Below are 224269 nucleotides of genomic sequence, written 5' to 3' on the forward strand. Positions count from 1 at the left end.
GAAACCATGGCCGAGCCCCCGCATCCAAGCGAAGAAGACGCCCATCTCGTCCAGCGGCTCGACGCGCTGCTTCAGTCCGAAACGCTCTATCTCGATCCCGCACTCACACTTGCGCGGCTCGCCCGACGGCTCCACGTGCCGGTCAAGCAGCTCTCTTCGGCCATCAATCTGGTGAGTGGAGAGAACGTCTCGCGCTACATCAACGCGCACCGCATTCATCATGCCTGCCGCGCGCTGGAGGATGGCGCGAATGTCACCGACGCCATGCTCTCAAGCGGCTTCAACACCAAGTCCAATTTCAATCGTGAATTCCGGCGCATCACCGGCACGACGCCAAGCGAATGGAAGCCCGGCACCGCCGGTCAGAGATAGGCGAGCGCCACCGACCCGATTGCGAAAGCGGCGAACGCCAGAAGGATCACGCCGGAGATGCGCGACACCCAGCGCGACAGGCTGTCCGGCAGCCGCGTGCGCGCCAGCGCCACCCCGCCGCTCAGAATGCACCACCAGAGCAACGAGCCGAGGAAGACGCCCACAACCACCACCAGCGCATCGGCGGGATGCGGAGAATCCGCCAGCCCGAGCCCGGCAAACATCGCCGCAAAGGCCAGAATGGTCATCGGATTGGTGATCGTCAGGAAAAAGGTCGCGGCAGCCGTACCGGCGAGATCGCTCGCCCGCGCCTCCGCTGCGGCCCGAACAGGCGCAGGCGACAGGCTCTTCCAGCCCAGCCAGGCGAGAAACGCCCCGCCGACAAGCTTGAGCGGCACATCCACGACCGCCAGCGCGGCCGCGAAGGCCGCAAACCCGATGGCCGCCAGCGCGGCATAGACGGCATCGGCCAGCGCCGTGCCCAGCCCGCCGGCAACACCGGCCCACAGGCCATGCTCCAGCGTCCTGTTCACGCACAGGGCGCCAATCGGTCCAAGGGGCGCTGCCACGGCCAGCCCGAGCAGCAGGCTTTTGCCGAACAGCAGCGTGTCCATTTCAGGGCTTCTCGACCGGTGCGAAGGAGCCGGGCTCCACGGTCGACAGTGCGACGACAGACTCGCTGCGCGCCAGATAGCCATGCTTCTTCATGTCGTCCAGCACGCTCTCCACATCGGCCAGCTCCGGCACCCGCGCCTTGATGAGATAGGACCACGGCCCCGTCACATGGTGGCATTCCTCCACCGCCTTGTGCGCGGAGGCAAAGATCCGGAAGGCCTCTTCATTGACGTTCTGAACCAGCGACACCCAGATGAAGACCAGAACCGGGCAGCCAAGCGCGTCAGGATCGGCGTCCACCGTGAATCGCCGGATCACGCCGCTCGCGGTCAGCCGGCGGATGCGCTCATTGACCGCCGATGCGGAAAGCCCCACCACGCCGCCAATATCGGCAAGCGAGCGCCGGGCGTCTTCGGCGAGAAGAGTCACGATTTTACGGTCGATCTGATCCATGTCAGGCCCTGATCCTGAGAAACAAACTCAATACCGTATATTTTATCGCAAAATAAATTGCAATATGCAAAATATGCAGCTTTCAGAGTTTATGCCGCATAATTTGCGGTTCTGCGTCACTTCTCACGAACAGGCCGTCATGCTTGCCTTTGGCAAAACGGCAGCGCGTTTCTTTTTGCCACAGCCAAAGGCGCGGGTCGAGCGCCACCGCGTGCAGCGTCCATGCCCGGCTTCAGGGCAGGAGAACCATTTCTGCGACCAGCGGTCTACCGCTCCCGACCGTGCCAGAACGCATCGCTGATCCGGTTCATGCCGATGCGCTCGTAGAAGCCCACCGCATCCGGCACGGAAGCCAGCATCAGGCTCACCTCCGGGCCGAGTTCGCGGCGGGTCGCATCGATCAGCCCCTGGCCGATGCCAAGCCCCTGCGCCTTCGAAGAAACCGCGAGGTCGGAAAGATAGGCGCACCACGAAAAGTCCGTCACCGAGCGAGCCACGCCCACCAGCGGCTTTCCTTCCACATTGCGCCGCGCCGTCATCACCAGACCAGCGCCCGCAATCATGCGCTGAAGCCGCGCCTCGTCATCCACCGGGCGGATCGCATCCAGACCGGACTCGCGCAGCACCTGGGCAAACTCGGACACCGGTAAATCCGGCTCGCAGGCGTAAAGAACAGCGGGTTTCTCCATCATGACGCGCAGCAATGCCGTTTTGCCCCGACAATGCAACCCGTTTCAGTGGCAAAAGCGCCCCGCAACCCGCGCCACGCTTGATTTGCATGCCGCCTGCCGGTACGTCCCCAGCATCCTTTCCCAAAGCCGGAGCCGCCTCGCATGTCCGTTGCAGCAAAGAACATTCCCGCACCCGATCTCGTTCCCGTCCGCCGTGCGCTCCTGTCCGTTTCCGACAAGAGCGGCATCGTCGATTTCGCCCGCGCGCTTTCGGGCCGCAATGTCGAGATCGTCTCCACCGGCGGCACATCCAAAACACTCGCCGGCGAAGGCATCGCCGTGCGCGACGTTTCGGAGCTGACCGGCTTTCCCGAGATCATGGACGGGCGCGTGAAGACGCTGCATCCGGGCGTTCATGGCGGCCTGCTCGGCATTCGCGACGATGCGGACCATGCGAGCGCGATGAAAGAGCACGACATCGCGCCCATCGACCTTCTGGTCATCAATCTCTATCCGTTCGAAGAGGTGCGTTTCGGCGGTGGCGATTATGCAACCACGGTCGAGAACATCGACATCGGCGGCCCGGCCATGCTGCGCGCGGCAGCCAAGAACCACGCCTATGTGGCCGTGGTCACGGAGCCGGCAGACTATGCCCGCATCCTTGAGGCCCTGGCCGAAAACGATGGCGCACTGCCCTACCGCCTGCGTCAGGAACTGGCCGCCAAGGCCTTTGCCCGCACCGCAGCCTATGATGCGGCCATCTCCGGCTGGTTTGCTGAAACGCTCGAGGTCGACGCACCGGATTTCCGCGCTGTCGGCGGCAGGCTCAAGGAAGTGATGCGCTACGGCGAGAATCCGCACCAGAAGGCAGGCTTCTACGTCACCGGCGAAAGCCGCCCCGGCGTCGCCACCGCGACCCAGCTTCAGGGCAAGCAGCTTTCCTACAACAACATCAACGACACGGACGCCGCCTTCGAACTCGTCTCCGAGTTCTCGCCGGAGCGCTCCGCCGCCGTCGCCATCATCAAGCATGCCAATCCGTGTGGCGTGGCCGAGGGCGCGACGCTGCGCGAAGCCTATGAGAAGGCGCTCGCCTGCGACCCCGTCTCCGCATTCGGCGGCATCGTGGCGCTCAACCGCCCGCTCGACGCGGAAGCGGCCACCGAGATCGTCAAGATCTTCACCGAAGTCATCATCGCGCCCGACGCGACAGAAGAGGCGCGCGCCATCGTCGCCGCCAAGAAGAACCTGCGCCTGCTCGTCACCGGCGGCCTTGCCGACCCGCGCGCACCCGGCCTTTCCGTCAAGACCGTGGCCGGCGGCGTTCTGGTCCAGTCGCGCGACAATGGCGTGGTCGATGATCTCGACCTCAAGGTCGTGACCAAGCGCGCGCCGAGCGAGAAGGAAATGGCCGACCTCATCGTCGCCTTCCGCATCGCCAAGCACGTCAAGTCGAACGCCATCGTCTATGTCCGCGACGGCGCGACCGTGGGTGTTGGCGCCGGCCAGATGAGCCGTGTCGATTCCGCCCGCATCGCCGCCCGCAAGGCGGAAGATGCAGCCGAAGCTGCCGGCAATGCAGAGCCGCTGACCAAGGGATCGGTCGTCGCTTCAGACGCCTTCTTCCCCTTCGCCGACGGACTTCTGTCGGCCGTTGAGGCCGGCGCCACCGCCGTCATCCAGCCGGGCGGCTCCATGCGCGACGACGAAGTGATCGCCGCCGCCGACGAGCATGGCATTGCCATGGTCATGACCGGCATGCGCCACTTCCGCCACTAGAGCAATTCCAGGAAAAGTGGGAACCGGTTTTCCGTCCGGAATTGCGCAAATGCAATAAGCTAGAGCGTTTTCGCAATTCCAGGAAAAGCGGGAACGCTACGCCTGAACAGACAGATCAGGAGGCATCCGCCTCCTGATGCCTGCTCTTCACGAAGGGCACCAGCACAAGGCCGATGAGGAACAGCGCCAGGATCGGCGTCACGCCGAGACGCTGTGCATCCTCATTCGAAAAGCCGAAACTCTCCGAAGCGAAATAGCCCGTCGCAATGGCGATGGCGAACGGCCCGATAAAGGCCGTGGCCTTGCCCGAAAGGGCATAGAGCCCGAAGGCTTCCGTCACCCGCTCGCGCGGCACCTGGTCCACCAGAAGCGTGCGCGACGCCGCCTGTATCGAACCGCCCGCAGCCCCGATGAACGCACCCGCCACGAAGAAGGCGATGTCCGGCAGGCTGCTTGCCCCGCCGCCGCTGATCGGCATGAACAGGAGCTCGTCGCGCGTGGTGGAGATCACCAGAAGCGCGCACAGCGTCAGCACCACGATGGAGATGCTCACCACGAGTTTCGGCCCGAAACGCCGGTCCATCCGCCCGCCGAGCCACGCGCCCAGCGCGCCCGTCACATTGGCGAGAATGCCGAACAGGCCGATCTGCGTGATCGACCAGGACAGCACGCCCGCCGCATAGATGCCGCCAAAGGCATAGAGCGCGTTGAGCGCATCGCGGTAGAACATGGATGACAGGAGGAAGCTGAAATAGCTGCGCTGTCCCGGCAGCCGCTTCAGCGTGCCGCCCAGCCGCTTCATCCCCTCGCGGATCGCTCCCGTCGCTGCCCTGCGGCGCGGCGCGTCCGGCGTGAACAGGAACATCGGCAGCACGAACAGCGCATACCACAGGGCCGTCAGCGGCCCCGCCGCGCGGTCGCCCTCATGCGTCGCCGCATCAAGGCCGAAGATCGGCTCAAAGCCGAGCAGCGTGCGGCCCGTGTCCGGCTGCGCCGCCATGAAGCCAAGCACCAGCACCAGCGACAGAAGCCCGCCAATATAGCCAAGCCCCCAGGCCGAGCCCGAAAGCCGGCCAAGCTCGGAGCGCGGCACAAGGTCCGGCATCATCGCATTGTTGAAGACGGCGGCGAATTCCATGCCGAACACGGCCAGCGCGACACCCATGAGAATGAGCGTGACATGCCCGCCGCCCGGCGTGGCGAACCACAGCGAGGCGCAGGCGATAATGCCGATCAGCGAGAACACGAAGATCCACGGCTTGCGCGGCCCCGTCGCATCGGCAATCGCGCCAAGAATGGGCGAGGAAAGCGCAATCGTGAGACCGCCGATCCCCGTCGCCAGCCCCCACAGCTCCTGTCCGCGCGCCGCATCCGGCGCCACGGAGGCGGCGAAATAGGGCGCAAAGACGAAGGTGATGATGAGGGTATGAAAGGGCTGCTGCGCCCAGTCGAACAGCATCCAGCCCCAGATGCCACGGCGGGGCACAGCCCTGTGCTCCGCCTCTGGCCGGTTCATAACCGCGTCGTCCGGCGCCCCGGCTGCATCAGACACTCAGGTCACTCATCAGACCGGACGCGACGGTGAGACGTGACACGGTCAGGTCACCGCCCTCCACCAGCGAGTGCAGACGTTCGCGCACGCGCACGACATGCTCGCCGCCGGCCTCGACCCATTTCGCAGCCGGATCATCGTCCTTCGCGTAATCGGTGAGTGCTGCAATGCTCATGCCACGACGGGCCGCGCTGATCATGTCGGTGGCGCGGAACAGCGCCAGCCCGTCATAATAGTCCGACGGCACGATGGCGTGCGCGGCATCCTCGATCCGGCCGATGCGGAAGGCCTCGGTGACACCGAAGAACGCCCTTGCGGCCTTCTCCAGCGGCGCACCGGATTTCTCCGCCACCAGTTCGATGTCCGGCACCATCTGCGCAACCGAGAGGAAGGCGAGACGCCTGGCCAGTTCCTCCGGCGCACCCGACGCCACAAGCTGCGCCTGACGATTGTCCAGACGCTCGCGCATGAAGGCGGGCAGCATCGGCAGAAGCTTCGGCTCCAGCGCTTTGCGCGCGGCCAGCAGGCGCTCGATGCGCTGCCCGACGGTTTCCTTGCCGCTCACATTCTTGAGCTGCCAGGAGGTCGCCGCGTAAATCAGACGCCAGACGAGCTGGTAGAGCTCGAGCTGCGCCATGCCGTCGATCCGGTTGTCCAGCGCGTCGATGGCCCTGTAGACGTCACGCAGTTCAAAGCCCTCGCGCACCACGGCAAAGGCGGCGACAATATCGGCAGCCGGCTGCCCCGTCAGATCCTGCAGGCGCGTCACGAAGCTCGGCCCGCCACGGTTGATCACATCGTTTGCCAGTTCGGTGGCGATGATCTCGCGCTTCAGACGGTGCGCACGGATTTCCGTTTCGTACTTCTTCGCCATGCGGTCGGGGAAGTAGGCGAACAGATCCTCTTCCAGATGCGGCGCATCCGGCACCGGGCTCGCAACGATCTCATCGAACAGCACGATCTTGGCATAGGCCAGAAGCACGCCGATCTCCGCACGCGTCAGCGGCTCGCCGCGGCTTTCGCGGTCGGCCAGCTCCTGCGGCCCGGGCAGGAACTCGACCGCCCGGTCGAGAAGCCCGCGCTGCTCGAGCAGCGTCATCATGCGCGCCTGGTGCGGCATTTCCGGCATGCCCCGCTTGACCACCTGCGAGATGGCCAGCGTCTGCTGGTAGTTGTTGGCCAGCACAAGCCCGGCAACCTCGTCGGTCATCTCGGCCAGAAGCTTGTCGCGCGCAGGCCGTTCGAGCCCGCCGCCACGCATCGCCGCCGCCAGCGCGATCTTGATGTTGACCTCCACGTCCGACGAGTTCACGCCGGCCGAGTTGTCGATGGCGTCGGAGTTGCAGCGGCCGCCCTTCATGCCAAACTCGATGCGGGCAAGCTGGGTCATGCCCAGATTAGCCCCTTCGCCGACCACCTTCGCGCCCACTTCACGCGCAGCCACGCGGATCGCGTCATTGGCGCGGTCACCCACATCCTGATCGCTTTCGCCAGCGCCGCGCACATAGGTGCCGATGCCGCCGAACCACAGAAGGTCCACCGGAGCGCGCAGGATCGCCATCATGATCTCGGTGGGAGACGCCGTCACCTTGTCGAGCCCGATCGCGTCAGCCGCCGCCTTGGGCAGCGTGATCGACTTCTGCGAACGCGAGACGATGACACCGCCCTTGGAGAGCTTGTCCTTGTCGTAGTCCTGCCAGCTTGAACGCCCCATGTCGAAGAGGCGCTTGCGCTCGGCATAGGAAACCGCCGTATCCGGATCGGGGTCGATGAAGATGTCGCGGTGATCGAATGCCGCCACCACCTTCGTGCAGGTGGAAAGCAGCATGCCGTTGCCGAACACGTCGCCCGACATGTCGCCCACGCCCACGGCGGTGAAGGGCTCCGTCTGGATGTCGCGGTTCATCTCGCGGAAATGCCGCTTCACGGCCTCCCACGCACCGCGCGCGGTGATGCCCATCTTCTTGTGGTCGTAGCCGGCCGAACCGCCCGATGCGAACGCATCGTCGAGCCAGAAATCATGCGCCTGGCTGATGCCGTTTGCCGTGTCGGAGAACGTTGCCGTTCCCTTGTCGGCGGCCACCACGAAATACGGATCGTTGCCGTCATGGCGGACCACGCCTTCCGGCGGCAGAACCCTGTCGCCGTCCAGATTGTCGGTCAGCGACAGCAGGCTGGAGATGAAGTTGATATAGGCTGCACGGCCCGCCTCGAAGACTTCCTGGCGGTTGCCGCCAACGGGCAGACGACGCGGGTAGAAGCCGCCTTTCGCGCCCACCGGCACGATCACGGCATTCTTCACCTGCTGCGCCTTCACCAGTCCCAGCACTTCGGTGCGGTAGTCCTGCGCACGGTCGGACCAGCGCAGGCCACCACGCGCCACCGGGCCGTAGCGCAGATGCACGCCCTCCACTTCCGGACCGTAGACGAAGATTTCGCGCCACGGGCGCGGCTGCGGCAGGCCGGTGATGGCGCGGGAATCGAATTTCAGCGCCAGCGACCGCACCGCCTCGTCCTCCTTCGGACGATAATGGTTCGTGCGCAGCGTGGATTCAATGAGGTTCAGGAAGCGACGGATGATCGTATCATCATCCAGGTTCGGCACCGCATCCAGATCGGTCTCGATGGCCTTGCACAGCGCTTCGGCCTCGTCCTTCGCACTGGCCTTCTCGGCCCGCGCCGGGTCGAAACGCACCACGAAGAACTCGAACAGCCTGCGCGCGATCTGCGGATAGCGGTTCAGCGTCGCCGCGATGAAGCCCTGGCTCTGCGGAATGTTGGCCTGCGCCAGGAAGCGGCTGTAGGCGCGCAGAATGGCGATCTCGTCCACCCGCAGGCGCGCCGTCTGCGCCAGCGCGTTAAGGCGGTCGTCATCATGCTCGCTGCGCCAGACCGAAAGGAACATCTCCTCGAACAGCGCGCCCTCGTCCGAAAGGTCGATGGCCCCGTCAAAGGCGTTCTCCAGCTCCATGTCATGCACGAAAATCTGGGCGCTGTCGGTGTCGTCAGCGTCGCCGACCTCGAAGGTCCGCTCGCTGATCACACGGAAACCCATGTTCTCCAGCAGCGGCACGCGCTCGGTCAGCGGCACCGGCGTATCGTAATGATAGATCTTCAGCGCGGCCTGCGCCTCGTCCTGATCTTCATGACGATGGAAATCGATGGCGATCGGGTTCTTTCTGGAAAGCCGGCTGATGCGCTCGGCATCGATCAGCGCCGTCTCCGCAGAGAAACCGTTGCGGTAGCTGTCGGGGAAGCCAGCCGCCACCTTGGCGAGCTTGATGTCGGCGCCGGTTTCTTCCACCGCCTCCTGCAGCGCGTCGTCCCAGGTGCGCACGATCTTGCGGATTTCGGCTTCCAGCGTCTCCGTCTCGATGCGCGGGGTCTTGCCGCCCGAACGCCCGATGATGAAGTGAACACGCGCCAGCGTGCCTTCCGGGAAGGCCGGATAATAGGCCGAGACGCGACCCTTGAAGACGTCCTTCAGGTAATTGCCGATCTCCACGCGCGCCTGCGAATCGTAGCGGTCGCGCGGCACGAAAACGATCACCGACACGAAGCGGTCGAACTGGTCGACGCGGTAGAGGGCGCGCACGCGCGGGCGCTCGCCCAGCGCAAGGATCGCCTCGGCATGCTTGCGCAGGATAGGCAGGCCGATCTGGAAAAGCTCGTCGCGCGGATAGGATTCCAGCACATTGGTGAGCGCCTTGCCCGAGTGATCGGTGGGCGCAAAGCCGGATTTGACGATCACGGCTTCCGCCTTGGAGCGCAGATACGGGATCTTCATCACCGAGCGCGTGTAGGCGGTGGAGGTGAACAGGCCCACGATGCGCAGCTCGCCGGTCAGCTTGCCCTCATCGTCGAATGTCTTGATGCCGATATAGTCGAGATAGGCGCGGCGGTGCACCACCGTCTTGGCGTTTGCCTTGGTCACGATGAACGGATCGGGACCATGCAGGAAGGCGCGGATTTCCGGCGTCGTCGAAACGGTCTCATTGCCGCGACGCAGAACCAGAACGTCGGGATCGGACAGGATGCCGAGGCCCTTCTTGTCGGCGCGCTCCAGCGTGCCGCTTTCCTCACCGCCGGTGTAGAGGAATTCGCGCATGCCGAGGAAGGTGAAATTGTCGTCGCGCAGCCATTCCAGGAAGGCAATGGCCTCGGCCACGGCGTCTTTTTCCAGCGGCACCGGCGCGTAGCGCAGCTCGGTGATCTGCTGGTCGAGCCGGGCCAGCATCGGCTTCCAGTCGGCGACGGCTGCACGCACCTGCGCCAGCGTCTTGTCGAGCTGCGCCTTCAGGCTCTCGCTCTGCTCGTCGGTCAGTTTCGGCAGGTGAACATGGATAAGGCTCACCTTGTCATCGTCGGGGCCGACCTTGGTGTTCGCCACGTCGCCGACGATCTCGTCCACGCCGTTCTTGCCATGCCGAACAACCAGAACCGGATGCAGCACCAGCGTCGCCTCGACGCCGAATTCGCTGAGTTCGCTCATCACCGAGTCGAACAGGAAGGGCATGTTGTCGTTCACGAGCGTCACCGTCGTGACGCCCCGGCCGCAACGCTCCACGCCGGTGCTGTTGTCCACGCGAACCACGCTGGTGCCGGGCTTGTGCGCCGAAATCGCCGACGCTGCGTCCTCGGCCGCCAGCAGCAGTGCGGCGTCCTCATACGCGCGAAGGTCCTCCGCTGGCGCGCGCGACAGAATGATCTGATGCACGCTCTCCACGCCTCCAGTCTTGCCCTTGGCTCCGCCCTTCTTGGCGGTCTTGGAGGTCTTTGCTTTGGCTACCATGCCGAAAAATCCCTGTTGGTTTACCAAACTGGCCCATCGTATTCAGACAAAAGCGGTTTGACGACCCGTCATTCCACCATGCAGGCTCCATACACCTCTATTCCTATCGAAAGGGTGTTCGCAAAATGACGCAACCGGTCACTGCATTGCATTTTCCGCCTCTTGAAGGCTTGAGCGAAGAGACGGAAGCCTATTTCGCAAAGTGCCGCGAAAAGCTGGGCCTCGTTCCCAACGTTCTGCTTGCCTACGCCTTCGATGAGAACAAGCTCAGGGCGTTTACCCAGATGTACAACGACCTGATGCTGAGCGATTCGGGGCTTTCCAAGCTCGAACGTGAAATGATCGCCGTTGCCGTCTCCAGCGTGAACCACTGCTTCTACTGCCTGACTGCCCATGGCGCGGCGGTGCGCGAGCTTTCGGGTGATCCCGTGCTTGGCGAACTGATGGTCATGAACTACCGCGCGGCCCGGCTCGATCCGCGACAGAAGGCGATGCTCGATTTCGCGGTGAAGATGACCGAAACCCCTGACAAGATCGAGGAAAAGGACCGGCAGGCGCTTCGCGAGAACGGTTTTTCCGAGCGCGATATCTGGGACATCGCCGCCGTCGCCAGCTTCTTCAACATGACCAACCGCATGGCCGCTGCCGTCGATATGCATCCCAACCCCGAATATCATGCCGTGGCGCGGGAGCCCGCAGAGAGGTAACCGGCCCAGGGTCCTGCCCCTAGCGGTGAACCCTGATTCGGGTGCGCGGGCCGATCAGCGGCAGAATGCGGGCCATGGCCTGCGGCGAAACCGCGATACAGCCTTCGGTCGGCGGAAAACCGGGCCTGGCGATGTGGAAAAAGATCGCGCTGCCGCGATTGCGCATTGCCGGGCGCATGTTCCAGTCGGAGACCATGCACACATCATAGAGCCGGTCTTCACGCTCCATCCGTTCATGGCTTGCCGGATAGGGCAGCCGGACGGGGCGGTTGTAATTGCGGTCGCCGGAAGCATCGCACCAGCCATCGCGCGGATCGATTCGCGTCATCGCAAGGCGGGATGCGGGCGGGCCGGAGCGGGCGCGGTCGCCGCGAAAATAACCGTAGAGCAGGCGCATCCGGGTGAGCGGCGTTGCGCCGTCGCCCTCGCGTTTCAGCATGGTCGTGCCGCCGCGCCCGAGCGCGCAGGGAAAAACGAGCGGCCCGACCGTCAACAGCGCCTGGGTCGGTTTTCCCGGCCTGCGCCGCACCTCGATCAGATCAACCTTTTTGCCGGCTTTGTACTGCATTCTGGGAAAAACCCGCGTCTTCGAATATGTTGCCCTGTGGAACAAATGTTCGCCATGGTCTTTTCGCACTGTCACGTTCCGCATAAAGCTGGAATGGTCAACACTGCAATTCCATTTGAACCAGCAAACGTTTTCCTGGATAGTGGATCGAATTATGACGTCACGCACCATCCTAATCGTTGATGATGATGAAGACCTGAGGACGACTCTCGTCGAGCAATTGTCGCTCTATGAAGAGTTCGACATTCTTCAGGAAGAAACGGCAACGAAGGGCATACAGGCTGCGCGCAGCGCAATTGTCGATCTGCTCATCATGGATGTCGGCCTGCCCGACATGGATGGCCGCGAGGCCGTCAAGCTTCTGCGCAAGGGCGGTTACCGGGCGCCGATCATCATGCTCACGGCGCAGGACACCGATTCGGACACCATTCTCGGGCTCGAGGCCGGCGCCAACGACTATGTGACCAAGCCGTTCCGCTTCGCGGTGCTTCTGGCCCGCATCCGCGCACAGCTTCGCCAGCACGAGCAGAGCGAGGACGCGACCTTCGCGGTTGGCCCCTACACGTTCAAGCCATCGCAGAAACTTCTCCTGGACGAGCGCGGCGGCAAGATCCGCCTGACGGAGAAGGAAGCCGCGATCATCAAATATCTCTACCGCGCCGAGCAGAAAGTGGTGACCCGCGACGTGCTCCTGGAAGAGGTATGGGGCTACAATTCGGGCGTGACGACGCACACGCTTGAGACACATGTTTATCGCCTTCGGCAAAAGATCGAGCGTGATCCTTCCAAAGCTGAAATTCTTGTGACAGAAAGCGGTGGTTATAAGCTCGTTCCGTGAGTCAGCGCGTAAGGCGTTTACAGATCGTCGGGAACGGGTCGGGGACGACGTAAATGGCGCTGGACGATGACATTCGCATTCTGTCCGGTGTGAGTCTTTTCGAAGGGTTCACGCGGGAGCAGTTGCGCCTCATGGCCTTCGGCGCCGAAAGCATGACGCTTTCCGCCGGACGGGATATCTATGGGGAAGGCGCTTTTGCCGACTGCGCCTTCATTGTCGCCTCGGGAAAAGTCGTCCTTTTCACCGAACATGACGACAGGCGGCAGATCATCGAAACGCTTGGGCCGGGCCAGATCATGGGCGAATTCGCGCTGATCGCGGAAGGCCGGCGCATGACCAGCGCGATGACCGAAAGCGAAACACGGCTGATCCGCGTCAGCCGCTCGACCTTTCACCGCATTCTCGAAGAATTTCCCGAAACGGCCATGCGCCTGCACCAGCGGATTTCGAAAAATCTGCAGGCGATGATCGCGCGCATGGAAGAGGCGGCGTCGCGCCTTATCCGGTGATTCGCACGGTTTGGAGTTTTTTCCGGAATTTGCTCTGAAACGGGCTCGTTTTACGCCGTTTCAGGAAAAAGCCGGAAAAATTCCGAAAAAAGAAATCAGCCGAAATCGAAGCCGGCAATCACCGGCACATGGTCCGACGGACGGTCCCAGCCACGCGCCTCGCGCAGCACCTCGATCCGGCTGAGCGCCGGCGAGAGGTTGGGCGACGACCAGATGTGATCGAGCCTGCGGCCGCGGTCGGAAAGCGCCCAGTCCTTCGCGCGGTAGCTCCACCAGGTGAAGATCTTCTCTTCCGGCGGGATCTTCTCGCGCATCAGGTCCACCCAGCCGCCTTCCCTGCGCAGCCGCTCCAGCCCTTCGGTCTCGACCGGGGTGTGGCTGACCACTTTCAGAAGCTGCTTGTGCGACCAGACATCGGTTTCCAGCGGTGCGATGTTCAGATCGCCGACAAGGATCGAACCGGAGTTGCCGTCCTCTTCCGCCCGCAGGGCATGCATTTCGGCGAGGAAGTCGAGCTTGTGGCGGAATTTCGGATTGATGTCCGGGTCGGGTTCGTCGCCGCCGGCGGGAACGTAGAAATTGTGCAGGAGCACGGAACGACCGGGCGCGGCCTCGACGGAAACGGAGATGTGGCGGGTGTCGCCCATGCCGCAGAATTCGCGCTTCTCGACCAGTTTCAACGGCCGGCGGGCAACGGTGGCGACGCCGTGATAGCCCTTCTGGCCATGGATCGCGATATGCTCATAGCCGGCCTTGCGGAAAGCGGCGGCGGGGAACTGGTCGTCAGCGCATTTGGTTTCCTGCAGGCACAGGACATCCGGACTGTAGCGCTCCAGAAACTGCTCGACGAGCGGCATGCGCAGCCGCACGGAGTTGATGTTCCAGGTGGCGATGGAGAAGGGCATGAAACGGGTCCGGGATTGATCGCTTGCGAGAAGCGTAAAATTGCCCGGAAGCCGCCGCGAAGACAAGCGCGGCATTCTGCCGAAAAGGAAAAGGCCGGGCTGTCCACAGCCCGGCCCCTCATAAAACGCGCAGAAACGCCCGGTCAGCGCTTGTTGCGGCTCATCTTGTCGACGCGGCGATAGTCGATCTCGAACACGCTCGGATCGAAGGTCACGCCCTGCTGGACGTTGAAGATCATGACCGTCGTGTCCTTGCCCTGCGCGTCGGTGATGGTCCACTGGCGCAAATCGTAGGAGGCGGAATCGAACATCATGGTGATGGTCGAGTTTCCGAAGACCGACTTGTCGGCCATCTTGATCGTCGTCAGGTCATCGTCCTCGCGAACGGTCTGAACCTTGTCGCCGGACAGGTCGATGCGCTCGTCGAGCAGCAGCTTCAACGGCGTCTTGGACAGCGGATAGAGATCCGCCGTGTTGAGCTTCTTGTTCATGATCACCACCGAGCTGCCGTCGGAGGTAACGCGGAAGCCGGAGGGGGCTTCATAGTCGAAGCGGATCTTGCCCGGACGCTCGATGTAGAACTTGCCGCCGGTCTGCTCGCCACGCGGCCCGAACTGCACGAACTCGCCCATCATGGTGCGGACGCTGGAAAAATGCGCCGCAATCTGATCGGCGCTCTGGGCGGCCTGCGCCACCATCGGCGCGACAAGAGATGCCGCCAGAGCCAGTGCTGCAATGGCTGCGCGTCGCGCCAGAAAGTCGGTTGCCCGAAAAATCATCGTGTTCGATCTCCACATTTGCCCCACCGGTAACCAACCAGTAGGGCCGAATTTTGGCTGCCCGATAACGACCTGACGGGCCCCGGGTTCCAGCGTTGCGGGCCGGTGTCAGACCTCGTCCTGCTCGGTGGGCACGAGGATTTCGCGCTTGCCGGCGTGATTTGCCGGGCCGACGACGCCCTCTTCCTCCATGCGCTCGATGATCGAGGCGGCGCGGTTGTAGCCAATGCCCAGACGACGCTGGATGTAGCTGGTGGACGCCTTGCCATCGCGCAGCACCACGGCCACGGCCTGATCGTAAGGGTCTTCGGAATTGCCGAGATTGCCGCCGCCACCGGAGCCTGAGCCGCCGGAACCGCCATCATCCTCGTCTTCATCCTCGGTCACGGCGTCGAGATAATCGGGAATGCCCTGCGTCTTGAGATGCGCGACGATGCTCTCCACCTCGCCATCGGACACGAAGGGACCGTGGACACGCTGTATACGGCCGCCACCGGCCATATAGAGCATGTCGCCCATGCCCAGAAGCTGCTCGGCGCCCTGCTCGCCCAGAATGGTGCGGCTGTCGATCTTCGACGTCACCTGGAAGGAGATACGGGTCGGGAAGTTGGCCTTGATCGTGCCGGTGATGACGTCGACCGACGGACGCTGCGTGGCCATGATCACGTGGATGCCGGCGGCGCGCGCCATCTGCGCCAGACGCTGCACCGCGCCCTCGATGTCCTTGCCGGCGACCATCATCAGGTCGGCCATCTCGTCGATGATGACGACGATGAACGGCATCGGCTCGAGATCCAGTTCCTCGCTCTCGTAGATCGCCTCGCCGGTCTCGCGGTCGAAGCCGGTCTGCACCGTGCGTTTGATCGTCTCGCCCTTCTTCTTAGCGGCGACGACGCGCTGGTTGAAGCCGTCGATGTTGCGCACACCGACCTTGGACATCTTGCGGTAGCGGTCTTCCATCTCCCGCACGGTCCACTTCAGCGCGACCACGGCCTTTTTCGGATCGGTCACGACCGGGGTGAGAAGATGCGGAATGCCGTCATAGATCGACAGTTCGAGCATTTTCGGATCGATCATGATCAGGCGGCACTGCTCGGGCGTCATGCGGTAGAGCAGCGACAGGATCATGGTGTTGATGGCCACCGACTTACCCGAACCGGTGGTGCCGGCAACGAGGAGGTGGGGCATCTTGGCGAGATCGGCGATGACCGATTCGCCATTGATGGTCTTGCCCAGCGTGAGCGCCAGCTTGGCCTTGCTCGATTCGAAATCGCGGCTGGCCAGAAGCTCGCGCAGGAACACGGTTTCGCGCGTCGAATTGGGCAGCTCGATGCCGATGGCGTTGCGGCCGGGAACAACGGCCACGCGGGCCGCTATGGCGCTCATGGAGCGGGCGATGTCGTCTGCCAGGCCAATGACGCGCGACGACTTGATGCCGGGGGCCGGCTCCAGCTCGTAGAGCGTGACGACCGGGCCGGGCCGCACGTGAATGATCTCGCCCTTGACGCCGAAATCTTCCAGAACGCCTTCGAGAAGACGGGCATTCTGCTCAAGCGCGTCGCGGGAAAGCGACGGATCCTTGGTCGACGTCTTGGGCTCGGCCAGAAGGTGCAGCTCCGGCAGCTCGAACGTGCCGCTATCGAGGAAGGAAGGCTGGGCCTCGCGGCGCACCCGCGCGCCCTCGGCAGGCCGGGGAGCCGGGTTTTCCACGCGCTGCGGCGCAGCCGGCGCGGCAGCAGGAGCCGCCTGAGAGACAACGCGTCTCGGCGCGGCGGGCTGCTCCACGACACGGCGCGGAGCGGGCTCATCGAATTCTGGCTCCACATGGACGCGGGGAGCGGCCACGGGCGCATCATTGAAGTCCGGCTCGACGCGCGCTTCATCTCCGAAATCGTCGCCGAAATCGTCATTGAAATCATCGAAGGGAACATCGTCCTCGATCGGCTCGACGGCACGCGTGCGACGCCGCTCGCTCCGCTCGCCGCGCACAAGGTTGCGGCGGAAGAAGGCGCAGAACGACAGCCACCAATGGGCCATGTAGCCAAGAATGACCGAACCGCCGCTTTCTTCATCTTCATCAAGCGTGTCGAAGGGCGCTTCGTCTTCCATCTCGTCGTCGAAGGTTTCGGCGTCGGGACGCGAGAGAATGCCGGCGCCAAAGGCAAGCAACCAGCCAGAAGGCAGCGCCAGAACGGCGGCGATGACAAAGCCGAAAATGCCGCGCGGATAAGCACCGGTGAACTTGGCCGGAAGGGACAGGATCGCATCGCCGAGAACGCCGCCAAGCCCGGTGGGCAGCGGCCAGGTGGCGGGCGGCGCGAAAGCGCCGACAATGCCGGCAGCCAGAACCGCGCCCAGGAACCATGCGCCGGCGCGCTTCAGGCCGCGGTCGATTTCACGGCCAAGCAGGAGCAGCGCGCCCCAGCAGACGGCCGGAACCAGACCGACCAGCGCGGCCAGGCCGTAGAACTGCATGGCGAGATCGGAGAACACCGCGCCGGGATAACCCATGGCGTTGGTGACCGGATTTGCCGTGGCGTGGCTGAAACTGGGGTCTGCGACATTCCACGTGGCCAGCGCGGCCACCGCGAAGGCCACAAACGCCAGAAGCGCCAAACCACCGATTCGCGCCGCCTGACGACGCAAAAATGCCTGCAGACCGTAGCTGTTTTCACTCATGGCCAGGAATGCCGAAGACCCGGAACTCATGCGCACAATTCTCCGCTCGCGCTTGGTTTCCGACGCGAACCGCGCCGTAATGACTCAAGGCCGACCCTAGCGGCCCGATGGTTAAGGCGGCATTAACCATGGAGGGGTGGGCGATGATTTCTCGCCGCCCGACAAAAAAGGGCCCGGGGAACCGGGCCCATCAGGAAGGCAACCGGCCCGAAGGCCGATTGTCAGGCAAGGCATGCGATGACTTAAATCATTGTGGGAGCATCGGATTTGCCCGAAAACCGGTTCCCACTTTTCGGTCCGATGCTTTTTCGGTCCGATGCTCATCTGCCATGCATGGGCATGAACTCGGGATAGGCTTCCACCCCGACTTCGGCAACGTCGAGACCGTTCATTTCGTCCTCGGCGCTGACGCGCAGGCCCATGGTCTGCTTGAGCACCATCCAGACCACATAGGAGACGACGAAGGTGAACGCGCCATAGGCGACGATGCCGACAATCTGCACGCTGAAGCTGGCGTCACTGTTGGTCAGCGGGACGGCGAGCGTGCCCCAGATGCCTGCAAGAAGGTGGACCGGGATGGCGCCGACCACATCATCGATGCGCAGCTTGTCGAGCAGCGGCACGGTGAGCACCACGATGATGCCGCCGACAGCGCCGATGACGATCGCCATGAACGGGCTGGGCGTGAGCGGCTCGGCGGTGATGGACACGAGGCCGGCCAGCGCGCCGTTCAGCACGAAGGTGATGTCGACCTTCTTGTAGAGCACCTGCGTGAGAAGCAGCGCCGCCACCACGCCGGCAGCCGCCGCGAGGTTGGTGTTGGCGAAGATGCGGCTGATATCGGAAGCATCGGCATTGGTGCCCATGGCGAGCTGCGATGCGCCGTTGAAGCCGAACCAGCCGAGCCAGAGAATGAAGGTGCCAAGCGTGGCGAGCGCCATGTTGGACCCCGGGATCGGCGAGACACGGCCATCAGAGGCATATTTGCCATTGCGCGCACCCAGAAGAAGTGCGCCGGCAAGGGCTGCCCAGCCGCCAACCGAGTGGACCAGCGTGGAACCGGCGAAATCCTGAAAGCCCATGGCGTCGAGCCAGCCGCCGCCCCACTTCCAAGACCCGGCGATGGGATAGATGAAGCCGGTGAGAACGACGACGAAGATCAGGAACGGCCACAGCTTGATTCGCTCGGCCAGCGTGCCCGACACGATGGATGCCGCCGTGGCGACGAAAACCATCTGGAAGAACCAGTCGGAGGCGACCGAATAATCACCCTCATTGGCCGTGCCAGCGGCCGGCCAGCTGTAGGGCGCGAAGGAGCCGATATAACCCGACACATCCACATACATCAGGCTGTAACCCACCACCCAGTACATGAGGCCGGCGATGGAATAGAGCGCGATGTTCTTGAGGAGCTGCATGGACACGTTCTTGGTGCGCACCATGCCGGCCTCGAGCATGGCGAAGCCGGCCGCCATCCACATGACCAGAAAGCCGCCCATCAGGAACAGCAGCGTGTTGAAAATGAAGGCCGTCTCGGCAGACGAGGCGAATTCGGGCGCTGTTTCCTGCGCCAGCGCCGGCAGGGGCATGGCTGCCAACATGGCCGCCAGTGCGAGCCCGCCCGGCGCCAGCGGACGTGCGGCGCTTTTCAGTGTTCGATACATCATCTGATTCTCCATCGGAATATGCCGCCTAAAGCGCTTCGATACCGGTTTCGCCGGTGCGGATGCGCACCGCGCGATCGAGCGCGTGGACGAAAATCTTGCCGTCGCCGATCTGGCCCGTGCGCGCGGCCTCGGCGATGGCCTCGACCGCCCGGTCGACCAGGTCGGAATCGACGGCCACCTCGACCTTGATCTTGGGCAGGAACGTCACGGCGTATTCTGCGCCGCGATAGATCTCCGTGTGTCCTTTCTGTCGTCCGTAGCCCTTCACCTCTGTCACGGTGAGGCCCTGAATGCCGAGGCCGGTGAGCGCTTCGCGCACCGCCTCCAGCTTGAAGGGCTTGACGATTGCCATCACGATTTTCATGGCAGTTCACCTTTGCTGTTGCGGGGTTCCCGCGGGTTGCCTGCATCGCGCGAACCGCCATGCGGGCCGCGTCAGCAAAGGAGAAACAAATGCCGTGCCAGTTTGACTGCGCGTCACTCAAGGCATTGAAAAAGTTATGAAAAAAGAAAACCGGCGCTGAGAAAGCTCAACGCCGGCAAATCATAAATGAACAGAAATTAGGCAGAATATACGATTTGCCTATTTTGTGCGCAGGCGCACCAGACCTTCCTGGGCCACGGAAGCGACCAGCGTGCCATCGAGCGCATACAGGCTGCCGCGCGAGAAGCCGCGCGCGCCCTGCGCGGACGGGCTGTCCTGCGTGTAGAGCAGCCAGTCGTCGAGCCTGTGCGGGCGATGGAACCACATGGCATGGTCGAGACTTGCCATCTGGATATCGGGATCGAAACCGTTTCGCCCATGGGCGAAGGTGGAGGTATCGAGCAGGGTCATGTCGGAGAGATAGGCAAGCACGGCGGCCTGAAGCGCGCGATCATCCGGCACAGGACCGGTGGTGCGGATCCAGACATCCTGGCGCGGCGGCAGCTTGTCGCGGCTGGTGTAGTGCTCGACGATGACGGGGCGTACCTCGATGGGACGCTCGCGCGCCCAGTAGCGGCGGATGTTTTCCGGCACGCTGTCGCCGAACTCCTGCAGGAATTCGCGCTGGGTGCGCAGGTTTTCCGGCGGGGTGACATCCTGCGGCATGGGGATCTGGTGATCGAGGCCGGGCTCTTCCTTCTGGAAGGAGGCCGAAAGCGAGAAGATCGCATGGCCATGCTGGATGGCGACGACGCGGCGCGTGGTGAAGCTGCCGCCATCGCGGATGCGGTCGACCTCGTAGATGATCGGCACGGCGGGATCGCCCGGCCGCATGAAATAGCAGTGGAGCGAATGGACATGGCGGGCGGCATTGACGGTGCGCTGCGCCGCGACAAGGGCCTGACCGATGACCTGACCGCCAAAAACACGTTGCCAGGCCGATTGAGGGCTGCGACCACGAAACAGATTGTGTTCCAATGTCTCAAGATCGAGTATGGCGAGTAGGTCTTGCATGGCCGACGACATTAACGGATCCCCTCCGGCAGCTTGAAACGATGGCTGACGGTTTCCAAGACGAAGGCGGGGGTCAAGTCAAGCCAAGCAGTGACACGCCCGGCGAATACGGGCACAGAACCGGTGACGAACGAGGTAACGGCATGGCCAAGAGCACGAAACAGACTTCCACGCGGGAGCTGGACATCCTGATTGCCGGGGCGGGCTATGTGGGCCTGGCGACCGCCGTCTCGATCTGCCGCGCGCAGCCGAACCTGAAAGTGGCGCTGGTGGATGCCGCGCCCGAAGGCGTGTGGCAGCGCGACGGACGCGCATCGGCCATCGCCGCAGCGGCCTGCCGGATGCTGAAGCGTCTCGACTGCTGGGACGAGATCGAGCCGGAAGCGCAGCCCATCACGGAGATGGAAATTACCGATTCGCGCACCGCCGACCCGGTGCGCCCCGTGCTCCTGACCTTTGGCGGCGAAGCCGAAGCGGGCGAGCCCTTCGCGCATATGGTGATGAACCGGCACACCAACGGGGCGCTGCGCGCCCGCGCCGCCGAATGCGGCATCGAGATCATCGAGGGCGTGGCGGTGGAAGGTTTCACCGATATGGGCGGCCATGTGGAGGCCAGCCTTGCCGACGGCTCCACCTGCCGGGCACGCCTGCTGATCGCCGCCGATGGCGTGCGCTCGCGGCTGCGCGACATGGCGGGCATCAAGACCGTGCACTGGGGCTATGGCCAGTCGGGCATTGTGTGCGTGGTGGCGCATGAGCGCCCGCATCACGGCCGCGCGGAAGAGCATTTCCTGCCGGCCGGCCCCTTCGCCACCCTGCCGCTGAAAGGCAACCGCTCGTGCATCGTGTGGACCGAACGCACCGAGGATGCGGAGCGGCTGGTCAATGAGGACGACCTGGTGTTCGAGCAGGAGCTGGAGCTGCGCTTCGGCCTGAAGCTCGGCGAGATCCGCGTCGAGGGTCCGCGCCGGGCATGGCCGCTGGGACTGACGCTGGCGCGCGACTTCGTGAAGCCGCGCTTTGCGCTGGCGGGCGATGCGGCGCATGGCATCCACCCCATCGCCGGACAGGGGCTCAATCTGGGCTTCAAGGACGCGGCGGCGCTGGCCGAGGTGATCGTCGAGGCCGAGCGGCTGGGCGAGGATATCGGCGCGCTCGACGTGCTGCAGCGCTACGAGCGCTGGCGGCGCTTCGACACGGTGCAGATGGGCGTGACGACCGACGTTCTGAACCGGCTGTTCTCCAACGACATCGCCCCGGTGCGGGCGCTGCGCGATTTCGGCCTCGGGCTGGTTGAACGAATGCCCTCCATGAAGCGTTACTTCATCCAGCAGGCCTCGGGCATCGCCCCCGGCACGCCGAGACTGCTGCGCGGAGAGGCAATCTAGGGCGATCTGGCCTTTCCGTCTCAACGCACTATTTCAACGAGGAGAAGACCATGGCTATGAAACGGCATGCGAACGTCACCTGGAAGGGATCGCTGGTTGAGGGCTCAGGCAGCCTCGACACGCAAAGCGGTGCGCTTTCGGGCCTCCCCCTCGGCTTCAAGGCCCGCTTCGAGGACGAAAGCGGCAAGACCGGCACCAATCCGGAAGAACTCATCGCGGGCGCGCATGCAGGCTGTTTCGCCATGCAGCTCTCGCACATGCTGGCCGGCAACGACACGCCGGCCGTCAAGCTGGACGTGCGCGCCGATGTCTCGCTGCAGCCGGCCGAGGGCGGCGGCTTCGAGATCACCAAAAGCGCGCTGACACTGGTGGGCAGCGTGCCCGGCCTCGATGAAGCGAAATTCATCGAGATCGCCAAGAAGGCAAAGGCCTCCTGCCCCGTCTCCAAGGCGCTTGGCGCCATCGAGATCACGCTGGACGCCAAATACGGCTGACGACACTTTCGCGATGAAAACCGTCGGCCGACGCAACGGAAGGTCGTTCGATGGACACACTTCGCAACCAAAAACCGGGTGATGCAGCTAGACTTTCCTTACGGAACAAGTCGTTCGGGAGGAATGGCATGCTGCAGACCCACACACCGCGGACCCTGAAAACCGCGGCGCAGAAATCGACACTCACAATCACCGACATCACGGCTAAGGCCGCGAAGCTGGACGCGTTCGACAATCACGAGGGCGTCTGGCACGGCCGCGATGAGGAACGCGGCCTGAACGCCATCGTGGCGATCCACAACACGGTGCTTGGCCCCGGGCTGGGCGGCACGCGCGTGTGGCCGCACGAAACCTTCGAGGCCGCCCTCACGGACGTTTTACGCCTCTCGCGCGGCATGACCTTCAAATCAGCCGTGGCGGGCATGGCGTTCGGCGGCGGCAAGGCGCTGATCATTGCCAATTCCAAGACCGACAAGACGCCGGCTCTTCTGGAAGCCTATGCCGAGATGCTGGCCGCACTGGAAGGCCAGTTCTTCACCGGCGAGGATGTGGGCTTCACGGTCGCCGATGCGGACTTCCTGCGCGCCCGCACCCCCAATGTGACGGGCACCACGGTGGGCGGCAGCGGCAACCCCTCGCCCGTGACGGCGCATGGCGTTTTCCTGGGCGTGAAAGCGGCGCTGAAGCATCGCGGCGTCGACACACTTGAGGGCGTGCATGTGGCCGTTCAGGGACTGGGCTCGGTCGGCTGGACGCTGTGCGAGAAACTGCATGCGGAAGGCGCGCGGCTTTCTGTGACCGACATCGACACAGCCCGCATGGAACAGGCGAAAGAGGCGTTCGGCGCAGAGCCTGTCGCGCTCAATGCGATCCTGCAGGTGGAGGCGGATGTGTTCGCCCCTTGCGCGCTGGGCGGCGTGCTTTCGGCAGAAACGATCCCCCTGCTTGGGGCGAAGATCGTTGCGGGCGCGGCCAACAACCCGCTCGTGAACCATGAAGACGCCCGGCTTCTTATGGAGCGCGGCGTACTCTATGCGCCCGACTATGTGATCAATGCCGGCGGGCTGATCAATGTGGCGGCGGAACTCGCACCCGGCGGCTATGACCGCGAGGCGACCATGGCGAAAGTGGCGAAGATCCCCGAAACGCTGACCGACATCTTCGAGCGCGCGGAAGCGCAGAAGCGGCCAACCAATGACGTTGCGGCGGAGATTGCCTTTGAACGCATCGACGCCGCGCGGAACGACGCTGCGGGATAAGGCTCTGATCCAAGCTTGGACGACGGGCGGGGAACAACCCGCCCGCCCTGCCGGATGAGAATTACTTTATGCCGGTGAAGGCGGCGTCGCCCCAGACCTGCTCAACGCGCGCATCGCGGCCACAGCCCTTGCGATACCCCTTATAGGCATCCTTCTTCTTCACCAGTCCGAAGCGGGAGAGAATGCGCTCGTCGCTCTGATAGTAGTTCTGGTGATAGTCTTCCGCCGGCCAGAAAGTGGCCGCGCCAAGAACCGGCGTGACGACCGCGCCGCCAAGCGCCGCATTGGCCTCTTCCTTTGCCTTTTCGGCAGCGGCCTTCTGTTTGTCGTTCAGCGCATAGACAGCGGTGGAATAGCTTTCGCCCCGGTCACAGAACTGGCCGCCGGCATCGGTGGGATCGACCGAGCGGAAGAAAATTTCCAGCAACCGGTCATAGCTGACCTTCGCATCGTCAAAATCGATCTTCACCACTTCACGGTGCCCGCCCGAAGCGTAATTGCGGTAGGTGGGGTTCTCGGTCCTGCCGCCGGCATAGCCGGACACCGTGTCGAGCACGCCCGGCACCTTGTCGAAATCCGCCTCGACACACCAGAAGCAGCCGCCGGCGAAAATGGCCGTCTGCTTTTCAGCCGATGCCGGCTGCGACACCGCCACCATGGCGGTGAAGGAAAAGGCAGCAGCCAAAAGGGAACGTCGCAACATGAAAGTCTCTCCTGTGTTCCCGCACAGAGCTACCGCGCCGGGCGACGAATTCAAATCAAGCCGCTACACGCTTGCGTGAGGTGACGCGGTGGCGGGCCACCTTCCCGCAACGGCATGCCGCCATGGACACACAGGCTGCCGGGAGGCAGTATCGCGACCCGACGAACGCGCAGGCAGGAAGACGATGCTCGGCATTCTCAGAAACCAGACATATAGCCGGCTTTTCACCGCGCAGGTGATCGCCCTTCTGGGAACCGGGCTGATGACCGTGGCACTGGGACTGCTTGCCTATGAACTGGCCGGAGCGGATGCGGGCGCGGTGCTGGGAACGGCGCTGGCCATCAAGATGATTGCCTATGTGGGCGTTGCGCCGGTGGCGCAGGCGCTGTCGGACAATCTGCCCCGGCGCGCGCTGCTCGTGTCGCTGGATGTGTTTCGCGCGGCGGTGGCGCTCTCGCTGCCCTTCATCACCGAGGTCTGGCAGATCTATGTTCTGATCTTCCTGTTGCAGGTGGCCTCGGCAAGTTTCACGCCGACCTTTCAGGCGGTCATTCCCGACATTCTGCCGGACGAGGAGGAATACACCCGCGCCCTTTCGCTTTCGCGGCTGGCCTATGATCTGGAAAACCTGATCTCGCCGATGCTCGCAGCCGCACTCCTGACCGTGATCAGCTTCCATTATCTGTTTGCAGGGACGGTGGCCGGCTTTCTGGTTTCGGCGGTTTTGATTCTCAGCATCACACTGCCCGCAGCCACGGCCAAAACGCGCCGCAGCTTTGCCGAACGCACGACACGGGGGATGCGGATCTATCTCGCCACACCCAGACTGCGCGGCCTGCTGGCGATCAGTCTTGCCGTAGCGTCGGCGGGCGCGATGGTGATCGTGAACACGGTGGTTATCGTGCAGGCGCGGTTCGGCCTGAGCGAGGTGGAAGTCGCCTGGGCTTTCGCAGCCTTTGGCAGCGGCTCAATGGTGGCCGCGCTGGTGCTGCCGCAATTGCTGGACCGGGTTGCAGACCGGCCCGTGATGATCGCGGGGGCGGTTATCCTGACCGTCGGCACCGCACTTGGAGCGGCGGTGAACAGCTATGCGGCCCTGCTGCCGCTCTGGCTGGTGATCGGCATCGGCTACAGCGCCGCGCAAACGCCCTCAGGCCGGCTGTTACGACGCTCGGCGCAGCCGGAAGACCGTCCGGCGATCTTTGCCGCACAGTTCGCGCTGTCGCATGCCTGCTGGCTTGTCTCATATCCGCTGGCGGGGCAGCTTGGCGCGCGCATCGGCCTTGAAGCCACCTTCCTGGTGATGGCCGCGATCGCGGCAGTCGCCATCGTGCTTGCCGTAAAATTCTGGCCGGCAGAGGAGGCAGCGGACATTCCGCATGAGCATCCGGAACTTGCGCCGGATCACCCGCATCTGCGCGAACACAGGACAGGCGGGAAGCACCGTCATGCCTATGTGATCGACGACCTGCACCCACGCTGGCCGAGCGCGGCCTGACAGGGGGCCGGGATTCCGAGAAGCGGAAACGAAAACGGGCCGGCAAAAGCCAGCCCGTCAATCTGATCTGAAAGCCTTTCACCCATACGGGCAAAGGCACCCCGGTTGGACGCGGAACACCGTTTCATGGAAACGCCGCTCCGCTCTCTCTGTTTGTCTTCGCAATTCCGGACGGAAAACCGGTTCCCGCTTTTCCTGGAATTGCGCTAGACGCGGCGCTCCACCATCATCTTCTTGATGTTGGCGATGGCCTTGGCCGGGTTCAGGCCCTTCGGGCAGGCCTGCGTACAGTTCATGATCGTGTGGCAACGATAGAGCCGGAAGGGATCTTCCAGATTGTCGAGGCGCTCGCCCGTCTTCTCGTCGCGCGAATCGATCAGCCAGCGATAGGCCTGAAGCAGCACGGCAGGGCCGAGATAGCGCTCGCCATTCCACCAGTAGCTCGGGCACGAGGTCTGGCAGCAGAAGCACAGGATGCACTCGTAAAGCCCGTCGAGCTTGGTACGGTCCTCATGGCTCTGCTTCCACTCGGTCGCGGGCTCGGGCGTGACCGTCTGCAGCCACGGCTCGATGGAGGAGAGCTGCGCGTAGGGCACGCTGAGATCCGGCACCAGATCCTTGACCACCGGCATGTGCGGCAGCGGGTAGATCTTGACCGCGTCCTGAGCAACCTCATCCATGCCCTTGGTGCAGGCCAGCGTGTTGGTGCCGTCAATGTTCATGGCGCAGGAGCCACAAATGCCCTCGCGGCAGGAACGGCGGAAGGTCAGCGTCGGATCGATCTTGTTCTTGATGTAGATCAGCCCGTCGAGGACCATCGGCCCGCAATCGTCCATGTCGACATAATAGGTGTCGACGCGGGGATTGGCTTCATCGTCCGGCGACCAGCGGTAGATCTTATACTCGCGCAGGTTGGTCGCGCCCTCGGGCTTCGGCCAGACCTTGCCCTCCTGGACACGGGAATTCTTGGGAAGGGTGATTTCGACCATGACTTCCTCGGCTCAGTAAACCCGCGCCTTGGGCGCGATTTTCTTGGGATCGATGCCGCCGTCTTCCGGCTTCAGCATCGGGTCGGTGTGGACGGGACGATAGTCCAGCGTCACCTTGCCGCTCTCATCGACCCAGGACAGGGTGTGCTTGCGCCAGTCCTCGTCGTTGCGACCGCCCATCGGACCATCCTTGTAGTCCTCGCGGGCGTGTGCGCCACGGCTTTCCTTGCGCGCCTCGGCGCCGAAGACGGTGGTGATGGCGTTGGCCATCAGGTTTTCCAGCTCCAGCGCTTCCATGAGATCGGAGTTCCAGATCATCGAGCGGTCGGTGACCTTGATGTCGGGAAGCTCTTTCCAGACTGCAGTGATGCGCTCGCAGCCCTGCTCCAGCGATTCCTGGGTGCGGAACACGGCGGCGTCTTCCTGCATGGCGCGCTGCATCTTCTCGCGCAGCTCTGCCGTCGGCTGGGAGCCGTTGGCGTTACGCAGGCGGTCGAAGCGCTCCATGATCCTGTCGCAGGCGGCCTCGTTGAGCGCCGGAACCGGCGCATCGCGGTCGACAACCTCACCGGCGCGGATGGCGGCGGCGCGGCCGAACACGACCAGATCGATCAGCGAGTTGGAGCCGAGACGGTTTGCACCGTGCACGGAGGCGCAGGCGGCCTCGCCGACGGCCATCAGGCCCGGCGCGATCGCATCCGGATCGTCCTTCGTCGGGTTCAGCACCTCACCCCAGTAGTTGGTCGGGATGCCGCCCATATTGTAGTGGACGGTCGGCAGGACCGGGATCGGCTCGCGGGTCACATCGACGCCAGCGAAGATGCGGGCCGATTCGGCGATGCCGGGCAGGCGCTCGTGAATGACCGCCGGGTCCAGGTGATCGAGATGCAGGTAGATGTGATCCTTGTTCTTGCCGACGCCGCGGCCTTCACGGATCTCGATGGTCATGCAGCGCGAAACCACGTCGCGGGAGGCAAGGTCTTTCGCCGACGGCGCATAACGCTCCATGAAGCGCTCGCCCTCGGAGTTGACCAGATAGCCGCCCTCGCCGCGCACACCCTCGGTGATGAGGCAGCCAGCGCCGTAAATGCCGGTCGGGTGGAACTGCACGAACTCCATGTCCTGCAGCGGCAGGCCGGCGCGGGCGACCATGCCGTTGCCGTCGCCCGTGCAGGTGTGGGCGGAGGTGCAGGAGAAGAAGGCGCGGCCATAACCGCCCGTCGCCAGAACCACCATCTTGGCGGAGAAGCGATGGATCGTGCCGTCTTCAAGGTTCCACGCCACGACGCCGGTGCAGACACCGTCGGTCATGATGAGATCGAGCGCGAAATACTCGATGAAGAACTCTGCGTGATTCTTGACGGACTGGCCGTAGAGCGTGTGCAGGATGGCGTGGCCGGTGCGGTCTGCCGCAGCACAGGTGCGCTGCACGGGCGGGCCGTCGCCGAAGTTCTGCATGTGGCCGCCGAACGGCCGCTGGTAGATCTTGCCTTCCTCGGTGCGCGAGAAGGGCACGCCGTAATGCTCGAGCTCGTAAACGGCGGCGGGCGCCTCACGGGCGAGATATTCCATGGCGTCGACATCGCCGAGCCAGTCGGAACCCTTCACCGTGTCATAGAGGTGCCACTGCCAGTGGTCGGGGCCCATGTTCTTGAGCGACGCGGCGATGCCGCCCTGGGCGGCGACCGTGTGCGAGCGGGTCGGGAAGACCTTGGTGATACAGGCCGTCTTCAGCCCCTGCTCGGCCATGCCGAGCGTGGCGCGCAGACCTGCGCCGCCAGCGCCGACGACGACAACGTCGAACTTGTGGTCGACATAGGTGTAGGCGTCTGCCGCCTTTTTATCTGTTGCCTTTGCCATAACCGGGTTCAGCCTCCGAAGGCGATCTTGAGAAGGGCGAAGAGGGAGACGACGCCCAGAATGAGGGTGAAGAAGATGTTGCCGATCATCAGGGCGACCTTGCAGCCCTCTGCGTGGATGTAATCCTCGATGATGACCTGCATGCCGAGCTTCATGTGGTAGAGCACCGACAGGAGCGCGAACGCCAGAAGCACGGTGATGACTGGGTTGGCGATGGTCGCGCGGACCTCTTCATAGGATGCGCCATTGATGGCGATGACGAAGCCGATGAAGAAGATGACGAGCGGGACGTTGGCCACGGAGGTGAGGCGCTGACGCCAGAAGTGATCCGTGCCTTCCTTGGCGGAGCCGAGGCCGCGAACGCGGTTAAGCGGTGTGCGCATGTCGCTCATGATCAAAATCCTCCACGAACGGCGTAGCCGATGACCCACACGAGAATGGTGAGCACGATGGAAGCGGCGATGGTGGCCTTGGCCATTTTCGTCGCGGTGGCCTTTTCGAGGCCGCGGCCCGTGTCCCACACGAGATGGCGCAGACCGCCGATCAGGTGATGGATCATGGCCCAGGTGAAGCCGAACAGGACGATGCGGCCGAACCAGGAGCCGTAAATGCCGTTGACCAGGTCGAAGGTTTCCTTCGAACCGGCGGCGGCGGCCAGCCAGATGACGAAGAGCACCATGCCGAAATAAAGCGCGCCGCCGGTGATGCGGTGCACGATCGACATGACCATCGTCGGAATCGGGCGATAGATTTGCAGGTGCGGTGAAAGCGGCCTGGCTTTGACAGTTGTGGATTTGCTCATGGCTTCCCCAATTCGATACCGGCGCGGCGGGGTGGCTGTTGCGAGAGCGATATCGTATCCCGAACTCGCGCCCTGCGGCTGTGGCTTTCTAATGCGGTTTTTGCAGTGCGTCAAAGCCGCAACAGCGTTCCCTTCAACGAATATATCGCAGGTGTAACGCGTGGCGAGCGGCATTGCGCGGCTTCAAACGATTGAAGAGGATTTTTCGCGCGGCGACCTCCAAATCAGCGACGGCAGGTGATCGGCACCTTGCCGCTGACCATCCAGAGCGCCTCGCCGCCCTCAATCACGACGGCATAAAGCGACTCACCAAAACGAACGTGCTGGCCGGGCGGCGACGCCGGCAGCTCCAGCTCCAGCCCGCGCGGGCTGACGACGGAAATGCTCGAGCCCTTCGGGGTGATGCTCATCTGCATGCCGTCATCGCAGGTGAGCGTGACGGGACCGGTGAAGGCCGGCTTCGCGGCATCCGGCTTTTCAGGCGTTGCGGCGACACAGCCGGCGAGAATGCCCGCACAGCAAATGGCCACAAGCCCTGAAAGGCCGCGCTGGCGCAGCCGCATGAAGGTCGTTCCTGTAGATTTCATAATGCCTCTATTGCGCGTCCGAGCCGGGGGACCGATCCGCACCCTGGTCGAAACGAATGACATGCGTGGTCCAGTCGGCGGGGGCGGCCAGCGCCTCGTAGAGCTTGCGCCCTTCATCCGGCTGACGCGGCGCATTGAGCGCCAGACGGGCCCAGCCACGCTCTTCGGCCTGGTCGGCGATCACATCGACCAGCGCCTTGCCGATGCCCTTGCGGCGGTGATCGTGGTGCACGAACAGATGATCGACGAGGCCGTGCCGCATGCCCGACACCGGGTCCGGCAGGTCGTAGAACAGCGCAAAGCCGACCAGCGCGCCATCAAGGCTTGCGCCAACGACTTCGACCGCGCGGTCCTGCAAAAGCGTCTCGGCGTAATATTCGTCGGGGCGGCGCGGCGCACCGCGCTTCAGCGACTGCGTGTAAGCCGCCAGAAGCGGCGCCAGAACATGCGCATCCTTGAGACGCAGCGGATTGATGTCGATCTGATGATTCTCGCCCATGGAGCACCCTTCCCCGAAATTAACCACGTCTGTCAATCGGCATGTTCGCGCTGCATGCTCGACGTGACAAAGGTTAAGAAAAGCTTAATGTATGAAGATCGAGGGGGCCACGAGGATTTAAGGAGCGATGGCGCATGCCTTTACGATCTTTATTCGTGGCCGCGGCCCTTGCGGCCGCAGCGACGACTGCGCCGGCGCTGGCCGGCAGTTTTGATGGCGCAGGCCAGGGCCGCGTCTATGCGGACGCCTATGGCAATCTGGTGATCGAGAGCCGCGCGGGTTTCAAGCGCATCATGGTCGGCAAGGGCTATATGGCCGGCGACTATCAGGCGCTCGACCTCGAAACACCGCGCGAGACAGCCTATCTGGAGCGCGACGGCGGCAAGCTCTATCTGCGCCGGGCAAACCCGTGCACCGAGGGCGTGCTGATCAAGGGCCGCAGCTACATGTATGGCCTGCCAGACGGCGTGTTGCCGGTTCTGGTCGCGCCCTGCCGCTGAACCATTAAAACCGGAACAGGCGAGCACGGGAGGCCCCATGAGCCGAGAGGCCGAAACCGCCCGCGCGCTGCGCGGCCATATCGACCAGATGCAGACCATGACCCGCTTCGTGCTGGCGACGCTGGCGCTGGCAAGCGGTGTCTACACCTATCTCGGCGTGCGCAGCCTGCTGGACGGCACCGCGACGCTCGTGTTTCTCGCCGCCGTCATCTATTCGGCGGCGGTTTCGGTCGGCATTTACGGGTTCTGGACCTATCTCATCCGCTTTCTGCCGGAAATGCGCGACGCGGGCTCGCGCATGGCGCTGTTCGGCGTGATGGGCGTGGGCTGCCTGATGATCGTGGCCATGTCCTCCTGGCTGAACGCGGCCGCGCTGGCCGGCTCGGCTGCGGTGGAGCAGCATCTGGCGGAAACGCTGGAAGACTATACGGGCGATCTCGATCAGGCTCATTCCAATGCGCTGGGCGCGTTATCCCTGCTGCCCGACATTCAGCGCGCGGCGGAACGCTTCTCGCGGCTTGCCGAAGAGGAGCGCAATTCCGGCGCGCTGACCGGCACGTCGGGCTCGGGCAGCGTGGTGCAGCTTTTGACCCAGATGTCTGCGCAAATGCGCGAGCTGGAAAGCACGATCCAGAATTCACGCGAGACGGTGAGCGAGCAGTTTCAGCGCGGGCAGGAACGGCTTGCGGAAATGCGCACGCTGGTTTCGGCCCCCGGCCCCATCCAGCCGCGCTCCGACCGTTTCGCGGAGGAAGCCGTGGCGCTGGCGGGCGTGATCGCCGCGCTGGAGCAGACCTCCATCGCGCCCTCCGTGGCGCGCGCGGCTGCGGATCTTTCCGCCGGCTTCATCGCGCCGGTTGCGGATGGCCGCTCGGGCGATCTGGCAGACCGTCAGGATGCGGTGATGGCGACGGTGCGCAGCTCGGTCGCCGCCCAGTCCAAGGCGTTGTCGGATGCGGCGGAGGAAATTCTCGCACAGCCGAAAGTGGCGGAGCGCCGCTATGTGCCGCTTTCCTCGGCTGAAGCCGTGCTGCGCTACGCAGGCAGCTTCCTGCCGAGCTGGGCAGGCGCGATCTCCATCGACCTTTTGCCGGCTGTTCTGGTGGGCGTGCTTGCAGTGGTGTTCGCCTCGATCCGCCGGGGCGAGGCCGAGCTGACCCCGGCAGACCGGATCACGGCGGCGGACATGATGCGCTCGCTCGAGCTGCATGACGCGATCGTGGCCCGCAAGGCTGCTGCGGAGACGCAAACACCGCCCGAACCGACAGAAGCGCAGCCTGTTCCGCCCGAGGCCGAGCCGCAGCCGGCGCGCAACATCACCCCGCTTTCCACACTCACCGACCGCAAACGGCAGGAACCATGAGCGACCATCTGGCTTCCCTCGACGAGAAACCGCAGCGCGGCCTTCTGATGCGCTATTTCAGCCGCTTCGATGACGGCAAGCTGATGCGCTGGGCCTTTGTGGGCGTTTTGATTGGCTCGGCTGCCGTGCTGGGCATGGATCTGCGCGAGATGGTGGACCGCAATGGCGGGCTCTGGCCGGCAGAGAGCGCCGACCCGATGAAGCGCAGCGTGACGGTTCTGCCGCCGGCGGTGGAAACGCATGGCGCGCGCGAACAGTCGGCCGATCCGCGCCGGTTCGTGCGGACGGATCGCGATGCGCTGCGTGACCCGATCAGCTTCACGCTGAAGGCGGGCGGCGTGCTGGCCGCCAATGGCGCAATCGACCAGGGGGCGGCGGCGCGCTTTGAGAGCGAGCTGGAGGCGCGCGGCGAATATGTGACGCATGTGGCGCTCAATTCGCCCGGCGGTTCGCTTGAGGACGCGATGGCGATTTCCCGCCTGGTGCGGGAACGCAATCTGGCGACCAGTGTTGCCGATGGCGCGATCTGCGCCTCGTCATGCCCGCTCATTCTGGCCGGCGGCGTGGAGCGGCAGGCCGGAGACAGGGCCGCCATTGGCGTGCACCAGTTCTATGCAGCGGAAGAAATGAACAACCCGGCGCAGGCGATGGCCGGTGCCCAGATCATCACGGCCCGGATCTCCCGCCATCTGGACGAGATGGGCGTTGACCCGGCGCTCTGGCTGCACGCGCTCGATACGCCACCGCGCGCCCTCTACTATCTGACGCCCGAGCAGATGAAGGATTATCGCCTCGTCACCGGCCCGCTGAAACTGGCGCGGAACTAGAGCAATATGAGGGCTTCCTTCTCCCCGCCGGCGGGAAGAAGGTCCCGGCAGGGGCCGGCAAGGGGGGATGAGGGGCTGGCGCGGCGCATGAGAACCTCGCCGTATTGCTGGTTCACAGAACCTGGCGCTCGCCCCTCATCCTCACCTTCTCCCCGCTCGCGGGGAGAAGGGGGCGTTGAAGGCGGCGCCTGGACAGAGCCCCCTTCAACAGAAACGGGCGTGAACCCGGAGTTCACGCCCGCTGCGCTGTCTAAAGCCTGTCTTCTCAGCCTTCCTCGGGTGCAGGCTGAAATTCGAGCAGGTCGCCAGGCTGACAGTCGAGCGCCTGACAGATTTTTTCCAGCGTCTCGAAGCGCACACCGCGCACCTTGCCGGACTTGAGCAGGGACACATTCTGCTCCGTAATGCCGATCATCTCGGCGAGTTCCTTGGAGCGCATCTTGCGGCGCGCCAGCATGACATCCAGATTGACGACTATCGGCATGGCGATCACACGAAGTCGCGCTGTTCGGCGCGGACATCGGCCGCAACAGCCATGAGCCGGCCCGTCATGTACATGATGCAGGCAATGAGAAGCGTCAGCAGCTCCGAACTGCCGAAACCGAGCGTCAGCATCTTTTCTCCCGGCGGATTGCCCATGGTGAGCGCCAGGATCATCAGCATGCGCAGGAGAATGCCGCCGGCGGCCAAGGCGACAAAGGCCGTGCTGGCGCGCCCCATCCAGTGCGCGGATTCGCCCGAAAGCGGCTCTTCGGCAGAAAACGCACCGAACATGCGCCAGACGCTATAGAGCGCGGCAAACAGAAGACCAAGCTGGATGGCAATCAGCGCTGCGGTGATGGCAACCGCAGACGAGGTGAACACAAGCGGGCCTGACAGGTCGAGCTTCTCCCGCACCTGTTCCTCAAAGAACACTGCGTCGTTCAGCGACGCGAAGAAGAACAAGGCCACCGCAAGGGCGATCAAAGCCCCGCACACCAGAACAATGCCCTGCATCAGCCGGCTGAGCCGCCGCAGGCGCGTCACGTCTTGCATACCAATCTCCGTTTGATTGAATTAATTAATGTATTACGATAATTAATTATCTCGATTCGTTTCTCATGAAAAGGGCCATACCGATGTTTTTTCGCAAACGCACCGTGACAAGCCTTGCCGGCGTCTTCTGCGCTGCCGCGCTTTCCGCCTGTGTTTCGGGCAATCCCCGCACGCTTTACGAACTGTCAAAGTTTGATCCGCTCAGCGCCGACCCGGCAGGCATCGCCGTGGCGGTCAAAACGGACAGGACGCTTCATCTGAGGCAGGGAGACGTGATGCTGCGCATGGCGCTCGCGAGCGAGGACAAGAACAGGGCTTTCGATGAACGCTTCGTGCTGACGGTGATCGAAGACAAGGAGCCTGCGGGCTTCGGTCAGGCGTTGAAGCCCAATGAGCATGTCCTCTCCGCCGCCATCGCGGCAGAAGACCGGCAGCGCTTCAGGGCTGCACAGGCCAGAGCCCGCGCGGCGCGGGCCGAAGATGCAACGGAAGGCAAGGGCTCGATCAGCGTCTCGATCAATGGCGGCTGCACAAGCGGCCCGCTGGACCTGAAGGAAACAACGGTGCGCAGCTATATGCGCACACAGGCCGGCGGGCGCTTCTTTCCGCTGACGGGGGAGATGAAAATCACAGAAGTTCTGGGAAATAAAAAATCGTCAGCGATTCGAATCCCCTCCTGCGAAATAAAATTATCGAAATAAAAAACAAAACAATCCTCTGAAGAATAAAATTACTCCCACAACCAAGGATTTAAAAAACGAAGTTTAAATCGATACAATTCACTGAATGAAAAAACATTACGTCGCGTTATGTTTTCTGGAGCAATAAATTGAAGTTGTTTGTCGAGCGGGCTCGTCCTAGGAGAGGAACATGCTGCCTTTCCCAGGCAGATTGATGTTCAACCCGCTGGCAGGACACCTTCCCATGACTGACATTCCCGGTCTGCCCAGCCGCAGAAGCTTTCTCAAAGGCTCTGCAGCTGGCGTGGCCCTTTCCGCGCTCGCGACCAGTGCAAGCGCCGAGAAGGCCGAAGCCCCGGTTTCCCTCGAAGACTACAAGCGTGAATTTCTGAACGACGCCGAATGGGCGTTCGTGATGGCCGCGACCGCGCGGCTCATCCCGTCCGAAGGCGACGGTCCCGGCGCGATCGAGGCGCGCGTTCCCGTGTTCATCGACCGCCAGCTCGCAGGCGACTATGGCAGCGCCGAAGACTGGTACATGGAAGGCCCGCACGATGCGTCCGCTTCGCCTCAACTGGGCTGGCAGACGCCGCTGACGCCTGCCGAAGTCTACCGTCAGGCCATTCCAGCCTTCGACGCCTGGTGCTCAAAAACCCATGGCGACGTCTTCGCCGGGCTTGAAGCCAGCCAGCAGGACGAGGCGCTGACTGCGCTGCAGAACGGCGATGTGGAACTGCAGCCGGAGGTGCGCGACTTCTTCTCCATTCTGCTTGCCAACACGAAGGAAGGCTATTTCGCCGACCCGATGTATGGCGGCAATCACGGCATGCAGTCGTGGGTCTATATCGGCTTTCCCGGCGCACGCGCCGCATTCCGCGAATGGCCCGAGCGCCACAACATCAGATATCCGCTCGGACCGGTTTCCATCAGCGGCGAGAGGGCTTGATCATGGCGCGTCAGGAAAAGAAGAAAGACGTCGTCATCGTCGGCCTGGGCTGGACCGGCGCCATCGCCGGCATCGAGCTGGCGCAGGACGGCCTTGAGATCGTCGCGCTGGAGCGCGGCCCGGACCAGTCGACCGTGCCGAACTTCAAGTATCCCAACCAGATTGATGAGCTGAAATACGGCGTGCGTCTGAAAATGATGCAGAAGCTGAGCCAGCAGACGGTGACGGTGCGTCGCAATGAAGACGAGACCGCCCGCCCCTACCGCAAGCTCGGCTCCTTCCTGCCGGGCAATGGCGTTGGCGGCGCAGGCACCCACTGGAACGGCCTCAACTGGCGTCCGATGCCGGAAGAGCTGAAGCTGAAATCCTACGTCATCGAAAACTGGGGCGAGGATATCATTGCCGAAGACATGACCATCGGCGATTACCCGGTGAGCTATGACGAACTCGAGCCGTATTTCACGCAGTTCGAGAAAGTGGCGGGCATTTCCGGCTATGCGGGCAATCTCAACGGCGAGATCCGCGAAGGCGGCAACCCGTTCGAGGGCTGGCGCTCCGAGGACTTCCCGATGCCGCCGCTGCCGCGCACATGGGACAGCCAGAAGTTCCACGATGCCTGTATCGCGTCGGGCTACCATCCCTTCCCTGCGCCGGCGGGCATCGCCTCCACCGCCTATGTGAACCCCTATGGCATGCAGATGGGGCCGTGCAATTTCTGCGGCTTCTGCGAGCGCTATGGCTGTTACCAGTATTCGAAATCTTCGCCGCAGACGACGATCCTCGATGCGCTGAAGCGCAAGCCGAACTTCTCCTACCGCACCCATTGCGAAGTGCTGCGGGTGGAAATGGCCGAAGACGGCAAGACGGCGACGGGCGTGACCTATTTCGATGAGGAAGCGCAGGAAGAGGTGTTCCAGCCGGCGGATCTGGTGATCCTGTCGAGCTATCAGCTGAACAATGTGCACCTGATGCTCGTCTCCGGCATCGGCGAACCCTATGACCCGGCCACGGGCAAGGGCGTTACCGGCAAGAACTATGCCTACCAGATGAATGGCGGCATCTCGATGTTCTTCGAGGACGACAATTTCAACCCGTTCGTCGGGCATGGCGCCAACGGCACCTGCATCGACGATTTCGCGATCAACCAGATCGATTTCGGCGAAGAAGGCTTCATTGGCGGCGCTTACTGGCGCTCGGGCACGTTCAACGGCCAGCCTATCCGCAACATGCCGCTGCCCAAGGGCACGCCCGCATGGGGCGCAGGCTGGAAAGAGGGCATCGGGCGCTGGTACGGCCACGCCATGTCGATCGGCTCGCACGGCTCGAACCTTGCCTATGCGAACAACTATCTCGACCTCGATCCGAACTATACGGACCGTCATGGCCGTCCGCTGATGCGCATGACCTTCGACTGGCACGACAATGATCTGCGCATGAACCAGTTCATGAAGAGCAAGATGGAGCCGCTCGCCAAATCCATGAACCCGGACATCATGCAGGTCGGCTTCAAGGGACCGGGCGCGCATTATGACGTGCGCCCCTACCAGACGACGCACAACACCGGCGGCCACATCATGTCGGAAACCCCGCAGGAAGGTGTCGTCAACCGCTACTGCCAGGCCTGGGACAAGCACAATGTCTTCGTCATGGGCGCAGGCAATTTCGTGCAGAACACGCAGTACAACCCGACGGGCCTGCTCGGCGGCCTGGCTTACTGGACGGTTCAGGCGATCCGCACCCAGTATCTGCCCAATCCGCGTCCGCTGGTCTGAGGAGCATACAGATGAAAACCTTTCTCAGAATCCTCGCCGGGCTCGTTGTGGTGGGCGTCATCGCCCTTCTGGCATTCGTGTTCGTTCCGGTGAAACGCTCCGCCCCCACCCAGAACCTGGCGGCCGACTGGCAGCCGGAAGAGGGCCAGGGCCAGTATGTGATGTATGCGGGCGACTGCGTGGCCTGCCACACGGCGGAAGGCGGCGAACCGCTGGCCGGCGGCCGCCCCATCGAAAGCCCCATGGGCACGATCTGGTCCACCAACATCACGCCCGATCCGAAGACCGGTATCGGCGGCTGGTCGCTTGACGATTTCCGCGCGGCCATGGTCGACGGCCTGATGCCGGACGGCACGCATCTCTATCCGGCCATGCCGTATGAGAACTTCCGCTTCATGAGCGAGGCGGACATCCGCGCGCTGTACGACTATCTCATGAACGGTGTGGAGCCGGTGGAGAACCGGGTGCAGGCGACGCAACTCGCCTTCCCGTTCAACCAGCGCTGGGGCCTGCGCGCCTGGAACTGGATGGCGCTCTCGCATGAGGCCGGGTTCAAGCCGCTGGGCGCATCGGAGATGCAGGATCGCGGGCAGTATCTGGTGGAGGGTGCGGGCCATTGCGCCGCCTGCCACAGCCCGCGCAACGAGCTGATGATGCAGGACGGTGTGACGGCGAGCCAGAAGACGTTCCTCGCCGGCGGCGTGATCGACGGCTGGGAAGCGCCGGCGCTTTATGGTCCCAATTCGACCATTGCGGGCTGGAGCGTTGAAGAGACGGCAAACTATCTGGCCACCGGCCGCAACGCGCATTCTGCCGCCAATGGCGAAATGGCGCTGGTGGTGGAGCATTCGCTCCAGCATCTGACCGACGCGGACAATCTCGCCATCGCCGCCTTCCTTAAGGGCAAGGATGCGGAGACCACCGAGGTGGCCGGCGTGATGAAGGCGATGCCGCAGCCAGAAGCGGATGCGGCAGGTGAAGAAACCGCAGCCATGCTGACGGAAGCCAGCCCGGACATGCCGCTCGGACCGCGCCTCTATCTCGACAATTGCTCGGGCTGTCACTTCGTGACCGGCAAAGGCGCGCCGGAGATCTTCCCGGAGCTCGAGAACAACCCGATGGTGGTGAGCGCCGAGGTTGGCCCGCTGATCTCCGTCATTCTGAATGGCGCAGAGGTTCCCTCGACCGAGAAGCGGCCGATGAAGCTCGTGATGCAGGGCTATGCAGAGCGTCTGGACGACGCGGAGGTTGCCGAACTCGTCAACTTCCTGCGCTCCTCCTGGGGCAATGACGCAGCCGCCATCTCGGCGGAGGACGTGGCCAAGGTTCGCGCGGCGCAGTCGACGCACTAGAGCAATTCCAGGAAAAGTGGGAACCGGTTTTCCGTCCGGAATTGCACGAAAACAATGAATTAGAGCGTTTTCAAGACTCAGCGAAAAGCGGAAACGCTCTAGAGCGGTTCATCGTTTCAAGACAGCAAAAGAAAAGGCCGGTCGCTGGGACCGGCCTTTTTTATTGGTGCGCGATGCGGTGCGCGGATCAGCCCTTCGGCCACTCGCGGATGTCGACGAAGTGACCGGCGATGGCGGCAGCGGCGGCCATGGACGGCGACACGAGATGCGTGCGGCCCTTGAAGCCCTGACGGCCCTCGAAGTTGCGGTTCGAGGTGGAAGCGCAGCGCTCGCCCGGCTTCAGGCGGTCGTCGTTCATGGCAAGGCACATGGAGCAGCCCGGCTCACGCCAGTCAAAGCCGGCAGCCTTGAAGATCTTGTCGAGACCTTCGGCCTCGGCCTGCGCCTTCACGAGGCCGGAGCCCGGCACGATCATGGCGTTGACGCTGTCCTTGACCTTCTGGCCCTCGGCGACCTTCGCGGCTTCGCGCAGATCCTCGATGCGGCCATTGGTGCAGGAGCCGATGAAGACGCGGTCGACGGCGATGTCGGTGATCTTCGTGCCCGGCGTCAGACCCATATACTCAAGCGCGCGCTTCTTGGAGATACGCTTGGTCTCCTCGGCGATGTCGTCCGGGTTCGGCACGACGCCGGTGACGGAGATGACATCCTCGGGCGAGGAACCCCAGGTGACGATGGGCGGCAGGTTGGCGGCATCGAGACGAACGATGCGGTCATACTCCGCGCCCTCATCGGTGCGCAGCGAATCCCAGTAGGCAAGCGCCTTCTCCCATGCATCGCCCTTCGGCGCGCGCGGGCGGTCCTTGATGTAGGCGTAGGTGGTCTCGTCCGGCGCGATGAGGCCGGCGCGTGCGCCGCCTTCGATCGACATGTTGCAGACGGTCATGCGGCCTTCCATGGAAAGCGCGCGGATTGCCTCACCGGCATATTCCATGACGTGGCCGGTGCCGCCGGCGGTGCCGATCTCGCCGATGATGGCAAGGATGATGTCCTTGGCGGTGACGCCGGCAGGCAGCGCGCCATCGACCTGGATCAGCATGTTCTTGGCGCGACGCTGGATGAGCGTCTGCGTGGCCAGAACGTGCTCGACCTCGGAGGTGCCGATGCCGTGCGCCAGAGCGCCGAACGCGCCATGGGTGGAGGTGTGGCTGTCGCCGCAAACGATGGTCATGCCCGGCAGAGTGAAGCCCTGCTCCGGCCCGACGATGTGGACGATGCCCTGACGCTCGTCATTGGCGTCGTAATATTCGATGCCGAAATCGGCGGCGTTCTTTGCCAGCGCATCAACCTGGATGCGGCTTTCCTCGTTCTTGATGCCGAACTTGCGGTCGGGCGAGGTGGGCACGTTGTGGTCGACGACGGCGAGCGTCTTTTCCGGATGGCGCACATCGCGGCTGGCCATGCGGAGGCCCTCGAAGGCCTGCGGGCTCGTCACCTCGTGCACGAGGTGGCGGTCGATGTAGAGCAGGCAGGTGCCGTCGTCCTGCTGATCAACCAGGTGGTCGTCGAAAATCTTGTCGTAGAGCGTGCGTGCTTTGGTCATTTTGTTCATCCCTAGCGGAGCGAAATGGAAGGCTGGCCGGCTAATCTCTTGTCTCGTTGCGTTCCCGCGACGCGTTGCGGACGGGAAGGCCGAGCCGGTTGGCGTGTCCGCCTAAGGCAGTCGGCTCAGAAGCGAGCCGGAAACCCGCGCAAAGAAGCGGCCCGGCAGGCGCTTGACGTCCTGCAGAACAAAGCCCTTGTAGGCCGGATTTCCAAAAAGTGCTTCCATGAGAGGGCTAATACCAGCCTTTCCCGGGCTCGGCAATCTATCCGTGCCGGGCGTCTTCGGCAGAAAGCAAATGCCTGCCGCAATGCGCGCATGACGGCAGGAATTGCGCTACCGGGGCATGGGCGCGACAGCCGGCCCCGGTTGCGGTGGTCTCCAGGGTCGTGACCCTAACGCTTTGCCTGGTTCTTGCGCAGGCGCTGTTCCAGCCCGCGCAGGGCCAGCGACAGGCCGATGGTCAGGATGAGATAGATATAGGCGACAATCGAGTAGGTTTCGAAGAAGCGAAACGAACCCGACGCATAGATCTTGCCCATCTGGGTAATGTCGGCGACGCCGAGCACGGAGACCAGCGAGGAGTCCTTGACCATCGCCACGAAATCATTGCCGAGCGGCGGCAGGATGGTGCGGATCGCCTGCGGAAGGACAATGAGGCGGAAGCGCTGGAAGCGCGACAGACCGAGCGCCTTGGCGGCTTCGATCTGGCCTTCGTCAACCGACTGGATGCCGGCGCGGAAAACCTCGGCGATGAAGGCCGAATAACCGATGGTGAGCGCGATGATGGCACGCCACAGAAGCGAAATGTCGCGCACCCGTAACTCGCCGAGAACGCCCGCCTCCTGCAAGGGCGCGGTGACCGCATTCCAGCCGGTCACGATGATCGGAACACCGGCAAAGGCGATCCAGAACAGGAGCACCAGAACGGGGACGCCGCGAATGATCTCCACGTAGAAACGGGCGATCTGGCGCAGCACCAGAGATCCGGACAGGCTCATCAGCGCCATGCCAAGACCGACGGCCGTGGCCAGCGCAAAGCCCACCACCGTGACGAAAACGGTGATGCCGATGCCCTTGGAAACGATGGAGAAGACCTGCGCGTAGAGTTCGCTGGTGGCAATGAGGATTGCGACGCCGACGGCGATGACCCCGGCGGCAACAAGCCACCAGGGGAAATCGCGTTTGGCGGCGGGTCTGGAACCGGACACCGCCATGGGCTCTAGAGTTTCCTCGACGGGCGGCCGGTCAGGCCGGCAGGACGCGGGGCAACCACGTCCTATTCACCCATCTTGTATTCAAGGAACCATTTCTTGTTGAGGGCGTCGAGCGTGCCGTCGGCCTTCATGGCAGCGATCGCTGCGTTGACGGGTTCGACCAGATCGGAACCCTTGGCGAAGATAAAGCCGAAATCCTCGGAGCCGAGGGCCTCGTTGAAGAGCTGAAGAGCGCCATCGGAAGCATCGACATAGCCCTGGCCGCCGGTGCTGTCGGTCAGCACCATGTCGACATCGCCGGAGCGAAGCGCCTGAACGGACGCGCCGAAGGTCTCGAAAAGCTTGATGCGCGGATTGGCTTCGTTGCCGTCGAGCACTTCGTAGACGGCAGTGTAGAAGGGCGAGGTGCCGGGCTGCGCGCCCACCAGACCGTCTTCATAGGCCGCGAAGCTTTCAGCGTCGGAGAAATTGTCTTCGTCGCTGCGCACCAGCATGAACATTTCGGAGCGCAGATAGGGGGCGGAGAAATCCACCTTTTCCTTGCGGTCGTCACGAATGGTGATGCCGGTCATGCCGATGTCGTACTGACCGTCGGCGACCGACTGGATCATCGCGTCCCAGCTCGTGTTCTGGTAGGTGAGCGAGAAGTTGAGACGCTTGGCGATCTCGTTCATCGCATCGTATTCCCAGCCGATCTGCTCGCCCGACTTGGGGTCGATGAACTGAAGCGGCGGGTAGGCATTTTCCGTGACCACCACGACTTCACGACCCTCAAGGTCGGGCAGCGTATCGGCAGCGACGGCAAAACCGGAAAACATGAAAGCGGCAGCCGCGAAGGACGCAGCCTGAAGGGACGTACGCAACGTCATGGACCAATCTCCCTGTGGCGGACCGATGCTCGGCCGGGTGATGGTCTTTTCCTTAAAGCAGAGTGTTTCCCAGTAAAAGAGCCAGAATGGCGGCAAGCGCCGTAAAGGAAACCAATCAAAACAAAAAAGGCGCACCGAAGTGCGCCTTTCTTAAAAACCCAATGCCGGAGAGACTACTCGGCGTTGTTCTCTGCAGCAGCAGCTTCCTGCGCCTTGGCGGCTTCTTCAGCTGCCTTCTCGGCGGCCAGAGCCTCGGCGGCAGCGCGCTTCTCAGCTTCGATGCGCGCCTTTTCTTCGGCAGCAGCCTGACGCACGGAGTCGTTGAGACGACGGGCGCGGACGCTGGTGTTCTCGGTGATGCGTGCGGACTTACCGCGACGGTCGCGCAGGTAGTAGAGCTTCGCGCGGCGAACCTTACCGCGGCGGACCACCTCTACGCCCTCGACGAGCGGGGAGTAGATCGGGAACACGCGCTCGACGCCTTCGCCGTAGGAAATCTTGCGAACGGTGAAGTTCTCGTGGATGCCGGCGCCGGAGCGGGCAATGCAGACACCTTCATAGGCCTGCACGCGGGTGCGGGTGCCTTCGGTGATGCGAACCAGAACGCGAACCGTGTCGCCGGGCTGGAATTCGGGAATCTTGCGCTGAGCTTCGATTTTCTCGGCCTGCTCGGCCTCAAGCTGACGGATAATGTCCATCTCACTGTCCTCTTGTTCTTCTCGAACCGTCAGAGCGCTCATCCCAATGGCAGTTGTGCACCGCCTGAAGAGTGCCCTCCCAAAGGAGGAACAGGAGCGAATTCACGTGTTCTTTGGTTAGATCCAAACCGGCCGGAGCCGTTACGTTGGGTGCGCATACACGACATTGCGGGGAGAATCAATATGGAACGACGGCTGCCGCGCCCGAAATCTCAGTCCGAACCGATCCGCCCCAGATGCGTATCACGAAACCCGCTCTCATGTTTCAGCCCGTAGCCAAGCGCGCGGTCTGCGCCGATATGGGCGGCGAGAATGAGCGCCAGATGCGTGGCGAGCGGCGCGTCCAGCACCAGTCCGACGAGATAGACGAAAACCGGAGCAGGCCAGGCATGGACGAGATTGTAGCACCATGCGCCGACGCGCGGGCCTGCGAGATAGCCCAGCATGGCGAGATCCGGCGCAAACAGAAGCATGGCGAACAGCCACCAGTTGCCGCCGGAAAGCTGATAGAGAATAAGGGCGAGAACCGCCAGAGATGCGCCCTCGAGCCGCAGAAGGCGTTTCACTTTCCGCCGTCCTTATAAGCCGCCCAGAGATCGGGACGGCGCTCGCGCGTCAGCCTTTCGGCCTCTTCGCGCCGCCAGGCGGCGATTTTCGCATGATTGCCCGACAACAGGATCTCCGGGATCGGACGATCCTCGAAGAGCTGCGGGCGCGTGTATTGCGGGTGCTCCAGAAGACCACCCTCGAAGCTCTCTTCTTCGCCGGACGCATCATTGCCCATGACGCCGGGCAGAAGCCGGATCACTGCATCGAGCAGAACCAGCGCTGCCGGCTCGCCGCCGGAGAGCACGTAATCGCCGATGGAAACCTCTTCGAGACCGCGCGCCTCGATCAGACGCTGGTCAACGCCCTCGAAACGGCCGCACAGAATGACCGCGCCCGGACCGGCCGCCAGCTCACGCACGCGCTGCTGGTCGAGCGGGCGGCCACGCGGGCTCATCAAAAGGCGGGGACGCGGATCATCGGCCGGCGCGGCGTCATCGATGGCGCGCGCCAAGACGTCGGCGCGCATGACCATGCCTGCGCCGCCGCCAGCCGGCGTGTCATCGACATTGCGGTGCTTGCTCGTGGCGTAATCGCGGATCTGGACCGTTTCCAGAGACCAGCGACCGGCCTCGCGCGCCTTTCCGGCAAGCGAGAGGTCAAGCGAACCGGGAAACATTTCGGGATAGAGAGTGAGGATCGTTGCGCGAAAACTCACGGCGCATCCCCATCGCCCGGCATGTCTGGATTGTCTGGCCCGCCCGCATCGTCAAGACCATCGGCATCGTCCAGATCGTCGGCATCCTCATCATCGACAAGGCCGGCAGCGACGCGGTCAATCTCAACGAGTCCCTCGGAGACGCGCACCTGAGGCACGGCAGCCTGCGTGAAGGGAACCATTGCCATTCCGCCCACGGCCAGCGCGACTTCCATGATGTCGCCGCCGCCGAAATCATGCAGCGCCTGAACCCTGCCAACGCGCTCGCCCTCGCCGTCGATGACGGAAAGGCCGATCAGGTCGGCATGATAAAACTCGTCTTCCTCAAGATCGGCGGGCAGTGCGGCCCGCTCGACAAAGAGAGCCGTGCCGTTCAACGCCTCGGCGGCGGTGCGGTCATCCACCTCGGCGAAGCGGGCCACCACCACATTCTTGGCCGGGCGCACATTCAGAACGGTCAGGGTGCGGCCATCCCCGGTGGAGAGCGGGCCGTAATCGCCAATGGCCAGGGGATCGCCGGTGAATGTCTTCACCCGCACTTCGCCGCGCAGGCCCTGCGGGGCGCCGATGACGGCGAGCTGGACGCGGGTATCGTTCTTGCTTGGTTTCTTCATGTGCCTGACTTGCCATTGCCCAAATCGGGGAAAACAGGCTTATGCGTCGTTTTACGGCTTGCCGGCAAGCTTGTCGGCGAGAGTTTCCATGCGTGTGGCAAGATCGCCCAGCATGCCGGTGACAGCGGAATCGTTCCGGTCAGCCTGGCTGACCGCCTCGTCGCGCGTCTTGCGGAGCGTGTTGATCTCGCCCTCCATGCCGCGCGTCTTCTTCTGCAGTTCCACCAGCTCGTCCATGACCATGATGCCGGCCATGACCGCAAGACGGTGGTCGCCGATCTCACCGAACGCGTCTTTCAGATGCGTGATGTAGCGGTCGAAACGCTGCGCGAGATTGACGAGATGATCTTCCTGCCCCTCATCGCAGGCCATGCGATAGGACTTGCCGTCAATGGTGACCGTAACCTGTGCCATCGCTTCGCCCTACCGATCCAGCACGGCACGGATCGTTTCCATGGCCGTGACCAAACGCCGCGAAACCTCGCGGTTCACCTCTTCGAGCCGCTGGGCCCGCGCTTCGGACTTGTCTATTTCCTGGGCCAGTCGCGCGCGATCGGCATTCATGCGCTGCACTTCGGCATCGGAATCGACAAATTCCCGATCCCGCTCCAGCCGGGCGTCAACCGCATCCTCAAGCGAGGACATGGCCTTGTCCAGCCGACCGATCACCTCCTTGAGCGTGTTGTCACCACTCATGGCCGCCAACCCCAGTCCTGCATTTCCGGAAGGCGCCCGCCGCATATGCGACGCCGGCACGGATTGTCCGAAAATGTTTTGACACAGGCAATCTTGCTTACTCTCTCTCGCCAAACTGCGCGATGCGCCCGCCTCCCCCGCGCAAACGCCACTGGCTGTCTGCCGGGACGGTGAACGCGAATCGCTGGCGTTACTATACAGTTACGCCCAAAAGATTAGGCGCCGGGTGAAGCCCCCGTCAACAAAACACGTCGGCTAATCCCCCAAATTGGTGTAACAAGGTTGATACATAACGCTCCTCCCCCAGCGGCAGACAATCTGGTGAAAACGGCCCCTTTGTTGACTTCAAGGCCGCAAATGCTATGTGTCGCCTGCTTTTTCCAAGGGGTCAGCGCTGCCCAGGCAGCGCCCCGATAACTGCCTTATGCGGACCAGCGAGCAATCATGATCTCACGCGACAAACACGACCGGATGGCCAATGCGATCCGCTTCCTTTCCATGGATGCGGTAGAGAAAGCCAAATCGGGCCATCCCGGACTGCCCATGGGCGCAGCCGATATCGCCACTGTGCTTTTCACCCGCTTCATGAAGCATGACCCGAAAAACCCGAACTGGGCCGACCGCGACCGGTTCGTTCTTTCGGCCGGTCATGGATCGATGCTGCTCTATTCGCTGCTCTACCTGCTGGGCTACGAAGACATCACGATCGATGAGATCAAGAATTTCCGCCAGCTCGGCTCGCGCACGGCCGGCCACCCGGAATTCGGCCACGCAGCCGGCATCGAGACGACGACCGGCCCGCTCGGCCAGGGTTTTGCAAACTCCGTCGGCATGGCGATTGCCGAGCGCGTTCTGAACGCCCGCTTCGGCAATGATCTGGTCGACCACTACACCTATGCGCTGGCCGGCGACGGCTGCCTGATGGAAGGCATCAGCCAGGAAGCGCTGACGCTGGCGGGCCACCTGAAGCTCAACAAGCTGATCGTGCTGTTCGACGACAACAACATCTCCATCGATGGCGAGATCTCGCTGACCGATTCCACCGACCAGTGCGCCCGTTTCGAGGCCTCCGGCTGGAACACGATCCGCTGCGACGGCCATGACCCGGAAGCGATTGCTGCCTCGATCGAAGCCGCAAAGGCTTCCGACAAGCCGACCCTGATCGCCTGCCGCACGACCATCGGTTTCGGCGCTCCGACCAAATCGGGCACCGCGAAGGTTCACGGCGCGCCGCTGGGTGCGGAAGAGATCGCCGGCGCGCGCAAGGCGCTTGGCTGGGACGCAGAGCCCTTCACGATCCCCTCCGACATTCTCGACGACTGGCGTCTGGCCGGCCTGCATTCGGCAAAGGACCGCAAGGCCTGGGAAGACCGCCTTGCTGCAGCCGACGCCGAGACGCGCGGCGAGTTCGAGCGCCGCATGCGTGGCGACCTGCCGGAGAACTTTGACGCGGCCATGGTCGAGTACAAGGAGAAGCTTGCAGCCGAGCCGCCGAAAGTGGCAAGCCGCAAGGCCTCCGAAATGGCGCTTGAAGCAATCAACGCCGTGCTGCCGGAAACCATTGGCGGCTCCGCCGACCTGACCGGCTCCAACAACACCAAGACGAGCCAGACCGGCCCGATCAGCGCCGAGGACTTCTCCGGCCGCTACGTGCATTACGGCATCCGCGAGCATGCGATGGCTGCGGCCATGAACGGCATGACGCTGCATGGCGGCATCATTCCCTATGGCGGCACGTTCATGACGTTCTCGGACTATGCCCGTCCGGCCATGCGTCTGGCCTCGCTGATGCAGATCCGCTCCATCTTCGTGATGACGCATGATTCCATCGGCCTTGGCGAAGACGGCCCGACCCACCAACCGGTGGAGCATCTGGCCGCGCTGCGCGCGATCCCGAACCATTTCGTGTTCCGTCCGGCCGATGCGGTGGAGACCGCCGAGTGCTGGCAGGTGGCCGTTGAAAGCCGCAAGACGCCTTCGACGCTCGCCCTGTCGCGCCAGAACCTGACGCCCGTGCGCACCAGCCACGAAGCAGACAATCTGAGCGCCCGCGGCGCATACGAGCTGGCCGGTTCGGAAGACGACGCCAAGGTGACGCTGTTCGCCACCGGCTCGGAAGTGGAAATCGCCATGGACGCCAAGGCGCTTCTGGATGCCGCCGGCCTCCCGGCCCGCGTCGTCTCGGTGCCGTGCTTCGAGCTGTTCGAGCAGCAGAGCGAAGACTACCGCAAGGCCGTGACCGGCAATGCGCCGGTGAAGATCGCCATCGAGGCCGGCATTCGCCAGGGCTGGGATGCGATCATCGGTTCCGACGGCGTGTTCATCGGCATGACCGGCTTTGGGGCAAGCGCGCCCGCACCGGAGCTATACAAGCACTTCGGCATCACCGCCGAGGCCGCTGCCAGCGCCGCGCAGAAGCGGCTCGCAGAGCTCGATTGAGGCCGATAGCGGCCTTATCAGGGTTCGGGGCGGGCGAATGCCTGCCCCGCCATCTGGATTCTTGCCTCTTGCGCCGCTATGAAGCGGCGTCTCTTTCCGTGCCAGCGCACGGCCACCCACCTGCCGGAGGAAGTTCATGACCGTCAAAGTAGCCATCAACGGATTTGGCCGCATCGGCCGCAATATCGTACGCGCGATCTACGAGTCGGGCCGCAAGGACATCGACATTGTCGCGATCAACGATCTCGGCCCCGTCGAGACCAACGCTCACCTGCTGCGCTATGACAGCGTGCATGGCCGCTTCCCTTCCGAGGTGAAGGTCGACGGCGACACGATCAGCATCGGCTCCGACTCCTTCAAAGTGTTCGCCGAGCGCGACCCGTCCAAGCTGCCGTGGGGCGAGCTGGGCGTTGACATCGTGATGGAGTGCACCGGCATCTTCACCTCCAAGGAGAAGGCTTCGCTGCACCTGCAGGCCGGCGCAAAGCGCGTTCTGGTTTCGGCTCCGGCCTCCGGCGCGGACCTGACGGTCGTTTACGGCGTCAACCATGACAAGCTCTCCAGCGAGCACCTGATCGTCTCCAACGCTTCCTGCACCACCAACTGCCTGGCTCCGGTGGCCAAGGTCCTGAACGACGCCTTCGGCATCGAGAAGGGCTTCATGACGACGATCCACGCCTATACGGGCGACCAGCCGACCCTCGACACAATGCACAAGGACCTCTACCGCGCCCGCGCGGCAGCCATGTCCATGATCCCGACCTCGACCGGCGCGGCCAAGGCCGTTGGCCTCGTCCTGCCGGAGCTCAATGGCAAGCTGGACGGCGTCTCCGTGCGCGTGCCGACCCCGAATGTCTCGGTCATCGACTTCAAGTTCGTACCGAGCAAGAAGGTCACCGTCGAAGAGATCAACAACGCGCTCGTGGCGGCTGCCGACGGCCAGCTGAAGGGCATTCTCGCCTACACCAACGAGCCGCTGGTCTCCATCGACCTGAACCACAACCCGGCCTCCTCTACCTTCGCGCTCGACCAGACGAAGGTGATCGACGGCGACCTGGTTCGCGTCATGTCCTGGTACGACAATGAATGGGGCTTCTCCAACCGCATGGCCGACACGGCGGTTGCGTTCGGAAAGACCATCTAACTCCATTCTCACGCCTTTTCAGAACGCCCGGCCATCGCGCCGGGCGTTTTTCTTTTGTCCATGCCCTTGCATCTCACTTCCGCCGCATCCTTTATGAAAAAGAACAGCAACTTGCGACGAAGTGGATGAAGAGAGGCGGATGGATCAGGGCATTTACGTCATAACGCTGGTGGGCACGGCGCTTGTGCTGTTTGCCGCGTTCTCGAGCCTGATCGCCTTTCGCTTCGGCGCACCGCTGCTTCTCATCTTTCTCGGTATTGGTCTGGCCGCCGGAACGGACGGGCTGGGCCTCGATTTCGACAATGCAGCCGTCGCCTATTTCATCGGCTCGCTGGCGCTGGCGGTGATCCTGTTCGATTCGGGCTTCGGCACATCGGTGGCCGCCTTCCGACAGGCTGCCGCCCCTGCGCTCGTGCTGGCGACAATCGGCGTCTTGATGACGGCCGGGCTGGTCGGCGTCGCCGCCTATTACGTGACCGGGTTTGGCTGGCTGGAATCCCTCCTGCTCGGCGCGACCGTGGCCTCGACAGACGCAGCGGCGGTGTTCTTTCTGCTGCGGGTGGGCAACATCTCCGTGCGCGAGCGGGTGCGCTCCACGCTGGAAGTGGAGTCGGGCTCGAACGACCCGATCGCCATCTTTCTCACGCTTTCGCTTGTCGGGCTGATCGCCAGCGGCGAGGCGATGCAGGCGGACACGCTGGCCGCCGATGTGGCCATCGGCTTTCTGCAACAGATGGGCATCGGCCTGATGGCCGGGCTTGTTGGCGGCTGGAGCATCGTGCGGCTGGTGGTGAAGCTCAAGCTGGAACAGGGGCTGCTGCCGATTTTCGTGCTGGCGCTCTCGCTTCTGGTGTTTGCGCTGGCCGGGGCGATGGGCGGATCGGGCTTCCTCGCCGTGTATGTGGCGGGTCTGATCGCCGGCAATGCGAAACTGCGCTCGACCGCCATGCTGAAGCGCTTTCAGGACGGCGTGACCTGGCTGGCGCAGATCATCATGTTTCTCGTGCTCGGCCTGTTTGCCACGCCGTCGCAATTCGCCGACATCATTCTGCCGGCGCTGTTTATCGGCCTGTTCCTGATCTTCGTCGCCCGGCCGCTGGCCGTGACACTGTGCCTTGCGCCGTTCCGGTTCTCGCCCGCCGAGAGCGCCTTCGTCTCGTGGGTGGGCCTGCGCGGAGCCGTGTCGATCCTGCTGGCGATCACGCCGCTGATCGATGAGCTGCCGAACGGGCGGGCGCTGTTCAACATCGTCTTCATCATCGTGCTGGTGTCGCTGATCGTGCAGGGCTGGACGGTGGGACCGCTGGCGCGCCGGCTGGGACTGACGCTGCCGCCGCGCATGGGGCCGCTGAACAAGGTGGAGCTGGAACTGCCCGGCTCCGCCCGTCACGAGCTTCTGGCCTATCGCGTGGTGGCGGGAAGCCCGGTGGAGCGCGGCCAGCGCATTCCACGCTGGGCCAAGCCCTCGCTCGTGGTGCGCGACGGGCGCTCCATGACCTATCAGTATGCGGGGCGCCTTTCCGCCGGAGACCATGTCTACATCTTCGTGCCGGACCGCTATCCCCGCCTGCTCGACCGGCTGTTCGCAAGCCCTGTGGAAATGGACCCGGAGGATGCGGACTTCTTCGGCGCGTTCTCGGTCGATCCCGAACGCCCGGCCTCGGACATCGAGGCGGCCTATGCGCCGGGGCTGAGCGAGGACGAGCAGAAGAAGACCATTGCCGAACTGATGCGCGAGCGGCTTGGCGGGCGCGCTGAATATGGCGACCGCGCAACGCTTGGCGAGATCGAGTTGATCGTGCGCGATGTGGACGAGGATGGGCGCGTCATCGCCGCCGGACTTTCGGTGGAGCCGCAGGCCCCCGAGGTGCGCGTGCCGCTTCTGCTCAGCCCGCGCGACCTGATGCGCCGGATTTTCCGCAGGAAGCCCCGCCCCGACGCCGGCTCATAATCACTGCGCCATCTTGCGCCCGGCGCGCGGCGCTGTATGGTCGCCAGCGAATTTACACCACCGTTCCACCAGCGGTTCCGGCGGTTGCGACATGATGCACCGTTTCAGAACCCACACAGGAGACAGCGACGCGCCATGCCGGACTTCAAGACCCTTGACGACCTCAACGACATTGCAGGCAAGCGCGTGCTGGTGCGCGTCGATCTGAACGTTCCGGTGAAGGACGGCAAGGTCAGCGACACCACCCGCATCGAACGCGTGATGCCGACCATCACGGAACTGTCTGGCAAGGGCGCGAAGGTCATCCTGATGGCGCATTTCGGCCGCCCGAAGGGCAAGGCCGATCCGGCTGCCTCGCTGGAGCCCATCGCCTATGCCGTGGAGAGCGTGCTCGACCACCGCGTTCATTTCGCCAAGGACTGCATTGGCGCACCGGCGGCTGAGGCCATTGCCGAAATGGCCAATGGCGACATTCTGCTTCTGGAGAACACGCGCTTTCATGCCGGCGAAGAACAGAACGATGCCGAATTCGCCCAGGCGCTGGCCGAGAATGGCGACATCTATGTGAACGACGCCTTTTCGGCTGCACACCGCGCCCACGCCTCGACCGAGGGCCTCGCTCACCTGCTGCCGGCCTATGCGGGCCGCACCATGCAGGCAGAGCTCGAAGCGCTTGAGAAGGGCCTTGGCCAGCCGGCGCGGCCGGTGCTGGCCATTGTCGGCGGTGCGAAGGTTTCCACCAAGATCGACCTCCTGATGAACCTGGTGAAGAAGGTGGACGCGCTGGTGATCGGCGGCGGCATGGCAAACACATTCCTCGCCGCGCGCGGCACGGAAGTGGGCAAATCGCTGTGCGAGCACGACCTGGCGAAGACCGCCAAGCAGATCATGATCGAGGCCGCAGAAGCCGGCTGCGCGCTGATCCTGCCGGTGGACGCCGTGGTGGCGCGCGAATTCAAGGCCGGCGCGGAAAGCGAAGTGGTGGCCATCGACAACGTTCCGGCGGACGCCATGATCCTCGATGTGGGCCCGAAGAGCGTCGAGAAGGTCAATGAGTGGCTGGACCGCGCCGACACGGTGGTCTGGAACGGCCCGCTGGGCGCATTCGAGATCGAGCCGTTCGATGCGGCAACCGTTGCCGCTGCAAAGCACGCAGCACACCGCACCGGCGAAGGACTGCTCGTCTCGGTGGCCGGTGGCGGCGACACGGTGGCAGCGCTCAACCATGCCGGTGTGGCAGACGCATTCTCCTACGTCTCGACTGCTGGCGGCGCGTTTCTGGAATGGATGGAAGGCAAGGCGCTGCCCGGCGTCGTTGCGCTTTCGAAATCCGCTTAGATCGATTGAATTCGCTTCGTTTCACAGGTCAGGAGCCACTTTTCACCCCTGCGTTAAGCAAAGTGTGAATAGTCTGTCATTTCAATCGATTAGGGATTGAGAGGGCGCATTCCGTTTGCCGGACGCATCTGCTATGCGCCCGGGTATGAACAGACAGGAGACCTGAAATGAGCGAACGGCTTGAGGATATTGCAGCCGCCATGGTGACCCCGGGACAGGGGATTCTGGCAGCGGACGAAAGCTCCGGCACCATCAAGAAGCGCTTCGACACGATCGGCCTCGAGTCGACGGAAGAGAACCGTCGCGACTATCGCGAGATGATGTTCCGCGCCGACGATGCGATGAAGAACTGCATCTCCGGCGTCATCCTCTACGACGAGACGATCCGCCAGAAGGCAGCCGACGGCACGCCGCTGGTCGATCTCATCAAGGCCTCCGGCGCAGTGCCGGGCATCAAGGTTGATGGCGGCGCGAAGCCGCTGGCCGGCTTTGAAGGTGAAACCATCACCGAGGGCCTCGACGGCCTGCGTGACCGCCTCAACGAGTATTACGGCCTTGGCGCGCGCTTCGCCAAATGGCGCGGCGTGATCTCGATCTCCAACGACCTGCCGCGCTGGGGCGCGGTGAAGCAGAACGCACAGGCGCTGGCGCGCTATGCGGCTCTCTGCCAGGAAGCCGGCATCGTGCCGATCGTGGAGCCGGAAGTGCTGATGGACGGCAAGCCGGGCGATCACTCCATCGACCGCTGCTACGAAGTGACCGAGTGGGTTCTGAAGACCGTCTTTGACGAGCTTTACGACGCGCGCGTTTCGCTTGAGGGCATGGTGCTGAAGCCGAACATGGTCATCGACGGCAAGAACGCCCGCAAGGCGAGCCGCGAAGAAGTGGCCGAGAAGACCGTGCGCTGCCTGAAGTCGACCGTTCCGGCCGCCGTGCCGGGCATCGCCTTCCTCTCCGGCGGCCAGTCGGACGAAGAAGCGACGGCGCATCTCTCGCTCATGAATGCCGGCTTCGACATGCCGTGGGCGCTGACCTTCTCCTATGGCCGTGCGCTGCAGGCCGCCGGCCTGAAGGCATGGGGCGGCAAGAAGGAAAACGTCGCTGCCGCGCAGCAGGCCTTCGGCCACCGCGCGAAGATGAACAGCCTCGCCGCCACCGGCAAGTGGGAGCCTGGCCTCGAAGCCGCCTGATCAGGCAGGTATCGAGAACGCATTGGAACGGCCCGTCGGCGACTGTCGGCGGGCCGTTTTCTTTTGGGTGTTGGGGTGAATGTCGGGGCTGCTGCTCAGAGCAGTTCATCGTTTCATGGAAACGCTGCGCTGCTCCATATGCCTGTTTCGCCGCATTTATGCGGACGTCAGGTGATTCCACCTGACTGCAAAATGCTCCAGAGCAGTTCAGTGTTTCACGGGAATCACCTGCGCCCTACTCGCCGCCTCGTAGAAGAATGGTGAGCGAGACCGCGCCAAGCGCGATCAGGGCGAGTTTCCAGAAATCGGCGCGGCGCTTCAGGCCCGGAAGGCCGAGCGGCCGGATGATGTGCACGATCATCATCGCCAGAATGAGCAGCAGCAGGATCTTGGTCATGACGGTCCGATTCGGGAAACCATCGCCCCTTGTGCCCGCTGCCGACCCCACCTGTCAAAACCATCGCCTTCACCGCAAGTCTGATTTACCTTTCCGCCAACGATCCGCTATCGTCGGGCGAGATCAGGCTCAAACCGCAGGGAGGAGGCGGGGTGATGTCGCGCTATCACGAGGTTTACCGGAGCTGGCAGCAGGATCCGGAGCGTTTCTGGGCGGAGGCTGCCGCCGAAATCGACTGGTACAGCCCCTGGGACAGGGTTTTCGACGCGGAGGCCGGCGTTTACGGACGCTGGTTCCCCGGCGCGACCTGCAACACGTGTTTCAATGCGGTGGACCGGCATGTCGAGGGCGGGCGAAAGGACCAGCCCGCCCTCGTCTATGACAGCCCGATCAGCGGCCGCAAGAAGAGCTTCACCTATGGCGAGCTGAAGGACGAGGTAACGGCGCTGGCCGCCGTGCTGAAGGATTTCGGCGTCGGCAGGGGCGACCGCGTGGTCATCTACATGCCCATGGTGCCGGAAGCGGTGTTCGCCATGCTGGCCTGCGCGCGCATCGGGGCCGTTCATTCGGTCGTGTTTGGCGGGTTCGCCGCCCGCGAGCTTGCCGCGCGCATCGATGATGCGGCTCCGCGCGCGATCATCTCGGCCTCGTGCGGGCTGGAGCCAGGCCGCATCGTGCCCTACAAGCCGCTGCTCGACGAGGCGATCCGCCTCTCCTCCGCCAAGCCCGAGAACTGCCTGATCCTGCAGCGCGAGGAACAGGGCTGCGACCTGGTGCAGGGACGCGATCATGACTATGCGCGGATGGTGCAGGCGGCGCGTGCTGCCGGTCTTGCCGTGCCGTGCGAGCCGGTGCTCGCCACCGATCCGCTGTACATTCTCTACACGTCGGGAACGACGGGACGCCCCAAGGGCGTGGTGCGCGACAATGGCGGGCACATGGTGCGGCTCAAATGGTCGATGTTCAACGAGTTCGGCATCGAGCCGGGCGAGACGTTCTGGGCGGCGTCGGATGTGGGCTGGGTGGTGGGCCATTCCTACATCGTCTATGCGCCGCTGTTACACGGTTGCACGACGGTTCTGTTCGAGGGCAAGCCGGTGGGCACGCCCGATGCCGGCGTGTTCTGGCGGGTGATCGCCGAACACGGCGTGGCGGCACTCTTTACCGCGCCGACGGCGTTTCGCGCGATCCGCACGGCGGACCCGGATGCGGAGATGATGGCCGGACACGACCTCTCCCGCTTCCGCACGCTCTTTCTGGCCGGTGAACGGGCCGACCCCGACACGGTGAAATGGGCGGAGAAGACGCTGGGCGTTCCCGTGATCGACCACTGGTGGCAGACGGAGACGGGTGCGCCAATCAGTCAGGACCCCGTCGGGCTTGGCATGCTGCCGGTGAAATACGGTTCACCCGGCGTGCCGATGCCGGGCTATGATGTGCAGGTTCTGGACGATGCGGGACACCCCGTGCCGGCGGGCACGCTCGGCAATGTGGTGGTGAAGCTGCCGCTGCCGCCCGGCGCACTGCCGACGCTTTGGAACGACGACAGGCGGTTTCGCGAGGCCTATCTCAGCGAGTTTCCGGGTTACTACAAGACGGCGGACGCCGGCATGCTGGATGAGGACGGGTATCTCTTCATCATGGCGCGCACGGACGACATCATCAATGTGGCGGGACACCGGCTTTCAACCGGCGGCATGGAGGAAGTGGTGGCCGAGCACCCCGCCGTTGCCGAATGCGCGGTGATCGGCATTGCCGACCAGCTCAAGGGTCAGGTGCCCTGCGGCTTCGTGGTGCTGCACGGCAGGGCCGGTGCGGACATGAGCACGGTGGAACGCGAGCTGGTGGCGATGGTGCGCGAGCGGATCGGGCCGGTTGCCGCGTTCAAGAAGGTGGTGCCGGTGAAGCGGCTGCCCAAGACACGCTCGGGCAAGATCCTGCGCGCCACCATGCAGAAGATCGCCGACCATCAGGAATGGGCGATGCCGGCCACTATCGACGATCCGGCGATCCTCGATGAAATCAGCGAGGCGCTGGACAAGTCCGGGAAGTGACGGGCGCTGCCCTTGACCTTGCCGTGCCCCCGGCGCAGGGTCCGGCCGATTTTTGGCATAAGGATTCATCATGGCACTGGACGGCAAGACAGCAATCGTAACGGGCGGCGCGAGCGGCATTGGCTATGCAATCGCCGAGCGGTTTCTGCGCCACGGCGTCAAGGTCGTGATCGCCGATGTGGATGGCGAAAAGGGTGCGCAGGCGCTTTCCGATCTGGAAAAACTGGGCGATGCGCGCTTCGTGAAGGCGGATGTGAGCAAGCGGCTGGACGTGCACAACATGCTGGCGGAAACCATCGACGCCTTCGGCGACGTGGACATTCTCGTCAACAATGCCGGCATCGTGCATGCGTCCGACTTTCTCGACCTGAGCGAAGAGGATTTCAGCCGCGTTCTCGACATCAATCTGAAGGGTTCCTTCCTCGCGGGACAGGCCGTGGCCCGCTTCATGGTCGAGAAAGTGCAGAATGGCGGTGCGCCGGGCACGATCATCAACATGTCGTCGATCAACGCCGTTCTCGCGATCCCCGAGCAGATTGCCTATTCGGTTTCCAAGGGTGGCGTGAACCAGCTCACCCGCGTCATGGCGCTGGCGCTCGCGCCCTATGGCATTCGCGTCAACGCGATCGGGCCGGGCTCGATCATGACCGAGATGCTGGCCAAGGTGAACAGCGACCAGGCGGCGCGCAACCGCATGCTCTCGCGCACGCCGCTCGGCCGCGCCGGCGAGCCAGGCGAGATCGCCTCGGTGGCAACCTTCCTGGCCGATGACGATGCAAGCTATGTGACGGGACAGACGATCTACGCCGATGGCGGACGCCTGCCGCTGAACTACACGGTGGAAGTGAAGCCGGATATCTCCTGACAAAACGGCGTCAGCACCGGTCGGCGATGATGCCCTGCCCTTTTTTCTGCGCAGCGTAACGGCCCTCCTGACAGTGTGTTGTCAGGAGGGCTGTGTCATTCTGCAGGCATTGAAAATGGAGGGTTACCCAAGTGTCTGCCACTTTGCCGTTGCATGCTGTCGTCTGGGCGGAAATTCCGGTCACCGACATGGACCGGGCGCGCGCTTTCTATGGCGCTGTCGTTGAAAATGAACTGGCGCTGCAGGAAGACGGGCCGAACCCGTTTGCCGTGTTCGCCTCGAAAGACCCGCAGGAATCCATCTCGGGGCACATCTACCCCGGCAAGCCGGCTCCCGAAGGCACCGGGCCGACCATTCATCTCGCAGTCGCAGCGCCGCTTGAAGACGCCATGAAGCGCGTGACGGACAATGGCGGCAAAGTGGTGTCGCCCATCGTCACTATTCCTGCCGGTCGTTTCGTGTATTGTCTCGATCCCGACGGAAACAGCTTCGGAATTTTTGCGTGAGGAGAACAACGCATGCGCCGTGCTGACCGACTTTTTCAAATCGTCCAGCATTTGCGGGGCGGGCGCCTGGTTACGGCGCGTTTGTTGAGCGAGCGTCTCGAAGTCTCGGAACGCACGATCTATCGCGATATCGCCGACCTGCAATCGACCGGGGTTCCCATCGATGGCGAGGCGGGCGTGGGCTATCTGATGCGGGAGGGGTTCGAGCTCCCCCCGCTCATGTTCACCCGCGACGAGATCGTGGCCCTGGTGGCCGGGGCGCGCATGGTGCGCGCCTTCGGCGGCGCAGCGATGGCGCGTGCCGCCGAAGAAGCGCTCATCAAGATCGGAACCGTGCTGCCGGAACCGGAGCGCGACCGGATTGCAAAAACCGAAATTCACACCCCGCACTGGGTGGTGAGCGACATGGACCGCCAGACCATCGATGCGCTGGAGCGCGCGGTGGAAACGCGCGACGTGCTTGCCCTCGACTACCGCGACGAGGCAGGCCGGACATCGGAGCGCGATGTGCGGCCTCTGGGCCTGTGGTTCTGGGGAAAGGTCTGGACGCTGGTGGCCTGGTGCGAGCTGCGCGGAGATTTCCGCACCTTTCGCATCGACCGCATTGCGGCGATCAAGCCGGCAGGGCGCGGGTTCCGGCCAGAGCGCGGCAAGCAGCTTGCCGACTTCTACCGCCGCATGGAAATTCATGAAGCCATGATCGGCAGGGCACAGGCCTGCTGAACCGGAAGCTCTTCTGCAACAGGACGTTCTGCCGCCATCACCCGATACGAAAACAGCCTGATACGAGATCAGGCTGCTCTAATTTCTCCCCGGCAATCCGGGGAGATTATCAGGTATCGCGAATCAGGACTGATCGTCCTCATCATCGTCATTGTTTTCGGTGGAACGCATCGACGAGAGCTTTGCGAAGACGGCTTCTGCGTCGAGTTCCTTCTCTTCCGAGGAGGACGAATCCTGCTCGCCGAGCGGCAGATGCTCGGTCTCGGATGCCGGCAGAAGCGTTTCGCCGGTGCTCTCCTGCGGCGGCAGGTAACGGGCAGCGCGCTGCACTTCCAGATCCAGATCGATCTGCGAGCACAGGCCCAGCGTCACCGGGTCCATCGGCACGAGATTGGGCGAGTTCCAGTGGGTGCGCTCGCGAATGGCCTCAATGGTCGACTTGGTGGTGCCGACGAGACGCGAAATCTGCGCGTCCTTGAGCTCCGGATGATTGCGCACCAGCCAGAGAATGGCGTTGGGGCGGTCCTGACGCTTGGAGAGCGGCGTGTAACGCGGCCCCTTGCGCTTGGTCTCCGGCACACGCACCTTCGGCTCGGAAAGCCGCAGCTTGTGGTTCGAATTGCGCTCGCCCATGGCGATTTCTTCGCGGGTGAGCTGGCCGGTCATGACCGGGTCCATGCCCTTGATGCCCTGAGCGGCGTCGCCATCGGCAATGGCACCAACCTCAAGCGGATGCAGCTTGCAGAACTCTGCAATCTGATCGAACGTCAGCGCCGTGTTGTCGACCAGCCACACGGCGGTGGCCTTGGGCATGAGAAGCGTGTTGGCCATAGTTCAAGAATCCTCTTCCTTCGCCCGCGTCCCTAGCGCGGGCGGTGGTTATAACCACCGATGTTGGGAAATTTCGTCCGCTTTATAAACTGAAACACCCCCCTTACGCAACAAATTGCGCAGCACCCCAGAACGGGGGCGTCACCGAACCGTCATTGATCCGTCATCGGCGTGAAACCAAGCCCTCCGATTGTGCCGCTCCTACGGGACTTGAGGGAGTTTTGAACATGCAACGCAACGCGATCATTCTTGCTCTGCTGGCCAGCACGGCTGTCATCTTACCGGCTCAGGCAGAGATGAATTTCAAACGCATCGCCACTTTTGCAGTGGCCGAGAACCTGCCGGCCGATACCGACAAGGCGACGGAGACCTCTTCCGAAATCATCGCCCGCAGCGCGGACGGCAAAACACTGATCTATTCCGACAGCCCGCTGGGCGGCGTCGGCTTCATCGACATCAGCGATGCAGCCGCGCCGAAAGCCGGCGGCGCTGTGATGCTGGACGGCGAACCCACCTCCGTGGGCGTGGTCGGCCAGAAGGCGATTGCCGCAGTGAACACCTCGAAGAGCTTTACCGAGCCTTCCGGCAATCTGGTGGTGATCGACATGGCGGCGAAAACCGCCGAAGCCTCCTGCGCGCTGGGCGGGCAGCCGGATTCGGTCGCGATCAGCGCCGATGGACGCTTTCTGGCCGTCGCCATCGAGAATGAGCGCGATGAAGACCTGAATGACGGCGTGATTCCGCAGATGCCTGCCGGCGACCTCAAAGTGTTCACGCTCACCGACGGCATGCCCGACTGCGACAGTATGAAAACCGTCTCGCTTGCCGGTCTCGCCGACATCGCGCCGAGCGACCCGGAGCCGGAATTCGTGGATTTCAACGACGCGGGCGAAATTGTCGTCACGCTTCAGGAAAACAACCACATCGCGGTGGTTTCGGCTGAAAGCGGCGCGGTGGTGAACCATTTCGCCGCCGGCAGCATCGACCTCGAACAGATCGACACGCTGGACAATGGCGCAATCGACTTCGATCAGGCGGCAGCCAATGTGAAACGCGAGCCGGACGCCGTGAAGTGGCTCGACAATGACCGCTTCGTGACCGCCAATGAGGGCGATTATGAAGGCGGATCGCGCAGCTTCACCATCTTCAACAAGACGGGCGAGGTTCTGTTCGACAGCGGCAACGATCTGGAATTCCGCGCCGCAGCCGCCGGCCACTACCCGGACAAGCGCTCCGACGCCAAGGGCACCGAGCCCGAGGGCCTTGAAGTCGCGACCTTCGGCGATCAGCGATACATCTTCGTTGCGCTGGAGCGTGCTTCGCTCATCGCGGTCTACCGCGACACGGGCGGCGCACCGGAATTCGTGCAGGTGCTGCCGTCGGGCATCGGACCGGAGGGTCTGGTCGCCATTCCCGAGCGCAACCTCCTGGTGACGGCCAATGAGGCGGACCTGATCGAAGACGGCGGCGCACGCTCGCATGTGATGGTCTACGAACTTTCCGAGGGCAAGGCCGCCTACCCGACCATCGAATCCGCCATGGACGAGAACGGCGCACCGTTTGGCTGGGGCGCTCTTTCGGGCCTCGTGGCTGATCCGGAAAAGCCCGGCACGCTCTACGCCGTGTCGGATTCGTTCTACGGCAACCAGCCCGCCATCTTCACCATCGACGCGACGCAGACGCCGGCGCGGATCACGAAAAAGACGGTCGTGACCCGCAATGGCGCGGCTGCCCAGAAGCTCGACCTCGAAGGCATCGCCAATGATGGCAAGGGTGGTTTCTGGCTCGCTTCGGAAGGCCGCACCGACCGCCTGACGCCGCACGCGCTGTTCCGCGTCGATGCAAAGGGCGAGATCAAGCAGGAGATCGCACTTCCCGCCGAACTGCTCGCCGTGGAGCAGCGCTTCGGCATGGAAGGCGTGACCGTGGTTGGCGAAGGCGACGACCAGATGCTGGTGATGGCGATCCAGCGCGAATGGAAAGACGACCCGAAGGGCCAGGTGAAGCTGGTGAGCTACAAGCCTGCCTCCAAGGAATGGGCTGCCGTTCGCTATCCGCTGGATGCGGCGGAAAAGGGCTGGGTCGGCCTTTCCGAAATCACTGCGCATGACGGCAAGCTCTACATCGTGGAGCGCGACAACCAGATCGGCTCGTCGGCGAAGATCAAGAAACTCTACAGCGTGTCGCTGGACGGTTTCGCACCGGCTGCACTGGATGCAGACCTGCCGCTGGTGGAAAAAACGCTGGAGCGTGACCTGCTGCCGGAGATGAAAGCCGCGACGAATGGCTATGTGGTCGACAAGATCGAGGGCTTCGCCATCGACGCGGACGGCACCGCCTATTTCGTGACCGACAATGACGGGGTGGACGATTCGTCCGGCGAGACCATCTTCGTCAATATGGGCAAGCTCAGCGCGACCCACTGACCTGGATCGTTGTTGCGCAATTCCGGACGGGTAACCGGCTTCAGTTTTCCCGGAATTGCTCTCGCAAACAAAGCCTCCCAGGGCTGAAGGCCCCGGCATCATCGCCGGGGCCTTCCTGTTTTTGCGAAAGGCGTTTTTGCCGGTGATCAGGACACTTCCAGCACGATTTTGCCGATATGCGCCCCCTCTTCCATGCGCTCATGCGCACGCCAGGCCTCGGCCAGCGGGAAGGTCATGTCCATGACCGGGGCGATGCGGCGGGCGGCCAGAAGCGGCCAGACATGCGCTTCCAGCTCTGTTGCGATTATGCCCTTGAAGGCGACAGAACGGGGCCGAAGCGTGGAACCGGTGTGGCTGAGGCGCTTGCGCATGATCTGCGAGAAATCGACCTCTGCCCGCGCCCCCTTGAGGAAGGCGATCTGCACGATGCGTCCATCCATGGCCGCGGCGGTGTAATTGCGCTCGATATAGTCACCACCGATCATGTCGAGGATGACATCCGCGCCATGGCCGCCTGTCTCTTCCTTCACGGCCTCGACGAAGTCCTCGTCACGGTAATTGACCGTGCGCACCGCGCCCAGCGACGCGCAGGCGGCGCATTTTTCCGCCGAGCCCGCCGTGGCGATGACCTTCGAGCCAAGGGCTGTCGCCACCTGAATGGCGGTGGTGCCGATGCCGGAGGAGCCGCCATGCACGAGCAGGGTCTCGCCCTCTTTCAGGCAGCCGCGCTGGAACACATTGTGCCAGACGGTGAAGAAGGTTTCGGGGATGGCCGCAGCCTCGGTGAAGCTGAACCCATGGGGCACCGGCAGCGCGTTGGTTTCATGCGTCAGGCAGTATTCGGCATAGCCGCCACCGGGTGTCAGCGCCGTGACACGGTCGCCCACCTGCCAGCGTTTCACCCCCTCGCCTAGCGCGACAACCTCACCGGCGGCCTCGAGGCCCGGCAGATCGGAAGCGCCGGGCGGCGCCGGATAGAGCCCCTTGCGCTGAAACACGTCGGGCCGGTTGATGCCGGCGGCGCGCACCTTGATGAGAATTTCCCCTTCGCCCGGCTTCGGCACATCGCGTTGCTCCGGCTTCAGCACTTTCGGCTCGCCCGGCTCGCTGATCGCCACTGCCGTCATCTTCTCTGGAAGCGCCATATGATTCGTCATGCCCCTGTTGATTTGAAGAACGTCCGACAACACAATCGGCGAGTGATGCACGCGGATCAAGGGCGCGCCTGACAGGATAGCGCATCACCCTGCGGATGGAGGCGATGGGAGAACGCGCAATGGGCATTTTCGACGAGGACGACAAGAAACAGGCGGCCGGCCACCGGATCGGTGAGGACCTGTCGCTGCTCTCCGTAGAGGAACTCAACAAACGGATTGCGCAACTGAAGGAGGAGATCGTGCGGCTCGAACGGGACATTGAAAGCAAGGGTGCAACCAAGAACGCCGCAGAGGCATTGTTCCGACGGGATTAGCCTGGCGCGAAAGGGTCTTCGGATACCGCAATCGTCGCCCTGAACGACGGTTTTGCGATGGCGGCGACGCCGTTATTCGCGCATAGTGTCAAACGCGTGTCTCGAAGACGCCGCCAGTCTCTTCCCCGGCCTTGCTGACGCCATGATTCGATGGCGAAGGCGCGGTTGAACGACAACCGGCCAATTCGAACGCTACCCCCTTCGGAACCCGTACATGCTGTCACCTCTCGGCTCTATCATTGCGCTTCTTCTGGGCACCGCATTCCTGCTCACGGGATCGGGCCTTCATGGACTTTTGCTGCCGCTTCGCGGGCAGATGGAAGGCTTCCCGACGGCCTCTCTGGGTGCCTTGGGCGCTGCCTGGGCAGCGGGCTTTGTCGCTGGCTGCTTCATCGCGCCGCGCATCGTGCGCCGCGCCGGCCATGTGCGGGCCTTTGGCGCGTTTGCGGCCTCGGGCGCGATCATTGCGCTTTTGACCGGCATGTGGGTGGATCCGACCGGCTGGGTCATCCTGCGCATCTTCACCGGCTTCACCATGGCCGGCGCATTCATGGTGATCGAAAGCTGGCTGAACGAGAAGTCCACCAATGAAAACCGGGGCACCGTTTTCGGCGTCTACATGATGCTGACCTATGCGTCGCTGACCGCCGGACAGATGACGGTGGCGTTCGGCGATGTGTCGAACACGCTCCTGTTCATGACGACCGGCATCCTGTTCTGCATGGCGCTCATTCCCACCGCCGTTTCCAAGGCGGTGAGCCCGCAGCCGCTGGCGCAGGTCACGCTCGACCTCAAGGGGCTTTTCGTGAACTCGCCGGTGGCATTTATCGGCTGCCTTCTTGTGGGCACGGCCAATGGCGCGTGGGGCACGCTGGGCGCGGTCTATGGCGGCGAGATTGGCATCTCAACGCTTCAGATTGCCACGATGATGAGTATTGCCGTTCTGGCCGGGGCCGCACTGCAGCTGCCGGCCGGCCGGCTGTCGGACCGGATCGACCGCCGCTTCGTGATCGCGGGACTGTCGTTCGGTGCTAGCCTTGTGGGGTTCACGATTTTCCTCACCGCACCACGCGACGGCACCTATGTGATCGCGATGACGGCGGTCTATGGCGCTTTTGCCTACACGCTTTATTCGATCATCGTCGCCCATGCGAACGACCACGCTTCGCCGGAAGACTTCGTGAAAGTGGCAAGCGGACTTCTGTTTCTTTATGGCGGCGGAACCATGCTCGGCCCGCTGGTTGGCGGCGTGCTGATGGAAAGCCTGCGCCCGGAAAGCCTGTTCCTGATCACCGCGCTTTCCCATTTCAGCCTTGCTGGCTATGCGCTGCTGCGCATCACGCGGCGTGCCCCGGTGCCGGTGGACGAGCGCGAGGCGTTCAACGCCCTGCCTTCCGAACGCGCCGTGACGCCGCAGGCTGCGGTGCTCGACCCGCGCAGCGACACGGAGGATGCCGAGAACGGCGAGGCGGAGGCCGCTGTCAAATAGGCGTCATGAAACCCGGTATAGGGTGAGCGCATCGGCATTCATGTTGCGAATGCCGGATTGCGGTTTCCAGAATGACGAAGCCCCCGCACCCGGATGACCCGAGACGGAGGCTGAAGGCCCGCAATTGGGCCGCATTATCAAGATCACGAATCAGGCGCGAAACGCGCCTGACCGGCATTTGCTTTCGGATTGGTCCGGTTTGGAATTGGTCCGGTGCTCCATCAATGGATCAGACCGCCCCTTGCGCATCCGGATGGACGCGCGGCGATCTGGAGCGCTTCCGCTTTCCATTGAAGCGCAAGACGCTCTCATTCATTGTTTTTGCGCAATTCCGGACGGGAAACCGGTTCCCACTTTTCCTGGGTTTGCTCTAATGACGGGTCGCACCTGCCATGATCTTTTCCATCTCGTCCTTGATGGCCAGCTTGCGCCGTTTGAGTTGAGCAATGTCGAGCTCATCGACTGAAGGATGGAGCTTGGCGCTGTCGAGCTCCCGCTCCAGTTCGCCGTGTTTACGCTTCAACTCTGCAAGATGGGATTCAAGAGACATGATTGGGTTCTCCTTTGTTTCCTCGAGAACTCACCGGCCCCTCACCCGCCCGCGGGAACCGGCGATCCAGACAGTGTGCCACCTGAAATGTGGCTTGTCGAACACAGTCTGGTAGCATTTCCTGTAATGCTGAAATGTGCTATAAGCGCGGCCGCTGACGGGCCTGCCTCGACAGCTTTGATCGGCTGCAGATCCGCCCGCCGGATTCAGGCCAGAATCTTGCATATGTGGATCAGCTGACTGTGGTGACATCAGAACAGGAACAGGCGGAAATTCGTCTCGAATTCGCCCGCCTCAAACAGGATCACGCGGATTTCGACGCCGCGATCAACGCAATGATCGCTACGGGCTGCGACCCGCTTCGCATTCAGCGCATGAAAAAGAAAAAGCTGGCGCTCAAGGACCGGCTTCAGGAACTGGAAGACAACATCATCCCTGACATCATTGCGTGACTTGCCTGAATTGCCTGATTTCCTGTCGAATTCGACATCAGGCGGGCGCACGAGGTTGCGGGGAGAGACAGTTTTGACTACAGGCTGTTTTTTGATTGCGAGGGGGCTTGATGGCTGAGCGGACCGCCCGAGTGGCGATAATCATGGGAAGCCAATCCGACTGGGCGACAATGCGCCACGCCGCAGACACGCTGGATGCGCTGGGTGTGGAATATGAAGCGCGGATCGTTTCCGCCCACCGCACGCCTGAACGTCTCTATGACTTTGCCAGGAATGCCCGCGACGAGGGCTTTCAGACCATCATCGCCGGCGCCGGCGGCGCGGCCCATCTGCCGGGCATGACGGCCGCCATGACGCCGCTGCCCGTTTTCGGCGTGCCGGTGGAATCCAAGGCGCTTTCGGGGCAGGATTCGCTTCTCTCCATCGTACAGATGCCCGCCGGCGTGCCGGTTGGAACGCTGGCCATCGGACGCGCCGGCGCGATCAACGCCGCGCTTCTTTCGGCCTCGGTTCTCGCGCTCTCTGACGAAGACCTTGCCGACCGTCTCGATGACTGGCGCGCAGCACAGACGGCACAGGTGGCCGAATATCCGGTAGATTGATCATGAAGGCTCCACTTCCCCAGGGCGCAACCATCGGGATTCTCGGTGGCGGGCAGCTTGGCCGCATGCTTGCCATGGCGGCAGCGAAACTCGGCTACCGCACCATCATTCTCGACCCCGCGGAAAACAGCCCTGCGGCACAGGTGGCCAACGCCTTCATTCATGCGCCCTATGACGACGCCAGCGCCCTGCGCCGGCTCTGCGCGCAATGCGACGTCATCACCTATGAATTCGAGAACGTGCCAGTGGCGACTGCCGCAACGCTGAGCGAACAGCTGTCAGTGTTCCCGCCGCCCGAGGCGCTGGAAACGGCGCAGGATCGCCTCGCGGAGAAGATTTTCCTGAACGCGGCAGGCATCTCGACGGCGCCGTTCGTTTCCGTGGACAGCGATGACGACCTGGCGCGGGGCCTTGAGGGCTTTTCCGGCAGCGGCGTGCTCAAAACCCGGCGTCTGGGCTATGACGGCAAGGGACAGCGCGTGTTTCGCGACGCCACGGCCGCAGATTGCGAAGGCGTGTTTGCCGAGATGGGCGGCGTTCCGCTGATCCTCGAGGCGCTGATCCCCTTCCAGCAGGAAATCTCGGTGATCGCGGCGCGTTCGGTGGACGGGCATATCGCCACCTATGAGCCGGCCCACAACGAACATCGCGACGGCATTCTGCACCGCTCTACTGTCCCGGCCGAAATCGCCCCTCAGACGCGGGCGGCCGCCACGCAGGCAGCCACGGACATTCTCACCTCCCTGCAATATGTCGGGGTTCTGGGCGTCGAGTTCTTCGTGCTCGACAATGGCAAGGTGCTGGTCAACGAGATCGCGCCGCGCGTGCACAATTCGGGACACTGGACCGAGGCGGCCTGCACGGTTTCGCAGTTTGAACAGCACATTCGCGCCGTGGCGGGCCTGCCGCTGGGCGACCCGAGGCACCACTCGGACTGCGTGATGGAAAACCTGATCGGTGACGAGGTTCTGCGCGCAACGGAACTGCTCGCAGAACCCGATCTGATGCTCCACCTCTATGGCAAGACGGACATAAGGCCCGGCCGCAAGATGGGGCACTTCACGCGCCTTACAGGCAGCTGAGATCGCCTTCCTGACAGTCCACCAGATCTTCCAGCTGATCTGAACGGTCTTCGGTCAGGTCTTCAAGGCACTGGGCGCGGATCATCGGCTCGATGGACCCGCCGCGCACGCCGAGCGTGACCAGATCGCATTCAGCATCGCGAAACGCGATCCAGGCGCGCTGCGCATCGCGCAGAAGCGTGCGCGCTTCCTCATTGCTCTCGTAACGCTTCATGGCGTCGCCATAGCGCGCATTGAGCTTCTTGTCGGCGGCTTGATAGGACTTGCCTGCGCACTGGGTCATGTCGGCCTGCGTCTGCGCATCGTCGCAGTCGAGTTCATCTGCATGAAGGGGCACGGACGAGGCGAAGAGCAAAAATGCGAATGCTGCAAACGGATACCGGAAATTGCGATATGACATATGAATCTCCATAAAGCTGTGGTCATCAAAAAATCGGGCTGCCTGCAACGTGGAATCGCCGGATTCACCCTCGACAACCCGCCGAAAGGTTGACACAGGCAAGCTTCGTCGTCTATGAGCCCATCGACTTGTGGCGCGCCGGGACAGCGCGCCTTCTCATTTCGGGCCCAACGGCCAACCACGGACAAGAACGATGAAGATCAAAAATTCGCTCAAAGCGCTGAAGACCCGTCACCGCGAAAACCGCATGGTCCGTCGCAAGGGACGCATTTACATCATCAACAAGTCCAACCCGCGCTTCAAGGCACGGCAGGGCTGATCCGCCTGTTCGGGCGGTCTTCACGCGAAATTCAGTTTTCCTTTGGCTGTGCCGCGCCTATGATTGCGGCATGGTCCGATTCACTGTAGCCATTGCCGCCATTTTCATGATGGGTCTGCCGCCTCTTCAGGCGGCCGATGGCAATGAGCCTGTGACCGGCGTTGAAGCGCCGGCGACAGACAGGCAGACGCGACTCAACGCGCTTTTCTCCGACCTCAAAAAAGAAACGAACGAACGGGTCGCACGCCGGATTGCCCTGCGCATTGGCGAAGCCTGGAGCGATTCGGGCAGCGATACCGCCAACCTGCTGATGCAGTGGGCGAATGACGCCGTCAAAGCGCAGGATTTCTCCGTTGCGCTGGATTTTCTCGATCAGGTGACCGTTCTCTTTCCCGATTATGCGGAGGGCTGGAACCGGCGCGCGACGGTGCATTACATGATGAACGACTATGCCCGCTCCATGACGGACATATCGCATGCGCTGGAGCTGGAGCCCCGCCATTTCGGCGCGCTGGCCGGCATGGCGCGCATTCTGCAGGCCACGGGACACGAGCAGCAGGCGCTGACGGCCTATGAGCAGGTTCTGGACGTCTATCCCATGCTGAGAAGCGCACAGAACGCCGTGGCGGAGATTTCCGACGAGCTGGACGGTCAGGGCATCTGACGCGCTCTGTGGCGCGCCCTCGCCCCGTATAACAGCCCCTACGTTTTTCTACCGGCGCATAAAAAAAGCCCGACAGGGAAACCCCGCCGGACCGTATGCTTGGTGCCAAGAAGCTGAGCGGGTTAGAGCATTTTCGCTTTTCGTTGAAACGCGAAAACGCCCTAACTCAATGTTCCTACGCAATTCCGGACGGAAAACCGGTTCCCACTTTTCCTGAAATTGCTTTAGATCCCGCCCAGACCGTCCGAACCAATATAGGCAATGCGCAGCATGTTGGTGGCGCCGGGGGTTCCCAGCGGCACACCGGCCGTGACAATCACGCGGTTGCCGGGCTTTGCAAAACCTTCCTCATACGCGATGCGGCAGGCGCGGTTGACCATGTCGTCCAGATCCGCCGCATCCTCGGTGACCACACAATGCGTGCCCCAGACGAGCGACAGACGGCGCGCCGTCTGCACAACCGGGGAAAGCGCGATGATCGGCACCTGCGGGCGCTCGCGCGCAGCGCGCAGGCCCGTGGTGCCCGACGAGGTGTAGGAGATGATCGCCGAGAGATTGAGCGTTTCGGCAATCTGGCGCGCGGCCATGGAAATGGCGTCTGCGCCCGTGGGCTCCGGCTCGCTGCGCTGACCGTTGATGATGGTCGGATAGGTCGGGTCCTGCTCCACCTTGGTCGCGATGGAGCTCATGGTCGAAACGGCTTCGACCGGATAGTCACCGGCGGCCGATTCTGCGGAAAGCATGACCGCATCCGCGCCCTCGAACACCGCCGTGGCGACGTCGGAGACTTCCGCGCGGGTGGGCACGGGAGCGGAGATCATCGATTCGAGCATCTGGGTGGCGACAACCACCGGCTTGCCGGCACGGCGACAGGCGCGGGTGATCTGCTTCTGGATGCCGGGAACGGCCTCCAGCGGCATTTCCACGCCCAGATCGCCACGCGCCACCATGAGCGCGTCGGACAGCTCGATGATCTCGGCCAGACGCTTGACGGCCTGCGGCTTCTCGATCTTGGCAAGCAGGGAGGCGCGGCCGCGCGCGACCTTGCGCACCTCGGCCAGATCCTCCGGACGCTGGATGAAGGACAGCGCGATCCAGTCGACATCGGCGGAAAGCACCGCGTCGAGATCCTTGCGGTCCTTGTCGGTCAGTGCGCCCATGGGCAGATCGGTGTCGGGCAGGCTGACGCCCTTGCGATCGGAAATCTTGTTGCCGGCGACCACTTCACAGGTGATCGACTTGCCGTCGTTTTTCAGCGCCTTGAGCTGAAGACGGCCATCGTCGATCAGCAGGCGATGGCCCGGCTCCACCGATTTCAGGATTTCGGGGTGCGGAAGGTGCGCCCGCTTTTCGTCACCCGGCTCGGGATTGTCATCGAGCGTGAATTTCTGCCCGACGGAAAGCTCGACGCTCTTGTTGGCGAATGTGCCAACGCGCAGCTTGGGGCCCTGCAGATCGGCCAGAATGCCGATCGGATGACCGACCTTCTTCTCCACTGCGCGAATGCGCCCGACAAGGGTGCGCATCAGCTCGTGGCTGGCATGGCTCATATTGATGCGGAAGACATCCGCACCGGCTTCAAACAAACGCTGGATCGTCTCCTCTTCGGAAGAGGACGGACCGAGCGTTGCGAGAATCTTGACCTTGCGCTCGCGTCTCATCGGGAAGCACCGGTGTTCGTCAGCGTGTTGTTTTCGGCTGGGCCGTCAGTCAAATCCACCATCCAGTTTTCCTGCTCACGCGTGTCGTACTCCTGGAAACCGGCACGCTGGAAGCCCCGCGCAAAACAATCATTGGTGCCGGCTATCTTGAACTCGGTCAGTGCAACGCACATCTGGACCGATCCCTCCCAGCGGCCACCGCTCGCGGCGTCCTCTGCGTAGAGATAGTAATAGCGCGACTCCAGGGGCCCCTCGATCAGGGTTTTGCAGCTCGATTTCTCGATCCGCCACCAACCCTCGCTCACCCAGCCCGAGCCGGTGCGATAGCCAATGGCCACGCCAACGAGGTTTTGTGTGGAGTTGCAAACACGGAAGTCCGCAAATGCCGGTGTGGGCGCAAGGAATGCGCCTCCCAGTCCGGCAGCGGCGACCAGCAGAAAAGCCCCCCGGCGTTTCGCGCGCGACGCCCGTCGAAGCATTTTTGGTAACCTTGAATTCGACTTGAGCATATTTTCCTTTTCGGCAATGTCCGTGCGCCTGTCAACGCGGCAATGTCTGCCGCGCGTGTTTTCCGTCACAGCCATTGCAGAACGCAGCACATCATGAAAGGAGAAGTCTAGACTGCGATAAGCGCACATTTATGACCTCTCCGCATGTCTTCGGGAACGAATCCATGACTGCCAGCACTTATACATCTCCTTTCGAGATCATTCGTGGCGATTCGGCCCCGGGAGAGAGCATGGGGCTCGTTCTGGTTGCGGATCATGCCAAACGGGACTTGCCCGAGCGTTACGACGCGCTCGGCCTGCCGGAGACGGAATTCGAACGCCACATCGCCTATGACATCGGCGTTGAGGCGGTAACCCGCGCGCTGGCCCGGATCACCGGTGCGCCCGCCGTTCTGTGTGGCTTTTCCAGACTGCTGATCGACCCGAACCGGGGCATCAACGACCCGACACTGATTCGCCAACTCTATGACGGCACGATCATTCCCGGCAATTATCCGCTGAGCCCGGAAGAACGGCGCGACAGGCTCGAACGCTATTACCTGCCCTATCACGATGCGGTGGCAAAGACCGTGGAACAGGCGGCAGAGGCGTTTCAGGCGGCCCCGCTGATCATTTCCATGCATTCGTTCACGCCCTTCATGAAGGGGCGTCGGCGACCGTGGGAGGTGGGGCTTCTGTGGGACCGCGACGACCGCGCCACGATCCCGCTGATGGAGGCGCTGAAAGCCGGCGGCGACCTGACCGTGGGCGACAATGAGCCCTATGACGGCGCATATCCCGGCGACACGATGCACCGTCACGCCACGGAGCGGGGCTTTGCCCATGCGCTGATCGAGATCCGGCAGGACCTGATCGGCGATGAGGCAGGCGCAAACGCCTGGGCGGAACGGCTCGCCCCATTGCTTCTAGAGATCAACGCGCGGCCCGAGATGCACGAGGTGAAGCATTTCGGATCGCGCTCGGACCATTCGTGAAGGAGAACGCCATGACCACGCTGAGCGAGGAGAAAAAGCGCGACCTGGAGGCAGCCGCATTCCGTCGCCTGCTCGACCATCTGCGCACCCGCACCGACGTGCAGAACATCGACATGATGAACCTGGCCGGTTTCTGCCGCAATTGCCTGTCCAACTGGTATCGGGACGCCGCCGAGGCGGAGGGCATTGTGCTCTCGAAGGAAGAATCGCGCGAGATCGTCTACGGCATGCCCTATGAGGAGTGGCGTTCGAAATATCAGACCGAGGCGACCGCAGAGCAAAAAGCCGCCTTTGAAGAGAACCGCCCGAAGGACCACTGAGCGGCGCAACACCATGGCAGGAGCGGCGCGGGCCGCAACGCAAATGCCTTGACCACCGGGCGTAGCTGGGGCATCGAACCTGCCACGCCTCAACGCCCCGAGTCGCGGGCTTTAGAACAATCGACCGGAGTTTCGCATGTCCGACGACATCACCACCGAAACCGCAGATACCGTTGCCGCTGGCCAGCTTCGCGCCTTTATAGAGCGTGTCGAGCGCCTCGAAGAAGACAAGAAGACGGTTTCGGAAGACATCAAGGAAGTCTACGCCGAGATGAAGGCCAATGGTTTCGACACCAAGGCCGTGCGCAGCATAGTGCGCCTGCGCAAGAAGGATCAGGCGGAGCGCCAGGAAGAAGAGGCGATGATCGACCTCTACAAGGCCGCGCTCGGCATGGAATGATTTCGGCCACAGGCCGGACATGAAAAAGGGCGGCTCCGGGCCGCCCTTTCTTTTTGCCTGCAGTTATCTGCGGCAGATGCCCTATTCGATGTCGAAGGAGACACCCTGCGCGAGCGGCAGCTCCTTGGAATAGTTCACCGTGTTGGTGGCGCGGCGCATATAGGCCTTCCACGCATCGGAGCCGGATTCACGACCACCACCGGTTTCCTTCTCGCCACCGAACGCGCCGCCGATCTCAGCACCGGAAGTGCCGATATTGACGTTGGCGATGCCGCAGTCGGAACCGCGTGCGCTGAGGAATTCCTCGGCCTCGCGCATATCGGTGGTGAACACGCAGGACGACAGGCCCGCACCAACCGCGTTGTGAAGCTCGAGCGCGTCATCGAAGTCGCTGTACTTCATCACGTAGAGGATGGGGGCGAAGGTTTCTTCCAGAACGACGCCGGCCTGTTCCGGCATCTCGACGAGAGCCGGGTGCGCGTAATAGGCGTCTGCATCGCCGCTGTCGAAGCGCTGGCCGCCGACAACCTTGCCGCCAAGCTTCTTCGCTTCTTCAATCGCGTTCTGCATGTTGTCGAAAGCGCCCTTGTCGACCAGCGGGCCGACCAGCGCATCCGTGGTGAGCGGGCTGCCGACGGAGACCGATTCGTAGGCCTTGCGCAGGCGCGGCAGCAGCGCGTCATAAACGGATTCGTGCACGAACAGGCGGCGCAGCGTGGTGCAGCGCTGACCGGCGGTGCCCATGGCGCCGAAGGCGATGGCGCGCAGCGCCATGTCGAGATCGGCCGAGGGGCAGACGATGCCGGCATTGTTGCCGCCGAGTTCCAGAACCGCGCGGGCAAAACGCTTCGCCAGACGCGGGCCGACTTCGCGGCCCATGCGGGTGGAGCCGGTGGCGGAGACCAGCGGCACTTTCGGATGGTCGACCATGACCTCGCCAACGGCGCGGTCGCCGATGATGACTGTGAGCAGGTCCGCCGGCGCGTCATCGCCAAAGCGGGCAACGGCGCGCTTGAAGATCGCCTCGCAGGCAAGAGCGGTCAGCGGCGTCTTCTCGGAGGGCTTCCACACAACGCTGTCGCCGCAGACCAGCGCCAACGCCGAGTTCCACGACCAGACGGCGACGGGGAAGTTGAAAGCGGAGATGACGCCGACAACGCCGAGCGGGTGCCAGGTTTCCATCATGCGGTGGCCGGGGCGCTCGGTGGCGATGGTGAGGCCATAGAGCTGGCGCGAGAGACCGACGGCGAAATCGCAGATGTCGATCATCTCCTGAACTTCGCCGAGACCCTCGGAGCGGATCTTGCCGACCTCGATGGAGACGAGGCGACCGAGATCGTCCTTGGAGGCGCGCAGCTCTTCGCCAAGCAGGCGCACGAGTTCGCCACGGCGCGGACCCGGCACGTTGCGCCAGGCCTTGAAAGCGGCATGCGCGCGCTCAATGGCTGCTCCGGTATCAGCAGCCGAGATGGACGTGACGGCGGCGATTTCCTCGCCCGTGACCGGCGTGCGCACGGTCAGGTCGCCACCGGCAATCGCCTTCTCATCCACGCCGAGGCGCTTGAGGAGTTCGGTTGTTTCGTTCTTGACGTTCATGGGTGCTTCGCTCCCTCGATTATCTTTCTGTATTCATGCGGGCGTCAGGCGATGCCACCTGACTGCAAAATGCTCTGAAAGCCGCGCGGCCGGACGAGCCTCTGGCGGGAATGTAGGAAGACCGGGCGGTCATTGGAAATGGAAATTCGGACTGTATTCATGATGGACGGTCATGCTTTCCCCGCCAATCGGTGCCGGAAAGGCACAAGACCCCGTCACGGCAGGTTCAGACCTGCGCGACGATCCACGCCACGAAAGCGTCTGCCGAGGGGTTTTCCACGCCAAGCGGCTGAACCAGAAAATAGGCGTTCTGGGTGGCGAGCGACGTATCTCCGATCTGCACAAGAACGCCGGAGCGCAGCTCCTCCTCGATCAGATAGGCAGGCACCAGACCGGCGCCGAGCCCAGCAGTTGCGCCTGCAATGACCATGGTGAACTGGTCGAACTGCTTTCCCGGAAGCGCCGGCACATCGCCGACACCGGCCTCGCGCATCCAGTCAGCCCACGCGCCTGGGCGGCTCTGGAGATGAAGAAGCGGGGCGTCGAGCAGGTTCTCGGGAGCCTTGACGCCGTGTTTCTCAACAAAGGCCGGCGATGCGACGGCGATCATCGCCTCGTCGCACAGCTTGGTGAGGCGGGCGTCCGGCCAGTTGTCGCGGCCGAAATGGATCGCCACGTCGAAACGCTCATGGGCGAGATCGAACGGATTGATGCGCGCCATGAGATTGATGCCGATGCCCGGATGCGCCTTTTCGAATTCCGGCAGGCGCGGGATCAGCCAGCGGCTGGCGAAGGTGGGCAGGCTGGCGACATTGAGCGTTGCGCCCGCCATGCCGGCGGCGATGGCGCGATGCAGGGTCTGCGTGATGCGGTGCAGATCGTCTTCCAGCGCATCGGCAAGGTTCTTGCCGGCCGGGGTGAGCACGACGCGCCGGCCCACACGCCGGAACAGGCTGAAGCCGAGTGCCGATTCCATGTCGCGGATGTGGCGGCTGACGGCGCTCTGCGTGAGGTTGAGCTCTTCGGCGGCCAGCGTGAAACTCTGGTGCCGCGCGGCAGACGCGAAGCTGCGCAAAACGGAGAAGGAAGGCAGAAAACGCCGCGCGAACCTGTCCACCATCGTCGAAAGCATGCCTCCCCTTTGCGCCCTGCACGCGACCCTGTGGTCACAAGGCCCGCACTTGCCGGTGCGTGGCCATTCTGCTCCGGTTCCCCGGAACACGTCAGCTTCTTATAGACGCCTGCCGGGCGAAATCACATAGACGATGCGCATTTCGCACATGCCGGCTAAAGGAGCCGGTGACGAGAGCGTTCCCGCTTATCGTGGAATTGCGAAAACGCTCCAATTCATTGTTTTCTACGCAATTCCGGACGGAAAACCGGTTCCCACTTTTCCTGGAATTGCTTCAGGCCATGGCCAGGATGCTGCGCGCACTCTCTTCATCGGTGATGAAGACCGTTGGCTCAACCAGCTTCATTGCGCCGATCAGCGCGTCGATCTTGTCTTCACCGCCGGAGGTTAAGATGCGCATGGGCGCGCGGCGCAGGCGATCGACATCGACGGACATGACCCGGTCATTGATCGGGTGGTCAACCAGTTGACCGTCGAGATCGTAGAAGTGGTAGAGAATGTCGCCCACCGCGCCCTTTGCTTCGAGGTCAGAGCGCACCTCTTCGGTAAGATAGCCGCCGCGATAGAAGGTGGTGGCGGAAGCGAGCCCGCCGACGGACACGATGACCGCATCGAGCGTATCTGCGAGCGCCAGAATTTCATTCAGGCCGCAGCGCTCGATCAGCGCCGTCTTGGTTTCGACGCTGTCGACAACGGCGGGTGCGGGAATGAGATAGCCATCGCCCTGGAAGGCGCGCGCAAAGCGCCAGGCGAATTCAGCCGGGTTGAAGCGGCGGGCAACGCCGACACCGCCGAGAAGCGAGATCACTTTGAAGTCGGCCAGCGGCCGGGCGCGAATGAACGGGAGCGAGCCGAACAGCGTGCGCCCCCAGCCGACGCCCACCGACATGCCAGCGGCCATGACGTCGGACACATAGCTGCCGGTCGCGGCGCTGACGGCGGGAATGGGATCCGCCTCGGGATCGGAGAGCGGCGCGACCACGGCGCGCTCGAGGCCGAAGCGCTGCTCCAGCGCACGTTCGACCCGGGTGATCTCGGCCAGATCGCCCTCAATGGTGATTTTCACCTCATTGCGGGCGCGCGCATCGGCCAGCATGCGCACGACGCTGACACGCCCGATGCCGAGAATCTCGGCGATCTCGTTCTGCGTCTTCTGCTCGACGAAATACATCCAGGCGGCGCGGACACGCAGCCGGTCGGTTTTGCTGGTTACGCCTCCCTTGCGGGAAGTCATTGCAATTTCTCCAGAACTGGTCGTACCGGCGGGCTGATTGTGTACCTTCGCCTTGCTCATATGGCCTTCCTGCGTATTTCCCCGGGGCGGTCACAAGCATGTCGCTTGATTTCCAGAGAGACCAAAACAATGATGTCGCCATCCGGTCAATGGCCGGCGGCAGAAAACTAATTACTTGAGGATAGCATTTTATGCTTCGTGATGCCTCGGAAGACATGGCGATTCATCTTAAGGACCGCCTGCGTGATATCCGCGATTTCCTGCGTGCGCATCGCCACGAAAAGCAGGGCGCGGCTTCGGAAAAGCGCGGTTTTACAGACATCGAGAAGCTTCTGGGGCGGGCCGTCAGCATGGTCGACGACACGCTGACACTGGCCGAAACCGCCTCCCGCACAGTGCTGCCCGGCGGGCAACAGCCCGAACTGGTCATAAGACCGCTGGTCGATTATTTCGGCGCCGACCCGATGGAAGGCGAGCGCGCGTTCCGGCGCCACATGTATCGCGCGGCAAAGGCGCTGACGGCCACGCTGGAAGACCGCGAGCCCCCGGCGATGCGCGAGACGGCCTTCACCGGAGCGCATGAGACGCTCCGCCAACGGCTGGGCCATGTGCTGCTGGCGCTGAAGAATGCGAAGACGCCCGAAGCCATAAGGCCGCTTCTGGCGGGCCTGCTCGCGCATCTGCTTCAGGAAATCTGCCGTAATGCGCTGAGCGACCCGGCAATGCCTGCCGCAGCACAGAACGCCGAGACCTGCATCATCGTGTTTGCGCCGGGGCTTCTCGCCTCGGGACTGGCGCTGTTCGACGAAAGCCTTTCCGCATCCGACCTGCTGGACATCGCCACGCTGGCGGTTGCCGCACGCCGGGAGCGGATGGCGCGCAGCCTTGAGGCCGATCAGCCGATTGCCGACCTGACGGCAATTTTCGAAAGCCTGCTCACGCATCTGCCCTAGAGCGCTTCCGCTTTTCGTTGAAGCGCGAAAGCGCTCTCATTCATTGTTCTTACGCAATTTCGGACGGAAAACCGGTTCCCACTTTTCCTGGAGTTGCTCCAAGATGGCAAAAGACCGGCCAACCGCATCTGCGACAGCCGGTCTTCAAGTCTTCGATGGTCAGGGGAAGCGCACCTGACCGGAGCGCTGCTAGCCCGCCTTTTCGAACAGCTCGGAAAGCTGTTTCTTGGTGGCCTGCACCGAAGCCGGGCTCATGCTGAGCTCGGTCAGTCCCATGCGAATGAACTCGGGGATCAGATCGGTGCGCGCGGCGGCCTCGCCACACATGCCGATCTCGATGCCCGCCGCGACCGCTGCCCTGGCGGCCTGCTCGACCGCAGCCATGACGGCTGGATGGGCGGCGTCGTTCAGATTGGCAACTGACGGGTTCAGGCGGTCCGCCGCCATCACATACTGCGTCAGATCGTTGGTGCCGATGGAGAAGAAGGCGACCTCCTTCGCCAGCGCTTCCGCGCCGAAGACGGCAGCCGGCGTCTCGATCATCACGCCCAGCGGGAACGCGCCATGAGCAACGCCCTCGGCCTTCAGCTCGGCTGCGCATTCATCGATCAGCACGCGGGTGCGGCGCACCTCTTCAACGGTCGAGACCATGGGCAGCATCACGCGCAGATTGCCATGAACGGCAGCGCGCAGCAGCGCCCGGAGCTGAACCTTGAAGATGTCGGTGCGGTCGAGGCACATGCGGATGCCGCGCCAGCCGAGGAAGGGGTTTTCCTCTTCCGGGAATTCAACGCCGGAGATCGGCTTGTCGCCGCCGATGTCGAGCGTGCGCACGATGACCGGGTGGTCCGGGAAAGCGCGGGCGAGCTCGGCATAGGTCTCCGCCTGCATGTCCTCGGACGGCAGGTGCATGTGCCGCATGAAAAGAAGCTCGGTGCGGAACAGGCCAACGCCCATTGCGCCGGCTTCCTGAGCGGCCTCGACCTCTTCGAGCGAGCCGAGATTGGCCGCCACCTGAATGACCGTGCCATCGGCGCGGCGCGGCACCACATCCTTGTAGACCCTGAGCGCTTCCCGCTCGCGGGCGGCAGCGCCGATCATCTCTTCAAAGCGCGCACGGGTGGCCGCATCGGGTTCGACAACGACCTGTCCCGTGTGGCCGTCAATGGCGGCTTCCTTCGCGTCGCGCAGTTCGTTGACGGCCTCGCCGAGGCCGAGCACTGCGGGAATGCCATGGGTGCGGGCGATGATGGCCACATGCGATGTCGCGCCGCCATGACCACAGACCACGCCGCCAAGACGCTTGAGCGGCGCACGCGCCAGATCCCATGCGCCAATGTCCTCGGCGACGAGAATGGCCCCTTCGGGAATGTCGTCGAGGCGCGCATCTTCCTGACCGAGAAGCGTGAGGCAGATCTGGCGGGCAATGGCCTCCATATCCTCGGCGCGGGCAGCCATATAGGCGTCGTCCAGCTTGCGGAAATCATCGGCCAGGCGGGAGGATGCGGCGATGACGGCGGATACGGCGTCGAGACCGCCATCGATGGCGGCAAGCGTTTCGTCGCGCAGCGCATCATCGGAGGCGATGTCGCGCAGCGCCGCGACGATGCCGCGATCGCTTTCCTGCATGCCATCGGATGCAAGCGAACGGTCGAGTTTTTCCTGAAGACGCTGGATCGCTTCCGCGAAGCGCTGCTTTTCCGGCTCGATTTCGCCGGCGGAAAGCGTCGTGTTGTTGGGAACGATCTGCTGCGGGAAATGCGCGAAGACAGGACCGAGGCCAAGTCCGGCGCTGGCGGCAACACCATGAAGGCCGCCATCGGCGACCAGAGGCGCAGCCGGTGCGGCAGGCGCTGCGGGCGCAGGCGTCTCGGCGGCGGGCGCCTTTGCGGGCTCGCCCACGCCTTCCTCGACACCCGACATGGGGTTTTCAAGATAGGCGATGAGGGCATCGACGGCCTCAATGGCGTCGGCGCCATCGGCGCGAATGGAAACTTCGTCGTTTTCCTTCACACCAAGCAGCATCAGCTTCACCGAGCTCTTGGCGCTGACAGCCTTTTCGCCCTTGATAATTTCCACATCGCTTTCGAACCCCTTGGCGAGGCGCACGAAGCGTGTGGCGGGACGGGCATGCAGGCCATCCTGCACTCTGACGATGGTCGAGCGTTCCATAACGGTCTCGTATCTGTTGTTCAGTTCGTTACGGCGTTATGCGCCGATGGTGATGACTGCATCCGTCTTCAGGGCCGCAACAAGCGTTGCCGGCTCGACGACGGAGGCGCAGATCTCGCCCGGACGCTCCACGGCGTTCGCGCCATTGAAGTTCACAACCACATGGCCGATCTCACGCACCTTGTTCCAGGCGGCTTCGCCCATGGCGGTGATTTCGGCGGTCACATCGCCCACGGTAACGCGGGCGCCAGCGGCCGGCGCGGCATCGGACGGACCTTCCTGCACCGCATGCAGAACGGAAACCTCGGCAAGTTCCTCCGGCGCGCCGTCAGCGAAAAGAATCAGGACACCGCCTTCCGCCAGATCCGCGACTTCGGGACCGACTGCAGTAATACGCGTTTTGAGAAACACCGACATTCAAATAACTCCATGCAAACATTCGTTTCGGGAAGGGCGGCCGCCCAAACGACGACCGCCACCCCGTTGTTTTAAAGAACCAGCAGGCTGACGCCCCAGGCAATGGCCACGGAAACCGGGCCCATAACCTGACGGCTCAGAAGCACCGCAGGGACACCGATCTCAATGGTCTTGGGTTTCGCTTCGCCGAGGGCCAGGCCCACCGGAACGAAGTCACAGCCTACCTGCGTGTTGTAAGCGAACAGCGCAGGCAATGCCATGGCGGGTGAGATCGTGCCATTGGCAATCTGCGGTCCGATGATCGCCACGCCGATCACCTGCGCGATGACCGCGCCTGGCCCGAGAATGGGCGACAGGAACGGCAGGCCGCAGATGGCCGAGATGATGAGCAGGCCGATAATGTTGTTGGCCAGCGGTCCCATCGGCTCGGCGAGAATGTCACCGATGCCCGTGTAGAGGATCAGACCGATCAGCATGGTCACGAAGGCCATGAAGGGCAGCACGTTGCGCACCACCTGATCGATGGTGCGGCGACCGGCGTTGAAGAACACGCCAACCACATTGCCCATCACGCGGCCGACGCTGCTGATGAGGCCGACGAGGCCGCCTTCCTCGGTGGCCGGCGCCGCAGCCGGAGCACTCTCCGGCTCTGAAGACGCGGCCGCGCCGCCAGCGACTGCGGCTGCTTCCGTGCCATCGGCCATCTCGATGTTCTCCGGCGAAACGCCCGAGACATAGATGTCCTCGGTGATGAACTGGGCAAGCGGGCCTGCCTGGCCGACCGGGGTCAGGTTGACGGTGGGAATGCGCTTGCGCGGGTAGACGCCGCAGCGGGCGGTGCCGCCGCAATCGACGACCACGACAGCCATCTCGCCTTCAACGGGCGGGCTCTTGAAACCGTCAACGGCTTCACCGCCCGTCATCTCTGCGATGCGCTTTGCGACGGGGTGGATGCCGCCGCCGGTGACCGACACGATCTTGTTGCGCTGGTCCGTCGGTTCGATCACGAGCGGACCGCCCCAACCAGACGAGCCCCTGGAGATCTTTACTGCTTTGTATGTTTTAGCCATGTCCTGCGCCTCCCCTAGAGCTCAACGCCCTGGCGGCGCGCCAGGATGGCCGTGATCCGCTCGGTCAGCATGCCCTTGAGCAGGATGACGAGGAGACCGACCAGCGCGTACCAGATGGCCACGGTGATGTGATAGCCGATGGGAACGACGCCCTGGCTCTCAAGCTCGAGCAGAGCGACGAGAATGCCGCCCCAGACGAAGTACTCACCCGGGTTGATATGCGGGAACAGGCCGAGCGGCGGGTGCACATAGGACACGGCGGCGTCGTAGAATGCCGGCTTGTGCTTTTCCTCAAGGAACGAGCCGAAGGTGTAGGCCATCGGGTTCGTGAGGAAGAAGACGGCGAGAACCGGAAGCACCGTGTAGCGCGTGAGCGCGATGCGGCCGGCGCTCTGGGCAAGGCCGTGAACGCGCTTCTCGCCCACCAGTTCGGTGATGGCGTAGAAGGCGGTCATCAGCACGACCAGCGTCGGGATGATGCCGGTGACGAAGCCAGCAAAGACCTCGCCGCCCTTCTGGAAGATGCCGATGAAGTACTTGCCGGCGGCGGTGAGCCAGCCGAGCTGCTCTTCCTGGGCAACCGAGTCCAGCTTCTGCCGGAACTCTTCGACCGAAAGGTCGGTGCCTGCCTGAGCAAGCACGACCAGATCGTTTGTCGCCGCCTTGGCGGCGAGTTTGCCGTGCAGTGCGGCATCACCCGCCACCGCGCCGGCCATATGCAGCCCCTGCATCGCCGTATCGGCGTGCTGGGCCATCATGGAAATGACAGACATAGTCCTCCCTCTCTATTCTGCTCACCCCGGTAATTGAGCCCCGGTGAGCGCGCAGTCCCGTATGTCATGCTTTTGAAGCGGCCAGAGATTCCCGAAGCGGCGGCTCCTCGCCTGCCCGCGTACGGTCTATCTGAGCAACCGCCTGCGTAATTGCCGCGGTCAGCCCCGGCTGCTTTTCTCCGAAAAGCGCCGGTTCGGCCCGCAACTGATCAAGGGTCATGCCCTCGAACTGCTCATGTCGCTTGAATTTTGCGAAGACGGAGCGGCCACTCATGGTCAGGATCCGGCGCACGACGAGATCCGGCGAAACCACGACGATGGCAATTGCACCGCGTTTCAGGAAACGGCCGTGAAATGCGCCCGTGCCGACGAAACCATCCGCATATTTCTGCGTGATGCCTTTAAAGACGTCGGAATAGTGACGCATCTGCAGCCACACGCCGTAGGACTGTAGCGCCCATACGACTGCGAGGAGCAAAAGCCCCCATTGCCATAGTGCCATCAGGCATTACCTCCCGAAACGCTCTTCCCAAGCGTACGCACGTCAACACACTTAATAATCCTGAAATTAAGAACATTTGTTTTTTGAAATGTCAAATTGTATATTCCTTCAAATACGTGGATCGCGGCTTATTTGATTGGAACCGACATGCCGCATGTTATGGTTCCGGCTAAGGAGTTCACCCGTTGGATCTGGATTTCAAGAACGAACTTGCAGTCATGCCCGATTTACGCCACCGGCTGCGCCAGTTGCGCTGGTTTCGCACGACCTTTCGCGGCAATGCGAAGGCTGTGACGCAGCATTACGGTGTCGTGTTCGAGGTGGATGAGGAGAAGCTCACCCGCGTCTTTCTCGACTGGGTGGAGATGGTCGATGCGCAGAAGGCCTATGCCCGGCTCGACCGTGGCGATTTCATCATCTATGCCGCCGGCCTCGCGCTGAAGGAGATGATCCGCCATGCGCCGGTCACGGTGACGCCGGAAAGCACGGTGACGGGCGACGCAGAGAATGCGGAGATCGTCAAATTCTGGCCAGAGGGCTTTCTCTACACGAACTACTGCGTGTGCGCGATTGCCGCCATCTTCGAGCAGGAATTCGGCGAAGCGCCGCGTCTGGCCCGCTGTGCGGACGATCTGCGGACCTGGTGGTCCTACCGCGAGAACACGCGCGAGATGCCGGCCTCGGCCGTCGCCTTCCTCGACCGTTTCCTTGGTGCGGAGCCCAACTGGGTTGCGCCCGATCTCGTGGAAGGGCGGATCGCCATGCGCAACGCCATCGAAGCCGGGCGCAAGAGCATCGAAGCGCCCTCGATCTTCCCTGACCCGGCGAGCTAGGTCGCCGGGTGTTTTCAACTGACGAAAAAATGCCCTAAAGGGCGGCATTCATTCGCCACGTTGAAACGCAGCCTCCCCCTCAGCCCGAAAGTCCGGAGTTTTCATGACTACCCCCCTGATCATATTCGATTGCGACGGTGTTCTCGTCGACAGTGAACCGCTTGCCGCAATCGCCTATGAGCGCGTTTACAACAAGCATGGTCTGGCGCTGAAGCGCGAGATCGTCGGCCAGTGCATCGGCATGAAGCAGGCCGACATCATTACCCGCATCGAAGAGCTGACCGGCTTTGCCTTCCCCGCCCATGCGGATGGCGACATCTGGCTGGAGACGAAGGCGCTGCTGGAAGAAGAACTTCAGCCGACGCGCGGCATCGTGCCTTTCCTGAGCAATCTGAAGACGCCGCGCTGCGTCGCTTCCTCATCCTCCATGGAGCGGATTGAGCTCAGCCTCGGGGTCTCCGGCATTGCCGATTTCTTCGGCGACGACGTGTTCAGCACCTCGATGGTGAAGAACGGCAAGCCTGCCCCGGACATCTTCCTGTTCGCTGCGGAGAAGCTCGGCGGCGCTCCGGCCTCCTCCGTGGTGATCGAGGACTCGCCCTTCGGCGTGCAGGGGGCCGTGGCGGCCGGCATGACCGCCATCGGCTTCACCGGCGGCAGCCACACATTCGACGGCCATGGCGAGAAGCTCAGCGGCGCGGGCGCACACGCGGTCTGCGCAAGCTGGGATGAGATCGAAGCGGAACTCCGGCAACGCGGCTTCATCGGCGAAGCGGTGGCGGGCGCTTAAGGCCACTCCGCTTTTCCGGAGCTGCCTGCTTCCGGGCAAAAGAAAAGGCGCTGCCTGTGATGATGGCAGGCAGCGCCAGACGCGGTCAAAGTCGTTTTCGGTATTCTTCAGGCGGTGCGCCGTTTCATGAGAACGGCGGTCCGCCTTTCTTTTTGGTGGGCTTCCCCGGTGGCGAGCCCCCAAGCCGACCGGGAAAGCCTGTCCGGAAATTCCGGTCAGACGAGCATCGCCATCGGGTTTTCGATGACCTGCTTGAAGGCGGCGAGGAGTTCTGCGCCAAGCGCGCCATCGACAGCACGGTGGTCGGTCGAAAGCGTGACCGACATCACGGTCGCCACCTTCACTTCGCCATCCTTCACCACGGCCCGCTGTTCACCTGCGCCGACCGCAAGGATCGTCGCATGCGGCGGGTTGATGACGGCGGCGAAGTCCTTGATGCCGAACATGCCCAGATTGGACACGGCCGTGTTGCCGCCCTGGAACTCTTCCGTCTTCAGCTTGCGCGAACGCGCCCGCGCGGCCAGATCCTTCATCTCGTTGGAGATGGCCGACAGCGTCTTCTCGTCGGCGCGGCGCACGATCGGCGTGATCAGACCGCCGGGGATCGACACGGCAACGCCCACATCGGCGTTTTTGTGCTTCACCATGGCGTTCTCGGTCCACGACACATTTGCGTCCGGCACCATGGCCAGCGCCTTCGCGTGGGCCTTGATGACCATGTCGTTGACCGACAGCTTGTAAGCCGGCTTCTCGCCATCCCCGGCCTTCACCTTCGGCGCGGCATCATTGAGCTGCTTGCGCAGCGCCAGAAGCGCGTCGATCTCGCAATCGAGCGTCAGGTAGAAATGCGGGATGGTGGACTTGGCCTCGACCAGACGACGGGCGATGGTCTTGCGCATGCTGTCGTGCGGGATGAGCTCGTAGGAGCCTTCCTCGAACAGTTTCAGCACCTGATCGTCGGACATGGCCTGCGGCGCGGACGCAGCGGCGGAAGCTGCTTCAGCCGGCGCGGCTGCTACGGCTGCCTTCGCACCGCCATCCTTGCCGGCGGCTTCCACATCGGCCTTGACGATCCGGCCCTTCGGCCCCGAACCGGCGATGGCGGACAGGTCGAGACCCGCTTCCTTCGCCAGACGGCGGGCGAGCGGAGAAGCGCGGACGCCGGAGGATGCTTCCGCAGTCGCTGCCGGAGCAGCGGCGACGGGTGCGGCGGCCTCGACAGGGGCCGGCGCTTCCGCCTTTGCAGGCGCTTCGGCTGCGGTTTCGGCGGGCGCAGAAGCCGGCGCATCGGCCACGGCCTCGCCTTCTTCATAGATCCACGCCACAACCTGACCGACCGGAATGTCGATGCCTTCCTTGCCGGTGATGTTGCGCACGATGCCGGCGGCAGGAGAATCGATCTCCATGGCCGCCTTGTCGGTCTCGATCTCGAACAGAAGATCGCCCTTCTTCACGGTCGCGCCTTCCTCGACAAGCCAGGAAGAAATGCGGCCGGTCGACATGTCCATGTCGACCTTGGGCAGGATGACTTCAACAGCCATGTCAGCGCGCTCCCGTAACCAGATCGCGGGCCGCCTTGACGATGCCGTCGACCTGCGGAACCGTCGCCTTTTCCAGCTCCGGATTGTAGGGGATCGGCGTTTCCGCGCCGCCCAGACGGACGACCGGTGCGTCGAGATAATCGAAGGCCTCGCTCTCGGCGATCATCGCCGAAATCTCTGCGCCGACGCCGAGCGTCTTAACGCCCTCATAGACGCACATCAGGCGGGACGTCTTGCACACGCTGTCGATGATCGTCTGGCGATCCATCGGGCGGATGCTGCGCAGGTCGATGACCTCGACGTCGATGCCTTCTTCGGCAAGCTGCTTTGCAGCGTCCAGCGACTTGTGCACCATGATCGACGTGGCGACGATGGTGAGATCAGCGCCCTCGCGACGAACGGCAGCCTTGCCAATCGGCACGGTGTAATAGCCTTCCGGCACTTCGCCCTTCATCTTGTAGAGGAGCTTGTGCTCGTAGATCATCACCGGATCGGGATCCTCGATGGCCGCAAGCAGCATGCCCTTCACATCGTGCGGGGTGGACGGCTGGATGACCTTCAGGCCGGGCACATGGCCGAGCCACGCTTCGAGGCTCTGGCTATGCTGCGCGGCAGCGCCCGTGCCGGAACCGGCCGGGAAACGCATGACGACCGGCACCGAAACGGCGCCGCCCAGCATGTAGCGCATCTTGGCGGCCTGGTTGACGATCTGCTCCATGGCGAGCGTCGCGAAATCGGAGAACTGGAACTCGAAGATCGGACGCATGCCGGTCACGGCTGCACCGACTGCGACGCCAGCGCCGCCCAGCTCCGAGATCGGCGTGTCCATCACGCGCTCGGGGCCGAAGCGTTCCACCAGATCGCCGGTGACCTGGAATGCGCCACCATAGACGCCGATGTCCTCGCCCATGAGGAACACGCGCTCATCGCGCTCCATGGCAATGGCCATGGCTTCCTGGATGGCCTGCGCGTAGCTCAGTTCACGCGTGGCTGTCTCGACTTGCGCGTCCATCAGGCCTGCTCCGTGTAGACGTATTTCTCAAGATTGGCGACTTCGGGCATCGGGCTTTCCTTGGCGAACTCGATGCCTGCTTCGATTTCCTTGCGGACCCCTTCGCGGATCGCTTCGATCCCGGCGGCGTCGATGACGCCGAACTCGACGAGTTCTGCCTCGAACGCCTCAATGGGATCACGCTCGGTCATCCACTCCTCGATCTCTTCCTTGGTGCGGTAGCGATTGCGGTCGCTCTTGGAGTGGCCGCGATAGCGATAGGTCTTGCACTCGATGAGCGTCGGTCCCTCGCCATTGCGTGCGCGCTCGGTCGCCTCGTGCATGGCCTCGGCCACATCCGACACGACATTGCCATTCACGATCACGCCCGGCATCGCATAGGCGGCGGCGCGGTCGGCAATGTTAGGCACCGCCGTCGCGCGGGCAACGGAGGTGGACATGCCGTAGCCATTGTTCTCGCAGACGAAGACGACCGGGAGCTTCCAGATGGCGGCCATGTTGAGCGCCTCGTGGAACGCGCCCTCATTGTTTGCGCCGTCGCCGAAGAAGCAGACAACGACATTGCCGGTCTTCATCTTCTTGGCGGTCAGGGCAGCGCCAACGGCAATCGGGAGACCGCCGCCGACAATGCCGTTTGCGCCGAGGTTGCCCGTCGACACATCGGCGATGTGCATGGAGCCGCCACGGCCACGGCAATAGCCGGTGGTCTTGCCGAAGAACTCGGCGAACATGCGCGAGACGTCCGCACCCTTGGCGATGCAGTGGCCGTGGCCACGGTGGGTGGAGGTGATCTGGTCTTCATCAGAAAGGCCGAGGCAGATGCCGACAGCGCTTGCTTCCTGTCCGATGGACAGATGCATCGTGCCGTGGATCAGGCCACGCATGTAGCTTTCTTCTGCGCCTTCCTCGAACTGGCGGATCAGATACATCTTGCGCAGCGCATCGCGCAGCTTTTCCTGATCGAACTGCCTGTAGATGAAAGGCTGGTTGGCGCCATCGGTTTTCGAGGCGCTCTTTTTGGCCGTGGCCGACATTTTTACGCTCCTGTCTAGAGCATCGGACCGAAAAGCGGGAACCGGCTTCCGGTCCGATGTTCCATCAATAAATCAGATCGTCCGTGTGCGCCCGGACGGGCGCATGGCGATCTAGCCGTAAACGAGCTTGTCCTGACGCGCGCGCAGCTCGGCGATCTTGGAACCGGCCGGCGGGGCAGCGTTGTCGGACGTGATCAGTTCACCCTTCTTGATGGGCTTGGTGACCGTGCCGCCCTGAAGCAGACCGCAGGGGATGGCCCTGGAGGCGCGGGCCTCGGGCACCGTCATGATCCATGCGCGGTAGCAATATTCACCAATCGCATCGAGCGTCTCGCCCGGCTGCATGTCCTTCTTGGCGACGGCGCAGACTTCCGCAACCGGCTTGTCCAGCGGCACCATGTCCGGCTTGCCGTAGAGAACGACGCGGGCGCAGGTGAGCGGCACTTCAAGCGAGGTGAGGTGATAGGGACGGTGGAAGGTGAAGTAAGGGCCCTTGCCCATCTTCAGGTCTTCCATGCGCTCCGAAATGCGCGGATGCGACATGTCGGCGACAACGAAGACGCCGGGCGCCACGCCCTTGCCGATGGAGTAATCCACCACGCCAACGCGCGACAGCACACCGCCATCCTTTTCCGGCACCAGTACGGAGGACAGCTCGTCCAGCGTCGCCTTGGGGCCATGCATGCCCGGCTTGTCCGGCACGAGACCGGTGGCGTTGGCGATGGCCGCCATCTCGACCATGGTCTTGGAACCATCGACGAACTCGACCAGCATGCGCACATTCATGTTTCGGCGCGCTGCTTCCTCGGCGTAGTCGTCCGGGATCGCATCGATGTTGAGCGGGTTGTTCTTGCCCTTGCCGGCGGCGACGATGGGATGCCCCATGGCCGAAACGAACTCGATCAGCTCCATGCAGGAGGACGGCTCGTCGCCAGCGCCCAGCGAATAGGTAACGCCCAGGCGGTCGGCTTCGCTCTTCAGATAAGCGCCGATGGTGACATCAGCCTCGACATTCATCATGACGAGGTGCTTGCCGTGCTCCATGGCCCGGAGGCCGATTTCAGCACCGACAGCGGGAACACCGGTCGCGTCGATCACGACGTCGATGAGATCGTTCTCGAGAAGCAGATCGGCATTGTTGGTGACGGCAACTTTGCCGGCTTCCATCGCCGCGGTCATTGCGGATTGCGTGTCCGCTTCCTTGGCGTGCCCTTCTTCCTGATAGGCGATATCCACGGCACGGCTTGCCGCAGGCAGGTTCAGCTCCGAAATGGCGCCGATTTCAATGCCGGGCATATGTGCGACGCGGGTGACGATATCGGTACCCATTTCGCCCGACCCCACAAGGCCGATGCGGATCGGCTTGCCGGATTTGGCCCGATCCTCGAGATCCCGGGCAAGGCCGGTAAGCGCAACGTTGGCAGACATTTCTGACCACTCTCCCAGATGGCGTTTCCTCAGATTGAGGCTTATTGAACATATGTTTAGGTGTCAATACGAATGTCCATTGACGCGACAACAACGCCCTGCTCTCCCCAGAACCGTCAGCAGCAAAAGCCCGCACAGCAGACATGACGCTAGGGAAAGAGAAAATCGTAACATTCCAGCTTTTGTGAACGCTCTGTTTCAGTTTTCCGATCTGAACGAACGCAAATGGGCTCCCTAAATGAAGAGCCAGCCAGGGAAGACGCCTCGGCTTCGAAGTAATAACACACTTCCCTGACGGAAATGTGAAACGCTTGTTGATAGCTAACTGGAGTAATGAAAATGAAAACTGCTCTCTCCGCTCTCGTTATTTCCACCTTTATTGCAGCTCCGGCATTTGCCATTGAGCCGATCAAGGGAAGCATCACCTATGACGGTCCTTCTCAGTCGACGCTGAGCAAAACGCCGGTCGGTTCTGTTCTTCAGCACCAGTTCAACGCGAACGGCAATGAATATCGCGAGATCTATGTTGTCGGTGACGACGGCCGCCCGGTCCTCGTAAATCGTACGATCGTAGACAACAGCTAATGTTCAAATGAACATTGCAAGAAAGGCCCGGACATCGATCCGGGCCTTCTCTGCATGAGGGGGGACTCTACTTCGAAACGCAATTACCTGTTTCGCAATACAACACAGGGCAGCCCGCCACTGCGAAAACGGCGACAGACACGCACCGCATCCGGCCGGCTGTCAGCGCCGATGCGGACCGCATAGATGCCGCGCCATCCGCGCGGCGAGCGCACCCGGGTTATGACCGGCTCGTAATCCTTCAGAAGCGCTGCATGCCGGCGCAGAACCATCTGCCAAAGCCTTATCGCCACATCGCGGCGAAAATGCCCCGCCACCTGCACGCCCCAGGGCTGGGTGTGAACACTGGCCATCGCCATGACGGCGCGGGCGGAGACAGGCAAGGCAAGACAGGCCTCATCGAACGGCTTGTCGGGATGCAATGGCTGAACCTTTGCAGCGCGCGTGCGCTCGGAGAACGTATCGACCGGCTCCCCCAGGATCGCCATGACGTAATTCTCGGTTTCGAGCGGCAGGAAACCGCCCTTCGAGAGCCAGCGTGAGACACGCCCCTCTCCCGCATTGTAAGCGGCGGCGGCCAAACCGAGATTGCCGTACTTCTCTTTCAGCTCCGCCAGATAGGCAGCCGAGGCCGGTATCGCCTTTTCAATATCAAATGCATCGTCGAGGCCGCGCATCGCCGCTGTGCCCGGCATGAACTGCGCCACGCCCTCCGCCCCCTTGGGACTGACGGCATTGGGATTGAAGCGACTTTCCTTCCAGAGGAGTCGGGCAAGGAAAGCGGGCTCCATGCGGTTGTCCCGCGCCTCAGCCTCCACGATCCGGCAGATGGAGGCGATGAGCGTCGCCTTCTCCGTTTCATCCTTCTTCTGGTCGCCCTGCTCCGCGCGAACGGAAGAAAGGCCGGGCAGAAGCATGACGAGCATGGCAATATGCAAGATCAGCCAGCGGGAACGGACATGCTGCATCGGGCACCCTTTCGCTCTGGCCGAAGCGTAGGGCCAGCCCCGACGACAGGCAAGCCGCAGGAAAGAAGCCGCAATGGCAAAGAGCCGTTTGCCGCATCAAAAAGCCGTCGATCATTCCGAAGGAGGCATGGTGGAGCTGAGGGGAATCGAACCCCTGACCTCGTCATTGCGAACGACGCGCTCTCCCATCTGAGCTACAGCCCCGTTCCACCGATTGCACGCATTTAGGTATGCGGAAGCGGGCCTGTCAAGAAGTGCGCGCGCAAGAAGAGAGCGCATGGAAACTGCACCCTGCGCCGTGCAAAAATTCCCTCCAGACTTGCCGCATCCACCGCCAATGGCTACATGTCGCAAAATTGCCGGCATGCAATGCAGGAACCGCCTGTGCGTGCCGCGCTTAACACGGCCCAGGAGACCGGCATGCTCGCGCTTATCCAGACCATCATCATGGCGCTCGACATCTATTGGTGGCTGATCATCGCCTCCGCCATCTTTTCCTGGCTGTATGCCTTCAATGTGGTCAACCCGCGCAACCAGTTCGTCGGGTCCATCGGCAACTTTCTCTACCGCGTGACGGAGCCGGCGCTGCGCCCCATTCGCAAGGTCCTTCCGGACCTCGGCGGCATCGACATTTCGCCGATCATCCTGCTTCTGGCGCTGTTCTTCATTCGCCAGTTCATCCTGACCACCGTCGCCCCGGCGCTTCTCTGATCCATGTCGGAACTGCCCGCCTTCTGCCGACAGGCCGATGACGGGCTGGTGCTGTTTGTGCGCCTGACGCCGAAATCGTCGCGCGACGCCATTGAAGGCCCGGCGGAAACGGCGGATGGTCGCTGCCATCTGAAAGCGCGGGTGCGCGCCGTGCCGGAAAACGGCAAGGCCAATGCCGCGCTTGAAAAACTGCTCGCCAAGCAGCTTCGCGTGCCCGCAGGCAGCGTTTCGGTGACCGGCGGAAGCACCTCGCGCCTCAAGACCGTGACAGTGGCGAACACCGACAAGGATGTGCTCGACCGGCTCTCAGGCTTCGCTGCAGAAAAATAAGGTTCCCCTGTCGAAACAGGCTATGCTCCGCCCCCAAGGGGGATGAGGGTGATGAAGAGGAGCCTGCCCATGAGAATGGCACTGACCAGACTTGCGATAGCGGGACTTGCGATGGCGGCGATGGCCGGCACGGCGCGAGCGGTCGACATTGAAAGCGCATATACAGAGCTGAACACCGAAGAGAACTGCGCGCCCTTTGCCGCGCCGGGCGGCGACGAACCGGGCGACTGGGTCAATCTCGTATGCTCGGGCTGGAAGGGCTATCCCGTTCTTGTCTACTACAGCGATGCACGGGAATCGCTGTTCTACGGCTTCCCGCCGGCCGGCGATCTGGCGCCTGAGTGGGAAAGCTTCTCCGCGTTCAATTCCACCGGCCCCACCATCGAATGGCGCATCATGAAGGATGGCGACCGCGAATGGCCCGTCGCGACGATCCATCGCTGGTTCGTGGATGACGATTTCGGCGACAAGATCGAAGTGCTTGTGGTGGAGAAGGTCGGGCAGCTTCTGGAACGGCAGGGCTGCGTCGTTGGCTATGTGGTTGCGACAGGCAACGAAAACGCCAATGAAAAAGCCCGCCGCATTGCTGATCGGCAGGCCTATGACTTTGCTTGCGGGGCCGACCAGCCGGTCGTTGACGCGGGTGAGGTGCCAGCCCCGATGAGCGCGGGTGGCGGCGGCTAGAACACGGGACCGAAAACTGGAATCGGCTTTCGGTCCGATGTTCAGGTGAAGGCCTGGATCGCCCGTGGTGCGCCCTGATGAACGCAGGCCGATCCAGACGCCGCCAGCGCCATGCTTACTTGCTGGTCTTGGCCCGCTCGATGGCCTCGACGATCAGCCTGCGCGCTTCGCCAGCGTCCAGCCAGTCGCCGATCTTGACCCACTTGCCGGGCTCGAGATCCTTGTAGTGCTCGAAGAAGTGCTGGATCTGCTGGAGGGTGATCTCGGGCAGGTCCTTGTAGTTGTGCACGTTCTCGTAGCGGCGCGTCAGGTGAGCCGACGGCACGGCGATGATCTTCTCGTCCTGTCCGGAATTGTCTTCCATGACCAGAACGCCGATCGGGCGCACATTGATGACGCAGCCGGGAATGAGCTGGCGCGTGTTGCAGACCAGAACGTCGATGGGGTCGCCGTCATCCGACAGGGTGTGCGGCACGAAGCCGTAATTGCCCGGATAGGTCATCGGCGTGTAGAGGAAGCGGTCGACGACCAGCGTTCCCGAATTCTTGTCCATCTCGTATTTGATCGGCTGACCGCCGACCGGGACCTCGATGATGACGTTCACGTCTTCCGGCGGATTATCACCGGTGGAGATGGCGTCTATGCGCATGGAGAAGCAACCTTTGTTCTGGCAGGTGATGGCTGCCGGAGACCGGCGCGGCGACCGATAAGGTCCGCCGGACGAGGCAACCCGGAAATGGATGGCTGCCGCTTTATCGCGTCACAGGCCGCATGGCAATGCAGCGAATGGTGCAGTGCGAAATTTTGATGGTGCGCGCGCAAGCCGGAAAGACATGCGCAGCAGGGTCGAAGATCAATCCCAGACGAAGGCCAGCTTGCGCAGCGCCCGGCTGTGAAACACCTCGACGCCCTCGGCAATGTCGCGCCCGCCAGCACCGGCATAGAACGCCAGCGCTGCCTCATTGTCTTCCAGCGCCCACACGACAAGACCGTTCAGGCCATGGGCCGACAGCATGTCGCGCGCGGCCTGGAAGAGCCGCGTGCCAAGACCGACGCCCTGATATTCAGGCCGCAGGTAGAGCTCGTAAATCTCGCCTTCCTGCGTCAGCTCACGGGCACGGTTGCGCCCGAGCGTTGCGTAGCCGGCAATCTCTCCGCCGATCTCGATGACGAGAACGGTGGCGGACCGACGAATCGCATTGGCCCACCAGCGCGGACCACGACGACCGATCATGCGCCCCAGCGCCTGATAGGGGATGATGCCGGTATAGGCCCCGCGCCACGCGCTATCGTGGACTGCGGCCACCGCCTCGGCGTCTTCCGGCTCTGCTCGTCTGATGTCGATCGTCAGCGTGTTCATAGTTTCTTAACCATAGCTGCGTCGGGTCGACATGCGCAAGCATTAGAGCGCTCATCTTTGCGGTCGCGCACAGGCAGCCGAAAGCGCTCAGATTTCCGTCAAACGGTCTTCGATTTCATTGGGATTAAGCCGGCCGGCGGGGAAATGCTGTGCAAGCACCTCTCCGGCGTAGCCAACGGTTTCGACAAACCCGTCGGCCAGCGTGCCGCGGCGCGCATGCTCCAGCATCATGGCGACGCCCTCGTTCCAGACACGCTGTTCGACACAGGCGTCGATCTCGCGGTCAGCCACGATTTCCACGTAGCGTTCCGCCAGCGAAACGAAAATGAGAACGCCGGTCCGGCCCTCGGTCACATGGATGTTGTGGGCGAAAAACTGGTTCTGCGCTTTCTCGTGGGCGCGCCGGTATTTCAGCGCCCTGGGCACAAGCGCAACGCGCAGCCCCCGGAAAGCGATCAGAAGAGCGCCGGCCGCGGCAAATGCCGCGAGCTGCGCAGCGGCGAAAACCACGGGATCGACGGAAATCCACCAATGCCTGAGCGCCAGCGCCAGAAACGGCCCGAGAATGAGGATTGCCAGCGCGACGATGAGGCCGGCGGGATAGAGATAAGGATCGCTGGACCGCGTGAGCACGCAGTAGATTTCGCCCGCAGTGCTGCGCTCGGCATCACGGATCGCCTTTGCGATGCGGGCATGTTCTTCGTCCGTCAGTGTCCTGATCTTTCGCAACATCCTACCAGCTCCCCGAAGCACCGCCGCCGCCGGACGAACCGCCGCCGCCGGAAAAGCCCCCGCCACTGCTGCCGCCGGAAGACCATCCGCCGGAGGAGCTGCGTCCGGAGCGCCCGCTGGACTTCTTGTAATTCACCTTCATGCCGAGCCACTCATACTGGCCCGGCCCGATCTTGCGCCCAAAGATGGGCGGCAGAAGCGCCATGGCGAAACCGCCGAAGAAGAAGGTGCCCCAGACGATGAAGAACAGGATCGTCGGCCAGGGAATGCTGTCATCTTGCTGCTGGCTGCGCCGGGCGCGGGCCTCGAGCTCCGCCGCATTGCCCTCCAGCACCATGATGATGTCATCCACCGCGCCATCAATGCCGGCGTCGTAATCGCCAGCGCGGAAGGCCGGCACCATGGTGTTTTCGATGATGAGTTTGGAGTGCAGGTCGGTCAGCGTGCCTTCGAGACCATAGCCGACCTCGATCCGCATCTTGCGGTCATCGAGCGCGACCAGAAGCAGGACGCCATTGTCCTCACCCGCCTGCCCCAGCCCCCATGCGCGGAAGAGACGGTTGGCGAATGGCTCCAGCGCCTCGCCATCGAGGCTGCGAATGGTGGCGACGACAATCTGGTCGGAGGATTTCTGCTCGAAAGCTTCGAGTTTTCCGGTCAGGCGTGCCGTGGTTTCCGCATTGAGGATGCCGGCGTCATCGACCACCCGCCCGGTGAGCCGGGGCAGTTCCGCAGCGGCCAGCGCCGATGCCAGAAACAGAGCGACAAGGCCAGCCGCAAGGGCAAGCCAAAGGCGCTGGCGATCACGTGCGGCGGGACACCGCCGGACTGCCTCCCCCATCGATCAGTCTCCGTCAGCCGCCGCTGTTCGTGCCGAAATTGACCGACGGCGCATCCATCTGCTCCTGCGAGATGGTGAAGGTCTCATAAGGCTCGTTGCCCGTGAACCAGAACATCGCCCACAGCATGGAGGGCAGTGTCTTCAGCGACGTGTTGTAGAGGCGAACCGCCTCGATATAGTCGCGCCGGGCGACGGCGATGCGGTTTTCCGTGCCCTCAAGCTGGGCCTGCAGCGCCAGGAAGTTCTGGCTCGCCTTCAGATCCGGATAGTTCTCGACGACGGCCAGAAGGCGCGACAGCGCGCCGGTCAGGCCGGCCTGGCTCTCCTGAAACGCCTTGAAGGCTTCGGGATCGGTGAGCATGTCCGTCGACACCTGAACCTGGGTGGCCTTTGCGCGCGCCTCGACGAGGCCTTCCAGAACCTCGCGCTCGTGGGAGGCATAGCCCTTCACCGTTTCGACCAGGTTCGGGATGAGGTCGGCGCGGCGCTGATACTGGTTCAGCACTTCGCTCCAGGCGGCCTTGGCCTGTTCCTCACGGGTGGGGATGGTGTTGAACCCGCAGGCAGAAAGCAGCGGCAACATCACGAAGAGCGCCAGAAGAGAAAGAAGGCCGCGCTGAGAGACAGCGGCGAGCGGCTTGGCAATCGGCATGAAGGAGCGCCTCCGAAACATTGGTTCTGGGAACATTAGAGCATCGGACCGAAAAGTGGAAACCGGTTTTCGGTTATTCCGATGCTCCATCAATCGCTTAGATCGTCCTTTGTGCGCCGGAATGGGCGCACGGCGATCTAGAACATGGGCCACTGACAGGAAACCAATTCCGATCAGGCTGCCCATGCTGTACGGTTATCGCAAATCCACTGCAACGGGTTTTCAGATGGGGTCGGGAAACAAACAGGATCAGGAAGCCGAAGCGGAGTCGCGCCGGATTCTCGACCGGGTTGGCCGCGAGAGCGAAGGCAGCTCCATGATGACGCGCGTGCGCGATCACGTGGCAGCTACCGATGCAGAGCAGAACGACCCGATTGAACTCTGGGGCACCCGCATCGGCAGGGCCATCGCCGTGACCACGCTGACGGCCCTGATCCTCTGGCTCCTACTCTACGTCTTCGGCATAATCGGCGGATAACGGACAGCATGACCAATCAGGACAACCGGGGCGAGGCGCGCGCCGTTATCGTCATTTCAAGCCATGTGGCGCGCGGCAGCGTTGGCAACAGGGCGGCCGTTTTTACCCTTGAGGCACTGGGCTTTCCGGTCTGGGCGGTGCCGACGGTCATTCTGCCCTGGCACCCCGGCCATGGGCCGGCGACGCGCATCGTGCCGGAAGCAGATCAGTTCGCGCGCTTCATTCACGATCTGGAAAACGCCCCCTGGCTGGGTGAAGTGTCGGCCGTGCTGACAGGCTATCTGGGCGGGCCGGAACAGGCGACGGCGATTGCCGGGCTGGTGAAAACCCTGAAGGCACATAACCCGCAGGCGCGCTATGTCTGCGACCCCGTTCTGGGCGACAAGGGCGGGCTTTACGTGCCGGAGGCGACGGCAACGGCGATCCGTGATCAGCTGCTGCCACTGGCCGACATCACCACGCCGAACCGCTATGAGCTGGCGTGGCTGACGGGGATGGAGATTTCCGGCACGGAAAGCGCCATTCGCGCGGCGCGGCAGGCCCCGCCGGCGGATGTAATGGTGACGTCAGCGCCGGCCAGCAGCCCCGACCGGCTCGCCAATCTTCTGGTGAGCGAGACGGACGTTCTGCGCGCCGTGCATGACAGCATTCCAAGCGCGCCGAACGGGACGGGCGATCTGACGGCAGCGCTCTATCTCGCCCGGCTGCTCGCAGGCGAGACGCGGGAAGAAGCGCTTGCAAAGACGACGGGCTCGGTTGTGGCGATCCTCAACAAGGCGGCAGAACGCGGCTCGAACGAACTGATGCTCGAAACCGACCGGCAGATCCTGACGCGCCCGGAAATGAGCATCGAGATCGAGCATGTGGCGGAAACCGCGGAGGCATGACGGCGGTCTGAGCCTGCGGGCAAACGCATAAACCGGATTGCCCGAAGAACGGTTTACCGTTATTCGGAATTCCATGACCCATCTGCCAGACCGTCTTATCGCCGGCTACCGCAACTTCATGGCGGGCCGTTACAGCTCCGAGAGCGATCGCTATCGCGCATTGGCCAAGGATGGCCAATCCCCGAAAACCATGGTCATCGCCTGCTGTGATTCACGCGCGGCGCCGGAAACGATTTTCGACTGCGGCCCCGGCGAGCTTTTCGTCGTGCGCAACGTGGCCAACCTCGTGCCGCCCTATGCGCCGGACGGGCAGCATCACGGCACGTCCGCAGCCCTGGAATTCGCGGTGCAGAGCCTCAAGGTGAAGCACATCGTCGTGATGGGGCATGGACGCTGCGGCGGCATTGGCGCGGCGCTGAACCGCTCGGCCGAGCCGCTTTCACCCGGCGACTTCATCGGCAAATGGATGGGGCTGGTCAAGCCGGCCGCAGAAGCCCTGGCCGAGAACGAGATGATGACAAAGGCCGAGCGCCAGACAGCGCTTGAGCGCATCTCGATCCGCTACCAGGTGGAAAACCTGCGCAGCTTTCCCTGCGTGAAAATCCTCGAAGACAAGGGCAGGCTCACCCTGCACGGCGCGTGGTTCGACATTTCGAGCGGCGAGCTGTGGGTGATGGACCCCAAGACCGGCGATTTCGAACGGCCGGACTTCGAGTAGACCCGATACTGTCAGGCGGGATCGCCTGACTTTTCACCAAAAGCGAAGCGCGATGGCCCCGTATCAGACGGGGCCTGTCGGACCATGCCGCAAAGCCGTTGCCAGCGTTGGCTCCGGCAGCCTGTTCCAGATGATCCATGAAACGATTGCCACCGTTCCAAGCGTCGGGATGATGAGCACCATGGCCAGAACGGGATCGCCGATGAGTGCGGCGATGGTTCCGCCGGCGAGCCCTGTGGTCATCTGAAGAAAGCCCGTCAGCGACGATGCGGAGCCCGCAATGCGGGGGAATGGGGCAAGGCCCGCCGTCATCATGGCCGGCATCACGAAAGCGATGCCGAAGGCATAAACGCCGACCGGCCCCATCACGCCGATGAAGCTGGGCTCGAACAGGGTGAGCGCAAACACCAGAAGCAGGCTGCCCACACCGATGGCCGTGAGGCCGATGGGCACGAGCCTGTAAGCGCCGAGCGACTTCATCAACTGCCGCGCGGCGACAGCGCCGACGAAATACATGCCCGATTGCGCCAGCATGCCGAGGCCAAACTCGGCGGGTGTCATGCCGACATTGTCCATCAGAATGAAAGGCAGAACGGTTGCCTGCGTATAGAGCGCGCCGACCGCACCGGCGATGACGAAGCTCGACAGCATGAAGTAGCCATTGCTCAGAAGCAGGCCATAGGAGTGGACCAGCGCCTTCGGGCTGATGCGCGAGAGATCGCGCTCGACGGTCTCGCGCATACAGAAATGGATGATGAGCGCGATCACCAGTCCCGCCACCAGCATGAGAATGAAGATGGCGTGCCAGCCGGCTATCTGCATCGTCAGACCGCCGAGCGTCGGCGCGAAGGCCGGCCCCACGGCAAGAATGATGCCGACCAGGTTCATGATCCGGGCGGAACTTTCATTCGTGAAAAGATCGCGCACGATGGCGCGTGAAACGGCCACGCCGACGGCCGCGCCAAAGCCCTGTAGAAAGCGGGCGGCGATCAGCGTTTCGATATTGGGTGAGATCAGCGCGATGAAGCTCGCCACCACATAGATCGCGATGAAGGCGAAGGTGACGGGCTTGCGCCCGAGGCCATCCGACAGGGGGCCGCAGAACAGCTGCGCCACTGCAAAGCCGGCAAAGTATAGCGATATGGTCATCTTGACCGCCGCTTCCGTGGTGCCGAAAGCCTCGACGATCTCCGGCAGCGCAGGCGTGAATAGCGCCATCGAAACGGGCCCGAGCGCCACCAGCAGCGCACCGATGATGCTGACCCGCCGTTCGCTCATCAGCGGCGGTGGCGGGGTTTCGGCATCCGGTGCTTCTGCGCGCATGTTCATAAGGGCTCCCCCTGCCGTGGCGCGGCAGGCTTTTGCGACAGGCCCGCCAGATTGGCCCGCACCACTTTCAGTTTCTCGAGCATTTCGTCCCACTCGGCTTCGCTGAGCGTGCCGGCAGCGCTGCGCCGCATCTCGGTGCCCACCCGGCCAATGGCCTCAAGCACCGCATCGGCCTTGTCCGTCAACTCGACGAGCTTTGCCCGACGGTCGGACGGGTCGTTCGCACGGCGCACGAGATCGCGCGCCTCAAGCCGGTCGAGATAGCCGCTCAGCGTCATCGCCTCGACGCCCATGCGCTCTGCGAGAACATTCTGGCGAACTGCGCCGGCGCGCGCTGCATGAACCAGCGTGCGCGCCTCACCGGGCGTCACGCCGATACCGGCATTGGAAATTGCCCGATCCATCGTGTTTCTGATCAGACGATAAACGTCTGCGATGAGGAAACCGAAGGACTCCGGATTCACGTGCTGCGTCATCAAAAAGACCCTTATTATAAGGCAAACTTAATATAAGCCATACATATAGTCAGCCCCTATCATCGTCAACTCCGGCCATTGCGCCGTCAGCCGCCAGCGCTTACATCGCAAGGGCTCTGTTCCTCCAACGAACCGGAAACGCCATGCAGAAATCCGCTCCCATCGATCTTGCAACGCACCCGCTGACGAACTGGACCGGGCCGCACGGCCTGCCGGATTTCACCGCATTCGACGATGCCGCGTTTGCGCCCGCTTTCGAGGTAGCCATCGCTGCCCATGAGGCGGAGATCGAGCAGATCGCCAACAATCCAGACGCGCCGGACATCGAGAACACGCTGGCGGCGATGGAACTCGCCGGTGAAGCGCTCTCGCGGGTCTCGGCCATCTTCTGGTGCCGCGCAGGCGCACACACCAATGAGACGATCCAGGCGCTGGAACGGGAGATCTCGCCGCGCATGGCCCGGCACATCTCGTCCGTTCTCATGAACGCGGCGCTGTTTGAGCGCATCGACCGGCTTTATCAGGCGCGCAACACGCTCGACCTTGATGCAGAGACCGACCGCGTTCTTGAAAAAGTCTGGAAGCGCTTTGTGCGCGGTGGCGCGCAGCTCGACGCAGACGACAAGGCGCGGCTTGCCGTGATCAATGAGGAACTGGCCGGGCTTGGCGCGAAATTTGGCCAGAACGTGCTTGCAGACGAAAGCGGCTGGTCACTGTTTCTGGAGGAAAACGACCTGGCCGGGCTCTCCGACGCGCTGAAGAGCGCCATGGCGGAAGCCGCCGAAGCGCGCGGCGAGAAGGGGCGCTATGCAGCAACGCTCTCACGCTCCATCGTGGAACCGTTCCTTGCCTCCTCCGAACGGCGCGACCTGCGCGAGAAGGTGTTCAACGCATTCGCCAAACGCGGCGAGAATGGCGGCGACACGGACAACGCCGACATTATTGCGAGCACGCTGAAGCTTCGCGCAGAAAAGGCGCGATTGCTCGGCTATGAAACCTATGCCGCGCTGAAGCTGGACGACACGATGGCGAAAACGCCGGAGGCCGTGCAGGAGCTTTTGCAGCCGGTCTGGCGAAAGGCGCGCGAGAAAGCCGCCGAAGACGAAAAGGAACTGGCGAGACTGGCAGCCGAAGACGGCCAGAACCACGCCATCGCCCCCTGGGACTGGCGCTATTATGCGGAGAAGCGGCGCGCCGAGCGCTTTGCCTTCGATGAAAGCGCGCTGAAACCCTATCTCGCACTCGAAAACGTGATCGCCGCCTCCTTCGACGTCGCCAACCGGCTGTTCGGCCTGACCTTCGAGGAGCAGAAGGGCGTTCCGGCCTGGCATGAAGACGTGCGCACCTTCATCGTGCGCAATGCCGACGGCTCGCAACGCGGCCTTTTCCTGGCCGACTATTTCAATCGCCCGTCCAAGCGCTCCGGCGCATGGATGAGCGGGTTGCAGTCGGGCTATCGGCTGGGCGCCGGCAAGACGCCGATCATCTACAATGTGATGAACTTCGCAAAGCCGCCCAAGGGCACCCCTGCCCTTCTCTCGGTCGATGAAGCACGCACATTGTTTCACGAATTCGGCCATGCGCTGCACGGGCTTCTGAGCGACGTGACCTGGCCGTCGATTTCCGGCACCTCGGTCTCCCGCGACTTCGTGGAGCTGCCCTCGCAGCTCTATGAGCACTGGTTCACCGTGCCGGAGGTGCTGCAGAAATTCGCCCTGCATCACGAAACCGGCCAGCCCATGCCGCAGGAACTGCTTGAGAAGATGCGCGCGGCGCGCACCTTCGACGCCGGCTTTGCAACGGTGGAGTTCACCGCCTCGGCGCTGATGGACATGGCGTTCCACAGCCAGGCCGAAGCACCCGAAGCGCCGCTGGACTTCGAGGCGGAAACGCTGAAGCAGATGGAAATGCCGGACGCCATCGTGATGCGCCACCGAACGCCGCATTTCCTGCATGTGTTTGCGGGCGATGGTTATTCAGCCGGCTATTATTCCTATATGTGGTCGGAAGTGCTCGACGCAGACGCCTTCCGCGCCTTCGAGGAAACGGGCGATCCGTTCGATCCGGAAACCGCGAAGAAACTGCTCCGGCACATCTATGCGGCCGGCGGGTCGGCTGATCCCGAAGAGCTTTACAAGGCGTTCCGCGGGCGCATGCCAACGCCGGAAGCCATGATGGAAAAGAAGGGGCTCGCCTAGGCCCGAGAACCTGACGATGACGGCCTGCCTGCGGGCCGTCATTCAATGGTCAGATAGATGTCACGCCGCCGATAACCGGTTGCCACACTAAACGGTGAAATTGCCTCCCACGACCCAACCAGATCGAGGGAGACTGTCATGAAGTCCTTTGGAGTGAGCACCCGCCGCAAATTCCTGATCGGAAGCGGCGCAACCGCACTTGCCACCACGCTTGGCGGGCTGGCCATGCCCGCCATTTCGCGCGCCTCGTCGCGCCCCGTCTTCACCCATGGCGTCCAGTCCGGCGACGTGGACACCACGACCGGCATGATCTGGACCCGCACGGATCGCCCGGCGCGGGTGGAGTTTGAAGTCTCGACCACCGAGAGCTTCGCCAACCCGACGCGGCTGCCGAGCCTCGACGCCCTGCCCGACAGCGATCTCGCCGTGAAAAGGCTGCTGGAGAACCTGACGCCCGATCAGGATATTTTCTACCGCATGACCGCCGTGGATCTCTCCGACGTTTCGGCGCGCTCGGAGCCGATTGTCGGACGCTTCCGCACCGCGCCCTCCGCACGCCGCGACATCCGTTTCGCCTGGTCGGGCGACACCGCCGGCCAGGGCTGGGGCATCGATGAGACCGGCATGAAGACCTATGCCACCATGTCGAAGCACGAGCCCGACTTCTTCCTGCATTCCGGCGACACGATCTATGCCGATGGCCCGATCCAGGACGAGGTGGAGCTGAAGGACGGCTCCAAATGGGTCAACAAGGTGGTGATCGACGAGAAGCGCAAGGTCGCTGAAACGCTGGACGAGTTCCGCGGCCAGTGGAAGTACAACATGATGGACGATCATGTGCGCGCGCTGAACGCCGTGTGCCCGACCTTCTTCCAGTGGGATGACCATGAAGTGGTCAACAACTGGTCGGCCTCCAAGGACCTCACCGAAGACGACCGCTACACCGAGAAGTCGGTGGCGCTTCTGCAGGCGCGCGCTGCCCGCGCGTTCCACGAGATGTCGCCGATCCGCTTCACCCCGGCAGAGCCCGGCCGCGTCTACCGCAAGATCGCCTACGGGCCGATGCTGGACGTGTTCTTCCTCGACCTGCGCTCCTATCGCGGCCCCAACACCGCTTCCATGCAGGATGAGCTGAGCGATGAGGCCCGCATTCTGGGCGATGCGCAGATGCAGTGGCTGAAGCGCGAACTCTCGAACTCGCGCGCCACCTGGAAGGTGATCGCCTGCGACATGCCGATCGGCCTTGTGGTGCGTGACGGCGAGAAGATCGAGGCGATTGCAAATGGCGACGATGGCGCTGCCAAGGGCCGCGAGCTGGAAATCGCCGAGCTGCTGCGTTTCATCAAGAATGCGGGCATCGAGAACACGGTGTGGCTGACTGCCGACGTGCACTACACGGCTGCCCACTACTACAATCCCGACAAGGCGCAGTTCCAGGACTTCAACCCGTTCTGGGAATTCGTGTCCGGCCCGCTGCACGCCGGCACGTTCGGCCCCAACGATCTGGACCAGACCTTCGGCCCGGAACTGAAATATGTGAAGGCCCCGAGCAAGGAGCAGGGCGTGAACCTGCCGCCTTCCGACGGCTTCCAGTTCTTCGGCCTGGTCGACATCGATGCCGACACACAGCAGATGACGGTGCGCCTGATGGATCGCGATGACAACGAGCTCTACACAATGACGCTCGATCCCGTGCGCTCGGCCTGACACTGAGCGCATGCACTCGAACCGGGGCCTTTGCGCCCCGGTTTTTTGTTTCGCGCGAGGCATGTGTCACGCAAATGACTGGAGGCAATCCGGTTACTCTTAGAAAATCATGCCCAATTGGTCGCAGTCTGCGAAATTGCATCTTTCCGCAACGCACACTAACTAAACCCGGAAAGCTGTCGAAAACCGTGGAGAGCAAGATGCATCAGACAGGCGCGCCCCAGGGAGCCGAAATGACCGCAGACGCAGGTCCTGCCCGGCCAGACGTGACCGTCTTCTTCGACAGGCGCACCTTCTCGGCACAGTATGTCGTCGCAGATCCGGCGACCGGCAAATGCGCAATCATCGATCCCGTTCTCGATTTCGACGAGAAATCCGGCGCAACCTCCACGGAAAACGCCGACCGGCTCCTCGCCTTCATCGAGGAGAAGGGGCTCGAGCTCGAGTGGATTCTCGACACCCATCCCCATGCCGATCATTTTTCAGCCGCGAGCTATCTGAAAACCAGAACCGGAAAGCCGATCGCCATCGGCGAGAAGGTGGTCGAGGTGCAGAAGCTCTGGAAAGGCATCTACAACTGGCCGGAGTTCCAGGCAGACGGATCGCAGTGGGACAGGCTTTTCGCTGACGGCGAGACTTTCACCATCGGATCTTTGCCGGCAAAGGTCATGTTCTCGCCCGGTCACACGCTGGCCTCGATCACCTATGTGATCGGCGATGCGGCCTTCGTGCACGACACGCTGTTCATGCCCGATTCCGGCACGGCGCGCTGCGACTTTCCCGGCGGCAGCGCGGAGCGGCTCTGGAAGTCCATTCAGGACATTCTCAGCCTGCCGGACGAAACGCGCATCTTCGTCGGCCATGACTATCAGCCGGGCGGACGCGAGCCGCGCTTCGAAAGCACGGTTGCCGAGCAGAAGGCCACCAACAGCCACATGTCGAAATGCGCGACAGAGGCGGAATTCGTTGCCGTGCGCGAGGCGCGCGACAGGACGCTGCCCATGCCGAAGCTCATTCTGCACGCGCTTCAGGTGAACATGAATGCGGGCCAGCTTCCCGCGCCGGAAGCCAATGGCGAGCGCTATCTGAAGTTTCCGCTCAACGCGCTTGAAGGCGCTTCCTGGGGCTAGAGCGCCGTGCATCGTGCTTTCCGAAAATCGATCCCGATTTTCGGGCCGATGCGCTAGACAATTCCAGGAAAAGCGGGAACCGGTTTTCCGTCCGGAATTGCGCAAAAACAATGATTTGAGCGGTCCCGGGGTCGACAACGGGCACTGCGGACTTTCGCAATTGCGAAAAAACCTGTAAGAGCGCGGCAACGCAACAGGGCCGCGCCTTGCCTTTCGCGCGCCTACCGACCCCAAAGAGCACATATGAAACTGCGCAACATTGCGATTATCGCCCACGTTGACCATGGGAAAACGACACTCGTCGACGAGCTTATGAAGCAGTCCGGCGCGTTCCGCGAGAACCAGCGCGTCGCCGAACGCGTCATGGACTCCAACGAGATCGAAAAAGAACGCGGCATCACCATTCTTGCCAAGGCCACCTCGGTGGAATGGAACGACACCCGCATCAACATCGTCGATACGCCCGGACACGCCGACTTTGGTGGTGAGGTGGAGCGCATCCTCTCCATGGTGGATGGCGCAGTTCTTCTGGTGGACGCGGCCGAAGGCCCGATGCCGCAGACCAAGTTCGTTGTCGGCAAGGCGCTGAAGGTTGGCCTGAAGCCGATCGTCGCCATCAACAAGATCGACCGCCCGGACGCACGCGCCGACGAGGTGATCAACGAGGTGTTCGACCTGTTCGCAGCGCTCGACGCCACCGACGAGCAGCTCGACTTCCCGATCCTTTACGGCTCGGGCCGCGACGGCTGGATGAACTACAGCCCGGAAGGTCCGAAGGATGAGGGCCTCACCCCGCTCTTCGATCTGGTGCTGAAGCATGTGCCGGAGCCCAGCACGGAGCCCGGTCCGTTCCGCATGATCGGCACGATCCTGGAAGCCAACCCGTTCCTCGGCCGCATCATCACCGGCCGCGTGGCAGCCGGCTCCATCAAGCCGAACCAGGCGGTGAAGGTGCTGCATCACGACGGCACGCTGCTTGAGACCGGCCGTATTTCCAAGATCCTCGCCTTCCGCGGGCTCGAGCGCCAGCCCATCGAGGAAGCGCAGGCAGGCGATATCGTCGCCATTGCCGGCCTCTCCAAGGGCACGGTGGCCGACACGTTCTGCGATCCCTCCGTCAACCAGCCGATGGAGGCACAGCCCATCGATCCGCCGACGGTGACCATGAGCTTCATCGTCAACGACTCGCCGCTGGCCGGCACCGAGGGCGACAAGGTGACGAGCCGCGTGATCCGCGACCGCCTCCTGAAGGAAGCCGAGGGCAATGTCGCGCTGAAGATCGAGGAAGCCGACGACAAGGATTCCTTCTACGTCTCCGGCCGTGGCGAGCTTCAGCTTGCCGTTCTGATCGAGACCATGCGCCGCGAGGGCTTCGAGCTTGCCGTTTCGCGTCCGCGCGTGGTGATGCAGAAGGACGAGAATGGCAATCTTCTCGAGCCAATCGAAGAAGTCGTGATCGACGTGGACGAGGAGCATTCCGGCATCGTCGTGCAGAAGATGTCGGAGCGCAAAGCCGAGATGATCGAGCTGCGCCCCTCCGGCGGCGACCGCCAGCGCCTTGTCTTCCACGCGCCGACGCGCGGCCTGATCGGCTACCAGTCGGAGCTCCTGACCGACACGCGCGGCACGGCCATCATGAACCGGCTGTTCCACGATTATCAGCCCTACAAGGGCGAGATCGGCGGCCGCATCAACGGCGTGCTCATCTCCAACGATGACGGCGAGGCGGCAGCCTACGCGCTGTTCAACCTGGAAGACCGCGGCCCGATGGTGATCGACGCTGGCGTGAAGGTCTATCAGGGCATGATCATCGGCATTCACTCCCGCGACAACGATCTGGAAGTGAACGTGCTGAAGGGCAAGAAGCTCACCAACGTCCGCGCCTCCGGCAAGGACGAAGCCGTGAAGCTGACCCCGCCGATCCGCATGACGCTGGAGCGCGCGCTTTCCTGGATTCAGGACGATGAGCTGGTGGAAGTGACGCCGAAGTCGATCCGCCTGCGCAAGCTCTACCTGGACCCGCACGAGCGCAAGCGCTTCGAGAAAAGCCGCGCCGGCGCGGCTTGAGGTCTGACTGCTTTCCGGCCAGGTTGTTCACATGAGCAACCTGGCCGAAACACTTTATGCCGACCCTGATGTCGCGCAGTTCTATGATTATCGCGGGGCAGCGCGCCCCGACCTCGCATTCTGCAGGAAACTCGCCAGCGATGCCCACTCGGTTCTCGATCTTGGCTGCGGAACAGGCGAGCTGGCCACTCAGCTGGCCGACAACCATCGTTTTGTAGGAATTGATCCCGCAGGGGCAATGCTCGACATTGCACGCGGTCGCCGTAATGATCCGTTGGTGGAGTGGATCGAGGGCGATGCCCGCACAATCCGGCTGGCCGAACGTTTCGATCTGATTGTCCTGACCGGCCATACGTTTCAGGTTTTCCTTACCGAGGCCGATCAGCGAGCGGTCATTGAGACCATCGCCAAACACCTGAAACCCGGTGGCCGCTTTATCTTCGACAGTCGCAATCCGGACTTCCCGGGTGGGAAAACCCGCACGAAGGAAGAGACACTGCGCCGTTTCACACATCCCAAGCATGGTGAGGTCGAGGCGTGGAACGAGTCCGTTTTCGATGATGAGACACAGATACTCAGCTATCGAAACAGCTACCGGGTGCTGAAGAGTGGCGAGGTCCACACGGCAACGGCGCGCATTCGCTATACGCCAATGCACGTTATTGCGGCTCTGCTGGATGACTGCGGGCTAACGGTCGACCGCTGGCTTGGGGACTGGACCGGCAGGCAGCTCGAGCCAGCGTCGAGAGAGATCATCCCGCTTGGGCGCAACACGGCATCGTAGCCCGTTGAGGGCCGCTACAGGATGGAGCCGGCTTCAACGCCGCGCCGGGCACCCTCGCCCTTCGACAGGCTCAGGATGAGGGTTACTGCGGTGTCGGGTGCCAATCCAGCGGCTGATGCATCCGGCGGATCAGTGTTTGGCAGACGTCCCAACAACCCTCATCCTGAGCCTGTCGAAGGGCGAGGGTGCCTGGCGCGGACTGAGACGCCGCCTATCCTTCACACCACCTCCCATGGCAGCAGCCTGACGCAGCCGGGTTGACAGCACCCGAACATCCCGCGCTAATCGCCACAAGGTTGTGGAGGAGATCTCAGATGGATCCGGCATTTCTGCTCACGGCGCTTGTCGTTGTGCTGATTCCCGGCACCGGCGTGATTTACACGCTGGCGATTGCGCTTGGTCGCGGGGGGCTTGCTTCGGTTTCGGCGGCATTCGGGTGCACGCTCGGCATCCTGCCGCACATCGCAGCCGCAATTCTCGGCATCGCCGCGCTGCTGCATGCCAGCGCCATGCTTTTCCAGATCGTCAAATTCGCCGGCGTGCTCTACCTGCTCTGGATGGCATGGGGCGCGCTGAAGGAAAACGGCATGCTTGATGCAGAGCCAGACCGCACGGCGATTGCACATCGCGCCATCATCCGGCGCGGTTTTCTCATCAACATTCTGAACCCGAAACTGTCGATCTTCTTTCTGGCGTTCCTGCCCCAGTTCATCCCTGCTGAAAGCGCCCTGCCCGCGCTCGACATGGCGTGGCTCGGCTTCGTCTTCATGGTCATGACGTTCGTGGTCTTCGTGCTCTATGGGCAGATGGCGTCGCTGGTGCGCGGCAGGGTTCTGTCGAGCCCGACGATCATGAAATGGCTGCGCCGCTCCTTCGCGGCAGCCTTTGCGGCGCTGGGACTGCGCCTCGCCCTTTCGACAAGGTAGACAGATGGAACTCTCCGCTCTCGTCATCTTCGCCGGCGCGCTTCTGGTTGCTGCCGGCACGCCCGGCCCCAGCATCGCCGCCCTCGTGGCCCGTGTGATCACGCGCGGCTGGGGCGATGTCCTGCCCTTCATGGTGGCGATGTGGATCGGCGAAGCGGTGTGGCTTTCCTTCGCGATTTTCGGCCTCGCGGTTCTCGCCGAAAGCTTCCATCTGGTGTTCTCGGTCATCAAATATGCGGGCGTGGCCTATCTGCTTTATCTCGCATGGAAAATGTGGACCGCGCCGGTGACGAACCCGGACGACGCCGTGCCCGACGCGCAATCGGGCGGGCGGCTGTTCTTCGCCGGTCTGGCAGTCACGCTTGGCAACCCCAAGATCATGATGTTCTACGTCTCGCTGCTGCCCACGATCATTGATCTGGCTTCGGTGACCCTGATGGGCTGGGCAGAGCTGACACTGACCATGCTGCTCGTGCTGCTGGTGGTGGACGCGGGCTGGATCGTCGCGGCGGCGCAGGCCCGAAAGCTGCTCAGAAGCCCGCGCGCCATGCGCATCGCCAACCGTACAAGCGCATCGCTGATGGCAAGTGCAGCAGCAGCCATCGCGGCGCGGTAGGGCGTTCGGCGCTCAGACATTCAGGGCCGCGTTTCCCTGCAACGGTGAACCGTTCTAGGGTCAGGACCCTAGACGTCAGCGCCAATCCACTCGATCCAGCGGCCATGGAAGTCGCAGCGCGCCAGATCGCGGCGCGTGCCTTCCGGCCACAGGGTGAGCGAAACGCGCGCGAAGGGCTCCTTCATGTCGGAAGGCTCCATGCGCAGCCAGGCGATGGGCGCCCCGCCGGCGCACCCCGCTTTTTCCAGCGCGCCCTCGATGCGGGACTGCGTTTCGAACGGCAGATATTGCCACATGATCGAGTGAAACAGCACCAGCACCCGGTCGGGTTCGCGCATGGCAAGCGCCGCCTCGACAAAATCGGCCGCATCCGCCTTTTCCAGCGAGAGAGAAGCGCCATCCGCAAGGCTGATCGCCGCGACAAGACGTTCGAGCCGCGCCGCCTGATCGGCCCAGACATAGGAGGTGAGACGCAGGCGCTCGCTCTCCAGCGCAACATCGATGGGGGCGATGTCACTGCCCTCGCGCGAGGCGATTTCAAGCCTGCCGGAAAGGTCGGGCGCAGCGCCCCGCACTTCTGGCGCGAGCTTTACCGGTGAGGCGGCATCGCCCCAGATGCTCTCGCCGTAACAATAGTGGAACCGGTCGAACAGAAGGTTCAGCCCCGCGCTCGATCCGATCTCACGAAGGTCAAGCGGAAGGCCGGTTTCGCGGGCAATCGTGAGAAAACCCGGCAGGAGCATGGCCGAGCGGGCGATCTCATTGGTCTGCGGCGCGCTGTCCAGAGTGGTGCAGAGCCGTGCATCATGGCGCGCAATGGTGCCGGCGACAGCCGCGCCAACGGCATCACGCGAGGCCGTTCCGGGTGGATAGACGCCGGCTAACTCCGCCTCCTCTCCCGCCAGAACCAGCGCATGAAGCCCGCCGCAAAGCCGCAGCGCCAGCGCATCTTCGCCGGGCGCTCCGGACCAGTCGAGCACGCGCGCGCCGGTTCTCGTGTTGCGATCCAGAATTTCAGGCAGAAGCCGGCACAGCTGGGCGGTGAAGGGGGAGCCCATACGGTCGCAGGCCTCGGCCTGCTTTTCGAAATGTGCGCTGATCCGGCTTTCCATGCAGTTCTCCTTCAAAGTTTGAAGGAGAGGCTAGCATGCGTCGTCCAAGAGATTTGTTGCAGCGCAGCATTTTTTCTGGACCAGCCGACTGGCACAGAAAAATCAGCCTGCCGGGCGCTCTGCCAAAAGCTTTTCGATCTCGGGCATCAGGTCGTTCTGCACGCTTTCGGGCGTGAAAGGGCCGACATGCTTGTAGCGGATCCTGCCTTCCGGCCCGACGAGAAAGGTTTCCGGAACGCCGTAGACACCCCAGTCGATGGCCGCGCGGCCATTCTGGTCCACGCCGATTGCATCATAGGGATTGCCGAGATCGCCGAGAAAGCGGCGGGCGTTTTCCGGCTTGTCCTTGTAGTTCAAACCGGCAATGACGAAACGCCCGTCTCTGGCCAGCTCCATCAACAGCGGATGCTCCTGCCGGCAGGGCAGGCACCAGGAGCCCCAGACATTCACCAGCGTGATCTTGCCTGCAAAGGCGTTAGAGGAAAGTCCCGGCAGGGACATGCCCTCAAGCGGCGGCAGGTCCGTCTGCGGCGCATCGCGCCCGATCAGCGCCGAAGGCACGAGCGAGGTGTCCCGCCCGGAAAAAAGCTGCATGAGGAAAACGGCGGCCAGCGCCAGGAAGACCAGAAGCGGCAGCAGAAACAGCAACCTCCGCGAACGGTTGGACTTTTCGCCGGTAACGCTCATTTCTTCTCTGCCTTGCGCTCGGAACGGCGGCGAACGCCGCGCTCTTCGAGTTCCTTGAGTTCGCGCTTGCGGCCTGCCTGATCGATCAGGATCCAGAGGCAGAGCCCCGCAATCACCAGTGCCGAAATACCATAAGCGGCGAACACATAACCTGCGTGGGTCATCGCGCTGCCCTTTCTGCCGCGCGCGCCGAAAGCCTGCGCATGGCGATCACACGCCGACGCCAGATCTCCGCACGCATGGCCATCAGGTGAAGCGTGAGAAGCACGAGCGTGAAACCAAGCGCGCAGACGAGCAGCGGCCAAAGAAGCGATGTGTGGATGGTGGGACCATCGAGACGGAACACGGATGCCGGCTGATGCAGCGTGTTCCACCAGTCCACCGAGAACTTGATGATCGGGATGTTGACGAAACCGACAAGCGTGAGGATCGCGGCGGCCCGCGCCGAACGGCCGGGATCGTCCATCGCCCGCGTCAGGGCGATGATGCCGAGATACATCAGGAACAGGATGAAAACGGAGGTCAGCCGCGCGTCCCAGACCCACCACGTGCCCCACATGGGCTTGCCCCAGACGGAGCCGGTGAACAGCGCCAGCGCGGTGAAGGCCGCGCCGATGGGAGCGGCGGACTTGAGCGCCACATCCGCGAGCGGATGCTTCCACACAAGCGTGCCAAGCGCGGACGCCGCCATGAGCGAGTAGCAGAACATGGCGAGCCAGGCGAACGGCACATGGATGTACATGATCCGCACCGTGATGCCCTGCTGATAATCCTCGGGCGCGGTGAAGGCCATGTAGAAGCCTGCCGCAAGCACCGCCAGCGCCGTGCCGCCAAGCCAGGGCACGAGCGTGTCTGCCAGCGCGAGAAAGCGCGTGGGATTGGCGAGCGCCGTCAGGCGACCGGAGAGCGTGGAGGCTTGCGGGGTGGCGTTTGTCATGCCTGAACCCATAGCGTCGAGTGTCCTGTTCCGCAATCGAATCGATTGCCGCACATCAATCGCCGCCCCACCGCAGTGCGAGCGAGGCGGCCAGCGGCCCGATCACCGCAAAAAACAGCATCAGCGCGGCAAGAATGAGGAAGGGCGGCAAAAACGGGTCCGGATCGGCAACCGCGCCGCGCGCCGCCGCCACGCCGAAGATCAGAACCGGGATGGTGAGCGGCAGAACCAGAACCGAGACCAGAAGCCCGCCCCGTGGCAGCGCCACGGCAAGGGCCGCGCCCACCGCGCCGATGAAGGTGATGGCGGGCGTGCCGACGGCCAGCGTCGCGGTCGCAGCCAGAATGCCCACCGGTTCGACATTCATGAAGAGGCCGAGCAGCGGCGTCACCACCACCAGCGGCAGGACGTTCACCGTCCAGTGCGCGAGGCACTTCACGAACACGGTCAGCGCCGTCATGTGGCGGTTGTCGGCGAGAAGCATGAGATCAAGCGAGCCGTCTTCGCGATCAGCCTGGAACAGGCGCTCAAGCCCGAGCAGGCCCGCAAGCAGCGCGCCGATCCAAAGGATGGCCGGGCCGATCCGCGCCAGAAGGTTGAGGTCCGGTCCCACGCCGAAGGGGATGACGGCCACCACGGCGAGGAAGAACAGGACACCGGTGAGCGCCCCGTTTCCGGTGCGCACGCCGATCTGCAGCTCGCGGCGGAAAAGCGCTAGCATGACTGGAAAAGCTCCTGACCGGGTGTGGGGCCGAGAGCGCCTGACAGCCGCGCGGCGTCAAACGTCCTCATGCCTGAACCTGCCCCATGCGCAATTCGCGCGCGCCGGTCAAGCCGAGCGGCAGATGGGTGGCGGCCACGATCAGCCCGCCATCTTCCAGATGCACGCCCATCAGTTCGGCAAATTGGGCTTCAGACGCCTTGTCGAGGCCGGAAGTGGGTTCATCCAGAAGCCAGACCGGCCGGTAGCTGACGAGAAGCCGGGCAATGGAGGCGCGCCGGCGCTGGCCGGTGGAGAGATAGCCGAAGGGCAGATGGCCGATATCACCGAGGCCGACCATTTCCAGCGCTTCGAAGGGCGAAAGATGCGGATGCCCCAGAAAATCCTGCCAGAAGCGCAGATTCTCTTCGACGCCAAGTTCCGCCTTCATGGCATTGCGGTGGCCGAGATAGTGGCAGGCCGCACCGGCATCGGGAAATTCGTCGCCACCGCCGGAAAACGACACCACGCCCTCCGCCATGGGCAAAAGGCCGCAGAGCACCCGGAGCAATGTCGACTTTCCCGCGCCGTTCGGCCCGGTCACCGTCAGCGCCTCGCCGGCTTCGAGCACGAAGGATATGCCGGAGAACACGGTTTCACCGCCCCGCTCGCCACTCACGTTTTCGGCGGCGAGCCGCATCATGTCTTCATCCTTCGGCAAGGGTGTATTCCTGATTTTTTCACGACGCGGCAGATTTGCCGTTTCCCACTCTAGAACTCTTCTACAAAATTCTCTATATCCGCCTCAACCACGCCAGCGGTCGGCGTGTAACTCTTTGTGCCGATACCCCGCGCGCGCGCCGCCTTGAACGGCCGGGACGCTTGGGGGCGGACAGCGGAAATGACCGTACCCGCACCTTTTGCGCGTGATGCCTCGAGGAGTCCGTTCCCGTTTCGGATAGCAGAACAGGATAGGATCGCCCGTGACCAAATCACTTGACAGTTTCAATTGCCGCCGCACCCTCCAGGTTGGGGATGCAGAGTATGTTTATTTCGACCTCAAAGAGGCCGAAAAGAACGGGCTTGAAGGCATTTCCCGCCTGCCCTTCTCGATGAAGGTGCTGCTCGAGAATCTGCTGCGCAACGAGGACGGACGCTCGGTCACCAAGTCCGACATCGAAGCGGTCGCAGCATGGCTCGACGACCGCGGCACGGCCGGCCACGAGATCGCCTACCGCCCGGCCCGCGTGCTGATGCAGGACTTCACCGGCGTTCCCGCCGTGGTCGATCTGGCAGCCATGCGCGACGCCATGGTGTCGCTCGGCGGCGACCCGCAGAAGATCAACCCGCTGGTGCCCGTCGATCTGGTCATCGACCACTCGGTCATCGTCGACGAGTTCGGTACGCCGAAGGCATTCGACCGCAACGTGGAACTCGAGTATGCGCGCAATGGCGAGCGTTACCGCTTCCTCAAATGGGGTCAGAACGCGTTCAAGAACTTCCGCGTCGTTCCGCCCGGCACCGGCATCTGCCACCAGGTGAACCTCGAATATCTCGGCCAGACCGTCTGGACGAAGGAAGAGGACGGCAAGACGATTGCCTATCCGGACACCTGCGTGGGCACCGATTCGCACACCACGATGATCAACGGCCTGGGCGTCCTCGGCTGGGGCGTGGGCGGCATCGAGGCAGAGGCGGCCATGCTCGGCCAGCCGGTCTCCATGCTCCTGCCGGAAGTCATCGGCTTTAAGCTGACCGGCAAGCTGAAAGAAGGCGTGACGGCAACCGACCTGGTGCTGACCGTCGTGCAGATGCTCCGCAAGAAGGGCGTTGTCGGCAAGTTCGTCGAGTTCTTCGGCGAAGGCCTCGACCACCTCACGCTGGCGGACGCCGCAACCATCGGCAATATGGGCCCGGAATACGGCGCGACCTGCGGCTTCTTCCCGGTTGATTCGGAAACGCTGAACTACCTCAACGTCTCCGGCCGCTCCAAGGAGCGTATCGCGCTCGTGGAAGCATACTCCAAGGCGCAGGGCATGTTCCGCGAGACGGGCACCGAGCATCCGGTGTTCACCGACACGCTCGAGCTCGACCTCGGCGAAGTCGTGCCGTCCATGGCCGGCCCGAAGCGTCCGGAAGGCCGCATTCCGCTCGAGAACATCGCATCCGGCTTCGCCGAATCGCTCGAGAAGGAATACAAGAAGGACCCGTCCACGCTGGAACAGCGCTGGCAGGTTGAAGGCGAGGATTACGACCTCGGCCATGGTGACGTGGCGATTGCCGCCATCACCTCCTGTACCAACACCTCGAACCCGAGCGTGCTGATCGGCGCCGGCCTTCTGGCCCGCAACGCCAACCGCCTGGGCCTCAAGCAGAAGCCCTGGGTGAAGACGTCACTCGCTCCCGGCTCGCAGGTGGTTGCCGAGTATCTGGAGAATGCCGGCCTGCAGAAGGAGCTCGACCAGATCGGCTTCAACCTCGTCGGCTTCGGCTGCACGACCTGCATCGGCAACTCCGGCCCGCTTCCGGCCCCGGTCTCCAAGACCATCAACGACAAGGGCCTGATCGCTGCCGGCGTTCTCTCCGGCAACCGCAACTTCGAAGGCCGTATTTCGCCCGACGTGCAGGCCAACTACCTGGCTTCGCCGCCGCTGGTCGTCGCCTATGCGCTCGCCGGCTCGGTGACCAAGGACCTGACGAAGGAGCCGATCGGTCAGGACAAGGACGGCAATGACGTCTTCCTGAAGGACATCTGGCCCTCCAACCAGGAGATCCAGGAGTTCATCCAGAAGAACGTTACCCGCGACCTGTTCGAGAAGAAGTACGCAGAGGTCTTCAAGGGCGACGAGAACTGGCAGGCCGTGCAGGTGCCGGAAGGCGAGACCTACGCATGGGACGACACGTCGACCTATGTTCAGAACCCGCCCTACTTCGCCGGCATGACCAAGTCGACCGGCAAGGTGACGGACATCGAGGGTGCGCGCATTCTCGGCCTGTTCGGCGACAAGATCACCACCGACCACATCTCCCCGGCCGGTTCCATCAAGGCACAGTCGCCCGCCGGCAAATACCTGATGGACAATGGCGTGGGCGTTGTCGACTTCAACCAGTACGGCACGCGTCGCGGCAACCATGAAGTCATGATGCGCGGCACCTTCGCCAACATCCGCATCCGCAACCACATGCTGGGCGAGAACGGCACCGAGGGCGGCTACACGATCCACTATCCTTCCAAGGAAGAGATGTCGATCTATGACGCAGCCATGGAATACCGCAAGGAAGGTGTTCCGCTGGTGGTGTTCGCCGGTGGCGAATACGGCAATGGCTCCTCGCGCGACTGGGCTGCCAAGGGCACCAACCTGCTCGGCGTCCGCGCCGTGATCGCAGAGAGCTACGAGCGCATCCACCGCTCCAACCTGGTGGGCATGGGCGTCATCCCGTTCGTCTTCGCTGAAGAGACGAGCTGGGAGAAGCTTGGCCTGAAGGGCGACGAGACGGTGAGCATCGAGGGTCTTGAGACGCTCAAGCCCCGCGCCAAGGTCAACGCCAAGGTCACCTTTGCCGATGGTTCGGTGAAAGAGGTTCCGCTGCTCTGCCGCATCGATACGCTCGACGAGCTAGAGTACTTCAAGAATGGCGGCATCCTGCAGTACGTGCTGCGCGACCTGGCTGCATAATCCAGGTCTGCCACCTGCCTGAGACAGACCGTCGGCGGAAACGCCGGCGGTCTTTTTTGTTTCCGGCTGCATTTCCTCACCGGAACGTGACTTCTTGTTGAGCCCGCCCGCCACCTATAGTGCCTGAAAACAGGATCGGGTTCAGTTTCCGAACGGAGTACAGATGACTTGGCTCACCACGCGCCGCCAGCTGCTGGCGGCGGTTGCAGGCTTCTACGCCCTTACCGGCATTGCCGGCGCCCAGGAGATGGCGCGCCCGGTCGGTGTGGTCGAGCTGTTCACCAGTCAGGGCTGCAGCTCCTGCCCGCCAGCGGATGCGCTGCTCAGCGAACTGGCGGAAAGGGATGACGTCATCTCCCTCGCCTATCACGTCGATTACTGGGACTATCTGGGCTGGCGCGATGCGCTTGGCAGCGCCGCGAACACTGCGCGGCAGAAGAACTACGCGCGCGCTCTCCAGAAAGCCTCCGTCTACACGCCACAGATGATCGTGAATGGCCGCACCGACATGAACGGTGCGGACAGGAGCAGGGTCACCGCATCGCTCGACAGCATGGCCGGCACGCCGGACGGGCTGCAGGTGGATCTGTCGCTTCAAGACAGGGGCGACACCATTCTCGTCGAAGTCGGCGCATTTCGCGGCGACGCGGGCAACGAGCTGCTCGACGCGCATCTGGTCTTTGTCGACTTTGCGCCACGCGCGACGGTGGAGATCCGCGCCGGAGAGAACCGGGGCCGCACCATCGAATATCGCAACGCGGTGAACCAGATCCAGACAATCGGCATGTGGGACGGAACGGCCAAGAGCTTCGAAATGCCCAAGAGCGAGCTGGTGAAGAAAGGCAATGGCTGCGCGCTGCTTCTCCAGCGCGTCGACAGGGAAGGAAGGCCGGGCGCCATCCTCGGCGCTGTCGCAATCACCCCATGAACCAAAAGCATGGGCACCCCGTGAACCAACCATGGGCACCCCGTGAGCCACACCCCGTAAGTCAAAAAACCCGGTGGTCCCAAAAGAAAAACCGGTGCTGAATCATTCAGCACCGGTTTTGATCTTTTGGGACCGTTGCCCGGCTCGGAGATCCGAGTTGGTTCGATCCGGTCATGACCCCGAGGGCGGGGGGGCTTGGGGTTTTCGGGATCCGTGTCCGGACCGAACCGTCTCAGGCAACGGTCGGATCGTCGCGGCACAATGGGGCGTGAGCTTGGACAAAATGTGTCGAGAAAAAGGCACGTCATCACCAATTCCGACAAACGGTCCCGATTTGTGACTACCGGCTAACGATAGTGGCTTGCAGGTTCACAAAACATGCGTCGGCAAAATGTCGGGGATGGTCTAACCACTCCGAATATAGCACGGCATCAAGAAAGGTTAACAGGCTTTTCCAACCTATCCCGCGCGGCCTGAGCATCGGACCGAGACAGTGGAGACCGGTTTTTCGGATGCCCCGATGCCTCTGGTCAGTCTGGATCGTAAGCCGGGAAGGAATGCAGGGCTTGCATTTCCGGCTATGGCGGGCGAACCTTTCGTGTCACCAAATCGTCATGAGGTTTAGCCAATGAGCGATTACGGCAGCGCCGGGGAGGATAGGGACAGCTCCGGGATACTGATCCCGCTGCATGAAGAGCGCCGTGCGCGCTCCAGCCTTCCCGTAACCTTCGACCGGCGCGAACTGGACCAGATTCTTCGCATCTACGGGCGCATGGTCGCCGCCGGGGAGTGGCGCGATTATGCAATCGACCACCTGAAGGACCGGGCCATCTTCTCCGTTTTCCGGCGCACCAGCGAAGTGCCCCTTTTCCAGATCGTGAAAGACCCCAAGCTCACGCGCAAGCAGGGCGCATACAGTGTGGTTGCGGCCACCGGCGCGATCCTGAAGCGCGGGCACGAACTGACGCGGGTGCTCGCCGTGTTCGACAAGAAGCTCAAGCTGGTCACCTGAGGAAAGCCGGCTGGAGCATCGCTGGTCTGGATCGCCTTTGTGCGTCCGCCCGGACGCATGGCGGTCTGCCCCCCTCGGTCTGCCACCCCTTGGTCAGCCCCCCTTGGGTCAGCCCCCCCTTGGGTCAGCCCCCCCTTGGGTCAGCCCACAGCCTCACCGCGAAACAGCCGCTCGGGGAGCGATTGAGGATCGGGTGGCGTGTTCGTTCCCCCATTCAGCGTGCGCTGCATGAACACCGTGTCGAGCCAGCGGCCATGCTTGAACCCGCTGCCGCGCAGCACCCCTGCATCCTCGAACCCCATGGCCCGGTGCAGCTTGACCGAAGCGCTGGTTTCCGAGCCATCGCCAATGACCGCAACGATCTGGCGGAACCCGCACTGCATGCAGGCCTCGACCAGCGCTTCGAGCAGAGTGCGGCCGATACCGCGCCCCTGCGCCTGCGGGTCGAGATAGACGGAATCCTCCACCATGAAGCGATAGGCGCGGCGCGGGCGAAACGGCCCCGCATAGGCATAGCCAAGCAGAACGCCCTCCTCCTCCGCCACCAGATAGGGATAGCCGCTGCCGAGGAGCGCGCTCATGCGCTCACGCATCTCGGCCTCGCCCGGCGGATCAAGCTCGTAGCTGGCCGTGCCTTTGTTCACGGCATGGGCGTAGATGCGGGTGATGGCGGGCGCGTCATCGAGACTGGCGGGGCGGATGGTGAGCGGCATGGAGCAAAAACGCCTTTTGGGAAACCGGATCAAAGAAAAGGGCGGCCCGAGAGCCGCCCTTTCGTATCGTCGTTCAAAGTCCTGCGCCCGCTACTCGCGATTGCCGAGGAACTGCAGCATGAACATGAACAGGTTGATGAAGTCGAGGTAGAGACGCAGGGCGCCCATGATTGCCTTGCGGCCGGACACGGTGGCGTCGTCGCCCTCGTAGTACATCTCCTTGATCTGCTGGGTGTCGTAAGCCGTGAGGCCGGCGAACACCAGCACACCGATCACCGAGATGGCGAACTGCAGCGCGGACGAGCCGAGGAAGATGTTCACGATCGAGGCAATGATGATGCCGATCAGACCCATGAACAGGAACGAGCCCATGCCCGAGAGGTCACGCTTGGTCGTGTAACCCCAGAGCGACAGCGCGCCGAACGATGCGGCGGTGATGAAGAAGGTGCGGACGATGCTCTCACCCGTGTAGACGAGGAAGATCGTCGACAGGGAAAGACCCACGAGGCCCGAATAGACCCAGAATGTCGTCTGCGCAGCCGCGACACTCATGTTCTGAATGCGGAAGCTGAGAAAGAACACCAGCGCGAGCGGTGCGAGGATGACAACCCAGCGGAAGGCGCTGGCGTAGATGAGCTGGCCGAATGCGGTCAGCTGGCCATCCGCGATGGCGAGATTGAATGCACCAAAGGCTGCAAGACCGGTGATGGCCAGGCCAAGCGCCATAAGGTTGTAGACGCGAATCATGTAGGCGCGCAGGCCCTCGTCGATGGCCGCGTCCGCGCGTACGCCGGGCGTTGCGCGGGCCTGATAGTTACGAAGGTCAGCCATAATTATCCCTTTCTGGCTTTAATCCCGTCGGGTGACGGCCATACGACCGTGCGCCGCTGGCGGGATACCAGCATGCGTAATGCAAATATGATGTCAGTTTAAGCTGACGACAAGACCTGAAACGCCCAGAAATGCAGATGCGGCAACACTTCGCGGGCAAAAAAAGCGCTTCCCCGGCGGCACGGTTAACGCTTTTTCATGCCTGAGGCTGCCGGAAGCGGCCCAAAGGCCGCCCCGCTGTTTCAGAGTCTCTCGCTTTAGAGATTGCGCAGAACCGGAGCCGCCTTGTGCCCGAGCACCCGCCAGGTGCCGACCAGGCCGAAGCCGACGGTCAGGACGAGCGCCACCGCAATGGTGGTCAAAGCCACCTCCGGCAGGAAGCTCGATGGCAGGCCCATGACCTGCGCAACAACGAACCATGCCGCGACACCGCCGGCAAGCAGCGCGAACACCGCTGTCGCCAGACCGATCAGCAGATATTCGAGCGAGAAGGCCGCGATCAGCGTGCGCCGTGTCGCACCCAGCGTCTTCAGCACCACCGCGTCATGCACACGCGCCCGGTTTCCGGCCGCCAGCGCGCCCGAAAGCACCAGAACCGAGGTGATCAGCGCCACAGCGGCGGCGGCGCGAATGGCGGTCGCCAGTTGCTCGACCAGCCGGTTCACCACATCAAGCGCATCCTTGACCCGCACCGTGGTCACGGTCGGGAAGCTGCGCGTGACAGCGTTGAGGATCTGTGATTCGTCAGCCTGCGTTGCCTCGGCATCCGTCAGCGTGGCGAGCCATGCATGCGGCGCACCGGCAAACGTGTTGGGCGAGAACACCATCACGAAATTGATGGCGAGCGATTCCCACTCGACCGCGCGGAAATTGGCGATCCGCGCCGTGACATCGCGACCCAGCACGTTGACGGTGATCGTATCGCCGATCTTGAGCCCGAGCTCGCCGCCCTCCTCCGCCGTGAAGGAAACCAGCGGCTCGCCTTCATAATCGGCCGGCCACCATTCGCCCTGGGTCAGGGTGGAATTTTCCGGTGCGTTGCGGGCATAGGTGATGCCGCGATCGCCGCGCAGCACCCAGCCGCCCTCCGGCGGGATTTCCATGTCGCGCACATTGACACCGTTGAGCGCCGTGATGCGGCCACGCAGCATGGGCACCTGGATCAGCTTGCCGTCGGGCGCCTGCTCGCTCACCAGATCAGCGAAGGCTTCCACTTCACCACTCTGGATGTCGACAAAGAAGAAGTTCGGCGCGACCTCCGGCAGATTACCGGTAATTTGCCGACGCAGATTGCCGTCGATCAGCGCCAGCGTGGCGAGCAGCGTCAGGCCAAGCCCCAGCGAGAGAACGACCGAGGGCGTGAGCGCGCCGGGGCGATGGATATTGCCAAGCGCCAGACGCAAGGGGGTGGACGCAACACGCGGACTGCGGCGCGCCAGCCACTCGATGCCGAGCGCCACCACGCGCAGCACGATGAAGGCAAACACCGTCGCACCGACGAACACCGCCGCCATGCGCCGGTCGTCGGAGAACCAGATGGCGAAACCGGCGAGCGAGGCAGCGATGGCCATGGACAGGAGGATGTAGACGGGGCGCGGCCAGCCACGACCATCGACACCCATTTCGCGGAACAGCGCCGTGGCAGGCACATCGCGCGCACGACCAAGCGGCATCAGCGCGAAGACCAGCGTGATCATGACGCCGAACAGCGCCGCCACGGCCAGTGCTGCCGGATAGAACCCGCCCGTGGCCGGCACCGGCAACACGCTGGAAAGCACGGCCGATGCGCCGAACGGCATCAGCGCGCCGATCACCAGACCGGCAAGAATGCCGATCCCGGCGATCATCAGGATCTGCACCAGATAAACGGTGAAGACGAACGCGCCCGATGCGCCGAGGCTCTTGAAGGTGGCGATGACGGCGCGCTTGCTGTCGAGATAGGCGCGCACGGCATTGGCCACGCCAACACCACCGACCACCAGCGCCGTCAGGCCCACAAGGGTGAGGAACTGCGAGAACCGCTCAATGTTGCGGGAAAGCGAGGGCGCGGCATTGCTGCGCGTGCGGATGCTCCAGCCGGCCTCGGGGAACTCTGCGCCGGCCTGCGCCTGCGCGGCCTCCAGCGCACCGGCATCGGTGTCGCCGACAAGCCGCACCTTGTAGACATGCTCGACCAGACTGCCCGGCTGGATGAGGCCCGTCGCTTCCAGCGCATCAAGCGAGATCATCAGCCGTGGCGCGAAACCGAAACCGTCCGAGACAGCATCGGGCTCGGTGGTCAAAACGGCCCGCAGCTCGATCGGCTGGCCGCCGAGCATAATGCGGTCGCCGGGCGCAATGCCGAGACGTTCAAACAGCAATGCCGGAGCGGCAGCGCCGAATGCACCATCCACCGCGGCAAAGAGATCGTCATGCGAAAGCTGCGGCTCGGTCACGCGCTCGCCATAGAGCGGGTAGAGGCCGTCCACCGCCTTGACCTCGACCAGCGTTTGATCGGAACCGTCGGGCAGACGGGCCATGGAGCGCATGTTTGCGCTTTCGGAAACATCGCCGAGACCGGTGAGGAACGCGCGCTCATCTTCACCCGCACGGCGCTGGTTCAGCTCGAAGCGCAGATCGGCAGCGAGCAGAGACTGCCCCTCCGTCTCCACCGCCCCGGTGATCGCGCGGGCGACCGAATTGACGCCGCCAATCGCGCCGACACCCAGCGCGATACAGGCAAGGAAGATGAAGAAGCCGGACAGGCCGCCGCGCATTTCACGGAGGGAAAAACGGAAGGCAAGGCGCAGGGTTCGGCCAAAACTCATGTCGCCGGCCCTCATGCCATTGCAGCCTTTTCGGCCTCGGCTGCAGGCTCGATGCGGCCCGAGCGCATCGCCACCTGACGTTCGCAGCGGGCGGCAAGGGCCGGGTCATGCGTGACGAGCACCAGCGATGTGCCGCGTTCGCTCGCCTTGGCAAACAGCATGTCGGCAATCTGCCGGCCCGTCGCCTGGTCAAGGTTACCGGTGGGTTCGTCGGCAATGAGGATGGCAGGCCCGGGAGCCAGCGCACGCGCAATCGCCACGCGCTGCTGCTCGCCGCCGGAGAGCTCGCCGGGATAATGCGTAAGGCGCTGCGAGAGACCGACAGCGGCCAGCTCTTCCTCCGCTGCGCCGAACGGGTCGGGATGGCCCGCCAGTTCCAGCGGCACGGCCACATTCTCCAGCGCCGTCATGTTGGGGATGAGGTGGAAGGACTGGAAGACGATGCCGATGGAGCGGCCGCGAAAGGCGGCGATGGCGTCTTCACTGAGCCCGTTGATCTGCGTTCCGCCGACACGCACCGTGCCGCCGTCAATGCGCTCCAGCCCGGCGATGACCATCAGAAGCGTTGATTTTCCGGAGCCGGACGGGCCGACGATGGCGGTCGAGCGGCCACGCTCCACCGACAGGCTGACCCCTTTGAGAACATGGACCGAGGAAGCGCCCTCACCCAGCGTCAGCGACACATTCTCAAGTTCGATCACGGCTTCTGTCACGGAAAAGATATCCTATATTGGGAAAAATGGCGCTGGGATCGTACAATTGCACGGTTCCGGCAAATATGGGTTATCCCGCATGGCATTCAAATTTTTTCGATCTTTCGGCCAGTTCACAAAAATTTCATCGGCCGCAGCGGCGGTGACGCTCGCGCTTGTCACGGCTCCCGCAGCGCTTGCAAACCAGGTCGAAATCGTCGGTTTCGGCGACAGCCTCATGGCCGGCTACAACCTCGCGCCGGGGGAATCCTTTCCCGAACAGCTCGAGGATGCGCTGAAGGCGGAAGGCTATGCGGTGAAGGTGGCCAATGCCGGCGTTTCCGGCGACACGAGCAGCGGCGGGCTTTCGCGGCTCGAATGGTCCATCCCCGAGAGCACCGACATCGTGATCCTGGAACTCGGCGCAAACGACATGCTGCGCGGCATCCCGCCGGCTTCAACGGAAGAGAACCTCGACCGGATGATCGCCAAGCTGGATGAGCGCGGCCAGCGGGTTGTTCTGGCGGGCATGCTCGCCGCCCCCAATCTGGGCGAGGACTACGCGTCCGCCTTCAACCCGATCTTCAAACGGCTGGCGGAGAAGCATGACGTAACGCTTATCCCCTTCTTTCTCGATGGCGTGGCGGCGGAACAGTCGCTGCTTCTGGAAGACGGAATGCACCCGAACCCACAAGGGGTTAAGCGCATGGTCGAACGCATGCTGCCAACCATCCGCGGCGTGATCGAAGCGCATCAGGGAGACGACGCCTAAAAAGCGCGGCAAAAACCGCTTGCCGAGACTGGCGATCAGTGATTCGCTGATGGCGACAGTTCGATTCGAGGAGGTTGCCATGCCGCGACTTTTCACCGCCCTCGAGATCCCGCGTGACGCGGCTTTGTCGTTGTCACTCCTGCGCGGGGGTCTTCCAGGAGCTCGCTGGATCGACGTCGAAAACTATCACCTGACATTGCGTTTCTTCGGCGATGTGGAAGGCCATACGGCCGACGAGATCGCCAATGCGCTTGATCGGGTTCGGCGTCCCTCTTTCACCATGAAGCTCTCCGGCGTCGGCGCCTTCGGACAGAAGAAGCCGCACTCCATCTGGGCCGGCGTTTCCGCCTCGCCGGATCTCTACGCCCTGCAGGGCGAGATAGAGAGCATCTGCCGGCGGCTGCGACTGCCGCCCGATCCCCGCAAATTCACGCCGCATGTGACGCTCGCCCGCCTCAAGAACGCCAATCCGCATGAGGTGGCGCACTATCTTTCGGCGCGCGGCAATTTCGCTTCGGTGCCGTTCACCGTGGGGCGTTTCGTGCTGATGTCGTCACGCGCTTCCGTCGGCGGCGGCCCCTATGTGATCGAAGAGGCCTGGCCGCTGGTCGGCGCGGACTATGACCGTCAGTCGAGCCTGGACAACAGCGCTTCCGAGGCTTCGCGGATCGTCTGGTAGACGGACGCGAAACCGTCATCGCCCCCGTAATAGGGGTCGGGGATGTCGATCATGCGCCCGCCCGCATAATCGAGAAAGAGATGAACGCGGTCCGCCGCTCCGGCAGGCGCGCGCTCGCGCAGGGTGCGGACATTGCTGCGGTCCATGCCGAGCAGCAGGTCGAAGCGGTCGAAATCCTCCGCCACCACCTGACGCGCCCGCTGACCGGTGATGTCGACGCCGAAATCACGGGCAATCGCCACCGAGCGCGGATCGGGCGCATTGCCCGCATGCCAGGCGCCGGTGCCGGCCGAATCGATGAGAAACGCATCCTCCCTGCCCTTTTCCGCAACGACGCTGCGAAACACGCCCTCGGCAAGCGGCGAACGGCAGATATTGCCGAGACAGACAAAGAGGATCGATGTGCGGGGCTTTGCGTTCATGCTCATGGCGCTATCATCCGGGAGTGACATTCCACACAGGCGATACCATGGAGAGACGCGATGACAAGACCAAAGCTCGATCCGACGGCACTGGAAGAGGCCCTTGAAAAGCTCGAAGGCTGGGAACTGGCCGAGGATGGCGCGTCAATTCAGAAGCGGTTCGTCTTTGCGGATTTCTCCGAGGCCTTCGCCTTCATGACCCGCGCGGCGCTGGCGGCGGAGAAGCTCAATCACCATCCCGACTGGTCGAACGTGTACAAAACCGTGGACGTGGTGCTCTCCACCCATGACGCCGACGGGCTGACCGAGCTGGACCTGAAGCTTGCCGCCGCCATGAACCGTTTTGCCCGGACTTGAGGCGTTTTAGGGCGGCTCAAAACGGGCAAACATTGAATTTCGCCACGCATCTCCCACATTTCGGCAATCAGGAGACGCTATGGACGACGTGAAAATCGGTGAAATTCTCGAACCGGTCGAGCCGCGCGAAAACCGCAGGCGCGAAGAGCGTGTGCGCGCGAAATTCTGGCGCACGATGAAGAAGGCCGCCCGCCAGGTGCCCTTCATGGAAGAGATTGTCGCCGGCTATTACTGCGCGCTCGATCAGGACACGCCACCCCGCGTGCGCGGCATCCTGCTGGCGGCGCTCGCCTATTTCGTGTTGCCGCTGGACGTGGTGCCGGATTTCCTGCTCGGCTTCGGTTTCACCGATGACGTGGCGGTTCTCGCCGCTGCGCTCAACGCCGTGCGCCGTCATATTACGCCGGCTCACACTTATGCCGCGCGGAAGGCACTCTCCGAGACCGGGTTCGACGCATAACCAGTCAAAATCTTGCCTCTTTCATTCGTTTCAACCGATAACGAAGGGGTGTTCGGCAGTTGTCGCACCAATTGTGTGATGACGGATCGGGGTTTAGCGCATGCAGAATTCGTCAATTCGCTTCACGCTTTGGTAACCCAGATTAAGTAAAAATGAAGTGATCTAGAGAGAGGCTACCCGGCCTCGAAACACTGGCAAAAAAGACGGTCAAGACGATGCGCGTACTGATTTCGACACTGATGCTCATTTGCGGAATGGCGGCAGCGAGCCCTGCACTGGCCCAGGCTACGGCGGTGGGGCAGCATCGCGATTGGGGCGTTTACAGCTACCAGTCCGGCAACGGCAAGGTGTGTTACGCCATGAGCGTGCCGAAAGCGAAGCAGCCGGCCAGCCTGGACCATGGCGACATTTTCTTCTTTGTGAGCCAGAAGCCCGGCCAGAACGTTGCCTCCGAGCCCCAGTTCATTGCCGCCTACAATTTCCAGACGGGCTCCAAGGTAATTGTCACCGTCGGCAACAAGAGCTTCACCATGTTCACCAAGGGCCAGTCGGCCTGGCTCGAGAATGCAGCGGAAGAGCCGCAGCTCATCGCGGCCATGAAGGGCGGCGCCGACATGAAGGTCGCAGCCAAGTCCGGTCGCGGCAACGACACCAGCTACACCTTCTCGCTGAGCGGTGTGACGGCTGCGATCAACGCCACGCAGAACTGCAAATAGCATCCTGCAAAACGAGGCTGCCGACCGCCAGAGGTGACGGCAGCCTTCAGGCGTGCTATGAGCGCGGCAAATGAAGGGCAGCCCCGTCATTCGGAGAGCGCTGCCCGCAACCGTTTCAAGAACGCCATGGCACTGACACTCGATCTATCGACGCCCGAGGGGCGCGCTGAGCTGCGCCCCGCCGCAACCGCCGAAAAGCAGCCGCTGATCGGCCTTTCGCGCGAACAACTCGCTGAAGCGCTTCTCCCGCTCGGCGTGCCGGAAAGGCAGGCGCGCATGCGCGTGCGCCAGCTCTGGCACTGGCTTTATGTGCGCGGCGTGTCGGACTTCTCGCAGATGTTCAACATCTCGAAGGACCTGCGCACCAAGCTCGACGAGCATTTCACCATTGCGCGCCCGGAGATCATCGAAGAGCAGATCTCGCAGGACGGCACCCGCAAGTGGCTGATGCGCTTTCCGCCGCGCGGCGCAGGGCGCCCGGTGGATGTGGAAACGGTCTACATTCCCGAAGAAGGCCGCGGCACGCTGTGCGTTTCCAGCCAGGTGGGCTGCACCCTGACCTGTTCCTTCTGCCACACCGGCACCCAGAAGCTGGTGCGCAACCTGACGCCGGGCGAAATTCTCGACCAGCTTCTGGTGGCGCGCGACAGGCTCGGCGATTTCCCCGAAGCCGATACGCCCGATGGCGCGATCGTGCCGGCCGAAGGCCGCAAGGTCACCAACATCGTCATGATGGGCATGGGCGAGCCGCTCTACAATTTCGAGAATGTGAAACAGGCCCTGCTGATCGCCTCCGATGGCGAAGGCCTGTCGCTCTCCAAGCGCCGCATTACGCTTTCCACCTCGGGCGTGGTTCCCGAGATTTACCGCACCGGCGAAGAGATCGGCGTGATGCTCGCAATCTCGCTGCATGCGATCCGCGACGAGCTGCGCAACGAGCTGGTGCCGATCAACAAGAAGTATCCGCTCAAGGAGCTGCTCGACGCCTGCCGCGCCTATCCCGGCCTGTCGAACGCACGCCGCATCACCTTCGAATATGTGATGCTGAAGGGCGTCAACGATTCGCTCGATGATGCGCGCGAGCTCGTGCGGCTGTTGAAGGGCATTCCTGCCAAGATCAACCTGATCCCCTTCAACCCATGGCCGGGCAGCGATTACGAATGTTCCGACTGGGAGCAGATCGAGGAGTTCGCGGATCTGGTCAACAAGGCCGGCTACGCCTCTCCCATTCGCACCCCGCGCGGTCGTGACATCCTCGCGGCCTGCGGCCAGCTCAAATCCGCTTCCGAGCGCATGAAGAAAGCCGACCGGCTGAAGCTTGAAGCGATGATGATCGCCGGCCACGGCGAGTAGGACCAAACACCTTCAAACAAAAACGCCGGCGCGCGATCTGCGAGCCGGCGTTTTTGTTTGTCTGGTTTCCCCGATCAGCGGGCCTGCGCGGTCAGGATCTTCAGCGCAAAGGCCGAGAAGACGCCGGCAAAGAGATAATCGACCACGCGGGTGACGCGCGGGCTCTTTTTCAGGAACTTCGAAAAACTGTCTGCCGCAATCACCATCGGCGCAACGATGGGGAGCGCAAGCGGGATGAACAGCAGCCCCAGAAAGAACAGCTTGCCCGGCGCATCCGGATCACTGGCCGAAACGAACTGCGGCAGGAAGGTCATGAAGAACAGGATGATCTTCGGGTTCAGGAGATTGATGCCGAGCCCCGTGGCCCAGTTCTTCAGGAGCGAACGGCCCGAACCGCCCTTGTTGTCCGGCGTGAAGGCCGAGCCCTTGCGGATTGCCTGAACGGCAAGCCAGATCAGATAGCCAGCGCCAAACACCTTGAGCGCAAGGAACGCCTCCGGCGAGGCGACGATCAGCGCCGAGAGCCCCAGCGCCACGAGCGCCGTATGGATCATGATGCCGGTCATGGCGCCGAACATGCAGGCAAAGCCCGCTGCACGGCCCTGGCTGAGCGCACGACCGACAAAAAGGGTCATGTCCGGCCCCGGCGTGATGGAGATCACAAAGGTGGCCAGCGCGAACTGAACAATGGTGGCGAAATCCGGGATGAAGGTCATGGGAAGCTTCCGGCACGGGTTGAAGTGCCGGAAGCTAACGCATCGGCCCGAAAATCGGAACCGATTTTCGGAAAGCATGATGCGCAGATTCAACAGGGTAGAGCGTCAGATGGTCTGGGTGACCTTGTTGAGCTTGTCGGGCGTGTCGGGGTTGAGGCCACGCTCGCGCGCAACGCGCTCGATCAGGCGGTAGTAGCCAACCAGCGAAACCAGCGGGTCGATATGACCGTGGCCGGTGGTCGGCGTCTTGATGGTGCGCCCACCCACATCGCGCGAGGAGAAGCTCGCAATCTGCGCGCCGAAGCCACGCAGTTTCTCAAGCGACTGCTCGCTGGAGGCCAGCGCCTCGTCCTCGGGCACGAAGGCGAGGATCGGGAAGCCCTTGTCGACCAGCTGCATCGGCCCGTGCATGAGCTCTGCCAGCGAGAACGCTTCGGCGTGAAGCTGCGCGGTTTCCTTTGCCTTGAGTGCCGCTTCCAGTGCGATGGCGAAGCCCGGACCACGGCCAGCCGTGTAGACAGAGCCGGCATCGGCGAGAAGCGGCAGGGCCGGTTCCCAGTTCACGTCGCAGGCAGCAGCCAGCGCCTCGGGCAGCCGGTCGAGCGCCCCCTTGAGCGCGACGCTGCCGGACGCGACCTGCGCAACACCGGCAAGCGCTGCAGCAGAAGCGATGAAGCTCTTGGTGGCCGCGACGCTGCGCTCCGGTCCGGCATGGATCGGCAGAACGATGTCGGCGGCGTTTGCGAGCGGGCTGTCGGCAACATTGACCACGGCCAGCGTGACTGCGCCACCCTTCTTGGCCGACGCCTGCGCCGCCACGATATCGGGGCTGCCGCCGGACTGGGAAATGGTGATGTGAAGCGCGCGGTCGAGCTTCAGCGATGCATCATAGACCGAGGCAACCGAAGGACCGATGGACGCCACGGGAATGCCCGTGTGGATCTCGAACAGATATTTGAAGAAGCTCGCCGCATGGTCCGAAGACCCGCGCGCGGACATGCTGACCAACGCGGGCGAGCGCTCGGCGATGACCCTGCCAAGCTCGGCAAAGGCCTGCGCCTCATTGGCAAAGAGCCGGCCAACAGCCTCGGAAGCTTCGGCGGTTTCCTGAAACATCAGGGAAGGTGTCTCGGTCATTTCAGTCTTTCCATATGAATCATGCCTGTGGGGCGGTGCGGAGTGGGGTCGGAACGGGACGGGCCGTTCAGCCCGGTTCGTCGAGTGCGCGGTGAAGGTCGTCGCCATGACGCGCCAGCGCCACAGCGGCTTCCTCGGGCGACAGGCCGCGCACCACCAGCACAGCCGGCTTTACGTGGAAGGCGGTCTTCTCCAGCGCGGCGCGGGCCGATGCCTCATCGCACTCCGCGACCTGCATCAGCATTTCGACGGCGCGCTGCACCAGCTTCTTGTTGGTCGGCTTCATATCGACCATGCGGCCACGGTAGACCTTGCCGAGGCGCATCATGACAGCGGTGGAGAAGAGGTTCATCGCAATCTTCTGGCTCGTGCCTGCGGCCATGCGCGTGGACCCGGCAAGGACTTCGCCACCGGTCTCGAGAAGCACGTCGCACTCGGCGTTTTCGAGAAGCGGGCTGCCGGGATTGTTGGCAATGCCGATGGTTAGCGCGCCACGCTCCCGCGCCGCCTCGATGGCCGCGCATGTGTACGGCGTGCTGCCACTGGCAGCCAGGCCGACCACCACGTCACGCGGGCCACAGTCGACACCGGCGATCTCGGCGCGGGCCGCATCCTCGTCGTCTTCCGCGCTTTCGCGCGCCTCGGCCACACTGATGCTGCCGCCGGCCAGAAGGAAAATGCAGCGCTCCTCCGGCCAGCCGAATGTCGGATAAAGCTCGACGGCATCCAGCATGCCCACACGGCCCGATGTACCCGCACCGACATAGATAAGCCGGCTATCAGGATCGACCAGGCGGCTGGCCGTTGCTTCAATGGCTGTTTCAAGCGCCGGCAGGGCGGCCCTGACCGCCTCCATTGCGGCCTGCTGACCGTCCAGCATGGCGGTGAGCATGTCGGCTGTCGCGAAGCGTTCAATATCGCGATAGGCCTGGCTGGCGGTTTCCGTCGGTTTTGTCATGGCGAGCTCATCGGTTTCCGGTTTGCATGGCCCATGATAGACCAATCTAATACCAAATAGCTTATACAGGCTTTTTCTCTGGAATCCATTCCCTCTCTGCAAATCTCTTCGCAAATTCGGAAATTCGCCCCCAAACCCTGCAATCATTATGCTTCAGAAATAAGACAGTGTGGCCAGACGCAATGCCGGACTTGCAAATCGGTATGGCCGGCTTCATAATTGGGCTTATATTGTTAAGACCAATTTTTCAATCGACAGGGAAACGCCAGACCCATGACCGACACCCGGCAGGACCAGGGAGAACCCATTGGCGCGTTTCTCGCACGCGACATGCAGGCCAGCGAAGCGGATGCGACCCCGCTTTACATCCGGCTCGCCAATGCAATTCGCCGCCTGATCGATGCGGGGACGCTGGAAGCCGGAACGGCCCTGCCCTCGGAGCGTATTCTGGCCGAGGCGACAGCGCTGTCACGCGTGACCGTGCGGCGGGGGATTGAGCTGCTGGTGCGCGAAGGCGTTCTGGAACAGCGCCGGGGGTCGGGCACCTATGTGCTGGAGCCGGCAGAGCGTTTCGAGCAGCCGCTGGCGGCGATCACCAGCTTCACCGAAGACATGCTCTCCTATGGCCGCAAGCCGGAAACACGCTGGCTGGCGCGCGAATACGCCAATCCGTCTGCCCAGGAAGCGATGGTGCTTGGCCTGTCGCCGGGCGACCGCGTGGTGCGGCTGCACCGGCTGCGGCTGGCCGATGCCCTGCCGCTCGCGGTGGAACTGGCCATCGTGCCAGCCGACCTTCTGCCCGATCTCTCAGCGCTCGGCACATCACTCTATGAAGCGCTGGCGCAGGCGGGCGCACGGCCGCACAAGGCCCTGCAACGCATGCATGCCTGCGCGCTGCCGGAGTTCGATGCGCGCCTGCTGGAGGCCGACGCCGGAGAGCCCGCGCTTTTTCTGGAGCGCATATCCCGCACGGCGGAGGGGCGCGTGGTCGAGTTCACGCGCTCCTATTTCAAGGGCGACAGGTTCGATTTCGTTGCCGAACTCAACCTGCAGCAGGAAACAGGCAGATAAAGCAATCCCAGGACAAGCGGGAACCGGTTTTCCGTCCGGAATTGCCAAAGACAATGATGCTTCAGACCTTACAGGCGCTTCAAAGCGACTCGAGAAAGCGGACCAGATTGTCCCGGTCCTGCTTCGCCATTTCGACCACCCGGTCGCGCGCGGCCTGCGCCTCCCCACCATGCCAGAGCACGGCTTCAAGCAGGGTGCGGGCGCGCCCGTCATGCAGGAAGGCCGCTTCCTCATTCACCGTGCCGGTGAGCCCGATGCCCCAGAGCGGCGGGGTGCGCCATTCATAGCCATCGGCAAGCCCTTCGGTCCGGTGATCGGCGAGGTCTTCACCCATGTCGTGCAAAAGCATGTCGGTATAGGGCCAGATCAGCTGGAACCTGAGCGCCGGATCGTCCACATCGCGACGCGTCACATATTTCGCACGATGGCAGGAGGCGCAGCCGCTTTCGTAAAACACCTTCTTGCCGGCGAGCACCTGCGGGTCGTCGATATCGCGACGGGCCGGAACGGCGAGATGGCTGGAATAGAAGGTGACGAGATCCAGCAGATCCTCGGGCACCTCTTCCGCGCCCAGCCGCTCCTGCGCACCGTGCGGCAGAGCCCGGCAGGCAGTCTGGGCTTCAGTGCAATCGCCCCAATGGTCGGGCGCGAGCGGCGATGAGAGCCCCATGTCGCCGGAGAAAGCGCCTGCGCTCTGCTCGGCAATGGTCGGCGCAATCGCCTTCCAGCCGAAACGACCGAGACGCCACTCTCCCTGTGCATCGCGCACGCGGGCGGGCCGCCCGGAAATGCCATCGCCATCCTCGTCGTCCGGGTCCGCCCAGGCGAGGATATCAGCTTCGTGAACACTCTCCAGAAGTCCAAGGCCGATCATCGGCGGCGCAACGCGCGCCGACAGCATGAGATCATCACGGAACGGGCCGAAACCGGGCTCGGTGATGCCGAGCACCGGCCGGCGCAGGGTGACGGTCTCGCCGCCCGCGAGCGCCACGGGCACATCCTCATAGGTGATCTGCACGCGGCCTTCGGGGTTGAGGCCGGCCACGGCGTGATCCTGAAGCTGCAGCCCGTACACGGGATCGGGCGCGGCATGCAGCCGCCCGTCGGCAATCGCCTCCTGCTGCTCCTTACTCGGTGGCACCGAAACGCGCACAAGCAGCGACACGGCGGAATCTTCAACCCGCGCCGGCGCATGGCCGCGCCCGTCCTTGATGTGGCACGACTGGCAGGCCCGCGCATTGAACAGCGGCCCCAGCCCGTCAGAGGCCTGCGTGGAAGCGGGCGACGACACCCAGTCCTTGCGGAACAGGCCGTTGCCCAAAAGGAAGCGCTCCAGCGCCTCGAATTCCAGATTGGCCGACGAATGGGAGAACGCATCGGCATTGATGCGCTTGGTGGAGGTCGCCGCGCCCGCGGCCATGCGCTCGAAGCGCTCCGCCTTTTCAAACTGCCCGGCGGGCTTCGTGACCTTTTCAACACGGGCGCGATCCTTCTCCGTCAGGTCGTCGCGCGTGTCGGGCAGCGAACCTCCCGCATGGGCGGTCATGACAAGGGCTGAAAGAAAGACGACAAGTGTCGTGCTGCGGGCAATCATGTTCATGGCGGAACTTGTTGGCTGTGTCGCCGGGCCGGCATGGCGGCCCGGCGGCAATTGGCTCTTACTCGAAAACGGCTTCCGGATTGTCGAGACTGTCGGAACCCTCAAGCTCGATCCCGGACAGGTCGAGCGCGACGATGACGCGTTCCAGCGAACGGGTCTGATCGACGAGACCGTCAATCGCCGCCTGAACGACCGCGTTGCCCTCTTCATTGCCCTGACCGATCATCTGGTCATAGGCCTCGCCGCCTTCAGCGCGCGCCTTCATCACGGCCATCGCTTCAAGCGTGGTGTCGAGCTTCGCCTTCACTTCATCGGCGAGGGCGGCATCTTTTTCCGACACCAGATCGGCGAGACCTGGCCCCTCGACCGTGGAACCGTCGACACGCTCATAGGCGCCGAAATAGACATTCCGGATGCCAACGACATCGTAGTAATGGCTGTTATGCGTGTTGTCGGAGAAGCAGTCATGCTCCTCTTCCGGGTCGTTCAGGAGCAGGCCGAGCTTCATGCGCTCGCCCGCCAGTTCGCCATAGGAGAGCGAGCCCAGACCGGTCAGCATCGCCGTCAGGCCCGCCTGCGGGTCCGCCATCACTTCGGCACGGGCTTCCCCTTCGGTTTCCCAGTTGGCGACCATCTCTTCGAGATCCGTGATCAGAAGATCGGCAGCAGCCTGAAGATACTGCGCGCGGCGCTCGCAATTGCCGCCGGTGCAGTTTTCCGTGTCGAAATCCGTGTAAGCACGTGTTCCCGCACCGGCGTCGGTGCCGTTCAGGTCCTGCCCCCAGAGAAGAAACTCGATGGCGTGGTAACCGGTGGCGACGTTGGCCTCGATGCCGCCAACCTCGTGCAGCGACGCGATCACCTCGGTGGTGATTTCGGTAACGTCGATATCCGTACCGCCAGCGCTTACCTTGTCATTGGCGATCACATTGACCGTGTAGAACTCGTTGGCGTCCGACTCCGTGCCATAGCTTGCATCGACATAGTCGATGAGGCCCTCGTCCAGAGGCCAGGCATTCACCTTGCCTTCCCACTCATCCACGATGGCGTTGCCAAAACGGAAGGCCTCGGTCTGCTGGTAGGGAACGCGTGAAGCGAGCCATGCCTCGCGGGCGGCAGCCATGGTCTCTTCCGACGGTGTTTCGACAAGCGCATTGATCGCCGTGCGCAGCTCTTTCGCCGTCTCGAGACTGTCCTGATAGGTCGCGAGAGCGATATCCGCGTAGGTCTCGACCACTTCCTGCGGTTCAGCGGCAATGGCCGGCGCTGCCATGACCGCCATGATTGCAGAGCCGAGCAGTAAACGACGTTTCATGAAGACTTCCCCTCTTCCAAACCTGAAAACAGGCGCTGCCATTGCCATCGACAACGGACGCGCACGGCCTCGTGGCCGCCACTCAATAATGTGGACTTAAATTATCAGGTTTAGAAAGGCAAGCCCGACGGGCGCATTGCGCGCCCGCTATTCCATGGCTTTCACCGCGATAACGGCATTGGTGCCGCCGAAAGCAAAACCATTGCTGAGGGCGACGCGCACATCGCGCCTGCGCGCTTCATTGGGCGTGACGTCCAGATCGCATTCCGGGTCGGCTTCGCGATAGCCCGCCGTCGGCGGGACGATACCCTCCCGGATCGCCATGACGCAGGCGATGAGTTCCAGCGCGCCCGATGCGCCAAGGCAGTGAGCATGCATCGACTTGGTGGACGACACGGAAAGCTTCGAGGCATGTGCGCCGAACACGCGCTTGATCGCTTCGGTCTCAATGCGGTCATTGGCCTTGGTGCCCGTGCCATGCGCGTTGATGTAATCGACATCGGAGGGGGCGAGACCGGCCTCGTTCAGACAGGCCTGAAGCGCGGCGGAAGGCCCCTCGACCGTGGGGGCCACGATATCGGACGCATCGGCCGACATGCCGCCACCGGCCAGCTCGGCCAGAATGGTCGCGCCACGCGCCTGCGCATGTTCGAGCGTCTCGAGCACGACCATGCCCGCGCCTTCGCCCAACACCAGACCATTGCGGTCGGCAGAGAACGGGCGGCAGGTTTCCGAAGCCAGAACGCGCAGCGCTTCCCAGCCCTTCAGAATGCCGTAGATCAGCGGCGCATCGGAGCCACCGGCAAGCATGACATCGGCACGACCGAGACGAAGCTGGTCTGCCGCCGACAGGATCGCGTGGTTGGAGGACGCGCACGCAGAGGTCGCGCCGAACACCGGGCCGCGCAGCCCGAGCGTCATGCTGACCTGTCCGGCAGCTGCACCGGGCATCACGCGCGGAACCGTGAAGATGCCCGTTCGCGGCTTCCCTTCCAGAAGGATCGCGCGATAGCTTTCCTCGATGGCTTCCCAGCCGCAGACACCGGTGCCGACCACCGCGCCAACGCGGTGCGTATTGGCATCGTCCACGGCAAAGCCCGACTGGCTCATGGCCTCCTGCGCCGCAATGGATGCGAGCAGGCTGAAGCGGTCCATGGTGACGAGCCGCTTGCGGTCCAGACCGTGCTCCGGCAGCTGCTTGATCTCGGCGCCAATGCGAACTTTCAGTTCATGCAGCGGCGCCGTGGTGATGGGACCAATCGCCTGACGGCCCGCGCGCATGCCCGACCAGATGGCCGGGGCATCCGTTCCAAGCGCGCAGATGCCACCAATGCCCGTTATGACGATGCGTGGAGCTGTCATCTAGTTCTTGGAGTCCACCAGTTCGCGCACGGCGGCAACGATATCCCTGACGGTCTCCATGCTCTCCCAGGCCTCGGCGGTGTTCATCTCCACTTCGATGTTGAACTCGTCTTCGACATCGAAAATGATCTCGGTGAGTTCGAGGGAGTGAATGCCAAGGTCGGCGAGCGGCGTATCGAGCGTTATCGTCTCGACCTCGTCCTGCGCATGGGTCTTGATCTTCTCAAGGATCGTCTTGCCGATCTCATCCGTGCTCAAACTGGTCTCAGCATTCATGAAGCGTCTCCTTGGACAACTTTTACGCAGGCTAGGATGCCATCGGGCAAGGCGTCCACGCTCAACTCTATAAAATCGCAGACATAAGAAACCAAAGCGTGTCCTGCGGCAAGAGTTTGCAGTGCAATTCCGCCGCGCATCACTGCGTCAGTTTTCGTTCACGCCACCCTTTACGAAAATGGTTACGGTGCCGTCCTCACCATAGTCCAGCGCGACCACATCGCGGACCTGGATGGAACGCGAATCCACCGCATGGAAGAACAGCGCACTGCCTTCGATGGCTTCACGCAGAATGGCAATTTCTTTCTCATGCTCGGCAATCGCCTTGGCGATGTCCTGCCCCTTCCTGTCCAGATCGGGCAGGAGAACGATATCGAGCTCTTCAAGCGAGAAGGTCTTGCGCACGCGCTCGGCATTCTGCGTCGTGATGCCGATTGCCGCGATGATGCGCTTGCTCGCCGTCTCCGGTTCGACTTCCTCGGTTTTTACCTCGGAGCCCACAATGGCATCGATTGCCTCTTCGCTCTTGAGCCCCTGCGCGGAAAGCGGAGACTGCAAGGCGATGACCATCGTCAATGCAAGTGTGGCCGTCAATGCAAGCGCGGTCGGCAATACAAGTGCGGCTCGTAGCGGCATGGGCCGACATCCGATGTTCAAGGTCATGACTCAATCCTGTAGATTCGCCGCGCAGAAAACATGTTCTGCCAGAGAAGGCAACGGGCGGGGGCCGGGCAGGTTCCCTTACAACCGGGTCGCGTAATCCGAAACCAGCAGCCGACAGGGCTCCTCATCTTCCTCGATTTCGGAGAAGCGGGCGATCGGCTCTGCGAAGATGTTGTCCGTCACGTCATCATTGACGGTCGAGACCTCGCCGATCAGCACGTCCTCCCTCTCGCCCCAGAATGCATGCCAGACGCCCGGCAGAAGCGTGACGCTCTCGCCCGGCTCCAGACGCAGGACTCCGCCGGCATCCACGCGCCGCATCACGCCATCGGTCGGCACTCGCACGGGCGAGACACGGTCGATCCCGCCTTCCGGATCAGACCCGAAAAGCTCGATGCACAGCGTGCCGCCGCCGCGGTTGATGATGTCTTCGGCCTTAATCGCGTGGGTGTGCAGCGGCGCGAGCTGGTCACGCCGGGAGATCATGATCTTCTCGGCATAGAGCATGCCGCGGCCATGCTTCAAATCTTCCTGATTGCCGTTACGCACCGTGAAGAGAAAGAGGCCGCGCCGGTCGAAATCGCCAGCGCCATAGTCGGTGATGTCCCAGCCGAGCCGCGCATCGACAATGCCGTCGATTGCAGCGCGCCGGTGCTTCATCTCTTCCGGGGTCCAGTCGGCGAAGGGCGGCAGCACGTAGCCGAAGGAGCGGATGAACTCTTCTCCCTGGCGCAGGATCTCGTTCACTCTCGAGCGCTTCACCGCAACCTCCCTCGTGCGAAACCAACTTGATGTGTGGTCGTAGCGCAAGCCCGGCATTCCGCCAAGGTGTTTTGCCCGGCCGGATCTTGCGTAACCCACTTGATCTTGCGCAACGCACCGGCCAGCCTCATCAATAGAATGCCCATCCTCAAACCGGCGTCGCACCGGACATGAAGCACAAACCGGGATCTCTCGATGTATCTGAACGCCGTTATCCTGCTGACCGTCGTCGCGGTGATGCTGGCGCTGTGGTCGCCGCGTCTCCATGGCCGGCCGACATGGAGGGCGATGACCACGCCGCTGGCCTCCATCATCGGCAGCGGGTTTCTCGTTCTGGGGCCAATCCTCAATTTCGCCTATGGCGTCAACGCGCCGCTCGTCATGCTGGCGCTGTGTCTGGGCGCGTATCTGTTCGGCGCGGCGATCCGCTACAATATGAGCATGCTGCAGGCGGAAGCGGGACGACACGGCAGCAGGCTGGAAACGCTTCTGGAAACGACAGCCTCAGCGAGCCTCGGCTTCGCCTACATCGTGTCGGTCGCCTATTATCTGAATCTGTTCGGCGCTTTCGGCGTAAGCCTGACCGAAGCGAACCAGCCAACGGACGCCCGGCTTCTGACATCGGCCGTCTATGTGCTGATCCTGATGGTTGGCTGGACGCGCGGTTTCCGGGCGCTCGAAAAGATGGAGTACGCGTCCGTCGCGCTCAAGCTCGCCATCATTGCCGGCCTGCTGGTCGGTCTCGGCATCTACTTCATACAGCATGTGTCGGCGCATGACATGATCCTGCGCGCGCCAAGTGTGAGCGGCTGGCACGCCATCGCCCTTGCCTTCGGACTGATCGTGACGGTTCAGGGGTTTGAGACGTCGCGCTATCTCGGCCGCGACTACGACACGCCGACGCTGATCCGCTCGATGAAGCTGGCGCAATGGATCTCGACCGGCATCTATATGAGCTACATCCTGCTGATCAGCTACACATTCGACATCGACGGGCAACCGCTCACGGAAACGGCCATCATTGGCATGATGGCCGCCGTCGCGCCGATCCTCTCCGTGCTTCTGGTGGCAGCGGGACTGGCCGCGCAGTTCAGCGCGGCAGTGGCGGACACGAGCGGATCGGGCGGGCTTCTGACAGAGCTGACGCGCGGTCGGCTTACGCCAAGGCGGTCCTACGCCCTGCTTGTGGCGGTGGGCCTCGCTCTCACCTGGTCGGCGGATGTGTTCCACATCATCAGCTACGCGTCGCGGGCCTTCGCGCTTTACTACATGCTGCAGGCCGCACTTGCCGCAGCCAAGGCATGGCGTGATGCAAACAGCCCGTGGCGCGCGGCGGGGTTCGCCGCGCTGGCGCTGCTCGGCCTGGCGATCCTGGTTCTGGGGGTGCCGGTCGAGACGTAAGACCGGACCGGGATCAGAACGCCTTGAAGGTCAAAGTGGTGAGCGAACGGCGAATGCCGGGCACATTGGCGATGTTCTCGCTGACGAACTTGCCGATATCGACACCGTCATCGATGTAGACCTTCATGAGCAGGTCGTAATCGCCGCTCGTGGAGTAAAGCTCCGAGGCGATTTCGCGCTTGTAGAGTTCGTCGGCCACCTCATAGGTCTTGCCGGGTTTGCAGCGCAGTTGAACGAAGACAGGTCTCATAAGGGCTCCATGGAGCAAGTTCGAAACAGGGTCGGGCCAGACTTGGCCCATCGCGTTACGCTGTCAACAGACAGCGCACGATCTGATGGGATGAATCCGCGAGCCCGTCAATGACATCGAAATGATGGCGGTCGGGTTCTTCCACAGCAGCGGTCTGCGCACCAAGCCCGACCCAGACATTGGCGAGAAGAGCATTCTGGCGCAGGAACTCGCTCCGCTCCGAAGCGCCAACCCAGCAGGTTACGCGCACGCCAGGGATGGGCGCGAGCAGCGCCGGGCTTTCCGCCAGCGCCTCCTCATGCGTGATCTTCAGCCCCTCATTCATCGCCGTCTTCATCATCGGGCGCAGATCATGCACGCCGGAGATCGACAGGACATGGCGAAGGCGCGCGCGCACATCCGCAGGCAGCGGTGAGGTCTCGCAGGCCATGCGCGAGGCAAGGTGGCCGCCCGCCGAATGGCCGGTCAGGACAAGCGGTCCATCGACACGACGGGCAGCGGCGGTGACCGCCGCGCCGATCTCGCGCACGATGCCCGAAATCGAGTTTTCGGGGCACAGCGTGTAGGACGGCATGGCCACCGCATAGCCGCTGTCGACCGCACCGGCGGCCAGATGCGACCAGAAGCTCTTGTCGAGTTTCAGCCAGAAACCGCCATGGATGAACACCACCAGACCGGCCGGCTTTCCTTCCGGCAGAAACAGGTCGAAGCGGTTGCGTGCGCCGTCGCCATAGGGAATGTCGAGCTCGGCCCGGCCAGCGGCCGAAAGCGCATCACGATAGGCCTGCGCCGGGGCTACCCAGGCATCCGGCCAGCGGTCGCCCTGCGGAATGTTGACGCCATTCGCATAGGCGTCATCCCAGTCCGAAACCTGACGATAGAACATGTTCAATTCTCCCTCCGCGCCGCCCTCCGCACATGGCAACAGGGCCTGCATAGCCGTGCCAGCCTCCACTGTCATCATTGCGGATCGTGATGTACACTGCGCCCAGACCGGACATATTTCAACCTTAAAATTTCATGCTTGAAATGTCGTCTGTCCGGTGCAATGCTCCAAGCTTACAAAGCCAGGCGTAGAGCAATCCTGGGAGGAAGGAGCTCGAGCATGAAAGTCGCAATTCTCGGCGGTGGTCCGGCGGGCCTCTATTTCGCAATCTCCATGAAGCTGCGCGATGCAGCCCACGACATCACGGTCTTCGAGCGCAACAAGCCCGACGACACGTTCGGCTGGGGCGTGGTTCTCTCTGACGAAACCCTCGACAATCTGGCGGAAAACGACCCCGTCAGCGCCGAGCGCATCCGCGAGCATTTCGCCTATTGGGACGACATCGCCGTGGTGCACAAGGGCGTGCGCACGCTCTCCACGGGGCACGGTTTCTGCGGCATTGGCCGCATGCGCCTGCTCATTCTCTTGCAGGAGCGCGCCCGCGAACTCGGCATCAGGCTCGAATTCGAGACGGAGATCGACGATCCCCGCCCCTTCATGGCCGAATACGACATGGTGCTGGCCTCCGACGGCCTGAACTCGCGGACGCGAACCACCTTCGCCGACGTGTTCAAGCCCGACATCGACGTGCGCAAATGCAAGTTCGTCTGGCTCGGCACCCATCAGAAATTCGACGACGCCTTCACCTTCATCTTCGAGAAGACGGAGCATGGCTGGGTGTGGGCGCACGCCTACCAGTTCGATGACGAGACCGCGACTTTCATCGTGGAGTGCGGCCCGGAGACCTGGGAGAAGTTTGGCTTCGGCGAAATGAGCCAGCAGGATTCCATCGCCGTATGCGAGCGGATCTTCAAGGATCATCTGGGCGGCCACAAGCTGATGACCAACGCCAACCACATTCGTGGTTCGGCATGGATCAACTTCCCGCGCGTGCTGTGCGAACGCTGGTCGCATGAGAATATCGCGCTGATGGGCGATGCGGCGGCAAGCGCGCATTTCTCCATCGGCTCGGGCACCAAGCTGGCGCTCGAAAGCGCCATCGCGCTGGCCGAATATCTGCACACCGAACCGACGCTGAAAGAAGCCTTCGACAAATACGAAGACGCTCGGCGGCTGGAAGTGCTGCGCCTGCAGTCGGCGGCGCGCAACTCGCTGGAGTGGTTCGAGGAGGTGGAGCGCTATCTCGATCTCGACCCGGTGCAGTTCAACTATTCGCTGCTCACCCGCTCGCAGCGCATCAGCCATGAGAACCTGCGCCTGCGTGATCCCGAATGGCTTGCGGATGCGGAGACCTGGTTCCAGCAGCAGGCAGGCGCCGAGGACAATGCCGCCCGCGCGCCCATGTTCGCGCCCTACAAGCTGCGCGGCCTGACACTGAAGAACCGCGTCGTCGTCTCGCCCATGGCTCAGTACAAGGCCGTCGACGGCTGCCCGACCGACTGGCACATGGTGCATTATTGCGAGCGCGCCAAGGGCGGCGCGGGTCTCGTCTATATCGAGATGACCTGTGTGAGCCCCGAGGGCCGCATCACGCCCGGCTGCCCCGGTTTCTACAAGCCGGAGCACGAAGCCGCTTGGACGCGCATCGTCGATTTCGTTCACCGTGAGACCGATGCGCGGATCTGCGCGCAGATCGGCCATTCGGGTCCCAAGGGCTCGACCCAGCTCGGCTGGGAAGAGATGGACGCACCGCTGAAAGACGGCAACTGGCCACTCATGGCCGCCTCCGAAGTGGCATGGTCCGACGCGAACCAGACGCCGAAGGCGATGGACCGCGACGACATGGACGCGGTGCGCGACCAGTTCGTCGCTGCCGCCGGGATGGCGGAGCGCTGCGGGTTCGACATGCTCGAACTGCACTTTGCGCACGGCTATCTGCTGTCGTCCTTCATCTCGCCGATGACCAACAAGCGCACGGATGACTATGGCGGCAGCCTGGAAAACCGCATGCGCTATCCGCTGGAGATCTTCGCTGCGGTTCGGGCCGCATGGCCGGAAGAGAAGCCGATCTCGGTGCGCATCTCGGCCAATGACTGGGTGGGCGACGCAGGCGTGACCCCGGCCGAAGCCGTGGAGATTGCGCGCATGCTGCAGGAAGCCGGCGTCGACATCTGCGACGTCTCGGCGGGCCAGACCTCGAAACAGGCGCGCCCGGTTTATGGCCGCATGTTCCAGACCCCGTTCTCCGACCGCATCCGCAACGAGACCGGCATGGCGACCATGGCCGTCGGAAACATCTATGAGCCGGATCACGTCAACTCGATCCTGATGGCCGGCCGCGCAGACCTCGTCTGCCTCGCCCGTCCGCATCTGGCCGATCCCTACTGGACGCTGCATGCTGCGGCAACGCTGGGCGACAGGGGCGTGACCTGGCCCGATCCCTATCTGCCCGGCCGCGACCAGCTCTACCGGCTTGCCGAGCGGGCCGAACAGATGACGGGGAAGGTGTGATCATGTTTTCCGAGCGCTGGCTCTGCCCCTCATCCTCACCTTCTCCCCGCGCACGGGGAGAAGGGGGCATCAACGTTGCCGCTTCGTCCTTCTCCCCGCCTGCGGGGAGAAGGTGCCGGCAGGCGGATGAGGGGCATCGCCCGGCTTCAAAGAAAGGGCCGACACGATGACCGGTTCACGCCACGCACTTGTGACAGGCGGCGGAACGGGCGTCGGCGAGGCCGTGGCCCTTGCGCTCGCAGAAGCCGGCATCGATGTCACGATCTGCGGGCGGCGCGCCGAGCCGCTTGAAAAAGTGGCGGCCCGGCACGAGCGCATCCATGCGCTGACCGCCGACGTGACCGACGAAGCCTCGATGCAGGCGCTCTACGAGACGGCGGAAGCCGCGCGCGGCCCCTTCGACATCGTCATTGCCAATGCGGGCACGGCGTCGAGCGCGCCCGCCCATCGCACGAAGCTCGAAGACTGGAACCGCATCCTCGACGTCAACATGACCGGGGCGTTCCTGAGCGTGAAGCCAGCGCTTTCGCCCATGGCCAAGCGCGGCAATGGCCGCATCATCTTCATCGCGTCCGTGGCCGGCCTGAAGGGCTACGCCTATGTCGCGCCCTATGTTGCATCGAAGCATGGCGTCATCGGCCTGATGCGCGCACTCTCCGTCGAGCTGGTGAAGACCGGCGTGACGGTGAACGCGATCTGCCCCGGTTACGTGGAAACCGAGATGCTGGAAGAATCCATTCAGCGCGTGGTCGAGAAGACCGGGCGCAGCCACGAGGAAGCCCGCAAGGGGTTCGTCGAAGCCAATCCCCATGGCCGGCTGATTCAGCCCCGGGAAGTGGCCGCTGCTGCGCTTTGGCTCATCAGCCCCGAGGCCAATTCGGTCACCGGCCAGTCGATTTCCATCTCTGGAGGTGAAACATGGTAAGCGCTCCCCTCGCCGCTGTTCGCAGCGGCGCTCCGGCAAAGGAACGCCTGCGCCTGTGGATCAGAATTCTGCGCGCCTCGCGCCTGGTCGAGGCGGTTCTGCGCGAACGGCTCAAAGCCCGCTTCAACACCACGCTGCCGCGCTTCGATGTGCTGTCGGTGCTCGACCGCGCGCCCGAAGGCATGGCGATGAGCGACATCTCGCGCTTTCTCCTCGTGTCGAACGGCAATGTGACCGGGATCGTGGAACGGCTCGTCACCGACGGGCTCGCCTGCCGCACGAAGCGCGACGGCGACCGCCGCACCTCGATCATCAAGCTGACGCCGGCCGGCAAGGAAGCCTTCGCCGCCATGGCCGAAGCGCATGAGCGCTGGATCAACGAACTGCTCGGCAATCTGCCCGAGGAGGAAGCCCGGGCGCTGGCCGGCACACTCAAGACATTCGAAAGCAATTGGGAGGGCGGGGTATGAGCTCCATGGCGGGATTAAAGCCGCAGCATTTCATCTGGCGGATGGAGGGCAATGTCGCGCTGATCCAGCTTGACCGGCCCGACCGCAAGAACCCGCTCACCTTCGAGTCCTATGCCGAGCTGCGCGATACGTTCCGCGCCCTGCCCTATGCGGATGACGTGGATGCGGTCGTGTTCCTGCCCAATGGCGGAAACTTCTGCTCGGGCGGCGATGTGCACGACATAATCGGCCCGCTGGTCGACATGGACATGAAGGGCCTGCTCGCCTTCACCCGCATGACCGGCGATCTGGTGAAGGCGATGATCGCCTGCAACAAGCCGATCATCTCCGCCATCGACGGCGTGGCGGTTGGCGCCGGCGCAATCATCGCCATGGCGTCCGACCTGCGGCTGGCGACACCGGAGGCGAAGGCCGCATTTCTGTTCACCCGCGTCGGGCTGGCAGGCTGCGACATGGGCGCATGCGCCATGCTCCCGCGCATCATCGGTCAGGGCCGTGCGGCGGAACTGCTCTACACCGGCCGTTCCATGAGCGCGGAGGAAGGCGAGCGCTGGGGCTTCTACAACAGGCTCGTCGCCGCCGACGCGCTTGAAGCGGAGGCGCTGAACATGGCCGCGCGGATCGCCGCCGGACCGACCTTCGCGCATGGCATCACCAAGACGCAGCTCAATCAGGAATGGTCGATGGGTCTGGAACAGGCCATCGAGGCGGAAGCCCAGGCGCAGGCGATCTGCATGCAGACCCGGGATTTCGAGCGCGCCTACCGCGCGTTCGTCGCCAAGGAAAAACCGGTTTTCGAGGGGGATTGATGGCTGATCGTTCGTTTCTGGACTGGCCTTTCTTCGAGCAGCGCCACCGCGACTGGGCCGACAGGCTGGATGCGTGGTGCGCCAAAAACCTCCCCGTCGACCACAGCGATGTGGACGCCGCCTGCCGCGACCTCGTCGCCCGGCTTGGCGAAGCGGGTTTCCTGAAACCCACCGCAGTCGACACGGCCAATCCCGGCCCGCTCGACGTGCGCACATTGTGCCTGACCCGTGAAACGCTGGCCCGTCATGACGGGCTGGCCGATTTCGCGTTCGCCATGCAGGGCCTCGGCACCGGGGCGATCAGCCTGTTCGGCACGCCGGAGCAGCAGCAATGGCTCGACAGGACGCGGGCGGGCAAGGCGCTCTCGGCTTTCGCCCTGTCGGAACCGCGCTCCGGTTCGGACGTGGCGAACATGGACATGGCCGCCACCCGGGACGGCGGCGACTATGTGCTGTCCGGCGAGAAGACCTGGATCTCCAATGGCGGCATCGCCGACCTTTACACCGTGTTTGCCCGCACCGGCGAAGCGCCGGGCGCAAGAGGCATCTCGGCCTTTCTCGTACCTGCCGACACGCCGGGGCTGGAGGTCGCGGAGCGCCTCGACGTGATCGCGCCGCATCCTCTGGCGCGGCTTGCCTTCAACGATGTGCGCGTGCCCGCCTCCGCCATGATCGGCAAGCCGGGCGATGGCTTCAAGATCGCCATGTCGGTGCTCGACGTGTTTCGCTCGACCGTGGGTGCGGCCGCACTCGGCTTCGCACGCCGCGCGCTTGATGAGACCCTGGACCGGGCAGGCAGCCGCGAGCTTTTCGGTGCGCCGCTGTTCGACCTGCAGATGGTGCAGGGACATATCGCCGAGATGGCGCTCGACATCGACGCTGCAGCACTCCTCATCTACCGCGCAGCCTGGACCAAGGACATGGGCGCACCGCGCGTCACCCGCGAGGCGGCAATGGCCAAGCTGTTCGCCACCGACCGGGCGCAGGAGGTGATCGACAAGGCAGTGCAGATACATGGCGGCGACGGTGTGCGCCGCGGACACATTGTGGAGAGCCTGTACCGGGAGATCAGGGCGCTCCGCATTTATGAGGGCGCATCGGACGTCCAGAAAGTCGTGATCGCACGGCAAACGATGAAATAGGGAGGAAACATGCTCGGACCGACAGGTCATACCGACACCTTTGCGCGGGACAATCTCCCGCCGGAAGACCAATGGCCGGCCTTCCTTCTCGATGGCTTTGACTACCCCGAATATCTGAACGCCGGCGTCGAGCTGACCGACCGACTGGTCGAGCGCGGTTTCGGCGACCATGTGGCGCTGATCGGCAATGGACGCCGCCGCACCTACAAGGAACTGGCGGACTGGACGAGCCGCCTTGCCAATGCGCTGGTCGAGGATTACGGCGTCAAGCCGGGCAACCGCATCCTGATCCGCTCGGCCAACAATCCGGCCATGGTGGCCTGCTGGCTGGCCGCCACCAAGGCGGGCGCGGTTGTGGTCAACACCATGCCGATGCTGCGCGCGGGCGAGCTGACCAAGATCGTCGACAAGGCCGAGATCGAGCTGGCGCTGTGCGACACGCGCATCAAGGACGAGCTGGTGGCCTGCGCCAAGGAAAGCCGCTTCCTCAAGAAGGTGGTGGGCTTTGACGGCACGGCCAATTTCGATGCCGAGCTGGATCGCATCGCGCTCGACAAGCCGGTCACCTTCGACGCGGTGAAGACGGGCCGTGACGATGTCGCGCTTCTGGGGTTCACCTCCGGCACCACCGGCATCCCCAAGGCCACCATGCACTTCCACCGCGATCTGCTGATCATCGCCGACGCCTATGCGAAGGAAGTGCTTCAGGTCACGCCGGACGACGTGTTTGTCGGTTCGCCCCCGCTTGCCTTCACCTTCGGGCTTGGTGGTCTGGCGATCTTCCCGCTGCGTTTCGGCGCAACGGCGACGCTTCTTGAAAGCGCCACCCCGCCCAACATGATCGAGATCATCGAGAAGTACCGCGCGACGGTGAGCTTCACCGCGCCCACCGCCTACCGCGCCATGATGGCGGCGATGGACGAAGGGGCGGACCTTTCCTCGCTGCGCGTTGCCGTTTCGGCCGGCGAGACCCTGCCGGGACCGGTGTTCGAGGCATGGACGGAGAAGACCGGCAAGCCGATCCTCGATGGCATCGGCGCAACCGAGATGCTGCACATCTTCATCTCCAACCGTTTCGACGACCGGCACCCGGCAACCACGGGTCGCCCGGTGACCGGCTATGAAGCGCGGATCGTGGACGAGGACATGAACGAGCTGCCGCGCGGCGAAACCGGCCGGCTGGCCGTGCGCGGCCCGACCGGCTGCCGCTATCTCGCCGACGAACGGCAGAAAGAGTATGTGCGCGCCGGCTGGAACCTGACGGGCGACAGCTTCTATCAGGATGAGGAGGGCCGCTTCCATTTCGCCGCCCGCTCCGATGACATGATCCTTTCCTCCGGCTACAACATCGCCGGCCCCGAGGTTGAAGCGGCATTGCTCGCCCATGCCGAGGTGCTGGAATGCGCCGTGATCGGCGCGCCGAACGAAGAACGCGGGCAGATCGTTGAAGCGCATGTGGTGCTGGCCGAGGGTGTGGCCCGCGACGAAGCAACGGCGAAACGCCTGCAGGACCACGTGAAGGCGGTGATCGCGCCCTACAAATATCCGCGCTCGATCAGGTTTCTCGATGCTCTGCCAAAAACAGAGACGGGCAAGATCCAGCGTTTCCGCTTGAGAGAGACAGACTGAACCATGGCCAGCCAACCGGAACTCGATGACGACAACGCGGCGGACATCAAGCCGCCCATGTCCTACAGCGACTATCTGCATCTGGAGAAGATCCTCGATGCGCAGGAGCCTCTGTCTCCGGCGCGTGACGAGCTGCTTTTCATCATCCAGCACCAGACATCCGAACTCTGGATGAAGCTCGCCATCACCGAGATCCGGTCGGCGCGCGCCGCCATCGCCGATGACCAGCTGCGCCCTGCCTTCAAGATGCTGACCCGCGTGGCCCGCATCTTCGAGCAGCTCAACAGTGCATGGGACGTGCTGCGCACCATGACGCCGAGCGAATACTCCATGTTCCGCGATGCGCTTGGCCAGTCCTCGGGCTTCCAGTCGTGGCAGTACCGCTCCATCGAGTTCCTGGCCGGCAACCGCAACCTGGCGATGCTCAAGCCGCATTCGGACCTGCCGCAGATCACGGCGCGTCTTGAGGAGATCCTTGCCGAGCCGAGCCTTTACGACGAGGCGCTGCGGCTTCTGGAGCGCAATGGCTTCGACATCGGCGCTGATGCCGGACGCACCGACTGGCGCACAAGGCGCGAGGCCAACGACCAGGTGCAGAAGGCCTGGAAGGCCGTCTACTCAAAGCCTGACGAGCACTGGGCGCTTTACGAACTCGCCGAAAAACTGATCGACTTCGAGGACTATTTCCGCCGCTGGCGCTTCAACCATGTGACGACGGTGGAACGCATCATCGGCCTGAAGCGCGGCACGGGCGGCACGTCCGGCGTTTCCTATTTGCGCAAGATGCTGGATGTGGAACTATTCCCCGAGCTCTGGCGTGTCCGCACGGACATGTAGCCTGAGAAACGGGTGACAAAGCCGAAAATAACGGCAACTAATAACCTGGGAACCATTGGGAGACACTTCATGAAAAAGCTTATTGCAGCGAGCCTGTTTGCCCTGTCGGCAAGCGTTGCCGGCAACGCCTTTGCCGAGCCGGTCAAGATCGGCATGATCACCACGCTTTCCGGCGGCGGCGCAGGACTGGGCATCGACGCCCGCGACGGCTTCATGCTGGCGATCGAACAGTCCGGCAACAAGGACATCGAGATCATCACCGAAGATGATGCGCGCAAGCCGGAACTTGCCGTGCAGATTGCGGACAAGATGATCCAGAGCGACAAGGTCGACCTGATGACGGGCATCATCTGGTCGAACCTGGCCATGGCCGTCGTGCCGTCTGCAACGGCGCAGGATGTGATCTACCTGTCGGTCAATGCCGGCCCCTCGGCTCTTGCCGGCGCTGGCTGCAGCCCGAACTATTTCAACGTCGCCTACCAGAACGACAATTTCCACGAAGCGATGGGCGAGGCCGCCAACAAGGACTTCAAGAAGACCTTCATCATGGCCCCCAACTACCCGGCCGGCAAGGACTCGCTCACCGGCTTCAAGCGCTTCTACAAGGGTGAGCTCGCCGGCGAGGTCTACACCAAGCTCGGACAGACGGACTATGCCGCCGAGATCGCACAGATCCGCGCATCGGATGCAGACTCGGTGTTCATCTTCCTGCCGGGCGGCATGGGCGTCGCCTTCACCAAGCAGTATGCGCAGTCGGGCGTCGACCTTCCGCTGATGGGGCCGGCCTTCTCGTTCAGCCAGGACGTTCTGCCGGCAATCGGCGACGCGGCGCTTGGCGTGAAGAACTCGGCATCGTGGGCCTATGACCTCGACAATGAAGCCAACAAGACCTTCGTCGAGGGCTTCAAGGAAGCCTATGGCCGCCTGCCCTCCGTCTACGCGGCGCAGGCCTATGACACGGCGAACCTGATCCTCTCCGCAGCCGGCAAGGCAAGCGTGAAGGACAAGGATGCGTTCCGTGCAGCGCTGAAGGAAGCGGATTTCGATTCGGTTCGCGGCAAGTTCTCGTTCAACAGCAACAACCACCCGATCCAGGACTTCTATGTCCGCGAGGTGGTGAAGGACGGTGACACGCTGACCAACAAGATCGTCTCCACGGCGTTCACCGACCACCAGGACGCCTACGCGGCCGAGTGCAAAATGTAGGACAGCTTCCTTCTCCCCGCTGGCGGGGAGAAGGTGCCGGCAGGCGGATGGGGGACCTGCGCCAGTCTTTGCAGATCATGGCGCAGCCCCTCACCCTCACCCTCTCCCCGTGAACGGGGAGAGGGAGACGTCCACGCAGCGCTCCACCTCAAAACCAGACGGCGAAAGCTCCCCGTGTCCCTGACCCTTTTCATAGAGCAGATCCTGAATGGCCTGCAGTTCGGCGTGATGCTGTTCCTGATGGCCGCCGGCCTGACGCTGATCTTCGGCGTCATGGGGCTCATCAACCTTGCGCATGGTTCGCTCTTCATGGTCGGCGCATTTGCCTGCGCGACCGTGGCCGCAGCGACCGGCTCCTTCTGGCTTGGGCTTGTCGCAAGCCTTGCCGCCGCAGCCGCAGCCGGCGCGCTCGTCGAAATCCTCGTCATCAGACGGCTCTACGAACGCGACCATCTCGACCAGGTGCTCGCCACCTTTGCGCTGATCCTCATCTTCTCCGAGGGCACGCGCTGGGTGTTCGGCTCGTTCCCGCTCTATCTCGATATTCCGCAGCTTCTCTCGGGCGCGGTGCATCTGCCCGGTGGCGCGCAATATCCCATCTACCGACTGGCCGTGATCGGCGTCGGCATCGCGGTCGCCATCGGGCTCTATCTCCTGATCGGCAAGACGCGTCTGGGCATGCGCATTCGCGCTGGCGAATCCGACCGCGAGATGATCGGCGCGCTCGGCATCGACATCGGCACGCTCTACACGCTCGTCTTTGCGCTGGGCGCAGCCCTTGCCGGTCTGGCTGGCGCAATGGTGGGCGCGCTTCAGTCGGTGCAGGTGGGCATGGGCGAACCGGTGCTGATCCTTGCCTTCGTGGTTATCGTCATCGGCGGCATCGGCTCCATCAAGGGCGCGCTGATCGGCTCCATTCTGGTGGGGCTGACAGAGACGCTGGGCCGCTTCCTGCTGCCGCATTTCTTCGGCCTCTTCATGCCCAATTCGGAAGCCGCCACGATCGGCGCGGCTCTTGCCTCCATGCTGATCTACATCGTCATGGCCCTCATCCTTGCCTTCAGGCCCCAGGGCCTGTTCGCGGCGAATGCGTGAGGGACCGGCCATGACACGCGAAACAACCATCAGCATCCTGATCATTGCCGGCCTGCTTGCCGCCGCCTTCATTGCACAGGCGATGGGCGAGACCTTCTACATCACGCTGGCGACCCGCATGGCGATCCTTGGCCTTGCCGCCACCGGGCTCAACATCGCGCTCGGCCTTGGTGGTCTGGTGTCGTTCGGCCATGCCGCCTTCTTCGGCATTGGCGGCTATGCGGCCGGCATTCTCGCCACTCATGCATTCAACAGTGAGCCGCTTCTCCTCGGTCTGCCCGGCACCAACCAGATGATCGTCATCTGGATCACGGGCGCGATTGCCGCCGGGCTCGTTGCCGTTCTGATCGGCCTGATTTCGCTCAGGACCTCCGGCGTCTACTTCATCATGATCACCCTCGCCTTCGCGCAGATGATCTACTATTTCGCGATTTCCTGGCCCGCCTATGGCGGCGAGGACGGTCTGTCGATCTACGTGCGCAACGCCTTTCCGGGCATGAACACGCTCGCGCCGATGAGCTTCTTCCTCATCTGCTTCGGGCTTCTGGCGCTGGGCCTCATCGTCTTCGCCATGCTTCGCGACTCGCGCTTTGGCGCAGCGCTGCAGGCCGGACGACAGAACGAGACCCGGCTTGCCGCCGTCGGCATCGGTCCGTTCCGGGTGCGGCTCACGGCCTTCGTGATCTCGGCCATGATGACCGCGCTTGCCGGTGCGCTCTTTGCCGATCTCAACCGCTTCGTCAGCCCCTCCATGTTCTCCTGGCACATGTCGGGCGAGCTGATCGTTCTCATCATTCTGGGCGGTGTCGGCCGGCTTGCCGGGCCGCTGGCCGGGGCCATTGTCTATGTGCTTTTCGAGTTTGCGCTGGGCGGCATTACCGAGCACTGGCAGTTCTTCCTCGGCCTGATCCTGCTGGCCGTGGTGCTGTTTGCCCGCGGCGGCGTGATGGGACTTCTGGCCGGGAGGGCGCGTCATGGCTGAACCGATCCTCGACATTCGCGACCTGAGAAAGAGCTTCGGCGCACTTAAGGCGACCGATGGCGTCAGCCTCGACCTCAGACCGGGAGAGATCCACGCGCTGATCGGCCCGAACGGCGCCGGCAAGTCGACGCTGATCCACCAGATCGCCGGCTCACTCACGCCCGACAGCGGCGAGATCCGCTTCGAGGGCCGGGATGTGAAGCCGCTCGATGTGGCGGCCCGCGCAAGGCTCGGCATGGGGCGCACATTCCAGGTGTCCTCGCTCGCGCCCGAGTTCTCGGCGCTGCGCAATGTGATGCTGGCGGTGCAGGCGCGTCAGGGCTCCAGCTTCCATTTCTTCAAACCCGTCATGCGCGACCGGAGCCTCACCGAACCCGCCCGGGAAGCACTCACGCGCGTGGGTCTTGCCGACCGCGCCGATGTGCCGGCGGCCGAGCTTTCGCACGGCGAGCGGCGGCAGCTCGAGATCGCCATCGCACTGGCGCTCGGCGCAAAGGCGTTTCTGCTTGATGAGCCGATGGCGGGCATGGGGCCGGAAGGCTCGCAGGCGCTGACCGGGTTTCTCGATCGTCTGCGCGACGAAGCGCCGATCCTTCTGATCGAGCACGACATGGACGCCGTCTTCGCACTGGCCGACCGCATCTCCGTTCTCGTCTACGGGCGGATCATCGCCACCGGCTCGGTCGATGACATTCGCAACCATCCCGCCGTGCGCGAAGCCTATCTGGGAGACGGCGCATGAAGCTGCTCGACATCCAGGATCTCAAAACCTTCTATGGAAAGTCGCAGGCGCTTTTCGGCGTCGACCTTTCGGTCGAAGAAGGAGAGGCCGTGGCGCTGATGGGCCGCAACGGCATGGGCAAGACGACCACGATCCGCTCCGTCTGCCACCTGACGCCACCGCAATCCGGCAGCATTGCCTTTGCCGGCAAGGACATCACGCGGATGAAGCCGCACCGCATCGCGCGGCTCGGCGTGGGACTGGTGCCGGAGGGCCGGCGCTGCTTCCCGAACCTGACGGTGGAGGAAAACATCCTCGCCGCCGCACGTCCCGGCAGATGGACGCTCGATGGCGTGAACGCGCTGTTCCCGCGACTGGCGGAGCGGCGCGATCAGTATGCGAGCACGCTTTCGGGCGGCGAGCAGCAGATGCTTGCCATCGGCAGGGCGCTGGCTACCAATCCACGCCTGCTCATTCTCGACGAGGCGACCGAAGGGCTCGCCCCGGTGATCCGGCAGGACATCTGGCGCGCCATCCGCGCCATCCGGGCGGAGGGCCAGTCGATCCTGATCGTCGACAAGACGCTGAGCGAGTTACTGCCCGTGGCAGACCGCTGTGTCATTCTCGAAAAAGGCCGCACCGCATGGACCGGTGCGCCCCTGGCGCTCACCGATGAAATCCAGCAGCGCTTCCTCGGCGTGTGATCACGCCTTTCGTTCCCAAGCATGAAGGAAATAGCATGACTGTCCCGCTTCACCAGATTCTCCAGCCAGCCGACTGGGTTCCTGCCAAGGGGTATTCCAATGGTGTTGTTGCAAGGGGGCGCACCGTCTTCCTTGGGGGTCAGATCGGCTGGAACAGCAATCAGGTGTTCGAGACCGACGACTTCATCGGCCAGGTGCGTCAGGCGCTTGAGAACATTGTCACGCTTCTCAAGGAAGCTGGCGCAGGGCCGGAGCACGTGGTTCGCCTGACCTGGTTCATCACCGACAAGGAAGCCTATGGCAGCCGTCTGCGCGAGCTGGGCGAAGCCTATCGTTCCGCCATGGGCCGTAACTTCCCGCCCATGAGCGTCGTGCAGGTGGTGGCGCTGATCGAAGACGAGGCGAAGGTCGAGATCGAAGCCACAGCCGTTCTGCCCGACTAGCCGAACGAGGCTCAAGCGCCGCGCATCTGAGAACGACGCCCGGCGCTATCACTTTGCTGCGGTGCCCAAGCGCCCTCGCCCTTCGACAAGCTCAGGATGAGGGCTACTGGAAACGCCGTGTTTCTTGGAGACGTGGAACGCGGACGCAGGAACATTTGCCGTGCGTGGCGCTACGGCTTTTCTGCGCGGTTTAAGTAGCCCTCATCCTGAGCTTGTCGAAGGGCGAGGGCGCTTGGGCTCCACACCGCGAAGGCTCATCGCCCCACGCCCAGTTCGCGTGAGTCCACCTCCCGCGCGGCATCCTCCCGCGCATTGCGGCGCAGCGTGTAGACGAAAGCCACAAGGAACATGCCCGTCATCAGAAGCACGATGGTCGGGGCCGGCGCGCTGTCGATGAAGAAGCTCAGATAGACACCAAAGAACGAAGCGAACAGCGCCACCGCCAGGCTGACAAGCAACATGCGGTCGAAGCGCCGGACGAGCAGGAACGCCACCGCGCCCGGCCCGATCAGAAGCGCAATCGCCAGAATGATGCCCACCGCCGTCAGAGCCGCCACGATGGTCAGCGACAGGATAGCCAGTAGCCCGTAATGCAGCACCCGCACCGGCAGGCCGATTGCCTTGGCGTGCTGCGGGTCGAACGCATTGAGAAGCAGGTCGCGGCGGAACAGAAGAATGGCCGCGCACACAAACAGTGCAATGATGCCCGTCTGCGTGATGTCGCCCCAGGTCACGCCCAGCATGTCGCCGAACAGGATGTGATCGAGATGCACCTCGGTCTGAATCTTGGTGTAGAGCAGCAGGCCGAGCCCGAACATTCCGGAGAAGACGACGCCCATGATGGTGTCTTCCTTCACCCGGCTGTTTTCCTTCAGATAGCCGATGCCCACAACGCAGGTCATGCCGGCCACGAATGCGCCGATGGCGAAGGGGATGCCGATGATATAGGCGATGACCACACCCGGCAGAACGGCATGGCTGACGGCGTCACCCATCAACGACCAGCCCTTCAGGATCAGAAAGCAGGAAAGCAGCGCCATGGGCGCGGCGATCAGCACCGAGATGATGAACGCCTGCTGCATGAACGGAAAGGCGAAGGGCATCAGCGCCATGTCGAGAAAGCCGCTCATGCGCCCGCCTCCTGCATCGAGTCTTTCAGCGCCTCACGGGCGCGTCGGCGCGCGGCGAGCATACCGTGCTTGGGCGCAAAGACGAAGGCGGTGAGGAAGGTCAGCGTCTGGAGCACAACGATGATCCCGCCCGTCGCGCCATCAAGGAAGTAGCTGGCATAGGCGCCGACAAAACTCGACACCGCCCCGATGGCGACCGCGATGGCGACCAGACGCGGGAAACGGTCCGTCAGGAGATAGGCCGTCGCACCCGGCGTCACCACCATGGCGATCACGAGAAACGCGCCGACCGTCTGCATGGCGGCAACCGTGCAGGCGCTCAGAAGCGTGAAGAAGATCAGCCGCAGAAAGCCCGGATTGAGACCGATGGAGCGGGCGTGGTTCTCATCGAAGAAGGCGACCATAAGATCCTTCCACTTGACCGCGAGCACGGCCAGCGTGACGCCGGAAATGATGACGAGCTGAAGCGTGTCGGACGGCGTGATGGCGAGGATGTTGCCCAGAACGATGGTCTGGATGTTCACCGAGGCTGGCGACAGCGAGATCATGAACAGACCGAGGCCGAAGAAGGACGTGAAGATCAGACCGATGATCGCATCCTCGCGCAGCCTCGTGCGCTGGTTGAGGAAGAACATCGCGCCAGCCGCCAGGCCGCCGGCGAAGAAGGCACCGATGGAGAAAGGCAGGCCGAGCATGTAAGCGCCGGCAACGCCGGGCACGATGGAATGCGAAAGCGCATCGCCGATCAGCGACCAGCCCTTGAGCATCAGATAGGCCGACAGGAAGGCGCAGACGCCGCCCACCAGCGCGCTCACCCACATGGCGTTGACCATGTAGCCATAGGAGAAGGGTTCGAGCAGATAGGCGCTCATTTGCGCTTGCCCTCGTCCGGGCGTCCGTTCTTCTCATCGCCATAGATGACGAAGGGCCGCTCATCGTCGGTCAGAACGGTGACCTGCCGGGAATCTTCCTCGGCATCTTCATGCAGCTCCGCGCCGCCGAGCGTGAACTGGCGCAGGACGCCGCCAAATGCCTTTTCCAGATTGGCGCGCGTGAACACATCCTCGGTGGGACCGGCTGCCAAAACCGTGCGGTTGATCAGGATCGTGCGGTCGCAGAAACGCGGGACGCTGCCCAGATTATGCGTCGAGACCAGCATGACATGGCCTTCTTCGCGCAGCGCCTTGAGCAGCGCGATGATGGATTCTTCGGTCCGCACATCGACGCCGGTGAAGGGCTCGTCGAGCAGGATCACCCTGCCCTCCTGCGCCAGCGCGCGGGCCAGAAAGACGCGCTTTTTCTGGCCGCCCGACAATTCGCCGATCTGACGTTTGCGGAAATCGGCCATGCCGACGCGCTCAAGCGCGGCCTCGACCATTTCATGGTCCTGCCGGCGCGCCCAGCGCATGAAATTCATGTGGCCATAACGGCCCATCATCACCACATCCTCGACCAGAACCGGGAAGTTCCAGTCGACTTCCTCGGCCTGCGGGACATAGGCCACGACATTGCGCTTGAGCGCCCGACCGGCCGGCTCGCCCAGGATGGAGACATCGCCCTTTGCCAGCGGAACAAACCCCATGATCCCCTTGAACAGGGTGGACTTGCCGCTGCCATTCACGCCGACAAGGGCCGCAATGGTTCCGGTGGGGATGGAGAAGCTCGCATCGCGCAGCGCCGTATGGCCATTGCGGTAGGTGACGGTGACATCACGAACGTCAATGCCGGCGGACTGCGCCGCCGGCTTCTTCTTCATGTTCACAACGGGTGCGTTCATTGCCCGGTCAATCCTTCGGCAATGGTCTCGCTCGTGGCCCTTAAGAGATCCAGATAGGTGGGAACCGGGCCGTTGTCGTCGCTGAGCGAGTCCACATAGAGAACACCGCCATAGGCCGCCCCCGTCTCACGCGCCACCTGCTTTGCGGGGTTGGGCGAGACGGTGCTTTCGCTGAAGACCGCAGGCGCATTGGTTTCGCGGATCTGGTCGATCACATGACGCACCTGCTGCGGCGTGCCCTGCTGGTCGGCATTGATCGGCCAGATGTAAAGCTCCTTCAGCCCGAAATCACGCGCCAGATAGCTGAACGCGCCTTCACTGGTGACAAGCACCCGGTGATCTTCGGGAATGGCCGCCAGCCGCTCACGGATCGGATCGACAACGGACTGGATCTCGGCCTTGTAAGCCTCCGCGTTCTTCGCATAGATCCCGGCATTCTCCGGATCATATTGCGAGAACGCGTCGCGGATATTGTCGACATAGATCAGCGCATCGCTCGGCGACATCCAGGCATGCGGGTTTGGCTTGCCGGTATAGGGTCCGTCGCCGATGCTCATCGGCTCCACGCCTTCCGAAACGACGACGCTCGGCACATCCTTCAGATTGCGGAAGAAGCGCTCGAACCAGAGTTCGAGATTGAGCCCGTTCCAGAGGATCAGCTCGGCGTCCTGCGCCCGCAGGATGTCCCCGGGCGTCGGCTGGTAATTATGGATTTCGGCATTGGGCTTGGTGATCGACTCGACCACCGCAGCATCGCCGGCGACATTGCGCGCCATGTCCGCGATGACGGTGAATGTGGTGACCGCCTTGAAACGTTCGTCCTGCGCAAAGGCGGAGGACGCGGCAAGCATTGCAATGACGAAAGTGGCCAATCGCTTGGCTGATGGCATGAGAATCCCCTGAAACACATCGAAACTGCTGCAACGCGTCATAGTTATGGTGAATTCCGCCGCCCGTCAATGCAATTGCAAATCGTTTGCAATAAAAAAGCAAAGAATGCCGGGAATGCGGGCTTTCCTGAGGAGAAGCGCCGGCAAGTGAAGATCGAATCTTTGCAACTGATTGTCATCTGGCGCATAGTCTGCCGATGAATCAGCACCCCGCCCACAAGCCGGATTACGAGAAGGAACTGCGCCGCGCCGGTGTTCGCATCACCAGGCCGCGCAAGATCATTCTTCGCATTCTGACGGAAACGGACGATCATCCCGACGCGATGGAAATCTTCCAGCGCGCGACGATCATCGACCCCAGCATCTCGCTTTCAACCGTCTACCGGACCATGAAACTTCTTGAAGAAATGGGCGCGATCCACCGCCATGCCTTCGAGGGCGGACGCGCACGCTTCGAGCAGGCCGACGGTGAACATCACGACCACCTGATCGACATGGATACGGGTGACGTGATCGAGTTTCACTCGGACCGGATCGAGAAGCTTCAGGAAGAGATCGCCCGCTCGCTCGGCTACGACATCGTGCACCATCGGCTGGAGCTTTACGGCAGGAAACGCAGGAAAACCTGACCCCTGAACGCAAGAGCCGCCGTGGTGGAGGGGAAACCACGGCGGCCATGCTTGAAACACCGCGGCAGCCCGGAGAGGGGGGATGAGGCTGCCGCTATTTCGTCCGGTAAAGGCGGGGGACGAGCCTTTTGCGGACCACGGCGAAAAATGCCGCTGTGTGTTATTTTGTGCTTGAACGTGGCTATTCAAGGGCACGGGACATTACAACTTCGTAACAAACGCGTGATAGAAAGCGGTAGGCCCCGTTCCACCTTGTCAGGACACCTGTCCGAAAGGCGCGGACAGCCCCCCTTTTCCATGGACAGGCGCACCCCGCCGCGCTACCCGTAGCAGCCATGAAAAAAGGCGATCATCTCTTCCTCGTTGACGGTTCGGGCTACATCTTTCGCGCCTATCACGCGCTGCCCCCGCTGACCCGCAAATCCGACGGCCTGCCGGTGGGCGCCGTCGCCGGCTTCTGCAACATGCTCTGGAAGCTTCTGCAGAATGCGCGCGACACGGAGGTGGGCGTCACCCCGACCCATTTCGCGGTCATCTTCGACCATTCCTCGAAGACGTTCCGCAACGATCTTTACCCGGAATACAAGGCCAACCGCTCGGAGCCGCCGGAGGATCTGGTGCCGCAGTTCGGTCTGATCCGCGAGGCGACGCAGGCCTTCGACCTGCCCTGCATCGAGCTGGCCGGCTTCGAGGCCGACGACCTGATCGCCACCTATGCGCGGCTCGCAAGCGAGGCCGGCGGCGACACCACGATCATCTCCTCCGACAAGGATCTGATGCAGCTCGTGACCGAAAACGTCTCGATGTACGATCCGATGAAGGACCGGGAAATCAACATTCCCGAAGTGATCGAGAAATGGGGCGTGCCGCCCGAGAAGATGATCGACCTGCAGGCGCTCACGGGCGATTCCGTCGACAATGTTCCCGGCGTGCCGGGCATCGGTCCCAAGACGGCGGCCCAGCTTCTGGAAGAATATGGTGATCTCGACACGCTTCTCTCCCGCGCCGAGGAGATCAAGCAGAAGAAACGCCGCGAGAACCTGATCGAATTCGCCGACAAGGCGCGCATTTCGCGCGAGCTGGTCAAGCTCAGGATCGATGTTCCGGTGGAGCACGCCATCGACACGTTCGAGCTCGCCCCGCCGGACGGACCGAAGCTGATCGGCTTCCTGAAAGCAATGGAGTTCACCACGCTGACGCGCCGTGTGGCCGAGGCCACCGGAGCCGAAGTGGCCGAGATCGAGGCCGCCCATGTGGAGGTCGAAGCCGGCGCGGACGCGCATGGCCCCGACCTCACGCCGGCCGAAGACACGGGCGATGCGGACACACCGTCGAAGCTCGCCAACAGGATCGCAGAAGCAGGCTCGGCACAGACCTTCGATCACGCCGGCTATGAATGCATCCGCGATCTCGACACGCTGAAGAAGTGGGTCGCGGAAGCCTATGAGGCGGGCATCCTCGCCTTCGACACCGAGACCACCTCGCTTGATCCGATGCAGGCGGAGCTGTGCGGCTTTTCGCTTGCGACCAAACCCGGCCGCGCAGCCTATGTGCCGATCGCGCACAAGAGCGGCAGTGGCGACCTTCTGGGCGGCGGGCTGATCGAGAACCAGCTTTCGCAGGAAGAGGCGCTGGAGGCGATCCGCGCCATGATGGCCGATCCCGCCGTTCTCAAGATCGGGCAGAACCTTAAATATGACTGGCTGATCATGTATCGGCTTGGCGTGGAGATCGTCGGCTGCGACGACACCATGCTGATCTCCTATGTGCTCGATGCCGGAACCGGCAGCCACGGCACGGTGGGCCACGGCATGGACGCGCTTTCCGAGCGCTGGCTCGGCCACAAACCCATCCCCTACAAGGAACTGACCGGCACCGGCCGCAAGCAGATCACCTTCGACATGGTGGATCTGGAGCGCGCCACCGCCTATGCCGCCGAGGATGCCGACATCACGCTGCGGCTGTGGCAGGTGCTGAAGCCCCGGCTCGCCGCCGAAGGGCTGGTCTCCGTCTATGAGCGGCTCGAGCGCCCCATGATCCCGGTGATCGGCCGGATGGAGCATCGCGGCATTTCCGTCGACCGCCAGATCCTGTCGCGCATGTCGGGTGACTTCGCCCAGACGGCCGCCGGCATCGAAGACGAAATCTACACGCTGGCCGGCGAGCGCTTCACCATCGGCTCGCCCAAGCAGCTTGGCGAAATCCTGTTCGGCAAGATGGGTCTGCCGGGCGGCAGCAAGACCAAGACCGGCCAGTGGTCGACCTCGGCGCAGGTGCTGGAGGACCTGGCTGGCGCAGGGCACGAACTGCCGCGCAAGATCGTCGACTGGCGGCAGGTGACGAAGCTCAAATCCACCTACACGGATGCGCTGCCGGGTTACATCAATCCCGAGACGAAGCGCGTTCACACCTCCTACGCCCTCGCCTCCACGACGACGGGCCGCCTCTCCTCCTCCGAGCCGAACCTGCAGAACATCCCGGTTCGCACGCCGGAAGGCCGCAAGATCCGCACCGCCTTCGTGGCGCCGGAAGGCGCAAAGCTGATCTCTGCCGACTACAGCCAGATCGAGCTTCGCGTGCTTGCCCATGTGGCCGACATTGCGGAACTGAAGAAGGCGTTTGCCGACGGGCTCGACATTCACGCCATGACGGCGTCGGAAATGTTCGACGTGCCGGTGGAAGGCATGCCATCGGAGGTGCGCCGGCGCGCCAAGGCGATCAATTTCGGCATCATCTACGGCATCTCCGCCTTCGGTCTCGCCAACCAGCTCGCCATTCCGCGCGAGGAAGCCAGCGCCTATATCAAGCGCTATTTCGAGCGCTTCCCCGGCATCAAGGACTACATGGACGCCACCAAGGCCAAGGCCAAGGAACTCGGCTATGTCGAGACGATCTTTGGCCGCCGGGCACACTACCCGGAGATCCGCTCGTCCAATCCGCAATTGCGCGCCTTCAACGAGCGCGCCGCGATCAACGCGCCGATCCAGGGTTCGGCGGCGGACATCATCCGCCGCGCCATGGTGCGCATGGATGAAGCGCTTGCGGACGCCGGATTCGGCGAGGTGAAAATGCTTTTGCAGGTGCATGACGAACTGATCTTCGAAGCGCCCGAAAGCAAGGTCGACGCGGTCATCCCGCTGATCTGCGACGTGATGGAAAACGCCGCCCTGCCGGCCCGCTCCCTCTCTGTCCCGCTTCAGGTTGAAGCGCGCGCCGCCGACAACTGGAACGAGGCGCACTGACGCCATGACTGTCTTCGGGCTCGATCTGACCGTTGTCGCTTCATTCGCTCTGGCATCGACGCTGATCGAGCTTACGCCCGGACCGAACATGGCCTATCTGGCCCTTATCTCCGCCTCGGAAGGCCGCCGCCCCGGCTTCGCGACGGTTGCCGGCGTGGCGCTCGGGCTCAGCATTGTCGGCATCATTGCCGCGCTCGGCGTGGCGCAGGTCATTCAGGCCTCCGACCTGCTCTATGAGGGGCTGCGCTGGGCGGGTGTGCTCTTCCTGCTCTTTCTGGCCTGGGATGGCTGGCGCGATGGCGGCGACGTCTCTGCGGCAGGAGACAAGCCAGACGGCGCGCATTTCATGCGCGGTCTCGTGACAAATCTGCTCAATCCCAAGGCGGCGGTTTTCTACATCGCCGTTTTACCGACCTTCGTGGACCCCACGCAGCCACTGACGCCGCAGACCATTCTCCTCACCTCGATCTATGTGGGCGTGGCGACACTGATCCACGGCATGATCGTGGTGCTGGCAAGCACGCTACAGCCATTTCTGACCGACGCCCGGCGCGAGCGGATCGCACGGCGCACACTCTCCGCCCTTCTCGCACTCGTCGCGCTCTGGTTCGGCTGGTCAACGGCGCGCTAGAACACCGTGCCTCAATCTGGGCAGGGAGCCGCCCCTGCGAAGCGGCTGAACTTCCTTTTCAGGTGAGTGTTACGCGCGTCAAAAAATGCCGACTCTGCCATTTTCAAAAATTGTGTTAACTTTAGGCAATGATCGCAGTCGATAAGCCAGCCAATGGTTTGTGGCGACAGATCGTTTCCTTGTGAGTCTTGGTTGGCTGATTGGCTTGTCTGAGTTCCGCGATCAACGCGGACAATCAAGAAACCATGGCGGGAAAACCATGACAGCCAAGACACCAAGCGAACTCCGCGACCATATTCGCGGAGATGTCATCACCCAATCCGACAACAGCTACGATGAGGCCCGCAAGGTCCACAACGGAATGATCGACAAACGGCCCGCCGTCATCGTGCGGGCAGCCAATGCCGGCGACGTGATGACTACAGTCCACTATGCCCGCGACAACGGGCACGAACTTTCTGTGCGCGGCGGCGGGCACAGCGGTCCCGGCTTCGGCACCAATGACGGAGGCGTCGTTATCGACCTGTCGCATATGCGCAGCGTCCGGGTCGATCCGGGCGCCAAGACGGTTCGCGCCGAGGGAGGTACTACGTGGGGTGATTTCAATTCGGCCACCCATGCCTTTGGTCTCGCCACTACGGGCGGGATCATCTCCACAACCGGCATTGCCGGGCTCACGCTAGGCGGAGGGATCGGGTACCTCTCCCGTGGTCATGGCCTGTCGCTCGACAACCTGATTTCGGCAGATGTCGTGACGGCTGACGGAAAGATGCTGATCGCAAGTGAAGACAGGAATACCGACCTCTTCTGGGCCATCCGCGGCGGCGGCGGAAATTTCGGCATTTGCACCTCGCTCGAATACAAGCTCCAGCCGGTCGAAACGGTCTATTGGGGCCCGATGTTCTTCGAGATCGAAGAAACCGAAACGATCTTCAGGTTTTATCGGGACTACATCAAGACCGCGCCGCGCGAGATGGGCGCCTTTCCGGCCTTCCAGATCGCGCCGCCACTGCCATTCATCCCGGAAGACCGCCACGGCGACATGTTCTGTGCCATCGTCGCCTGCTGGTCAGGGGATCCGTCCGAGGGCGAAAAACAGTTCAAGGCGTTCCACGACATTGCCGAGGTCAAGGCCGAACATGTCGGGCCGGTGCCGTACCCGGCAATCAACGCGGCTTTCGATGGCCTTTTCCCGACGGGCATCCGACAATACTGGAAGGGCAACTTCGTCAAGGAGCTCACCGACGAAGCGATCGCGGCGCATGTCCAGCACGGACCGAACGCACCGACGGTCAGTTCCACCATGCATCTTTATCCGATCAACGGCGCGTGTCAGGACGTGGATTCTGATGCCACAGCCTTTGGGCACAGAGACGCCAACTTCTCGATGGTGGTTCTGGCCGCATCCGACGACCCGGCCGATGACGCGGCCCATACAAAATGGGTGCGAGACTATTCGGATGCGGTGGCGCCGTATTCCGAACCAGGCGGCTATATCAACTTCATGGATGAAGACGATGCCGGGCGCGCGCAGGAGAACTTCGGTGGCAATTACGACAGGCTCCTGAAACTCAAGCGCCGATATGACCCGGACAACCTGTTCCACATAAACCAGAACATCGCGCCATAGGCCGACGTTCCCAAGTGTAGATATCGCCCACCCAGGCGACCGGTTTTCGGCCTGCGGGACAGGCCAAATCTCTTTACACAAGAAGGGAGGAAGACCCCATGATGATCGCGCGTTGGACCTGCGAAGCTAAATTTGGAATGAAATCGGAAGCGCTGGCGCTTCACAAAGAATGGGCCGAGCAGATCGGCTCGCAAACGGATATTGATATGTCGAAAAGCCGCGTGATAACCGGTTCGATCGGCGCCAAGGAGGCCGTTATTCAGGACGAGTTCGAGATTTCTAATCTCGCTGAGCTTGATAATTTTTTCGACAAGATCGGATCGATCAAGATGCATGCCGACTGGGGCAAGAAGATGGGCGAAGTGATCGTTTCGGGCTCGACATATTGGGAAGTGTTCCGCGTCGTCGAGTAGTTTGTCCAATTGGCGTCCGCATCGCTGCCGTTCGTTCACGTCGCGGCGAATGCCCGGTTCCCGGTCAACGAACGGCGGCTTTCAAGGCAAGGGCAAGCGCTGGTGAATGACCAATTTGCGCGGCGCGAAGCGGGCGATTTCCGTTCATGCCAGCGCAGGGCGGGAAGTCGCCGTTTCTTACTTGTTGCAGATTTATGAAGCATATCCGAACCCCAAGGTTCTGCTGGACCAAGGGGTTCGGCTTATTCTTTTACCATACGCCCGCATTCAGGTTAGGGGCTGGGCTGCGGAGGTGGGGGGTTTCTGTATGGAAGGGGCCAGAACCGGCTCTCACCATAATTCGTAGCGCAGACCAACGCGGATCTCATGCGTGGCAAGATCGCTGTCGTGGCCCTGCACGCCTGTCGCACCGGCTGCCGCCGTCGCAGCATCCCAGGCGAACATGTTGCCGCCATCGACATGACGATAGCGGTAGCCGAGGTCCACCTTCATGTTGTTGGAGAAGTCATAGGACATACCGGCCATGAGCGCGTAGGTGAAGCGCCAGTCCGACTCGCCCGAATGCCTGGACGTGCCCGCAAAGCTGGTGCCGCCGCAGCCGCCACCCACACAGTAGGCACTGTTGGCGAGTTCATCCCAGCGCATATAGGTGTAGCCGATGCCCGCGCCCACATAGGGTGTGAAGCCCACATAGGTGCCGAGGTCCACATAGGCGTTTAACAGCGCGGAATACCCGGTGACTTCCGAACCGTCCTCGGAACGACAGGTCGTTCCAGCAGGAGCGCCCGGACAGGGAACCGAACTCGAGGTCGTGCCGTTGAAACCGGCAGTAAAGCGATCAAGCGTCGCGTCGGCGCGGAACCAGTCGGTGAAGGAATAACCAAAACCCAGACCGAAGCTGAAATCTTTCGAGAGGGAGACGCTGTCGAATGCGGCGGAACCGTAGTTCACGCCATCGAAGGTGCGATAGGTAAAGGGGTCCTTGGCGCTGGTTTTCAGCGAATAGCCAATGTCGCCGCGCAGGTACCAGCCGCTGCCAATCTCCACCGGCACCACGTCAGGCACTTCTTCAATAATGATCGGTGGGTCATAGTCAGCGGCCTGCACTGCGCCGATGGAAACCAGCGTCAGAGAAACCGAAGAGACAAGCAGACGGGTGATAGTGCTCATAATCCGAACTCCGCGAGACGCGACGGATTAAGGGTGCCCCCGCCGCTTTATCTCCCCATAATTAACCATTCGGGTTAAGCGGCAGTTAAGGCTAACGCATGGTTATCGCAGGCGTTTACGATAACGACTGCGCAAAAGAAAACCGCCCGGCATTTGGGCCGGGCGGTTTAGAAAAATGCAGACTGTCTTACGCGTAGGTCTTACTTGTAGACCGGCGGCTCGAAGGGCGGCGGATCATAGGTGACCACCTGAGGCGCGGCGCAGTTGGTGTTGCCACCGAACTGATAGCGCAGACCCGCGCGGGCCTCGTGAACGTTGAAGCCCTTGTCGAAGCCCGGAGCAACGCCCGAAGCATACTCAAACATGCGACCGCCGTTCACCCGCGTGAAGCGATAGCCCATGTCGAGGTTCAGATTCTCGGTAAGGCAGTAGGAAGCACCGGCCATCAGCGAGTAGGCGAAGCGCCAGTTGCTGGAACCCTCGTGAACCGTCGTGCCATCGGGCGTGGTGTTCGTCAGGTCGTCCCACTTGATGTGAGCGCCACCGATACCCGCACCGACATAAGGCGTGACGCCGTGATAGGTGCCAAGGTCGATATACGCGTTGGCCATCAGCAGCCAGGCGCTGTAGGCCGACGTATCCGTGGAAACGCAAGGCACACCGCCCGAGCACGTACCCGACGTGGAGCCGGTGAAATCCGACTTGAACCAGTAGTCCGCCGTCAGATCAGCGCGAAGGTAGCGATTGATCTGGTAACCGACACCGGCGCCCAGCGACATGGCGCCCTTCAGGTCCGTCGTGTCGAAGGACGCCGTTCCTCCGCGAAGGCCACCGGCCCCCGGACCATAGGTGATGTATTCGGTGCCGCGCAGCTTCGACCAGTGATAGTCGACATCGCCGCGAATATACCATCCGCCAAATTCCGGTGCGGCGGGCTCGATGATCGGCGGCAGTGGTTCGGGCGCTTCGATGATCGGCGGTTCATAGAGATCGGCGGCATAGCCTGCGGTCGGAGCAAAAAGCAGCAAGGCCGCCCCGAAGACCTTCGTAGACTTCAACATATGTTCCCATCCTTGGCGTTGCCGCGCCCCCCTGGGCACACCGGCAAATTGCAACTCGACGGGAGTATTCGACCAAAAAAGTTAAATACGACTTAACCTTAAGCCTTAACCACGACGTGAATACACGCCTGACGCGCAAAGGCGCAAAACCAAAGCCAAAAATACAAAAAGCCGGCACGAATGCCGGCTTTTCAGAATGCTTTTTCGACAGTGCCCGTCAGGGCCTGGCTCAGGCGGCGCTCTTTGAATCCGCGATCGCGCCAATCACGTCATCGACCACGCTTTCCACGAGTGCGGGATCATCGGCCTCGGCCATCACGCGGATCAGCGGTTCGGTGCCGGAGGGACGGATCACGAGACGGCCCTTGTCACCCAGGCGGGCCTCTGCGTCGGCGATAGCCGATTTGACCGGCGCAGCCTCCAGCGGCTTGCCGCCGCTGATGCGCACATTCTTGAGCAGCTGCGGCACCGGCTCGAACTGTTTGCACACTTCACTGGCCGGGCGATCCTCGCGCTTGATGCAGGCCAGAACCTGCAGGGCGGCCACCAGCCCGTCACCCGTGGTCGTGAAGTCGGACAGGACCACATGGCCCGACTGCTCGCCGCCGATGTTCAGACCGTCGGCGCGCATGCGCTCGACCACATAACGGTCGCCCACCTTCACGCGGTAAAGGTCGAGCTTCAGGTCGTGCATGAAGCGCTCGAGACCGAGATTGGACATGATCGTCGCAACAACGCCGCCGCCCTGGAGCTTGCCGGCCTTGTGCCAGAACTGCGCGATCAACGCCATGATCTGGTCGCCATCGATCACCGTGCCGTTCTCATCGACGATCACAACGCGGTCGGCGTCACCATCAAGCGCGATGCCGATATCGGCGCGCACTTCGTGCACCTTTTTGGCGAGCCCCAGCGGATGGGTGGAACCGCAATCATCGTTGATGTTGACGCCATTCGGCTCGTCATTGATCGCGATAACCTCTGCGCCAAGCTCCCAGAGAACTGCGGGCGCCACCTTGTAGGCAGCGCCATTGGCGCAGTCGAGAACAATGCGCAGACCCGAAAGCGACATGGAGCGCGGCAGCGTCCGTTTGGCGAACTCGATATAGCGGTCATGCACGCCATCGACGCGCGTCGCGCGGCCCAGCGCGCCATTATCGGCCAGCGCCAGCTCGACTTCCTTGTCGAGCATGGCCTCGATGCGGCCCTCGATCTTGTCGGAGAGCTTGTAGCCGTCCGGGCCGAACAGCTTGATGCCGTTATCGTAATAGGGATTGTGCGACGCGGAGATCATCACGCCGATATCGGCGCGCAGCGAGCGCACGAGCATGGCGACAGCCGGCGTCGGTATCGGGCCGAGCAGGAAAACATCCATTCCCGCCGCGCAGAAACCGGAAACCAGCGCGTTCTCGATCATGTAGCCGGAAAGCCGCGTATCCTTGCCAAGAACGACGCGATGACGGTGGCTGCCATTCTTGAATGCCAGGCCAGCCGCCATGCCCACCTTCATGGCAATCTCGCCGGTCATCGGAAAACGATTGGCGCGCCCACGGATACCGTCCGTGCCAAAATACTTCTTTGCCATTTTTTCCTTACTGCCCCTACGGCGCACTTTGTCTGGTTTGCGTGTCAAAGCGGCGTCCCTCACTCACTTTTTGCCACAGGAGCAACACTCGTTCGCATCAAATTCTGTGAGCCAGTGTAACGCTTTGCCAATAAACGTCTGCTTGCGAATTATGATTAACAACACGTTAAAAGGCACATAAATACTCGTGATTTCGCCTTTTGCGCGATTTTGGTAACATTATCAAGAAACCAAAAACGCCGTGAAACTGAGTTCACGGCGTTTTCATTTGTTACGGCAATTGGCGTTTTGAGATCTACCTAGCCCTGCGGCTGAGGTTCCATACCGCCTTCCGGTTCGTCGCCATCCTTCTTCTGGCCCTGGGAGCGCGTACCGGTTTTCGGCACGGCGGAGCCGCGGGAAGGGGGCGTGTCGTCACCGGCATCGCGCGAGGGTTTCTCACCACGCAGCAGCGCCTTGATCTCATCACCCGACAGGGTCTCATATTCGAGCAGGCCTTCGGCAATGGCGATCCAGCCATCGTTCTTCGTGGTCAGGATCTCACGCGCCGTCGCATAGGCCTCATCGATCAGACGGCGAACTTCGCTATCGATCTTCTGCTGCGTTTCCTGCGACATGTTCTGCTGGCGTGCAACGGAATGGCCGAGGAAGACCTCTTCCTGGTTCTCTCCGTAAGCCACCTGGCCAAGCTCGTCCGAGAAGCCCCACTGGGTCACCATGGCGCGGGCAAGCTTGGTGGCCTGCTCAATGTCGGAAGACGCGCCGGAGGTGATGTTCTCCTTGCCGAACTTCAGTTCTTCGGCAACGCGGCCGCCCATCATGATGGCGAGGCGCGACACCATCCACTTGTAGCTCATCGAGTAGCGGTCGCCCTCGGGAAGCTGCATGACCATGCCCAGTGCACGGCCGCGCGGAATGATGGTCGCCTTGTGGAGCGGATCTGCCTTCGGCACGTGGAGCGCGACCATGGCGTGGCCGGCCTCGTGATAGGCGGTCAGTTCCTTCTCTTCCTGGGTCATGGCGTGCGAGCGGCGCTCGGCGCCCATCATGACCTTGTCCTTCGCGTCCTCGAATTCCTGCATGGTGACGAGACGCTTGTTGCGGCGCGCCGCCATGAGGGCAGCCTCGTTGACGAGGTTGGCGAGGTCCGCACCGGAGAAGCCCGGCGTGCCACGCGCGACGACCTTGAGGTCGACATTCGGCGCCATCGGCACGTTGCGCACATGCACTTTCAGGATCTTCTCGCGGCCAGCCACATCCGGGTTCGGCACCACGACCTGACGGTCGAAACGGCCGGGACGCAGAAGCGCGGGGTCGAGAACGTCCGGACGGTTGGTCGCGGCGATCAGGATGATGCCTTCATTGGCCTCGAAGCCGTCCATCTCGACCAGAAGCTGGTTCAGCGTCTGCTCGCGCTCGTCATTGCCGCCGCCGAGACCGGCGCCGCGATGACGGCCAACCGCATCGATTTCGTCGATGAAGATGATGCAGGGCGCGTTCTTCTTGGCCTGCTCGAACATGTCGCGCACGCGGGAAGCGCCGACACCAACGAACATTTCAACGAAGTCAGAACCGGAAATCGTGAAGAAGGGCACATTCGCTTCACCGGCCACGGAGCGGGCCAGAAGCGTCTTACCGGTTCCGGGAGGGCCAACGAGCAGCACGCCGCGCGGGATCTTGCCGCCCAGCCGCTGGAATTTCTGCGGATCGCGCAGGAATTCAACGATCTCCTCGAGATCCTCCTTGGCTTCGTCGACACCCGCCACGTCCTGGAAGGTCACGCGGCCATGCGCCTCGGTAAGCAGCTTGGCCTTGGACTTGCCAAATCCCATGGCGCGACCGGAGCCCGACTGCATCTGGCGCATGAAGAAAATCCACACGCCGAGAATCAGGATCATCGGCAGCCAAGAGATCAGGTAGCCAAGGAAGGAGTTGGAGCTGTCGGTTTCAGGCCGGGCGTTGATCGTGACACCGCGATCCTCCAGACGCTGCACCAGCGACGGATCGCCGGGGGAATAGGTCTGGAAGGTCGTGCCATTGCCGGTATAGGTGCCGGTAATCCGCTCGCCGGTGATCGTCACCGACTCGACGCTGCCCGAAGAAAGCTCCTCAAGAAACTGCGAATACGCGATGTCGCGCGTCGCGCCGCGCTGCTGCGGCGCCTGGAACAGGTTGAAGAGCGCAATCAGCAAGACGGCGATGATCGCCCAGAGCGCAAAGTTTCTGTAATTCGGATTCATATAAGTCCCGCAAACTCGCCGGTTGCCGGCGATCGTCCGTTTTTCGTGGTCTGAAATAACATAGGGAGCCAGTGCTTTCTTGCCAAGCCAAGCCACGGCATCAGCTCGCCTTTAGGTTAAGCCTCTTCGCTGAATGTGGTCCGCTGATGGCGACGCGATAACAGTTTTGGCACCGGTCAGCCGGATCAGCGCCTGCGCCAGCACCATATCGAAGGAGGGAAGAAGATGCGCCCATGGGGCGGGAACCCGCAAACCGCCATCCTTCATGCGGTTTCGCGCGGGGCCCAGGCAGGTTTCCCCCTCCCAGAACGCCGGTTCGGCAAATTGCGCAGCAAATAGAACGTCCTGAGGGGTCACAGACGCCGTTTCCGGCAGGCAGTCGCGCGCCAGAACGCCAAACGGCGCGATCATCACCCCGGCATCCGCGCCAAGACGGTAGCGCCCATCCCACAGGAGCGGCTGGGCCGCACGGTCCATGGCCGGCAGATTGCGCCGCTCGCGATGCAGATAAAGACCACTTGAACGAAGGTCTAAGACCGCCCGCGACAATGTGGCGCAAAAACCGTCACGCAACCGCAGCAGGACGCGTGCGGAGGGCTCGATTGCCGGCAATTGCGCAGCGCCACCGGCCATCGCCGCCAGAACGCGCAGCGCGTAGAGCAGCGCCGGTTCATCATCCGCGTCCAGAAACCCGGTTTCGGCGCGATAAAGCCCCGGCGCAACGCAGCGCCAATGCGCATCGATCAGACGTGCCGCCCGCGCGCCCAGCGCCATGCGCTCGGCCGCCGCATCCGCCGCCTCGTGAACCAGTTTTCGGGCGGTTTCCGCATCAAGCGCCTTGCGCACACGCACACGCTCATAAGCCGTATTGTCATTGGTCGGATCGTCGATCCAGCGCAGGTCGCGCGAAACGAGATAGTCGCGCAGCGCCGCACGGTGAAGCCCCAGAAGGGGGCGGGCAAACCAGACTGAACCATCGTGAAGCGTGGCGGGCGCAATGCCGGCGCCGCCGCGCCCCGCGCCACGGTCGGCGCGCATCGAAACGGTCTCGGCCTGATCGTCCTGGGTGTGACCGGTGAAAATCAGGCCAGCGCCCGCATCATGGGCGGCCTGCGCCAAAAGATCGAGCCGCGCCGTGCGGGCAGAAGCCGAAACGCCCGTCGCCGGCTTTTCGCCGCGCCAGACCATTGTTTTGTGCGCAATGCCGTGGCTCCGGCACTGGGCAGCGACAAAGCGCGCCTCATCTGCCGATTCCGGCCGCAGGGCATGATCGACCGTCACGGCTGTCAAAGCCGGCGCATCAGCCTGCGTGTCGAGAAAATCCTTGAGAAGAAAGAGAAGGGCGAGAGAATCGCCACCGCCGGAAACTGCCGCAATCACGCTGCTCTGTTTGGCAAATGCGTAATCGCCGAAAAGCGCTCCGGGATCAGGAAGAACCACCGGGTTCAGCAACCCGCAAGGGCCTTTTCCTGTTTGACACGCTCACGCAGCGCGCTGGAAATGTCGGGGTATTTCTGGCCGATTTCATTGTAGGTAACACAGGCCACATCGCGCTGGTTCATCGCTGCCAGCGAGATACCGAGCTTCAAGAGCATGTCGGGGGCCTTGTCCGCACTGGGGTAGTCGCGGCTGGCGCGCAGAAAGATCTCTGCGGCATCGCGGTAGCGATCCTGACCGAGCAGAGATTCACCAAGCCAGAAATGAGCGTCGGAGGTGCGCGCATCGCCCGGGAAGCGCTCGATGTGCTGACGGAAACCGGCTTCCGCCGTCTTGTAGTCGCCCGACAGGATGAATTCGTAGGAGTTTCTGTAAAGCTCGTCGGGATTGTCGGCCGAAGGCAGCGCCGCCACCTGATCGTTTTGGCCCAGACCGTTTTGACCGACACCGTTTTGACCGGCGCCGTTCTGGCCAATGGGGCCAAGCTGGCCGATTTCGCCCGCCTGGGTCAGATCAACAGGCTCGCCGACCTCGCCACCGATGATGTTGCCATTCTGGTCGAACCGCACGCTGCCGAGCGACCGTGGCGGCGCGCCGACGGTTGGCGCGTCCCGCGACGCGCTCTGTGTACCGTCAGCGGCGCCACCGGGCAGGGGGGCCTGCTCGGTTCTCTGATCGGGCATTCCGCCAGCCGGCGCAGCACCCGAGCCACCGTTCTTTTCCAGCTCCTGGAAGCGGAACTCATTGTCCTGCTGCATGCGGCGCATTTGATCCTGCATCTGCAGAATCTGGAAGTTCAGCTCTTCCACGCGCCCATTGAGCTGCCGAAGCTGCTCTTCCAGAGCGCCAACGCGCGGATCGCCAGCCTGGGCAAGAATGACATGCCCGGAGTTCCGTTCAGCCGAGCCCATTTCGGGCATTGTCGCGGGACCGAAAGCAAACGCCGACCCCGCCATGAGAAATGGCAGCGCAAGAACGCCGCCCACAACCGTTCGCAAAAACATTCCAATCTCGCTTTCGCAATAGATAACGGGGCTGTTCACTGCCCCATTTGCTCTTTATCAGGGCGTGAGACTTCGGCCAAATTTTGATTTCAGCCATCCGTTGCTCGACAGCATGGCGCTTTTCGCCCTCGTAAGCGGACGCAGAAACCGCTATATGGCGCCTCAAAGGACAAGGAATGGCACGCATTTATCAAACACGCGCATGGGAAAGCCAGCTTTCGCCGTCGCTCCAGGAAATGGAGCTTCTGGCGCTAGAATCCTATGCGAACTTCCCGGAAGAGTTCCGCAAGCTGACCGGTGAGATCATCATTCAGGTCGCTGAGTTTCCGACGGAAGAGATCATGGACGATCTGGCGCTGGAAACGCCGTTCGATCTGCTTGGCCTGTTTGAGGGGCGCGGCATTGCCGAACGCTGGAACCCGGCCACGGGGGAAGGCCCCAACCGCATCACGCTTTATCGACGCGCGATCCTTGATTACTGGGCCGAGAACGAAGAGACGCTGGGCGACATCATCAACCACGTCCTCATCCACGAAGTGGGCCACCATTTCGGTCTTTCCGACGACGATATGGCGCGCATCGAAGAATCCGTGGCCTGACCACCCCAGCCGCAGATCACGCGGATCAATAGTCCCCGAGCTTCATGTCCGGGGTGTATTCAAGCCCGTCGATTTCCTTGCAGACCGCCTGACCGCAGCGCATCGTTTTGGTCTCCGCGTCATAGGCATAGGTGGGCGAGCCCTGCAGGACCCACCCCTTGTTGAGCGCCGCCGTCACCTTGTGGCAGAAGCTGGAATCGTCCGGACCGGTCAAAAAACGATAGAGCCTCATGGGGCCGTCTCCCTGTTGTCTTTCTCTCTGATCGCATCGGCGCGCGCCAGCAATGTCTGCGCCATTTCCAGATGCAGGCGCTCCACCATGCGTCCATTGAGCGAAATCACGCCGCGCCCGGCGTTCTTCGGATCAGCAAAGGCCGTGACAATGGCCTCGGCTTCGGTGATCGCCTCGGAAGAGGGCGCGAAAACCGCATTGGCCGGCCCGATCTGCGCGGGATGGATGAGCGTCTTGCCATCGACCCCCATGGAGCGCGCCTCAAGGCAGCTTGCCTCGAACGCCTCCAGATCGCGGAAATCATTGGAGACGCCATCAAGCACAGACAGGCCACCGGCCCGCGCGGCCATGACAAGCTGGAACAGGAAGGGCGACAGGTAGCGCCGGTCAGCGGTCAGCTCGATGCCGGTTTCCTTGGCCAGGTCGTTCGTGCCGGCAACAAGGCAGGAGAGACGCGCCGCCGGATCGCGCCCGAGCTCTGCGATGGGCCCGAGATTGAGAACGCCGCGCGGCGTCTCGATCATCGCCCAGAGCTTCAGGCTGCGCGGCGCATCGGTCTCGTCCAGCATCGCGTCCACATCGAGAATGTCGCGTGGCCGGTCGACCTTGGGCAGAAGAATGGCGTCGGGCCGCATGGCGCGGGCTGCCAGAAAGTCTTCCGTGCCCCAGATGCTCGAAAGCGCATTGATGCGCACGACGATCTCGCAGCGCGGCCGGTCACCACCGTTCAGGAAGTCCCGCAGCCGCTCGCGCGCCGCCAGTTTTTCCTCCGGCCCCACCGCGTCTTCAAGATCGTAGATCACCACGTCGCAGGCCAGAGACGTGCTTTTAAGCAGCGCCTTTTCATTGCTGGCGGGCGCGTAGAGAACGGAACGGCGAAGGCGTGCGGGATGGTGCTGCATGCCCGTTTCATGGCCCAGTACCGCATCCGAAGCAAGAGAGCTTTGCTTTGCGGAGCCGGCTTGTGTATGGAGGTGCGGCAGATAAAATGGCCGCTCAGACAACGGACCAGGATTTATGGACAAGTTCACCAAGCTGACGGGCGTCGCCGCGCCCATGCCGATCGTCAATGTCGACACCGACATGATCATCCCCAAGGATTATCTGAAGACGATCAAGCGCACCGGTCTCGGCGCCGGACTTTTCGCCGAAATGCGCTTCAACGAAGATGGTTCCGAGAACCCGGACTTCGTGCTCAACAAGCCTGCCTACCGGAATGCCAGCATTCTCGTTGCCGGCGACAATTTCGGCTGCGGCTCGAGCCGTGAGCATGCCCCGTGGGCGCTGCTCGATTTCGGCATTCGCTGCGTGATTTCCACCAGCTTCGCCGACATCTTCTACAGCAACTGCTTCAAGAACGGCATCCTGCCCATCAAGGTGAGCCAGGAAGAGCTGGACATGCTGATGGACGACGCCCAGCGCGGCTCCAACGCAACGCTGACGGTCGACCTGGAAACGCAGGAAATCCACGGCCCCGACGGCGGCGTGGTGAAGTTCGAGATCGACGCCTTCAAGCGGCACTGCCTGCTGAACGGCCTCGACGACATCGGCCTCACCATGGAGAAGGCTCCGGCCATCGAGACCTTCGAGAACAAGTACACGGAAAGCCATCCGTGGGCGTAAGCCGGGATGATAGAGGCGGCCAGCGCCGCCTCATCTCCACGGGGTCTCCCTTCGAAAAAACCGCAGGCTACAGCCGCGCGGTCGTTGACGGAGACTGGTGCTTCGTTTCCGGCACCACGGGCTATGACTATGCAAGCATGGCCATGCCCGACAGTGTGGAAGAGCAGACACGCAACTGCCTTTCCACCATTCGCGCAGCGCTGACCGAGGGCGGCTTCGAGCTCGCCGATGTGGTGCGCGCGCATTATTACGTGACCAGCCGCTCTTATGTGTCCCGTGTCTTTCCGATCCTCGGAGAAGCCTTCGGCGATATTCGACCCGCAGCGACGATGATTGTCTGCGAGCTGAACGAACCGGAGATGAAAATCGAGATCGAGGTGACCGCCCTCAAGCGCAACCGTACCGCTTCGTACGGCAGCAGCCTTGCGCAATCCGGCAGAGCGGATTAGCAAGTCCCTCGAATTACCAGTTCGAGAGGCATTCCATGGCAACGCGCAAACTCCTTCTTCTCCCCGGCGACGGCATCGGCCCAGAGGCAATGGCCGAGGTCAAAAAGCTCATCGACATGATGAACGCCGACTTCAATGCCGGTTTCGAGACCGAGGAAGGCCTCGTGGGCGGCTGCGCCTATGACGCGTGCGGCCAGTCGATCTCCGATGCCGACATGGACAAGGCCATGGCGGCGGACGCCGTTCTGTTCGGCGCGGTCGGCGGTCCCAAGTGGGACGGCGTTCCCTACGAGGTTCGTCCGGAAGCCGGCCTCCTGCGCCTGCGCAAGGAGATGGAGCTGTTCGCCAATCTGCGTCCGGCCATCTGCTACCCGGCGCTGGCCGCCACGTCCTCCCTCAAGCCGGAAGTCGTCGAGGGCCTCGACATCCTCATCCTGCGCGAGCTGACCGGCGGCGTTTATTTCGGCGAGCCCAAGGAGATCATCGATCTGGGCAATGGCCAGAAGCGCGGCATCGACACCCAGGTTTACGACACCTACGAGATCGAGCGCATTTCCGGCGTCGCTTTCGAGCTGGCGCGCACCCGGAGCAACAAGGTCTGCTCCATGGAAAAGCACAACGTCATGAAGTCGGGCGTGCTCTGGAAAGAGGTCGTCGCCAACACGCACAAGGCGAAGTATTCCGACGTCGAGCTGACGCACATGCTGGCCGACGCCGGCGGCATGCAGCTCGTGCGCTGGCCCAAGCAGTTCGACGTCATCGTCACCGACAATCTGTTCGGCGACATGCTGTCTGACGTTGCCGCCATGCTCACCGGTTCGCTTGGCATGCTGCCTTCGGCTTCGCTTGGCGCGCCGGACGAGAAGACCGGCTCGCGCAAGGCGCTTTACGAGCCCGTGCACGGTTCCGCACCGGACATCGCCGGCCAGGGCATCGCAAACCCGATCGCCATGATCGCTTCCTTCGCCATGTGCCTGCGCTACTCCTTCAACATGGTTGAAGAGGCGGACCGTCTGGAGAAGGCCATCGCTGCGGTTCTGGAAGACGGCCTGCGCACCCGTGACCTCATGTCTGAAGGCATGACCGAAGTCGGCACCACCGCCATGGGCGACGCCATTGTCGCCAAGTACAAGGCGCTCGCCTGATCGTCTGTGCCCGTCACGGCCCCATGAAGGCCGGGCCACAAATGCCGAACGGGCCGCTCAGGCCCGTTCATTTACGCTATTGCGTTGACTTGCGACCGATTCAGCGTAAAACAACGCCCGGAAACGGAGACCCCTTTGCCATGCGCGCGCATCACGAAGCGCCATTTGCACAAAGTTTTTTGAACGCAGCCGGGAACGGCAGCGTCGGTCTCTGCTTTACCAAAACGACAGCCAAAACGACGACCAAAACGGTCTGACACCTCGGCTGCTCGTTCTCTCCCCGGGCCTAGCCGGGGAGAAGGTGCCTGCTGGCTGCAGGCCTTCAAATCAAAGCCAAGCGGAGAGAGACAGGAGTTAAAAACCACATGGGTTTCAAGATAGCTGTCGCCGGCGCCACGGGGAATGTCGGCCGCGAAATGCTCAATATCCTCGAAGAGCGCGGCTTCCCGGCAGACGAGATTGTCCCGCTTGCTTCACGCCGTTCGGTCGGCACCGAGGTTTCCTACGGCGACAAGACGCTGAAGGTTAAGGCACTCGAGTCCTACGACTTTTCCGACACCGATATCTGCCTGATGTCGGCCGGCGGTTCGATCTCCAAGGAGTATTCTCCGAAGATCGGAAAGCAGGGCTGCGTCGTGATCGACAATTCGTCGGCCTGGCGCTACGACCAGGACGTGCCGCTGATCGTTCCTGAAGTGAACCCCGAAGCGATCGAGGGTTTCACCAAGAAGAACATCATCGCCAATCCGAACTGCTCCACGGCGCAGCTCGTGGTCGCGCTGAAGCCTCTCCATGAGGCAGCGACGATCAAGCGCGTGGTCGTCTCCACCTACCAGTCGGTTTCCGGCGCGGGCAAGGAAGGCATGGACGAGCTGTTCGAGCAGACGCGCGCCGTTTTCGTCGCCGATCCGATCTCGACCAACAAGTTCACCAAGCGCATCGCCTTCAACTGCATTCCCCATATCGACGTCTTCATGGAAGACGGCTTTACCAAGGAAGAGTGGAAGATGGTCGCCGAGACCAAGAAGATGCTCGACCCGAAGATCAAGCTCACGGCCACCTGCGTGCGCGTGCCCGTGTTCATCGGTCATGCGGAAGCCGTGAACCTGGAGTTCGAGAAGCCGATCACGGCCGACGAGGCGCGCGAGATCCTGCGCGAAGCGCCGGGCTGCCAGGTCATCGACAAGCGCGAGGACGGCGGCTACGTGACGCCTTACGAGAGCGCCGGCGAAGACGCCACCTATATCAGCCGCCTGCGTGAAGACCCGACGGTCGACAATGGTCTGGCTCTGTGGGTCGTCGCCGACAATCTGCGCAAGGGCGCTGCCCTCAACACGGTTCAGATCGCCGAGCTTCTCGTGGCGCGCGGCCTGATCCAGCCGAAGAAGGAAGCTGCCTGATCTCAGGCGGGTTCTTTGATGGAAGAACGAGAAAAGCGGGCCTTTGGGTCCGCTTTTTCTTTTGCGCCGTGGTTGTTCGTCAGGCTGGCGCTCGCCCCTCATCCGCCTGCCGGCACCTTCTCCCCGCACACGGGGAGAAGGAAGATGGCCGCAACGTGGATGCCTCCCTCTCCCCGCGAGCGGGGAGAGGGTAAGGGTAAGGGTAAGGGGCGAGCGCCATCACGGATAGCGTCACACCACATCCCAAACAAAAATGGCGGGCCTCTCGACCCGCCATTGTCAATTCCCGGGCCAACAGAGCCCAGAGGATGCAAAGCTTACTCGCTTGCAGCCTCTTCAGCCGGAGCCTCGGCAGCAGCAGCTGCTTCAGCTGCGGCAGCCTTTGCCTCTTCCTCAGCCTGCTTGGCAGCGTCGATGCGCTCCTGCGCCTTCTTGCCCGGCAGACCCTTCTTCGGGTTGCTGCGCTCGTCGCGCTTTGCAATGCCGGCCTGGTCGAGGAAGCGCAGAACACGGTCGGTCGGCAGTGCGCCGTTCTCGATCCAGTACTTGATGCGCTCTTCGTTCAGAACGACGCGCTCGCCGTCCTTGGCCAGCATCGGGTTCCAGGAGCCGACCTTCTCGATGAAGCGGCCGTCGCGCGGGCTGCGCACGTCGGCGATGACGACGTGGTAGTAAGGGCGCTTCTTGGAGCCCGCACGGGCCAGACGAATTTTCAGTGCCATGGGATGTTCCTTTCGATAATGGCGTTCAAGCCGGCAGGGCGTGCCGGAATCTCAGGCGCGGTTTACCGCGCAGTTCAGTCGGAGACATGGGTTCGGCACCCAGTCTCCTTGCAACGGCCTGTGAGGCCAGATTGTCCGGATGGACGAAGCTCATAAGCGGCGGCAATTTCAGGTCTTCGGCTGCCCAGACCTGTACGCGGCGTGCTGCCTCCACCGCATAACCCTTGCCCTCGAAGCCCTCATAGAGGCTCCAGGCAAGCTCCGGCTCATCAATCGCCGGCGGATGCCAGAGACCAACGAAACCAGCAACAGCATCGGCGTCTTTCGGCTGCACGGCGAACATGCCGTAGCCATTGAGCGCCCATGCGCCGACCATGGACGAGAAAGCGGTCCATGCCTGGAAGGCGTCCTTCGGTCCGCCGGTATGCAGCGTGCGCTTCGCATCCGCGCAAAAGGCTGCATAAGCGGGAAAGTCTTCCCGCTGCCAGCCGCGCAGGATGAGGCGCTCGCTTTCGAGAACCGGCGTCATCTTCAGGCGTCCCCGTTCCTGGCCGCGCCATTGCCGTGCTCTTCGGCAATGGCCTCGTGGTGACGGATCACCTCGTGAATGATGAAGTTCAGGAACTTCTCGGCGAAATCCGGGTCAAGATTTGCATCGTCGGCAAGACGGCGCAGGCGCGCAATCTGGCGCTCCTCGCGCGCAGGATCAGCCGGCGGCAGATCGTGAACGGCCTTGAGATGCCCAACGGCCTTCGTGCAGCGGAAACGCTCCGCCAGCATGTGCACCAGCGCCGCATCAATGTTGTCGATGGAAGCACGAAGCTCAAGAAGCTTCGCCATCGCTGCATCCGTATTGCCGCTCATCCCGTCCCCCTACTTTTTCTTCGGCAGACCGGGCAGCCCGCCGGGCAGACCCGGCAAACCACCACCCGGCATTCCCGGAAGGCCCTTGGGCAAACCACCCTTGGGAAGACCGCCAGCACCGCCGAGCCCTGCGGCCTCGGCCTGCTTCTGCAGTGCCTCGAGCTGCTTCGGGTCCATCTTGGAAAGATCCGGCATGCCGCCTCCAAGGCCACCTGGCATCCCGCCAAGGCCCATCTTCTGCGCCATGCCGCCCATGAGGCCGCGCATCATGCCGCCTTTGCGGCCCTTGCCGCCCATGGCCTTCATCATGTCGCCCATCTGGCGGTGCATCTTCAGGAGCTTGTTGATCTGCGCCGAGTCCGTACCGGAGCCCGCCGCGATGCGCTTCTTGCGGCTGTGCTTGAGCAGCTCCGGATTGGCGCGCTCCTTCGGCGTCATCGACTGGATGATGGCGATCTGGCGACCGAACATCTTGTCGTCGAGGCCGGCGGCAGCCATCTGGTCCTTCATCTTGCCCATGCCCGGCATCATGCCCATGATGCCGCCCATGCCACCCATGTTCTGCATCTGGCGCAGCTGATCGGCGAGGTCGTTCAGGTCGAACTTGCCGGCCTGCATCTTCTTGGCCATCGCCGCGGCTTTTTCCGCATCGATGGTTTCGGCAGCCTTCTCGACCAGCGAAACGATATCGCCCATGCCCAGAATGCGGTCGGCGATGCGCTTGGGATAGAACTCCTCGAGCGCGTCCATCTTTTCGCCAACGCCGATCAGCTTGATCGGCTTGCCGGTGACAGCGCGCATGGAGAGCGCCGCACCGCCACGCCCGTCACCGTCCATACGGGTCAGAACGAGGCCGGTAATGCCGACGCGGTCGTTGAAGTTGTTGGCGAGATTGACGGCGTCCTGACCGGTGAGCGAGTCGGCCACGAGCAGGATCTCGTGCGGGTTCGACGCGCTCTTGATGTCCGACATCTCGACCATCAGCGGCTCGTCGATATGCGTACGGCCTGCCGTATCGAGGATCACCACATCGTGGCCGCCGAGGCGGGCCGCCTGCGTGGCGCGCTTGGCGATCTCGACCGGCGTCTGGCCGGCAATGATCGGCAGCGTTGCAACACCGGTCTGCTCGCCGATCTGCTTGAGCTGTTCCTGGGCGGCGGGGCGGCGCGTATCCAGCGACGCCATCAGCACCTTCTTGCCCTGCTTCTCGGTCAGGCGCTTGGCGATCTTGCCGGTCGTGGTGGTCTTACCAGAGCCCTGCAGACCGACCATCATGATGACAACGGGCGCCGGCGCGTTGAGATCAATCGTCTCGCCTTCCGTGCCGAGCATCTCGATGAGCTCGTCATGGACAATCTTGACGACCATCTGGCCGGGCTTGATCGATTTGAGGACTTCGGCGCCGACAGCCTTTTCGCGCACACGGTCAGTGAAGGAACGCACCACGTCGAGCGCCACATCGGCCTCGATCAGCGCACGACGGACCTCGCGCAGCGCGGCAGCGACATCCGCCTCCGACAGCGCACCGCGACCGGTCAGGCCGTTCAGGATGGAACCAAGGCGTTCCTGAAGCGATTCAAACATCCGCGTTCCTCATTTCTCGCATCGATTGCTTGTGCTGCGAGAGGTAATGCATCCGCGCCCGGGCTTCAAATGCCAAGCAAAGCCGAAAAGCACCCGGGGGCGCATCGCGCTGCCGGGTGTTGACCTCCAGGATCGTCACTTTCCGCTGAAAGGCGCCCTGGTCGGCTGCTCGGAGTTGTCACTCGTCGCGGAAATTCCGGGCCTGTAGACAGGAAAACGCGCCAAGAGTCAAGAAGTGCGCGTGTCAGGAACGCAGCGCCGCCCGCAATTTCATGCGGGCGACGGAAAGCCGGTCACAGCCGCCGCCTCTGAGCGGCGGACAGGCCACGCCGGTCCATCTCCGCCTCGCGCACATCCTTGCTGCACACACCCAGCATACGGGTGGGGACATCCTGGCACACGCTGGGATAAACACGCGCGACCACCCACATGAGACCCCATGTCGATGCCGTGCGAAGGCTGAAGTCTTCAGCATTGGTTTGGGTGGCTGTACCCGGCGGACAATCTGTACCCTGATCCTGGCACGCTGTCGGCACCATGTAGCTGCTCTCGCTGGCTGCAAGCCGCACACCACCATGGAAGTGCCGACCTGCCCAAACCGGGGATACAACACCAACGATAATGCCGCCCGTGACCAGCAGCCAGACAGCCGCCGTCACTGCAAAACCTGTCTGCTCTGTTCTCACTTGAGGCCTCCGGTTCCCGCCCTCTGGCGCCGTACGCTAGCGCATCGCCGTGATGTGCTGATCAGAGCCAGCCACGCACATATCCATTAGCCGGCTTGCATGATGCCGGCAGAAAGACCGCGAAACCCGCGCCAACGTCCACACAACAGCCTTGGATACCGTCCTGCGCACTCCGGCAGCGCTGCCGCGCTCAGGCTCGATACATGGCGATATGCGCGCCGAATGAACGCCTTCGCAAAAGCTCGCCACGCTTTCGTGTTTCCGAGGCACAACCTCTTCGCCTACAGGCTCAATGATGGCAGGCCCCGCATCTCCCTGCTGCTCGGCGGCCGCAGCCCCGTCAAATGCAAATACCGCATAGGCAAGCGCCGTCAGGGCAAACATCGTGCCCACATTTGATTTTGGGTCATACGTAAACATTTGAAATTCCCCTTATTATTAGTCGACTAATTATATAATATGGATTATCTATCCTCAAGCGCATCTGTTTTCAACATGACGCAAAAAAAGCCGCGACGGACACTGTCCATCGCGGCTCCTCATGATCATCCTGGAACGGGTCCAGACCGGCCTTGAACTGTCGCCGCGTCTGACGCTTCTACGATTGTGAGGCTCTCTTAGCGGAGCACGTAGACGATACGACGTGTTTCGGGCTCCACCAGAACCGGTTGCTCATTTACATAGACATACCGGTAGTCATAGTCGGGGATTTCCCGCACCTCGACGGTTTCCGGCAGAGCCGCGCCGACCACCACCTCACCGTCCAGATAGACCGGCTCGACGGTGTTGGTCTCCACATAGGTTCTGACCTCCACCGGAGGCGCAGAGATCGGCTCGATCGTTCCGAGTGCCGTCTTGCGACCGATCAGTTCGCCGCGCACAACTTCCGCCTCGACGCTTGAGGTGACCTCGTAGGATACGGGCGGCAGCGCATCGGCCGGACGTTCCGTTACGACCACATAGTCATCGCCGCCACCGAAGGGCGCGGTCAGATAGTCCGAATACGCCCAGCCATTGATGCCGGCATGGGAAACGGCGCACCATTTGCTGCCTTCCCTGCATCCATTGATAGAAGCGTCCTCATTGACGCCGATCACGCCAACAACCGGATAATGCGGGCCGGGCCCGGACCTGATGTTCAGATCCGCTGTCGCCCTTGCAATCATCTCCGCGTTGGCGATGCCCACAACGGCGAACAGCGCTGCCGCTGCGGTTGCACTCTTGAGAAGCAGTTTCGTCATGGCTTGTCTCCAATCCGTTTCGACTGGGGCTGCAAACGGCAATGACGATGAGAAGTTCCGCAATTTGCGCTGGCACTTGGACAGCGAAATCAATGAGCGTGCATGCAACCTGCTGAAATACTTTACTTATCTTCCCGGGCAGATGACCTCTGCAGCGTTCATCACTTTATCTGGCGAACGTTCATGATTGCCCGTTTAATGAAGCAGGCCACCAGTGCAGTGGCCTGAGTGCGTTGTCATTTGTGACGAGCGCCAAGACAGCCGCGCCTCAGAAGAACGGCATCACACTCGATCTGCGACATCTCTTGTTGAAGGTTCCCAAAAGCCACTGACACATGAACGTGTCATCCAGGGGCTCCTTGCGCTCGAACTCGAGGCCTTCTGTAAGCGAGCGTGACTGAACGATGAGGTCAACGCCACCGGGAGAGAGGGACTTCCCGTCCATCTCTTTGGTGACGTCCGCTATTTTCTGCGGAGCCATTTCCTTTATCAGGGGATGCGCCTCCTCGTCGTGATGCTTTCGCGCCTTGGTCTGCGCGACGCCGGAACCTGCGGACATCCAGATGAATGCAACTGCGAAGACGCCCAGGAAGGGAGCTATCCGTATCATTGATCTTCTCCTTCATAACAATTAGCCAACTAAATGTTACTTATATGGTGAAGGCAACGTCGTTATTGGACAGGGCGGACCAGGAAGGTTCAATGCGCGCGCCTAATGCGCTGAAATGAACCGATTTCGCCGCTCCCGAAATCATGCGAGAGCATGCATCACTTTGTTTTTCATATATTATTTTACCGGGAGCGGATGCATCTTTATATAGCGGCGTATATCGCCTGACGGACAGTGCTCCGGCGCAGGACATCCAGTACGCCGGTTGATCTGCGTATCAGGGACTTGACAGCCCGCTTCTTCATCTTGGCGATCCGTCGTTCGCACCATCCGAACAATTGAGGCATCAGCCACTCACAATGACGATAGGCCTCTTCAAGTGAAACATCTGCACGCTGTCGAGCAAACAGCTCCCGATCTCCCTTTGGCATATGGAAAGGCAACCCCAACGGCATCTGGCCTGTCTGTTGCTGCATGGATGCAATCCGCCTCCCGTCATCCGGGGGAAGCATTGTGACGGTGAAACCGCCATGAAGTACAAGCAGTAGCGCGATACTGGCGGCAGCTTTCAGAAACATTGTCTTTCCTCCTCCATCCCAGTCACCCAGACGCTGGCGCGGACACTTCCGTCTTTCGACGCAGTGCAACCATGTCGTCGTCGGATATGTGCGCAGACATGAAGCAGGCCGTCGCGATGACGGCCTGCAAGTGCTGAACAAGGTCCAGAGCCACAAAACCCGGTTTAGTAGACCGCGCCGGGTGGCGCGAAGAGCCGGGTGCAGAATGATCCGAGAGGCCCCGGCAGATACTGGCAGGGACCCCACTGCTTCTCGAGACTGGATGTCACCGTAACGGCTTGCATGCCAAGCTCTTCCGTCATGGAAGCCGGCTCCTTGAAGAGGTCCGGCACGTCTTTCAGCACCGTCTGGCTCAGCTCCGCCTGGGCAGTGTCAACAGGCAGCGGAAGCACCCCGGTCTTCAAAAGGTCCAGTTTGGTTCCACCTTCAGCCTGCGCCCCAGTCATCAGACTTGCGGACAAACCAAAGAGCGAAAATGCAATCACTGCGGAATTTGCAAACCTGCTATTCATCGGTTCTCTCCTGCTGGTTAATTAGCCAACTAAACAATGAATTGAAAACTTGTGCAATCGCGCAGATCTGCCGTAATTCCGCCGGAAAGGGTTCGGTAATGACCGCCATGCTATAGAAACTGGCGGTTGCGGCCGGTGCGGCGTTGTGTAATCGCTGGCAACATCACTTTATATAGCCATCTTTAATTTTAAGGAGAGCGATATGGCTTTCGCGGGAAGAGCGGCTCTGCTGGCCGCTTCGTTTTGTGCCTCACTTCTCACGGCGGGATATGCCTCCGCTGCTCAATGCGGAAACAATGCCGGCGGCTTCGAGAACTGGAAGGCTCAGTTCAGCCGCGAAGCAGCCTCCCGGGGCATCGGACAACGCGGCCTGAACGCACTGGCAAACACGCGTTACGCCAGCAAGACCATCGCCGCCGACCGCGGTCAGAAGAGCTTCAAGCTCACCCTCAAATCCTTCATGCAGAAGCGCGGCTCGAACGCCATCGTTTCCCGCGGCAAGGGCATGAAGAAGAAATATGCGCGTCTCTTCGCCAATATCGAACAGCGTTACGGCGTACCCGCCGGCCCGCTGATCGCCATCTGGGGCATGGAAACCGGCTTTGGCGGCTTCCTCGGCAACCAGAACATTGTCTCCGCCGTCGCCACGCTCGCCTATGACTGCCGCCGTTCGGAGTTCTTCACCGGCCATCTCTATGGCGCGCTCACAATGGTGGATCGCGGCATGCTCGATCCCAATGCCAAAGGCGCTGCCCATGGCGAGATCGGCCAGACACAGTTCCTTCCCGGCAACGCGCTGAAATACGGTGTGGACGGTGACGGAAACGGCCGCGTCGACATGATCCGTTCGCAGGCCGACGCCCTCGCCTCGACCGCAAACTTCCTGCGTGCCCATGGCTGGCAGCGCGGCGCCGGCTACCAGCCGGGACAGCCGAACTTCCGCGCCATTCAGGGCTGGAACGCAGCAAGCGTCTACCAGCAGGCCATCGCCATCATGGCCAAGGAAATTGATGGGTGAGAAGCGTTCCGCGTAGCGGACAAAAAGCCAAATCATTGGCTTTTTGAGCGACGAACGCCCGAAGCCATAGCGAAGGGCCGGCAGGCGCCCAAATCAGTCTCCCAGCTCAGCGCACAAAAAAGCCGGCATCACTGCCGGCTTTTTCTTTATCAGGCGTTGCGCCCGGCTGATCAGCTGCCGCGCTTGCGGGCTGCCAGCGTGCGCAGGCGCAGTGCGTTGAGCTTGATGAAGCCTGCAGCGTCCTTCTGGTCGTATGCGCCCTGGTCGTCCTCGAAGGTCACCAGCGCATCGGAATAGAGCGACTTGTCGGACTTGCGGCCGGTCACGATGACATTGCCCTTGTAGAGCTTCAGGCGCACTTCGCCTTCCACGTCTTCCTGGCTCTTGTCGATGGCCGCCTGCAGCATCTCGCGCTCCGGCGAGAACCAGAGACCGTTGTAGATGAGCTCTGCATAACGCGGCATCAGCTCGTCCTTGAGGTGGGCAGCGCCACGATCAAGCGTCAGCGACTCCATCGCGCGGTGCGCGGCAAGCAGGATCGTGCCGCCCGGCGTTTCATAAACGCCGCGCGACTTCATGCCAACGAAGCGGTTCTCGACCAGATCGATGCGGCCAATGCCGTTGTCGCGGCCCAGATCGTTCAGCGCCTGCAGCAGCGTTGCCGGCGACATTGCCTCGCCATTGATGGCAACCGCGTCGCCCGCCTTGAAGGAGATGGTGATCTCGGTCGGCTCGTCCGGCGCATCCATCGGCGAAACGCTGCGCTGGTGAACATATTCCGGCGGCTCGACCCACGGATCTTCAAGCACCTTGCCCTCGGAGGAGGAGTGCAGAAGGTTCGCGTCAACGGAGAACGGAGCCTCGCCCTGCTTGTCCTTCGGCACCGGGATCTGGTGCGCCTGGGCGAACTCGAGCAGGTCGGTGCGGGACTTGTAGGTCCAGTCACGCCACGGCGCGATCACCTTGATGTCGGGGTTCAGCGCATAGGCCGAAAGCTCGAAGCGCACCTGATCGTTGCCCTTGCCGGTCGCGCCATGCGCAACGGCGTCAGCGCCGGTCTCGGCAGCGATCTCGACCAGCCGCTTGGAGATCAGCGGGCGGGCAATGGAGGTGCCCAGCAGGTAGATGCCTTCATAGACCGCATTGGCGCGGAACATCGGGAACACGAAGTCGCGCACGAACTCCTCGCGGAGATCCTCGATGTAGATCTCCTTGATCCCCATCATCTCGGCTTTTCTGCGCGCCGGCTCCAGCTCGTCGCCCTGGCCGAGATCGGCGGTGAAGGTCACCACTTCGGCGCCCAGTTCGGTCTGGAGCCATTTGAGGATGATCGAGGTGTCGAGACCGCCCGAATAGGCAAGCACGACCTTTTTAACGTCTTTGAGTTTCGTCATGGTCTTTCCCGGTAAGAGAAGTTCGGCATGGCCGGCCGGCTCCGCACTTCGGAGCCTCCAGGGTCGAGGCGACTAATATCAGGAATGACGGCGCGGGCAAGGCCAGACCCCGCAAATGAGAGAGGCCACACCGTCACCGGCATGGCCTCCTCATGCTCATTCCCGCGCAATCCTCAGGCCGCTTCCAGCGTCGCCACCGTTTTCAGCGCGCCATCCAGCATCTCGCCCTTTTCGTCCTTGAGCGCCGCTTCACGCAGCCGGCGCAGCCAGTCGGCCGCGTCCTCACGGCCCTCCAGAAGCGTCAATCCGGACAGAACCCGGTCAAACTTGGAATGCCCGCGCACATGCGTGTCGCTATAGCCCTTGATGAGCCTGCGGCAGTTGAGAATCTCCACCGCCAGCCCATAATCGCGTCGCGCCGTATCAAGCGCCAGCGCATACCAGCGGTCCAGATGCTCCTTCTCGACCTGATGGCGCAGGAGCGACCGACGCCAGGGCCGCAGCGTTCCAATCACCCACAGCGCCCCAAAGCCGAACAGGCTGTCGGTGCGGATGCGCCGGCCGCGATTGATGCGGCGGTCGACCCATTTCGAAAGACCCGGCCGGTTTTCGATGAAACGCCCCAGCCCCGTGGGCAGCGTGCCGCAGAACTCTTCGACGCGCGGATGGAAGAACTCGGTCACCTGCAGCACATTGGCGTCGCCGACCTTCATTTCCTTTCGGATGCGCTCGGCCCGCGCCGTGCGCGTCTTCAGATCCGCCACGCGCAAAATGTCGTCATAGCACATGGCGTTCGCCACATGCTTTGCAGCGGCCTCGCCCAGCGCGTGATCCTTCTCGTCACTGTCCAGCGCCAGCGCCTGATCGAGCCTGTCCAGATACTCCGCGCCATAGGCGAGATCCTGATAGTCGACCACCTTGCGCAGCCCGGCGAGCGCCATCGCCCTCACCGGTACGGGATAGGCATCGGCGCGCACTGCCAGCGCGTTCCACGCGGCAACCAGCCGCTCCGGCCCGGCAACGGCGATCCTCTGCCCGGCCGGCGGCGCATCCTGAACAACCGCAGAAGCATCTTCACCGGCAACCGTGCGCTCGAACGCCTTGCCGAAGGCAGCCAGGCTGGCCTTCACACCGCGTCCGGAAGCCTCGATGGTCTCTTCATAGCTCTCGCGCGCAAACGGCAATGCGCCGGAACCGGCCAGCGCGCCGAACAGGCTCGACGAGATCACCGACCCAGCCTCGACCGCCACCTTTTCCATGTCGAAGCAGATGTAGCGGCTGGCCGCCTCACGCGCATTTTTGTGAACGGTGGGCGAGTCTGCGCGGCCGTCACCCGGCTCGATCTTCTCCGACACGGCAGCGATGCGGTGCGCCGAGGCGATCAGCGTCGTGCGGTCGGGCGTCACGAAACCGCGCATCACCGCACGGCCCGCCTCCATCAGCTCGGCGGCAATCAGGATATCGATATCGCCCTGTGCCGGAGCCAGCGAAAAGACCGGACGGCGGCCGGTGTCGGGACACATCTCGACATAGTAGATCGTCGCGCCGGTGCGCTGGGCCACGCCGGCAACGGAGGTTGCCTGGGCGAGATATCCGTTGCGCTCGGCAACATCGGTGATCCAATTGGTCAGCACACCGCCGCCCTGCCCGCCAACGGCGAGAATGGCGAGCTTGATGATCTTCTGGTCTTCGTTTGCTTTCATCCGTTTGGCCATGGGTCTCAAGCCTCTCCGAATGTCAGACGCCGCTTCTCACGGCGTGTTTGCAGGAAGCCCGTCACGCGGCGACGCAGCCTGTCGGCAAACCGGTCCCACGAGCCGGGATTGTGCACCACATCGGCGCGGTAGAAGGAGGGACACAGCACCGCCGCGTCGGCCACTTCGCCGCAATTGCCGCAACCGACACAGGTGTGGTCAATGGACGCCACCGGATCATCGCGCAGCGGGTCATCCAGCTTCTTGACCGAGAGCGACGGACAGCCCGACAGCCGCATGCAGGCGTGATCGCCGGTGCACACATCCTCGTCCACGCCGAAGCGCGGCTTCACCACACGCTCGCCGCCGGAGATCGCCTTGGCGGTCTGCGGCTTTTCGCGACGCTGCCTGTTGAGCATGCATTCGGACGACGCGACGATGACCTTCGGTCCCTTCTCCTCCGTCGTCAGCGCCTCGCGCAGCGCGGCGCGCACCTTGGTCACGTCATAGGTGCGATCAATATGCCGAACCCATTTCACGCCCATTCCCTTCACCGCATCGGTGATCGGATGCTGGGTCGACTTGGTGGGATTGTCGGCGCGCGAGGAAAGCACGTCCTGCCCGCCCGTGGCCGCCGAATAGAAATTGTCCACCACAACGATCACGCCGTCATTCTGGTTGAACACGGCATTGCCAATGGAGGAGGTCAGACCGTTGTGCCAGAAGCCACCATCGCCCACAAAGGAGATGGAGCGGCGCTTGGCGTCAGGCGAATTGAAGGCCGAGGCGGAGGCCGGGCCGAGACCATAGCCCATGGTCGTCGCCCCCAGCTCGAAGGGCGGCATGATCGAAAACAGATGACAGCCGATATCCGACGAGATGTGGTGCGGTCCGAGTTCCTTTTCGATCAGCTTCGTCGCAGCGAAGATCGGCCGTTCCGGGCAGCCGGTGCAAAAGCCCGGCGGACGCCCCGGCACCACCTTGGCGAGATCCGCCGCCAGCGTGTTCTCGCCCGACGCATTGGGCGCCAGCACCTGCGCGGCCAGCAGCTCCGGCGCGTTGGCGCGCAGATAGGCGCTGATGCCGTCCAGCATCACCTGCCCAGTGTATTCGCCGGCCATCGGCAGAATGTCCTTGCCGAGGATGCGCGTGTCGAGCCCCTTCTTGTGCATCAGCGAGGCAATCGCCTGCTCGAGATAGTTGGGCTGCCCCTCCTCCACGATCAGGATCGAATCCTTGTCGGCGCAGAAGTCGATCACTTCATCGTCGATCAGCGGATAAACCGCATTGAGTACATAGAGCGGCACATCCGTTTCGCCGTAGACATCGGCAAGACCGATGCGCTGCAGCGCGCGGATGACGCTGTTGTACATGCCGCCCTGCAGGATGATCCCGGCCTTGCCCCGGTCGGGACCGAAGAACTCGTTGATCCTGCGCGAGCGGATGAAATCGACCGCCGCCGGCATGCGCTTTTCCACCTTCTCCTTCTCATGCAGGAAGGAGGCCGGCGGCAGCACGATGCGGTTGGTGTCGCGGCGCGGGTTCTCAAGCGCGTCGGCCACGGTCATCCCGGGCCGTTTGTTTTCCTTGGTCTCGAAACTGCCGGTCACATGGCAGCTGCGGATGCGCACCATCAGCATGACCGGTGTGTTGGACGCTTCGGAAAGCTCGAACCCGTCTTCGACTGCCTTCACGATGGACGGCAGGTTGGGCCGCGGGTCGAGCAGCCAGACCTGGCTCTTCATGGCGAAGGGGTGGCTGCGCTCCTGCATGATCGAGGAGCCTTCGCCATAATCCTCACCCACGATGATCAGCGCCCCACCCGTCACGCCGCCGGAGGCGAGGTTGGCGAGCGCATCGGAGGCGACGTTCAGGCCGACCGACGATTTGAAGGTGCATGCGCCGCGAATGGGATAGTGAACCGAAGCGGCGAGCATGGCGGTCGCCGTCGCCTCGGAGGCGCTTGCCTCGAAGTGCACGCCAAGCTCGCCCAGAATGTCCTGCGCGTCGGCAAGCACGTCCATCAAATGGCTGATCGGCGCGCCCTGATAGCCACCGACATAACCCACGCCACACTGCAGGAGCGCCTTGGTGATGGCCAGAATGCCCTCGCCGTGAAAGGTCTCACCGGCCCCGAGGCGAAGCTTCTGAACCTCCTTCACGAACGAACGTTCTGCCATGGTGCATTCTCCCGTCTCATGCGCCGGGGCTGATCGCCCTCAAGCGCAATCTGCTAGAAATCGTGTTGTCGGATGTTGCCCAGTATTTTCTGAAGCGTGGCGATGAAGGCGGAATACTCCGCCTCGTCGATGTCATTGAACATCTCGGCAAAGGCGTCGTGCATGGCCGGCCATGCACGGTTGAACTCCTCACGCCCCTTGTCGGTCAGAAAGATGTGTCGCGTGCGGCTGTCATCCTGACAGGCTTCGCGCCGCACCAGCCCCTGCGTTTCAAGCGCGTCGAGCGTCCGGCTCATGGTCGACTGTTCGATGACGGTGTAGACCGACAATTCGTTGATCGACATCCCGTCGCCAACCATCAGAACCGCCAGTGCGCGCGCCTGCGGAACGGTCAGCCCCTGCTCCCGTAAATCATGGCGCAGCGTCGCGTTGTAACGCCCCATGATCCGGTTCATCAGATAGGGTGCAAAGTGCTGAAGCCCCATCTGGCCCAGCGTTGCGATCCTCGGGGTCTTGCCGTCCTGCCGTTCGTCCATCAGAGCTTCTCCGCCAACAGATGCTCCGAACCGCCAGCCGGCTTTCCGCTCAGCCCCGCACCCTGCCGGATGGACCCGCCAATGGATATCCGCCGATCACGACCAGACCTGAGAAGCCCACGCCACCGAGAGGACGCAGCACGGGCTGCAAAAGAGCCCATCGCTTCGAGGTCTGCCGGCACAGATGCGCCGTGGTCGATGATCGTGTTTGATGAACTGCCGATATGCCGGTTCGAAATTGCTTCAACGCGGCCTGCATAGGCCTCGCGCTGCGCGTCTGTCCATTCCCCGTTGGTCGGACCCTTCGGCTTTCCAGCCTTATCACCCGTCACATGGCAGCGCGCCCTGGAATGGCGGCGCGACACCGAGGCGCGACCGCACGGATATACGGTCGCGTGAAGCGCCTTTACGACGCTGCCATGGAAGTGTGTTTCGGGTCCGGTCATCGGAAGCTCCGGCTCAGTTCCTGGAGACCAGCGCCAGAACACGGCACGGGCTGCCGGTGCCCTGCTCGATCTTGAGCGGCGCGGCGATCAGGATCGCCCCCTTGGGCGGAAGCCTGTCGAGATTGGCAAGGCTGGCCAGCCCATAGCGGTTTGCCTTGTGAAGCAGATTGTGCGCGGGAAATGGCGGCTCCATGCCACCGGCCTGCCCGGCATCGGTTCCGATGGTCTCGCTGCCCCAGCCAACAATCCCCTTCTCAAGAAGATATTCGATGGCTTCTGCAGTCGGGCCCGGCGAATGCGGGCCAGTCTCGTCCGCATTGAGAAACGCCTCTTCCGAGCCGTTGCGCTTGTACCAGTCGCTGCGCAGCACCACCCACTCACCGGGGCGAATGTCGCCGTGCTCGGCTTCCCATGCCTTGATGTGATCCACCGTCAGCAGGAAATCATTGTTCTCCGCGGCCTCGGCGGAACAGTCGATGACATTGACCGGCGCAACAAAATTCTGCGGTTCAATCGTGTCCGTTGTTGCATTGGGATGGTCCCGCCCGGTGATCCAGTGGGTCGGCGCATCAAAATGCGTGCCCGAATGCTCACCGAGTTTCAGCCAGTTCCATGCCCACCAGGGGCCATTGTCATCATAGGCCGAGATCTTGTGGATCTCGATTTTGGGCGTATCGACCGCAAGCTCTGGCGGAAGCTTCAGAAGCGGGGTTTTCGGGCCAAGTACGGCGGCCAGGTCAACGACCTCCACCTCGCCGGAAAGCAATTGGCTCGCAAGCTCACCAATGACGGACTTGCTCATGTTTCTCCTCCCAGAGATATGTAAGAGCACAGACATCCTCCCTGTGCTCTCTTCTGACCTAGACCAAAAAGAATGCATTTGCAAATATCTTGAGGCCGACGAAACCCTTGAAATGGGCGAGCGTCTTGCATCAAAAGCACAAATGCATGTGATGACACGCATCTTCAAAGCTGATTCGCAGTCAGAAAGACGATCAAGGCCCGAAATCAGCCTCTTCGGAAAAGCCTGCTTCAGCCGAGCATGGTTTCACATGAAACATGCATCTGAATTGGGTCGGGAAACACGCCCTGCCCCTTCGCAGATCCGGTTCGCGACACGCCACCCATACTGGAATTCTCCGTCGGTTATCTCTTCAACCAGCACTGCCAGGCTTCTCCGCGCGGCACACACAAACTGGACGGTGAGCAATCTGCGTCTTTCAACTTTCTCTGGGTGCCCGGCCGGCCTTGCTGTGATATTCAGCCGACATGGCACAGAAGAAAGCGCATGAAGTCGACCGCTGGCTTGCTCGTCCCGAGCAGACCTACCGTATCGTCCTGATCTACGGGCCCGATCGCGGCCTGGTCAGCGAACGGGCGAAGCGTTATGCGACCGGAACGGGATTGCCGCTGGACGATCCCTTCACTGTCGTGCGCCTTGAAGCCAGCGAAGTGGAGCAGCAGCCGGGCCGGCTTGCCGATGAGGCGCAGACGGTTCCCATGTTCTCCGATCAACGCCTGATCTGGGTGAAGGGCGCAGGCAATCACAAGGCATTTGTGGCCGACGTCACCGCGCTGAACAGCAATCCCCCGACCGATTGCACCATCCTGATCGAGGCCGGCGACCTTAAAAAAGGCTCGTCGCTGCGCTCGGCTGCCGAACGCGGCGCAAGTGCAATGGCCCTTCCCTGCTATGCAGACGATGGGCGCGGCGTCGACGCCGTCATTGATGAAGCGCTCGGCGCGGCGGGGCTGAAAATCTCTCTTGAAGCGCGCCAGCTCCTCAAAGCCAATCTCGGCGGAGACCGGCTCGCCACCCGTGGTGAACTGGAGAAGCTTGCGCTTTACTGCAAGGGGGCAACGGAAGTCACGCCGGAAGACATACGCTCACTCATCGGCGACGTGGCCGGACTGAGTACGGATGAAGCGGTTGATGCGATCATTTCCGGGCGTTTTCAGGCATTCGACAGCGCCTTCCGGCGCTTTGTTGCCGCTGGAAACCCGCCCTTCCTCGTGCTCTCCGCCACATTGCGGCAGGTGCACGCCCTGCAGATCATGCGTCAGGCAATGGACAGCCAGGGCGTCTCGGCCAGTTCCGCCGTTGCCGGCGCAAGACCGCCGGTCTTCTTCTCGCGTCGCAAGACGGTGGAGACAGCGCTTGGCCGCTGGAACAGCACCGCGTTGAAGAACGCCGCCGACCGCCTGCAGGCAGCCATCCTGCGCACACGGCAAAAGCCAGCCCTTGCCGTTCCTCTGGCGCGACAGGCCCTTCTCGCCCTCACGGTCGAAGGCGCGCGCGGCCGGCGCTAACCGGCCGCATATCACTCAAATCATTGGTATTTCCAGAGCAGAAGACCGGCAACCGGATCCCGGTCTCGGGTCATGCCGATGCTCATCAATAGCGCGGATCAGCCCTCGTGCGTCCTCATGGACGCACGGCAATCCAGTTCTGCAAACAGGCCCTTGGCTACTGCTTCAGGAGACGGCAAAGCTCGTCGAGCTGTTCCAGCGAGCGATAGGCAATGCGCATTTCGCCGCCACGCTGCTTGTGATTGATCACGACCTTGAGCCCTGTCTGATCGCTCAGAAGCTTCTGGAGGGCCAGCGTGTCCGCGTCCTTTTCCTTCTTCGGCTCACGCTCGGCCTTGCCTTCTTCCGCCGGCGCTGCGGCCAGAGCCTCTGCCTGGCGGACGGAAAGCCCGTCCTCGATGATACGCAGAGCAAGCGCAACCGGGTCCTGCGCCGTTACCAGCGTACGCGCATGGCCAGCGGACAGCGATCCATCGACAATGAGAGCCGCCACGGCTTCCGGCAGTTTGAGCAGACGAAGCGTGTTCGCCACATGGCTGCGGCTCTTGCCGATCACCTGGCCGAGATCCGCCTGCGTATAGCTGTGCTCATCGATCAGCTGCTGATAGCCGCGCGCTTCTTCGATCGCGTTCAGGTCCGCGCGCTGCACGTTCTCGATGATGGCCAGCTCTAGCGCGGCCTTGTCATCCACCTCGCGCAGGATGACCGGAACCTCGGTCAGACCTGCCCGCTGTGCGGCGCGCCAGCGGCGTTCACCCGCAATGATCTCAAACCGGCCCGGCGCATCGCCGGAACGAACCACCACAGGCTGCACGATGCCATGCTCACGGATCGACTGGGCGAGATCACCCAGATCACCCTCGGCAAAGAGCCGGCGGGGGTTGCGCGGGTTTGGCGAAATGAACTCGATTGGCACGGAGCGATCCGCGCGCACCGCTTCCTTCTGCTCGGTATCCGGCTTGTCCATCTCCCCGATCAGAGCGGCCAGACCGCGCCCCAGACGCTTGCGTGAAGGATCTTCGTTCATGTCAAAACACCATCAGCCACAAAACTCATTTAACCGCCCGTCCGATGAAATCGAACTCAGGCAGCCTGCAACCGCCGTTCACGACGGATCACTTCAGAAGCCAGCTGTAGATAAGCCTGGCTACCGCTGCATTTCAGATCGTAGAGCAACGCAGGCTTCCCATAGGACGGCGCCTCGGAAACACGCACATTGCGCGGAATAACCGTGTCGTAGACGGTCTCGCCCATATGCGCCCGCACATCCGCCACCACCTGGTTGGCGAGATTGTTGCGCTGGTCGAACATGGTCAGGACAATGCCCTGAATGCCGAGATGCGGATTGATCGAGGCACGCACCTGCTCAACCGTCTCAAGAAGCTGGCTCAGACCCTCCAGCGCGAAGAACTCGCACTGCAGCGGAACCAGAATGGAATCGGCTGCCGCCATCGCATTCAGCGTCAGAAGGTTCAGGGATGGCGGGCAATCCACCAGAACGTAGGAATAAGGAATTCCGTCCTGATTCAATGCGTTACGCAGCTTCAGAACACGGTCAGGCGCGCTCGAAATTTCCATTTCAATGCCCAGAAGATCGAGCGTCGAAGCCACGATCGAGAGACCGGGAACAGCGGTTTCCATAGCCGCTTCCATGATGCCTGCCCCACCGGTCAACACATCATAGGACGAAACGAGACGCTTCTGACGGTCAATGCCCAGCCCGGTGCTGGCATTGCCCTGCGGATCAAGATCGACGACCAGAACGTTTTCGCCAATCGCGGCAAGCGCGGTTGCCAAATTTATGGCTGTGGTTGTCTTGCCAACCCCGCCCTTCTGGTTTGCGACTGTGATGATTCGCGTACCGCTATTCATCGCTGCTGCTACCTCGAATAGACTCGACTGAAAGGTTCCGCGACGACCCCGGCTAAAGCCGAACAGGATTCTTCACTTCGAGAATGATGGCTGCCGCATCGACCTTGTCTTTGTGTTCTACCAGATCGAACCGCCACGCGTTACCGCTTTCTTCCACTTCCCTCCGGTAATCCCGGCCTTTGTGAAAGAGCGCACGCGCACCCTGGCTCAACCAGGGCTCTGTCAGCTCGAGAAGCAGCGAAAGCGGAGCCAAAGCCCGTGCCGTAACGATCTCCGGGGCCTCGATGAGGCTGTAGCAGTCCTCGATTCGCTTTGCATGAACCTTTGGCCGAACCCCGACCTCGTTGAGCGACGAGACAAGAAAGGCTGCTTTCTTGCGGTTGCTTTCAACCAGATGCACCTCTGCACCTGGCTTTTCAGCGAGCAAAATCGCCATAACCGCGCCGGGAAAACCACCGCCCGATCCGACATCGAGCCATTTCCGGGCATCCGGTGCGAGCCGCAGAAGCTGCGCGCTATCCAGGATATGACGCTCCCACAAGGTCTCCAGAGTCGAAGGGGCGGCCAGATTGATTCGTCTCGACCAGCGTCGGAAAACTTCCTCAAACGCAACCAGACGATCAAATGTTTCACGTGAAACTGGACCAGCGATTTCCACAAGCTGATCGAAATGCGATGTCGCCATTATGCAGCGCCCCGCTCGGTCTCAAACTGGCGCAGCGTGGCGATGATCAGTGCCAGAGCTGCCGGTGTCATCCCATCGATCCGCTGGGCGTCTGCAATGCTCCGCGGCCGCCGGGCCGCAAGCTTCTGCTTGAGCTCATTGGACAATCCCACAATCGTATCGAACGTCATATCATCCGGTATGAGCCGCGCTTCTTCTCGCCGCAGCATAGCGGCGTCACTTCCCTGCCGTTCAAGATAGACGGCGTATCGCGCCTCCGTCTCGACGAGCTCCGCGAGCTTCGGAGGGATAGAGGAGAAGTCATTCCAGATGGTAGTAAGTCGGCTCATATCGATATTTGGATAGGACAAGAGATCGTAGGCGGAGCGCCGGACACCGTCCTTGTTCAGCGCTATGCCATGACGCTCGGCTTCATTGGGGCTCAGGTCACGGCTCTTGATCAGCGCTCGCGCATCGTCCAGCGCCGTCTGCATCTCGCTGAAGCGCTTCCGTCTCTCTGACGACGCAATGCCCAGTTCCGTGGCCAGAGGCGTCAGGCGCATATCCGCATTGTCTGCCCGCAGCGACAGGCGATATTCTGCGCGCGAGGTGAACATGCGATAGGGTTCACTCACACCGCGCGTCACCAGATCGTCGATCATCACGCCGATATAGGCATCCGCCCGGCCGAGGGTGATCATGCCGGTGCCGGACGCCGACCGCGCTGCATTGATGCCGGCAAGAATGCCTTGAGCTGCAGCCTCTTCATAACCGGTCGTGCCGTTGATCTGTCCCGCCAGGAACAGCCCCTTCACCCGCCGGGTCTCAAGTGTCGGTTCGAGATCTCGCGGATCCACATGGTCATATTCAATCGCATATCCCGGCTGAAGCACCACGGTCTCAGCCAAGCCGGGAATGGTCTTGAGAAGCGCGACCTGCGCATCTTCAGGCAGCGAAGTCGAAATACCGTTCGGATAAACCGTGTGGTCATCGAGACCTTCCGGCTCCAGGAATATCTGATGCCCTTCCCTGTCGCCAAACTTGACGATCTTGTCTTCAATGGACGGACAATAGCGCGGTCCGATTCCGTCAATCGCGCCGGAGTACATGGCCGAGCGATGCAGATTGTCCCGGATCACCTGATGGGTTTCCGGTGTCGTTCGCGTGATGCCGCACTCTATCTGCCGATTCACAATCCTGTCTGTCAGCAGGGAGAATGGTGTCGGATCGTCGTCCGCTGGCTGCATGTCTAGCGATGCCCAGTCAATCGTACGACCGTCCAGCCTGGGCGGGGTCCCCGTCTTCAATCGCCCAAGCCGGAAGCCAGCTGCTTCCATGGAAAGCGAAAGACGCTCGGCAGCCTGCTCATTCATGCGCCCGGCCGGTATCGTCTTTTCACCGATGTGGATGAGGCCGCGTAGAAACGTGCCAGTGGTCAACACGACAGAGCCACAGTTGAGATGACGCTCTCCGGACACAACGACACCCGTGACCCGCCCCGCATCGATGACCAGTTCCAGCGCCTCGCCTTCGATCACTTCGAGATGCTCTTGAGAACGGATCGCCTCCTGCACCGCAGCCCGATAGAGCTTGCGATCTGCCTGTGTACGCGGGCCGCGAACTGCTGGGCCCTTGCGGCGATTGAGTAAACGAAACTGAATGCCGGCGGCGTCTGCCGCACGTCCCATAATGCCGTCCAGCGCATCGACTTCCCGAACAAGGTGCCCCTTGCCAAGCCCACCGATTGCCGGGTTGCAGGACATCGCGCCGATGGTGTCGAAGCGAAGTGTAACCAACGCGGTCTTTGCACCGCTGCGCGCAGAGGCGGATGCCGCTTCAGCGCCGGCGTGCCCGCCACCGATCACAATCACATCAAAGGTTTCATTCGTCATTATTCATATCCATCTGCGCTGCGCAAACGTCTCGACCAGAGAAGAAAGCTGGCTGGATTTAAGGACATTGGCATTGGGACGTTGGATGACATGTCCTTTTCCAACCCATCAGTCAAGAGATTTGAGTTCGACGGGTTTCACGTGAAACAATGAGTCAAGACTGTTCAATCTCCTATCCCGTGTTTCACGTGAGTCATCGCAAAATCAATCAACACTGTTTCACGTGGGTCACCGATTCAAGGTGTGTGTTTCACGTGAGTCATTTGCCAATACAGAACTGCGAGAAGATCGTGTCGAGAAGGTCCTCGACGTCAATGCTTCCAGAGATGCGTCCCAGCGCATCTGCAGAAAGTCGCAGCTCTTCCGCGCGCAGTTCGAGTGGTGTGTCCTCGGACGCAATTGCTGTCTGAGCATGACGTGCGGCTTCTTCGATCAGCTGTACGTGACGCTGCCTGAACGGCAGCACCTCCGTCGCATTCCGGGTCGCATCCCCCACCCGCTGACGTAGTTCTGCCAGAAGAGCATCGATCCCTTCACCGGATTTGACCGAGATCTCAAAGTCGTAGTCCCGCTGATTTCGATCTTTGGCCGGAAGATCAGCCTTGTTTCCGACCCGTAGAGAAGGTGCATCGGCCGGTGCTTCCACAGTGTCTTCAGCAGACATGTCTTCGAGAACAAGGATCAGATCCGCGTCTTTCGCTCTGCTGATCGCGCGTTCGATCCCGAGTGCTTCAACGCGGCCGGGGTTCTCCCGAATGCCAGCCGTATCCGTCAGGATCACTTTCGCACCGTCAATGTCGAGTGCGGTCTCCAGCGCATCGCGCGTGGTTCCTGGCTCATCCGTCACGATGGCGATATCGCGTTGGGCAAGCGCATTGAGAAGGCTGGATTTTCCGGCATTGGGCGCACCGAGAATCACGACGCGGTATCCCTCTCTGATGATCTCGGCATTCCGATATCCGGCGGCATGTGTCCGCAAGGATCGGTGCAGCGCAGTGACATCATTCCAGACCTGCTCCGCAACCGAACCCGGAACGTCTTCCTCATCCGAGAAATCAAGCTCCGCCTCGATCATGGCGCGGGCCTGAATAAGTGTCCTGCGCCAGCCATCGTAGAGTGCGCGATGCCGTGTCTCCGCATTGGCCAACGCAAAGCGGCGCTGCGCTTCTGTTTCTGCGGCAATCAGGTCGGACAGCGCTTCTGCTTCCGTGAGGTCGAATTTTCCGTTCAAGAAGGCGCGTCGGGTAAACTCTCCGGCTTCTGCCAGACGGAACCCTGCAAAGCCGGCCAGCGCGTCAAGCACTGCCTGAACCACGGCGCGTCCACCATGCAGATGCAGCTCCGCACAATCCTCACCTGTGAAACTGTGCGGAGCCGGAAAGAAGAGAACAAGCCCCCGATCGAGAAGCACGCCGTCGCGATTGTGAATCCCGCGCAACGCAACCTGTCGCGCTACAGGCAAGGCACCCGCCATTTCCTCAAGGGCCTGACGGGTGCCTTCGCCGGAAAGGCGCACCACGGCGACCCCCGATGGCAGTCCACCGCTGGAAAGTGCGAATATCGTTGCCCGCATCTGAATTGCCCTTACGTCCAAAGCGCCCTACCGTGCCGGTAGATATTTTCCATAACGATCCGATGTGCAAGGAATCCTGATGGCTCTGCCAGCAAAAAATCTGCTTTCCAACGAAACCAGCCCCTATCTCTTGCAGCACAAGGATAATCCGGTCCATTGGCGCCCCTGGTCTGCGGCGGCCCTGCAGGAAGCCCGGGAGACGGACCGTCCAATTCTTCTCTCCGTTGGATACGCCGCGTGCCATTGGTGTCACGTGATGGCTCATGAGTCATTCGAGAATTCTAAAGTTGCGGAGGCCATGAACCGGCACTTCGTCAATATCAAGGTGGATCGGGAAGAGCGGCCGGAGATCGATCAGATCTATATGGCGGCCCTGTCTGCGACCGGCGAGCAAGGCGGCTGGCCGCTGACCATGTTTCTCGATTCGGACGGAAACCCGTTCTGGGGCGGCACCTACTTTCCACCTGAACAGCGCTACGGCCGCCCAGGCTTCCCGCAGGTTCTGGAAGCGGTCAATGCAGCCTGGAAGAACAAGCGCACCGACCTCCTGAAGAGTGCCACGGCGTTGAAGTCGCATGTCGAGAGTCGGCTCTCCCCCACTTCCGGTCGCTCCGCCTCCCCTTCTGCGCTGCTGGATGATCTTGCGCCGAAAATTCTGCGCATGATCGACATGGAACTGGGCGGCCTTCGCGGTGCCCCAAAATTCCCCAATGTCCCGTTCATGCGCATACTCTGGCTTCATGCGCTTCAATCCGGCGATGTTTCTTCTAAAGAAGCGGTGCTGTTCAGCCTCAAATCCATGCTTTCGGGCGGCATTTACGATCATGTAGGCGGTGGCCTCGCGCGTTATGCGACAGACGATCAGTGGATTGTCCCGCATTTCGAGAAAATGCTCTACGACAACGCACAGCTCCTCCGCATGCTGTGCTGGGCGTATGGTGAAACCCAGAATGAATTGTTTCGGTATCGAATCGAAGAAACCGTCGGCTGGCTGCTCCGTGAGATGCGGGACGTGAATGGCGCGTTCATCTCCAGTCTGGACGCGGATACTGAAGGCGTTGAGGGGCAAACCTATCTCTGGACGGAAGAAGAGCTCAGTTCCGTCCTGGGTGCGGACGCAAATCGCTTTCTGGAAGTCTTCTCGGTCGCTCAACCGGAAGGCTGGGAGGGCGCGCCGCTCCTGCATCGTCGTTCGACGCCGGAGTCTCAGGGGCGTGAGACCGAAACTGCGCTGCGCGACATGCTCGACAGACTGCTTGAAGCCCGCAACTCCCGTGCCCAACCGGGGCGTGACGACAAGATTCTGGTCGACTGGAACGGCCTCACGATCACAGCTCTCGCCGAAGCCGGTCGCACCCTTGAGCGCCGGGACTGGATTGAAGCTGCGCAAACGGCTTTTCGTTTCGTATGCGAATCGATGGATCACGGCCGCCTGCCCCACAGCATCCGCGCCGGGAACCGGGTCTTTCCCGGGCTCACCAGCGATTATGCCTGCATGATTTCCGCTGCAGCGGCGCTTTATCAGGCGACAGGCGATGCAACACTGCTCGCACAGGCAGATGCCTGGCGCACCGTGTTGGACGAATGGCACGCGGATGCTGATGCGTCAGGCTATTTTCTGTCCGCTTCAGACGCCGGAGACGTACCCATGCGCATTCGCGGTGATGTGGATGAGGCCATCCCGTCGGCCACCAGCCAGTGCATAGAAGCGCTCCTTGCCCTCTCCGTGCTCCACAACGGCGCTCTCGGCGCCCATCTGGCCCATGTCGTTGAAAAGGCTCTCGGGCGCGCTGCGAGCCAGACCTATGGCCAGGCGGGCACTGTCTATGCTGCGGCTCTGGCGGAAGAACCCATGAAGCTGGTCATGGTCGAACCCGATGCAGAACGGGTTTTTGTTCCGGTAGCGAATCGACATCTGGATCCACGCCGTTTCGACATCGTTCTTTCTGGAGCGAAAGAAGCGATGGAACTGCCCGGCGGCGTCACCGTCGATCCGAAACGGAAAGCGGCCTATCTGTGCGTCGGCCAGACCTGCCTGCCCCCATTCGACACCGCCAATGCACTGGAAGAGGCGTTGCGCAGAAGGCACTGAGCAGGATTTTATGCTGAACAAAAGATTAAGGCGGCGTCACGGTTTCCGGTGACGCCGCCTTTTCATTGCTGCCAGAACGGCAGATTTCGTCAAACCACCATCAGGTGTTCATCGAATCGAAGAATTCCGAATTGGTCTTGGTCTGCTTGAGCTTGTCGTTCAGGAACTCAATCGCGTCCGTGGTGCCCATCGGAGCCAGGATGCGGCGCAGAACGAAGATCTTCTGGAGATCCTGACGCGCGATGAGGAGGTCTTCCTTACGCGTACCGGACTTGAGAATATCGATGGCCGGGAAGATGCGCTTGTCGGCAACCTTGCGGTCCAGAACGATTTCCGAGTTGCCCGTGCCCTTGAACTCTTCAAAGATCACTTCGTCCATGCGGCTGCCCGTATCGATGAGCGCCGTGGCGATGATCGTCAGCGAACCGCCCTCTTCGATGTTGCGCGCCGCGCCGAAGAAGCGCTTGGGGCGCTGCAGGGCGTTGGCGTCCACACCACCGGTCAGAACCTTGCCGGAAGACGGCACGACCGTGTTGTAGGCGCGGCCAAGACGGGTGATCGAATCGAGCAGAATGACCACGTCGCGGCCATGCTCGACCAGGCGCTTCGCCTTCTCGATGACCATTTCGGCAACCTGCACGTGGCGCGAGGCCGGCTCGTCGAAGGTCGAGGAAATAACCTCGCCATTCACCGAGCGCTGCATGTCGGTCACTTCTTCCGGACGTTCGTCGATCAGAAGAACGATCAGGAAGCATTCCGGGTGATTCGAGGTGATCGAATGGGCGATGTTCTGCAGAAGAACCGTCTTACCCGTGCGCGGCGGCGCGACGATCAGGCCACGCTGGCCCTTGCCGAGCGGCGCCACCAGGTCGATCACGCGCGCCGACAGGTCTTTCTTCGTCGGGTCCTCGATTTCCATGTTCAGCCGCTCATCGGGATAGAGCGGTGTCAGGTTATCGAAGTGGATCTTGTGGCGGATCTTCTCCGGATCCTCAAAATTGATCGTGTTGACCTTGAGAAGGGCGAAATAGCGTTCGCCTTCCTTGGGGCTGCGGATCGGACCCTCGACCGTATCGCCCGTCTTCAGCGAGAAGCGGCGGATCTGGGAGGGGGAGATGTAGATATCGTCCGGACCCGGCAGATAGTTGGCGGTTGCGGAGCGGAGGAAGCCGAAGCCATCCTGCAACACTTCCACGACGCCTTCGCCGATGATCTCGATATCCTGCGTGGAGAGCTTCTTCAAAATCGCGAACATCAGCTCCTGCTTGCGCATGATGCTGGCGTTCTCGACCTCAAGCGATTCTGCGAACGCAATGAGATCGGTCGGCGATTTGCTTTTCAGCTCTTGGAGTTTCATTTCCTGCATGTGCGGACTCTGGAAAGGCAAACAAAAAGATGGGGGTAGGCGTATTTGAAGCCAGCCGGTTTCACTCGGAACGGAAGATGTGCGTGGAACCGGACAAAAAGGAAGGAACCGACTCTTAGCGCCGTCTTGTTCAAAGGGCAAGACGGCATCGCCGGTTCCGCATCAAAGGCAGTCTGTCAAACCCGTATCAGAAGGGTTTGACGATAACAAGCACGACAATAACGATCATCAGAAGCGTCGGCGCTTCGTTCATTATACGCCAATGACGGGCGGGCTTGGTGTTCTGATCGGCCGCAAAGCGGCGAACGGAGGCCGAGAAATAGCCGTGCACGCCCGACATGGCGATAACAAGCGCGATCTTTGCGTGCAGCCAGCCGCCCGAAAAGCCGAAACCGTCCCAGGCCAGCCACAGGCCGAAAACCCAGGTCACAATCATGGCCGGGTTGATGATCAGCCGTAACAGACGCTGCTCCATCACCTTGAATGTCTCGGATTTCTCCGAACCCGGCTCTGCATCCGCGTGATAGACGAACAGGCGCGGCAGGTAGAGCATGCCTGCCATCCAGGCAATCACGGCGATCACATGGATGGCCTTCGCCCAGAGATAGAAACCGGACGGATTGTAGAAAAACAAAAGCGCCGTCAGGCCGATGAAAATCGCCAGCGCCGTGAAGGCCCTGCCCGCAGCTTTCTTGCCGCCCGTGTCACTCGCAGCCATCACTCGGCCTCCCTGATCTGTTTCAGCATGGCTTCCACATGCTCAACCGGCGTCTTGGGCGTGATGCCGTGGCCGAGGTTGAAGATGAAGGGTCCATGTCTCAGGGCGTCCAGAATGGCCGCCACGCCCTCGTGGAGCGCCTCTCCGCCCGCAATCAGCCTCAGGGGGTCCAGATTGCCCTGAACGGCTCCCTCGGCCTGCAGACGGCGCGCTGTGCCCAATGGAACGGTCCAGTCGAGACCCAGCGCCGTCACGCCCGTCTCCCGGCGATAGCCCGCATAATGCGCGCCCGCGCCCTTGGGAAAGCCGATGATCGGCACATCGGGGTGCTTTTCACGCACTTTCGCCACGATCCGGGCCATCGGCTTCACGCACCAGCGCTCGAAAGAGAGCTCATCGAGAACACCGGCCCAGGAATCGAAGATCTGAACCGCATCCGCGCCCGCATCGATCTGGCGGATCAGATATTCGGCCGAACAGTCCGCAAGACAGTCGATCAGCGCGGAGAAGGCCTCCGGCTGTTCCAGAGCGAACATGCGGGCCGGCGCCTGGTCCGGCGTTCCATGCCCGGCGATCATGTAAGTCGCCACAGTCCAAGGCGCGCCACAGAAGCCGAGCAGCGTCGTTTCGTCTGGAAGTTCTTTCCGAAGCCGCCGCACCGTCTCGTAGACCGGCGCCAGATGATCATGAAAACCGTCGGTTTCCAGCCTGGCGATGCCGCCGGCGTCGATTGGCGTCAGGAGCGGACCGCGCCCTTCCTCGAAGCGCAGATCGCGTCCGAGGGCATGAGGCACGACGAGAATGTCGGAAAACAGGATCGAAGCGTCGAAGTTGAAACGCCGGATCGGCTGTAGCGTCACTTCCACGGCCAGATCGGGATTGTAGCAGAGATCCAGGAACCCACCGGCGTGTTTCCGGGTTTCCCGGTATTCCGGCAGATATCGCCCTGCCTGGCGCATCATCCATACGGGAGGCGGAAACACCGTCTCGCCTCTAAGCACGTCGAGGATTTTTCGCTGCCCCATCAGGATGCTCCACAGTCAGGATTCAAAAGATAATTACAGATCTGAAGATTCTTCTGATTCTTAGACTCTGTTTGTAATGTGGATTCAAATCTGTCCACGGTTTCGCGCATCGCCCCTTCGGTCTTATTGCCGCGCCCCATGGCAATGCACATCTTCAGAAGAACGGGGATAATGCGGATTCAGCACGCAGATTCAATAGGCTGAGCCAATTTCGTTTTCCCGCGTGTGGTGGACAATGAAGGAAGGTTCGGGGATTGTCGATTGTTCTCCACATGGGCGCATCACAATTCACACCGGGCTGATCTGTGGAAGACTCTATGGACTTATCCAGAGGCGCGGCCTCGCCATTTTTTTGAGCCCGCGTTATCAACAATCATCCACATGGCGGGGCAGAAAACCGTGCAACAGCCGCAGCGCTTCTTCCATCTTCACATGATTTCTGATGCGACCGGAGAGACTCTTCTGGCCGCTGGACGCGCCGCAGCCGCGCAATACAAGGATGCGCGGGCGATCGAGCACATCTACCCGCTGATTCGAAATGAGAAGCAGCTGGCCCGCGTGCTCGATGAAGTGGAGCGCGAGCCGGGCATTGTTCTCTACACAGTGGTGGATCAGAAACTCGCCCGGCAGGTGGATGAAAGCTGTGCCGCGCTCGGCCTGCCCTGCGTTTCCGTGCTCGAACCGGTGCTGATGGTTTTCCAGTCCTATCTGGGAACACCCGCCGGACGGCGCATGGGCGCGCAGCATGTGCTGGATGCGCAGTATTTCCACCGCATCGAAGCGCTCAATTTCACCATGGAGCATGATGACGGGCAGCTTCCGCTGAACATTGAAGATGCGGACGTTGTGCTTGTGGGTATCTCCCGCACATCCAAGACGCCCACCAGCATCTATCTGGCGAACCGCGGTGTGAAGACCGCCAATGTTCCAATCGTTCTGGACATGAAGCTTCCCGAAGCGCTGGCAGAGGCCAGGCGGCCGCTGATCGTGGGCCTCGTTGCTTCCGCCGAGCGCATTTCACAGATCCGCCAGAACCGCATTCTGGGCTCTGTGGATGAAACAGCCTTCAATCCCTATACGGATCGCGCAACAATCTCGCGCGAGATTGCCTATGCGCGCCAGCTTTGCAGCCGGCATGGCTGGCCGGTGATCGACGTTTCGCGCCGGTCCATTGAAGAAACCGCAGCCGCCATTCTCGCATTGTATGCGAAGTCACGAGAAAACAGAGGGTGACACCATGACAGACAAGCCCGCCATCATCCTGGCGTCGGGAAGCGCCTTTCGTCAGAAAATGCTGCGCGATGCCGGCGTCACGTTTCGCGTCGAACGGTCCGAGATCGACGAGCGCGCTGTGGAATACACGCTGGAAGGAAGCGGCGCGGATCCTGAAACCGTCGCCCAGGTGCTTGCCGAAGCCAAGGCCGTGGACGTTTCCGAGCGCTCCCCCGGCGCGCTTGTCATCGGTGCGGACCAGACCCTGTCGCTCGGTGATGAAGTCTTCCACAAGCCGGCAGACATGGAAGGCGCGCGCCGGCATCTTCTGAAACTTTCGGGCCGCACCCATCAGCTCAACAGCGCCGTCGTCATCGCGCGCGATGGCGAGGTGATCTGGCGGCATGTGGGCATTGCGCGCCTCACCATGCGCGATCTCGATCCCGCTTTCATCGGGCGTCATCTTTCCAGTGTGGGCGAAAACGCCCTGCACAGCGTGGGCGCTTATCAGATCGAAGGTGAAGGCATTCAGCTTTTCGAAAAGATCGAAGGCGACACCTTCACGATTGTCGGCCTGCCGCTCCTGCCGCTTCTGGCCGAGCTGCGCACGCTGGGGGCCATCGATGGCTGATATTCACGCCTTCGTCTGCGGGCATCCCATTGCGCATTCCCGCTCGCCGCTCATTCATGGCTACTGGCTTCATCAGCACGGCATCGCCGGCAGCTATGAAAAGCTGGATGTCGCACCGCTCGATTTCCCGGCGTTTCTCGCTGGCCTGTCATCTTCCGTATATGCCGGTGGCAACGTCACCCTGCCCCACAAGGAAGCAGCCTTTCAGGGGGTCGACAAGCGCGACGAGGCGGCCGAGATGATCGGCGCCGTCAACACGCTGTGGTTCGAGAGTGGAAAACTCATCGGCGGAAACACGGACGCCTATGGTTTTTCTGCAAATCTGAGCGCCATTGCTCCCGGCTGGACGTCTGGCGAGACCGCTGTGGTGTTGGGTGCAGGCGGTGCGGCGCGCGCCATCATCCACGCCATCCAGAAGGCCGGCTACCGCAAGATTCGCGTGGTCAATCGCACCATTGAGCGGGCCGAGGAGCTGGCGCAGCGTTTCGGAACGGGCGTCAGCGCCCATGGCTGGGACGCGCTTCCGGCACTTCTGTCCGATGCGCATCTTCTGGTGAACACGAGCGCGCTCGGCATGACCGGCAAACCACCGCTGGAGATTTCGCTCGATCCAATGCCTGAAGGCGCGGTCGTCAGCGACATTGTCTATGCGCCGCTCAAGACGGACCTGCTTGCCGCCGCCGAGGCGCGCGGGCTCACGCCGGTCGACGGGCTGGGCATGCTGCTGCATCAGGCCGTGCCCGGTTTCGAGCGCTGGTTCGGCATGCGGCCAGAGGTCACCGGGGCCCTGCGCACGCATGTTCTGTCCGATGGAGAACAGGTGTGACAGTCATTCTCGGCCTCACCGGCTCCATCGGCATGGGGAAATCCACAACCGGCCGCATGTTTGTGGAAGAAGGCGTGCCGGTGCACGATTCCGATGCAGCGGTTCACAGGCTCTATGCGGGTACGGCTGCCCCGCTCATCGAGGCGCGTTTCCCCGGAACCGTTGTTGACGGCGCGGTGGATCGTGAACGACTGGCCAGGGCCGTTTTGGGGAAACCCGAAGCCTTCAAGGCGCTGGAAGAGATCATCCATCCACTGGTGCGTCAGGATGCAGACGCGTTCGTTGCCGAAAACAGGCAAAAGGGAACGCCCATTGTCGTGCTCGACATACCGCTCCTGTTCGAAACGGGCGGTGAGGATCGTGTTGATCGCATTGTCGTCGTCACCGCGCCGGCTGAAGAGCAGCGCAGCCGGGTTCTGTCACGTCCCGGCATGACGGAAGAAAAGTTCGCTGCGATCCTTGCCCGTCAGGTGCCGGATGCGGAAAAGCGCGCGCGCGCCGACTTCATTATTGACACGGGCAATGGGATGGAAGCGGCGCGCGATGCCGTGAAATCGGTGATCGCAGCACTTTCCCCAGCCGAAACACCATCCCCATAAGGCCATGCTTGCGTCACCCGCATCGGGTGCGCATGTTGCTCACGAACTGGCGCTCTGGAGCGAATGAATGCGCGAAATCGTTTTCGATACGGAAACCACGGGTCTCGACAACAATCTGGATCGGGTGATCGAGATCGGCTGTGTCGAGCTGGACAATCGTTTTCCCACGGGGCGTTTCCTGCATCATTACATCAATGCGCAGGGCCGTTCGGTTCACCCGGAGGCGCAGGCGGTTCACGGAATTTCCGATGCCGATCTCGCCGACAAGCCGGTGTTTGGCGCGGTTCTGCAAGAATTTCTGGAATTCATCGACGGCGCAAAGCTGGTCGCCCACAATGCGAACTTCGATATCGGCTTCATCAATGCCGAATTCGACCGGCTGGGCGTTCCCCCGGTGGAGCCCTCGCTTGTGGTCGATACGCTGGCCATCGCCCGGCGCAAACACCCGATGGGGCCGAATTCGCTCGATGCGCTGTGCCGTCGCTATGGCATCGACAACAGCCGCCGCACCAAGCACGGCGCTCTGCTGGACGCCGAACTTCTCGCCGAAGTCTATATCGAGCTGATCGGCGGCAAGCAGGCCGCTCTTGGTCTGGAGATTTCAGGCGGCGGCGACAATGCGGGCGAAAGTGCACTGGCCGCTTCGGTCACCCTGTCGGCGCGACCGACTCCCCTTCCCCCGCGCATCAGCGAGGAAGAGCGCGCCGCTCATGAGGCGCTGGTCGAAAAGCTCGGCGAGAAATCGCTCTGGCACAATCTGCGCGCCTGAAGTCGGGCAGTTTTCCGGAAAATCCCGGCTTTCTCTGAAAATCGAAGAATCCTGCGCCAGAAATGATGCGCCAGAAGTGATTCGGGGCGGCGCCCGAAAGCGCCACCCCGAAAAAAACTCAGAAAATCTGGCTGGATCAGGAAACCTGAACCTGGCCCTTTGCCTGTTCCTCGGCAACGCGCTGCTGGAACATGCGGGCAAAGTCGATCGGGTCGATCATCAGCGGCGGGAAGCCACCGGCGCGGGTTGCGTCGGCGATGACCTGACGTGCGAACGGGAAGAGCAGACGCGGGCACTCGATGAAGAGAACCGGCAGCATGTGCTCCTGCGGGAAACCGGCAACGCGGAAGACACCGCCATAAACCAGCTCTACGTTGAACAGCACCTTGCCTTCGGCTTCTGCCTTGGCGTTGAGCGTCAGCACGACGTCATAGTCGGTCTCGCCAAGCGGGTTGGCGTTGACATTGACGTTGATGTTGATTGCCGGAGCTTCCGAACGACCGCGCAGAGACTGCGGAGCACCCGGGCTTTCGAAGGAAAGATCCTTCACATACTGGGTCAGAACGTTCAGTGCGGGCTGTGCGCCGTTGCCGGCCTTTGCCGCTTCGTTCGCGCCTGCAGTGTTTTCTTCTGGTTTCTTGGCCATGCGTGTTCTTCCTCAAGCGTGGTTGGCAGCCGCGCGGCTCCCCGAAAATAATTGTTTGCTCGCTAGCATGGGCTTTGGCGCATGACAAGGCGCGGCGGGGTCGCGGGACGGTCCGCTTTAGTCGCGATCGGGTCCGCGCCAGGGCGAATTATCGTTCGGTTCGTCGCTGTAATCGTCTGCCGAAAGATCAATTGTCTGCGGCCCGGTGTCGCGTCGATAGGGGTTTTGGCGCTGTGCGCCGGCGCCTGCCGCCCCGCCCATGACGACGATCCGGCTGCGCAGGAATTTCCAGCCGATGTCGCGGATTGCCGGAATAAACAGGAGGAAACCGAGCGTATCGGTGATGAAACCGGGCGTGAGAAGAAGCACGCCGGCCACCATGATCATCATGCCATGCACGAGATCGCGGCCGGGCACGCCGCCCTCATTCATCGTTTCCTGAATGCGGCGAACGACGCCAAACCCCTGAATTCTCAGAAGGATGGAGCCTGTCACGGCTGTTATCAGAACCAGCGCCAGCGTGGGGAACACGCCGATCTGGCTTCCGACAACGACGAACATGGCGATCTCGCCCAACGGGATGGCGAGAAGGAGGAAGGGAACAATCGAAAATCGCACGAACTTGTTAGCCTTGTTGCCTGTTTAAGCGGATTCTGACCGTTCCATGCTGGCCAGTGGGGAAAACATAGGTATTCTGACCGAAAATTTGAATGATGGCGGTCTGCGTTCTATATGATTTCCGGTAAGGACGGGGTGCCGTCGCCTCTGCACCTGGCCTGAGCCGGCAGGTGCTGCGGAACACAGTGGCTCGTTTGGCTGGACGTTATGGAATTCTTCGATTTCGGCACGATTTTCTTTCTGATTGCCGCTGTGGTGATCTTCTTTCAGCTGCGCAATGTGCTCGGCCGGCGTACGGGCAATGAACGTCCGCCTTTTGATCCCTACACCGCAGGGCGCAGGTCTTCCAGCGAAGAAAAGTCCGGCGACGGCGAAAACGTGGTCTCCCTGCCGCGCCGCAAGGGCGCTCCGGAACCCGACCTGACCTATGCCGATATCGACAAGGCCGCCAAGCCGGGCAGCGAACTGAACAAGGGCATGCGCGCCATTCGCGACGCCGACGCCTCGTTCGCGCCCAAGAGCTTCGTCGAAGGCGCGAAGATGGCCTATGAGATGATCGTCATGGCCTATGCCGATGGCGACCGCCGCACCCTCAAGAACCTGCTTTCGCGCGAGGTTTATGAAGGTTTCGTCGCTGCAATCGACGAGCGTGAGAAGCGCAACGAGAAGATCGAATCCTCGTTTGTCGGCATCGACAGCATGGATATCGTCGCCGCCGAGATGAAGGGTTCGGAAGCCCATGTCACGCTGCGCATCGTCAGCGAGCTCATTTCCGCCACCCGTGACGGGTCCGGCGAGGTGATCGACGGCGATCCCGAGACCGTGGCCGAAGTCAAGGATGTGTGGACCTTCGCGCGCGACAGCCGTTCCCGCGACCCCAACTGGAAGCTCGTCGCCACCGAAGCCGAGGATTGATCCTTGCCGGGCGGAGCGTCGTGCATGGCCGCACAGTCTGCGGCGCTTTCGCCATCCCTTGAAAGGGTTTCGTTCAGCGACATGCCAGGCTGGCGGGAAGACAAGGTTCTTTCCGCCTTTCGTGCATTTGCCCGTTCCGCCAGGCGCGTTGCCGTAAAGCCCTATCGCACGGGCGCTCTGGGCATCGCGCTTTCCGCCTTCGCTCCCGCTCACAAAGCGGCACTGGCCATGCCCGACGCCGATGAAGCATCGGCCCGGGCATTCTTCGAAGAACATTTCATTCCCTGCCATATCCGCGCTGAAGACGGCGGTTCCGGTTTTGTGACCGGCTATTACGAGCCGGAGGTTGAGGCCTCGCGCGAAAGGACCGAGCGCTTCTGCGTGCCGCTCTACCGGCGTCCCGACGATCTGGTGGATGTGGATGATGAGAACCGCCCCGCCGGGCTCGATCCCTATTTTGCGTTTGCCCGGAAAACGGACAGTGGCCTTGTGGAGTATCACGACCGCGGTGCAATCGACCGTGGCGCGCTGGACGGGCGTGGTCTGGAACTCGTCTGGCTCGACAACAGGGTCGATGCCTATTTCATCCATGTTCAGGGCGCGGCAAGGCTGCGGTTTGAGGATGGATCCGTCATGCGCGTCACCTATGCCGCGAAGTCGGGTCACTATTTTACGGGCGCCGGAAAGGTGCTCATCGAGCGCGGCGCGCTTTCTCCGGAAACGGTCACAATGCAGAGCATTCGGGCCTGGTTTTCGGAAAATCCGGAGCGAATTGACGAAATTCTCCGGCAAAACCGCTCTTTCATCTTTTTCCGCGAAACCGATGCGGGAGCGCCGGAACTTGGTCCCGTGGCAGCCGCCAAGGTGCAGCTCACGCCGGGACGCTCGATCGCCGTCGACCGGCTGTTGCACACATTCGGAACCCCGTTCTTCATCAATGCGCCGGAACTCGATGTGGTCGATGGCGGGCCATTCCGCCGCCTGATGATCGCGCAGGATACGGGCTCGGCGATCACCGGACAGGCGCGGGCCGATCTCTTCATCGGCAGCGGTTCTGCGGCGGGCGAGATCGCCGGTGTGATCCGCCACAGAGCGGATTTTTATGCGCTGGTTCCCAGAGCGCTTGTGGAAGGCTGAGCAATGACCAGCCACACGCCGAAACGTCTGAGTATGGAAGACCGCATTCTGTGGAACCGCGTGGCGCGGACCACGGAACCGCTCAAGGGCAAGTTTCTTGAAGAAACGGCAGAGCCCGATGACGACACGATGGCCGAGCTTTCGCGCCTGGTGGCGCAGGACACGTCGCGGCCTGCTGCGACATCCAGCAGTTCCGGCAAGGCTTCGCCCGCTCCGGTCAAGGCGCATCCGACCCGGCCCATCGACAAGCCCACCCATACCAAGATTGCCCGTGGCCGGCTTGTTCTGGAGGGGCGCGTGGACCTTCACGGGCTGACCCAGTCGGAAGCGCACAGCCTGCTTCTCTCCTTCCTGAACCGCGCCCATGCGGAGGGCATGCGCCATGTTCTGGTGATTACCGGCAAGGGCGCATCGTTCGGCAGTGATGGCGTGCTGCGCCGCGCCCTGCCGCGCTGGCTTGCAACACCGCCCTTCTCCGGCCTGGTGAGCGGGATCGACGAGGCAAGCCGGCGTCATGGCGGCGGCGGCGCGTTCTATATCCGCCTGAAGCGCAGGCACAGGAGCGGCATGTGACCCCGCTTGGCGAGAAAATCCGCGAGCTGCGGCGTGAGCGCGGGGTGAGCCAGAAGGAAATGGCGGCGGCCATCGGCGTCAGCGCGGCCTATCTTTCTTCTCTGGAGCACGGTCGCGCCAGCCCGCCCAACTGGGCGATGGTTCAGAAGATCATCGGTTTTTTCAACGTGATCTGGGATGAGGCGGATGAGCTGCAGCGGATCGCCGAGCTTTCACACCCGCGCGTCGTGGTGGACACGGCGCATCTTTCGCCCTGTGCAACGGAACTCGCAAACCTTCTGGCGGCGCATATCGCTTCTCTGAAGGATGGCGAGATCAAGGTGCTTCTGAAGCAGTTGAAAGCCGTCACCGGCGACCGGGCGACGGACGGGACATAAGATTCTTATGGTTCAGGAATCCTGGAAAAGCGCCTTCAGCTCATCCAGCTTCTCGTTCACCAGCCAGCCATAATAGTTCTCTTCCGGAAGCTTGACCCGCTGGCCTTTGGCCCGGCGGACGCGGTTTTCCGCTGCCAGACGCGCGGCACGTGCTTCCGGATTGCCGAGATTGTAGAGCGTGGCGGTGATGCCCGGATTCTTCGAAATGTCGAAATCGGCAATCTGCCTGTAGGCGGCGATGGACTTCTTCACCGTCGCGGCCACATAGGCGAGCGACTTATCCGGGTCCATGATCGTCTGGTAGACTTCCTGCGGATTGGTGTGGCTGATCTGGCGGAAGCCGGAAACCCTGTTCACCGTGTCGGTCATCTTGAGGGCGGTCAGCGGATTGAGCTGACCGATGCCGAAGGTCTGGCCTGCATAGAAAGGCTGGAAGAAAACGGCTCCGAACCGGTCGTTCGGCCATTTCTTGCCGTCGACGGATTTGCCGCGGAACGATTTGTCCCAGACGGCTTCGCGGCACGACCAGACGTCGTAGCTGCCCTTTTCCTTTTCGCAGTCGGCGAATTCGGGCCGTTCCACGAACTGGCCGACTGTCTCACCGCCATAGGAGAAGGAGAAATCGCTTTTCAGATAAGAGACCGCCTTCACATAATAGGTCTGGAGGCGGTCATAGGCGTCCACATTGTAGGTGTGCTCACCGACGATGGCGCCGACCATGTGAACGGGATCGATGTTGTATCGGGATGAAATGGAGCGGATCTTGGAAACAAGCCCGCCATCGGTTTTCAGAAGCTGGTAGACCTTGCCATATTTGGCTTCATAGGTGGTCTGGGCCGACTTCGTGCGCTTGGCCGAAACACCGGGCACCGGGGGCTGTTTGGCGTTCCGGTTTCCTTCGGGAACGAGTTTGGCCGCGGAAACGGGAAGTGTTCCGACGCAGAAGAAGCCGAGGCAAATGCCTATAACCAGTCGTGCCCGTGGTGCCATGTCGCGCTGCTTGCGCCCCCTGCGTGGTTCTGACTTTTTTGGATTATCGGCAAATTAGGCAAAGCTACCGACCAAGTCGAGAGGCATTCGCGGCCCGACAATCATCACGCCCCGACCGCGGCAGAGATGTCACACTTGCTTATATGCGGGCCTCTTATGCGCCCCTCTTATGCGCCATGCCCCGCCGGTTCTGAACCGGCGGGGCATGGGACGGGGAATGGGCAGATTTCGGAACTGTGCGGGGGCTTCAGAGGATGAAGCGTGACAGGTCCGTGTTTTTGGCGAGGTCGCCGACATTCTTGTCGACATAGGCCGCGTCGATGGAAAGCTCGGTTCCCGAACGATCCGGGGCGTTGAACGAGATCTCGTCGAGCACGCGTTCCATCACCGTCTGCAGCCGGCGTGCGCCGATGTTCTCGACGCTGGCGTTCAGATCGACGGCAATGGCCGCCAGACGGTCGATGGCGTCGTCGGTGAAGTTCAGCGAAACGCCTTCGGTTTCCATCAGCGCCACATACTGCTTGATGAGGCTCGCCTCGGTTTCCGTCAGGATGCGGCGGAAATCGTCTTTTTCCAGCGCGCGCAGCTCGACGCGGATCGGCAGACGGCCCTGAAGCTCCGGCAGAAGATCCGAAGGCTTGGAGACGTGGAACGCGCCGGAGGCGATGAACAGGATGTGGTCGGTTTTGACCGGACCGTATTTGGTCGCAACCGTCGTGCCTTCCACGAGTGGAAGCAGGTCGCGCTGCACGCCTTCGCGCGAAACGCCGGCGCCCGCACCGTTCTCACGGTTGGCGATCTTGTCGATTTCGTCGAGGAAAACGATACCGTCATTCTGCGCCGATTCCAGGGCCCGCTGGGTGACTTCTTCCTCATCGAGAAGCTTGTCGGACTCGTCGGCGATCAGAAGTTCGTAGGACTCCTTCACGGTCGTCTTGCGCAGCTTGGTCGGCTTGCCGCCCATGGCCTTCTGGAGCATGTCGTTGATGTTCAGAACGCCGATATTCGCGCCAGGCATGCCGGGCATTTCAAAACCGGGCATGCCGCCGCCGGAATCGGAGACTTCCACCTCGATTTCCTTGTCGTCCAGCTCGCCATTGCGCAGCTTCTGGCGGAAACTGTCCTTGGTGGCGGGGCTGGCGGTCTTCCCGACCAGCGCTTCAAGAACGCGCTCTTCGGCGTTCATGTGGGCGCGGGCCTTCACGTTCTCGCGCATCTTTTCACGCACGAGACCGATGGAGACCTCCACCAGATCGCGGATGATCTGCTCCACATCGCGGCCGACATAGCCGACCTCGGTGAACTTGGTGGCCTCGACCTTGATGAAGGGCGCGCCGGCGAGCTTTGCCAGGCGACGCGAGATCTCGGTCTTGCCGACGCCGGTGGGTCCGATCATGAGGATGTTCTTCGGCATCACCTCCTCGCGCAGCTCCGGCTCGAGCTGCTGGCGACGCCAGCGGTTGCGCAGCGCAATCGCCACGGCGCGCTTGGCGTCATTCTGGCCGATGATGTAGCGGTCGAGTTCGGAGACGATCTCGCGTGGGGAAAATGTGGTCATGTGTCCGTCTCGTTGTTCGTGTCGTATTGCATGATCAGGTAGTCCCCTGTGCGTCCGGCCAGATGAGGCACCGGCTGGAAGCCGGCCTTTTCATAGGCGCGGACCGCACGCGTGTTCTTGGGGTCCGGATCGATGATGATGTTTCTGCGTCCCGTTTCCAGAAGGTGGCGCACCATCAGCTTCACTGCGGTGCTGCCGATCCCTTTCGAGAGCAGGTCTTTCGCGCCGATGATCAGGTCGACGCCGACGGTATCCGCCGGAAGGTCGTCCACCCACTGATCAATCCCGTCGCGATTGTCCGCCAGAAACCAGTACTGAATGTAGCCGACAGGCCGCCCTTCCAGTTCGATCACAAAGGGGCGCGTCGTGTCGCGTCCCTCGATCATGTCGCGGATCTGGCCCAGCTCGATTTCGGGCTCGCCCCACCATTCGCGTATGTGCGGCTGGCGGAGCCAGTCGAGGAGCACTGGAAAATGATCCGCGGTTACCGGAGAAAGGGCAACCCGGTCTGCCTCATTCGGCGTCAAGGGTTTCCACCACCACATTGTCATTGGTGTAGATGCAGATGGACGCGGCGATCTCCATCGCCTTGCGGGCGATTTCCTCGGCGTCCTTGTCGGTGTCGGCGAGCGCACGCGCGGCAGCAAGCGCATAATTGCCACCGGAGCCGATGGCCATGATGCCCTGCTCGGGCTCCAGCACATCGCCATTGCCGGTAAGCGCCAGGGTGACGCTCTTGTCGGCCACGAGCATCATCGCTTCGAGCCGGCGCAGATAGCGGTCGGTCCGCCAGTCCTTGGCAAGCTCGACGCAGGCGCGCATCAACTGCTCGGGATACTGCTCCAGCTTGGCTTCCAGCCGCTCCAGAAGGGTGAAGGCGTCGGCGGTGGCCCCGGCGAAGCCGGCGATCACATTGCCCTTGCCGATGCGCCGCACCTTGCGCGCATTGCCCTTCATCACGGTGTTGCCCAGGCTGACCTGCCCGTCACCGGCAATCACCACTTTGTCGCCCTTGCGCACAGTGACGATTGTCGTGGCGTGCATGGATTTATCTTCGCTCATCGCACACTCCTTTTCGCGCCGCCCGAAGAGGCACGGCGCCGTCAGATCGAATATGTAAGTTGATCATTGTGGAATGCAAACGCGCAGATGGAATTGCCATGTCGGTGCCAGGCGCCCTCGCCCTTCGACAGGCTCAGGATGAGGGCTGTTGTTGCGTTGTGCGGCGGGTCCCTTGAGGGTTTGAATATGGGGGTGACATGGCAGCACATCGCTACGTCGCGTCACCATCCGTCACATCAATCCTCATGGTGAGCCTCTTGAGCTTGCTGAAAGGCGAACCACGAGGGTGCCTGGCGGGGTGTTGAGCACTTTGCAGATGTGGCGATGATGGGTATTGCGGGCGGAGTTTGAAATCAGGATCTGCCGGTCTTGGCGTACCGTCTGGGCGGCAACGGTTCTGGTCTTTGGCGGAACATGCTGCTAGAAGGCTGGCCTTCATGCAGCGCAAAGGGACAGACCATGGCTTCCAGCACAACGCGCACCGCCGAAATCAGCCGCAAGACCAATGAAACGGCCATTGCCGTTCGGGTCGAAATCGATGGCGAAGGCCGTTACGACATGGCTACCGGCGTGGGCTTTTTCGACCATATGCTGGAGCAGCTTTCCCGCCATTCGCTGATCGACATGACGGTGAAGGCCGATGGCGATCTGCACATCGACGATCACCACACGGTCGAGGATTGCGGCATCGCGCTCGGCAAGGCCATTTCGGAGGCGCTGGGCGACCGGCGCGGCATCACGCGTTACGCCTCGCTCGATCTCGCGATGGACGAATGCCTGACGCGCGCGGCGATCGATGTTTCGGGCCGCCCCTTCCTCGTCTGGGATGTTGAGTTTCCGACGCAGAAGATCGGCACGTTCGACACCGAACTGGTGCGCGAGTTCTTCCAGGCGCTTTCCCAGAATGCCGGCATCACACTGCATGTGACCAATCATTACGGCGCAAACAGCCACCACATCGCCGAGACCTGCTTCAAGGCGGTGGCGCGGGTGCTGCGCACGGCCTGCGAAGCCGATCCGCGCCAGCTTGATGCAGTCCCCTCCACCAAGGGCAGCCTGAAGGGATAAGCCGATGGCAAGCTATGTTGTGATGGAGCCGCCCGAACGCAATCCGGAACAGGCGGTTCTGGTGCGCGACGGCTTTGCGATCCTGGCGTTCATTGCGCCGTTCCTCTGGTTCCTGTGGCATCGCATGTGGCTGGAAGCGCTGGCTGCGGTTGCCGCCGCGCTGCTGCTCGGCGCGCTTGGCGCGCTGGAGGGCTGGTCGGTTGCGGCAACGGTGGCCTCGCTCTGCCTGTCGCTGTTCTTCGGGCTGGAGGCGCGCAATCTGCGGGTCTCCATGCTGAAGCGGCGCGGCTGGCATGAATGGGGCGTTGTCGACGCCGACAATCGCGACGAGGCGGAAACCCGTTTCATGGCGGAACTGGTGTTTGCCGACGATGAAGCGCGGCAGGAAACGCCATCCCCTGCCCTCACCGACAGGCCCGCACCGGCCAAGGGCTTCGGCCGTGGCAGCGAGCCGGCGCTCGGTCTCTTTTCCTATCCTGGAGCGCGCTGACCATGAAGGTTGCGATTATCGATTACGGCTCGGGCAATCTGCGCTCGGCCGCGAAAGCCTTCGAGCGCGCCGCGCGCGAAAGCGGCATCGGGGCCGAGATTTCAGTTACGGCGGATGCGGATGCGGTGCGCGCCGCAGACCGGATCGTGCTTCCCGGCGTGGGCGCTTATGCCGATTGCCGGCAGGGTCTCAGCGCGGTGCCCGGCATGGTCGAGGCGATCACGGATGTGGCGCTCGAAAAGGGTCGTCCGTTCCTCGGCATCTGCGTCGGCATGCAGCTGATGAGCGAGCGCGGTCTTGAAAAGACGGTGACCGAGGGGCTCGGCTGGATCGCCGGAGACGTGGTGGAAATGACCCCGTCCGACCCGGAATTGAAGATTCCGCAGATCGGATGGAACACGATTCACGTGAAACATTCGCATCCCCTGTTCGATGGAATCCCCACCGGAGAGGACGGTTTGCACGCCTATTTCGTGCATTCCTATCATTTCGCGGCGCGCAATGAGGCCGAGATTCTGGCCACCACCGACTATGGCGGGACGATCACGGCGGCCGTTGCGCGGGACAATCTGGTGGGCACGCAGTTCCACCCTGAAAAGAGCCAGGCGCTTGGCCTGGCCCTGATCGCAAACTTCCTGCGCTGGAGGCCCTGATGACGGTTTCGACCAAAAAAGGCTACTGGATCGCGATGGTCGATATCGCCGATCCGGAAGGGTACAAGAAGTATATCGAAGCCAATGCGAAGGCTTTTGAGAAATACGGTGCGAAATTTCTCGCCCGTGGCGGGCAGCATACCGCGCCCGAAGGCCCTGCCGGCGACCGGCAGGTGATCATCGAATTCAGCTCCTATGAGCAGGCGCTTGCCTGCTACAACTCGCCGGAATACCAGCACGCGCTGGGCATCAGGCGGGATTATTCAACGGCGAAGCTCAGCATTATCGAGGGCGTCTGACACATGATACTTTTTCCCGCCATCGACCTGAAAGACGGCCAGTGCGTGCGGCTCAAGCTGGGCGACATGGACGAGGCGACGGTCTACAACACCGATCCCGCCGCGCAGGCCCGCTCCTTTGAGGAGCAGGGTTTCGAGTGGCTGCATGTGGTCGATCTGAATGGGGCGTTCGCCGGCGCAAGCGTGAATGGCGATGCGGTCGAGGCGATCCTCAAGGCGACCAAGAACCCGGTCCAGCTGGGCGGCGGCATCCGCACGCTGGAGCATATCGAGGCGTGGCTCGACAAGGGCCTGTCACGCGTGATCCTCGGCACGGTTGCGGTGCGCGATCCGGCTCTGGTGATCGAGGCCTGCAAGGCGTTTCCGGGCAAGGTTGCCGTCGGCATCGATGCGCGCGGCGGCAAGGTTGCGGTGGAAGGCTGGGCGGAGACCTCGGATCTCTCGGCAATCGAGCTTGCGCGCCGCTTCGAGGGTGCCGGCGTGGCCGCCATCATCTACACGGACATCGACCGTGACGGCGTTCTGACCGGCATCAACTGGGAATCGACCATTGAACTGGCCGACGCCGTTTCCATTCCCGTGATCGCTTCGGGCGGTCTTGCCTCCATTGCCGACATCGTGCGCATGACCATGCCCGATGCGGCGAAGCTGGAAGGCGCGATCTCCGGTCGCGCGCTCTATGACGGCCGCATCGATCCCGCCGAGGCGCTGAAGGTGCTCAAGGGAGAGGCTGCGTGAGCGCTGACGGTCGCCTGAGCCGGGGCACCAAGAGAACCTTCATCGTTCTTCTGGTGGTGATCCTCGTTCTGGCGGCGCTGCCCGTTCTTTCGGTTGTCGCCTCCAGCATCCTTGCCAGCACTTATGGCTGCACGGTTCACGAGGGCTACAGCAATCCCTGCATGATCGCCGGTGAAGACCGGGGCGACATGCTATATTCCATGTTCGTGATGGGCTGGCTGGGGCTGATAAGCCTGCCCTTCGGCATGGCCGCGCTAATCGCCTGGACAGTGGCGTTGATGATCGCCGTGATCCGGGCCCGCAAGAAGGCGAACCTCGCATGACACTCAAAGCCCGCGTCATCCCCTGTCTCGATGTGAAGGACGGCCGCGTCGTCAAGGGTGTCAACTTCGTCGACCTGATCGACGCCGGCGACCCGGTGGAAGCCGCAAAGGCCTATGACGCCGCCGGTGCCGACGAGCTCTGCTTCCTCGACATCACCGCTTCCAGCGACAACCGCGAAACGATCTTCGACGTGGTGGCGCGCACCGCCGAGCAGTGCTTCATGCCGCTCACCGTGGGCGGTGGCGTGCGCGAGGTGTCTGACATCCGCAAGCTGCTGCTTGCCGGCGCGGACAAGGTGTCGATCAACACGGCGGCTGTGAACGATCCCGAACTGGTGGCGCGCGCCGCCGACAAGTTCGGCAATCAGTGCATTGTCGTTGCCATCGACGCCAAACAGGTTTCCGGCGAAGGCGAGCCGTTGCGCTGGGAGATCTTCACCCATGGCGGGCGCAGGGAAACGGGCATCGACGCCGTCGAATTCGCCCGCAAGGTGGTGGATCTCGGCGCCGGTGAAATCCTGCTCACCTCGATGGATCGCGACGGCACCAAGGCGGGCTACAACATTCCGCTGACCCGCGCCGTGGCCGACGCCGTGCGCGCGCCGGTCATTGCATCGGGTGGCGTGGGCACGCTGGATCATCTGGTGGAAGGTGTTCGCGACGGACACGCGACCGCCGTTCTGGCCGCGTCGATCTTCCATTTCGGCACTTACACGATCGGCGAGGCCAAGGCGCATATGGCGGCTGCCGGCATTCCCATGCGGCTCGATCCCGCGCAGACCCCGGAGCAGGCATGAGCCAGTTCGACCTCACCCGTCTGGAAGCCATCATCGCCGAGCGCGCGCGTTCGGGCGATGAGAACTCGTGGACCGCAAAGCTGTTTGCCAAGGGCACACCGAAGGCTGCGCAGAAGCTTGGCGAAGAAGCCGTGGAAGCGGTGATCGCCGCCGTTTCGCATGATCGCGAAGACCTGATTTCCGAAAGCGCCGATCTCCTTTATCATTGGCTCGTCGTGCTGGCGCTGGAGGGCGTTTCGGTTGATGAGGTGATGGCGGAACTGGAGCGCCGCACCGCGCGCACCGGAATTGAGGAAAAGGCATCCCGAAAGGGATAGATCGTTTCCGCCCTGGGTGGCATCATCCATCGCATGATGGATGGCGACACCGATAAGACAACCATGGCGGCAAGGAAGGGGGCCGCGGACTTCATGGACCAGCTTGTCTCTGGGGAGAACTACTCCCCCTATCGCATTTTCACCGCCGAGAAGTGGGCGAAGTTCCGCGCCGACACGCCGTTGACGCTGACCGAGGACGAGGTGCAGCGCCTGCGCTCGCTGAACGATCCGGTCGATCTGGAAGAGGTGCGGCGGATCTACCTGTCCATGTCGCGGCTCCTTTCGGCGCATGTGGAGGCCACCCAGCTTCTGTTTCGCCAGCGGCAGGTCTTCTTCAACTCCGAAGACGTGGTCAAATCCCCCTTCATCATCGGCATTGCCGGCTCGGTGGCCGTTGGAAAATCGACCACGGCGCGCGTTCTCCAGGAGCTTCTGACCCGCTGGCCGTCGAGCCCGAAGGTCGACCTGGTGACAACGGACGGGTTTCTCTATCCCAACGAGGTCCTGCGGCGCGAGAACCTGATGGAGCGCAAGGGCTTTCCCGAAAGCTACGATGTTGGCGCGGTTCTGCGCTTTCTCTCGGCGATCAAGGCCGGTGTGCCGAATGTTCCGGCGCCGCTCTATTCGCACCTCACCTATGACATCCTGCCCGGCGAGTTCCGCACCATCGACCGCCCGGACATCCTGATCTTCGAGGGCATCAACGTTCTGCAGACCCGCGATTTGCCGCAGGATGGCACCGCAATCCCGGTGGTTTCGGACTTCTTCGACTTCTCGATTTATATCGATGCGCCGGAAGACTTGATTCATCAATGGTATGTGGACCGCTTCATGCGGTTGCGCGAAACGGCCTTCCAGAACCCGGAATCCTTCTTCCACCGCTATGCGGCGCTCAAGCCGAGCGCGGCGCTGGCCATTGCCGAGCAGCTCTGGGAGACGATCAACCTGAAGAACCTGCGCGAGAACATTCTGCCGACGCGACCGCGCGCCGATCTGATCCTGCGCAAGGGTGCGGATCACCTGACGGACGAAGTGGCGCTCAGGAAGCTGTGACGCGGCGCAGGGTCAGGTTGATGCGGCCCGGTGCGCTGAGCAGCGTCGAGGTGCCGGGATAGATGCGGTCGACGCCGTGAAAGGCGAGCCGCCCTGCCCCGCCCAGCACCACCACATCGCCGCTTTGCAGCTTGACCGAAACGGTCTTGTCGCCGCGCTTTGCGCCGCCGACGCGAAAGAGGCATGCATCACCGAGTGAAACCGAGACCACGGGTGCGGCGAATTCCTGTTCGTCACGATCCTGATGCAGGCCCATTTTCGCGGTTTCAGCATAGTGATTGACGAGGCAGGCCTCCGGCGGAGCCGGGAAATCCGCCACCTCATCCCACAGGGCGAGTAGTCGCGCCGGTATCGGCGGCCATGGTTTTCCGGTCACGGGGTGCGTTTCCTGATAGCGATAGCCGCGCTCCCGGTCGGTGACCCAGCCAAGCGGGCCGCAATTGGTCATGCGCACGCTCATTTCCCTGCCGGTTCGCGGCATGACCGGGACGAAAAGCGGTGCCTCGCGCACCACGGCGCGAATGTCTTCAACAAGCGCTTCCTGGGCGGTGCGGTCGAGATAACCCGGCAGATGGCGCACGCCTTCGGTGAGGGTTGGCAATTGGGTCTCCTTACATCTCGAGCACGGTGCATGTTGAGCCGCTGCATTGATGTAGTGCGTGGTTCGACAAGCTCACCATGAGGGATGCAGCGGCCTTGCAGAAAGGTCTGATTCTGCAACATCGCAGATGGGTTTTGCAGGCGTATTTCCACCCTCATGGTGAGCTTG

Annotated in this window: 230 protein-coding genes and 1 tRNA gene (1 of these 231 running past the window's edge); 109 read left to right on the plus strand and 122 right to left on the minus strand. The window is 62.5% G+C overall.

Annotation, left to right across the window (positions count from 1 at the left end):
- Positions 1-372 carry the final stretch of a helix-turn-helix domain-containing protein gene (locus JYP46_RS09735; RefSeq protein ID WP_236042158.1) on the plus strand. 642 nt of this gene lie to the left of the window's left edge, so only the last 372 of its 1014 coding nucleotides appear in the window; the start codon falls outside the window, past its left edge; the stop codon is at positions 370-372.
- Here JYP46_RS09735 and JYP46_RS09740 read toward each other — a convergent pair.
- The 3 genes from JYP46_RS09740 to JYP46_RS09750 all read right to left on the minus strand — a co-directional run bounded on the left by JYP46_RS09740 (position 363) and on the right by JYP46_RS09750 (position 2132).
- A complete protein-coding gene (locus tag JYP46_RS09740; RefSeq protein ID WP_206547999.1) occupies positions 363-986 on the minus strand; it encodes a LysE family translocator in 624 nt (207 codons plus the stop codon). The genes JYP46_RS09735 and JYP46_RS09740 overlap by 10 nt on opposite strands.
- Position 987: 1 nt before the next feature.
- Positions 988-1440, minus strand: coding sequence for an Lrp/AsnC family transcriptional regulator (locus JYP46_RS09745; protein ID WP_206548000.1), 453 nt, complete (start codon positions 1438-1440; stop codon positions 988-990).
- A gap of 266 nt (positions 1441-1706) precedes the next feature.
- Positions 1707-2132 (minus strand): GNAT family N-acetyltransferase, encoded by a 426-nt coding sequence (locus tag JYP46_RS09750; protein WP_206548001.1) that lies wholly within the window; start codon positions 2130-2132, stop codon positions 1707-1709.
- A 141-nt stretch (positions 2133-2273) separates the two neighbouring features.
- On the opposite strand from JYP46_RS09750, the gene purH reads away from it, so the two are divergent.
- Positions 2274-3890 (plus strand): bifunctional phosphoribosylaminoimidazolecarboxamide formyltransferase/IMP cyclohydrolase, encoded by a 1617-nt coding sequence (gene purH, locus JYP46_RS09755; RefSeq protein ID WP_206548002.1) that lies wholly within the window; start codon positions 2274-2276, stop codon positions 3888-3890.
- A gap of 115 nt (positions 3891-4005) precedes the next feature.
- Here purH and JYP46_RS09760 read toward each other — a convergent pair whose 3' ends face one another.
- Positions 4006-5406, minus strand: a complete 1401-nt coding sequence (locus JYP46_RS09760) for an MFS transporter (protein ID WP_206548003.1) — start codon at positions 5404-5406, stop codon at positions 4006-4008.
- Between the two features lie 28 nt (positions 5407-5434).
- Positions 5435-10234, minus strand: coding sequence for an NAD-glutamate dehydrogenase (locus JYP46_RS09765; protein WP_206548004.1), 4800 nt, complete (start codon positions 10232-10234; stop codon positions 5435-5437).
- A gap of 125 nt (positions 10235-10359) precedes the next feature.
- Here JYP46_RS09765 and JYP46_RS09770 point away from each other — a divergent pair, with 125 nt between their 5' ends.
- A complete protein-coding gene (locus JYP46_RS09770) occupies positions 10360-10941 on the plus strand; it encodes a peroxidase-related enzyme (protein WP_206548005.1) in 582 nt (193 codons plus the stop codon).
- Positions 10942-10960: 19 nt separating this feature from the next.
- Here the strand turns inward: JYP46_RS09770 and JYP46_RS09775 are convergent, their stop codons facing one another.
- Positions 10961-11509 carry a L,D-transpeptidase family protein gene (locus tag JYP46_RS09775; protein ID WP_113153455.1) on the minus strand — a complete coding sequence of 183 codons (549 nt, stop codon included), beginning with the start codon at positions 11507-11509 and terminating at the stop codon, positions 10961-10963.
- Between the two features lie 154 nt (positions 11510-11663).
- Here JYP46_RS09775 and JYP46_RS09780 point away from each other — a divergent pair, with 154 nt between their 5' ends.
- Positions 11664-12347, plus strand: coding sequence for a response regulator transcription factor (locus JYP46_RS09780; protein ID WP_113153456.1), 684 nt, complete (start codon positions 11664-11666; stop codon positions 12345-12347).
- 53 nt (positions 12348-12400) lie between these two features.
- Positions 12401-12856, plus strand: coding sequence for a Crp/Fnr family transcriptional regulator (locus JYP46_RS09785; protein ID WP_206548006.1), 456 nt, complete (start codon positions 12401-12403; stop codon positions 12854-12856).
- Between the two features lie 95 nt (positions 12857-12951).
- Here the strand turns inward: JYP46_RS09785 and JYP46_RS09790 are convergent, their stop codons facing one another.
- From JYP46_RS09790 to tesB, 6 genes are all read right to left on the minus strand, one after another.
- Positions 12952-13761, minus strand: a complete 810-nt coding sequence (locus JYP46_RS09790) for an exodeoxyribonuclease III (protein WP_113156068.1) — start codon at positions 13759-13761, stop codon at positions 12952-12954.
- 143 nt (positions 13762-13904) lie between these two features.
- A complete protein-coding gene (locus JYP46_RS09795; protein ID WP_113153458.1) occupies positions 13905-14540 on the minus strand; it encodes an outer-membrane lipoprotein carrier protein LolA in 636 nt (211 codons plus the stop codon).
- A gap of 108 nt (positions 14541-14648) precedes the next feature.
- Positions 14649-17249: an FtsK/SpoIIIE family DNA translocase gene (locus JYP46_RS09800; RefSeq protein ID WP_206548007.1), complete on the minus strand. Its 2601-nt coding sequence runs from the start codon at positions 17247-17249 to the stop codon at positions 14649-14651.
- Positions 17250-17539: 290 nt separating this feature from the next.
- Positions 17540-18886 carry an ammonium transporter gene (locus JYP46_RS09805; protein ID WP_206548008.1) on the minus strand — a complete coding sequence of 449 codons (1347 nt, stop codon included), beginning with the start codon at positions 18884-18886 and terminating at the stop codon, positions 17540-17542.
- A 25-nt stretch (positions 18887-18911) separates the two neighbouring features.
- Complete coding sequence (locus JYP46_RS09810) at positions 18912-19250, minus strand: P-II family nitrogen regulator (RefSeq protein WP_206548009.1); 339 nt, start codon at positions 19248-19250, stop codon at positions 18912-18914.
- Positions 19251-19469: 219 nt separating this feature from the next.
- Positions 19470-20336 (minus strand): acyl-CoA thioesterase II, encoded by an 867-nt coding sequence (gene tesB, locus JYP46_RS09815; RefSeq protein ID WP_113153461.1) that lies wholly within the window; start codon positions 20334-20336, stop codon positions 19470-19472.
- A 131-nt stretch (positions 20337-20467) separates the two neighbouring features.
- Here tesB and JYP46_RS09820 point away from each other — a divergent pair, with 131 nt between their 5' ends.
- The 3 genes from JYP46_RS09820 (at position 20468) to JYP46_RS09830 (ending at position 23465) form a co-directional block, all read left to right on the plus strand.
- Complete coding sequence (locus tag JYP46_RS09820) at positions 20468-21712, plus strand: ubiquinone biosynthesis hydroxylase (protein WP_113153462.1); 1245 nt, start codon at positions 20468-20470, stop codon at positions 21710-21712.
- Between the two features lie 56 nt (positions 21713-21768).
- Positions 21769-22206, plus strand: a complete 438-nt coding sequence (locus tag JYP46_RS09825) for an OsmC family protein (RefSeq protein ID WP_206548108.1) — start codon at positions 21769-21771, stop codon at positions 22204-22206.
- A 128-nt stretch (positions 22207-22334) separates the two neighbouring features.
- Positions 22335-23465: a Glu/Leu/Phe/Val family dehydrogenase gene (locus tag JYP46_RS09830; RefSeq protein WP_206548010.1), complete on the plus strand. Its 1131-nt coding sequence runs from the start codon at positions 22335-22337 to the stop codon at positions 23463-23465.
- Between the two features lie 61 nt (positions 23466-23526).
- On the opposite strand, the gene msrA is transcribed toward JYP46_RS09830, so the two are convergent.
- Positions 23527-24168, minus strand: coding sequence for a peptide-methionine (S)-S-oxide reductase MsrA (msrA, locus tag JYP46_RS09835; protein ID WP_222474038.1), 642 nt, complete (start codon positions 24166-24168; stop codon positions 23527-23529).
- Between the two features lie 184 nt (positions 24169-24352).
- On the opposite strand from msrA, the gene JYP46_RS09840 reads away from it, so the two are divergent.
- Positions 24353-25666: an MFS transporter gene (locus tag JYP46_RS09840; protein ID WP_206548011.1), complete on the plus strand. Its 1314-nt coding sequence runs from the start codon at positions 24353-24355 to the stop codon at positions 25664-25666.
- Positions 25667-25872: 206 nt separating this feature from the next.
- Here JYP46_RS09840 and JYP46_RS09845 read toward each other — a convergent pair whose 3' ends face one another.
- The 6 genes from JYP46_RS09845 to JYP46_RS09870 all read right to left on the minus strand — a co-directional run bounded on the left by JYP46_RS09845 (position 25873) and on the right by JYP46_RS09870 (position 30403).
- A complete protein-coding gene (locus JYP46_RS09845; protein ID WP_113153467.1) occupies positions 25873-26655 on the minus strand; it encodes a succinate dehydrogenase iron-sulfur subunit in 783 nt (260 codons plus the stop codon).
- A gap of 12 nt (positions 26656-26667) precedes the next feature.
- On the minus strand, positions 26668-28515 hold the full coding sequence (sdhA, locus tag JYP46_RS09850; RefSeq protein ID WP_113153468.1) for a succinate dehydrogenase flavoprotein subunit: 1848 nt from the start codon (positions 28513-28515) through the stop codon (positions 26668-26670).
- A gap of 8 nt (positions 28516-28523) precedes the next feature.
- Entirely contained in the window at positions 28524-28907 is a 384-nt protein-coding gene (sdhD, locus tag JYP46_RS09855; RefSeq protein ID WP_113153469.1) for a succinate dehydrogenase, hydrophobic membrane anchor protein, read from the minus strand.
- A 2-nt stretch (positions 28908-28909) separates the two neighbouring features.
- Positions 28910-29317, minus strand: a complete 408-nt coding sequence (sdhC, locus tag JYP46_RS09860) for a succinate dehydrogenase, cytochrome b556 subunit (RefSeq protein WP_113153470.1) — start codon at positions 29315-29317, stop codon at positions 28910-28912.
- Positions 29318-29541: 224 nt separating this feature from the next.
- The gene (locus tag JYP46_RS09865; RefSeq protein WP_113153471.1) at positions 29542-29904 is read right to left on the minus strand and encodes a hypothetical protein; all 363 of its coding nucleotides are present in this window, start codon (positions 29902-29904) and stop codon (positions 29542-29544) included.
- A 7-nt stretch (positions 29905-29911) separates the two neighbouring features.
- The gene (locus tag JYP46_RS09870) at positions 29912-30403 is read right to left on the minus strand and encodes a GNAT family N-acetyltransferase (RefSeq protein WP_113153472.1); all 492 of its coding nucleotides are present in this window, start codon (positions 30401-30403) and stop codon (positions 29912-29914) included.
- Positions 30404-30537: 134 nt separating this feature from the next.
- Between JYP46_RS09870 and JYP46_RS09875 the strand changes: the two genes are divergently transcribed.
- From JYP46_RS09875 to JYP46_RS09885, 3 genes are read left to right on the plus strand one after another with little or no spacing between them, the layout of a single operon-like run.
- Positions 30538-30903: a hypothetical protein gene (locus JYP46_RS09875; protein ID WP_113153473.1), complete on the plus strand. Its 366-nt coding sequence runs from the start codon at positions 30538-30540 to the stop codon at positions 30901-30903.
- A 37-nt stretch (positions 30904-30940) separates the two neighbouring features.
- Positions 30941-32266 carry a hypothetical protein gene (locus JYP46_RS09880; protein WP_206545681.1) on the plus strand — a complete coding sequence of 442 codons (1326 nt, stop codon included), beginning with the start codon at positions 30941-30943 and terminating at the stop codon, positions 32264-32266.
- Between the two features lie 47 nt (positions 32267-32313).
- Entirely contained in the window at positions 32314-33093 is a 780-nt protein-coding gene (locus tag JYP46_RS09885) for a COG3904 family protein (protein ID WP_206548110.1), read from the plus strand.
- Between the two features lie 265 nt (positions 33094-33358).
- Here JYP46_RS09885 and JYP46_RS09890 read toward each other — a convergent pair whose 3' ends face one another.
- Both JYP46_RS09890 and JYP46_RS09895 read right to left on the minus strand, forming a co-directional pair.
- Positions 33359-33577 carry a helix-turn-helix domain-containing protein gene (locus JYP46_RS09890; RefSeq protein ID WP_206545680.1) on the minus strand — a complete coding sequence of 73 codons (219 nt, stop codon included), beginning with the start codon at positions 33575-33577 and terminating at the stop codon, positions 33359-33361.
- A gap of 5 nt (positions 33578-33582) precedes the next feature.
- A complete protein-coding gene (locus JYP46_RS09895; RefSeq protein WP_206548012.1) occupies positions 33583-34128 on the minus strand; it encodes a DUF2975 domain-containing protein in 546 nt (181 codons plus the stop codon).
- Between the two features lie 83 nt (positions 34129-34211).
- Between JYP46_RS09895 and JYP46_RS09900 the strand changes: the two genes are divergently transcribed.
- The 4 genes from JYP46_RS09900 (at position 34212) to JYP46_RS09915 (ending at position 38878) form a co-directional block, all read left to right on the plus strand.
- Positions 34212-34829, plus strand: a complete 618-nt coding sequence (locus JYP46_RS09900; RefSeq protein ID WP_206545678.1) for a hypothetical protein — start codon at positions 34212-34214, stop codon at positions 34827-34829.
- A gap of 223 nt (positions 34830-35052) precedes the next feature.
- Positions 35053-35754, plus strand: a complete 702-nt coding sequence (locus JYP46_RS09905; protein ID WP_206548013.1) for a gluconate 2-dehydrogenase subunit 3 family protein — start codon at positions 35053-35055, stop codon at positions 35752-35754.
- A 2-nt stretch (positions 35755-35756) separates the two neighbouring features.
- Positions 35757-37526: a GMC family oxidoreductase gene (locus JYP46_RS09910; protein ID WP_113153478.1), complete on the plus strand. Its 1770-nt coding sequence runs from the start codon at positions 35757-35759 to the stop codon at positions 37524-37526.
- A gap of 11 nt (positions 37527-37537) precedes the next feature.
- Positions 37538-38878 carry a cytochrome c gene (locus JYP46_RS09915; protein WP_206548014.1) on the plus strand — a complete coding sequence of 447 codons (1341 nt, stop codon included), beginning with the start codon at positions 37538-37540 and terminating at the stop codon, positions 38876-38878.
- A gap of 187 nt (positions 38879-39065) precedes the next feature.
- On the opposite strand, the gene leuC is transcribed toward JYP46_RS09915, so the two are convergent.
- The 9 genes from leuC to JYP46_RS09960 form a co-directional block, all read right to left on the minus strand.
- Positions 39066-40481 carry a 3-isopropylmalate dehydratase large subunit gene (leuC, locus tag JYP46_RS09920; RefSeq protein WP_113153480.1) on the minus strand — a complete coding sequence of 472 codons (1416 nt, stop codon included), beginning with the start codon at positions 40479-40481 and terminating at the stop codon, positions 39066-39068.
- A gap of 395 nt (positions 40482-40876) precedes the next feature.
- A complete protein-coding gene (locus JYP46_RS09925) occupies positions 40877-41698 on the minus strand; it encodes an amino acid ABC transporter permease (RefSeq protein ID WP_113153482.1) in 822 nt (273 codons plus the stop codon).
- Positions 41699-41760: 62 nt separating this feature from the next.
- The gene (locus tag JYP46_RS09930) at positions 41761-42567 is read right to left on the minus strand and encodes a transporter substrate-binding domain-containing protein (protein ID WP_206545673.1); all 807 of its coding nucleotides are present in this window, start codon (positions 42565-42567) and stop codon (positions 41761-41763) included.
- 173 nt (positions 42568-42740) lie between these two features.
- Positions 42741-43265 (minus strand): 50S ribosomal protein L19, encoded by a 525-nt coding sequence (rplS, locus tag JYP46_RS09935; protein WP_113153484.1) that lies wholly within the window; start codon positions 43263-43265, stop codon positions 42741-42743.
- Between the two features lie 212 nt (positions 43266-43477).
- Entirely contained in the window at positions 43478-43831 is a 354-nt protein-coding gene (locus JYP46_RS09940; protein WP_206545672.1) for a DUF4260 domain-containing protein, read from the minus strand.
- Positions 43828-44529 (minus strand): tRNA (guanosine(37)-N1)-methyltransferase TrmD, encoded by a 702-nt coding sequence (trmD, locus tag JYP46_RS09945; protein ID WP_206548015.1) that lies wholly within the window; start codon positions 44527-44529, stop codon positions 43828-43830. Before trmD ends, JYP46_RS09940 begins: the two co-directional genes overlap by 4 nt.
- Positions 44526-45143: a ribosome maturation factor RimM gene (gene rimM / locus JYP46_RS09950; RefSeq protein ID WP_206548016.1), complete on the minus strand. Its 618-nt coding sequence runs from the start codon at positions 45141-45143 to the stop codon at positions 44526-44528. The genes trmD and rimM overlap by 4 nt, the downstream gene beginning before the upstream one ends.
- Before the next feature lie 51 nt (positions 45144-45194).
- Positions 45195-45557 (minus strand): cell division protein ZapA, encoded by a 363-nt coding sequence (locus tag JYP46_RS09955; RefSeq protein WP_206545669.1) that lies wholly within the window; start codon positions 45555-45557, stop codon positions 45195-45197.
- A gap of 9 nt (positions 45558-45566) precedes the next feature.
- Positions 45567-45839: a DUF4164 domain-containing protein gene (locus JYP46_RS09960; protein WP_206545668.1), complete on the minus strand. Its 273-nt coding sequence runs from the start codon at positions 45837-45839 to the stop codon at positions 45567-45569.
- A gap of 444 nt (positions 45840-46283) precedes the next feature.
- Between JYP46_RS09960 and tkt the strand changes: the two genes are divergently transcribed.
- The 5 genes from tkt to JYP46_RS09985 all read left to right on the plus strand — a co-directional run bounded on the left by tkt (position 46284) and on the right by JYP46_RS09985 (position 53901).
- On the plus strand, positions 46284-48278 hold the full coding sequence (tkt, locus tag JYP46_RS09965) for a transketolase (RefSeq protein ID WP_206548017.1): 1995 nt from the start codon (positions 46284-46286) through the stop codon (positions 48276-48278).
- A gap of 136 nt (positions 48279-48414) precedes the next feature.
- Entirely contained in the window at positions 48415-49422 is a 1008-nt protein-coding gene (gap, locus tag JYP46_RS09970) for a type I glyceraldehyde-3-phosphate dehydrogenase (RefSeq protein ID WP_113153490.1), read from the plus strand.
- Positions 49423-49561: 139 nt separating this feature from the next.
- The gene (locus JYP46_RS09975) at positions 49562-51373 is read left to right on the plus strand and encodes a potassium/proton antiporter (protein WP_113153491.1); all 1812 of its coding nucleotides are present in this window, start codon (positions 49562-49564) and stop codon (positions 51371-51373) included.
- 135 nt (positions 51374-51508) lie between these two features.
- The gene (locus JYP46_RS09980; RefSeq protein WP_206548018.1) at positions 51509-52711 is read left to right on the plus strand and encodes a phosphoglycerate kinase; all 1203 of its coding nucleotides are present in this window, start codon (positions 51509-51511) and stop codon (positions 52709-52711) included.
- A gap of 167 nt (positions 52712-52878) precedes the next feature.
- Positions 52879-53901, plus strand: coding sequence for a class I fructose-bisphosphate aldolase (locus JYP46_RS09985; protein ID WP_113153493.1), 1023 nt, complete (start codon positions 52879-52881; stop codon positions 53899-53901).
- Positions 53902-54136: 235 nt separating this feature from the next.
- On the opposite strand, the gene JYP46_RS09990 is transcribed toward JYP46_RS09985, so the two are convergent.
- Positions 54137-54298, minus strand: a complete 162-nt coding sequence (locus tag JYP46_RS09990; RefSeq protein WP_204360853.1) for a hypothetical protein — start codon at positions 54296-54298, stop codon at positions 54137-54139.
- A 152-nt stretch (positions 54299-54450) separates the two neighbouring features.
- Between JYP46_RS09990 and JYP46_RS09995 the strand changes: the two genes are divergently transcribed.
- The 4 genes from JYP46_RS09995 to JYP46_RS10010 all read left to right on the plus strand — a co-directional run bounded on the left by JYP46_RS09995 (position 54451) and on the right by JYP46_RS10010 (position 58446).
- The gene (locus JYP46_RS09995) at positions 54451-56352 is read left to right on the plus strand and encodes an AMP-binding protein (protein WP_206548019.1); all 1902 of its coding nucleotides are present in this window, start codon (positions 54451-54453) and stop codon (positions 56350-56352) included.
- A gap of 70 nt (positions 56353-56422) precedes the next feature.
- Positions 56423-57217: an SDR family NAD(P)-dependent oxidoreductase gene (locus tag JYP46_RS10000; RefSeq protein WP_113153494.1), complete on the plus strand. Its 795-nt coding sequence runs from the start codon at positions 56423-56425 to the stop codon at positions 57215-57217.
- Between the two features lie 131 nt (positions 57218-57348).
- Positions 57349-57723 (plus strand): VOC family protein, encoded by a 375-nt coding sequence (locus JYP46_RS10005; RefSeq protein ID WP_113153495.1) that lies wholly within the window; start codon positions 57349-57351, stop codon positions 57721-57723.
- A gap of 12 nt (positions 57724-57735) precedes the next feature.
- The gene (locus JYP46_RS10010; protein ID WP_206548020.1) at positions 57736-58446 is read left to right on the plus strand and encodes a helix-turn-helix transcriptional regulator; all 711 of its coding nucleotides are present in this window, start codon (positions 57736-57738) and stop codon (positions 58444-58446) included.
- Between the two features lie 123 nt (positions 58447-58569).
- On the opposite strand, the gene JYP46_RS10015 is transcribed toward JYP46_RS10010, so the two are convergent.
- Positions 58570-59277 carry a DUF1013 domain-containing protein gene (locus JYP46_RS10015; protein ID WP_206548021.1) on the minus strand — a complete coding sequence of 236 codons (708 nt, stop codon included), beginning with the start codon at positions 59275-59277 and terminating at the stop codon, positions 58570-58572.
- A 227-nt stretch (positions 59278-59504) separates the two neighbouring features.
- On the opposite strand from JYP46_RS10015, the gene JYP46_RS10020 reads away from it, so the two are divergent.
- Complete coding sequence (locus JYP46_RS10020; protein ID WP_206548022.1) at positions 59505-61703, plus strand: esterase-like activity of phytase family protein; 2199 nt, start codon at positions 59505-59507, stop codon at positions 61701-61703.
- Between the two features lie 146 nt (positions 61704-61849).
- Here the strand turns inward: JYP46_RS10020 and JYP46_RS10025 are convergent, their stop codons facing one another.
- The gene (locus JYP46_RS10025) at positions 61850-62830 is read right to left on the minus strand and encodes an NAD(P)H-quinone oxidoreductase (protein ID WP_206548111.1); all 981 of its coding nucleotides are present in this window, start codon (positions 62828-62830) and stop codon (positions 61850-61852) included.
- Between the two features lie 149 nt (positions 62831-62979).
- Between JYP46_RS10025 and JYP46_RS10030 the strand changes: the two genes are divergently transcribed.
- Together JYP46_RS10030 and JYP46_RS10035 are read left to right on the plus strand one after the other, a co-directional pair.
- Positions 62980-63174: a DUF1192 domain-containing protein gene (locus tag JYP46_RS10030; protein WP_113153498.1), complete on the plus strand. Its 195-nt coding sequence runs from the start codon at positions 62980-62982 to the stop codon at positions 63172-63174.
- 214 nt (positions 63175-63388) lie between these two features.
- Positions 63389-64663, plus strand: coding sequence for an MFS transporter (locus JYP46_RS10035; protein ID WP_206548023.1), 1275 nt, complete (start codon positions 63389-63391; stop codon positions 64661-64663).
- Positions 64664-65033: 370 nt separating this feature from the next.
- Here the strand turns inward: JYP46_RS10035 and JYP46_RS10040 are convergent, their stop codons facing one another.
- The gene (locus JYP46_RS10040; protein ID WP_113153500.1) at positions 65034-65213 is read right to left on the minus strand and encodes a YdcH family protein; all 180 of its coding nucleotides are present in this window, start codon (positions 65211-65213) and stop codon (positions 65034-65036) included.
- Between the two features lie 227 nt (positions 65214-65440).
- Between JYP46_RS10040 and JYP46_RS10045 the strand changes: the two genes are divergently transcribed.
- The 3 genes from JYP46_RS10045 to JYP46_RS10055 all read left to right on the plus strand — a co-directional run bounded on the left by JYP46_RS10045 (position 65441) and on the right by JYP46_RS10055 (position 67349).
- Positions 65441-65665 (plus strand): YdcH family protein, encoded by a 225-nt coding sequence (locus tag JYP46_RS10045; protein ID WP_222474041.1) that lies wholly within the window; start codon positions 65441-65443, stop codon positions 65663-65665.
- Positions 65666-65775: 110 nt separating this feature from the next.
- Positions 65776-66267: a 5-(carboxyamino)imidazole ribonucleotide mutase gene (gene purE / locus JYP46_RS10050; RefSeq protein WP_113153501.1), complete on the plus strand. Its 492-nt coding sequence runs from the start codon at positions 65776-65778 to the stop codon at positions 66265-66267.
- Between the two features lie 2 nt (positions 66268-66269).
- Positions 66270-67349, plus strand: coding sequence for a 5-(carboxyamino)imidazole ribonucleotide synthase (locus tag JYP46_RS10055; protein WP_206545660.1), 1080 nt, complete (start codon positions 66270-66272; stop codon positions 67347-67349).
- Here the strand turns inward: JYP46_RS10055 and JYP46_RS10060 are convergent.
- The gene (locus JYP46_RS10060) at positions 67336-67749 is read right to left on the minus strand and encodes a lysozyme inhibitor LprI family protein (protein ID WP_206548024.1); all 414 of its coding nucleotides are present in this window, start codon (positions 67747-67749) and stop codon (positions 67336-67338) included. The two genes, JYP46_RS10055 and JYP46_RS10060, sit on opposite strands and share 14 nt — an antisense overlap.
- A gap of 193 nt (positions 67750-67942) precedes the next feature.
- Between JYP46_RS10060 and ykgO the strand changes: the two genes are divergently transcribed.
- Together ykgO and JYP46_RS10070 are read left to right on the plus strand one after the other, a co-directional pair.
- Positions 67943-68068, plus strand: coding sequence for a type B 50S ribosomal protein L36 (gene ykgO, locus JYP46_RS10065; RefSeq protein ID WP_007008283.1), 126 nt, complete (start codon positions 67943-67945; stop codon positions 68066-68068).
- A 70-nt stretch (positions 68069-68138) separates the two neighbouring features.
- The gene (locus JYP46_RS10070; RefSeq protein ID WP_206548025.1) at positions 68139-68732 is read left to right on the plus strand and encodes a tetratricopeptide repeat protein; all 594 of its coding nucleotides are present in this window, start codon (positions 68139-68141) and stop codon (positions 68730-68732) included.
- Between the two features lie 224 nt (positions 68733-68956).
- Here JYP46_RS10070 and pyk read toward each other — a convergent pair whose 3' ends face one another.
- Positions 68957-70393, minus strand: coding sequence for a pyruvate kinase (gene pyk, locus JYP46_RS10075; protein WP_113153504.1), 1437 nt, complete (start codon positions 70391-70393; stop codon positions 68957-68959).
- On the minus strand, positions 70390-70902 hold the full coding sequence (locus tag JYP46_RS10080; protein ID WP_113156077.1) for a DUF1036 domain-containing protein: 513 nt from the start codon (positions 70900-70902) through the stop codon (positions 70390-70392). Before JYP46_RS10080 ends, pyk begins: the two co-directional genes overlap by 4 nt.
- Before the next feature lie 164 nt (positions 70903-71066).
- Between JYP46_RS10080 and JYP46_RS10085 the strand changes: the two genes are divergently transcribed.
- The 3 genes from JYP46_RS10085 (at position 71067) to JYP46_RS10095 (ending at position 72596) form a co-directional block, all read left to right on the plus strand.
- Complete coding sequence (locus tag JYP46_RS10085; RefSeq protein ID WP_206548026.1) at positions 71067-71876, plus strand: N-formylglutamate amidohydrolase; 810 nt, start codon at positions 71067-71069, stop codon at positions 71874-71876.
- An 11-nt stretch (positions 71877-71887) separates the two neighbouring features.
- Complete coding sequence (locus JYP46_RS10090; RefSeq protein WP_162742213.1) at positions 71888-72196, plus strand: DUF1244 domain-containing protein; 309 nt, start codon at positions 71888-71890, stop codon at positions 72194-72196.
- A 136-nt stretch (positions 72197-72332) separates the two neighbouring features.
- Positions 72333-72596 carry a DUF2312 domain-containing protein gene (locus JYP46_RS10095; RefSeq protein ID WP_113153506.1) on the plus strand — a complete coding sequence of 88 codons (264 nt, stop codon included), beginning with the start codon at positions 72333-72335 and terminating at the stop codon, positions 72594-72596.
- Between the two features lie 81 nt (positions 72597-72677).
- On the opposite strand, the gene amaB is transcribed toward JYP46_RS10095, so the two are convergent.
- The 3 genes from amaB to JYP46_RS10110 all read right to left on the minus strand — a co-directional run bounded on the left by amaB (position 72678) and on the right by JYP46_RS10110 (position 76558).
- Positions 72678-74192: an L-piperidine-6-carboxylate dehydrogenase gene (gene amaB / locus JYP46_RS10100; RefSeq protein ID WP_206545655.1), complete on the minus strand. Its 1515-nt coding sequence runs from the start codon at positions 74190-74192 to the stop codon at positions 72678-72680.
- A 226-nt stretch (positions 74193-74418) separates the two neighbouring features.
- A complete protein-coding gene (locus tag JYP46_RS10105) occupies positions 74419-75324 on the minus strand; it encodes a LysR substrate-binding domain-containing protein (protein WP_224873547.1) in 906 nt (301 codons plus the stop codon).
- Between the two features lie 274 nt (positions 75325-75598).
- The gene (locus tag JYP46_RS10110; RefSeq protein WP_222474043.1) at positions 75599-76558 is read right to left on the minus strand and encodes a sugar-binding transcriptional regulator; all 960 of its coding nucleotides are present in this window, start codon (positions 76556-76558) and stop codon (positions 75599-75601) included.
- A gap of 215 nt (positions 76559-76773) precedes the next feature.
- Between JYP46_RS10110 and JYP46_RS10115 the strand changes: the two genes are divergently transcribed.
- Positions 76774-77511, plus strand: a complete 738-nt coding sequence (locus tag JYP46_RS10115) for a hypothetical protein (protein ID WP_206548028.1) — start codon at positions 76774-76776, stop codon at positions 77509-77511.
- Positions 77512-77700: 189 nt separating this feature from the next.
- Here JYP46_RS10115 and ptsP read toward each other — a convergent pair whose 3' ends face one another.
- The 5 genes from ptsP to JYP46_RS10140 form a co-directional block, all read right to left on the minus strand.
- Complete coding sequence (gene ptsP / locus JYP46_RS10120) at positions 77701-79683, minus strand: phosphoenolpyruvate--protein phosphotransferase (protein WP_206548029.1); 1983 nt, start codon at positions 79681-79683, stop codon at positions 77701-77703.
- 36 nt (positions 79684-79719) lie between these two features.
- A complete protein-coding gene (locus JYP46_RS10125; protein ID WP_206545652.1) occupies positions 79720-80100 on the minus strand; it encodes a PTS glucitol/sorbitol transporter subunit IIA in 381 nt (126 codons plus the stop codon).
- A gap of 71 nt (positions 80101-80171) precedes the next feature.
- On the minus strand, positions 80172-81170 hold the full coding sequence (srlE, locus tag JYP46_RS10130) for a PTS glucitol/sorbitol transporter subunit IIB (protein ID WP_206548030.1): 999 nt from the start codon (positions 81168-81170) through the stop codon (positions 80172-80174).
- Between the two features lie 14 nt (positions 81171-81184).
- Complete coding sequence (gene srlA, locus JYP46_RS10135) at positions 81185-81943, minus strand: PTS glucitol/sorbitol transporter subunit IIC (protein WP_113153512.1); 759 nt, start codon at positions 81941-81943, stop codon at positions 81185-81187.
- Positions 81944-82007: 64 nt separating this feature from the next.
- Positions 82008-82445, minus strand: coding sequence for a transcriptional regulator GutM (locus tag JYP46_RS10140; protein ID WP_206548031.1), 438 nt, complete (start codon positions 82443-82445; stop codon positions 82008-82010).
- A 185-nt stretch (positions 82446-82630) separates the two neighbouring features.
- On the opposite strand from JYP46_RS10140, the gene JYP46_RS10145 reads away from it, so the two are divergent.
- On the plus strand, positions 82631-83278 hold the full coding sequence (locus JYP46_RS10145; protein WP_206545650.1) for a hypothetical protein: 648 nt from the start codon (positions 82631-82633) through the stop codon (positions 83276-83278).
- A gap of 103 nt (positions 83279-83381) precedes the next feature.
- Positions 83382-84068, plus strand: a complete 687-nt coding sequence (locus JYP46_RS10150) for an HAD family hydrolase (protein WP_113153515.1) — start codon at positions 83382-83384, stop codon at positions 84066-84068.
- A 215-nt stretch (positions 84069-84283) separates the two neighbouring features.
- On the opposite strand, the gene JYP46_RS10155 is transcribed toward JYP46_RS10150, so the two are convergent.
- From JYP46_RS10155 to JYP46_RS10170, 4 genes are all read right to left on the minus strand, one after another.
- Positions 84284-85609, minus strand: a complete 1326-nt coding sequence (locus JYP46_RS10155; RefSeq protein WP_206548032.1) for a pyruvate dehydrogenase complex dihydrolipoamide acetyltransferase — start codon at positions 85607-85609, stop codon at positions 84284-84286.
- A gap of 1 nt (position 85610) precedes the next feature.
- Positions 85611-86621 carry an alpha-ketoacid dehydrogenase subunit beta gene (locus tag JYP46_RS10160; protein ID WP_113153517.1) on the minus strand — a complete coding sequence of 337 codons (1011 nt, stop codon included), beginning with the start codon at positions 86619-86621 and terminating at the stop codon, positions 85611-85613.
- Positions 86621-87655: a thiamine pyrophosphate-dependent dehydrogenase E1 component subunit alpha gene (locus JYP46_RS10165; protein WP_113153518.1), complete on the minus strand. Its 1035-nt coding sequence runs from the start codon at positions 87653-87655 to the stop codon at positions 86621-86623. Before JYP46_RS10165 ends, JYP46_RS10160 begins: the two co-directional genes overlap by 1 nt.
- 111 nt (positions 87656-87766) lie before the next feature.
- A complete protein-coding gene (locus JYP46_RS10170) occupies positions 87767-89083 on the minus strand; it encodes an NAD(P)H-dependent oxidoreductase (protein ID WP_113153519.1) in 1317 nt (438 codons plus the stop codon).
- Positions 89084-89422: 339 nt separating this feature from the next.
- Between JYP46_RS10170 and JYP46_RS10175 the strand changes: the two genes are divergently transcribed.
- Positions 89423-89668 (plus strand): hypothetical protein, encoded by a 246-nt coding sequence (locus JYP46_RS10175; protein ID WP_113153520.1) that lies wholly within the window; start codon positions 89423-89425, stop codon positions 89666-89668.
- Between the two features lie 83 nt (positions 89669-89751).
- Here the strand turns inward: JYP46_RS10175 and JYP46_RS10180 are convergent, their stop codons facing one another.
- The gene (locus JYP46_RS10180) at positions 89752-90585 is read right to left on the minus strand and encodes a lytic transglycosylase domain-containing protein (RefSeq protein WP_206545757.1); all 834 of its coding nucleotides are present in this window, start codon (positions 90583-90585) and stop codon (positions 89752-89754) included.
- Positions 90586-90764: 179 nt separating this feature from the next.
- Positions 90765-90840: transfer RNA gene (locus tag JYP46_RS10185), tRNA-Ala, on the minus strand.
- Positions 90841-91056: 216 nt separating this feature from the next.
- On the opposite strand from JYP46_RS10185, the gene JYP46_RS10190 reads away from it, so the two are divergent.
- From JYP46_RS10190 to JYP46_RS10200, 3 genes are all read left to right on the plus strand, one after another.
- The gene (locus tag JYP46_RS10190) at positions 91057-91347 is read left to right on the plus strand and encodes a YggT family protein (RefSeq protein WP_113156082.1); all 291 of its coding nucleotides are present in this window, start codon (positions 91057-91059) and stop codon (positions 91345-91347) included.
- 3 nt (positions 91348-91350) lie between these two features.
- Positions 91351-91677, plus strand: a complete 327-nt coding sequence (locus JYP46_RS10195; protein WP_113153521.1) for a DUF167 family protein — start codon at positions 91351-91353, stop codon at positions 91675-91677.
- 69 nt (positions 91678-91746) lie between these two features.
- Positions 91747-92361: a hypothetical protein gene (locus JYP46_RS10200; protein WP_206545646.1), complete on the plus strand. Its 615-nt coding sequence runs from the start codon at positions 91747-91749 to the stop codon at positions 92359-92361.
- Between the two features lie 115 nt (positions 92362-92476).
- On the opposite strand, the gene ppa is transcribed toward JYP46_RS10200, so the two are convergent.
- From ppa to JYP46_RS10225, 5 genes are all read right to left on the minus strand, one after another.
- On the minus strand, positions 92477-93010 hold the full coding sequence (ppa, locus tag JYP46_RS10205) for an inorganic diphosphatase (protein ID WP_113153523.1): 534 nt from the start codon (positions 93008-93010) through the stop codon (positions 92477-92479).
- A gap of 204 nt (positions 93011-93214) precedes the next feature.
- Positions 93215-93721, minus strand: a complete 507-nt coding sequence (locus JYP46_RS10210; protein ID WP_206545645.1) for a GNAT family N-acetyltransferase — start codon at positions 93719-93721, stop codon at positions 93215-93217.
- 87 nt (positions 93722-93808) lie between these two features.
- Positions 93809-94453, minus strand: coding sequence for a TPM domain-containing protein (locus JYP46_RS10215; RefSeq protein WP_206548033.1), 645 nt, complete (start codon positions 94451-94453; stop codon positions 93809-93811).
- Between the two features lies 1 nt (position 94454).
- On the minus strand, positions 94455-95294 hold the full coding sequence (locus JYP46_RS10220; RefSeq protein ID WP_206548034.1) for a TPM domain-containing protein: 840 nt from the start codon (positions 95292-95294) through the stop codon (positions 94455-94457).
- 13 nt (positions 95295-95307) lie between these two features.
- Positions 95308-95946 carry a LemA family protein gene (locus tag JYP46_RS10225; protein WP_113153527.1) on the minus strand — a complete coding sequence of 213 codons (639 nt, stop codon included), beginning with the start codon at positions 95944-95946 and terminating at the stop codon, positions 95308-95310.
- Between the two features lie 184 nt (positions 95947-96130).
- Between JYP46_RS10225 and JYP46_RS10230 the strand changes: the two genes are divergently transcribed.
- The 3 genes from JYP46_RS10230 (at position 96131) to JYP46_RS10240 (ending at position 98029) form a co-directional block, all read left to right on the plus strand.
- Positions 96131-96424, plus strand: coding sequence for a hypothetical protein (locus JYP46_RS10230; RefSeq protein WP_222474045.1), 294 nt, complete (start codon positions 96131-96133; stop codon positions 96422-96424).
- Positions 96425-96432: 8 nt separating this feature from the next.
- Positions 96433-97311 (plus strand): pyridoxal kinase PdxY, encoded by an 879-nt coding sequence (pdxY, locus tag JYP46_RS10235; protein ID WP_206545641.1) that lies wholly within the window; start codon positions 96433-96435, stop codon positions 97309-97311.
- 73 nt (positions 97312-97384) lie between these two features.
- Positions 97385-98029 (plus strand): carbonic anhydrase, encoded by a 645-nt coding sequence (locus tag JYP46_RS10240; protein WP_113153529.1) that lies wholly within the window; start codon positions 97385-97387, stop codon positions 98027-98029.
- 63 nt (positions 98030-98092) lie between these two features.
- Here JYP46_RS10240 and JYP46_RS10245 read toward each other — a convergent pair whose 3' ends face one another.
- Complete coding sequence (locus JYP46_RS10245; RefSeq protein WP_342357333.1) at positions 98093-99352, minus strand: multidrug effflux MFS transporter; 1260 nt, start codon at positions 99350-99352, stop codon at positions 98093-98095.
- A gap of 2 nt (positions 99353-99354) precedes the next feature.
- Positions 99355-99834 (minus strand): MarR family winged helix-turn-helix transcriptional regulator, encoded by a 480-nt coding sequence (locus tag JYP46_RS10250; RefSeq protein WP_206548035.1) that lies wholly within the window; start codon positions 99832-99834, stop codon positions 99355-99357.
- A 143-nt stretch (positions 99835-99977) separates the two neighbouring features.
- On the opposite strand from JYP46_RS10250, the gene JYP46_RS10255 reads away from it, so the two are divergent.
- The 7 genes from JYP46_RS10255 to JYP46_RS10285 all read left to right on the plus strand — a co-directional run bounded on the left by JYP46_RS10255 (position 99978) and on the right by JYP46_RS10285 (position 109262).
- Positions 99978-102032 (plus strand): M3 family metallopeptidase, encoded by a 2055-nt coding sequence (locus JYP46_RS10255; protein ID WP_206548036.1) that lies wholly within the window; start codon positions 99978-99980, stop codon positions 102030-102032.
- A 138-nt stretch (positions 102033-102170) separates the two neighbouring features.
- Positions 102171-103739 (plus strand): alkaline phosphatase D family protein, encoded by a 1569-nt coding sequence (locus tag JYP46_RS10260; RefSeq protein ID WP_206548037.1) that lies wholly within the window; start codon positions 102171-102173, stop codon positions 103737-103739.
- Between the two features lie 233 nt (positions 103740-103972).
- Positions 103973-104869, plus strand: coding sequence for an MBL fold metallo-hydrolase (locus JYP46_RS10265; RefSeq protein WP_206545636.1), 897 nt, complete (start codon positions 103973-103975; stop codon positions 104867-104869).
- Between the two features lie 243 nt (positions 104870-105112).
- The gene (gene typA, locus JYP46_RS10270; protein ID WP_113153534.1) at positions 105113-106936 is read left to right on the plus strand and encodes a translational GTPase TypA; all 1824 of its coding nucleotides are present in this window, start codon (positions 105113-105115) and stop codon (positions 106934-106936) included.
- Positions 106937-106967: 31 nt separating this feature from the next.
- Complete coding sequence (locus JYP46_RS10275) at positions 106968-107720, plus strand: class I SAM-dependent methyltransferase (protein ID WP_206548038.1); 753 nt, start codon at positions 106968-106970, stop codon at positions 107718-107720.
- A gap of 314 nt (positions 107721-108034) precedes the next feature.
- A complete protein-coding gene (locus JYP46_RS10280; RefSeq protein WP_206548039.1) occupies positions 108035-108646 on the plus strand; it encodes a LysE family translocator in 612 nt (203 codons plus the stop codon).
- Between the two features lie 4 nt (positions 108647-108650).
- On the plus strand, positions 108651-109262 hold the full coding sequence (locus tag JYP46_RS10285) for a LysE family translocator (protein ID WP_113153536.1): 612 nt from the start codon (positions 108651-108653) through the stop codon (positions 109260-109262).
- Between the two features lie 68 nt (positions 109263-109330).
- Here JYP46_RS10285 and JYP46_RS10290 read toward each other — a convergent pair whose 3' ends face one another.
- From JYP46_RS10290 to ccmA, 6 genes are all read right to left on the minus strand, one after another.
- Entirely contained in the window at positions 109331-110374 is a 1044-nt protein-coding gene (locus JYP46_RS10290) for a DUF2332 domain-containing protein (protein WP_206548040.1), read from the minus strand.
- 102 nt (positions 110375-110476) lie between these two features.
- Positions 110477-111061, minus strand: coding sequence for a DsbE family thiol:disulfide interchange protein (locus tag JYP46_RS10295; RefSeq protein WP_113153538.1), 585 nt, complete (start codon positions 111059-111061; stop codon positions 110477-110479).
- The gene (gene ccmD / locus JYP46_RS10300; RefSeq protein WP_113153539.1) at positions 111058-111225 is read right to left on the minus strand and encodes a heme exporter protein CcmD; all 168 of its coding nucleotides are present in this window, start codon (positions 111223-111225) and stop codon (positions 111058-111060) included. The genes JYP46_RS10295 and ccmD overlap by 4 nt, the downstream gene beginning before the upstream one ends.
- Positions 111222-112010: a heme ABC transporter permease gene (locus JYP46_RS10305; RefSeq protein WP_113153540.1), complete on the minus strand. Its 789-nt coding sequence runs from the start codon at positions 112008-112010 to the stop codon at positions 111222-111224. Before JYP46_RS10305 ends, ccmD begins: the two co-directional genes overlap by 4 nt.
- Positions 112011-112053: 43 nt before the next feature.
- Positions 112054-112719: a heme exporter protein CcmB gene (ccmB, locus tag JYP46_RS10310; RefSeq protein ID WP_113153541.1), complete on the minus strand. Its 666-nt coding sequence runs from the start codon at positions 112717-112719 to the stop codon at positions 112054-112056.
- A 67-nt stretch (positions 112720-112786) separates the two neighbouring features.
- Positions 112787-113401, minus strand: coding sequence for a heme ABC exporter ATP-binding protein CcmA (gene ccmA, locus JYP46_RS10315; RefSeq protein WP_477507542.1), 615 nt, complete (start codon positions 113399-113401; stop codon positions 112787-112789).
- Positions 113402-113681: 280 nt separating this feature from the next.
- On the opposite strand from ccmA, the gene acnA reads away from it, so the two are divergent.
- From acnA to JYP46_RS10330, 3 genes are all read left to right on the plus strand, one after another.
- Positions 113682-116375 (plus strand): aconitate hydratase AcnA, encoded by a 2694-nt coding sequence (acnA, locus tag JYP46_RS10320; RefSeq protein ID WP_206545629.1) that lies wholly within the window; start codon positions 113682-113684, stop codon positions 116373-116375.
- A 163-nt stretch (positions 116376-116538) separates the two neighbouring features.
- On the plus strand, positions 116539-117303 hold the full coding sequence (locus tag JYP46_RS10325; RefSeq protein WP_206548041.1) for a DUF1223 domain-containing protein: 765 nt from the start codon (positions 116539-116541) through the stop codon (positions 117301-117303).
- 628 nt (positions 117304-117931) lie between these two features.
- A complete protein-coding gene (locus JYP46_RS10330) occupies positions 117932-118315 on the plus strand; it encodes a DUF2794 domain-containing protein (protein WP_113153544.1) in 384 nt (127 codons plus the stop codon).
- A gap of 140 nt (positions 118316-118455) precedes the next feature.
- Here the strand turns inward: JYP46_RS10330 and JYP46_RS10335 are convergent, their stop codons facing one another.
- The 4 genes from JYP46_RS10335 to JYP46_RS10350 form a co-directional block, all read right to left on the minus strand.
- Positions 118456-119028, minus strand: a complete 573-nt coding sequence (locus JYP46_RS10335) for a GNAT family N-acetyltransferase (protein ID WP_206548042.1) — start codon at positions 119026-119028, stop codon at positions 118456-118458.
- 90 nt (positions 119029-119118) lie between these two features.
- A complete protein-coding gene (locus tag JYP46_RS10340; protein WP_113153546.1) occupies positions 119119-119859 on the minus strand; it encodes a Bax inhibitor-1/YccA family protein in 741 nt (246 codons plus the stop codon).
- A gap of 257 nt (positions 119860-120116) precedes the next feature.
- Positions 120117-122666: an ABC transporter permease gene (locus tag JYP46_RS10345; protein WP_206548043.1), complete on the minus strand. Its 2550-nt coding sequence runs from the start codon at positions 122664-122666 to the stop codon at positions 120117-120119.
- A gap of 11 nt (positions 122667-122677) precedes the next feature.
- Positions 122678-123379 (minus strand): ABC transporter ATP-binding protein, encoded by a 702-nt coding sequence (locus tag JYP46_RS10350; protein ID WP_113153547.1) that lies wholly within the window; start codon positions 123377-123379, stop codon positions 122678-122680.
- Between the two features lie 79 nt (positions 123380-123458).
- On the opposite strand from JYP46_RS10350, the gene JYP46_RS10355 reads away from it, so the two are divergent.
- Together JYP46_RS10355 and thpR are read left to right on the plus strand one after the other, a co-directional pair.
- Positions 123459-124130, plus strand: coding sequence for an arylesterase (locus JYP46_RS10355; protein ID WP_206548044.1), 672 nt, complete (start codon positions 123459-123461; stop codon positions 124128-124130).
- Between the two features lie 79 nt (positions 124131-124209).
- On the plus strand, positions 124210-124809 hold the full coding sequence (gene thpR, locus JYP46_RS10360) for an RNA 2',3'-cyclic phosphodiesterase (RefSeq protein WP_113156087.1): 600 nt from the start codon (positions 124210-124212) through the stop codon (positions 124807-124809).
- Here thpR and JYP46_RS10365 read toward each other — a convergent pair.
- Positions 124758-125231 carry a low molecular weight protein-tyrosine-phosphatase gene (locus JYP46_RS10365; protein WP_113156088.1) on the minus strand — a complete coding sequence of 158 codons (474 nt, stop codon included), beginning with the start codon at positions 125229-125231 and terminating at the stop codon, positions 124758-124760. The two genes, thpR and JYP46_RS10365, sit on opposite strands and share 52 nt — an antisense overlap.
- A gap of 60 nt (positions 125232-125291) precedes the next feature.
- On the opposite strand from JYP46_RS10365, the gene JYP46_RS10370 reads away from it, so the two are divergent.
- The 4 genes from JYP46_RS10370 to rlmN all read left to right on the plus strand — a co-directional run bounded on the left by JYP46_RS10370 (position 125292) and on the right by rlmN (position 128117).
- Positions 125292-125588: a 4a-hydroxytetrahydrobiopterin dehydratase gene (locus tag JYP46_RS10370; protein WP_113153549.1), complete on the plus strand. Its 297-nt coding sequence runs from the start codon at positions 125292-125294 to the stop codon at positions 125586-125588.
- A 79-nt stretch (positions 125589-125667) separates the two neighbouring features.
- Positions 125668-126048 carry a YkvA family protein gene (locus JYP46_RS10375; protein ID WP_113153550.1) on the plus strand — a complete coding sequence of 127 codons (381 nt, stop codon included), beginning with the start codon at positions 125668-125670 and terminating at the stop codon, positions 126046-126048.
- A 215-nt stretch (positions 126049-126263) separates the two neighbouring features.
- On the plus strand, positions 126264-126764 hold the full coding sequence (locus tag JYP46_RS10380; protein ID WP_206548045.1) for an invasion associated locus B family protein: 501 nt from the start codon (positions 126264-126266) through the stop codon (positions 126762-126764).
- Positions 126765-126890: 126 nt separating this feature from the next.
- Entirely contained in the window at positions 126891-128117 is a 1227-nt protein-coding gene (rlmN, locus tag JYP46_RS10385) for a dual-specificity RNA methyltransferase RlmN (protein ID WP_206545754.1), read from the plus strand.
- Between the two features lie 74 nt (positions 128118-128191).
- Here the strand turns inward: rlmN and JYP46_RS10390 are convergent, their stop codons facing one another.
- The 3 genes from JYP46_RS10390 to JYP46_RS10400 form a co-directional block, all read right to left on the minus strand.
- Positions 128192-128833, minus strand: coding sequence for a LysE family translocator (locus JYP46_RS10390; protein ID WP_206548046.1), 642 nt, complete (start codon positions 128831-128833; stop codon positions 128192-128194).
- A 105-nt stretch (positions 128834-128938) separates the two neighbouring features.
- Positions 128939-129970: an SIS domain-containing protein gene (locus JYP46_RS10395; RefSeq protein WP_206548047.1), complete on the minus strand. Its 1032-nt coding sequence runs from the start codon at positions 129968-129970 to the stop codon at positions 128939-128941.
- Positions 129971-130037: 67 nt separating this feature from the next.
- Positions 130038-130928 (minus strand): N-acetylmuramic acid 6-phosphate etherase, encoded by an 891-nt coding sequence (locus tag JYP46_RS10400; RefSeq protein ID WP_206548048.1) that lies wholly within the window; start codon positions 130926-130928, stop codon positions 130038-130040.
- Positions 130929-131201: 273 nt separating this feature from the next.
- Between JYP46_RS10400 and JYP46_RS10405 the strand changes: the two genes are divergently transcribed.
- Positions 131202-131999 (plus strand): GntR family transcriptional regulator, encoded by a 798-nt coding sequence (locus JYP46_RS10405; protein WP_206548049.1) that lies wholly within the window; start codon positions 131202-131204, stop codon positions 131997-131999.
- A 79-nt stretch (positions 132000-132078) separates the two neighbouring features.
- Here the strand turns inward: JYP46_RS10405 and JYP46_RS10410 are convergent, their stop codons facing one another.
- From JYP46_RS10410 to JYP46_RS10435, 6 genes are all read right to left on the minus strand, one after another.
- On the minus strand, positions 132079-133545 hold the full coding sequence (locus JYP46_RS10410) for a di-heme oxidoreductase family protein (RefSeq protein ID WP_222474064.1): 1467 nt from the start codon (positions 133543-133545) through the stop codon (positions 132079-132081).
- Between the two features lie 112 nt (positions 133546-133657).
- On the minus strand, positions 133658-134914 hold the full coding sequence (locus tag JYP46_RS10415) for an imelysin family protein (RefSeq protein WP_206548050.1): 1257 nt from the start codon (positions 134912-134914) through the stop codon (positions 133658-133660).
- A gap of 147 nt (positions 134915-135061) precedes the next feature.
- The gene (locus JYP46_RS10420) at positions 135062-136276 is read right to left on the minus strand and encodes a beta-ketoacyl-[acyl-carrier-protein] synthase family protein (RefSeq protein WP_206545620.1); all 1215 of its coding nucleotides are present in this window, start codon (positions 136274-136276) and stop codon (positions 135062-135064) included.
- Complete coding sequence (locus JYP46_RS10425) at positions 136277-136552, minus strand: acyl carrier protein (protein ID WP_113153557.1); 276 nt, start codon at positions 136550-136552, stop codon at positions 136277-136279. It lies immediately after the preceding gene.
- 147 nt (positions 136553-136699) lie between these two features.
- A complete protein-coding gene (locus tag JYP46_RS10430) occupies positions 136700-137188 on the minus strand; it encodes a hypothetical protein (RefSeq protein WP_206548051.1) in 489 nt (162 codons plus the stop codon).
- 105 nt (positions 137189-137293) lie between these two features.
- Complete coding sequence (locus JYP46_RS10435; protein WP_206548052.1) at positions 137294-137977, minus strand: D-lyxose/D-mannose family sugar isomerase; 684 nt, start codon at positions 137975-137977, stop codon at positions 137294-137296.
- A 195-nt stretch (positions 137978-138172) separates the two neighbouring features.
- Here JYP46_RS10435 and JYP46_RS10440 point away from each other — a divergent pair, with 195 nt between their 5' ends.
- Entirely contained in the window at positions 138173-139378 is a 1206-nt protein-coding gene (locus JYP46_RS10440; RefSeq protein WP_206548053.1) for an APC family permease, read from the plus strand.
- A gap of 13 nt (positions 139379-139391) precedes the next feature.
- Here JYP46_RS10440 and JYP46_RS10445 read toward each other — a convergent pair whose 3' ends face one another.
- Both JYP46_RS10445 and JYP46_RS10450 read right to left on the minus strand, forming a co-directional pair.
- Positions 139392-139628, minus strand: coding sequence for an Lrp/AsnC ligand binding domain-containing protein (locus JYP46_RS10445; protein ID WP_007010700.1), 237 nt, complete (start codon positions 139626-139628; stop codon positions 139392-139394).
- Positions 139629-139683: 55 nt separating this feature from the next.
- The gene (locus tag JYP46_RS10450; protein ID WP_206548054.1) at positions 139684-140514 is read right to left on the minus strand and encodes an alpha/beta hydrolase; all 831 of its coding nucleotides are present in this window, start codon (positions 140512-140514) and stop codon (positions 139684-139686) included.
- A 219-nt stretch (positions 140515-140733) separates the two neighbouring features.
- Here JYP46_RS10450 and JYP46_RS10455 point away from each other — a divergent pair, with 219 nt between their 5' ends.
- The 13 genes from JYP46_RS10455 to JYP46_RS10515 all read left to right on the plus strand — a co-directional run bounded on the left by JYP46_RS10455 (position 140734) and on the right by JYP46_RS10515 (position 153988).
- Positions 140734-143025 (plus strand): bifunctional salicylyl-CoA 5-hydroxylase/oxidoreductase, encoded by a 2292-nt coding sequence (locus JYP46_RS10455; RefSeq protein WP_206548055.1) that lies wholly within the window; start codon positions 140734-140736, stop codon positions 143023-143025.
- Between the two features lie 166 nt (positions 143026-143191).
- On the plus strand, positions 143192-143950 hold the full coding sequence (locus JYP46_RS10460) for an SDR family NAD(P)-dependent oxidoreductase (protein WP_206545614.1): 759 nt from the start codon (positions 143192-143194) through the stop codon (positions 143948-143950).
- Positions 143944-144420, plus strand: coding sequence for a MarR family winged helix-turn-helix transcriptional regulator (locus JYP46_RS10465; protein WP_113153565.1), 477 nt, complete (start codon positions 143944-143946; stop codon positions 144418-144420). Before JYP46_RS10460 ends, JYP46_RS10465 begins: the two co-directional genes overlap by 7 nt.
- Complete coding sequence (locus tag JYP46_RS10470) at positions 144417-145229, plus strand: enoyl-CoA hydratase family protein (protein WP_113153566.1); 813 nt, start codon at positions 144417-144419, stop codon at positions 145227-145229. The genes JYP46_RS10465 and JYP46_RS10470 overlap by 4 nt, the downstream gene beginning before the upstream one ends.
- Positions 145229-146371 carry an acyl-CoA dehydrogenase family protein gene (locus tag JYP46_RS10475; protein WP_113153567.1) on the plus strand — a complete coding sequence of 381 codons (1143 nt, stop codon included), beginning with the start codon at positions 145229-145231 and terminating at the stop codon, positions 146369-146371. Before JYP46_RS10470 ends, JYP46_RS10475 begins: the two co-directional genes overlap by 1 nt.
- A gap of 9 nt (positions 146372-146380) precedes the next feature.
- Positions 146381-148000 carry an AMP-binding protein gene (locus JYP46_RS10480; protein ID WP_206548056.1) on the plus strand — a complete coding sequence of 540 codons (1620 nt, stop codon included), beginning with the start codon at positions 146381-146383 and terminating at the stop codon, positions 147998-148000.
- Positions 148001-148003: 3 nt separating this feature from the next.
- Positions 148004-148837, plus strand: a complete 834-nt coding sequence (gene kynA, locus JYP46_RS10485) for a tryptophan 2,3-dioxygenase (RefSeq protein WP_113153569.1) — start codon at positions 148004-148006, stop codon at positions 148835-148837.
- Positions 148838-148906: 69 nt separating this feature from the next.
- The gene (locus JYP46_RS10490; RefSeq protein WP_206548057.1) at positions 148907-150043 is read left to right on the plus strand and encodes an ABC transporter substrate-binding protein; all 1137 of its coding nucleotides are present in this window, start codon (positions 148907-148909) and stop codon (positions 150041-150043) included.
- 174 nt (positions 150044-150217) lie between these two features.
- Complete coding sequence (locus tag JYP46_RS10495; RefSeq protein ID WP_206545609.1) at positions 150218-151138, plus strand: branched-chain amino acid ABC transporter permease; 921 nt, start codon at positions 150218-150220, stop codon at positions 151136-151138.
- Positions 151139-151148: 10 nt separating this feature from the next.
- Entirely contained in the window at positions 151149-152120 is a 972-nt protein-coding gene (locus JYP46_RS10500; protein ID WP_206548058.1) for a branched-chain amino acid ABC transporter permease, read from the plus strand.
- On the plus strand, positions 152113-152862 hold the full coding sequence (locus JYP46_RS10505; protein ID WP_206545607.1) for an ABC transporter ATP-binding protein: 750 nt from the start codon (positions 152113-152115) through the stop codon (positions 152860-152862). The genes JYP46_RS10500 and JYP46_RS10505 overlap by 8 nt, the downstream gene beginning before the upstream one ends.
- Positions 152859-153545 carry an ABC transporter ATP-binding protein gene (locus tag JYP46_RS10510; RefSeq protein ID WP_206548059.1) on the plus strand — a complete coding sequence of 229 codons (687 nt, stop codon included), beginning with the start codon at positions 152859-152861 and terminating at the stop codon, positions 153543-153545. The genes JYP46_RS10505 and JYP46_RS10510 overlap by 4 nt, the downstream gene beginning before the upstream one ends.
- A 35-nt stretch (positions 153546-153580) precedes the next feature.
- On the plus strand, positions 153581-153988 hold the full coding sequence (locus JYP46_RS10515; protein ID WP_113156092.1) for a RidA family protein: 408 nt from the start codon (positions 153581-153583) through the stop codon (positions 153986-153988).
- Positions 153989-154242: 254 nt separating this feature from the next.
- Here the strand turns inward: JYP46_RS10515 and JYP46_RS10520 are convergent, their stop codons facing one another.
- Genes JYP46_RS10520 through JYP46_RS10535 form a run of 4 tightly spaced genes read right to left on the minus strand, consistent with a single transcriptional unit; the run spans position 154243 to position 157746 of the window.
- Entirely contained in the window at positions 154243-155118 is an 876-nt protein-coding gene (locus JYP46_RS10520) for a metal ABC transporter permease (protein ID WP_206548060.1), read from the minus strand.
- Positions 155115-155990 carry a metal ABC transporter permease gene (locus tag JYP46_RS10525; protein ID WP_206548061.1) on the minus strand — a complete coding sequence of 292 codons (876 nt, stop codon included), beginning with the start codon at positions 155988-155990 and terminating at the stop codon, positions 155115-155117. Before JYP46_RS10525 ends, JYP46_RS10520 begins: the two co-directional genes overlap by 4 nt.
- The gene (locus tag JYP46_RS10530) at positions 155987-156895 is read right to left on the minus strand and encodes a manganese/iron ABC transporter ATP-binding protein (protein WP_390881234.1); all 909 of its coding nucleotides are present in this window, start codon (positions 156893-156895) and stop codon (positions 155987-155989) included. Before JYP46_RS10530 ends, JYP46_RS10525 begins: the two co-directional genes overlap by 4 nt.
- Positions 156892-157746 (minus strand): metal ABC transporter substrate-binding protein, encoded by an 855-nt coding sequence (locus JYP46_RS10535; protein ID WP_280530254.1) that lies wholly within the window; start codon positions 157744-157746, stop codon positions 156892-156894. Before JYP46_RS10535 ends, JYP46_RS10530 begins: the two co-directional genes overlap by 4 nt.
- A gap of 236 nt (positions 157747-157982) precedes the next feature.
- Between JYP46_RS10535 and JYP46_RS10540 the strand changes: the two genes are divergently transcribed.
- From JYP46_RS10540 to JYP46_RS10560, 5 genes are all read left to right on the plus strand, one after another.
- Positions 157983-158414 (plus strand): Fur family transcriptional regulator, encoded by a 432-nt coding sequence (locus JYP46_RS10540; protein ID WP_113153578.1) that lies wholly within the window; start codon positions 157983-157985, stop codon positions 158412-158414.
- A 335-nt stretch (positions 158415-158749) separates the two neighbouring features.
- The gene (gene polA, locus JYP46_RS10545) at positions 158750-161656 is read left to right on the plus strand and encodes a DNA polymerase I (protein WP_113153579.1); all 2907 of its coding nucleotides are present in this window, start codon (positions 158750-158752) and stop codon (positions 161654-161656) included.
- 4 nt (positions 161657-161660) lie between these two features.
- Entirely contained in the window at positions 161661-162287 is a 627-nt protein-coding gene (locus JYP46_RS10550; protein WP_204360854.1) for a LysE family translocator, read from the plus strand.
- A 259-nt stretch (positions 162288-162546) separates the two neighbouring features.
- Complete coding sequence (locus JYP46_RS10555) at positions 162547-163917, plus strand: FAD-binding oxidoreductase (protein WP_206548062.1); 1371 nt, start codon at positions 162547-162549, stop codon at positions 163915-163917.
- Between the two features lie 98 nt (positions 163918-164015).
- Complete coding sequence (locus JYP46_RS10560; RefSeq protein ID WP_113153581.1) at positions 164016-164330, plus strand: hypothetical protein; 315 nt, start codon at positions 164016-164018, stop codon at positions 164328-164330.
- Positions 164331-164660: 330 nt separating this feature from the next.
- Here JYP46_RS10560 and JYP46_RS10565 read toward each other — a convergent pair whose 3' ends face one another.
- The 6 genes from JYP46_RS10565 to ybgF form a co-directional block, all read right to left on the minus strand.
- Positions 164661-165500, minus strand: a complete 840-nt coding sequence (locus JYP46_RS10565) for an outer membrane protein (protein ID WP_206548063.1) — start codon at positions 165498-165500, stop codon at positions 164661-164663.
- A 200-nt stretch (positions 165501-165700) separates the two neighbouring features.
- Entirely contained in the window at positions 165701-166561 is an 861-nt protein-coding gene (locus tag JYP46_RS10570; protein ID WP_206548064.1) for an outer membrane protein, read from the minus strand.
- Positions 166562-166790: 229 nt separating this feature from the next.
- On the minus strand, positions 166791-168143 hold the full coding sequence (gene glmM, locus JYP46_RS10575; protein WP_206548065.1) for a phosphoglucosamine mutase: 1353 nt from the start codon (positions 168141-168143) through the stop codon (positions 166791-166793).
- A gap of 299 nt (positions 168144-168442) precedes the next feature.
- Positions 168443-170383, minus strand: coding sequence for an ATP-dependent zinc metalloprotease FtsH (ftsH, locus tag JYP46_RS10580; RefSeq protein ID WP_206545599.1), 1941 nt, complete (start codon positions 170381-170383; stop codon positions 168443-168445).
- A gap of 111 nt (positions 170384-170494) precedes the next feature.
- The gene (gene tilS, locus JYP46_RS10585) at positions 170495-171835 is read right to left on the minus strand and encodes a tRNA lysidine(34) synthetase TilS (RefSeq protein WP_206548066.1); all 1341 of its coding nucleotides are present in this window, start codon (positions 171833-171835) and stop codon (positions 170495-170497) included.
- Entirely contained in the window at positions 171829-172824 is a 996-nt protein-coding gene (gene ybgF / locus JYP46_RS10590) for a tol-pal system protein YbgF (protein WP_206545597.1), read from the minus strand. Before ybgF ends, tilS begins: the two co-directional genes overlap by 7 nt.
- A 176-nt stretch (positions 172825-173000) precedes the next feature.
- On the opposite strand from ybgF, the gene JYP46_RS10595 reads away from it, so the two are divergent.
- Positions 173001-173423, plus strand: a complete 423-nt coding sequence (locus JYP46_RS10595; RefSeq protein ID WP_113153588.1) for a metallopeptidase family protein — start codon at positions 173001-173003, stop codon at positions 173421-173423.
- A 25-nt stretch (positions 173424-173448) separates the two neighbouring features.
- Here the strand turns inward: JYP46_RS10595 and JYP46_RS10600 are convergent, their stop codons facing one another.
- Together JYP46_RS10600 and JYP46_RS10605 are read right to left on the minus strand one after the other, a co-directional pair.
- Positions 173449-173655, minus strand: coding sequence for a DUF1737 domain-containing protein (locus tag JYP46_RS10600; protein ID WP_206545596.1), 207 nt, complete (start codon positions 173653-173655; stop codon positions 173449-173451).
- A complete protein-coding gene (locus JYP46_RS10605) occupies positions 173652-174557 on the minus strand; it encodes an HpcH/HpaI aldolase/citrate lyase family protein (protein ID WP_206548067.1) in 906 nt (301 codons plus the stop codon). The genes JYP46_RS10600 and JYP46_RS10605 overlap by 4 nt, the downstream gene beginning before the upstream one ends.
- A 115-nt stretch (positions 174558-174672) precedes the next feature.
- Here JYP46_RS10605 and leuD point away from each other — a divergent pair, with 115 nt between their 5' ends.
- The 4 genes from leuD (at position 174673) to JYP46_RS10625 (ending at position 178272) form a co-directional block, all read left to right on the plus strand.
- On the plus strand, positions 174673-175278 hold the full coding sequence (gene leuD, locus JYP46_RS10610; protein ID WP_113153591.1) for a 3-isopropylmalate dehydratase small subunit: 606 nt from the start codon (positions 174673-174675) through the stop codon (positions 175276-175278).
- Positions 175269-175727 carry a RidA family protein gene (locus tag JYP46_RS10615; protein WP_206548068.1) on the plus strand — a complete coding sequence of 153 codons (459 nt, stop codon included), beginning with the start codon at positions 175269-175271 and terminating at the stop codon, positions 175725-175727. Before leuD ends, JYP46_RS10615 begins: the two co-directional genes overlap by 10 nt.
- Before the next feature lie 35 nt (positions 175728-175762).
- Positions 175763-176872 (plus strand): 3-isopropylmalate dehydrogenase, encoded by a 1110-nt coding sequence (gene leuB / locus JYP46_RS10620; protein ID WP_113153593.1) that lies wholly within the window; start codon positions 175763-175765, stop codon positions 176870-176872.
- Between the two features lie 365 nt (positions 176873-177237).
- A complete protein-coding gene (locus JYP46_RS10625) occupies positions 177238-178272 on the plus strand; it encodes an aspartate-semialdehyde dehydrogenase (RefSeq protein WP_206545593.1) in 1035 nt (344 codons plus the stop codon).
- Between the two features lie 317 nt (positions 178273-178589).
- Here JYP46_RS10625 and rpsP read toward each other — a convergent pair whose 3' ends face one another.
- The 6 genes from rpsP to JYP46_RS10655 all read right to left on the minus strand — a co-directional run bounded on the left by rpsP (position 178590) and on the right by JYP46_RS10655 (position 183369).
- Positions 178590-178994 (minus strand): 30S ribosomal protein S16, encoded by a 405-nt coding sequence (gene rpsP / locus JYP46_RS10630; protein ID WP_113153595.1) that lies wholly within the window; start codon positions 178992-178994, stop codon positions 178590-178592.
- A 25-nt stretch (positions 178995-179019) separates the two neighbouring features.
- A complete protein-coding gene (locus JYP46_RS10635; RefSeq protein WP_206548069.1) occupies positions 179020-179523 on the minus strand; it encodes a GNAT family N-acetyltransferase in 504 nt (167 codons plus the stop codon).
- 2 nt (positions 179524-179525) lie between these two features.
- Entirely contained in the window at positions 179526-179858 is a 333-nt protein-coding gene (locus tag JYP46_RS10640) for a chorismate mutase (RefSeq protein ID WP_206545591.1), read from the minus strand.
- Between the two features lie 9 nt (positions 179859-179867).
- Positions 179868-181442 (minus strand): signal recognition particle protein, encoded by a 1575-nt coding sequence (gene ffh / locus JYP46_RS10645; protein WP_113153597.1) that lies wholly within the window; start codon positions 181440-181442, stop codon positions 179868-179870.
- Positions 181443-182164: 722 nt separating this feature from the next.
- Positions 182165-182548 carry a hypothetical protein gene (locus JYP46_RS10650; RefSeq protein WP_206548070.1) on the minus strand — a complete coding sequence of 128 codons (384 nt, stop codon included), beginning with the start codon at positions 182546-182548 and terminating at the stop codon, positions 182165-182167.
- 197 nt (positions 182549-182745) lie between these two features.
- Positions 182746-183369, minus strand: coding sequence for a DUF1236 domain-containing protein (locus JYP46_RS10655; RefSeq protein WP_206548071.1), 624 nt, complete (start codon positions 183367-183369; stop codon positions 182746-182748).
- Here JYP46_RS10655 and JYP46_RS10660 point away from each other — a divergent pair.
- The gene (locus tag JYP46_RS10660; RefSeq protein ID WP_206548072.1) at positions 183368-183556 is read left to right on the plus strand and encodes a hypothetical protein; all 189 of its coding nucleotides are present in this window, start codon (positions 183368-183370) and stop codon (positions 183554-183556) included. The two genes, JYP46_RS10655 and JYP46_RS10660, sit on opposite strands and share 2 nt — an antisense overlap.
- An 81-nt stretch (positions 183557-183637) precedes the next feature.
- Here JYP46_RS10660 and JYP46_RS10665 read toward each other — a convergent pair whose 3' ends face one another.
- The 3 genes from JYP46_RS10665 to JYP46_RS10675 all read right to left on the minus strand — a co-directional run bounded on the left by JYP46_RS10665 (position 183638) and on the right by JYP46_RS10675 (position 185003).
- Positions 183638-183979: a hypothetical protein gene (locus tag JYP46_RS10665; protein WP_206545588.1), complete on the minus strand. Its 342-nt coding sequence runs from the start codon at positions 183977-183979 to the stop codon at positions 183638-183640.
- Between the two features lie 203 nt (positions 183980-184182).
- Positions 184183-184557: a hypothetical protein gene (locus tag JYP46_RS10670; RefSeq protein ID WP_206545587.1), complete on the minus strand. Its 375-nt coding sequence runs from the start codon at positions 184555-184557 to the stop codon at positions 184183-184185.
- A gap of 164 nt (positions 184558-184721) precedes the next feature.
- Complete coding sequence (locus tag JYP46_RS10675; RefSeq protein WP_206548073.1) at positions 184722-185003, minus strand: hypothetical protein; 282 nt, start codon at positions 185001-185003, stop codon at positions 184722-184724.
- 268 nt (positions 185004-185271) lie between these two features.
- Between JYP46_RS10675 and JYP46_RS10680 the strand changes: the two genes are divergently transcribed.
- The gene (locus JYP46_RS10680) at positions 185272-186087 is read left to right on the plus strand and encodes a lytic murein transglycosylase (RefSeq protein ID WP_206548074.1); all 816 of its coding nucleotides are present in this window, start codon (positions 185272-185274) and stop codon (positions 186085-186087) included.
- A gap of 170 nt (positions 186088-186257) precedes the next feature.
- Here the strand turns inward: JYP46_RS10680 and JYP46_RS10685 are convergent, their stop codons facing one another.
- The 6 genes from JYP46_RS10685 to JYP46_RS10710 all read right to left on the minus strand — a co-directional run bounded on the left by JYP46_RS10685 (position 186258) and on the right by JYP46_RS10710 (position 193139).
- Positions 186258-187481, minus strand: coding sequence for an argininosuccinate synthase (locus tag JYP46_RS10685; RefSeq protein ID WP_113153605.1), 1224 nt, complete (start codon positions 187479-187481; stop codon positions 186258-186260).
- Between the two features lie 173 nt (positions 187482-187654).
- Complete coding sequence (locus JYP46_RS10690) at positions 187655-189184, minus strand: indolepyruvate oxidoreductase subunit beta family protein (RefSeq protein WP_244974859.1); 1530 nt, start codon at positions 189182-189184, stop codon at positions 187655-187657.
- A gap of 17 nt (positions 189185-189201) precedes the next feature.
- A complete protein-coding gene (locus JYP46_RS10695; RefSeq protein WP_206545584.1) occupies positions 189202-191355 on the minus strand; it encodes a thiamine pyrophosphate-dependent enzyme in 2154 nt (717 codons plus the stop codon).
- A 53-nt stretch (positions 191356-191408) separates the two neighbouring features.
- Positions 191409-191891: a MarR family winged helix-turn-helix transcriptional regulator gene (locus tag JYP46_RS10700; RefSeq protein WP_113153608.1), complete on the minus strand. Its 483-nt coding sequence runs from the start codon at positions 191889-191891 to the stop codon at positions 191409-191411.
- Positions 191891-192337: a hypothetical protein gene (locus tag JYP46_RS10705; protein ID WP_206545582.1), complete on the minus strand. Its 447-nt coding sequence runs from the start codon at positions 192335-192337 to the stop codon at positions 191891-191893. The genes JYP46_RS10700 and JYP46_RS10705 overlap by 1 nt, the downstream gene beginning before the upstream one ends.
- A 13-nt stretch (positions 192338-192350) precedes the next feature.
- Complete coding sequence (locus JYP46_RS10710) at positions 192351-193139, minus strand: cyclase family protein (RefSeq protein ID WP_206548076.1); 789 nt, start codon at positions 193137-193139, stop codon at positions 192351-192353.
- A gap of 467 nt (positions 193140-193606) precedes the next feature.
- Between JYP46_RS10710 and holA the strand changes: the two genes are divergently transcribed.
- Positions 193607-194647, plus strand: coding sequence for a DNA polymerase III subunit delta (holA, locus tag JYP46_RS10715; RefSeq protein ID WP_206548077.1), 1041 nt, complete (start codon positions 193607-193609; stop codon positions 194645-194647).
- A gap of 157 nt (positions 194648-194804) precedes the next feature.
- Here holA and JYP46_RS10720 read toward each other — a convergent pair whose 3' ends face one another.
- The 5 genes from JYP46_RS10720 to mnmE form a co-directional block, all read right to left on the minus strand.
- Positions 194805-195674: a ParB/RepB/Spo0J family partition protein gene (locus tag JYP46_RS10720; protein ID WP_206548078.1), complete on the minus strand. Its 870-nt coding sequence runs from the start codon at positions 195672-195674 to the stop codon at positions 194805-194807.
- Between the two features lie 56 nt (positions 195675-195730).
- Positions 195731-196519 carry a ParA family protein gene (locus JYP46_RS10725; RefSeq protein ID WP_206545578.1) on the minus strand — a complete coding sequence of 263 codons (789 nt, stop codon included), beginning with the start codon at positions 196517-196519 and terminating at the stop codon, positions 195731-195733.
- Positions 196520-196571: 52 nt separating this feature from the next.
- On the minus strand, positions 196572-197204 hold the full coding sequence (rsmG, locus tag JYP46_RS10730; protein WP_206548079.1) for a 16S rRNA (guanine(527)-N(7))-methyltransferase RsmG: 633 nt from the start codon (positions 197202-197204) through the stop codon (positions 196572-196574).
- Positions 197204-199075: a tRNA uridine-5-carboxymethylaminomethyl(34) synthesis enzyme MnmG gene (gene mnmG, locus JYP46_RS10735; RefSeq protein WP_206548080.1), complete on the minus strand. Its 1872-nt coding sequence runs from the start codon at positions 199073-199075 to the stop codon at positions 197204-197206. Before mnmG ends, rsmG begins: the two co-directional genes overlap by 1 nt.
- 259 nt (positions 199076-199334) lie before the next feature.
- Positions 199335-200648 carry a tRNA uridine-5-carboxymethylaminomethyl(34) synthesis GTPase MnmE gene (mnmE, locus tag JYP46_RS10740; RefSeq protein WP_206548081.1) on the minus strand — a complete coding sequence of 438 codons (1314 nt, stop codon included), beginning with the start codon at positions 200646-200648 and terminating at the stop codon, positions 199335-199337.
- A 79-nt stretch (positions 200649-200727) separates the two neighbouring features.
- Between mnmE and JYP46_RS10745 the strand changes: the two genes are divergently transcribed.
- A complete protein-coding gene (locus JYP46_RS10745; RefSeq protein ID WP_206548082.1) occupies positions 200728-202740 on the plus strand; it encodes a thioredoxin domain-containing protein in 2013 nt (670 codons plus the stop codon).
- 100 nt (positions 202741-202840) lie between these two features.
- Here JYP46_RS10745 and rho read toward each other — a convergent pair whose 3' ends face one another.
- The 3 genes from rho to hemE all read right to left on the minus strand — a co-directional run bounded on the left by rho (position 202841) and on the right by hemE (position 205849).
- Positions 202841-204106 (minus strand): transcription termination factor Rho, encoded by a 1266-nt coding sequence (gene rho, locus JYP46_RS10750; protein ID WP_113153616.1) that lies wholly within the window; start codon positions 204104-204106, stop codon positions 202841-202843.
- Between the two features lie 187 nt (positions 204107-204293).
- A complete protein-coding gene (hemJ, locus tag JYP46_RS10755; protein WP_113153617.1) occupies positions 204294-204824 on the minus strand; it encodes a protoporphyrinogen oxidase HemJ in 531 nt (176 codons plus the stop codon).
- On the minus strand, positions 204824-205849 hold the full coding sequence (hemE, locus tag JYP46_RS10760; RefSeq protein ID WP_206545573.1) for a uroporphyrinogen decarboxylase: 1026 nt from the start codon (positions 205847-205849) through the stop codon (positions 204824-204826). The genes hemJ and hemE overlap by 1 nt, the downstream gene beginning before the upstream one ends.
- Before the next feature lie 399 nt (positions 205850-206248).
- On the opposite strand from hemE, the gene JYP46_RS10765 reads away from it, so the two are divergent.
- From JYP46_RS10765 to dnaQ, 5 genes are all read left to right on the plus strand, one after another.
- Entirely contained in the window at positions 206249-207082 is an 834-nt protein-coding gene (locus JYP46_RS10765) for a pyruvate, water dikinase regulatory protein (RefSeq protein WP_206545572.1), read from the plus strand.
- 4 nt (positions 207083-207086) lie between these two features.
- Entirely contained in the window at positions 207087-207692 is a 606-nt protein-coding gene (locus JYP46_RS10770) for a Maf-like protein (RefSeq protein ID WP_206548083.1), read from the plus strand.
- On the plus strand, positions 207685-208518 hold the full coding sequence (locus tag JYP46_RS10775; protein ID WP_206548084.1) for a shikimate dehydrogenase: 834 nt from the start codon (positions 207685-207687) through the stop codon (positions 208516-208518). The genes JYP46_RS10770 and JYP46_RS10775 overlap by 8 nt, the downstream gene beginning before the upstream one ends.
- Positions 208515-209117 (plus strand): dephospho-CoA kinase, encoded by a 603-nt coding sequence (gene coaE / locus JYP46_RS10780; protein ID WP_206548085.1) that lies wholly within the window; start codon positions 208515-208517, stop codon positions 209115-209117. Before JYP46_RS10775 ends, coaE begins: the two co-directional genes overlap by 4 nt.
- Positions 209118-209184: 67 nt before the next feature.
- Positions 209185-209886 carry a DNA polymerase III subunit epsilon gene (gene dnaQ / locus JYP46_RS10785; protein WP_206545569.1) on the plus strand — a complete coding sequence of 234 codons (702 nt, stop codon included), beginning with the start codon at positions 209185-209187 and terminating at the stop codon, positions 209884-209886.
- Positions 209887-210022: 136 nt separating this feature from the next.
- Here dnaQ and secB read toward each other — a convergent pair whose 3' ends face one another.
- Both secB and JYP46_RS10795 read right to left on the minus strand, forming a co-directional pair.
- Positions 210023-210532, minus strand: a complete 510-nt coding sequence (gene secB / locus JYP46_RS10790; RefSeq protein ID WP_113153623.1) for a protein-export chaperone SecB — start codon at positions 210530-210532, stop codon at positions 210023-210025.
- A 117-nt stretch (positions 210533-210649) separates the two neighbouring features.
- Positions 210650-211150, minus strand: a complete 501-nt coding sequence (locus tag JYP46_RS10795) for an FxsA family protein (RefSeq protein ID WP_206545568.1) — start codon at positions 211148-211150, stop codon at positions 210650-210652.
- A gap of 207 nt (positions 211151-211357) precedes the next feature.
- On the opposite strand from JYP46_RS10795, the gene JYP46_RS10800 reads away from it, so the two are divergent.
- The 4 genes from JYP46_RS10800 to JYP46_RS10815 are packed head-to-tail and all read left to right on the plus strand — an operon-like array spanning position 211358 to position 214152.
- Positions 211358-212065, plus strand: a complete 708-nt coding sequence (locus tag JYP46_RS10800; RefSeq protein ID WP_113153625.1) for a Tim44/TimA family putative adaptor protein — start codon at positions 211358-211360, stop codon at positions 212063-212065.
- A 24-nt stretch (positions 212066-212089) separates the two neighbouring features.
- On the plus strand, positions 212090-213202 hold the full coding sequence (gene mltA / locus JYP46_RS10805) for a murein transglycosylase A (RefSeq protein ID WP_206548086.1): 1113 nt from the start codon (positions 212090-212092) through the stop codon (positions 213200-213202).
- A 3-nt stretch (positions 213203-213205) separates the two neighbouring features.
- Positions 213206-213775 (plus strand): Smr/MutS family protein, encoded by a 570-nt coding sequence (locus JYP46_RS10810; protein ID WP_113153627.1) that lies wholly within the window; start codon positions 213206-213208, stop codon positions 213773-213775.
- Positions 213772-214152, plus strand: a complete 381-nt coding sequence (locus JYP46_RS10815; RefSeq protein ID WP_113153628.1) for a helix-turn-helix domain-containing protein — start codon at positions 213772-213774, stop codon at positions 214150-214152. The genes JYP46_RS10810 and JYP46_RS10815 overlap by 4 nt, the downstream gene beginning before the upstream one ends.
- A gap of 12 nt (positions 214153-214164) precedes the next feature.
- Here JYP46_RS10815 and JYP46_RS10820 read toward each other — a convergent pair whose 3' ends face one another.
- From JYP46_RS10820 to hslV, 4 genes are all read right to left on the minus strand, one after another.
- Positions 214165-215142 (minus strand): DUF1402 family protein, encoded by a 978-nt coding sequence (locus JYP46_RS10820; protein WP_206548087.1) that lies wholly within the window; start codon positions 215140-215142, stop codon positions 214165-214167.
- A gap of 247 nt (positions 215143-215389) precedes the next feature.
- Positions 215390-216700, minus strand: a complete 1311-nt coding sequence (gene hslU / locus JYP46_RS10825) for an ATP-dependent protease ATPase subunit HslU (RefSeq protein ID WP_113153630.1) — start codon at positions 216698-216700, stop codon at positions 215390-215392.
- The gene (locus JYP46_RS10830; protein ID WP_222474048.1) at positions 216697-217227 is read right to left on the minus strand and encodes a GNAT family N-acetyltransferase; all 531 of its coding nucleotides are present in this window, start codon (positions 217225-217227) and stop codon (positions 216697-216699) included. The genes hslU and JYP46_RS10830 overlap by 4 nt, the downstream gene beginning before the upstream one ends.
- Positions 217214-217762, minus strand: a complete 549-nt coding sequence (gene hslV / locus JYP46_RS10835) for an ATP-dependent protease subunit HslV (protein WP_222474049.1) — start codon at positions 217760-217762, stop codon at positions 217214-217216. Before hslV ends, JYP46_RS10830 begins: the two co-directional genes overlap by 14 nt.
- 459 nt (positions 217763-218221) lie before the next feature.
- Between hslV and hisB the strand changes: the two genes are divergently transcribed.
- The 9 genes from hisB to coaA all read left to right on the plus strand — a co-directional run bounded on the left by hisB (position 218222) and on the right by coaA (position 223500).
- Positions 218222-218830, plus strand: coding sequence for an imidazoleglycerol-phosphate dehydratase HisB (gene hisB / locus JYP46_RS10840; protein ID WP_113153633.1), 609 nt, complete (start codon positions 218222-218224; stop codon positions 218828-218830).
- A 4-nt stretch (positions 218831-218834) separates the two neighbouring features.
- On the plus strand, positions 218835-219320 hold the full coding sequence (locus tag JYP46_RS10845; RefSeq protein WP_206545565.1) for a DUF2628 domain-containing protein: 486 nt from the start codon (positions 218835-218837) through the stop codon (positions 219318-219320).
- A gap of 2 nt (positions 219321-219322) precedes the next feature.
- Positions 219323-219973 (plus strand): imidazole glycerol phosphate synthase subunit HisH, encoded by a 651-nt coding sequence (hisH, locus tag JYP46_RS10850; protein WP_113153635.1) that lies wholly within the window; start codon positions 219323-219325, stop codon positions 219971-219973.
- Positions 219973-220272: a DUF1330 domain-containing protein gene (locus JYP46_RS10855; protein WP_206545563.1), complete on the plus strand. Its 300-nt coding sequence runs from the start codon at positions 219973-219975 to the stop codon at positions 220270-220272. The genes hisH and JYP46_RS10855 overlap by 1 nt, the downstream gene beginning before the upstream one ends.
- 3 nt (positions 220273-220275) lie before the next feature.
- Positions 220276-221010 (plus strand): 1-(5-phosphoribosyl)-5-[(5-phosphoribosylamino)methylideneamino]imidazole-4-carboxamide isomerase, encoded by a 735-nt coding sequence (hisA, locus tag JYP46_RS10860; protein ID WP_206548088.1) that lies wholly within the window; start codon positions 220276-220278, stop codon positions 221008-221010.
- On the plus strand, positions 221007-221333 hold the full coding sequence (locus tag JYP46_RS10865; protein WP_206545561.1) for a hypothetical protein: 327 nt from the start codon (positions 221007-221009) through the stop codon (positions 221331-221333). Before hisA ends, JYP46_RS10865 begins: the two co-directional genes overlap by 4 nt.
- Positions 221330-222130 (plus strand): imidazole glycerol phosphate synthase subunit HisF, encoded by an 801-nt coding sequence (gene hisF, locus JYP46_RS10870; RefSeq protein ID WP_206545560.1) that lies wholly within the window; start codon positions 221330-221332, stop codon positions 222128-222130. Before JYP46_RS10865 ends, hisF begins: the two co-directional genes overlap by 4 nt.
- Positions 222127-222447, plus strand: a complete 321-nt coding sequence (locus JYP46_RS10875) for a phosphoribosyl-ATP diphosphatase (RefSeq protein ID WP_206545559.1) — start codon at positions 222127-222129, stop codon at positions 222445-222447. The genes hisF and JYP46_RS10875 overlap by 4 nt, the downstream gene beginning before the upstream one ends.
- Before the next feature lie 93 nt (positions 222448-222540).
- Complete coding sequence (gene coaA / locus JYP46_RS10880) at positions 222541-223500, plus strand: type I pantothenate kinase (protein ID WP_222474050.1); 960 nt, start codon at positions 222541-222543, stop codon at positions 223498-223500.
- Here coaA and JYP46_RS10885 read toward each other — a convergent pair.
- Complete coding sequence (locus JYP46_RS10885) at positions 223487-224101, minus strand: alpha-ketoglutarate-dependent dioxygenase AlkB family protein (RefSeq protein ID WP_206545558.1); 615 nt, start codon at positions 224099-224101, stop codon at positions 223487-223489. The genes coaA and JYP46_RS10885 overlap by 14 nt on opposite strands.
- Positions 224102-224269: the final 168 nt, after the last annotated feature.

The sequence above is a fragment of the Nitratireductor aquimarinus genome (genome assembly GCF_017255295.1).
Taxonomy (GTDB): Bacteria; Pseudomonadota; Alphaproteobacteria; order Rhizobiales; family Rhizobiaceae; genus Nitratireductor; species Nitratireductor aquimarinus.

Coding starts and splice junctions, on each gene's coding strand:
- JYP46_RS09740 (WP_206547999.1), bottom strand. CDS start 986: ATGGACACGCTGCTGTTCGGCAAAAGCCTGCTGCTCGGGCTGGCCGTG.
- JYP46_RS09745 (WP_206548000.1), bottom strand. CDS start 1,440: ATGGATCAGATCGACCGTAAAATCGTGACTCTTCTCGCCGAAGACGCC.
- JYP46_RS09750 (WP_206548001.1), bottom strand. CDS start 2,132: ATGATGGAGAAACCCGCTGTTCTTTACGCCTGCGAGCCGGATTTACCG.
- purH (WP_206548002.1), top strand. CDS start 2,274: ATGTCCGTTGCAGCAAAGAACATTCCCGCACCCGATCTCGTTCCCGTC.
- JYP46_RS09760 (WP_206548003.1), bottom strand. CDS start 5,406: ATGAACCGGCCAGAGGCGGAGCACAGGGCTGTGCCCCGCCGTGGCATC.
- JYP46_RS09765 (WP_206548004.1), bottom strand. CDS start 10,234: ATGGTAGCCAAAGCAAAGACCTCCAAGACCGCCAAGAAGGGCGGAGCC.
- JYP46_RS09770 (WP_206548005.1), top strand. CDS start 10,360: ATGACGCAACCGGTCACTGCATTGCATTTTCCGCCTCTTGAAGGCTTG.
- JYP46_RS09775 (WP_113153455.1), bottom strand. CDS start 11,509: ATGCAGTACAAAGCCGGCAAAAAGGTTGATCTGATCGAGGTGCGGCGC.
- JYP46_RS09780 (WP_113153456.1), top strand. CDS start 11,664: ATGACGTCACGCACCATCCTAATCGTTGATGATGATGAAGACCTGAGG.
- JYP46_RS09785 (WP_206548006.1), top strand. CDS start 12,401: ATGGCGCTGGACGATGACATTCGCATTCTGTCCGGTGTGAGTCTTTTC.
- JYP46_RS09790 (WP_113156068.1), bottom strand. CDS start 13,761: ATGCCCTTCTCCATCGCCACCTGGAACATCAACTCCGTGCGGCTGCGC.
- JYP46_RS09795 (WP_113153458.1), bottom strand. CDS start 14,540: ATGATTTTTCGGGCAACCGACTTTCTGGCGCGACGCGCAGCCATTGCA.
- JYP46_RS09800 (WP_206548007.1), bottom strand. CDS start 17,249: ATGAGTTCCGGGTCTTCGGCATTCCTGGCCATGAGTGAAAACAGCTAC.
- JYP46_RS09805 (WP_206548008.1), bottom strand. CDS start 18,886: ATGATGTATCGAACACTGAAAAGCGCCGCACGTCCGCTGGCGCCGGGC.
- JYP46_RS09810 (WP_206548009.1), bottom strand. CDS start 19,250: ATGAAAATCGTGATGGCAATCGTCAAGCCCTTCAAGCTGGAGGCGGTG.
- tesB (WP_113153461.1), bottom strand. CDS start 20,336: ATGTCGTCGGCCATGCAAGACCTACTCGCCATACTCGATCTTGAGACA.
- JYP46_RS09820 (WP_113153462.1), top strand. CDS start 20,468: ATGGCCAAGAGCACGAAACAGACTTCCACGCGGGAGCTGGACATCCTG.
- JYP46_RS09825 (WP_206548108.1), top strand. CDS start 21,769: ATGAAACGGCATGCGAACGTCACCTGGAAGGGATCGCTGGTTGAGGGC.
- JYP46_RS09830 (WP_206548010.1), top strand. CDS start 22,335: ATGCTGCAGACCCACACACCGCGGACCCTGAAAACCGCGGCGCAGAAA.
- msrA (WP_222474038.1), bottom strand. CDS start 24,168: ATGTTGCGACGTTCCCTTTTGGCTGCTGCCTTTTCCTTCACCGCCATG.
- JYP46_RS09840 (WP_206548011.1), top strand. CDS start 24,353: ATGCTCGGCATTCTCAGAAACCAGACATATAGCCGGCTTTTCACCGCG.
- JYP46_RS09845 (WP_113153467.1), bottom strand. CDS start 26,655: ATGGTCGAAATCACCCTTCCCAAGAATTCCCGTGTCCAGGAGGGCAAG.
- sdhA (WP_113153468.1), bottom strand. CDS start 28,515: ATGGCAAAGGCAACAGATAAAAAGGCGGCAGACGCCTACACCTATGTC.
- sdhD (WP_113153469.1), bottom strand. CDS start 28,907: ATGAGCGACATGCGCACACCGCTTAACCGCGTTCGCGGCCTCGGCTCC.
- sdhC (WP_113153470.1), bottom strand. CDS start 29,317: ATGAGCAAATCCACAACTGTCAAAGCCAGGCCGCTTTCACCGCACCTG.
- JYP46_RS09865 (WP_113153471.1), bottom strand. CDS start 29,904: ATGAAATCTACAGGAACGACCTTCATGCGGCTGCGCCAGCGCGGCCTT.
- JYP46_RS09870 (WP_113153472.1), bottom strand. CDS start 30,403: ATGGGCGAGAATCATCAGATCGACATCAATCCGCTGCGTCTCAAGGAT.
- JYP46_RS09875 (WP_113153473.1), top strand. CDS start 30,538: ATGCCTTTACGATCTTTATTCGTGGCCGCGGCCCTTGCGGCCGCAGCG.
- JYP46_RS09880 (WP_206545681.1), top strand. CDS start 30,941: ATGAGCCGAGAGGCCGAAACCGCCCGCGCGCTGCGCGGCCATATCGAC.
- JYP46_RS09885 (WP_206548110.1), top strand. CDS start 32,314: ATGCGCTATTTCAGCCGCTTCGATGACGGCAAGCTGATGCGCTGGGCC.
- JYP46_RS09890 (WP_206545680.1), bottom strand. CDS start 33,577: ATGCCGATAGTCGTCAATCTGGATGTCATGCTGGCGCGCCGCAAGATG.
- JYP46_RS09895 (WP_206548012.1), bottom strand. CDS start 34,128: ATGCAAGACGTGACGCGCCTGCGGCGGCTCAGCCGGCTGATGCAGGGC.
- JYP46_RS09900 (WP_206545678.1), top strand. CDS start 34,212: ATGTTTTTTCGCAAACGCACCGTGACAAGCCTTGCCGGCGTCTTCTGC.
- JYP46_RS09905 (WP_206548013.1), top strand. CDS start 35,053: ATGACTGACATTCCCGGTCTGCCCAGCCGCAGAAGCTTTCTCAAAGGC.
- JYP46_RS09910 (WP_113153478.1), top strand. CDS start 35,757: ATGGCGCGTCAGGAAAAGAAGAAAGACGTCGTCATCGTCGGCCTGGGC.
- JYP46_RS09915 (WP_206548014.1), top strand. CDS start 37,538: ATGAAAACCTTTCTCAGAATCCTCGCCGGGCTCGTTGTGGTGGGCGTC.
- leuC (WP_113153480.1), bottom strand. CDS start 40,481: ATGACCAAAGCACGCACGCTCTACGACAAGATTTTCGACGACCACCTG.
- JYP46_RS09925 (WP_113153482.1), bottom strand. CDS start 41,698: ATGGCGGTGTCCGGTTCCAGACCCGCCGCCAAACGCGATTTCCCCTGG.
- JYP46_RS09930 (WP_206545673.1), bottom strand. CDS start 42,567: ATGACGTTGCGTACGTCCCTTCAGGCTGCGTCCTTCGCGGCTGCCGCT.
- rplS (WP_113153484.1), bottom strand. CDS start 43,265: ATGGACATTATCCGTCAGCTTGAGGCCGAGCAGGCCGAGAAAATCGAA.
- rimM (WP_206548016.1), bottom strand. CDS start 45,143: ATGAAGAAACCAAGCAAGAACGATACCCGCGTCCAGCTCGCCGTCATC.
- JYP46_RS09955 (WP_206545669.1), bottom strand. CDS start 45,557: ATGGCACAGGTTACGGTCACCATTGACGGCAAGTCCTATCGCATGGCC.
- JYP46_RS09960 (WP_206545668.1), bottom strand. CDS start 45,839: ATGAGTGGTGACAACACGCTCAAGGAGGTGATCGGTCGGCTGGACAAG.
- tkt (WP_206548017.1), top strand. CDS start 46,284: ATGATCTCACGCGACAAACACGACCGGATGGCCAATGCGATCCGCTTC.
- gap (WP_113153490.1), top strand. CDS start 48,415: ATGACCGTCAAAGTAGCCATCAACGGATTTGGCCGCATCGGCCGCAAT.
- JYP46_RS09975 (WP_113153491.1), top strand. CDS start 49,562: ATGGATCAGGGCATTTACGTCATAACGCTGGTGGGCACGGCGCTTGTG.
- JYP46_RS09980 (WP_206548018.1), top strand. CDS start 51,509: ATGCCGGACTTCAAGACCCTTGACGACCTCAACGACATTGCAGGCAAG.
- JYP46_RS09985 (WP_113153493.1), top strand. CDS start 52,879: ATGAGCGAACGGCTTGAGGATATTGCAGCCGCCATGGTGACCCCGGGA.
- JYP46_RS09990 (WP_204360853.1), bottom strand. CDS start 54,298: ATGACCAAGATCCTGCTGCTGCTCATTCTGGCGATGATGATCGTGCAC.
- JYP46_RS10000 (WP_113153494.1), top strand. CDS start 56,423: ATGGCACTGGACGGCAAGACAGCAATCGTAACGGGCGGCGCGAGCGGC.
- JYP46_RS10010 (WP_206548020.1), top strand. CDS start 57,736: ATGCGCCGTGCTGACCGACTTTTTCAAATCGTCCAGCATTTGCGGGGC.
- JYP46_RS10015 (WP_206548021.1), bottom strand. CDS start 59,277: ATGGCCAACACGCTTCTCATGCCCAAGGCCACCGCCGTGTGGCTGGTC.
- JYP46_RS10020 (WP_206548022.1), top strand. CDS start 59,505: ATGCAACGCAACGCGATCATTCTTGCTCTGCTGGCCAGCACGGCTGTC.
- JYP46_RS10025 (WP_206548111.1), bottom strand. CDS start 62,830: ATGACGGCAGTGGCGATCAGCGAGCCGGGCGAGCCGAAAGTGCTGAAG.
- JYP46_RS10030 (WP_113153498.1), top strand. CDS start 62,980: ATGGGCATTTTCGACGAGGACGACAAGAAACAGGCGGCCGGCCACCGG.
- JYP46_RS10035 (WP_206548023.1), top strand. CDS start 63,389: ATGCTGTCACCTCTCGGCTCTATCATTGCGCTTCTTCTGGGCACCGCA.
- JYP46_RS10040 (WP_113153500.1), bottom strand. CDS start 65,213: ATGTCTCTTGAATCCCATCTTGCAGAGTTGAAGCGTAAACACGGCGAA.
- purE (WP_113153501.1), top strand. CDS start 65,776: ATGGCTGAGCGGACCGCCCGAGTGGCGATAATCATGGGAAGCCAATCC.
- JYP46_RS10055 (WP_206545660.1), top strand. CDS start 66,270: ATGAAGGCTCCACTTCCCCAGGGCGCAACCATCGGGATTCTCGGTGGC.
- JYP46_RS10060 (WP_206548024.1), bottom strand. CDS start 67,749: ATGTCATATCGCAATTTCCGGTATCCGTTTGCAGCATTCGCATTTTTG.
- ykgO (WP_007008283.1), top strand. CDS start 67,943: ATGAAGATCAAAAATTCGCTCAAAGCGCTGAAGACCCGTCACCGCGAA.
- JYP46_RS10070 (WP_206548025.1), top strand. CDS start 68,139: ATGGTCCGATTCACTGTAGCCATTGCCGCCATTTTCATGATGGGTCTG.
- pyk (WP_113153504.1), bottom strand. CDS start 70,393: ATGAGACGCGAGCGCAAGGTCAAGATTCTCGCAACGCTCGGTCCGTCC.
- JYP46_RS10080 (WP_113156077.1), bottom strand. CDS start 70,902: ATGCTCAAGTCGAATTCAAGGTTACCAAAAATGCTTCGACGGGCGTCG.
- JYP46_RS10085 (WP_206548026.1), top strand. CDS start 71,067: ATGACTGCCAGCACTTATACATCTCCTTTCGAGATCATTCGTGGCGAT.
- JYP46_RS10090 (WP_162742213.1), top strand. CDS start 71,888: ATGACCACGCTGAGCGAGGAGAAAAAGCGCGACCTGGAGGCAGCCGCA.
- JYP46_RS10095 (WP_113153506.1), top strand. CDS start 72,333: ATGTCCGACGACATCACCACCGAAACCGCAGATACCGTTGCCGCTGGC.
- amaB (WP_206545655.1), bottom strand. CDS start 74,192: ATGAACGTCAAGAACGAAACAACCGAACTCCTCAAGCGCCTCGGCGTG.
- JYP46_RS10105 (WP_224873547.1), bottom strand. CDS start 75,324: ATGCTTTCGACGATGGTGGACAGGTTCGCGCGGCGTTTTCTGCCTTCC.
- JYP46_RS10110 (WP_222474043.1), bottom strand. CDS start 76,558: ATGACTTCCCGCAAGGGAGGCGTAACCAGCAAAACCGACCGGCTGCGT.
- JYP46_RS10115 (WP_206548028.1), top strand. CDS start 76,774: ATGGCGATTCATCTTAAGGACCGCCTGCGTGATATCCGCGATTTCCTG.
- ptsP (WP_206548029.1), bottom strand. CDS start 79,683: ATGGAACGCTCGACCATCGTCAGAGTGCAGGATGGCCTGCATGCCCGT.
- JYP46_RS10125 (WP_206545652.1), bottom strand. CDS start 80,100: ATGTCGGTGTTTCTCAAAACGCGTATTACTGCAGTCGGTCCCGAAGTC.
- srlE (WP_206548030.1), bottom strand. CDS start 81,170: ATGGCTAAAACATACAAAGCAGTAAAGATCTCCAGGGGCTCGTCTGGT.
- srlA (WP_113153512.1), bottom strand. CDS start 81,943: ATGTCTGTCATTTCCATGATGGCCCAGCACGCCGATACGGCGATGCAG.
- JYP46_RS10140 (WP_206548031.1), bottom strand. CDS start 82,445: ATGGCACTATGGCAATGGGGGCTTTTGCTCCTCGCAGTCGTATGGGCG.
- JYP46_RS10150 (WP_113153515.1), top strand. CDS start 83,382: ATGACTACCCCCCTGATCATATTCGATTGCGACGGTGTTCTCGTCGAC.
- JYP46_RS10155 (WP_206548032.1), bottom strand. CDS start 85,609: ATGGCTGTTGAAGTCATCCTGCCCAAGGTCGACATGGACATGTCGACC.
- JYP46_RS10160 (WP_113153517.1), bottom strand. CDS start 86,621: ATGGACGCGCAAGTCGAGACAGCCACGCGTGAACTGAGCTACGCGCAG.
- JYP46_RS10165 (WP_113153518.1), bottom strand. CDS start 87,655: ATGTCGGCCACGGCCAAAAAGAGCGCCTCGAAAACCGATGGCGCCAAC.
- JYP46_RS10170 (WP_113153519.1), bottom strand. CDS start 89,083: ATGTCTGCCAACGTTGCGCTTACCGGCCTTGCCCGGGATCTCGAGGAT.
- JYP46_RS10175 (WP_113153520.1), top strand. CDS start 89,423: ATGAAAACTGCTCTCTCCGCTCTCGTTATTTCCACCTTTATTGCAGCT.
- JYP46_RS10180 (WP_206545757.1), bottom strand. CDS start 90,585: ATGCTTCTGCCCGGCCTTTCTTCCGTTCGCGCGGAGCAGGGCGACCAG.
- JYP46_RS10190 (WP_113156082.1), top strand. CDS start 91,057: ATGCTCGCGCTTATCCAGACCATCATCATGGCGCTCGACATCTATTGG.
- JYP46_RS10195 (WP_113153521.1), top strand. CDS start 91,351: ATGTCGGAACTGCCCGCCTTCTGCCGACAGGCCGATGACGGGCTGGTG.
- JYP46_RS10200 (WP_206545646.1), top strand. CDS start 91,747: ATGAGAATGGCACTGACCAGACTTGCGATAGCGGGACTTGCGATGGCG.
- ppa (WP_113153523.1), bottom strand. CDS start 93,010: ATGCGCATAGACGCCATCTCCACCGGTGATAATCCGCCGGAAGACGTG.
- JYP46_RS10210 (WP_206545645.1), bottom strand. CDS start 93,721: ATGAACACGCTGACGATCGACATCAGACGAGCAGAGCCGGAAGACGCC.
- JYP46_RS10215 (WP_206548033.1), bottom strand. CDS start 94,453: ATGTTGCGAAAGATCAGGACACTGACGGACGAAGAACATGCCCGCATC.
- JYP46_RS10220 (WP_206548034.1), bottom strand. CDS start 95,294: ATGGGGGAGGCAGTCCGGCGGTGTCCCGCCGCACGTGATCGCCAGCGC.
- JYP46_RS10225 (WP_113153527.1), bottom strand. CDS start 95,946: ATGCCGATTGCCAAGCCGCTCGCCGCTGTCTCTCAGCGCGGCCTTCTT.
- JYP46_RS10230 (WP_222474045.1), top strand. CDS start 96,131: ATGCTGTACGGTTATCGCAAATCCACTGCAACGGGTTTTCAGATGGGG.
- pdxY (WP_206545641.1), top strand. CDS start 96,433: ATGACCAATCAGGACAACCGGGGCGAGGCGCGCGCCGTTATCGTCATT.
- JYP46_RS10240 (WP_113153529.1), top strand. CDS start 97,385: ATGACCCATCTGCCAGACCGTCTTATCGCCGGCTACCGCAACTTCATG.
- JYP46_RS10245 (WP_342357333.1), bottom strand. CDS start 99,352: ATGCGCGCAGAAGCACCGGATGCCGAAACCCCGCCACCGCCGCTGATG.
- JYP46_RS10250 (WP_206548035.1), bottom strand. CDS start 99,834: ATGACGCAGCACGTGAATCCGGAGTCCTTCGGTTTCCTCATCGCAGAC.
- JYP46_RS10255 (WP_206548036.1), top strand. CDS start 99,978: ATGCAGAAATCCGCTCCCATCGATCTTGCAACGCACCCGCTGACGAAC.
- JYP46_RS10260 (WP_206548037.1), top strand. CDS start 102,171: ATGAAGTCCTTTGGAGTGAGCACCCGCCGCAAATTCCTGATCGGAAGC.
- JYP46_RS10265 (WP_206545636.1), top strand. CDS start 103,973: ATGACCGCAGACGCAGGTCCTGCCCGGCCAGACGTGACCGTCTTCTTC.
- typA (WP_113153534.1), top strand. CDS start 105,113: ATGAAACTGCGCAACATTGCGATTATCGCCCACGTTGACCATGGGAAA.
- JYP46_RS10275 (WP_206548038.1), top strand. CDS start 106,968: ATGAGCAACCTGGCCGAAACACTTTATGCCGACCCTGATGTCGCGCAG.
- JYP46_RS10280 (WP_206548039.1), top strand. CDS start 108,035: ATGGATCCGGCATTTCTGCTCACGGCGCTTGTCGTTGTGCTGATTCCC.
- JYP46_RS10285 (WP_113153536.1), top strand. CDS start 108,651: ATGGAACTCTCCGCTCTCGTCATCTTCGCCGGCGCGCTTCTGGTTGCT.
- JYP46_RS10290 (WP_206548040.1), bottom strand. CDS start 110,374: ATGGAAAGCCGGATCAGCGCACATTTCGAAAAGCAGGCCGAGGCCTGC.
- JYP46_RS10295 (WP_113153538.1), bottom strand. CDS start 111,061: ATGAGCGTTACCGGCGAAAAGTCCAACCGTTCGCGGAGGTTGCTGTTT.
- ccmD (WP_113153539.1), bottom strand. CDS start 111,225: ATGACCCACGCAGGTTATGTGTTCGCCGCTTATGGTATTTCGGCACTG.
- JYP46_RS10305 (WP_113153540.1), bottom strand. CDS start 112,010: ATGGGTTCAGGCATGACAAACGCCACCCCGCAAGCCTCCACGCTCTCC.
- ccmB (WP_113153541.1), bottom strand. CDS start 112,719: ATGCTAGCGCTTTTCCGCCGCGAGCTGCAGATCGGCGTGCGCACCGGA.
- ccmA (WP_477507542.1), bottom strand. CDS start 113,401: ATGATGCGGCTCGCCGCCGAAAACGTGAGTGGCGAGCGGGGCGGTGAA.
- JYP46_RS10325 (WP_206548041.1), top strand. CDS start 116,539: ATGACTTGGCTCACCACGCGCCGCCAGCTGCTGGCGGCGGTTGCAGGC.
- JYP46_RS10330 (WP_113153544.1), top strand. CDS start 117,932: ATGAGCGATTACGGCAGCGCCGGGGAGGATAGGGACAGCTCCGGGATA.
- JYP46_RS10335 (WP_206548042.1), bottom strand. CDS start 119,028: ATGCCGCTCACCATCCGCCCCGCCAGTCTCGATGACGCGCCCGCCATC.
- JYP46_RS10340 (WP_113153546.1), bottom strand. CDS start 119,859: ATGGCTGACCTTCGTAACTATCAGGCCCGCGCAACGCCCGGCGTACGC.
- JYP46_RS10345 (WP_206548043.1), bottom strand. CDS start 122,666: ATGAGTTTTGGCCGAACCCTGCGCCTTGCCTTCCGTTTTTCCCTCCGT.
- JYP46_RS10355 (WP_206548044.1), top strand. CDS start 123,459: ATGGCATTCAAATTTTTTCGATCTTTCGGCCAGTTCACAAAAATTTCA.
- thpR (WP_113156087.1), top strand. CDS start 124,210: ATGCCGCGACTTTTCACCGCCCTCGAGATCCCGCGTGACGCGGCTTTG.
- JYP46_RS10365 (WP_113156088.1), bottom strand. CDS start 125,231: ATGAACGCAAAGCCCCGCACATCGATCCTCTTTGTCTGTCTCGGCAAT.
- JYP46_RS10370 (WP_113153549.1), top strand. CDS start 125,292: ATGACAAGACCAAAGCTCGATCCGACGGCACTGGAAGAGGCCCTTGAA.
- JYP46_RS10375 (WP_113153550.1), top strand. CDS start 125,668: ATGGACGACGTGAAAATCGGTGAAATTCTCGAACCGGTCGAGCCGCGC.
- JYP46_RS10380 (WP_206548045.1), top strand. CDS start 126,264: ATGCGCGTACTGATTTCGACACTGATGCTCATTTGCGGAATGGCGGCA.
- rlmN (WP_206545754.1), top strand. CDS start 126,891: ATGGCACTGACACTCGATCTATCGACGCCCGAGGGGCGCGCTGAGCTG.
- JYP46_RS10390 (WP_206548046.1), bottom strand. CDS start 128,833: ATGACCTTCATCCCGGATTTCGCCACCATTGTTCAGTTCGCGCTGGCC.
- JYP46_RS10395 (WP_206548047.1), bottom strand. CDS start 129,970: ATGACCGAGACACCTTCCCTGATGTTTCAGGAAACCGCCGAAGCTTCC.
- JYP46_RS10400 (WP_206548048.1), bottom strand. CDS start 130,928: ATGACAAAACCGACGGAAACCGCCAGCCAGGCCTATCGCGATATTGAA.
- JYP46_RS10405 (WP_206548049.1), top strand. CDS start 131,202: ATGACCGACACCCGGCAGGACCAGGGAGAACCCATTGGCGCGTTTCTC.
- JYP46_RS10410 (WP_222474064.1), bottom strand. CDS start 133,545: ATGACCGCCCATGCGGGAGGTTCGCTGCCCGACACGCGCGACGACCTG.
- JYP46_RS10415 (WP_206548050.1), bottom strand. CDS start 134,914: ATGAAACGTCGTTTACTGCTCGGCTCTGCAATCATGGCGGTCATGGCA.
- JYP46_RS10420 (WP_206545620.1), bottom strand. CDS start 136,276: ATGACAGCTCCACGCATCGTCATAACGGGCATTGGTGGCATCTGCGCG.
- JYP46_RS10425 (WP_113153557.1), bottom strand. CDS start 136,552: ATGAATGCTGAGACCAGTTTGAGCACGGATGAGATCGGCAAGACGATC.
- JYP46_RS10430 (WP_206548051.1), bottom strand. CDS start 137,188: ATGCCGCTACGAGCCGCACTTGTATTGCCGACCGCGCTTGCATTGACG.
- JYP46_RS10440 (WP_206548053.1), top strand. CDS start 138,173: ATGTATCTGAACGCCGTTATCCTGCTGACCGTCGTCGCGGTGATGCTG.
- JYP46_RS10445 (WP_007010700.1), bottom strand. CDS start 139,628: ATGAGACCTGTCTTCGTTCAACTGCGCTGCAAACCCGGCAAGACCTAT.
- JYP46_RS10450 (WP_206548054.1), bottom strand. CDS start 140,514: ATGTTCTATCGTCAGGTTTCGGACTGGGATGACGCCTATGCGAATGGC.
- JYP46_RS10455 (WP_206548055.1), top strand. CDS start 140,734: ATGAAAGTCGCAATTCTCGGCGGTGGTCCGGCGGGCCTCTATTTCGCA.
- JYP46_RS10460 (WP_206545614.1), top strand. CDS start 143,192: ATGACCGGTTCACGCCACGCACTTGTGACAGGCGGCGGAACGGGCGTC.
- JYP46_RS10465 (WP_113153565.1), top strand. CDS start 143,944: ATGGTAAGCGCTCCCCTCGCCGCTGTTCGCAGCGGCGCTCCGGCAAAG.
- JYP46_RS10470 (WP_113153566.1), top strand. CDS start 144,417: ATGAGCTCCATGGCGGGATTAAAGCCGCAGCATTTCATCTGGCGGATG.
- JYP46_RS10475 (WP_113153567.1), top strand. CDS start 145,229: ATGGCTGATCGTTCGTTTCTGGACTGGCCTTTCTTCGAGCAGCGCCAC.
- JYP46_RS10480 (WP_206548056.1), top strand. CDS start 146,381: ATGCTCGGACCGACAGGTCATACCGACACCTTTGCGCGGGACAATCTC.
- kynA (WP_113153569.1), top strand. CDS start 148,004: ATGGCCAGCCAACCGGAACTCGATGACGACAACGCGGCGGACATCAAG.
- JYP46_RS10490 (WP_206548057.1), top strand. CDS start 148,907: ATGAAAAAGCTTATTGCAGCGAGCCTGTTTGCCCTGTCGGCAAGCGTT.
- JYP46_RS10500 (WP_206548058.1), top strand. CDS start 151,149: ATGACACGCGAAACAACCATCAGCATCCTGATCATTGCCGGCCTGCTT.
- JYP46_RS10505 (WP_206545607.1), top strand. CDS start 152,113: ATGGCTGAACCGATCCTCGACATTCGCGACCTGAGAAAGAGCTTCGGC.
- JYP46_RS10510 (WP_206548059.1), top strand. CDS start 152,859: ATGAAGCTGCTCGACATCCAGGATCTCAAAACCTTCTATGGAAAGTCG.
- JYP46_RS10515 (WP_113156092.1), top strand. CDS start 153,581: ATGACTGTCCCGCTTCACCAGATTCTCCAGCCAGCCGACTGGGTTCCT.
- JYP46_RS10520 (WP_206548060.1), bottom strand. CDS start 155,118: ATGAGCGGCTTTCTCGACATGGCGCTGATGCCCTTCGCCTTTCCGTTC.
- JYP46_RS10525 (WP_206548061.1), bottom strand. CDS start 155,990: ATGAGCGCCTATCTGCTCGAACCCTTCTCCTATGGCTACATGGTCAAC.
- JYP46_RS10530 (WP_390881234.1), bottom strand. CDS start 156,895: ATGAACGCACCCGTTGTGAACATGAAGAAGAAGCCGGCGGCGCAGTCC.
- JYP46_RS10535 (WP_280530254.1), bottom strand. CDS start 157,746: ATGCTTGCCGCGTCCTCCGCCTTTGCGCAGGACGAACGTTTCAAGGCG.
- JYP46_RS10540 (WP_113153578.1), top strand. CDS start 157,983: ATGAATCAGCACCCCGCCCACAAGCCGGATTACGAGAAGGAACTGCGC.
- polA (WP_113153579.1), top strand. CDS start 158,750: ATGAAAAAAGGCGATCATCTCTTCCTCGTTGACGGTTCGGGCTACATC.
- JYP46_RS10550 (WP_204360854.1), top strand. CDS start 161,661: ATGACTGTCTTCGGGCTCGATCTGACCGTTGTCGCTTCATTCGCTCTG.
- JYP46_RS10555 (WP_206548062.1), top strand. CDS start 162,547: ATGACAGCCAAGACACCAAGCGAACTCCGCGACCATATTCGCGGAGAT.
- JYP46_RS10560 (WP_113153581.1), top strand. CDS start 164,016: ATGATGATCGCGCGTTGGACCTGCGAAGCTAAATTTGGAATGAAATCG.
- JYP46_RS10565 (WP_206548063.1), bottom strand. CDS start 165,500: ATGAGCACTATCACCCGTCTGCTTGTCTCTTCGGTTTCTCTGACGCTG.
- JYP46_RS10570 (WP_206548064.1), bottom strand. CDS start 166,561: ATGTTGAAGTCTACGAAGGTCTTCGGGGCGGCCTTGCTGCTTTTTGCT.
- glmM (WP_206548065.1), bottom strand. CDS start 168,143: ATGGCAAAGAAGTATTTTGGCACGGACGGTATCCGTGGGCGCGCCAAT.
- ftsH (WP_206545599.1), bottom strand. CDS start 170,383: ATGAATCCGAATTACAGAAACTTTGCGCTCTGGGCGATCATCGCCGTC.
- ybgF (WP_206545597.1), bottom strand. CDS start 172,824: ATGTTTTTGCGAACGGTTGTGGGCGGCGTTCTTGCGCTGCCATTTCTC.
- JYP46_RS10595 (WP_113153588.1), top strand. CDS start 173,001: ATGGCACGCATTTATCAAACACGCGCATGGGAAAGCCAGCTTTCGCCG.
- JYP46_RS10600 (WP_206545596.1), bottom strand. CDS start 173,655: ATGAGGCTCTATCGTTTTTTGACCGGTCCGGACGATTCCAGCTTCTGC.
- JYP46_RS10605 (WP_206548067.1), bottom strand. CDS start 174,557: ATGCAGCACCATCCCGCACGCCTTCGCCGTTCCGTTCTCTACGCGCCC.
- leuD (WP_113153591.1), top strand. CDS start 174,673: ATGGACAAGTTCACCAAGCTGACGGGCGTCGCCGCGCCCATGCCGATC.
- leuB (WP_113153593.1), top strand. CDS start 175,763: ATGGCAACGCGCAAACTCCTTCTTCTCCCCGGCGACGGCATCGGCCCA.
- JYP46_RS10625 (WP_206545593.1), top strand. CDS start 177,238: ATGGGTTTCAAGATAGCTGTCGCCGGCGCCACGGGGAATGTCGGCCGC.
- rpsP (WP_113153595.1), bottom strand. CDS start 178,994: ATGGCACTGAAAATTCGTCTGGCCCGTGCGGGCTCCAAGAAGCGCCCT.
- JYP46_RS10635 (WP_206548069.1), bottom strand. CDS start 179,523: ATGACGCCGGTTCTCGAAAGCGAGCGCCTCATCCTGCGCGGCTGGCAG.
- JYP46_RS10640 (WP_206545591.1), bottom strand. CDS start 179,858: ATGAGCGGCAATACGGATGCAGCGATGGCGAAGCTTCTTGAGCTTCGT.
- ffh (WP_113153597.1), bottom strand. CDS start 181,442: ATGTTTGAATCGCTTCAGGAACGCCTTGGTTCCATCCTGAACGGCCTG.
- JYP46_RS10650 (WP_206548070.1), bottom strand. CDS start 182,548: ATGTTTACGTATGACCCAAAATCAAATGTGGGCACGATGTTTGCCCTG.
- JYP46_RS10660 (WP_206548072.1), top strand. CDS start 183,368: ATGGCTTGTCTCCAATCCGTTTCGACTGGGGCTGCAAACGGCAATGAC.
- JYP46_RS10655 (WP_206548071.1), bottom strand. CDS start 183,369: ATGACGAAACTGCTTCTCAAGAGTGCAACCGCAGCGGCAGCGCTGTTC.
- JYP46_RS10665 (WP_206545588.1), bottom strand. CDS start 183,979: ATGATACGGATAGCTCCCTTCCTGGGCGTCTTCGCAGTTGCATTCATC.
- JYP46_RS10670 (WP_206545587.1), bottom strand. CDS start 184,557: ATGTTTCTGAAAGCTGCCGCCAGTATCGCGCTACTGCTTGTACTTCAT.
- JYP46_RS10675 (WP_206548073.1), bottom strand. CDS start 185,003: ATGACTGGGGCGCAGGCTGAAGGTGGAACCAAACTGGACCTTTTGAAG.
- JYP46_RS10680 (WP_206548074.1), top strand. CDS start 185,272: ATGGCTTTCGCGGGAAGAGCGGCTCTGCTGGCCGCTTCGTTTTGTGCC.
- JYP46_RS10685 (WP_113153605.1), bottom strand. CDS start 187,481: ATGACGAAACTCAAAGACGTTAAAAAGGTCGTGCTTGCCTATTCGGGC.
- JYP46_RS10690 (WP_244974859.1), bottom strand. CDS start 189,184: ATGAAAGCAAACGAAGACCAGAAGATCATCAAGCTCGCCATTCTCGCC.
- JYP46_RS10695 (WP_206545584.1), bottom strand. CDS start 191,355: ATGGCAGAACGTTCGTTCGTGAAGGAGGTTCAGAAGCTTCGCCTCGGG.
- JYP46_RS10700 (WP_113153608.1), bottom strand. CDS start 191,891: ATGGACGAACGGCAGGACGGCAAGACCCCGAGGATCGCAACGCTGGGC.
- JYP46_RS10705 (WP_206545582.1), bottom strand. CDS start 192,337: ATGACCGGACCCGAAACACACTTCCATGGCAGCGTCGTAAAGGCGCTT.
- JYP46_RS10710 (WP_206548076.1), bottom strand. CDS start 193,139: ATGAGCAAGTCCGTCATTGGTGAGCTTGCGAGCCAATTGCTTTCCGGC.
- holA (WP_206548077.1), top strand. CDS start 193,607: ATGGCACAGAAGAAAGCGCATGAAGTCGACCGCTGGCTTGCTCGTCCC.
- JYP46_RS10720 (WP_206548078.1), bottom strand. CDS start 195,674: ATGAACGAAGATCCTTCACGCAAGCGTCTGGGGCGCGGTCTGGCCGCT.
- JYP46_RS10725 (WP_206545578.1), bottom strand. CDS start 196,519: ATGAATAGCGGTACGCGAATCATCACAGTCGCAAACCAGAAGGGCGGG.
- rsmG (WP_206548079.1), bottom strand. CDS start 197,204: ATGGCGACATCGCATTTCGATCAGCTTGTGGAAATCGCTGGTCCAGTT.
- mnmG (WP_206548080.1), bottom strand. CDS start 199,075: ATGACGAATGAAACCTTTGATGTGATTGTGATCGGTGGCGGGCACGCC.
- mnmE (WP_206548081.1), bottom strand. CDS start 200,648: ATGCGGGCAACGATATTCGCACTTTCCAGCGGTGGACTGCCATCGGGG.
- JYP46_RS10745 (WP_206548082.1), top strand. CDS start 200,728: ATGGCTCTGCCAGCAAAAAATCTGCTTTCCAACGAAACCAGCCCCTAT.
- rho (WP_113153616.1), bottom strand. CDS start 204,106: ATGCAGGAAATGAAACTCCAAGAGCTGAAAAGCAAATCGCCGACCGAT.
- hemJ (WP_113153617.1), bottom strand. CDS start 204,824: ATGGCTGCGAGTGACACGGGCGGCAAGAAAGCTGCGGGCAGGGCCTTC.
- hemE (WP_206545573.1), bottom strand. CDS start 205,849: ATGGGGCAGCGAAAAATCCTCGACGTGCTTAGAGGCGAGACGGTGTTT.
- JYP46_RS10770 (WP_206548083.1), top strand. CDS start 207,087: ATGACAGACAAGCCCGCCATCATCCTGGCGTCGGGAAGCGCCTTTCGT.
- JYP46_RS10775 (WP_206548084.1), top strand. CDS start 207,685: ATGGCTGATATTCACGCCTTCGTCTGCGGGCATCCCATTGCGCATTCC.
- dnaQ (WP_206545569.1), top strand. CDS start 209,185: ATGCGCGAAATCGTTTTCGATACGGAAACCACGGGTCTCGACAACAAT.
- secB (WP_113153623.1), bottom strand. CDS start 210,532: ATGGCCAAGAAACCAGAAGAAAACACTGCAGGCGCGAACGAAGCGGCA.
- JYP46_RS10800 (WP_113153625.1), top strand. CDS start 211,358: ATGGAATTCTTCGATTTCGGCACGATTTTCTTTCTGATTGCCGCTGTG.
- mltA (WP_206548086.1), top strand. CDS start 212,090: ATGGCCGCACAGTCTGCGGCGCTTTCGCCATCCCTTGAAAGGGTTTCG.
- JYP46_RS10810 (WP_113153627.1), top strand. CDS start 213,206: ATGACCAGCCACACGCCGAAACGTCTGAGTATGGAAGACCGCATTCTG.
- JYP46_RS10820 (WP_206548087.1), bottom strand. CDS start 215,142: ATGGCACCACGGGCACGACTGGTTATAGGCATTTGCCTCGGCTTCTTC.
- hslU (WP_113153630.1), bottom strand. CDS start 216,700: ATGACCACATTTTCCCCACGCGAGATCGTCTCCGAACTCGACCGCTAC.
- hslV (WP_222474049.1), bottom strand. CDS start 217,762: ATGAGCGAAGATAAATCCATGCACGCCACGACAATCGTCACTGTGCGC.
- hisB (WP_113153633.1), top strand. CDS start 218,222: ATGGCTTCCAGCACAACGCGCACCGCCGAAATCAGCCGCAAGACCAAT.
- JYP46_RS10845 (WP_206545565.1), top strand. CDS start 218,835: ATGGCAAGCTATGTTGTGATGGAGCCGCCCGAACGCAATCCGGAACAG.
- hisH (WP_113153635.1), top strand. CDS start 219,323: ATGAAGGTTGCGATTATCGATTACGGCTCGGGCAATCTGCGCTCGGCC.
- JYP46_RS10855 (WP_206545563.1), top strand. CDS start 219,973: ATGACGGTTTCGACCAAAAAAGGCTACTGGATCGCGATGGTCGATATC.
- hisA (WP_206548088.1), top strand. CDS start 220,276: ATGATACTTTTTCCCGCCATCGACCTGAAAGACGGCCAGTGCGTGCGG.
- hisF (WP_206545560.1), top strand. CDS start 221,330: ATGACACTCAAAGCCCGCGTCATCCCCTGTCTCGATGTGAAGGACGGC.
- JYP46_RS10875 (WP_206545559.1), top strand. CDS start 222,127: ATGAGCCAGTTCGACCTCACCCGTCTGGAAGCCATCATCGCCGAGCGC.
- coaA (WP_222474050.1), top strand. CDS start 222,541: ATGGACCAGCTTGTCTCTGGGGAGAACTACTCCCCCTATCGCATTTTC.